The 193,941-nt window shown below is 65.8% G+C and carries 168 protein-coding genes, 5 pseudogenes and 2 riboswitches; of the genes and pseudogenes, 88 read left to right on the top strand and 85 right to left on the bottom strand.

Annotated elements, in window-relative coordinates; all coding sequences use genetic code 11:
• Positions 1-73 precede the first annotated feature (73 nt).
• The 3 genes and pseudogenes from AC3FKG_RS19785 (at position 74) to AC3FKG_RS19775 (ending at position 3,479) form a co-directional block, all read left to right on the top strand.
• A protein-coding gene (locus tag AC3FKG_RS19785; protein WP_488742417.1) for an IS3 family transposase occupies positions 74-1,623 on the top strand; the annotation gives its coding sequence in 2 pieces (ribosomal slippage) (positions 74-560 and positions 560-1,623; 1,551 coding nt in all).
• A gap of 34 nt (positions 1,624-1,657) precedes the next feature.
• Positions 1,658-2,365, top strand: a pseudogene (locus tag AC3FKG_RS19780) (putative oxygenase MesX); the annotation flags it as partial.
• Between the two features lie 88 nt (positions 2,366-2,453).
• On the top strand, positions 2,454-3,479 hold the full coding sequence (locus AC3FKG_RS19775) for a methionine synthase (RefSeq protein WP_483713540.1): 1,026 nt from the start codon (positions 2,454-2,456) through the stop codon (positions 3,477-3,479).
• Between the two features lie 650 nt (positions 3,480-4,129).
• On the opposite strand, the gene AC3FKG_RS19770 is transcribed toward AC3FKG_RS19775, so the two are convergent.
• Both AC3FKG_RS19770 and AC3FKG_RS19765 read right to left on the bottom strand, forming a co-directional pair.
• Positions 4,130-5,554, bottom strand: coding sequence for a short-chain fatty acid transporter (locus AC3FKG_RS19770; RefSeq protein WP_483714466.1), 1,425 nt, complete (start codon positions 5,552-5,554; stop codon positions 4,130-4,132).
• A gap of 85 nt (positions 5,555-5,639) precedes the next feature.
• Positions 5,640-7,121, bottom strand: a complete 1,482-nt coding sequence (locus AC3FKG_RS19765) for an amidase (RefSeq protein WP_483713539.1) — start codon at positions 7,119-7,121, stop codon at positions 5,640-5,642.
• Positions 7,122-7,283: 162 nt separating this feature from the next.
• On the opposite strand from AC3FKG_RS19765, the gene AC3FKG_RS19760 reads away from it, so the two are divergent.
• The gene (locus AC3FKG_RS19760; RefSeq protein ID WP_483713537.1) at positions 7,284-8,156 is read left to right on the top strand and encodes a LysR family transcriptional regulator; all 873 of its coding nucleotides are present in this window, start codon (positions 7,284-7,286) and stop codon (positions 8,154-8,156) included.
• 788 nt (positions 8,157-8,944) lie between these two features.
• Here the strand turns inward: AC3FKG_RS19760 and AC3FKG_RS19755 are convergent.
• The 5 genes from AC3FKG_RS19755 to AC3FKG_RS19735 all read right to left on the bottom strand — a co-directional run bounded on the left by AC3FKG_RS19755 (position 8,945) and on the right by AC3FKG_RS19735 (position 14,552).
• Positions 8,945-9,355, bottom strand: a complete 411-nt coding sequence (locus tag AC3FKG_RS19755; RefSeq protein ID WP_488743950.1) for a hypothetical protein — start codon at positions 9,353-9,355, stop codon at positions 8,945-8,947.
• A gap of 1,005 nt (positions 9,356-10,360) precedes the next feature.
• A complete protein-coding gene (locus AC3FKG_RS19750; protein WP_488743949.1) occupies positions 10,361-11,344 on the bottom strand; it encodes an FAD:protein FMN transferase in 984 nt (327 codons plus the stop codon).
• Positions 11,325-13,532 carry a PepSY domain-containing protein gene (locus AC3FKG_RS19745; protein WP_488743948.1) on the bottom strand — a complete coding sequence of 736 codons (2,208 nt, stop codon included), beginning with the start codon at positions 13,530-13,532 and terminating at the stop codon, positions 11,325-11,327. Before AC3FKG_RS19745 ends, AC3FKG_RS19750 begins: the two co-directional genes overlap by 20 nt.
• A 25-nt stretch (positions 13,533-13,557) precedes the next feature.
• Positions 13,558-14,025, bottom strand: a complete 468-nt coding sequence (locus AC3FKG_RS19740) for a DUF2271 domain-containing protein (protein WP_483713533.1) — start codon at positions 14,023-14,025, stop codon at positions 13,558-13,560.
• A 113-nt stretch (positions 14,026-14,138) separates the two neighbouring features.
• Positions 14,139-14,552, bottom strand: coding sequence for a PepSY domain-containing protein (locus AC3FKG_RS19735; protein WP_483713531.1), 414 nt, complete (start codon positions 14,550-14,552; stop codon positions 14,139-14,141).
• A gap of 143 nt (positions 14,553-14,695) precedes the next feature.
• On the opposite strand from AC3FKG_RS19735, the gene AC3FKG_RS19730 reads away from it, so the two are divergent.
• Positions 14,696-15,355, top strand: coding sequence for a response regulator (locus tag AC3FKG_RS19730; RefSeq protein ID WP_488743947.1), 660 nt, complete (start codon positions 14,696-14,698; stop codon positions 15,353-15,355).
• Between the two features lie 2 nt (positions 15,356-15,357).
• Complete coding sequence (locus AC3FKG_RS19725; RefSeq protein WP_488743946.1) at positions 15,358-16,713, top strand: sensor histidine kinase; 1,356 nt, start codon at positions 15,358-15,360, stop codon at positions 16,711-16,713.
• Positions 16,714-16,811: 98 nt separating this feature from the next.
• Here AC3FKG_RS19725 and AC3FKG_RS19720 read toward each other — a convergent pair whose 3' ends face one another.
• From AC3FKG_RS19720 to AC3FKG_RS19710, 3 genes are all read right to left on the bottom strand, one after another.
• Positions 16,812-17,423, bottom strand: coding sequence for a hypothetical protein (locus AC3FKG_RS19720; RefSeq protein ID WP_488743960.1), 612 nt, complete (start codon positions 17,421-17,423; stop codon positions 16,812-16,814).
• A gap of 218 nt (positions 17,424-17,641) precedes the next feature.
• Positions 17,642-18,553 (bottom strand): cation diffusion facilitator family transporter, encoded by a 912-nt coding sequence (locus AC3FKG_RS19715; protein WP_488743945.1) that lies wholly within the window; start codon positions 18,551-18,553, stop codon positions 17,642-17,644.
• Between the two features lie 103 nt (positions 18,554-18,656).
• Entirely contained in the window at positions 18,657-19,517 is an 861-nt protein-coding gene (locus tag AC3FKG_RS19710; RefSeq protein WP_483713526.1) for an MBL fold metallo-hydrolase, read from the bottom strand.
• An 84-nt stretch (positions 19,518-19,601) separates the two neighbouring features.
• Between AC3FKG_RS19710 and AC3FKG_RS19705 the strand changes: the two genes are divergently transcribed.
• From AC3FKG_RS19705 to AC3FKG_RS19675, 7 genes are all read left to right on the top strand, one after another.
• Positions 19,602-19,940, top strand: a complete 339-nt coding sequence (locus AC3FKG_RS19705; protein WP_483713525.1) for a metalloregulator ArsR/SmtB family transcription factor — start codon at positions 19,602-19,604, stop codon at positions 19,938-19,940.
• Entirely contained in the window at positions 19,934-20,368 is a 435-nt protein-coding gene (locus AC3FKG_RS19700) for a YeeE/YedE family protein (RefSeq protein WP_483713523.1), read from the top strand. The genes AC3FKG_RS19705 and AC3FKG_RS19700 overlap by 7 nt, the downstream gene beginning before the upstream one ends.
• Position 20,369: 1 nt before the next feature.
• The gene (locus AC3FKG_RS19695; RefSeq protein WP_483713522.1) at positions 20,370-20,801 is read left to right on the top strand and encodes a DUF6691 family protein; all 432 of its coding nucleotides are present in this window, start codon (positions 20,370-20,372) and stop codon (positions 20,799-20,801) included.
• Positions 20,802-20,857: 56 nt separating this feature from the next.
• Positions 20,858-21,679, top strand: a complete 822-nt coding sequence (locus tag AC3FKG_RS19690) for a sulfite exporter TauE/SafE family protein (protein WP_488743944.1) — start codon at positions 20,858-20,860, stop codon at positions 21,677-21,679.
• A 54-nt stretch (positions 21,680-21,733) separates the two neighbouring features.
• Complete coding sequence (locus AC3FKG_RS19685; RefSeq protein WP_488743943.1) at positions 21,734-22,552, top strand: c-type cytochrome; 819 nt, start codon at positions 21,734-21,736, stop codon at positions 22,550-22,552.
• Between the two features lie 169 nt (positions 22,553-22,721).
• Entirely contained in the window at positions 22,722-22,925 is a 204-nt protein-coding gene (locus tag AC3FKG_RS19680; RefSeq protein ID WP_483713517.1) for a YgaP family membrane protein, read from the top strand.
• Between the two features lie 94 nt (positions 22,926-23,019).
• On the top strand, positions 23,020-23,367 hold the full coding sequence (locus AC3FKG_RS19675; RefSeq protein WP_483713516.1) for a carboxymuconolactone decarboxylase family protein: 348 nt from the start codon (positions 23,020-23,022) through the stop codon (positions 23,365-23,367).
• Between the two features lie 86 nt (positions 23,368-23,453).
• Here AC3FKG_RS19675 and AC3FKG_RS19670 read toward each other — a convergent pair whose 3' ends face one another.
• The 6 genes from AC3FKG_RS19670 to AC3FKG_RS19645 form a co-directional block, all read right to left on the bottom strand.
• Complete coding sequence (locus AC3FKG_RS19670; protein ID WP_488743942.1) at positions 23,454-24,446, bottom strand: sulfurtransferase; 993 nt, start codon at positions 24,444-24,446, stop codon at positions 23,454-23,456.
• The gene (locus tag AC3FKG_RS19665; RefSeq protein WP_488743941.1) at positions 24,400-25,104 is read right to left on the bottom strand and encodes a DUF6969 family protein; all 705 of its coding nucleotides are present in this window, start codon (positions 25,102-25,104) and stop codon (positions 24,400-24,402) included. The genes AC3FKG_RS19670 and AC3FKG_RS19665 overlap by 47 nt, the downstream gene beginning before the upstream one ends.
• Before the next feature lie 311 nt (positions 25,105-25,415).
• Positions 25,416-26,054 carry a DUF6691 family protein gene (locus AC3FKG_RS19660; RefSeq protein ID WP_488743940.1) on the bottom strand — a complete coding sequence of 213 codons (639 nt, stop codon included), beginning with the start codon at positions 26,052-26,054 and terminating at the stop codon, positions 25,416-25,418.
• Positions 26,051-26,578, bottom strand: a complete 528-nt coding sequence (locus AC3FKG_RS19655; RefSeq protein WP_488743959.1) for a YeeE/YedE thiosulfate transporter family protein — start codon at positions 26,576-26,578, stop codon at positions 26,051-26,053. The genes AC3FKG_RS19660 and AC3FKG_RS19655 overlap by 4 nt, the downstream gene beginning before the upstream one ends.
• A 17-nt stretch (positions 26,579-26,595) precedes the next feature.
• Positions 26,596-27,192 carry a hypothetical protein gene (locus AC3FKG_RS19650; protein ID WP_488743939.1) on the bottom strand — a complete coding sequence of 199 codons (597 nt, stop codon included), beginning with the start codon at positions 27,190-27,192 and terminating at the stop codon, positions 26,596-26,598.
• Between the two features lie 4 nt (positions 27,193-27,196).
• On the bottom strand, positions 27,197-28,060 hold the full coding sequence (locus AC3FKG_RS19645) for a sulfurtransferase (protein WP_488743938.1): 864 nt from the start codon (positions 28,058-28,060) through the stop codon (positions 27,197-27,199).
• A 520-nt stretch (positions 28,061-28,580) separates the two neighbouring features.
• Between AC3FKG_RS19645 and arsD the strand changes: the two genes are divergently transcribed.
• The 5 genes from arsD to AC3FKG_RS19620 all read left to right on the top strand — a co-directional run bounded on the left by arsD (position 28,581) and on the right by AC3FKG_RS19620 (position 33,201).
• Positions 28,581-28,946, top strand: coding sequence for an arsenite efflux transporter metallochaperone ArsD (gene arsD / locus AC3FKG_RS19640; protein WP_483713508.1), 366 nt, complete (start codon positions 28,581-28,583; stop codon positions 28,944-28,946).
• Between the two features lie 12 nt (positions 28,947-28,958).
• Entirely contained in the window at positions 28,959-30,746 is a 1,788-nt protein-coding gene (arsA, locus tag AC3FKG_RS19635) for an arsenical pump-driving ATPase (protein WP_488743937.1), read from the top strand.
• 8 nt (positions 30,747-30,754) lie between these two features.
• On the top strand, positions 30,755-30,889 hold the full coding sequence (locus AC3FKG_RS19630) for a hypothetical protein (RefSeq protein WP_488743936.1): 135 nt from the start codon (positions 30,755-30,757) through the stop codon (positions 30,887-30,889).
• A gap of 1,005 nt (positions 30,890-31,894) precedes the next feature.
• Positions 31,895-32,557: a sensor histidine kinase gene (locus AC3FKG_RS19625; RefSeq protein ID WP_483713503.1), complete on the top strand. Its 663-nt coding sequence runs from the start codon at positions 31,895-31,897 to the stop codon at positions 32,555-32,557.
• Positions 32,557-33,201 carry a response regulator gene (locus AC3FKG_RS19620; RefSeq protein WP_488743958.1) on the top strand — a complete coding sequence of 215 codons (645 nt, stop codon included), beginning with the start codon at positions 32,557-32,559 and terminating at the stop codon, positions 33,199-33,201. The genes AC3FKG_RS19625 and AC3FKG_RS19620 overlap by 1 nt, the downstream gene beginning before the upstream one ends.
• Positions 33,202-33,261: 60 nt before the next feature.
• On the opposite strand, the gene AC3FKG_RS19615 is transcribed toward AC3FKG_RS19620, so the two are convergent.
• From AC3FKG_RS19615 to AC3FKG_RS19535, 17 genes are all read right to left on the bottom strand, one after another.
• A complete protein-coding gene (locus AC3FKG_RS19615; protein ID WP_488743935.1) occupies positions 33,262-35,313 on the bottom strand; it encodes an eCIS core domain-containing protein in 2,052 nt (683 codons plus the stop codon).
• Between the two features lie 93 nt (positions 35,314-35,406).
• Positions 35,407-38,034: an Ig domain-containing protein gene (locus tag AC3FKG_RS19610; RefSeq protein WP_488743934.1), complete on the bottom strand. Its 2,628-nt coding sequence runs from the start codon at positions 38,032-38,034 to the stop codon at positions 35,407-35,409.
• The gene (locus AC3FKG_RS19605) at positions 38,031-39,398 is read right to left on the bottom strand and encodes an ATP-binding protein (RefSeq protein ID WP_488743933.1); all 1,368 of its coding nucleotides are present in this window, start codon (positions 39,396-39,398) and stop codon (positions 38,031-38,033) included. Before AC3FKG_RS19605 ends, AC3FKG_RS19610 begins: the two co-directional genes overlap by 4 nt.
• Complete coding sequence (locus tag AC3FKG_RS19600; protein WP_488743932.1) at positions 39,382-42,984, bottom strand: contractile injection system tape measure protein; 3,603 nt, start codon at positions 42,982-42,984, stop codon at positions 39,382-39,384. Before AC3FKG_RS19600 ends, AC3FKG_RS19605 begins: the two co-directional genes overlap by 17 nt.
• Complete coding sequence (locus AC3FKG_RS19595; protein ID WP_488743931.1) at positions 42,981-45,635, bottom strand: hypothetical protein; 2,655 nt, start codon at positions 45,633-45,635, stop codon at positions 42,981-42,983. Before AC3FKG_RS19595 ends, AC3FKG_RS19600 begins: the two co-directional genes overlap by 4 nt.
• On the bottom strand, positions 45,632-46,495 hold the full coding sequence (locus AC3FKG_RS19590) for a hypothetical protein (protein WP_483713493.1): 864 nt from the start codon (positions 46,493-46,495) through the stop codon (positions 45,632-45,634). The genes AC3FKG_RS19595 and AC3FKG_RS19590 overlap by 4 nt, the downstream gene beginning before the upstream one ends.
• Positions 46,485-50,642, bottom strand: coding sequence for a hypothetical protein (locus AC3FKG_RS19585; protein ID WP_488743930.1), 4,158 nt, complete (start codon positions 50,640-50,642; stop codon positions 46,485-46,487). The genes AC3FKG_RS19590 and AC3FKG_RS19585 overlap by 11 nt, the downstream gene beginning before the upstream one ends.
• A 14-nt stretch (positions 50,643-50,656) precedes the next feature.
• Positions 50,657-51,067 carry a GPW/gp25 family protein gene (locus AC3FKG_RS19580; RefSeq protein ID WP_483713491.1) on the bottom strand — a complete coding sequence of 137 codons (411 nt, stop codon included), beginning with the start codon at positions 51,065-51,067 and terminating at the stop codon, positions 50,657-50,659.
• A 2-nt stretch (positions 51,068-51,069) separates the two neighbouring features.
• Positions 51,070-51,369: a PAAR domain-containing protein gene (locus tag AC3FKG_RS19575; RefSeq protein ID WP_483713490.1), complete on the bottom strand. Its 300-nt coding sequence runs from the start codon at positions 51,367-51,369 to the stop codon at positions 51,070-51,072.
• Positions 51,370-51,388: 19 nt separating this feature from the next.
• Positions 51,389-53,176, bottom strand: a complete 1,788-nt coding sequence (vgrG, locus tag AC3FKG_RS19570) for a type VI secretion system tip protein VgrG (protein ID WP_483713488.1) — start codon at positions 53,174-53,176, stop codon at positions 51,389-51,391.
• Positions 53,177-53,178: 2 nt separating this feature from the next.
• Positions 53,179-53,877: a CIS tube protein gene (locus tag AC3FKG_RS19565; protein WP_483713486.1), complete on the bottom strand. Its 699-nt coding sequence runs from the start codon at positions 53,875-53,877 to the stop codon at positions 53,179-53,181.
• Entirely contained in the window at positions 53,878-54,081 is a 204-nt protein-coding gene (locus AC3FKG_RS19560) for a hypothetical protein (RefSeq protein ID WP_483713485.1), read from the bottom strand.
• 3 nt (positions 54,082-54,084) lie between these two features.
• On the bottom strand, positions 54,085-54,555 hold the full coding sequence (locus AC3FKG_RS19555) for a phage tail protein (RefSeq protein WP_488743929.1): 471 nt from the start codon (positions 54,553-54,555) through the stop codon (positions 54,085-54,087).
• 13 nt (positions 54,556-54,568) lie between these two features.
• On the bottom strand, positions 54,569-55,027 hold the full coding sequence (locus tag AC3FKG_RS19550; protein ID WP_483713481.1) for a phage tail protein: 459 nt from the start codon (positions 55,025-55,027) through the stop codon (positions 54,569-54,571).
• A gap of 49 nt (positions 55,028-55,076) precedes the next feature.
• Positions 55,077-56,633, bottom strand: a complete 1,557-nt coding sequence (locus tag AC3FKG_RS19545) for a phage tail sheath family protein (RefSeq protein ID WP_483713480.1) — start codon at positions 56,631-56,633, stop codon at positions 55,077-55,079.
• 24 nt (positions 56,634-56,657) lie between these two features.
• Positions 56,658-57,374, bottom strand: a complete 717-nt coding sequence (locus tag AC3FKG_RS19540; RefSeq protein WP_483713479.1) for a hypothetical protein — start codon at positions 57,372-57,374, stop codon at positions 56,658-56,660.
• Positions 57,371-57,946, bottom strand: a complete 576-nt coding sequence (locus tag AC3FKG_RS19535) for a Pvc16 family protein (protein WP_483713478.1) — start codon at positions 57,944-57,946, stop codon at positions 57,371-57,373. The genes AC3FKG_RS19540 and AC3FKG_RS19535 overlap by 4 nt, the downstream gene beginning before the upstream one ends.
• Before the next feature lie 521 nt (positions 57,947-58,467).
• Between AC3FKG_RS19535 and AC3FKG_RS19530 the strand changes: the two genes are divergently transcribed.
• Positions 58,468-61,191, top strand: a complete 2,724-nt coding sequence (locus tag AC3FKG_RS19530) for an eCIS core domain-containing protein (protein WP_488743928.1) — start codon at positions 58,468-58,470, stop codon at positions 61,189-61,191.
• Between the two features lie 399 nt (positions 61,192-61,590).
• Here AC3FKG_RS19530 and AC3FKG_RS19525 read toward each other — a convergent pair whose 3' ends face one another.
• The 3 genes and pseudogenes from AC3FKG_RS19525 to AC3FKG_RS19515 form a co-directional block, all read right to left on the bottom strand.
• Positions 61,591-62,367 (bottom strand): SDR family NAD(P)-dependent oxidoreductase, encoded by a 777-nt coding sequence (locus tag AC3FKG_RS19525; protein WP_488743927.1) that lies wholly within the window; start codon positions 62,365-62,367, stop codon positions 61,591-61,593.
• A gap of 14 nt (positions 62,368-62,381) precedes the next feature.
• Positions 62,382-63,137 carry an SDR family NAD(P)-dependent oxidoreductase gene (locus tag AC3FKG_RS19520; protein WP_488743926.1) on the bottom strand — a complete coding sequence of 252 codons (756 nt, stop codon included), beginning with the start codon at positions 63,135-63,137 and terminating at the stop codon, positions 62,382-62,384.
• Positions 63,138-63,374: 237 nt separating this feature from the next.
• Positions 63,375-63,575 (bottom strand): annotated as a pseudogene (locus AC3FKG_RS19515) (IS3 family transposase); the annotation flags it as partial.
• Positions 63,576-64,013: 438 nt separating this feature from the next.
• Between AC3FKG_RS19515 and AC3FKG_RS19510 the strand changes: the two are divergent.
• Positions 64,014-64,907, top strand: a complete 894-nt coding sequence (locus tag AC3FKG_RS19510; protein ID WP_483713474.1) for a transporter substrate-binding domain-containing protein — start codon at positions 64,014-64,016, stop codon at positions 64,905-64,907.
• Positions 64,908-65,318: 411 nt separating this feature from the next.
• On the opposite strand, the gene AC3FKG_RS19505 is transcribed toward AC3FKG_RS19510, so the two are convergent.
• The gene (locus AC3FKG_RS19505) at positions 65,319-66,221 is read right to left on the bottom strand and encodes a LysR family transcriptional regulator (protein WP_488743925.1); all 903 of its coding nucleotides are present in this window, start codon (positions 66,219-66,221) and stop codon (positions 65,319-65,321) included.
• 123 nt (positions 66,222-66,344) lie between these two features.
• Here AC3FKG_RS19505 and AC3FKG_RS19500 point away from each other — a divergent pair, with 123 nt between their 5' ends.
• From AC3FKG_RS19500 to AC3FKG_RS19490, 3 genes are all read left to right on the top strand, one after another.
• Complete coding sequence (locus tag AC3FKG_RS19500) at positions 66,345-67,304, top strand: tripartite tricarboxylate transporter substrate binding protein (RefSeq protein WP_488743924.1); 960 nt, start codon at positions 66,345-66,347, stop codon at positions 67,302-67,304.
• Positions 67,305-67,344: 40 nt separating this feature from the next.
• A complete protein-coding gene (locus AC3FKG_RS19495) occupies positions 67,345-68,169 on the top strand; it encodes a substrate-binding domain-containing protein (protein ID WP_488743923.1) in 825 nt (274 codons plus the stop codon).
• Between the two features lie 307 nt (positions 68,170-68,476).
• Positions 68,477-69,046: a YdeI/OmpD-associated family protein gene (locus AC3FKG_RS19490; protein WP_488743922.1), complete on the top strand. Its 570-nt coding sequence runs from the start codon at positions 68,477-68,479 to the stop codon at positions 69,044-69,046.
• A gap of 22 nt (positions 69,047-69,068) precedes the next feature.
• On the opposite strand, the gene AC3FKG_RS19485 is transcribed toward AC3FKG_RS19490, so the two are convergent.
• The 3 genes from AC3FKG_RS19485 to hutH all read right to left on the bottom strand — a co-directional run bounded on the left by AC3FKG_RS19485 (position 69,069) and on the right by hutH (position 72,874).
• The gene (locus AC3FKG_RS19485) at positions 69,069-69,635 is read right to left on the bottom strand and encodes a cold shock domain-containing protein (RefSeq protein WP_488743921.1); all 567 of its coding nucleotides are present in this window, start codon (positions 69,633-69,635) and stop codon (positions 69,069-69,071) included.
• Between the two features lie 210 nt (positions 69,636-69,845).
• Positions 69,846-71,228: an amino acid permease gene (locus AC3FKG_RS19480; RefSeq protein WP_483713467.1), complete on the bottom strand. Its 1,383-nt coding sequence runs from the start codon at positions 71,226-71,228 to the stop codon at positions 69,846-69,848.
• An 89-nt stretch (positions 71,229-71,317) separates the two neighbouring features.
• Positions 71,318-72,874: a histidine ammonia-lyase gene (gene hutH / locus AC3FKG_RS19475; RefSeq protein WP_483713466.1), complete on the bottom strand. Its 1,557-nt coding sequence runs from the start codon at positions 72,872-72,874 to the stop codon at positions 71,318-71,320.
• A 544-nt stretch (positions 72,875-73,418) separates the two neighbouring features.
• Here hutH and AC3FKG_RS19470 point away from each other — a divergent pair.
• From AC3FKG_RS19470 to AC3FKG_RS19460, 3 genes are all read left to right on the top strand, one after another.
• The gene (locus tag AC3FKG_RS19470; protein ID WP_488743920.1) at positions 73,419-74,732 is read left to right on the top strand and encodes a CitMHS family transporter; all 1,314 of its coding nucleotides are present in this window, start codon (positions 73,419-73,421) and stop codon (positions 74,730-74,732) included.
• A gap of 9 nt (positions 74,733-74,741) precedes the next feature.
• Positions 74,742-75,893, top strand: a complete 1,152-nt coding sequence (locus AC3FKG_RS19465) for an ABC transporter substrate-binding protein (RefSeq protein ID WP_488743919.1) — start codon at positions 74,742-74,744, stop codon at positions 75,891-75,893.
• Between the two features lie 164 nt (positions 75,894-76,057).
• On the top strand, positions 76,058-77,110 hold the full coding sequence (locus AC3FKG_RS19460; RefSeq protein ID WP_488743918.1) for an alpha/beta fold hydrolase: 1,053 nt from the start codon (positions 76,058-76,060) through the stop codon (positions 77,108-77,110).
• Positions 77,111-77,148: 38 nt separating this feature from the next.
• Here AC3FKG_RS19460 and AC3FKG_RS19455 read toward each other — a convergent pair whose 3' ends face one another.
• The 3 genes from AC3FKG_RS19455 to AC3FKG_RS19445 form a co-directional block, all read right to left on the bottom strand.
• Entirely contained in the window at positions 77,149-77,412 is a 264-nt protein-coding gene (locus AC3FKG_RS19455; protein WP_483713462.1) for a hypothetical protein, read from the bottom strand.
• 196 nt (positions 77,413-77,608) lie between these two features.
• A complete protein-coding gene (locus AC3FKG_RS19450) occupies positions 77,609-78,082 on the bottom strand; it encodes an OsmC family protein (RefSeq protein WP_483713461.1) in 474 nt (157 codons plus the stop codon).
• A gap of 135 nt (positions 78,083-78,217) precedes the next feature.
• Positions 78,218-78,814 (bottom strand): AraC family transcriptional regulator, encoded by a 597-nt coding sequence (locus AC3FKG_RS19445; RefSeq protein WP_483713460.1) that lies wholly within the window; start codon positions 78,812-78,814, stop codon positions 78,218-78,220.
• 331 nt (positions 78,815-79,145) lie between these two features.
• Between AC3FKG_RS19445 and AC3FKG_RS19440 the strand changes: the two genes are divergently transcribed.
• Complete coding sequence (locus AC3FKG_RS19440) at positions 79,146-80,885, top strand: cation:proton antiporter domain-containing protein (protein WP_488743917.1); 1,740 nt, start codon at positions 79,146-79,148, stop codon at positions 80,883-80,885.
• A gap of 42 nt (positions 80,886-80,927) precedes the next feature.
• Here AC3FKG_RS19440 and AC3FKG_RS19435 read toward each other — a convergent pair whose 3' ends face one another.
• From AC3FKG_RS19435 to AC3FKG_RS19420, 4 genes are all read right to left on the bottom strand, one after another.
• A complete protein-coding gene (locus AC3FKG_RS19435) occupies positions 80,928-81,911 on the bottom strand; it encodes a Bug family tripartite tricarboxylate transporter substrate binding protein (protein ID WP_488743916.1) in 984 nt (327 codons plus the stop codon).
• Positions 81,912-81,966: 55 nt separating this feature from the next.
• Positions 81,967-83,175, bottom strand: coding sequence for a tricarballylate utilization 4Fe-4S protein TcuB (gene tcuB / locus AC3FKG_RS19430; protein WP_488743915.1), 1,209 nt, complete (start codon positions 83,173-83,175; stop codon positions 81,967-81,969).
• Entirely contained in the window at positions 83,162-84,571 is a 1,410-nt protein-coding gene (gene tcuA, locus AC3FKG_RS19425; RefSeq protein WP_488743914.1) for an FAD-dependent tricarballylate dehydrogenase TcuA, read from the bottom strand. Before tcuA ends, tcuB begins: the two co-directional genes overlap by 14 nt.
• Positions 84,572-84,648: 77 nt before the next feature.
• Entirely contained in the window at positions 84,649-85,575 is a 927-nt protein-coding gene (locus AC3FKG_RS19420; protein WP_483713455.1) for a LysR family transcriptional regulator, read from the bottom strand.
• Between the two features lie 165 nt (positions 85,576-85,740).
• On the opposite strand from AC3FKG_RS19420, the gene cysK reads away from it, so the two are divergent.
• From cysK to AC3FKG_RS19395, 5 genes are all read left to right on the top strand, one after another.
• Positions 85,741-86,658 carry a cysteine synthase A gene (cysK, locus tag AC3FKG_RS19415; protein WP_488743913.1) on the top strand — a complete coding sequence of 306 codons (918 nt, stop codon included), beginning with the start codon at positions 85,741-85,743 and terminating at the stop codon, positions 86,656-86,658.
• A gap of 220 nt (positions 86,659-86,878) precedes the next feature.
• On the top strand, positions 86,879-87,334 hold the full coding sequence (locus AC3FKG_RS19410) for a universal stress protein (protein ID WP_483713452.1): 456 nt from the start codon (positions 86,879-86,881) through the stop codon (positions 87,332-87,334).
• Positions 87,335-87,436: 102 nt separating this feature from the next.
• Positions 87,437-87,961 (top strand): hypothetical protein, encoded by a 525-nt coding sequence (locus AC3FKG_RS19405; protein ID WP_483713450.1) that lies wholly within the window; start codon positions 87,437-87,439, stop codon positions 87,959-87,961.
• A gap of 137 nt (positions 87,962-88,098) precedes the next feature.
• Complete coding sequence (serA, locus tag AC3FKG_RS19400) at positions 88,099-89,301, top strand: phosphoglycerate dehydrogenase (protein WP_488743912.1); 1,203 nt, start codon at positions 88,099-88,101, stop codon at positions 89,299-89,301.
• Between the two features lie 264 nt (positions 89,302-89,565).
• On the top strand, positions 89,566-89,898 hold the full coding sequence (locus AC3FKG_RS19395; RefSeq protein WP_483713446.1) for a hypothetical protein: 333 nt from the start codon (positions 89,566-89,568) through the stop codon (positions 89,896-89,898).
• A gap of 49 nt (positions 89,899-89,947) precedes the next feature.
• Here AC3FKG_RS19395 and AC3FKG_RS19390 read toward each other — a convergent pair whose 3' ends face one another.
• The 10 genes and pseudogenes from AC3FKG_RS19390 to AC3FKG_RS19345 form a co-directional block, all read right to left on the bottom strand.
• Positions 89,948-91,588, bottom strand: a complete 1,641-nt coding sequence (locus tag AC3FKG_RS19390; protein ID WP_488743911.1) for a GMC family oxidoreductase — start codon at positions 91,586-91,588, stop codon at positions 89,948-89,950.
• A gap of 16 nt (positions 91,589-91,604) precedes the next feature.
• Positions 91,605-93,041 (bottom strand): aldehyde dehydrogenase family protein, encoded by a 1,437-nt coding sequence (locus tag AC3FKG_RS19385; protein ID WP_488743910.1) that lies wholly within the window; start codon positions 93,039-93,041, stop codon positions 91,605-91,607.
• A 29-nt stretch (positions 93,042-93,070) separates the two neighbouring features.
• Positions 93,071-93,985: a TauD/TfdA dioxygenase family protein gene (locus tag AC3FKG_RS19380; RefSeq protein WP_488743909.1), complete on the bottom strand. Its 915-nt coding sequence runs from the start codon at positions 93,983-93,985 to the stop codon at positions 93,071-93,073.
• A gap of 80 nt (positions 93,986-94,065) precedes the next feature.
• Entirely contained in the window at positions 94,066-95,067 is a 1,002-nt protein-coding gene (locus AC3FKG_RS19375) for a Bug family tripartite tricarboxylate transporter substrate binding protein (RefSeq protein WP_488743908.1), read from the bottom strand.
• Between the two features lie 128 nt (positions 95,068-95,195).
• The gene (locus tag AC3FKG_RS19370) at positions 95,196-96,344 is read right to left on the bottom strand and encodes an acyl-CoA dehydrogenase family protein (RefSeq protein ID WP_488743907.1); all 1,149 of its coding nucleotides are present in this window, start codon (positions 96,342-96,344) and stop codon (positions 95,196-95,198) included.
• Positions 96,345-96,362: 18 nt separating this feature from the next.
• Complete coding sequence (locus AC3FKG_RS19365) at positions 96,363-97,193, bottom strand: SDR family NAD(P)-dependent oxidoreductase (RefSeq protein WP_488743906.1); 831 nt, start codon at positions 97,191-97,193, stop codon at positions 96,363-96,365.
• Between the two features lie 53 nt (positions 97,194-97,246).
• A complete protein-coding gene (locus tag AC3FKG_RS19360) occupies positions 97,247-97,663 on the bottom strand; it encodes a MaoC family dehydratase (protein ID WP_488743905.1) in 417 nt (138 codons plus the stop codon).
• A 10-nt stretch (positions 97,664-97,673) separates the two neighbouring features.
• Positions 97,674-98,117 carry a MaoC family dehydratase N-terminal domain-containing protein gene (locus AC3FKG_RS19355; RefSeq protein ID WP_483713435.1) on the bottom strand — a complete coding sequence of 148 codons (444 nt, stop codon included), beginning with the start codon at positions 98,115-98,117 and terminating at the stop codon, positions 97,674-97,676.
• Positions 98,118-98,135: 18 nt separating this feature from the next.
• The gene (locus AC3FKG_RS19350) at positions 98,136-99,323 is read right to left on the bottom strand and encodes a lipid-transfer protein (protein WP_488743904.1); all 1,188 of its coding nucleotides are present in this window, start codon (positions 99,321-99,323) and stop codon (positions 98,136-98,138) included.
• A 35-nt stretch (positions 99,324-99,358) separates the two neighbouring features.
• Positions 99,359-100,914, bottom strand: a pseudogene (locus AC3FKG_RS19345) (long-chain-fatty-acid--CoA ligase).
• Positions 100,915-101,196: 282 nt separating this feature from the next.
• Between AC3FKG_RS19345 and AC3FKG_RS19340 the strand changes: the two are divergent.
• The 24 genes from AC3FKG_RS19340 to AC3FKG_RS19225 all read left to right on the top strand — a co-directional run bounded on the left by AC3FKG_RS19340 (position 101,197) and on the right by AC3FKG_RS19225 (position 123,776).
• Complete coding sequence (locus AC3FKG_RS19340) at positions 101,197-103,941, top strand: winged helix-turn-helix domain-containing protein (RefSeq protein WP_488743903.1); 2,745 nt, start codon at positions 101,197-101,199, stop codon at positions 103,939-103,941.
• A gap of 201 nt (positions 103,942-104,142) precedes the next feature.
• Positions 104,143-104,454 (top strand): HPr family phosphocarrier protein, encoded by a 312-nt coding sequence (locus AC3FKG_RS19335; protein WP_488743957.1) that lies wholly within the window; start codon positions 104,143-104,145, stop codon positions 104,452-104,454.
• Positions 104,455-104,468: 14 nt separating this feature from the next.
• Positions 104,469-105,299: a fused MFS/spermidine synthase gene (locus AC3FKG_RS19330; protein WP_483714462.1), complete on the top strand. Its 831-nt coding sequence runs from the start codon at positions 104,469-104,471 to the stop codon at positions 105,297-105,299.
• Between the two features lie 34 nt (positions 105,300-105,333).
• Entirely contained in the window at positions 105,334-106,482 is a 1,149-nt protein-coding gene (locus AC3FKG_RS19325; protein WP_488743902.1) for a DUF1275 domain-containing transporter, read from the top strand.
• Positions 106,483-106,615: 133 nt separating this feature from the next.
• The gene (locus tag AC3FKG_RS19320) at positions 106,616-107,167 is read left to right on the top strand and encodes a hypothetical protein (RefSeq protein WP_488743901.1); all 552 of its coding nucleotides are present in this window, start codon (positions 106,616-106,618) and stop codon (positions 107,165-107,167) included.
• A gap of 157 nt (positions 107,168-107,324) precedes the next feature.
• On the top strand, positions 107,325-107,492 hold the full coding sequence (gene napE, locus AC3FKG_RS19315; protein WP_483733753.1) for a periplasmic nitrate reductase, NapE protein: 168 nt from the start codon (positions 107,325-107,327) through the stop codon (positions 107,490-107,492).
• 86 nt (positions 107,493-107,578) lie between these two features.
• The gene (locus AC3FKG_RS19310) at positions 107,579-107,893 is read left to right on the top strand and encodes a chaperone NapD (protein WP_488674618.1); all 315 of its coding nucleotides are present in this window, start codon (positions 107,579-107,581) and stop codon (positions 107,891-107,893) included.
• Positions 107,890-110,385 (top strand): periplasmic nitrate reductase subunit alpha, encoded by a 2,496-nt coding sequence (gene napA / locus AC3FKG_RS19305; RefSeq protein ID WP_488743900.1) that lies wholly within the window; start codon positions 107,890-107,892, stop codon positions 110,383-110,385. The genes AC3FKG_RS19310 and napA overlap by 4 nt, the downstream gene beginning before the upstream one ends.
• Before the next feature lie 31 nt (positions 110,386-110,416).
• Positions 110,417-110,917, top strand: a complete 501-nt coding sequence (locus AC3FKG_RS19300; protein ID WP_488743899.1) for a nitrate reductase cytochrome c-type subunit — start codon at positions 110,417-110,419, stop codon at positions 110,915-110,917.
• A gap of 21 nt (positions 110,918-110,938) precedes the next feature.
• On the top strand, positions 110,939-111,526 hold the full coding sequence (locus AC3FKG_RS19295) for a cytochrome c3 family protein (protein WP_488743898.1): 588 nt from the start codon (positions 110,939-110,941) through the stop codon (positions 111,524-111,526).
• A gap of 39 nt (positions 111,527-111,565) precedes the next feature.
• Positions 111,566-112,210, top strand: a complete 645-nt coding sequence (gene ccmA / locus AC3FKG_RS19290; protein WP_488743956.1) for a cytochrome c biogenesis heme-transporting ATPase CcmA — start codon at positions 111,566-111,568, stop codon at positions 112,208-112,210.
• 7 nt (positions 112,211-112,217) lie between these two features.
• Positions 112,218-112,886, top strand: a complete 669-nt coding sequence (ccmB, locus tag AC3FKG_RS19285) for a heme exporter protein CcmB (protein WP_483733748.1) — start codon at positions 112,218-112,220, stop codon at positions 112,884-112,886.
• A gap of 5 nt (positions 112,887-112,891) precedes the next feature.
• Positions 112,892-113,683, top strand: coding sequence for a heme ABC transporter permease CcmC (ccmC, locus tag AC3FKG_RS19280; RefSeq protein ID WP_483714841.1), 792 nt, complete (start codon positions 112,892-112,894; stop codon positions 113,681-113,683).
• Positions 113,680-113,826, top strand: a complete 147-nt coding sequence (locus AC3FKG_RS19275) for a heme exporter protein CcmD (protein ID WP_488743897.1) — start codon at positions 113,680-113,682, stop codon at positions 113,824-113,826. The genes ccmC and AC3FKG_RS19275 overlap by 4 nt, the downstream gene beginning before the upstream one ends.
• A gap of 7 nt (positions 113,827-113,833) precedes the next feature.
• Positions 113,834-114,313 carry a cytochrome c maturation protein CcmE gene (gene ccmE, locus AC3FKG_RS19270; RefSeq protein WP_483714843.1) on the top strand — a complete coding sequence of 160 codons (480 nt, stop codon included), beginning with the start codon at positions 113,834-113,836 and terminating at the stop codon, positions 114,311-114,313.
• Positions 114,310-116,331: a heme lyase CcmF/NrfE family subunit gene (locus AC3FKG_RS19265; protein WP_488743896.1), complete on the top strand. Its 2,022-nt coding sequence runs from the start codon at positions 114,310-114,312 to the stop codon at positions 116,329-116,331. The genes ccmE and AC3FKG_RS19265 overlap by 4 nt, the downstream gene beginning before the upstream one ends.
• Positions 116,328-116,867 (top strand): DsbE family thiol:disulfide interchange protein, encoded by a 540-nt coding sequence (locus AC3FKG_RS19260; protein ID WP_488743895.1) that lies wholly within the window; start codon positions 116,328-116,330, stop codon positions 116,865-116,867. Before AC3FKG_RS19265 ends, AC3FKG_RS19260 begins: the two co-directional genes overlap by 4 nt.
• Entirely contained in the window at positions 116,860-117,345 is a 486-nt protein-coding gene (locus AC3FKG_RS19255; RefSeq protein ID WP_488743955.1) for a cytochrome c-type biogenesis protein, read from the top strand. Before AC3FKG_RS19260 ends, AC3FKG_RS19255 begins: the two co-directional genes overlap by 8 nt.
• Positions 117,342-118,553, top strand: a complete 1,212-nt coding sequence (gene ccmI / locus AC3FKG_RS19250) for a c-type cytochrome biogenesis protein CcmI (protein ID WP_488743894.1) — start codon at positions 117,342-117,344, stop codon at positions 118,551-118,553. The genes AC3FKG_RS19255 and ccmI overlap by 4 nt, the downstream gene beginning before the upstream one ends.
• 92 nt (positions 118,554-118,645) lie before the next feature.
• A complete protein-coding gene (locus tag AC3FKG_RS19245; protein ID WP_488743893.1) occupies positions 118,646-119,536 on the top strand; it encodes a LysR substrate-binding domain-containing protein in 891 nt (296 codons plus the stop codon).
• 177 nt (positions 119,537-119,713) lie between these two features.
• Positions 119,714-120,463, top strand: coding sequence for an SDR family NAD(P)-dependent oxidoreductase (locus AC3FKG_RS19240; protein ID WP_488743892.1), 750 nt, complete (start codon positions 119,714-119,716; stop codon positions 120,461-120,463).
• A gap of 86 nt (positions 120,464-120,549) precedes the next feature.
• Positions 120,550-121,878 (top strand): MFS transporter, encoded by a 1,329-nt coding sequence (locus tag AC3FKG_RS19235; RefSeq protein ID WP_488743891.1) that lies wholly within the window; start codon positions 120,550-120,552, stop codon positions 121,876-121,878.
• Positions 121,879-121,932: 54 nt separating this feature from the next.
• Positions 121,933-122,778: a transketolase gene (locus tag AC3FKG_RS19230; RefSeq protein WP_488743890.1), complete on the top strand. Its 846-nt coding sequence runs from the start codon at positions 121,933-121,935 to the stop codon at positions 122,776-122,778.
• Complete coding sequence (locus tag AC3FKG_RS19225; protein ID WP_488743889.1) at positions 122,775-123,776, top strand: transketolase family protein; 1,002 nt, start codon at positions 122,775-122,777, stop codon at positions 123,774-123,776. Before AC3FKG_RS19230 ends, AC3FKG_RS19225 begins: the two co-directional genes overlap by 4 nt.
• A gap of 7 nt (positions 123,777-123,783) precedes the next feature.
• Here the strand turns inward: AC3FKG_RS19225 and AC3FKG_RS19220 are convergent, their stop codons facing one another.
• Together AC3FKG_RS19220 and kbl are read right to left on the bottom strand one after the other, a co-directional pair.
• Positions 123,784-124,755: an L-threonine 3-dehydrogenase gene (locus AC3FKG_RS19220; RefSeq protein ID WP_488743888.1), complete on the bottom strand. Its 972-nt coding sequence runs from the start codon at positions 124,753-124,755 to the stop codon at positions 123,784-123,786.
• Positions 124,752-125,954 (bottom strand): glycine C-acetyltransferase, encoded by a 1,203-nt coding sequence (kbl, locus tag AC3FKG_RS19215; protein WP_488743887.1) that lies wholly within the window; start codon positions 125,952-125,954, stop codon positions 124,752-124,754. The genes AC3FKG_RS19220 and kbl overlap by 4 nt, the downstream gene beginning before the upstream one ends.
• 88 nt (positions 125,955-126,042) lie before the next feature.
• Between kbl and AC3FKG_RS19210 the strand changes: the two genes are divergently transcribed.
• The 4 genes from AC3FKG_RS19210 to AC3FKG_RS19195 all read left to right on the top strand — a co-directional run bounded on the left by AC3FKG_RS19210 (position 126,043) and on the right by AC3FKG_RS19195 (position 129,757).
• A complete protein-coding gene (locus tag AC3FKG_RS19210; protein WP_483713417.1) occupies positions 126,043-126,639 on the top strand; it encodes a helix-turn-helix domain-containing protein in 597 nt (198 codons plus the stop codon).
• Positions 126,640-126,856: 217 nt separating this feature from the next.
• Positions 126,857-127,072 carry a hypothetical protein gene (locus AC3FKG_RS19205; RefSeq protein WP_488743886.1) on the top strand — a complete coding sequence of 72 codons (216 nt, stop codon included), beginning with the start codon at positions 126,857-126,859 and terminating at the stop codon, positions 127,070-127,072.
• A gap of 92 nt (positions 127,073-127,164) precedes the next feature.
• Positions 127,165-128,637, top strand: a complete 1,473-nt coding sequence (locus AC3FKG_RS19200; RefSeq protein ID WP_488743954.1) for an MFS transporter — start codon at positions 127,165-127,167, stop codon at positions 128,635-128,637.
• Positions 128,638-128,779: 142 nt separating this feature from the next.
• The gene (locus AC3FKG_RS19195) at positions 128,780-129,757 is read left to right on the top strand and encodes a LysR family transcriptional regulator (RefSeq protein ID WP_488743885.1); all 978 of its coding nucleotides are present in this window, start codon (positions 128,780-128,782) and stop codon (positions 129,755-129,757) included.
• 23 nt (positions 129,758-129,780) lie between these two features.
• On the opposite strand, the gene AC3FKG_RS19190 is transcribed toward AC3FKG_RS19195, so the two are convergent.
• Positions 129,781-130,131 carry a DoxX family protein gene (locus tag AC3FKG_RS19190; protein WP_488743953.1) on the bottom strand — a complete coding sequence of 117 codons (351 nt, stop codon included), beginning with the start codon at positions 130,129-130,131 and terminating at the stop codon, positions 129,781-129,783.
• A 504-nt stretch (positions 130,132-130,635) separates the two neighbouring features.
• On the opposite strand from AC3FKG_RS19190, the gene AC3FKG_RS19185 reads away from it, so the two are divergent.
• From AC3FKG_RS19185 to AC3FKG_RS19160, 6 genes and pseudogenes are all read left to right on the top strand, one after another.
• Positions 130,636-131,322, top strand: coding sequence for a hydrolase (locus AC3FKG_RS19185; RefSeq protein WP_488743884.1), 687 nt, complete (start codon positions 130,636-130,638; stop codon positions 131,320-131,322).
• Between the two features lie 115 nt (positions 131,323-131,437).
• A complete protein-coding gene (locus AC3FKG_RS19180) occupies positions 131,438-133,309 on the top strand; it encodes an amidohydrolase (protein ID WP_488743883.1) in 1,872 nt (623 codons plus the stop codon).
• A 49-nt stretch (positions 133,310-133,358) separates the two neighbouring features.
• On the top strand, positions 133,359-133,652 hold the full coding sequence (locus AC3FKG_RS19175) for a XapX domain-containing protein (RefSeq protein ID WP_483714460.1): 294 nt from the start codon (positions 133,359-133,361) through the stop codon (positions 133,650-133,652).
• 99 nt (positions 133,653-133,751) lie between these two features.
• Positions 133,752-133,961: pseudogene (locus tag AC3FKG_RS19170) on the top strand (porin); the annotation flags it as partial.
• A 164-nt stretch (positions 133,962-134,125) separates the two neighbouring features.
• Positions 134,126-134,848, top strand: coding sequence for a YoaK family protein (locus tag AC3FKG_RS19165; RefSeq protein ID WP_488743882.1), 723 nt, complete (start codon positions 134,126-134,128; stop codon positions 134,846-134,848).
• A 30-nt stretch (positions 134,849-134,878) separates the two neighbouring features.
• Positions 134,879-136,084 (top strand): polysaccharide pyruvyl transferase family protein, encoded by a 1,206-nt coding sequence (locus tag AC3FKG_RS19160; RefSeq protein ID WP_488743881.1) that lies wholly within the window; start codon positions 134,879-134,881, stop codon positions 136,082-136,084.
• A gap of 11 nt (positions 136,085-136,095) precedes the next feature.
• On the opposite strand, the gene AC3FKG_RS19155 is transcribed toward AC3FKG_RS19160, so the two are convergent.
• The gene (locus tag AC3FKG_RS19155; RefSeq protein WP_488743880.1) at positions 136,096-137,007 is read right to left on the bottom strand and encodes an adenylate/guanylate cyclase domain-containing protein; all 912 of its coding nucleotides are present in this window, start codon (positions 137,005-137,007) and stop codon (positions 136,096-136,098) included.
• Between the two features lie 203 nt (positions 137,008-137,210).
• Positions 137,211-137,326: riboswitch (guanidine-I (ykkC/yxkD leader) on the top strand.
• 55 nt (positions 137,327-137,381) lie between these two features.
• Between AC3FKG_RS19155 and AC3FKG_RS19150 the strand changes: the two genes are divergently transcribed.
• Positions 137,382-138,335 (top strand): TorF family putative porin, encoded by a 954-nt coding sequence (locus AC3FKG_RS19150; RefSeq protein WP_488743879.1) that lies wholly within the window; start codon positions 137,382-137,384, stop codon positions 138,333-138,335.
• Positions 138,336-138,433: 98 nt separating this feature from the next.
• Here AC3FKG_RS19150 and atzF read toward each other — a convergent pair whose 3' ends face one another.
• From atzF to AC3FKG_RS19110, 8 genes are all read right to left on the bottom strand, one after another.
• The gene (atzF, locus tag AC3FKG_RS19145) at positions 138,434-140,269 is read right to left on the bottom strand and encodes an allophanate hydrolase (RefSeq protein WP_488743878.1); all 1,836 of its coding nucleotides are present in this window, start codon (positions 140,267-140,269) and stop codon (positions 138,434-138,436) included.
• Complete coding sequence (gene uca, locus AC3FKG_RS19140) at positions 140,266-143,958, bottom strand: urea carboxylase (protein WP_488743877.1); 3,693 nt, start codon at positions 143,956-143,958, stop codon at positions 140,266-140,268. Before uca ends, atzF begins: the two co-directional genes overlap by 4 nt.
• A gap of 120 nt (positions 143,959-144,078) precedes the next feature.
• Positions 144,079-144,756: an urea amidolyase associated protein UAAP2 gene (locus AC3FKG_RS19135; RefSeq protein ID WP_488743876.1), complete on the bottom strand. Its 678-nt coding sequence runs from the start codon at positions 144,754-144,756 to the stop codon at positions 144,079-144,081.
• Between the two features lie 8 nt (positions 144,757-144,764).
• The gene (locus tag AC3FKG_RS19130) at positions 144,765-145,571 is read right to left on the bottom strand and encodes an urea amidolyase associated protein UAAP1 (RefSeq protein ID WP_488743875.1); all 807 of its coding nucleotides are present in this window, start codon (positions 145,569-145,571) and stop codon (positions 144,765-144,767) included.
• A gap of 28 nt (positions 145,572-145,599) precedes the next feature.
• Positions 145,600-146,448: an ABC transporter ATP-binding protein gene (locus AC3FKG_RS19125; RefSeq protein WP_488743874.1), complete on the bottom strand. Its 849-nt coding sequence runs from the start codon at positions 146,446-146,448 to the stop codon at positions 145,600-145,602.
• Between the two features lie 3 nt (positions 146,449-146,451).
• Entirely contained in the window at positions 146,452-147,306 is an 855-nt protein-coding gene (locus tag AC3FKG_RS19120) for an ABC transporter permease (protein WP_488743873.1), read from the bottom strand.
• 29 nt (positions 147,307-147,335) lie between these two features.
• Positions 147,336-148,337: an ABC transporter substrate-binding protein gene (locus AC3FKG_RS19115; protein ID WP_488743872.1), complete on the bottom strand. Its 1,002-nt coding sequence runs from the start codon at positions 148,335-148,337 to the stop codon at positions 147,336-147,338.
• A 57-nt stretch (positions 148,338-148,394) separates the two neighbouring features.
• A riboswitch (guanidine-I (ykkC/yxkD leader) is annotated at positions 148,395-148,523 on the bottom strand.
• A gap of 206 nt (positions 148,524-148,729) precedes the next feature.
• Positions 148,730-149,440 carry an SDR family NAD(P)-dependent oxidoreductase gene (locus AC3FKG_RS19110; RefSeq protein WP_483713407.1) on the bottom strand — a complete coding sequence of 237 codons (711 nt, stop codon included), beginning with the start codon at positions 149,438-149,440 and terminating at the stop codon, positions 148,730-148,732.
• A gap of 231 nt (positions 149,441-149,671) precedes the next feature.
• Between AC3FKG_RS19110 and AC3FKG_RS19105 the strand changes: the two genes are divergently transcribed.
• Both AC3FKG_RS19105 and AC3FKG_RS19100 read left to right on the top strand, forming a co-directional pair.
• Positions 149,672-150,481: an EamA family transporter gene (locus tag AC3FKG_RS19105; protein WP_483714459.1), complete on the top strand. Its 810-nt coding sequence runs from the start codon at positions 149,672-149,674 to the stop codon at positions 150,479-150,481.
• 147 nt (positions 150,482-150,628) lie between these two features.
• Positions 150,629-151,609, top strand: coding sequence for a Bug family tripartite tricarboxylate transporter substrate binding protein (locus AC3FKG_RS19100; protein WP_488743871.1), 981 nt, complete (start codon positions 150,629-150,631; stop codon positions 151,607-151,609).
• 13 nt (positions 151,610-151,622) lie between these two features.
• Here AC3FKG_RS19100 and AC3FKG_RS19095 read toward each other — a convergent pair whose 3' ends face one another.
• The gene (locus AC3FKG_RS19095) at positions 151,623-152,231 is read right to left on the bottom strand and encodes a GNAT family N-acetyltransferase (RefSeq protein ID WP_488743870.1); all 609 of its coding nucleotides are present in this window, start codon (positions 152,229-152,231) and stop codon (positions 151,623-151,625) included.
• Positions 152,232-152,321: 90 nt separating this feature from the next.
• Here AC3FKG_RS19095 and AC3FKG_RS19090 point away from each other — a divergent pair, with 90 nt between their 5' ends.
• The 9 genes from AC3FKG_RS19090 to AC3FKG_RS19050 all read left to right on the top strand — a co-directional run bounded on the left by AC3FKG_RS19090 (position 152,322) and on the right by AC3FKG_RS19050 (position 163,681).
• Positions 152,322-152,789, top strand: a complete 468-nt coding sequence (locus AC3FKG_RS19090; RefSeq protein ID WP_483713401.1) for a winged helix-turn-helix transcriptional regulator — start codon at positions 152,322-152,324, stop codon at positions 152,787-152,789.
• 324 nt (positions 152,790-153,113) lie between these two features.
• A complete protein-coding gene (locus tag AC3FKG_RS19085; protein WP_483713399.1) occupies positions 153,114-154,427 on the top strand; it encodes an MFS transporter in 1,314 nt (437 codons plus the stop codon).
• Positions 154,428-154,494: 67 nt separating this feature from the next.
• On the top strand, positions 154,495-157,056 hold the full coding sequence (gene nirB, locus AC3FKG_RS19080; RefSeq protein WP_483713398.1) for a nitrite reductase large subunit NirB: 2,562 nt from the start codon (positions 154,495-154,497) through the stop codon (positions 157,054-157,056).
• Positions 157,057-157,082: 26 nt separating this feature from the next.
• Positions 157,083-157,466 (top strand): nitrite reductase small subunit NirD, encoded by a 384-nt coding sequence (gene nirD, locus AC3FKG_RS19075; RefSeq protein WP_483713396.1) that lies wholly within the window; start codon positions 157,083-157,085, stop codon positions 157,464-157,466.
• Positions 157,467-157,497: 31 nt separating this feature from the next.
• Positions 157,498-158,739 (top strand): NAD(P)/FAD-dependent oxidoreductase, encoded by a 1,242-nt coding sequence (locus tag AC3FKG_RS19070; protein ID WP_483713395.1) that lies wholly within the window; start codon positions 157,498-157,500, stop codon positions 158,737-158,739.
• 46 nt (positions 158,740-158,785) lie between these two features.
• Entirely contained in the window at positions 158,786-161,506 is a 2,721-nt protein-coding gene (locus AC3FKG_RS19065) for a molybdopterin-dependent oxidoreductase (protein ID WP_488743869.1), read from the top strand.
• A gap of 385 nt (positions 161,507-161,891) precedes the next feature.
• Entirely contained in the window at positions 161,892-162,569 is a 678-nt protein-coding gene (locus tag AC3FKG_RS19060) for a CsgG/HfaB family protein (RefSeq protein WP_483713392.1), read from the top strand.
• A 30-nt stretch (positions 162,570-162,599) separates the two neighbouring features.
• The gene (locus AC3FKG_RS19055) at positions 162,600-163,028 is read left to right on the top strand and encodes a DUF4810 domain-containing protein (RefSeq protein ID WP_488743952.1); all 429 of its coding nucleotides are present in this window, start codon (positions 162,600-162,602) and stop codon (positions 163,026-163,028) included.
• Positions 163,025-163,681 (top strand): DUF799 domain-containing protein, encoded by a 657-nt coding sequence (locus AC3FKG_RS19050; protein ID WP_483713390.1) that lies wholly within the window; start codon positions 163,025-163,027, stop codon positions 163,679-163,681. Before AC3FKG_RS19055 ends, AC3FKG_RS19050 begins: the two co-directional genes overlap by 4 nt.
• A gap of 61 nt (positions 163,682-163,742) precedes the next feature.
• Here the strand turns inward: AC3FKG_RS19050 and mdtD are convergent, their stop codons facing one another.
• Positions 163,743-165,164, bottom strand: coding sequence for a multidrug transporter subunit MdtD (gene mdtD, locus AC3FKG_RS19045; RefSeq protein WP_488743868.1), 1,422 nt, complete (start codon positions 165,162-165,164; stop codon positions 163,743-163,745).
• Between the two features lie 87 nt (positions 165,165-165,251).
• Positions 165,252-167,318 carry a TonB-dependent receptor family protein gene (locus AC3FKG_RS19040; protein WP_488743951.1) on the bottom strand — a complete coding sequence of 689 codons (2,067 nt, stop codon included), beginning with the start codon at positions 167,316-167,318 and terminating at the stop codon, positions 165,252-165,254.
• A gap of 380 nt (positions 167,319-167,698) precedes the next feature.
• On the opposite strand from AC3FKG_RS19040, the gene AC3FKG_RS19035 reads away from it, so the two are divergent.
• Positions 167,699-168,319: a flavodoxin family protein gene (locus AC3FKG_RS19035; RefSeq protein WP_483713387.1), complete on the top strand. Its 621-nt coding sequence runs from the start codon at positions 167,699-167,701 to the stop codon at positions 168,317-168,319.
• 131 nt (positions 168,320-168,450) lie between these two features.
• On the opposite strand, the pseudogene AC3FKG_RS19030 reads toward AC3FKG_RS19035, so the two are convergent.
• A pseudogene (locus AC3FKG_RS19030) lies at positions 168,451-168,699 on the bottom strand (porin); the annotation flags it as partial.
• Positions 168,700-168,874: 175 nt separating this feature from the next.
• Between AC3FKG_RS19030 and AC3FKG_RS19025 the strand changes: the two are divergent.
• The 3 genes from AC3FKG_RS19025 (at position 168,875) to AC3FKG_RS19015 (ending at position 172,825) form a co-directional block, all read left to right on the top strand.
• Complete coding sequence (locus tag AC3FKG_RS19025) at positions 168,875-171,364, top strand: penicillin-binding protein 1A (RefSeq protein WP_488743867.1); 2,490 nt, start codon at positions 168,875-168,877, stop codon at positions 171,362-171,364.
• 135 nt (positions 171,365-171,499) lie between these two features.
• Entirely contained in the window at positions 171,500-171,925 is a 426-nt protein-coding gene (locus AC3FKG_RS19020; RefSeq protein WP_483713384.1) for a hypothetical protein, read from the top strand.
• Positions 171,926-172,120: 195 nt separating this feature from the next.
• Positions 172,121-172,825: a porin gene (locus AC3FKG_RS19015; RefSeq protein WP_483713383.1), complete on the top strand. Its 705-nt coding sequence runs from the start codon at positions 172,121-172,123 to the stop codon at positions 172,823-172,825.
• A gap of 37 nt (positions 172,826-172,862) precedes the next feature.
• Here AC3FKG_RS19015 and AC3FKG_RS19010 read toward each other — a convergent pair whose 3' ends face one another.
• From AC3FKG_RS19010 to AC3FKG_RS18960, 11 genes are all read right to left on the bottom strand, one after another.
• Positions 172,863-173,888 carry a YeiH family protein gene (locus tag AC3FKG_RS19010; RefSeq protein ID WP_488743866.1) on the bottom strand — a complete coding sequence of 342 codons (1,026 nt, stop codon included), beginning with the start codon at positions 173,886-173,888 and terminating at the stop codon, positions 172,863-172,865.
• Positions 173,889-174,108: 220 nt separating this feature from the next.
• Positions 174,109-174,432, bottom strand: a complete 324-nt coding sequence (locus tag AC3FKG_RS19005) for a hypothetical protein (RefSeq protein WP_483714456.1) — start codon at positions 174,430-174,432, stop codon at positions 174,109-174,111.
• Between the two features lie 142 nt (positions 174,433-174,574).
• Positions 174,575-175,357, bottom strand: coding sequence for an enoyl-ACP reductase FabI (fabI, locus tag AC3FKG_RS19000; RefSeq protein WP_488743865.1), 783 nt, complete (start codon positions 175,355-175,357; stop codon positions 174,575-174,577).
• Between the two features lies 1 nt (position 175,358).
• Positions 175,359-176,555, bottom strand: a complete 1,197-nt coding sequence (locus AC3FKG_RS18995; protein ID WP_488743864.1) for an acetate/propionate family kinase — start codon at positions 176,553-176,555, stop codon at positions 175,359-175,361.
• Between the two features lie 4 nt (positions 176,556-176,559).
• Positions 176,560-177,489 (bottom strand): phosphate acetyltransferase, encoded by a 930-nt coding sequence (locus tag AC3FKG_RS18990; RefSeq protein WP_488743863.1) that lies wholly within the window; start codon positions 177,487-177,489, stop codon positions 176,560-176,562.
• 66 nt (positions 177,490-177,555) lie between these two features.
• On the bottom strand, positions 177,556-179,865 hold the full coding sequence (locus tag AC3FKG_RS18985) for a DUF3141 domain-containing protein (RefSeq protein WP_488743862.1): 2,310 nt from the start codon (positions 179,863-179,865) through the stop codon (positions 177,556-177,558).
• Positions 179,866-179,937: 72 nt separating this feature from the next.
• A complete protein-coding gene (locus tag AC3FKG_RS18980; protein WP_483713374.1) occupies positions 179,938-180,525 on the bottom strand; it encodes a hypothetical protein in 588 nt (195 codons plus the stop codon).
• A gap of 47 nt (positions 180,526-180,572) precedes the next feature.
• Positions 180,573-180,827: an RNA-binding protein gene (locus tag AC3FKG_RS18975; protein ID WP_488743861.1), complete on the bottom strand. Its 255-nt coding sequence runs from the start codon at positions 180,825-180,827 to the stop codon at positions 180,573-180,575.
• A 243-nt stretch (positions 180,828-181,070) separates the two neighbouring features.
• Positions 181,071-182,765 carry an ATP-binding protein gene (locus tag AC3FKG_RS18970; RefSeq protein ID WP_488743860.1) on the bottom strand — a complete coding sequence of 565 codons (1,695 nt, stop codon included), beginning with the start codon at positions 182,763-182,765 and terminating at the stop codon, positions 181,071-181,073.
• Positions 182,766-182,985: 220 nt separating this feature from the next.
• Positions 182,986-184,323, bottom strand: a complete 1,338-nt coding sequence (locus tag AC3FKG_RS18965; RefSeq protein WP_488743859.1) for a DUF1501 domain-containing protein — start codon at positions 184,321-184,323, stop codon at positions 182,986-182,988.
• Between the two features lie 54 nt (positions 184,324-184,377).
• Entirely contained in the window at positions 184,378-185,979 is a 1,602-nt protein-coding gene (locus tag AC3FKG_RS18960; protein ID WP_488743858.1) for a DUF1800 domain-containing protein, read from the bottom strand.
• Between the two features lie 275 nt (positions 185,980-186,254).
• Here AC3FKG_RS18960 and AC3FKG_RS18955 point away from each other — a divergent pair, with 275 nt between their 5' ends.
• Positions 186,255-187,169: a DMT family transporter gene (locus AC3FKG_RS18955; protein ID WP_488743857.1), complete on the top strand. Its 915-nt coding sequence runs from the start codon at positions 186,255-186,257 to the stop codon at positions 187,167-187,169.
• Positions 187,153-187,962: a helix-turn-helix transcriptional regulator gene (locus AC3FKG_RS18950; protein ID WP_488743856.1), complete on the top strand. Its 810-nt coding sequence runs from the start codon at positions 187,153-187,155 to the stop codon at positions 187,960-187,962. The genes AC3FKG_RS18955 and AC3FKG_RS18950 overlap by 17 nt, the downstream gene beginning before the upstream one ends.
• Here the strand turns inward: AC3FKG_RS18950 and AC3FKG_RS18945 are convergent.
• On the bottom strand, positions 187,934-189,250 hold the full coding sequence (locus tag AC3FKG_RS18945; RefSeq protein WP_488743855.1) for an MFS transporter: 1,317 nt from the start codon (positions 189,248-189,250) through the stop codon (positions 187,934-187,936). The two genes, AC3FKG_RS18950 and AC3FKG_RS18945, sit on opposite strands and share 29 nt — an antisense overlap.
• Before the next feature lie 148 nt (positions 189,251-189,398).
• Here AC3FKG_RS18945 and cyoA point away from each other — a divergent pair, with 148 nt between their 5' ends.
• From cyoA to cyoD, 4 genes are all read left to right on the top strand, one after another.
• On the top strand, positions 189,399-190,436 hold the full coding sequence (cyoA, locus tag AC3FKG_RS18940) for a ubiquinol oxidase subunit II (protein WP_483713364.1): 1,038 nt from the start codon (positions 189,399-189,401) through the stop codon (positions 190,434-190,436).
• A gap of 66 nt (positions 190,437-190,502) precedes the next feature.
• Positions 190,503-192,506 (top strand): cytochrome o ubiquinol oxidase subunit I, encoded by a 2,004-nt coding sequence (gene cyoB / locus AC3FKG_RS18935; protein WP_488743854.1) that lies wholly within the window; start codon positions 190,503-190,505, stop codon positions 192,504-192,506.
• Positions 192,499-193,188, top strand: coding sequence for a cytochrome o ubiquinol oxidase subunit III (cyoC, locus tag AC3FKG_RS18930; RefSeq protein WP_483713362.1), 690 nt, complete (start codon positions 192,499-192,501; stop codon positions 193,186-193,188). The genes cyoB and cyoC overlap by 8 nt, the downstream gene beginning before the upstream one ends.
• A complete protein-coding gene (gene cyoD / locus AC3FKG_RS18925; RefSeq protein ID WP_488743853.1) occupies positions 193,185-193,592 on the top strand; it encodes a cytochrome o ubiquinol oxidase subunit IV in 408 nt (135 codons plus the stop codon). The genes cyoC and cyoD overlap by 4 nt, the downstream gene beginning before the upstream one ends.
• The last annotated feature ends 349 nt before the right edge of the window (positions 193,593-193,941 follow it).

The following is a 193,941-nucleotide window of genomic DNA, read 5'->3' as shown; positions in this document are numbered from 1 at the left end:
CCCTCCATGTCAGGATAGTTGTCGCCTCGCTGCCTTTCGATGAAGGACAATGGGGGGCGGTAACGGTTGGAAGATGAAGCCTTATCCGGCGGAGTACAAAGAATGGGTGGTCGAGCAGATGAAGCCGCCCTTGAACCGGTCGGTGGCGGAGTTGGCCAGGGAGACAGGCATTACAACGGTGTGCCTGCGCAACTGGCGCAACGCGGCCCGAGAGCAAGGAAAGGTTGTGCCAGGCAACGGCAAACAAAGTGATAAGTGGTCCAGTGCGGACAAGTTCCGAGTGGTGCTGGAGACGGCGCCCCTGAGTGAGGCGGAGCTGTCCGAATACTGCCGCAGGAAGGGTATTCAGCCGGAACAGATCCGGGCGTGGCGGGCCGCGTGCGAGCAGGCCAATGCCAAGACACCAGACAAGCCTGACCTGGCGCAGCGCCGCGAGGAACAGGCGGCTCAGAAGCGGATCCGGGATCTTGAGCGCGAACTCAAGCGCAAGGATGCGGCGCTGGCTGAGACAGCAGCGCTGCTGGTGCTGAGAAAAAAAGCCGAGGCGATCTGGGGAAGGGACGAGGAAGACTGATCAACGTCTCGGATCGCCGCGATGCCATTGCGTTGATCGATGAAGCGGTAAAGAGCGGTGCACGCCAGTCCAGGGCCTGCGAGGAACTGGACTTGAGTGAGCGCACCTTGCAGCGCTGGCGCCATGCGCCAGAGGATGGCCGCCCGGGAGCGCAGCGCCCGGTGCCGGCGAACAAGCTCAGCGAGGCAGAACGGCAGGCCGTGCTGGCAGCGGCCAACCAGCCTGGCTACGAGAGCCTGACGCCGCACCAGATCGTGCCGAAGTTGGCCGACGAGGGCCGCTACCTGGCGTCGGAATCGACGTTCTACCGTGTGCTTCGGGCTGCAGGGCAGAGCCGGCGACGTGGACGCAGTCACAATGCCAAGCCCCGCGCGCCGACCACGCATCGTGCAGACGGTGCCAATCAGGTGTGGTGCTGGGACATCACGTGGATGCCCACTACGGTGAAGGGTCGCTTCTTCTACTGGTACATGATGCAGGACATCTACAGCCGCAAGCTGGTGGTCAATGAAGTGCACGAGAGCGAGTCGGTGGAGCATGCCCGCCGGCTGCTCGAACTGGGCTGTCTGCGCGAGCAAACGGCTGGGCGGCCGCTGGTGCTGCACTCTGATAATGGCAGCGTCATGAAGGGGCTGAGCATGCGCGCTGCGATGCAGGATCTGGGCGTGGTGCCGTCATACAGCCGCCCACGCGTGAGCAACGACAACGCCTATGCCGAAGCGTTGTTCCGTACGGCCAAGTACTGCCCGCTGTGGCCCGAGAGGCCATTCGATACGCTGGAACAGGCGCGTGAATGGGTGCATCGGTTCGTGCGTTGGTACAACGAGGAGCACCGTCACAGCGGGCTGAAGTATGTCACGCCGAACCAGCGGCACCGCGGGGAAGCGATACCCCTGCTGGCGCGACGAATGGTGGTGTATCAGGCTGCGCGCGCCCGGCACCCGCAGCGCTGGTCGCGGGGAATCCGGAATTGGAAGCTGGATCCAGTGGTCTACCTGAACCCCGAGCGGGCTGAGCTGGAGCCTAAGGAGTACCGGAAAGCAGCATAGCGGCGGACGCGACAACTACCTTGACACACGCCGGATCGAGATACTGAAAACCAGCATTCTCGACAAGAAAACGAACAAACGCATTGACGGTATAGTGGGAAACAATTTCTCCTCCTACGTGCGCGATTATGATTTCAGCGTCTTACTTCCAGAGCACAACGTCAATCGACCGGATTTCAGCACGCCAGACAATTTCGGCGACTTGCATGGAAAGCTGTTCAAGCAATTTGCTAACTCAAGCACTTACAAGGAGTGCTTCAACAAGCCGCCTGTCATCTGTATCAGCGCGTCGACCAGCAAGACCTATCAGCGGACCGGGAACCAGCACCCCATATTGGGAGTCGAGTACCAACAGAATGAGCTGTCCTCGACCGACCAATACTTCGCAAAAATGGGGATGAAGGTTCGATTTTTCATGCCTCCGAATGGCGTTGCGCCGTTGGCTTTCTACTTTCACGGCGACCTGCTGGGCGACTACACGAATCTCGAGTTGATCGGCACCATCAGCACAATGGAAACCTTCCAGAAGATTTATCGTCCCGAAATTTACAACGCCAATTCTGCAGCAGGGAATCTCTATCAACCGAGCCTGAAGAACCAGGATTACTCGTTGACGCAGATTGTCTACGACCGGGAAGAACGCAGCCAGTTGGCTGTGAAACAGGGGAAGTTTGCGGAGGAGCACCTCATCAAGCCGTACAAGGGCGTCCTTGAACAGTGGGCTGCCAATTCCTCGCTCTGACCAGCCCCAATACACAAACCACTCTTCATGAAGAAGCGGTCCCGACGCACGTTCGTCACACCCATCATTGTTTGAAAGGAATCCTCAGATGTTTGAAACCTCCATTGCCGGCAGCCTGCCGAAGCCCGCCTGGCTGGCTGAAACCAACAAGCTCTGGCCTCAGTGGAAGGCTGAAGGCGATGCACTGCGCCAGGCCAAGGCCGATGCAACCCTGCTGTGGATCAAGGCCCAGGAAGACGCCGGTCTGGACATCGTTTGCGACGGCGAGCAATCGCGACAGCACTTCGTGCACGGTTTTCTTGAGCAGGTTGAGGGCATCGACTTCGAGAACAAGGTGAAGATGGGCATCCGCGACAACCGCTACGACGCGATGGTGCCGCAGGTGGTGTCGGCTCTGCGCCTGAAGGGCCGAGTGCATGACTTCGAGGCGCAGTTGGCGCGAGCGCACACGAAGAAGAAGCTGAAATTCACCCTGCCCGGCCCGATGACCCTCGTCGACACCGTAGCGGACCGCTTCTACGGCGACAAGGTCAAGATGGCCTTCGCTTTTGCCGAGTTGCTCAACCAGGAGGCCATGGCGCTTCAGGCTGACGGCGTAGACATCATCCAGTTCGACGAGCCCGCCTTCAATGTCTACATGAAAGACGCCGCCGACTGGGGCGTGCAGGCGCTCGAGCGCGCGGCTCTGGGCTTGACCTGCACGACGGCGGTGCACATCTGCTACGGCTATGGCATTAAGGCCAATACCGACTGGAAGAGTACCCTGGGCGACGAATGGCGCCAGTATGAAGCGGTGTTCCCCGCACTGGCCCGCAGCAGCATTGATCAGGTAAGCCTGGAATGCATCCACTCCCATGTGCCGCCCGACCTGATGAGCCTGCTGGTCGGCAAGGACGTGCTGGTCGGCGTGATCGATGTGGCCAGCGACGTGATTGAAACACCCGAGGAAGTGGCTGACACCATCGGCCGGGCGCTGGAGTTCGTGCCAAAGGAGCGGCTGTTCCCGTGCACGAATTGCGGCCTGGCGCCGATGGCGCGGGACGTGGCGTGGCGCAAGCTGGAAGCACTGGCAGCAGGCACACGGCTGGCAAAGGAGCGACTCACCACGGCATGACGCACACTCGGTCGTTGCGACCAGTCATCTTGGTCGCGCCGTCGGTGGCGCGACACATCCCGCGCATATTGGAATCGACCAGCTTTTCCATCGGGCGCGCCGCAGCTTAGCTTCGCAGGGCAAACCTTGTGATGCGTTTTCCTTATCACAATCCGCGCTGCGGGTCCAAACTGGACGGACTCAATTCGACTTTATCCCGACATGCCCCAGGCTAGCCATGCCCGAACACGACGAATCTGAACTCGACATCCCCCTTCGTGCCGAACTTGCTCGTCCAGCGAACCTCGACTGAAATTCATCTTCGATTCCGCCATTAGTTCGCTTATCCACTAGCCCCGTCTTCACCTCCAAACGGGGAGGGTGGCTCAAATGGATCGAGAAGGCTGACCATCCCACCACCACTGGCGGAGGCGTCCCCGCTCAATGGGTCGCCCATGCACCGGCGCGCCACCTCATTCCGGTCTACCAGGCGCGGTGCAACGCAGATCAACTACGCGATCAGCATCGGCAATCGCGGAACGTATCATTGCAAGTCTTCGGCGGTCCGACGATCTGAGCACTCCCGACTAACGGATTTGCCCCATGATTGCGGAAGCAATGCCTGGCCGGCCGGCCCCGTGCGCTTGTGCTGCTGCGCACGGGCCTTTGCACTACGGCAGCACAGGCGGCGAATACTGCAGGGTTCCGGCCAGGGCCCACAGCAAGAGCAGTACCAGCGGCGTGTGAGTAAGAAATTGCGCGAACGTGAAGCCCACGAGGTCGCGAGCCTTCAGGCCGAGGATGCCGAGCAGCGGCAGCATCCAGAATGGATTGATGAGGTTGGGCAGCGCCTCCGCGGCGTTGTAGATCTGCACGGCCCAGCCAAGGTGGACATGGAGGTCATTGGCAGCCTGCATGACGTACGGCGCCTCGATGATCCATTTCCCCCCACCGGACGGCACGAAGAAGCCTAGCACGGACGAATAGACGCCCATCATCAACGGATAGCTCTCGGCTGACGAAATGCCGACAAACAGCGTCGAAAGATGGTGCGACAACGATGCGCCGTCCGGCCCCTGCGCCGTGGTCATCATGCTGGCGATTGCGCCGTAAAGGGGGAACTGGATGAGCACCCCGGCAGTAGCCGGTACCGCCCTCGCCACCGCATCAAGGAAACTGCGCGGTCGCCAGTGCAGCAGCATTCCGACCAGCAAGAAAATCAGGTTGTAGGTATTCAGACCCGAGATCGCCACCAGCAGCGGCTTGCCGGACAACTCATGCCACACCCATCCCGTCCCCAGTGCCACGAGCGCGATCGTCAGTATCGGGCTGTGTTCCAGCCACTCTCCTGGACGCCTGCTGACCAGCGCGGAACATTTGGCTGGCTCTATGACGACACCGAGCTCGGAAGCAGTCTTTGCGCGCGACGGCCCCGGCGCGGTCCAGTACGCGACTAGCGTCGATACCATGAGCAGTACCGCCGTCACGACCAGGCTTTGCCACAGGAAGATGGTCTTACTGAACGGAATCACCCCGGTAATCTGTAGCAAGCTCGGTGGAATGCTTGCCGGGTTCGCCTGCAATTGAGCCGCCGATGAGCTGAGCCCCATCGCCCAGGTCGCGCCAATACCGAGATATGCCGCAGCTCCGGCCGCGCGATAGTCCATGCGCAGATCGGTACGTCGCGCCAGTGCCCTTGCCAGCAACCCGGCGAAGATCAGGCTGATAGCCCAGTGGAGCAACGACGCCACCACGCTGATGAACGCTACATAGGCGACGGCTGAGCGCCCGTTTCGCGGCACCTGGGCCGCTCGCTCGACAAGCCGCGCTATCGGCGGGGAGCTGGCGATGACATAGCCAGTAATGGCGACCATCGCCATCTGCATCGTGAAAGGGATCAGGCTCCAGAAGCCGTTCCCGAACGCGACCGACACCGCGCCCGGCGTGGCACCGATAGTCATCGCGCCCAACGCAACCGCCACCACGGTCAGTGCGACGAACACGTAGGCGTCCGGATACCACTTTTCGCACCAGCGGGTCACACGTAGCGCCAGCCGTTCAAGTGCCGGGGTATCGGGAGCGGCGCTGCCGATCATGGCGCCACCCGCCTGTGAATCCCGCGGCACAGGGGTGGCCGCGGCAATTTCCTCTTGTCGTGACATGGCTGCATCTCCTTCCGTTCTATGCATGCTGGCCCACCGCCATCCCGGCGCGCCGAGTCGGCAAGCCCATCCCCAGCGACTGCTCCAGCAGGTAGGTCGCACCGAGCAGATCGAAGTCGCCACGAGGACGGCCCATAAGCTGAAGCCCGACCGGTCGGCCGTCCGCTGTCAGGCCGACCGGGATCGAAATCACCGGACAGCCGGTCAGGGTTAGCACGAAGGTCAAGTACATCCAGTCGATGTACGACTGCAGCGGCTCTCCATCGATCTCCGTTGGGAATCGCTGCGCCACCGGGAACGGCGCCACGGCGACCGTCGGGCACGCGAGGACGTCGTAATCTCGAAAAAACGCGGCCACGCGCTGGAACAGTTCACCGCGCAGACGTTCGGCGCGGGCAACGTCGGCACCGGTTTGATTCAGGCCCTTCTCGATGTTCCAGATGATCTCGTCACAGATCTGCGGGCGGTATGCATCGAGCAGCGGCCCGCGCACCGCGGCTACGAGATTGGCACGCAAGGACTGGAAGGACTCAAATGCTCCTGTAAAGTCCGGATGCGCGGCATCCACATCCGCGCCGAAGTCGGCGAACCGCAATGCCGCATTCCGGCAAAGCGAGGCAACCTCGGCCTCCACCTTTCCGACGCCCAGGTTCGTTGAGAACGCCACCCGCGCCGGCGCGCGTGGCTCGGCAATTGCCCGTACAAATGGAGTCATCGGCGCTGGCCACGACAGCGGATCACGCATGTCGAAATGGGCCTGGGCGTCGAGCATCAGTGCGACGTCCGCCACGCTGCGTGCCATCGGGCCCTCGACCCAGAGCGGGTCGTACGGCATCACGGAAGATGGACGCGGCACCCGGCCGACGCTCGGCCGCATGCCCACGATCCCACAAAAGCTGGCCGGAATTCTGAGGCTGCCGCCGAGGTCATTGCCTGTGGCGAGCCAGACCATTCCCGCGGCAAGGGCCGCGGCAGAGCCTCCGGAGGAGCCGCCCGCCGAGAGCTTCGGGTCCCAGGGATTGCGCGTGGCGCCGAAGACGGTGTTGAAGGTATTGGCGCCGGCGAATTCGGGCACATTGGACTTGGCGACGGGGATGGCGCCCCGGCCTTCGAGGTTGGACACCGTGAGGTCGGAGCGCGCAGCCAAGTTGTCGGCGTAGATCGGCGAGCCGTAGGTGGTGGGCGCGCCCGCCAGGTCGTTGTAGTCCTTGACGGCGATCGGCAGGCCGGCAAGCCACCCGGGCGCCTCGCAGGTCGCTGCGTCCGGCTTCGGGAAGTCACGTGCGGCCGCGCGCGCCGACTCGAAACGTCGGATAGGCAAGGCATTGATAACAGGATCGACCGCCTCGATGCGAGCGATGGCGGCGTCAACCAGATCCAGCGGTGACAGCTCGCGCCGCTTGAGCAGCCGGACCGCGTCCGTGGCGCTGAGGTCGCAGAGGGAATCGCTTCGCTCGCGCGGGGTGTCCGCGATGTCGTTGATGCTGGGGGTGCTGGTCATGCATGTCTCCTGTCTGTTGTGATAGGCCCGGCTGCCGCGCGTCACTGAATTGTCGTTCCGGGTCGAATGCAGGATAATTGCCGCACCCTCCGGGCGGAAATCACATCTCCTGATGACTTCCATAAGCCGCGCCTCACTGGGGGCTGGCGCGTCAAACAGTTCATGGACATCCGGCAACTTCGCACCTTCATCACAGTCGCGCGATTCGGCAACGTCACCCGGGCGGCCGAGGCACTGCACGTCACGCAACCTGCCGTCAGTGGGCAACTGCGTCAGATGGAAGAGGAATTGGGCCTGCAACTGTTCGACCGGACGAAATCCTCCGTCGTGCTGACTCAATCCGGGCACGAGTTGTTGGTGCGCGCCGAGAAGGCGCTGGAAGCGTTTGGCGACTTCCTGCATGCAGCGAAGGCGCTCCACGGGCAAATCGAAGGGAACCTGCGCATCGGCGTCGTGATGCTCGATCCAGCAATGCTTCGCATCGGGCCGCTGCTGGCGCTGCTGGTCCGGCAATGTCCGGCGCTGAGAATCGACTTGCAGGTCGGACGTACGCCCTGGTTACGGACGGCGCTGCAGGCATCGGAAATCGACGCAGCGATCATGGTCGCGCGCACGGCGCCAAAGGGCACCGGCATGCTCGTGCTGACGCCGCTGAAGTTCCGCGTCGTTGCGCCGGCGGCTTGGGAGGCGCGCACCAACTCGACGGCGGAGCTGACGCGATTGCCTTGGATTCGCATGACGCCGCACAGCGCGCATGAGGAATTACTGAGCGAAATCCTCACACGTGCGGGCATCGCGCCGGTCGAGTCGGTGCTGGCCGACCACGAGCTGATGATCCGCGAGTTGGTCACCGCCGGCGTCGGCCTTGGGCTGTTGCGCGAAGACCTTGCGTTGGCCGCACAGGATGCCGGCGAACTGGTCTTCGTGGGGAACTACAGCGCCGATTCGAACCTCGCTCTGATCTATCCGGAAGAGCGTGAGAACGAGCCGGCAATCCGTACGGTGCGTGAGGCGCTGCGCACCCTTTGGCGGTAGGAACTGGCCGGCGAAGCACCGTTTTCGTTTCGCGAAAAATGCTGAACAGCGGTACACAGCAAACGCGAATCATGCACGCATGCTGACCACCGAGGTACCGGGCAATGGACCATTCGTGCCCAACAGGTGACGAGATTGGTGTGCCCGATGCCTTTCGAATCGTCGAGCACGGAAATCACGTTCGGCGTAACGCGGAATAATCGGACTTTACAAGTGAATCGAGGGCAGAGACCGGCCATAAGCGCCGTAGCGCCGCCCGCGCCAGCGTGAACACGTGCGTCCAGAAAGTCCGTGGTGTCTCCAGAGTTCGTAAAGCCAATCCTCCGGTAGTACACCGGCAGCGATTCATATCCTGTACGACCGATTAAGCCGCCTATCCTCGCATTGCTACGGCACTTATGTCCGCATGACTTGGATTTGGCCGAAGCGCTCTAACTCACCCGAGTGAGTGTGCGAGGGGGGAAGAAGCTTGTTCTCATACCCTACTCAAGAGGGGATGACCATTCTGCAAGTATGGTTATTATTAAGGGCAAGGCTGAGCCTGCGACGCCAGCCCCGCCACCGCCCGCGTCGCCCCCCGGCCACGCGGGCTCTTTTTTTGGGCGGTAGCGTTCAGAGTGCCGTCAAACCCAGGGCCGAGCCTTGCGACCGAGCCGTGGTGCCCGCGCCGGGGCTCAATGCAGGTGGTAGTAATGTACCGAGCGGCGGCTCAGTTCAGCGGCACGGACAGCTCGTACTTGTGCAAAGTAGCCAGTCATCTTCCAGCGTGTTGACCTGGAATCGGAACGTCATGTCCAGGGGTTGGTCCGACACGACGACGTCGCGCATCTGGTCACGACCTTGATATCCCACCGTGAGCCGGTACGCACCTGGCTTAAGTCGCATGTATAACCGTGGACCACCAGCCACAATGCGCAGCACCGCTTGCCCTCGGCGCTGGTTACAACCACGGTCGCCCCGCTTAGCGGCCTGGCGCTGCCCGCATCGATCATGCTGAGTCGGACATTGAAGCGCGCGGCGACATCTTCCATGGCCCGCCCACCGGCTTCGTCGTCTCTGGCACAAGCGTAGGGAATGCCCCGCTGCTCCATGATCAGCACGCGGTCTCCCGCCGGTTCCGCCTGCGTAGCGCAACCCGCGACCAGTAGCACAGCCAACAGCGACGACACCGCGATACCAAGGCGTTTTGAAATCTGCATTTACCGGTCCCCCATTGGATTCGACAGCGGTCCAGATTACCGGCCACGAATACGGGCCGACTGTCTCAGCGCGTCACCATCGGACCGATCGTGCTTCCGCAGCACTGGACGAACCGACCTGGCAACGAGTTGATCTGAGACGGAACTCAGGATGGCGACTGTAACGTGTCGGCCCGGTCCATTCCCAACACGATGACGTCCGCGCTCCACAGACAAAACTCCTTTCAAAGATGAATGGCCCAATCGTCTGGAAGATGGCCTGGATTTGGCGCTGTCGCTGCTGCTCCGGTGTGAGCTTGCCTCATGTGCCTCCAGCCCATCATCCTCGGGCCCATTCCGCCGAAGTACAAGGGCGGAAATCGTGGCCGCCAGGATTCTTCGTTTCATCTCTCAATTCCTTCACATTGAGAGTCACACCATCGGCAAGGGGCACTCTTGCCGATTGAATTCAATCTAGATCTCAGCGACGGCAATGATTTGCGCTGGCTCAAGAATGCTCGCATGGCGAGCGTCAGCGACCGTCCAAGTGGGCGGGCGAGACTTTGGGCAGCGACTGCTATTGCCAATCCCGAACTGTCATCTGCGCCCGGTCAAGCCCGAATCCTGACAACTTGCTGGCCCCGTGAAAGACCTACATGGCGCCCACCGATATCCACACCATCGGTCTTCGACACCGCGCGGCGGTAAACCCTTGCCAGCCGCAACCTCTTGTCAGGCCTTCGGAGACACCGGCGATGTGTTCGTGGCGAGGAATTCAAGTTCCTTTTCGGTTTCAAGGCTAGCCACCGGGGCAATTTCGATGAGATCGCTCAAGCTCCTTCTCCGATGACGTTTGCAAGAATCTCATGTTCGAGTTCGGCGGCCTGCTCGGCGCCGCGTTTCGGGTGAGCCGAAACGTCGAGCCAGGTTCCGATGATGTCCGTAAGCGGGATGCCCTCACGGAAGACAGACCGCGCTGGGGATATGGCTACAACTCCCACCGGCAGAAAAAATCTGGCCAGAATCCTATCGCACTTTTGCAAACGTGCCCGTCCCGATCGTGCGCAGCGCATCGCCATCGCGTACAACGAAGAGTGCGTCGAGGCGCCGCCGCTGAGCATAATCCCGCCCGGCCTGCTCGCCGAGCACCATCAAGGCTGTCGCGTAGGCGTCCGCCTCCGCGCATGTCGGTGCGATGACCGTCACCGACGCTATGGAACTGCGCAATGGCGCGCCGGTTCGGGGATCCATTGTGTGCGAGACGCGCGCACCACCGATGTCAGCCCAGTGGCGGTAGTCGCCAGACGTCGCGATGGCAGCGTTGCTCAGTTCGATTACGCCCATTGCAGCGTGCCGCTCGTAATCCGGGGCCTCAAGCGCAATCGCCCATGGCGACCCATCCGGCTTGCTTCCGCACGCGCGCATTTCGCCGTCGATGCCGACAAGCCATGAGTCAATCCCGTGCTCGCTCAACACGCGTGCAAGTTCGTCGACGCCGAATCCCTTTGCAATGCCGCACAGATCCAGCGCAACGGGTCCCAGCTTGCGTACCCGGCACTGTTGCACGTCCACGTCGATCAGATCGCTCACAGACAGGCATGGGCTTGCCCGCGACGTGCCCACTCCGCCCGCACGATGTGCATGCTGCTCCCCCGATGGCCCAAAGCCCCACATGCCGACCAGGTCACCGACGCCGATGTTGAAGGCATTGTGGGTGTCACGGCCGATCTCCAGCGCACGCACGAATAAAGCCGCGAGATTGCCGGGGACCGGCACCCAGCAATCCAGCTCGGCACGATTCAGCCGAGAGAGATCTGAGCTGTCCTTCCAGTTCGACATCTGCTCGTCAACCGCGCCCACTGCCGCGGCAAGCCGCGCCGACAGTTCTCTTCCATCCGTCTTCGGCGACGCATGGAAGGATGCCGTGTAGCGGGTTCCCATCGTCGCGCCGCTCACACGCCAAAGCTTGAGTTGCGTGTCTGGCAACGCCTCAATAGACATCTTCGACATAGCGTTCCTGCGCTCTCAGTTGTGCGACGGACAAGCCGGTATCCGTCAGAATGCGTTCCCACGCCTGCGCGACTCCCTCCGCCATCCTGCGGCCGCCGCACACCATGATTTGCGCGCCGTGCGTGACCAAAGTGCGCAGGCTCTGTGCATCGGCGAGAAGGCGCTCCTGCACATAGCTCCGGCTTCCGGAACGTGAGAAGGCAGTCGTGAGTGCCTGCAGCCGCTGGTCGGCTACCAGGTGCCTGAGTTCGTCGCGGTACAGGAAGCCATCGTCAGCATTGCGCGCACCGAAATACAGGTGCATCGGACGGCGGGCCGCATTGTGCCGGATGAAACCGATCAGTGGACCAATCCCGGTTCCAGCCCCGATAAGGATCACGGGCACGCTTCCGGCGCCCGGCCGAAAGCGCGCGTGCGGCCGCATGAATGCCTCAATCGTGTCGTCGGGCTGCAGGCCTGTGAGGTACCCGGAGCAAACGCCGTTCGGATGACGCCGCACGCAGATCTCGACCAGGCCGTCCGCCGTCGCGCTCGCGAGCGAGTAGTACCGGGGCGAGGTAGCGCCTGGCGGCACGACGCCGAGCAGATCCCCCGCCTCGAACCTGGGCAGCCGCGGCCGTAGCATGATAGCCCAGGATCTTGCCCCCTCGGCAGGCATGAAACGCAGCACCGAAGTCATGTCCTCCGGATCCGTACCATAGTCGTCACGTGAGACGAGCCTGAGCGGTATCGTGGGCGGCAGCGATGGCGTGTAGCGGATATCGAGCGAAACGCCGAGCCTTTCGGCAAGCCCCGTGCACCACTGCCGGAATTCGGGTTCAGACTGCCTGTCAACCGTGCCCGGATCGGTCAGTGCTTCCAGCCCCCTGGCGGTCAGCGCATCATGAACCGTTCGCGCATAGCCGCAAAAATGAGGAAACTGGCGGTCGCCGAAGCCCAAGACCCCGAACGCCACCCCGCCAGGGATCGTCAGGCGCTCGAGCTTCGGCAGGAATCGTATAGCGCTCTCCGGTGCATCGGCGTCACCGTAGGTCGCAGTCAGGACCAGCAGATACCGCAGGCTGCGGCCGGCCGCAAGATCGTTCATCGGCGCAACATGCACGCGAAGGCCAGCCCGGGTCAGCGCTGCATGCAACGCCGAAGCAAAGCCCCACGTGCTATTGCCCTCGGTGCCCACCAGCAACACGGTATCCGCGTCGCGTGCCGGCACGTTGCCGGCGAGCTTCGGCATGGCGCGTCGACGACGCAGCCAAAGCAGCAGGCCGGTTGCGGCCAGCAACGGCACCGACGCCGACGATGCGCCGAGGATCAGCCCAAGCCACCATAGTCCTTCGCCCGTGTGCAGCGTGCGGACAATCCCGTGCACACGTTGCCAGGCGTCGGCCGGCTGAAAGGCAAGCCATCTGCCTGACGATGGATCGACATAACCGGCGCCATCCGTCGTATTCACTTCGATGCTGCTGCTAGGGTCGGCCGCGTTGGCAAACGTCAACTGACGCAGCCTGGAGACATCTATTGCCAGTGCTGGCATCTGTCGCAGTGGGATTGGGGGCGTGGTAATTGCCGAAACGCTGAGAGCGGGCTCCCGCGCGCCGCCTTCCGGGATCACGCCGAACGTCGCCAACGACAGGACGACCCCGGTCATCGCCGACAGCGTGAGGCCGGCAAGCGCAACTCGTGCAGTTTCGTTATGCAGCCGCTGCACCCCGTCACCCCGGATCGGGGCCAACATGTGCTTCCACCCGCCCATCCGGCGTGAGAGCAATACAAGCCCGGACAACGCGGCGAACAGCATGAAGGCAGCAGTCGCACCCGTTGCGATCCGGCCAGCATCACCTAGAAAGAGCTTACGGTGCAGGTTCTTCAGCCAACGCTCGACAGGCGAGGGGCGATAGTCGCCGACAGCCTTGCCGGTACCTGGATCAATGATGGATGCACGCTGTTCGCCGCCGGCCTGGTAGTACGCGATGATCGCCCCTGACGGCCTGCGTACGAGTGTTTCGACGTCGGGCACCGAGGTGCTCACGCGGCTGGCGAGCGTTGCGACGTGCAGCGGAGCCTGGCCCGGACGGACGGCACTTGCGTGCTCAAGTGCCGGATTCACCGACAGCGCCGCGCCTGTCAAGGCGACGATCGTCATCAGCAATGCGGCGACGAGACCGGGGATTGAATGGAGCTTGCGTAACATCGGGCACCTCCTCGCCTGCCCCGGGTTAAAGTGAATAGCGGAACGACTTCACATAGCCGCTCCCCTTGACCGTCTTGTTCGCGCCCGAGGTGGTCAGCGGCACGACGACCTCGGACGGGTATTCCTTCATGTCCTCGACCGCCGTGTCGATGTGGACCTCATATCCGGCGTCGAGCAGCGTGTCGGACAGATCCAGCGTCGCACGCAGCGCCTTGCCTGCGCCCACGCTGGCGCCCGTAATGCCGTCTACCTTTGCGGCGCCGCCCGTGGTGCGATACCAGTCGCGCAGATGCCGGTAGTACTTCGCTTTGCGCCCTGCCACCCACAGCGTGCCCTGGTACCGTCCGGCGCGATCGGTGACATACATGGCAACGTAAGCGCCATCCCCCCCATAGCTCGACAGTTGCGTCTCGAACGAAACCTGACGCGCGGATGCCAGTGAAGGCGCGGCAAGCGCGCCGGCAAGCACGGCGATTGGGAATGCGTGTTTCATCTGGATTCTCCTGTTTTGGGCAAAAGGGGGGCCTCGCACCCATCGCTTCGGGCCTGCCGCTGCTTCGGCAGGATTAACGCCGATGAGGTACGCGGTGCGTCGGCAATAAGGGGTCAGCGGATCTGGACCTGGGGCTTCGTGCCAGGCTTCAGCAAGCCTTCGGGGGGTGCGTCAGCCGGTGGCTTGCCAGTATTCGCGCCCGGCAGGCGCCCGCGTGCTCCGCCGTGGTCGTCGTCTTCACGTTTCATGCGCACGACGTCAAGGGTGACGGGGTCAAGCTTTGCCTTGAAACGCCGGCCATCGGCATCACGACCCTTGACCTCGTAGCAACCGTCGTCGATCCTGAGCTTGTCGATCTGCCAGCCCTTTTGCTGCGCCATCGTCCGGACATCGTCGCGCGGCTTCCAGGCGTTGACCGGCGCCTCGCAGTCGTCGCTGTCGTGCGCCTGTGCGGGATGGATGCCAGCGGCGACGACAAATGCAAATATCGTGAGCGCCAAGCCTCTGGCTATTCGCAGGTGTTTCATGACTGACATCTCCCGTTCGCATCGCTGGACTCCACAATGCACCTGAAACCTGAAGCCAAGCTTGCGGACACAAGAAATTTTCTTCATGTTCGCGACAGGTTCGCGTGGCAAAGTCACGCGAGACATCTATCAGGAAGATCTTAATGAGAGTTCTTCTCATCGAGGATGAGCCCTGGCTCGGGGAGGCCGTTCGCGACCAGATCGAGAAAGACGGACATCCGACTGACTTCGTGGCCAGCCTCGCCGAGGCGCGCCGGCACCTTGCGGCCGCTAACTACGACCTGATCCTGCTCGATCTGCTGCTCCCCGACGGTCGGGGGCTTGACTTCCTGCGAGATCTTCGTGCGGGTGGCTCGACCGTGGCCGTCATCATTCTGACTGCGCTCGATCAGGTATCAAACCGTATCGCCGGGCTGAACGCCGGCGCGGACGACTATCTCGTCAAGCCCTTCGACCTGTCAGAGCTCTCCGCACGGGTGAGCGCGGTTTCACGCCGGTATTCGGGCAATCCGAATCCCCTGGTCAAGCTCGGCGAACTGCGAATCGATACAGCGCGGCGCAGCGTGATGCGCGGTGCCGCGCGCATCGACCTGACGGCCAGTGAATGGGCGCTTCTGGAAGCCCTGATCCAGCATCCGGGGATGATCGTGTCAAGAAGCCGGCTTGAGGATCGCCTTTATTCCTTCAACGAGGATATTGGCAGCAACACCATCGAGGTACATATGAGCCGACTGCGCAAGAAGCTTGGTGCCGACATCATCGAGACCCTGCGTGGGCTCGGCTATCGGCTCAAGCAGGACTGACAATGCTGCGCAGCCTGCAAGGTCGGCTCGCGACCGCGTTGGTGGCGGGGCTCGCTGTGCTGTCGCTCGCGGCCGCGGCCGCTTCATTCCACGTGCTGCGCCACGAAGTCGATCGGATGTCGGACAGTGCGTTGCAGGAAACGGCGCAGCGCCTGTTGCCGCTCGCCATCATGGATATCGTCGGGCGCGATGCGGATGGCGATGACGATGGCAGCCGCCGTATCGCAGGAGTTCGCCCGCACAACGAATTACTGACCTACGCGGTTCGCGATGACAGGGGCAAACTTCTGCTGCGATCGCACGATGCCGATTTGGCCATCTTCCCGCCTGACCTGAAAGCGGGCTTCACTTCTACGGCGTCGCACCGGATTTACGCCGAGCCGGGCTTGCAGGGCACGATCTCGCTGATGATCGCCGAGCCGCTCGCCACGCGCCGGCATGCCGTGATGGAAGCCGCGCTCGCGGTCGCCAGGGTCCTCATCCTGTTTCTGCCGGTGGGCCTGTGTGGCGTCTGGCTGATTGTCCGCACGGGGCTACGGCCAATCCGGCGCTTCTGCGGCAGCATCGCTGCACGCGACCAGAACGACCTGACACCGCTCGAAAAGAAAGAACTGCCGACGGAGGTCGCACCGATCGCCGACGCGGTCAATGACCTGATGGCTCGCCTGGACCGCGCGCTGGCCGCGGAGCGCAGCTTCACTGCCAATAGCGCGCACGAGTTGCGCACACCGATTGCCGCGGCCCTCGCACAGACGCAACGCCTCATGGACGAAATGCCTTCCGCCGCCATGCGTGAGCGCGTGCAGAACGTCGAACGGTCCTTGCACACCCTGTCGCGGGTCAGCGAAAGGCTGATGCAACTCGCGAAGGCGGAAAATGGGCGCGTGCTTGGCGATGCGCCGCAGGATCTTCGGCCGGTACTGGAACTTGTCATCGAGGATTTCCGGCGCGTGGCCTCTGCGAACCCGATCCAGCTCGAACTGCCCGACCAGCCTGTTCCGTCGTGGATCGATCAGGACGCATTTGCCATTGTCGTGCGCAATCTGGTCGAAAATGCACAGAAGCACGGCTCACATGGGCAACCTGTGGGGATTTCGCTGTTGGCCACCGGTTCGCTCACTGTGAGGAATCACGGACCGGTGCTGCCGGACAATGAACTTAAACGTCTGACAAAGCCGTTCGAGCGTGGAGCGACGACTGCCAAGGGCAGCGGACTTGGCCTTGCTATCGTCGAAGCGATTGTACGCGGCGCGGGTTCATCCCTTGAGCTACGCTCCCCGGTTCCGGGCTGGCAAGACGGCCTGCAAGTAAGCATCGACCATTTGCTTGTTGCGCCAGCGACACAGAAGCGCGCGTAAGCCAGCCAGGCCACATCGATTGCGAGGCGTTGCACAGGACACCCTGGCTCGACCGACAGGTGCCCCGGATCGGCGAGGTTCCAGCGCACGTTGCTTCGTTACGGTGGGGAAGACAATTTCCGTGAGCGTCGCCAACGTAAGCGTCGCTCATGCAGCAGACATACCCAGTCCACTCTCGTGAAGAGGTACACGGCCGCCAGAAGAAGCAACTGCGAGAGAACGAAATAGAGACCGAGATAGGCCCCGCCAAGATCCGTGCCCAGATAGCGCGAGCCCACCTGGGCCAGATTCGTCCACGCAAAATAGCTGATGAGGCGTCCGGCAAAGAATGGCAACCCGATCATCCAAAGCCGCATCCCCGTGAGGCCGTACGCAATAAAGAGATAGTTCGAGGGGAATGGGCTGAAGGCATAAGCAAGCATGAACCCCGCCGTCATGCTTTTGCGGCGCTCCAGCCACTGAGCGACTACGTCGATGTTCCGCCTGTCATCCTCACGCATCCAGCGCTGGCGCACCAGTGCAAAGGCCATCTGGGCCAAAACCAGGCGGCCGGTAGTCGCTGCACATGCCGCTGCCAGCGCCAGAAGGGCGGGGTTGGCCTCTGGCTGCGAAAGACCTACCCATGACATTACCATCCATGTCGGCGGGGCAAAGGCTGGCATCAGATTCAACCCAAAGATCACGACGACCAGGACAAGCAAGTCTGCGATGTCGCTCATCCTTGTCCTCCCAAGACAAAATAAAGCTCATCCTCCTGCGCACAATGCAGCTGCAGGATAGCATCGAGATCATAGAGGAGCCTCTGTAATTCCCGCGTGCTCGTCTCGTCCGGCCCATCCGACGGCAAGTTGGGAACGATCCTGTCCAGCAACCGAGTTAGTCCTCATTGCAGTTCCGCCAAGTGCATTTTGCGATTGACCACAAGACCTCATGCCACGTCGACCGGATCAACGTGCGTCATGACGTTGAGGACATCTTTTCGGCTCATCACTCGCCGTCTCGCCTCAAGCGCAATGTCATGCCCCTCTCTCACGCTCGCCGCTGCATTGATGTCAAGGTGGACGTCCACGAGAATCATGTCACCCATCTTCCGGGTCCGCACATCGTGCGCACCGAGCACGCCCGGTGTTTCCAGCATGGCGTTGCGAATCGCCGTTACCGTCTCCGCGTCGATCGCACGATCCATCAGGTCTCGCAGGGCACTCCGGGAAAACTGCCAGCCCATTCTTGTCACCATCAGGCCAACCACAAGCGCCGCGATCGGATCCAGCAGGTGGTAACCCAGGGTATTGCCCAGGATCCCCAGTGCCACCACCAGCGAAGATGCTGCATCCGACCGAGCGTGCCAGGCATTTGCAACCAGCATGCTTGACCGGACTCGTTCGGCGATCGCGAGCATATAGCGAAACAACAATTCCTTGGTTGCCAGCGCGCCAAGGGCGACCCAGAGCCCGACTATTCGTACTGGCTGGATTGAATCCGGATGTTGAAGCTTGAGTACGGCGTTTGACAGCATGCCGACGCCGACGACTAGCAAAAGAAGTCCAAGTATCAGCGAGGCGGCAGTCTCGAAACGCTGGTGCCCATAGTGATAGGCTTGGCTTGGCGCCTTCTTGCTATGGTGGCTGGCATACAGGACGACGAAGTCCGAAACCAGATCCGAAAGGGAGTGAATTGCGTCGGCCACCAGCGCTTGGGAGCCGGCAAAGATTCCCGCGGCTACCTGGGCGAGTGTCAGGCCGATATTGACCGCGACGCTCACGAGCGTGCTTCGTCTTGCCGCAGCCTGGCTGGCTGGCATTTCGTCCGCCTCAGGATTCACTCCATTTTGCTCTTGCATTGACAGTGCCTTGTAATTCCGTATCGGTGTGCCCCAATCCTAGAAGCGATGAGCCCCCTGTCAATCAATCCATGAGGACCGGACGCGCCATCCACTCTAGGCCCTAGACTGCGTTCAGCGGGATTTTCAGGTAGCGCACTCCGTTCGCCTCAGGTGGAGGCAATTCCCCCGCCCGGATGTTGACCTGCACTGACGGCAGTATCAGGGTGGGCATCGCTAACGTCGCGTCGCGTGCCTTGCGCATGGCCACAAACTGTTCCTCGCTCACGCCGTCGTGCACGTGGATATTGCGTTTGCGCTGGGCGCCGACCGTGGTTTCCCAGGTGGGCCCACGGCCCTCGGGCGGATAGTCATGGCACATGAATAGGCGGGTCTCGGCGGGCAGGTCCAGAAGCTTGCGGATGGAGCGGTACAACTCATGTGCGTCGCCACCCGGGAAATCGCAACGAGCTGTGCCGACGTCCGGCATGAACATCGTATCGCCGACAAAGACCGCGTCCCCAATCTGGTAAGCCATGTCGGCAGGGGTATGGCCGGGCACATGAATCGCCTTGCCGGTCAGGCCACCGATGGCAAACGTCTCATCCTCTTCGAAAAGGTGGTCGAACTGCGACCCGTCGAGCCGGAACTCAGGTTCCAGGTTGAAGAGAGTCTTGAACACCCCCTGCACACGGCGAATGTTCTGGCCGATGGCGATACGGCCGCCGAGGTGGCGTTTGAGGTAGGGCGCCGCAGACAGGTGGTCGGCGTGCGCATGCGTCTCGAGAATCCACTCGACGTGCAATTCGTGCTCGTGCACGAAGGCGATGACCTTATCGGCACTTGTCGTTGATGTCCGCCCCGCCTTGGGGTCGTAGTCGAGTACCGAGTCGATGATGGCGCACTCGGGACGCCCCTCCTGATAGACCACGTAGGTCACGGTCCAGGTCGCCGGGTCGAAGAACGGTTGAATGGTCGGTTGCATGCGTGCCTCCTTGGATGCAATACATTCTATTCACACACATTATATTTTTCAATATACTATCAAGACACAAAGTCTAGACGACCTATGGACCAGCCCCACCCCACCATTGACCTCGCCACGATGCAAGCCGCCGCGACGAACGCCTGCGCGCTGCTCAAGGTGCTCGCCAATCCGGACCGCCTACTGGTGATGTGCCGCCTGTCGCAGGACGAGTTGTCTGTTGGCGAACTGGAGGAACAGCTCGGCATCCGGCAGCCGACGCTGTCCCAGCAGCTCGCCGTGCTCCGTGAAAACGGTCTGGTGGCGACCCGCCGCGACGGCAAGAACATCTTCTATTCGGTGGCAAGCCCTCAAGCGCTTGCCGTGATGGCCGTGCTTTATCAACAGTTCTGCGCCAGTACCTCGGAGGACACGACATGCTGATTGACCTTGCCAACTTCACGCCTGGGCTGTCACTGGCCGGCGGACTCATCATTGGCACGGCGGCAGCCGTGCTGGTGCTGTTCAACGGCCGCATTGCCGGCATCAGCGGAATTTTCGGCGGCCTGCTCACCCTGCCCCGCAAAGATATGGCCTGGCGCCTGGCTTTCCTCGCCGGTCTGGTCGGCGCGCCTGTCATTGCAAGCCTGCTCGGCAAACCGGCCATTGCGGATATCCAGGCCAGCTGGGGCGAAATCCTGGCCGCCGGCTTCCTGGTGGGGCTTGGTACCCGCTACGCCAGCGGCTGCACCAGCGGCCATGGCGTGTGTGGCATCTCGCGCGGCTCCATCCGCTCGCTGGTCGCCACCCTGACATTCATGGTGGCGGGATTCCTCACGGTTTTCGTGCAACGGCACCTGATTGGAGGCTGACATGACCGCCATTACCGCACTGCTCGCAGGCCTGCTCTTCGGCGTCGGCCTGATGGTCTCCGGCATGGCCAATCCGGCCAAGGTACTGGGCTTTCTCGACCTTGCAGGAACTTGGGACCCGTCCCTCGCCTTTGTAATGGTCGGCGCGATTCTCCTTGGTTCGCTTGCCTTCCTGATTGCCAAGCGCCGCAAGCGCTCTTTCCTGGGGTTGCCCGTGCAACTGCCGGCCAGCACGACCGTGACGCTGCGGCTGGTGCTGGGCAGCGCCGCATTCGGCGTCGGCTGGGGGCTGGCTGGCTTCTGCCCGGGCCCTGCGCTGGTGGCCTTGGGCGCGGGCTATCCGAAGGCCGTTGGCTTTGTGGCGGCGATGGTGGCCGGCATGGTCGTATTCGAAGTCGCCGAGCGGGCCAAGTCGCCCCTGCAACGGGCGTAAGCGGGCCGGCACTTGGCAGCCATGTCCACCAAACACGTCTATTAAGCGGTAAATCGATGGAAAGCATCTTTGTCAGCAGCGCGATGCTCGGCGCCGTCGTTGGCCTCATCCTGGCGCTGACCGGCGCAGGCGGCGCCATTCTCGCGGTGCCTCTGCTGCTATTCGTGCAGCATCTTAGCGTCGCCGAGGCCGCGCCGGTCGCGCTGCTTGCGGTCGGCCTGTCTGCCGCAGTCGGGGCCTTGCTTGGACTCCGTGCAGGCATTGTGCGTTACCGCGCTGCCCTACTGATGGCGGTCGCCGGCACGCTGTTCTCACCCGTTGGCTTGTGGCTCGCCCACCGCCTCCCGAACGGCCCGCTGACGCTGCTCTTCGCAGCCGTGCTGGCCTTTGTGGCATTGCGGATGTTCCGGCAGGCGACCGTCAGCAAGCAGGAACACCAGACAGGACCCGGGCAACCCATTCAGCCTTGCCAACTGGATAACCGCACCGGCCGCTTTGTCTGGACTGCATCCTGCACCCGCGCGCTGGCGCTGTCTGGTGTTGGTGCCGGGTTTCTGTCTGGCTTGCTCGGCGTGGGCGGAGGCTTTGTCATCGTGCCGGCTCTGAAAAAAGCGACCAACGCTCCCGTACACGCTATCGTGGCGACGTCCCTCGCGGTCATCACGCTGGTATCCGCTTCCGGCGTCATCTCAACCGCCATTGCCGGACGAATGAACTGGCAACTCGGCGTGCCGTTTGCCGCTGGCGCCATGCTGGCCATGCTGATTGGTCGGCGCGTGGCCAGTCGGTTAAGTGGCCACAAATTGCAACAGGGCTTTGCGCTGGTATCCGGCTTGATAGCCATGGGCATGGTAGTGAAAGTCGCATTGGCCGGATGAATGCGAGCGACCAAATTACAAATAATCGATACAGCCCTCTCCTAGGAGACACCCGTGAACAGAATCAAATTGCATGCTCTAACCATCGCCTTGCTGGCTGCTGTCAGTGTGCCAGCACTCGCCCAGTCGCCGGGCGCGCCCATGTCCGTGCCTGATGAGGCGACGATTCCCAAGGGACCGATGGGAGATGCCATCAAGCGTGGCAAGGAGTTGCTGACGGATACCCACAAGCAACTTCCGAAAAATGTTGGCAACGGCTTGAACTGCACGAGCTGTCACCTCAACGCTGGCACCACCGCTTATGCATCGCCCTGGGTAGGCCTCGCCGGCGCATTCCCGGAATACCGCTCGCGCAGCGGCAAGGTCATCTCGCTGCAGGAACGCATCAATGACTGCTTCCAGCGCTCGATGAACGGCAAGCCGCTGCCGTTCGATTCGGCCGAAATGAACGCCGTCATGGCCTATATGAAGTGGCTGTCCACCGGCGTCCCGACCGGCACTAACGTCATTGGTCGAGGTTTCGAAAAGATTGATACCTCCCTGACGCCAGACCCGGTCCATGGCAAGGCTCTGTACGCCGCGCAATGCGCGTCCTGCCACGGCGCCGAAGGCTTGGGCACCAGGAACCCGGCAGGCGGCTATGTCTTCCCTCCGGTCTGGGGCAAAGACTCATTCAATGTAGGCGCAGGGATGGCACGCATGTACACCGCGGCCGCGTTCGTGAAACACAACATGCCGCTTGGCCAGGGCGGAACGCTGTCGGCCCAGGACGCAGTCGACGTTGCCGCATACTTCACGCAGCAGCCGAGACCGGATTACGCGGCGAGAGTGAAAGACTGGCCCAAGGGCGACAGGCCAAAGGACGCACGCTAGCCACGAGGGAGTGCCCCAGTACCACCAATTTAATGGGCTTGCGCTACATCATGACCACGTATCCGGCAATAAGCGAAACTTAATAGAGCTTTCGCTTTTCCCGTTGGATGCAGTCGAAAGCCAGTCCATGTTTTCGTCTGCCCAGCTTTCTTTATAAAAGGAGTCTGCCATGCAAGCAAATGTTGGAACCGTTGACCGAGTCCTCAGAATTGTCGTTGGACTGGTCTTGATTGGTCTGGCTGCGACCGGGCGCATTGGTGCCTGGGGCTGGATTGGCATCTTGCCACTCCTGACCGGCATCGTGCGTGTCTGCCCTGCCTATGGCATTCTGGGTGTGAAGACGTGCTCGACACCAAAGTCTGACGCAAAGTAATCCCGCTACAGCGCGTGAGCCGCTAACTTTCCGCTCGTGGCAATCAAGATGGCAAGTAAGCCGCCCGCCTCAATCCCCAAAGGAAGAAAATTTTATGAGTGGCATTCCTGAATTTAAGACGGTGGTGAAGGATGTGTCCGCGCAGATGCGGCACCTGCGCGAAAGCCAGCCGGATTTGATGACAGCCTTCAGCCAACTGGCTGCCGCCGGGACCAAGGAGGGCGCGCTCAGCAAGAAGACACGGGAGTTGGTGGCTCTCGGTATTGCCGTCGCCTGCCGCTGTGACGACTGTATCGGCTTTCACGTCCAGGCCCTTGTCAGACTGGGCACCACGCGAGCCGAACTGGAGGAGGTGCTGGGAACGGCCGTATATATGGGAGGCGGCCCATCGATGATGTATGCCACGCATGCGCTCGCGGCGTTTGAGGAATTCTCATCGTGATGAAGGTGTGAGGCTGCTCAGGCGGGTCGAGCAACCTCGTCTTATTCGGCCGCGCCTCGGCCTGCAGGCCAAGGCGCGGGCCCCGCTCAGCGTTCTGGAACACTCACGGTTGGCCGATTTTCCAGCGTCCATTCAATCATCGAGCCATCATATAGACGGACCTGCGGAATCTTGAGGATTTCCGACATCACAAACCAGGCGCCGGAACCAAGGTGTCCGGTGTTGCAGTATGTGATGGTGGGGCCAGCAATGCGTACGCCAGACTCTGCGAAGATGGCTTTGTAGGCAGCCGGCGAAAGAAATTTCGCAACCCCGCCTTCCGTTTTTAACTGGACATCCGGTGGGAACGGACGAGCTCCGGGGATATGCCCATACCCCTTGACGTCAGCTCGCTTCACCAACCCATAGAATTGGGGCAGGTCGCGAGCATCCACCAACTGAGTTCCCTCGTCCTTGACCGCTCGAGCCACATCTTCCGATTCCGCCAGCAGGTCCTTGTTCTCACCTGTGCTGACCCAGTTCCCTTTCACAGGCACATTGGCTGCGTTGCTTACGGCGCGCCCTTCCCTGAGCCAACCGGCTAGTCCGCCATCGAGGACAGCCAAATTCTTCTCACCGTAATACTTGAACTGCCAGTAGAGCCTGGTCGCCTGCTCGACATCCGAGGGATTCTCACCCACCGGAACAAGAACGATTGACTTATTCGCCACGACACCGGCGGCTTGCATCAATTTCTCGAACTCGGCCTTCTCCGGGTTCATGAACTTCACAGTCAGGTTTCCAATCTTTCGGTCAGTCCGGATGGTCTGGAAATCCACGGCCAGTGCTCCGGGAATATGCCCGCCCGGCACGACCATGACCTTGCGCCCGGTCTTCGCGTCCGTCTCGTAGACGGGTTGTGACGCGAAAGATTTGGTATCGCTCCGGATATCGACTATCTGTACCTCACGACCATGTTGCGCCAGCCACGCTGCGTTGACTAAGGCCCCGGCAGTTCGAGCGCCAGAGCCGTGCCAGCCGCAGTTAAGCCAATCAACAGCAGGCAAAATCCTCGCATGGTGAGTCTCCTTCTTTTTCAATGTCAGCCCATCTGGCACTGAATTCTGCGTCGATTTGCAGCAGGCGCTCGGGGACATTAACTGGAACCTCGGTAATGATGTGGAGGCTTCTGTCTTCCAGAGCAGTCTCGCTTCCATGCCTGCGCGCATGCGCCGTCATGATGGCATCACGCTGCTCCAGCAACGTCCCGATACTGTCTCGGTAAATGCATATCATTGCGGTCAACCAGCGTGCGACCGGCGCCAGTCGGCCTGTGGTTGCGAGGCCGAAACCGTCCAGCATCCGCGCCAGGCTTGATGCGGGAAGCCAGTCCTCCCCCGTGACCCAGCGATTGGTCGTGAACAGCCGAAGCGCCTCTCCTCTTGCCGTGATGGAGATGCCCGCCAGATGGCTGTAGCCGCTTCGTCGCCCCCTTGTGCCGCCGCTCGGAACAAACAGGTGGAAGTGTCCATGCTCGTCCTTCATGCTCTCCGACGCAGAGTGGGCGTGATAGTAGGCAATGGCCCCAGTTTCCTTATCCCGGATATTGGCGGCGGGATAGTGGTTCCATTCGACGAAAACCCGGCTACCCGCGAGTGCCGCGAGCGCAATACTCTGCCCCCGCCTGGCGTAGCTCGCCTGAATATTCAGCAGACTTTCGGCAGCCAGATAACGGCGGCCGAGTTCGCTCGCGTCCATACCCGTTCAGCGAGTGGGAGCGCAGGGACTACCTTGGGTTACCGGGCCACGAGGCTTTGACGGCGCGCATGGATTCTGCCCCGTGCTGCGTTGCCCCGGAGCGCACGGACTGCCCGAGGTGCCTGCCCTCGTCCGACCTTTGGGTGTACCTGGGCTGGCCATCTGCCCACTCCCAGCCTGGGGAGAACTGCTCCCGCGTTGTGTTGCCGTATCGGCGGCTGTAGCAGCGGGAGCCGCTGCTGCACAACTCATGGCGATCGCGAGGGCCTGCACTGCTTGCGTCAACCTCCGCCCGGGCATGTTTGCCGATTTCATAAGCGTACCCCAGTCGATGAAGTGTTTCGCGCTGGTGTGTCGGTGGCCATGACCTGTTCTGCCGTCATGGGCCCGTTAAGGCGACGCTCGAACCGAACGCCGAGCCTGAACAGCAAAAAGGCGATGGCAATTAGTGCTGCCAATATCAGCCACGTTGGAACGCCGAGCGCCTCTGGCAACGTATCCGCGCCGCCGGTATCGCCCAGGCTGGTCCAGCCGCCGATCGCAGGAAAAAATAAAGCAAACGAAGCTGTGCCGATGACCATGCCGACTCCGAAAAGAAGGGCATCGACACGCCCGGAAAGAAGGCCAACAACAGAGGTTCCGGGGCAGTAGCCACCAATTGCGAAGCCGGCTCCCAGCATGGCCCCACCAATTGCCACGCCCCCCAGATAGGCGGGGGGGACGAACACCTTGCCCACATCAAGGACATCAGCCTGCGCAAAAAAATGCAGGCCGAGCGCGGCGACGACGATGGCCGTAAACATGACCTTGAAGACGGACCAGTCGGACAGCCTGAACTGCGCAGTCAACTTGCATGGGCTTCCGAACCCTGCGTTCTCCAGGACGTATCCGAACAGGAATCCGCAGAGTAGCCCCGATGCAAGGCCTATATCGTTAGCGGGAAATATCATTGCGGACCTCCTTTCACCACGCGGCTGACGATGAGGCCTGCGACAAAGAACGCCAGCAAGAATACAAAACCGGCCTCACCAAGAACTGCAGAGCCGGATAACCCCATCCCGCTGGTGCACCCGGAAGCAACTCGGGCACCAAATCCCGAGAGGGCACCGCCGACAACGGCAAGGAGGCTACGGCCTACGGCTCCGTACGGCCGCCTGCCATCCAGGTGGATGCGAAAACGGCCAGCGCTCCAGCTTGCACATAGGGCTCCAAGCGCTACCCCAAGAACCTCCCATGTAATCCAGTTCGCGAGTGGATTGCCAGATCCCAGGAGCGGACCGAGGTATTCGTTGCCTTGCGTGGCCGCAGGTGCGAGTTCCCCACCTAGCCAGGCAGCAAGACGGGTCGTGAAGCCAGACGCGCCAAGCCCGTGCCCGGTCAGCAGGAAAGTCAGGAGTAAAACAAGCCCCAGCGCAACGCCCGCAAGCAGAGGTGACCAGAAGGGGCGTATCCGCCCGGACGCTGCTTTGACCATGGTTGACGTCATTGGGGTTACCGCGGCACCTGCCTCCACATCTGATGGTTAAGCATCATTTGCTCCATCATAAGGTAGTGAAGGTCTGCGTATTGGTCCGACATATACTGCCGCTCTCTCACCTGCTCCGGCGTGAGCTTGGAATAGTAGCCCCCCATCCCTTGCCACCCCATCCCAGGCCCGCCCATCATGCCCCCGCCGTGCATTCCCGGGCCACCCATCATGCCGCCACCCCGCATTCCGGGTCCTCCCATCATTCCGGGCCCCCAAAGCCCACGCATCATGCCCATCGTGGCCTGCATCGTCATCCAATGGTCCTCAAGCAGTTTCTGTCGCTCCTTCGGGTCCTGGGTTTGCCGAATCTTTTCCATCTCGTCCTGCATCTGCTTTATGTTCGCGCGGACCTGCGCCACCTGCTTGTCGAACTCAGCTACGTTAACCTTCTCTTGAGTCGTTTGAGCGCCCTTGCTCGCGGGCTTCGCTTGCTGTGCGAGCGCGGGAGCAGTAGAAAGTACCAACGCGGAAAGAACGGATATCAGAGTTACATTTTTCATTTTCTTCTCTTTCATATCGGTTGAGATAAATTCGGTTTTCCATGCGGCATGAGAGGTCATTGACCTAGTACGGCAATCCCTCTTCGATAGGCAGGGAGGGGTCCCTGGACCATTCATTCCACGAGCCGAGATAAAGGCGAACGTCCCTGATACCGGCCTCCTCCAGTGCAACAAATGTATTGGAGGCTCGCGCCCCTTTGAAGCAGAACACAACAACCGGGGTATCAGGACGAATACCCACGGTGGCACACTCGGCAAGAATTTCTGCGGGCGACTTGAACATCTGCCCAGCGGGGGTCGGCTTCATCATTCGATACCACTCCAGCCAGACGGAGCCGGGAATGCGGCCATTTCGGGGGCAAAAATCCTTGCCATAAGGAGACGAGCTTGCGGCAATCCATTCATCGACGTCGCGTACATCGAGCTTCACGATGTGCGGGTCTGCAACGGCGTTCTTCATTCCAGCCAGGTCGACAAGGATGCTGCTGCCTGCGCCCGTATCTGGGGGAAACTCGGAAGGAGTCGGCGCAGGGACTTCGGTCGTGCTTGGCAGCGCGGCGGCACGCCATGCACTGTAACCGCCGTGAAGTACCTTGATTTTGTCGCGGGGATAGCCGAGATGTCGGAGCAGCACATAACCCCGACAGGACTGGCCAAATCCAGTTGTCATCGACTGTTCGTAGATGACGGCCGTCTCCTGTCCTGACAGTCCAGCCTTCGCAAATGCCGCAGTGAATGTTTCGCGCAAGGTGGCAAGACCTTGTGGTGTTGTGGTCGCCAGATAGGTAAATATCTCATGGATATTCACCGCGCCTGGCAGATGGGCTTCGGCGTAACTTGCTGCGTCTCTTGTGTCGATGAGTACGACCGGCCCGGACTTCACTAGCTGCGCCAACTCCGCCGGTGAAATAAGAACTCTCTCGTGCATGGCAATCTCCCACCTGACTTGGCCGGTGTTTGGTCCGAAGACAGGACCACATGCCGACGTGGCGCGGCGCCTACCGATTGAATCTAGGCGAAGACGGATAGACCACTTTGATGCTCATCAAAGTAAAACCCAGTGGGAACCCTTCTGAGGCAGTAGCGCCACCGGGTAATGCGGACTGACTTGTTTCGTTAAGAACGTGGCCGACGCTCGGGCGGTCAAGAATCGCTCTCACCTTACAAGTACGCGAACGCCTGGTTGTTCCATCCTGCGGGGGACGGCGGCCCAGTGCAGTTCCTTTTGCGGCTCGTCGCTATATCCCTTCTTGATTCACCTCCTCGACGTCGCTCGCCCATTTAGGGGTGAGGCTGATTTATGCCGCAATCCATACATTCTGGCGAATTCGCCTGAGCGATTCACCCAAGATTTGTTTTTCCGCAACTGCTTGGCGCCCTTGCCGCGACATGCTTGTTTTGTTGGCTGTTGCCCGCAGCCTCGTCCAAGACTCCGAAAGGAAGTCATCATGAAAAAGCTGGAAGTGTTTGACCCCGCCATGTGCTGCTCGACTGGCGTCTGCGGCATCGACGTCGACCCCGTACTGGCTCAGTTTGCAGCGGACCTGAAGTGGGTCGAAGAGCATGGCGTCATGGTGGCGCGCTACAACCTGGGCCAGGAGCCGCAAGCGTTCGTGGCCAACCCCGCCGTGGTCAAGGAGATGGAAGGCGGCATGGACCGCCTGCCTATCATTGCCGTCGATGGCCATATCGTCTCCACCGGCATGTACCCCTCGCGCCAGCAACTGGCGCAGAAGCTCAACATCGCGCTGACGACCGCCGAGAAGCCCCGCGTCAGGCTGGGCGGCTGCACTCCCGGCTCCGGCTGCTGCTGAAGCGGAGGCGCTATGTCCATGCCTTCGACCAGTACCCGCTACCTGTTCTTCACCGGCAAAGGCGGGGTCGGCAAGACCTCGCTGTCCTGCGCCACCGGCCTGGCACTGGCCGAATCCGGGAAGTCGGTGCTCATCGTCAGCACCGACCCGGCGTCCAACCTGGACGAGGTACTAGGCGTGGGCCTGAGCCAAGTGCCGACGGCCATACCCGGGGCCAGCGGTCTGTTTGCGCTGAACATCGACCCCGAAGCCGCGGCACACGCCTACCGCGAACGCATGGTGGCGCCCTACCGAGGCATCCTGCCGGCGGCGGCAGTCCAGAGCATGGAGGAACAATTCTCCGGCGCGTGTACCGTCGAGATTGCCGCGTTTGATGAATTCTCGAAGCTCCTGGGTGACCCATCTGCCACGGCCGAGTTCGACCACGTCATCTTCGATACCGCCCCCACTGGTCACACACTGCGGCTGCTGACCTTGCCTTCGGCATGGGACCAGTTCATCTCCTCGTCCACGGGCGGCGCCTCCTGCCTCGGTCCACTGGCCGGCCTGGAAAAGCAAAAAGCGCTGTATGCGGCTACCGTCGTGCAACTCTCCAGTGCAGCTGAGACAACCGTTATCCTGGTTGCCCGGCCCGATACCGCGTCGTTACGCGAAGCCAACCGCACACGCGCCGAACTGGCCGACCTCGGAATACGGAATCAGAGCCTGGTGGTCAATGGCTTGTTCTCGGATGCATCCTCGGATGACCCGATTGCGACCGCCATGGCGCAGCGGGCGGCCGAGGCGCTGGCAAACATGCCGGTGGAACTGGCTGGATTGCCACAGACACGCATTCCCTTCCTGCCGCGCGGGACCGTCGGCCTGGAGGCGCTGCGCGAGATGGCCCACCCGGAGACCGTTGCGCCTCCGACCGGCCATGAGACGCCCGAAACTAGCTTACCGCCTGGTCTGAACGGTCTGGTCGAAAAGATGGCCTGCGCCGGCCACGGCGTCATCATGACGATGGGCAAAGGTGGCGTGGGCAAGACCACGGTAGCCGCAGCCATTGCCGTTGCACTTGCAAACAAGGGCCACCCGGTTGTGCTGTCGACGACCGACCCGGCCGCACATATCGCTGCCACGATCGACGGTGCGATTCCAGGCCTGACTGTGAGCCGTATCGACCCGTCCCAGGAAGTGCGGCAGTACACCGAAGAGGTGCTCGCCAAGTCCGGTCAGCAACTGGACGCCGCCGGGCGTGCGATGCTCGAAGAAGACCTGCGTTCGCCATGTACCGAGGAGATAGCGGTGTTCCGGGCTTTTGCGCGTACGGTGGACGGAGGCAAGAACGGATTTGTCGTGCTGGACACGGCCCCCACCGGCCACACCATCTTGCTGCTCGACGCAGCCGAGGCGTATCACCGCGAAGTAATGCGCACCCAAGGAGATATGCCTGAGGCCGTCCGACAGCTGTTGCCGCGCCTGCGCGACCCTGACTACACGCGGGTGCTCATCGTTACGTTGCCGGAGGCCACACCGGTTCACGAGGCAGAGCGCCTCTGCAAAGACTTGGCGCGCGCAGGCATTAAGCCTTATGCGTGGGTCATCAACCAGTCGCTCCTGGCGAGTGGAACGACCCACCGTGTACTGTGCCAGCGCGGTGCCTATGAGGTGCCGTTCATTCGCCGTGTCGCGGACCAGCTGTCGCGTGAATGCGCGCTCATACCGTGGCTCGCCGAGGCCCCGGTCGGGCGAGCGGGCCTGGAACATCTGATCACTCGGCAGCATTACGGCGAGGCGCAATTGTCTTCAGTGAGGTAACACCCGCCATGGTCAATGCCGACATGACCAAGTCGGTCGGCATGGTCGGCGCCATCGACCAACCGACGACCTTGCGCGAGTGCAAAGCGCCGAACGGCCGTTTCACCAAGCTCCAACGACCGGCAAACGTCGCTGACCGATAATCCTTGGTCTCACACCATCCGTACTACTTCCAGCTTGATGCTGGCGTCAAACTTTCGGCGCTTGTCATCTATCTTTTTTCCTCGTCGATTCCGGATTGTCCTCCTATCGACCTGTCCGAGGAAATTAGACCACCACTGTCCAAGTAAGACAGCGCCGGCCCGAACTGTTAAGTTCCGAAAAGAGTCACTGGGGACTGCGACAACTTGATGACAAAACACGCAAGTCATAGCCTGCCCTTCGGGGATGGGACCGTGAGTTCCGAGCATGAAATTGAGAAACAGCCTATACCGCTTCTACCAACACCAGGCTCGCAGTTGTTGGCGCCTGTGTACCAAGGTCACCGCCTGATTAAGGTGTCTACGTTCGCTCCGGCATGGAAGACTTTTTTGAATCCGTCCTCTGACGCATTGCGCCGAAGGCTCGCCCCCATTTGGGTGCAAAGTGCGCAGCGGCTCGCCGCGAGGCATCCCCCCGTTAATGGGTTAAGTTGCCAGGCGATACCCATCCATTAAACAATTTTTAATTCTCGCTTGAATAAAAAGAAATGAAAAACTGCTAACCACCCCCTTGCTGCGGTCATCTTCAAAGTGAAATCGGCATGTATAGTTAGGTGCGGACGATGCCGTTGGGCCCGCGTGGCTTGGCCCTGTGTACACCGATCCGGCAGAGATAAGAATTCCGGCAGCTGGCGCCTGACGCGCCGACACTAAGACTGGCCGGAGCACAAAAAGAAATTTTCGGGATGACGGAACATGGTGAACGGGACAACGCATGCGAAGGCATTGCAGATCGATCCAATGCGCGCACAGCCTGGCCTATGCGCGGGCCATCCCGCTACTGCACAGCAGTTCGTGCTCAAATTGCGCCCGAAGCGCTCACGCCGCACGCGGCCTTTCGCCACGCTCCCCGACAAACCCGCAATTTCGGCGAAGCCCACATTACCAGCGATACTCAGGCGCCATGGAGCGACGGCCACTGATGCTCCCCGCCGGGCATTCGCCTGTATGCCCGCCGCGGGCCGACGCCGCGCGCGCGACGAGTGCGGCGAGTTGGCGCGCGCGCTGCACGACGACCTCGCGCAAATCCTCTCCTATGCGCTGATACAGCTGGACATTGCCCAGGCAGCGTCACCCGATGCCATGCCATGGCGCGACGCCGCGCTGCGGCACAGCCGCGACCTGATCAAGGATGCCTTGCGTACCACGCGCGATGTGATTGGCGGCCTGCAGGACGTAGCCCAGCCCACCGCCCCTACCTTCGATGCGCAATGCGTGCTTCTGGCCGCCGAGATGGGCCGTCTCACGCGCCGGCCCATCGACTTCGATTGCGCGCCGATCACGAGCACCCCGCCCGCCTCGGTCTGCAAGGTGCTGCTGCGTGCCGCGCGCGAGCTGCTTGCCAATGCCTGCAAGCATGCGTCCGGTGCGCGCATCGTGTTGACCCTTCGGCAGGAGACGCACCAAGGTGTCGCATGGACGGTGCTGACCGTCCGCGATAATGGCCCCGGCTTCGATCCCGCCGTGCTGCGCACGGATCAACGCGGCCATTTCGGGCTGCGTCGCCTGCCGGCCATGCTGCGGCAGATAGGCGGTTCGTTCACGCTTGATACCCGTCCGGGTACCGGCGTGTGCGCGCAGATCCGCTGGGCCCACGCCGAGAGGACGTGATGAGCATCCGCGTGGTGGTCGCCGACGATCACGGGATGATCCGCGAGGGGCTGGTCTCGCTGCTGCAGCGCGAAGCCGATATCAAGGTACTGGCCCAGGCCTGCGACGGCATGGAACTGCTGCATCTGGTGCGCTCCCACCATCCCGACCTGGTCATCCTGGACCTTGCCATGCCCGTTCTCAACGGCATCGAGGTCATGCGCCGCCTGCGCGCCGATGAAACGCCGTGCAAGCTGCTGTGCCTGTCCGTGAACAATCAGCACCGGGACGTCATCGCCGCGCTCGATGCGGGCGCCTCCGGCTATGTGCTGAAGGAAAACTCGTATGACGAACTGTCGCGCGCCATTCGCCGCGTCATGGCCAACCAGATCTACCTGAGCGGCGAACTGCTCAGCGGCGTGCTGAACGCCGTGCGCCAGGCGGCCACGCCCGAGCCCACGCAATGCCTGCCACAGCTCACGGCCCGGGAACGCCAGGTGGCGCAGCTGTTTGCCGAAGGCCATAGCACCAAGTCGATCGCGCGCATGCTGTTCCTGAGCGACAAGACCATCGCCAGCCATCGCGAGAACACATTCCGCAAGCTCGGCATCCACAGCATCGCGGAACTGACGCGCTACGCCATGCGCGAAGGGTTGAGCCAGTAGTCATCGTGCGCATGAGAGCTGCTGAAACAAGCGCGATCAGTGCGGGGCAGGAAACGGCGACTAAATGTCCTTCTTGTCCGTCGTGCCCTTTGTTTCCTTCGTATCCTTCGCGTCTTTCATTGCCTTCGCGTAGTCTTCGGAGCTTGTGAAATTCGGCTTGCCGGCGCGCCCGCGGATGTAGCCCAGGTGCCATTGCGCGAACCTGCCCTTCAACGCCCCACCGCTCACTTCTTCGCGCGCCTCCGGTATGGTCACGGCCGGTCGTTTTCCGCTTCCCTCGGTGTAACCGGCAATCACCTCCTCCGCGCTGGACCGGCCTTTCTTCTCGGCATCAGTAGGATTGACCAGCGTCTTCTTGTTCAGGGTATCGTCAAACGCTTGCCAATACGCACTGTATTGGCTCGCCTGGGCCTGGAACGAGGCGAGGCCCGTCAGCGCAGTCTTTGTCCCCGTAGCCCCGCCGTAGCCTCCTTCCGGATGGTGTTCAATTTCTACGACCCATTCGGGCTTGATGTGCTCGAGATATAGCTCCCGATTCTTCCTGACGCTGGCGCCATACTTGTATTTGTTCGAATCGCCGACGTTAGTGCTCATCCCCTTCACTTTCTCGGTGACCAGATCCCGGGATATGAGCCCCTGATCGCTATAGTGATTCAGGAACAAGACATCGGCGGGCACTTTAGCCAGATCGATCTTCAGGCGGAAGCCATCGGCGACACGGAAGTTCTCTCCCGCGTTGCCGATGGTGCCACCCGCCTTTTCGGTCGAGGTCAGGCTGACACCGCGCTGCTCGGGGCTGCTTCCGAGCATCTGATGGGCCATCGCAATTTGCACGGGAGTCAGATCCGAGGTCCCTCCCCCACTCGCCACTTCTTTGCGAACCTTTGGGGTGGATATCGCCGGGTCAGCCCGCTCGCCACCGGCCTGCAGGTATTGCTGGAATCTTCCAGTCATCTTTTCAGTCTTGAAGAAATCCATCATCTGGTAGTAATTCTTCTCGACATAGGCATAGCGGCGCGTCTTCACGCCCTTGTTGTCATTGACGTATTCCTTGACATCCCCCTCGGCGGTCCTGACATCCTTGAGTCCCTTCTTGAAGAAGGTGTCCCGTTGTCCCTCCGTCTTGGCGTTCGCCGCGTAGGCATCCTCCACGCCGAGGAGCAAGGTGGCGACCCTCACCGGCGCCGCCATGCCTTCCCCCTGGTAGGAAATCTCCTTTGTGTCCGCCTTATAGGTCAACCCGGGTTTCTGCTTCAGCTTGGCCATGAGCAGGTTCTCTTCGTCGCCCATCGTTTCCAGCGCCATGGCATACGAGAGGTTCGCGCTTCCTCCCTTTTTCTTGTCGTACTCCGCGCCCTTGATGTGCTCATCCATCCATGCGGTTTTTGCGCTATGTCTTTCCTTCCTTACCTCGGCCCAGGACTCCTTGACGAGCCGGATTCCCGTTGCAATATCCGCGTTGCCGCCGTCTTCTTCGAACTGGAACGCCAGCTTCACGCCACCGGACCCCTTGGCTTGCACGATGGGGGCGGCGGCAGACGACCCCGCCCGCTGTGCAGGGCCCCGCATCGAACGCAGAGTGCCAAGCCCGGCGCCCTGCAGGACCGCTCGCGCGCCCATCCCGTCCGCTTCCTTTTCCAGCGCCGCGTCGTCGTTCAGGCCGACGCCCGCCATCTGCGTGGTTGCCCTCACGCGTCCCTGCCGCTGCTGCACGACATGCCATGCCTCATGGGGCAGGTGCTTTTCCTGGCCGGGGCCCATATGGATATGGTTGCCCTGCGCGTAGGCAAACGCATTGAACTGCGCTGGCTGCGCGGAGTTGTAGTGCACCCGCACATCGTCCATGGCCATTCCGGAAAGTGTCTCGATGCCGGACTTGAGTGCCTCGGGCATGCCGGTCCGGTTGCCGCTCGCGCTCGCCGGCGCACCCGGCGCAGTTTCCGCGCCCAAGCCGTTCAGGCGCGCCCGCTGTGCGGTCATGCGGGGGCTTTCCTGCACGGTGGTGGCGTCGACACCGTGCGCGCCGGCGGACGACCTGGACTGCTCCGCAGCTTCGCCAGCCCGCTGGACCGGTCCCGCGGGGTCCTGGACTCGCTTCTCGTAAGCCTTCATCGTGAAGTCCTCTTGCGGGAACGGCCGAATGAAAACGTCAGCACCGCTCGATGGCAGTGGATAAGCGGTTGTGCATGTGCCGGACTACCTGACTCAGGGATGCGGCACGCGCGGCTTCAGCAGCGGCACCAGCATCGTGACAAACACCACCGCCAGCACCGCGAACAGCAGCCGCTTGCTGAAATCGGCAGACGCCAGGTCCGGATCGCAGCGCAGCAGCAGTCCGCCAATCACGGCCGGCACGATCCACGCCAGCGCAAGGTACAGCTGGAACGGACGCCCCAGTGCGCGCACGCGGCACGAAAACAGGAACAGCAGCAGCGAGACCAGCGCGACGCCCAGCAACACCCAGAACATCGCGCGCAGCGCCCAGCGCCAGTCGCAAACCAGGTTGCACGTTGCGCCTTCGCGCGTTTCGTCGGCCAGGATGGTGCTGCGCACGGTGGTCTCCACCACCTGCGCCGTAGCCGCATCGGCCGCCGGTTGCGGCCACAGCGCCACGCCGCCGAAGTTGTCGTTGAAATAGGCCATGTCGTCGCTCATCTGGCGCACGCCCGCACTTCCCGCCGACACGAGCGGCACAATGCGCCGCACGACGATGGCACGGTTGGTGCCGGCCAGGTCGGCCGACGCTTCCACCGCCTCGCGCAGCGCCTTCTTGCTGAAGGTGGTGGGTTCGGGCAGCGCGACGATATACCTGACGGTCACGTTGGTCTGGCTGCGGTAGCCGCCGGGTCCGGCCATGATGCGTCCGTCCTGGTAAGGCGGGTCTTCCGCCTGCACCAGGTAGTCGAGCAGGCGGCCGAATGTCCACGAGGCGCCGGCGGGTGCCGGTGCGGCGGCAGGCGCGGCGGACGGGCGCCCTTTGGCAGGCGCGGCGGCAGGCGGCGATGCCGGCTTCGCGGTCTCGTCCACATGACGCAGCGCCGGCACGAGATCGCCAGCCGGAAGCATCAGGTTCAGCATGTATTGGCGCTTGCCGCGGCGCATCTCGGCGATAAGCGTCTGGATCAGCCGGTGCCGGAAATCGTCGAACGCCGCGTAGCGTGGGTCGCCCGGTATCGGCGCCTGGTCAAGGAACAGCGTGATGCCGTCGCCCAGGTGGCTATCGCTGGCGAGGCCGGGAATGCGGTCCTCCCAGCGGCGTTCGAACCGGTTCAGCGGCACATCGATCATTCTCACCGCTTGCCGGGCCACCTGCTCGGCTACACGGCGACGCTGCGCCTCCGGCAGCCGCAACAGGAACTGCCAGTCGCGGCGATAGATGGTCACATCCAGCTTGCTGCCATAGCGATGTGCGGCGCGCAGGAAGTCCAGCTGTGCCGCATCGGGTTGCAGCGGCGTGATATTGCCGTCGTCGTCGAATGGCTGCGCATAGCCCATCAGCCGCTCGTACAGGCCGAAGTCGAGGGCGGGCCCGTGCTTGGGATCGCTCCAGTTCGGCACATAACCGTAGACCGCGCCGCTAGTAGGTCCCACCAGGCAGTTGCAGCCCGTGCCCGACCACGGCGGTGCCGTGACGATGGTCGCGTCGTGGGGCTGCATGGTCTGTTCGATCAGCCACGCGCGCACGCGCACCGGCATCAGCGTGGCCGGCAGATCCTGCCATTTGACCGGCGCCTCGGACAACTGCGGCGGCGTCTTCGGTGCCGGGCCCTGCCAGGCGGTGGCGCAATGCTGGCGCCATTGCTCGGCGTCCGGAGCGTTCTGCCGCGTATCCAGCGCCACCCGTTCGGTCAATGCGGCGGCTTGCGCGCAAACGCGCGCATCGAGTGCAGCCGCGAACAGCGCCCGCGTCGGATAGTCCACGTTCAGCATCGGCTTGAGCAACGTGGCCAGTTGCGATGCCCCCGCCTCGCTCAGTTCGTCGAGACCGTCGGCATCCGGCAACGGCGCGGCCACCGCCGACGCGGGCTGTCCGCCACTGCCGGCACCATCGCCGGCCCCACTTCCAGCCTCATCGGCCGCCCCTCCGGCCTGCGCATCGGCGGACTCCGGCGGTGGCGGCGGCGCAATCTTCGCGAGCACCGCCTCGGTCAGGCGCCAGCTATCGATTTCGGTGCCGCTGCGCAGCGACGTCTGCGTCGCCACGATCGGCACGTGCTGGATGGCGGGAATGGCAGCCGGCGCCGACGCGGCCGGTGACGCCGGCCCCGATGTGCGCGGGCCGATCACGTTCAGCGCGAACTGCTGTCGCACGCCCTGCCCCCAGCGGTCGCGCAGTTCCACCGTGAAGGTGCGCCGGCCACGTTGCGACGTGGTGCCGCGTACATTGCCATTCGCATCCAGCGTCAGGCCATCGGGCAGGCCTTTTCCCACCTCGCTGAACACGTAGGGCGGTTCGCCACCCGTGGCCTGGAAGCGGTAGGCATAGGGCACGTCCACCCGTGCCGATGGCAGGCTGGTGACCGCCGTCTTCTCGAAAGCCAGAGGATCGGCATCGCCCATGCACATCTCCGCAGCGGACTTGCCCGCCACACACGCCGTGCTGCCGGCAGCGGGCACCGGCGCAACAGGCGCGAGCGACGGCGCGCCAGTAACACTGGAAGCGCTGGAGACGCTGGAGGCGCCGGCTGCGGCCGGCGCGGAAGCCGCGGCGGCGGACGCAGCGGTCGCCACGGCATCCGATGCCGCCACCGGCGTGGCGCCCGGCGCGAGCCACAGCAGTCCCGCGCCCACCGCGAACAACGCCATCACCAGGCCACGACGCGCGTGCTTCATGCCGTCCTCCCTTCCTTGCGCAGTTCGCGGGCAATGCCCAGCCGCAGATGCTCGGCAGTGAACTGTGTCGCCGCTTCGCGGCTCGCCTGCAGCACCGCATAGCGCAGCACGTTCACCATGGCGCCGCCCGACAGAGCATGCTGCTCGGCCAACGACGCAAGGTCCACATCGGCGGCGACGCGCCCAGGCTCGCGGATCAGGCTGCGCCAGAGCCGCAGCCGCTGGGCCACGTCGGGCATGGGGAAATAGATCATGGATTGAAAGCGGCGCGAGAACGCCTCGTCGATATTGGCGCGCAGGTTGCTGGCCAGGATCACCGTGCCCGCAAAATCCTCCACGCGCTGCAGCAGGTATGCCACTTCCTGATTGGCGTGACGGTCGTTGCTGCTCTGCGTGGCCGATCGCTTGCCGAACAGCGCATCGGCCTCGTCGAAGAAAAGGATCCAGTGCCGGCTTTGCGCCTGATCGAACACGCGTGCCAGGTTCTTCTCGGTTTCGCCGATGTACTTCGACACTACCATCGACAGGTCGATGCGATACACGTCGACATCTGCACTCTTGCCCAGCAGCGTTGCCGTCAGCGTCTTGCCGGTACCGGGCGGCCCATAGAACAGGCAGCGGTAGCCGGGCTTCACGGCCTTACCGAGGCCCCACGCCTGCATCAATGCGGCCCCATCTCGCAACCACGCCTGCACCACGGCGATCTCGTCCATCACTTCGGGGTCCAGCACCAGGTCGTCCCAGTCCAGCGCCGTGGTAATGCGCCGCGCGGGAAACTGCGCGTTGTAGTCGGGCTTGTGCCAGGCACCGGTCTGCAACCGCTGCAGCGCCTCGGCGCCCACGCGCAGCGCGCCGCTCAGCTGCGGCTCGCTGCCCACCTCGCCATCAAGCTGCAGCAGGCCCGCCTGCACCAGCCGATGCTCGGGGTCGCAAAGCGCCAGTGCCGCCAGCCGGGCCTCGAGGTCGTCGCCAGCCACCACGAATGCGGCCGTTTCCCCGGTGGGCAGGAAACCCGCATGATGCAGGGCGCGGCAGCCGCCGAACTCGCTGAAGCCGCGGTCGAAATCGCGATTCTTCACGAAGAACAGGTCCAGCGCCGCCGGCCGCAGATGCGGCGCCAGCGCCAGCGCCAGGATCAATCGCTCGGTGGTATCCAGGGCAAACTGCCGCACCACGTCGGCCAGCGCACTGCCCTCGGGCAGGCCGGGCGGAGCCGGCCATACCAGCGCCCCGCCCGCGGCATCGCCGCCACCCTTGCCGAAATGATGCTGGAAGCGCAGCGCCAGCGCCGCTTCCAGCCAGTCCAGCTCCAGCCGCAGCGCCTGCGCGTGCAGCGCGGTATCGCGTTCAGCGCCAGTCGACATACAGCACCTCTTCCATCCAGGGCAGCTTGATCGTGGCGTACGACCACGGCAGGCGATCCAGCAACATGTCGAACGGGCCGGGCTTCACCACCAGCCGCCAGTGAAACCCGGCGTCGCCCTGCTCGCGCATAAGCCGCCCCTCGCGCTGCAGGAAGGTCTGGCGCAAGCCGGCCGGCGACGTATTGCCAAGTGCCCTCCAGTTGGCGATGACGGCTTGCAGCAGCCCATCGAGCAGCTCGCGTGTCGGCGCGTCCAGCGCGGTATGGGCCGCCAGCGGCTCGGTCAGCCGCATGCCGCAGAGCAGCTTCTGCAGCACGCATTCGGGTTCGCTGGCATCGTCGTGCCCGTGCACCAGCCACGCCAGGCAGCGCACCGCATGTGAGACGGCCGCCGCATTGCGCAACCGGCGATCTTCCAGCAGTCCCAGGCGGTCGAACAGGCGCTGGCAGTAGGTGGCCAGCAGCACCAGGCCCGCCGCGTCGACGTAGTGGGTATCGAACGGGCCGGACTTGGCGAGCCTGGCAAGTTCGGGCACGTCGTCTGCCGTGGCGATATCTGCCCGGTTCGCAACAGCGGGCGCCTGATGCGATTGCCGGTCCGACGCATCGCCCGGGTTCCGGGTCTGGCGCTGTGCAAGGTGAATGGACTCCTGCGCCTCGGCAGCGTCCGGCGTGCGGCGCAACGCACGACTTGCCGCCCGGAACCAGGCCGGTATGCCGCGCCTGGCGGGGGACACCGGTGCCGAAGCGGACTGCGGCGTTGTGGCGGCGGTGCGTCGGCCCCAGGCGCCGGCGATGTCGGCCACGTGCGAGAACCAGCGTTCCAGGCGCGTGCCCCCCGCCCCCCCATATCCTTCGGCCTCGCACCGGATCGACAGCGCATGGCGGCGCACCAGCCAGCCCGGCGTGACCGGCAGCGCGCGCACGAGCACATGGTCGGCCAGGAAGCGCCAATGGCTTGCCTGGCGCGCCATCGCGCCCTGGTGCGGGACCAGCGCCGATTCCACGCGCTGCAAGCCGTCGCTACACCGGCGCAGGGTTGCCACCTGGCGCGGATACAGCACGCCGAGCAGCGTCCAGCGCTGCGCGGGCCGTGTAGCGCCCAGCCAGTCGGCACACAGCGCCGGGTCGGCCAGCCACTGCCTGACCTGCTGGCGCACGCCGGCATCGCGCACCGCCGCCCGCTGTCGCGGCAGCGCCAGGATATGCACCAGGCGTTCCGCACGGGCCGTCACGCGATGCACGGCATGCCAGCGGCATGGCAACCCCGCATCGGCAAGCTTCGCGAACCCGGACACCTTCACCGGCGCGCGCGCTGGCGGATGGTTGCCTGCCGGCATGCCACGCCGATGGACGCGACCACCCAGGCGCCGTAGCGGCCGGGCCAGGTGCCGCAGCGCCGCGACTACCGCCGGCACGGTTGCCGGCGGGGAGACGGAAGGCCGCGCCGAATGATCGCGTCCCCGGGCGGCGGCCTCGCTCCACGCCTGCAGCAGGCTGACGGCATTGAGCGCGCCCGTATCGCGCCATGCCCGACGGATGGCCACTTCCCATAGCCACGCCGCATGCCAGTGCCAGGCGCGCGCATCGGCATCGGCATCGGCATCGGCATCGGCATCGGCATCGGCATCGGCATCGGTATGGGCGTCTGCATCGAGTTGCGCGATGCACGTGGCCACGGCATCGGCCACCCATTGCCAGCGGCGCGTCATCTCTAGCCACGGCTGTGCACCGGCACGGCCGCGGGCCATATCGATCATCGCGAGCAGCCCGACCTTGCGCGGCGCATCCCAGTGCATCGCCACTTGCCAGCGCCAGCTGCGCCGGCGCACGCGCCGCGCCAGCGCATCGCGCAGCGCGTGGGGCAATGGCAACGCGCGCCGCGAGGTGGGCGAGAAGAGCTCGTCCGGTGCATGGACTTCCGGCTGCAGGACGTCAGCCCGCGCACGCACGCCGCGCGGGCTCCGTCCCGATGCGCCGCCGTGCTGCCACGCCACCATTGCCCGCCGCCAGAGGCGCTCCCAGTCCTGCCGCGTGGCAGGCGGGCGCTCGCCCAGCGCAAGCTGCCGCAGGCTGAATGCCGACAGCCACGCCTGCAACGCCGACAAGCCGCCCGGACGCGTTCCGCCCGGCATGGCACCCTGCGCCAACGCCGCCAGCGCGAACTGCCGCAGCGATTCGGCCCAATGCGTGCCCAGCGGTGCGCCCGGCCGCGTGCCGGAGACCGCGCCAGATGCCGCTGCGCCGCCTGTCGCCAGCGCCCCCAGCACCTGGGCGACCACTGCCGCACCATGCCGCCTGATCCAGTTCGCGGTGCCTTCGCCCTGGCGCAGCACCAGCGCGCGCAGGTACGTGCGCAAGGCAACCGGCTCGCGCCGCGCCAGTTCGCGCAGCAGCAGCTCGACGGAACGGACATCGAGCGGCTCGCTGCCATCCAGCGCACGCGCCAACCGGTCCAGGGCGGCATCGAGCGGCCGCCGTGCCCGCAGCGCGGCGCCCTGCCCGATCTGTCTTGCCGCCATGCGATCCGCCGGCGCATCGCGCCGGGCCACGCCATCGCGATGCGCTTCGAGCGCCCGCATGCGGCGGCGCGGCGCCACTACATCGACCACCCCCAGCAGCAATTGCAGTTCCAGTGCCGATGCCATGTCGTCACCTGAGGCGTCCGGCCGCCGGCCGCTCATGCGCAAGCGCGACGGGCGCCATGCCCCAAGCCCGCCCTGCCCCAGCTGCAATGCCAGTGCAGTGCCCAGTTCGCGCTGCAGGCGCTGTATATCGTCGATGCTCAGATGCGCGCCGCGCTGGTCCCACATCGTCCGGAATGCCGCCAGCCGCCAGGCCTGCTGCAACTGCTGGACCTGGTAGATGCTCAGGCGTCCGCGCGCCTGCAACGGCACCAGCAACTGCGCATCGAGCGCATCCAGGCTGGCCGCCAGTTGGCGGTGGCGCACCGCCACCAGCGCTTGCAAGCCCTGGTAGGGCGTGATCTGGCTCAGGCGGCTCAGCACGTAGTGCGTCGGGTGCAGTTCGCGCAGCAGCGACCACAGCCGTGGGCCCGTGCGGCGCGCCAGCACGGCCAGCCACGCCGACAATCCACGCCCGGCAATCGCGCTGCGCGACCACGGCAGGTGGCCGTGCTGAAGGTAGAACAGGAAGTGTTCCAGGCGCTGGGGGTCGGAGGGTCGCGGCGCATCCCCCGTGGCAACACCGGCTGTCAACGCACCATCGTTGCCCTGCGCGTCGACGGCATCGCATGCGCCCGATGCCATCGACCGACGGGCACGCCACAGCGCCTCGCTGAGCTGGTGCTCCAGTATCGCGGCCCACTCGGCGAAACTGCCATGCGCAGCCAGCCGCCCGGTGTCGATTTCCAGCGTATCGAGCTGCCAGACCTCGTTGTCCGCGGACATCCGCGTGAACACGCGTGCGATGGTCTGGCGCCCCGGACCGTTGAGGAACGCGCTGATACGCGCCTGATGGACGTGTGCCGCGTCACGGTCGGCATCATCACGCGACGCCCAGACCAGCGACTCGATCGCATGGGTCGCGCGTCGGGGCGCCACCGAGCGTGGCGGTTGCCGGTTCATGGCCGTGCCTCCTGTGCACCGCCAGGCAGGGCCGCCAGCCGATCGCGCAATCGCTGCGCGCAGGCATCGACATCCGCCACCGTCTGCGCGCTGTCGTCCTTTGCATGCCGCACGCGGGCCTCTAGCCACGCTGCGAAATCGGCCTCGAATGCGGCCAGCGCATGGGCGTCGAGCCAGTGCACATCGGGCAGCACATGCGCGGGGCAACCCAGCGCGATGGTCTCCGCCGCCAGTTCGCGGAAGCTCTGGTCCGCGCCGCGTGCCGTCCAACCGGGCAGGATCACGCTGATGCGGTGCGCCTCGAACCCCTGGGCCAGGGCATTGGAGGGCGCGCTGGCCTGGCCAAGCGGTCGCAGCAGGACGTGTTCCACCAGATGCAGGCCCTCGGCATCGCGCTGCACGCGGCAAGCCACCTCGTGCAGGTAGAGCGCCGGCGCCAGCACGCCGCCCGGCCCGTCACGCACGGCCAGTTGCCACCAGCGGCCGTCCTCGTCCGGCCCGAGCCACAGTTCGGGTCCGGATGCGCCATCCACGCGGTGGTAGCGCGCGGCATGCGCCGCGCAGCGGAACAGCGGCGCCGGCAAGGCCCGCGGATCGAGGCTCGGGAGATGGAAGGCCAGGCGCTCGTGCACCTCGCCCATGGTCACGTCTTCCTCGTAGTGCGCCACGATTCGCGCGCGCATTGGTGGCCACATCACCAGCGGCACGGCATTGGCCGGAGCTTCGGTGTGCGGCGCGCGGCGCGGATCCGGGTCCAGCGCCAGGCCATGCGCGCCGGGCACGCCCGCCAGCAGGCGGCTGTGCGTATGCGCAAAGCCCAGCAGCAGCCCCACGCGCTCCTGCAGCGGCGCGGTATTGCCCCGGCGGCCCAGCGACGGGCGACCGTAGTCGAACGCCCCGCCCCGGTCACGCGTATGGCGCACGATCCGTAGCAGAAAGCGGCGCTTGCAGCTGTACAGGTGCCGCTGCCATGCGCCGGCGTCGAAGTACGCGCCAAAGCGCTGGATGCTGTGCTGGTCGCAGCTTTCGCCATGCAGCGCCAGCAGCAGGTCCAGCACGCGGCTGCGGCGGTCCAGCAAGTCGCTTTCGCTGTCAAGCCCGCCAGTGGCGCTCTGCGCCACACCATCATTGACGCCGGCCAGCCCCGGGATATCGCTGGCATCGAGGGGCGCCCACCAATAGCTTGCCTCGGGATTGCGCTCGATGCTGAACAGCTGGCGCAGATGCTGCAATTGCGCGTTGCCGTGGGCCAGCCATTGCTCCAGCAGCGCCAGGTAGGCGCCGAACTGGGCCTGCCGCCGTGCATCGGCACGGGGCGCCAGATGGTACTCGCGATAGAGCGGCGGCAGATGATGCCAGATCGACAGATAGGGCCCCTCCGGCAAATACTGCCCGGCCGGGCGCTTGAGCAGCCGGCCAGCGAACGGGGACGTGCGCGGCACGGCGGTGCTGGCCACGCGCTGCGCCTGCCTGGCATCGGACAGCCGTTCCAGCAACGTGCCGGTATCCACGTGCAGCAACGTGCCGCGCCGCGTGACCTGCCAGCCGGCGAGCATCGCGGGCGTGTCGGGCCAGCGCAACTGCATGGCCCAGTCGTCGCCATGCCATGGCAGGCTGTCGGCGTGGAACCCGGACTCATCGTCTTCTTCGCCTTCGTCGTCCTCGTGTCTCTCATGATCAGCCGCGTTACCGACCGGCGCCAGCGGCACCAGCCGCACCGCGCTGATATCGGCCACGCCGTCGATGCCGCGCAATGCCTGCGCCAGGTCGCCAAAGTACAGCCGGTTTGCAGGGTCGCGGCGCAGATCCTCGGCCGCGATCCATCCGCACTGCGCAACGGGGCCTTCGAACAGCTCCGCCGTGCCCAGCGGGTCACCGAACGCATCATGCTGCGCCAGCCTGGCCTGCAGCGGCTGTCGCGGCGGCGCGGCCGCCACGATATCGGCGCAGCGCCGCACCATTTCGACCAGGATGTCAGCCAGATCACGGGGCCCGTCCACGCTCAGGCGCACTTCCAGCGCACACCAGCGCGGGCGCAGCACCTGCGGCGTGCCGTACAGATCCTCCGCCAGGTTGCGCTGCGCGCGATAGGCGCGGGCGATCTCGCGAGCGGTGGCATCGCCGTCGCCATCGGTCACGCGCAACGCCATGTGCCAGCGGCCATCGCCCTCCGGCATCTGCAGCCGCAACTGGCGCACCGCCGGCACGCGATCGAGCAGGTAACGCAGCAGGTCGGTCTCGGTCGTGGGCCGGCACGGCAGCGCCTGTTCGGGGGCGTGCAGGGCATGGCGCCGGAAGTGGATGCGGCCATCGGGCGCGGTCAGCAGATCGGCCATGTCGGCCTGCGCGCCGAACACGCCTTCTGTCAGCGCGTAGCACAGCGATTCGAGCAGCGTGACGCCGGGATCGTGCAGGTTGTAGTCGGTCCAGAGCTGTCCGCTCGTCGCCTGCGCCAGGGCGATGCCACGCGCGCGCAGGTCGCCATAGCTGAAATCGGGGTCGCCGTGCAGCCGCTCGATCGACGCGGCGTCCGGCAGCGGTGCCTCGAACGCGTCGTGCGACATCAGCGCGGGCGGACGCGGTGGCGGCTCGCGCGTGGCGCCGGGCCCCGCCGCCGGGCCCGCAGCCGGCACCGGTTCGCCGCGCCTCATGGCTGGCCTCCGCCCATATGGGTATCGGCCCAGAGCTGCGTCAGCTGGGCCTGGATGCGCACGTCGGGGCCAAAGTCGCAGCCAGTGCGAATCTGCAGCCGATAGCTGGCGTTGCGCCCGCTGGTGCCGGTCCAGCGCAGTTGCAGCCGATCGCACCGGCGGCTGTAGAAGCCGTGCGTGCACCGGATGCCGCGCTTGCGGTTCAGGAAATTGAACAGCCCCAGCGTGGGGTTGTACGTGTTGACGGCAATGGCATGGACCAGGCCGAAGCGGCCCTTGCCGCGCATGCCGGCGCCCGCCACGATCTCGAATGCCTGGCAGCCGCCCAGGTCGTCGGTCAGGTCCTGCCACGTACCATCGGCGCGCAGCGTCACCGGATGCTCGCGCGTGTAGGCACCCTGGCGGCCCCTGCTGCGCACCGTGCCGGCCACGTCCAGCGTGGTCTGCGGCTGCTCGGTGCCCACGCCGATACGGCGCTCCTGGTCCAGGTACAGCAGCGCCGCGCGCTGCGACGCCGGCTGGCCGTCGGCGCCGCCATCGCCGCCATTCGCGCCGCTGGCGGCGGTGCCAAGCTCGTCTGCATCCTCCGGCGCATCGCGGCCCCGTATCAGCAGTGCATCGCGCGCACCGCCCAGTTCGATCTGCCACGCGGGCCGTTCGGGATCCTGGTCGCGGAAGAAGCCGATCAGCGCATCGTGGCCCAGCGGCGAGTACACCTCGAAGCCGTGCTCCACGGTCTTGCGGAAGCCCTCGTCGCTCATGTTGAGCATCGAGTCGATCAGATCCGCGAAGTGATCCTCGTCAGGCAATGCACCTTCGCGGAAATAGCGCTTGAGGGATTCGCGGTTCCTACTGGTCATGTCGCTCCTGCCCGGAAGATGGCGGCGCCGAGCGGCCCACGATGAAAGTACTGCCTACTTCCAGCCGGTTGATACCGGTGCGCTGCGGGGCGCCCGGGCCGGTCACGTCGCGCAACTCGATCAGGTGGCGACGCGTCGGCAGCAGCAGGCTCCACGGTTGCGCGGGCCGCAGCGTGCGGGCCTCGCCATGAACGATATGGGTGGCCGTGTCGCGCAGCGCGTTGAACTGGCGGTCATTGCGCACGATGTGCAGCATCGACACCCGGCCTACGGCGTCCACGCCCGGCTGCGCGCGCAGGAGAGCCTCCATGTCCTCGGCGCGCACGCTCCAGTCGAATTCCGCGCCAATGCCATCTGCATGCCATGGCGACAGGCGTTCGACGATGGCCCGGTTCAACTGGCGCAGCGCCGCGCCAGGGTGAGCGTCCAGTGCCAGCTGGACGATGCAGCGCACCTGTGCCCGTTCATACGCGGCATTGCGCACGCGCACCGTGGCGCCACGCGGCGCACGCGCCTGCAGATGACGCTCCATGGCATCGAGCATGGCGGAATCCAGGCGCGGCGCCTCGGTGCTGCTGAACAGCATGCCGGGCCGCGGATGCGGCACCACCACCACAAGTACCTGTCCGGGGTGGCTGGCCAGGTGGCGATAGCGCGCGCCGCGGCTGGCCGTCATCGCATCGCTGATGGTGACCTCATGGTGCGGAAAACACTTGGCCTTCCACACCTCGGGGAAGGCATCGAGCAACAGCCGCTCATAGTCCCAGCGCGTCACGGCGCGTGCTTTGTGCCGCAGGCGTTCGGCGCCGCGCAGGCGCACCGCCTCGGGCGGATCGGCGGCGCGCCAGCCCTCGGACGGCCCTACCTGCAGCACCTGGCCCAGGCCGGCCAGCGGCCGCAATGGCCGGTCGATGGTGCCGGGGCCCAGTGCCGCCAGTTCCAGCGGCGCGCCGGCACTGGCGCCCGCAGGCGCCACGCGCGTGGCGCGTACCGCGTGGCAGTGCACGCCATACAGGCCGGCCAGCCGGCTGAAACCCCAGTCCGCGCTGAGGCGCAACCAGTACGCGCTGCCCGACGGCCCCAGGCGGTTCTGCACCATGCCCGCCGGCAGGTTGAACTGGACGATGCCGGGGCGCAGCATGCCCTGCGTGCCATCGCTGACCACGGCGTGGGCCGGCAACGGTTTCCAGCCGTCGTCGTGCCATGTGGCCCAGCTCAGCGCGGGCAGGTCGTCGGACCAGCGTCCCGTGGCCACTTCCTTGCGCAAATGGAAGAACAGATGCAGGCCGCCCCGCGGATTCGCGCCGGACAGGCCGATGTAGAGATTGCCGTCGCCGATATAGCGCGGCAGCAAACCGGGCTCGCGGCCCTGGGAGCGCTGGACCGGCGTGATGCCGAACGGATGCAGGTGGAAGACGGTGTGCTGGAGCGCTTGCCCCGCTGGCACGGCCACGTCGCCGTTGAGCGGCATTTCCTGGCTGGCCAGGTATCCCAGCGACAACGCCTCCAGCCGTGGCGTATAGGGCTCGCGTGGCAACGGGCCGGCCGGGCGCTTGAGCCGCGCATTGCGCGTCAGCGCCGCCGCCAGCAGCGTGGGATGCATGGCATGGCCGAAGGCGTTGGGCGGCTCGGCCAGGTCAATGCGGAAGAAGCCGCTACGTGCATCCAGCCCATAGGCGAAGGGCTGGCCCGCCGGGCGGGGCGGCGCGGCGCGGTGCAGACGCCGCAAGGCCGATGATGGCAACACCAGGCGGTGCCCGGCGATCAGCCGTTCGCCGCCGCCCGTCGTGGTGAACAGCGGCAGCGTGCCCCCGTTACTGCCGCGCCACTGGCCATCGACCAGCAGCCTGGCGTCGCAACGGAACACGCTGGCCGGCCAGTCGCCCGGATAGCCTTCATAGTGCTCGGGAAAGCCGCCCGGATGCGCGGGGAGTCCGGCCCATTTCAGGTCGAGGTGCAAGGCCTGGAGCGGCTTGCATGCCAGTTCCGGACTGCTGAAGACCAGGTAGCTGCCCACCGCCGGTGCCGGGCCAAAAGGCAGGAACGGTTTCGACGGATCGAGCCGGCCAAGCTGGTTGTACAGCACGACATTGCGCAGATCGTGCACGCTCACCCCAAGCCGGATACCGTGCAGGCCATACTGCTGCAGCATGCCATAGGCATAGAGCCGGCCATGGGTGCGCAGCGCCAGTTGCAGCACCGGCTGGGCCGGCCACTGGTCGCCGTGCACCGCAGGCTGGCAGGGCACCACGGGCGGACGGTCAGGGCCGAGCCGCATCACCAACTCGATGGCACCGCCGGCGTGCGACGCGTCCTCAGCGCGCGGCCGCCGCCTGGCGAACACATGGTCGATGCGCAACCAGCCGCCCGGCACGCTGACTTCGGCTTCCCAGATGCCCGCAAACACGCGCTCGAAGATCAGGTTGCGATCGGGCAGGCGCGCGGCCTGGCCGGTATCGCGCGGGGGATGAATCAGCGTGAGCGGATCGTCGATTTCCACGCGCCGCCCCTGCCGTTCGGGATCCAGGCGCGCCGCATGGGCGCGCAAGGCATCGAGATCGGCCGCGCGCAGATCCTCGTCGCCAGCCACCAGCCATGCCGCGAACAGCCGGCCGAGCCGCTCGGCAAAGCGCTCGCGATCGTCGCACGCCACGCAACGGGCCAGCAGGAAGGCCAGTTGCACGTCCTCGCCGGCGAACTCCGGTGCGCGCGCCCAGGCCGCGCGTGCCAGCGCATCGGCATCCGGCTCCGCTGGTGCCGCCGACGGGCGCGGGCGCCCCGGAAAACTCTGCTGCTCATGCGCGGCATACCTGCCGAAGACATCGGTCAGCCAGCCGATATCGCGCCGGGCCGGTGGTGTTCGCAGCGCGCGTTGCAAGGCCACGTCGTCGGTCGCGGGATGCGACAGCTGCAGCCGCACGCACAATTCGCGGCTGCCCTCCTGCAACCGCAGCAACGGCGATGCCAGCGCAAAGCCCAGCCGCGCGTCCTGCGCCTGCGACGCCGAATCGCGCACGGCGCCACCCAGCAGCGGCCACCACGGCGCACGCTCCGCATACGCGGCCGACGGAGGCTGCAGCGGCAATGATTCCACCTTCATGCGCGTGGGATAGTCGAACTCGCGCTCCGGGGAAATGGTGGGGTCGCGTTCCATGCGCAGGTTGCAAAGCATGGCCACTTGCGAACCGGTCAGCGACAACGCGGTATCGGCGGCGAACTCGAGCGCCTTGCCCTGGCTGTCCTTGCCGCCCGCGAAGCGCGTGCCGGCCGGGATATCCACCGGCCCGGCGTAGTGCACGGCCCGGCCCAGCAACAGGTGCACGGAATCCGGCACGACGCGGCGCGGCGCCAGGCGCAGCACATCGCGATAGTAGAAGTCGATCAGGCGCTCCGGGAACGCGTTCAGCGGGGCACGGGTGTACTGGAACAACTGCAGCGCGGTCAGCAGCAGGCCCATCGACGGCTCGTGCCAGCCCGTGCCGATGCTGCGCTCGAACTGCACGCGCGCCAGCGGCTGCAACCGTGCGATGGCCATGCTCAGCGACAGCCAGCCGCGCCGCAGCCATTGGCGCCGCACGAACGGGTCGTCGGCGGGCAGGGCGCGCATCGGCGTGGCATCGTCCGATGCCGCGGCGCGCGCCCAGGCTGGGTGCAACGCGCCGCCGCCATGTCCGAAGCCGTCGATGCCGGCTTGCAGCCACGCGCCCAGGCCCTGCTTGATCTGCGCGAGCAACGCTTCGCCCAGCGCGTCGCCAATGCCATCGCCATCGCCGTCGATGTCGATCCGCGCTTGCCCGTCGCCAGCCGAACCCTGCGCGCCCAACCACCGGCACCAGCCGTCGTAGGCCTGCACCAGCCGCCAGAGGCGCCCCCAGAGTGCCTGTTCGCCCTCGCTGTCCAGCGCGGCCACGAACTCGGCTTCGAGCCGCGCCAGCGGAAACGAGGCCAGGTCGGCCAGCAGCACGGTCTGGTCCTGCCGCAGCGCGGCGTCCCAATGCCCGGCGGCCGCCTGTGCACCGAAACGCAATGTGGCGGCGTGGTCCAGCGTCATGCGAATGCGCTGCGCCAGCCCGATCTCATCGGGCAGGAAGTGGCGGGATCGAAGCGCTTCGGCAAGTCGCTGGTCTTGCCGCGTACCGTTAGCCATGCCTGTGCGCCGCCTCAGTAGGTCTTGACCGGCTCGGTGGCCTGGTCCAGGTACAAGGGATAGACGAGGTTGTGCCGCGTGTTGGTGGTGCGCACCACGTAGTCGAGCCGCAGGTCGATGCGTCCCTCCAGCTCGGCCACGTCGGTCTCGATACGCTCCAGCAGGATGCGCGGCTCGAAAAACAGAATGGCCTTGCGGATCATCTCCCTGAGTTCGGTCAGCGCGCTCTCGTTGATCGATTCGAATACGGCACGCCGTACGGCGCAGCCGTACGCGGGCTGCATCACGCGCTCGCCCGGATAGGTGCCGAACAGGATGCGCAGGCTTTCCTCGATGTCCTCGACATCGGTCACCATGCCAACCTGCCGGTTGCGCGGATCGAAACCCAGCGGAAACTGCCACCCGCGGCCCAGGAACGGATTCATGGTCAGCCTCCGATCAGTACGGTGGGCAAGCCGAGCACGATCACGCCACCGTGCGCCGTGGCATCGCCTACGCGCGCGGCCGGGCGTCCGCCGATCATCACCGTGGCCGAACCCTGCACGATGACGTCGGGCGGCCCCACGCAGACCGCGTTGTCGCCGAGCACGGCGGCAGGCAGCTTGCCGACCAGCACGTTCGGCACGCACGGGCCGATCACCGGGCCGCCCACATGGGGCACGGGCGGCAGGCCGGGCGTCTGCATCGGGCAGCTGTGCATGTCGGTCAGGCGGGCAGCAGGTGGCATGGTTATCGTCCGTGCGGTTTCAGTTGATCATCACCATCGCGCCCTGCACCGTGGTCTGCCCGGCTGCCGACAGCTCCGCCGTTGCCGCACCCTTGCCCACGAAGCCGACCTGCGCCTCGCACTGGACATTCAGGCCAGACGCCTTCACGTCGGCCTGCGCCGTCATCTCGATCGACAGGTTCGCGCTCATGCGGATATTTCCCTGCGCTTTCAGCGTGATGTCATAGGGGCTGTCGCACGCAATGCCGGCCTGAGACAGCTTGACGCTGTTGCCGTGCTGGTCCTGCACCAGGATCGACTTGTCGGTGTCGTCCAGCACCACCTTGTTGTTGCCCGGCGTGGTGGCGGTAATGATCTTTTTCTCCTCGTCGAACGACACCACGTGCCTGGCGCGCGTGACGATCGCCTTGGTGTTGTTCTCCGCTTCCAGCGCATACGGTGGCACATGGGCGGCGCTGTAGACCGCGCCCAGCACCACGGGATGGCAGGGATCGTCGTTGAGATAGCCGACGATGACCTCGTCGCCCGGTTCGGGCAGGAAGAACGCGCCGAAGCCGTTCGAGGCGTAGCCTTGGATCAGGCGGGCCCATACGCCCTCGGTCTGCGCCTGCATGACCGGAAGGCGGATCTGGATGCGCTGCGCGCCAGCGGGATCCCCGTCGAGCTTGATTACCACGCCGATCTGCAGCCCGCCAATGCCTGGCATCAGCCCCGCCGCCACTGGCGCCTGCACGTCGCTGTGCGACGGGCGCGCATCCGGGTCCAGGCCGAATTCCACGTCGGTATGCCAGATGCCCCCCACCATCGCGTGCTCGACGGCCGTGACATACACCGCGCCGGAGAAACGCTCGCCGACATTGGCCACATTCACAAGCACGCCGGGCTTGGCCAGCGCGGTGCCCTGGCACCGCAGATGCCCGCGAATCCGCGCCAGCGCGGCGCGCGTCTGCACCGCCTTGGCCCAGCCGCCCAGCATCTGCGCGTCTTGCGTCGTGGCCGTCTGCATCTGCCACACCGGCAGGCCGATCACCTGGGCCAGGGTGCTGCCGGTCAGATTGCCCTGCTGATTGAACGCTTCCGGCTTCGCCGCCTCGCCCTGCACGATGGCCTGCGCGGCGGGATCCCATGCCGTGGCCTGCACCGATTCGTATTGCAGCCGTGCATCGATGTCCGCGTCGAACTCATACAGGTCGGCACCCCACGTCAGGCCAAACGCCGGGTTGCCGCTGGCCGTGGGCGCCAGTACGTTGACCGTGCCGTCTTCCACGTCCACCAGCATGCCGTTGAACTCGGCGCGCGCGAGGAGGAAATCCCAGTCGGAGCTGTAGAACTGGACCAGCTCGCCATATGTTCCCGTAGTGGCGCCCACGTTAGCCGAGAGGCCGTGCGCGCCGATCAGCCTGGACATCACATCGGCGTCGGTGCAGTCCACGAAGTTGGCGTTGCTGCGCCCGATTGTCATCTTCACGGCCAGGTCGCGGCATTGGATGATCAGCCGCGATTCATTCTGCCCGTCGATTCGCATCCCGTGCCGTACCACCACGCCACGGAACACCTGGGATTTCTCGTCGCCAAAGCCGGCGCTGATTGACACGGTGGCACCCGGGGCAAAGGTGGCCGCATCGCTGACGGGGAATGTACCGGTCGGCATGTCGCCGTCGCCGATCACGATTTCGGCCCATGGAATTCGGTTGAACGCGCGGCGAATCGTGACCGATAACAGCGCAAGGTCCGGCAGCGGCTTGCCATTGCTGGACACGCTGATATTGAGCACGCCATCGGTCGCGATCGACGGATAAGTCGGCATGGCTACTCCAGCGGCGGAAAATGCAGCGTCATGCCCGGGGTCAGCGCGCGGAACTGGCGCAAGCCATTGAAGCGCGCCACGGCCATGTAGTAGCGGCTGTCGCCGTAGATCCGCTCGCACAGCAGCGGCAGCGTGTCGCCGTCACGCACGCGCACCATGTGGCTCAGGTCCGGCGAACTGGCATCGGCTTCCAGCCTGGCCTGCTTGGAGCTTGTGTACGAATCGAACGCGAGCGCGGCGGTGGCGCGCAACGGTACGCCGCTGGGCCGGAACAGCGTGTAGTCGGTGGCGAAGCTGGTCAGCCGTCCCGTGAAGATCAGCTGGCCCCACAGGATCTGCACGATGCTGGGCTGGTGCTGCACGCCCTTGTATTCGTAGATGACCTTGCTCATGGCATTGAGCTGGTCTTCCACCTCGGCCGGCACGTTGCTGCCCGGCGCGCGCGGAATCACGCCGGTGCCATCGAACACCGCAGCGAACGACAGCTTGCCCGGCTGCATATGGCTGAACGGCCGGCCCGAACCAGTGTCGCCCATCGGCTTCTGCTTGCTGAAGCAGGTGTTGCGCTCATGACGCAGCTGCGACGGGTTGATCAGCAGCGAAACGGACTTGCCGGCGCCGCCCTGCGGCGTGACCACGCCGTTGTTGTCCACGCACGCCGTGATCTTCAGCGGCGTCAGCTGGGCCGATTGCACGGGCATCTAGCGCTCCCGGAGCCGCGCCAGCTGGGCCTGCAACGCGCGCATCTGCGCCCGCTGCTCGCGGTGGCGGTCGCTGGCGGCTTCGTCCTCGCCACAGCATTGGCCGGGGTCGCGCGCCTGGGCCTGGGTATCGCGTGCCGGCTCCGCGCGGCGCCCGTCGTTCAGCTCGGAGCGGATCACCATCTGGCGCACTTCGATCGTCATGGTTCATAACTCCCGGATGCAGTTCAGGTACGCCAGCTCGATGGTTTCGATCACCACGCTGTTCCTGGTCGAGTTGAATTCGTCGACGCCCCAGCGCACCGGATACGCCGCCGAGAACGTCCAGCCCCGCACCTTGTTGCCCACTTCGTCAAGCAGGTACACGCTGACATCCATCGGCACCACCGGCTGCGCCAGGCCGCCGCCCAGCACCGACTTGCACCAGCGCATCAGCGGCGAACGCATATCGGCCACGCCGCGCTTGAGCACCAGCTTGTCCTGCTTCACCCCGCGCGGCAGCTTGTAGACGAAGCGGTTCTCCCCACCACACTGCACATCCTCGGTCTCCATCACCTGGTCCATGCCCGTGACTTCCTGGAACGAGCAGTCCACGCCGCTGGCAATGTTGTTGAACCCCACGGAGAATGAGAAGGACACCGGCATGAAGTCGGTGCCGAACCGTGCCGATTTCTGCATGGCGAGCGTGGCGTCAGCTGTTGGCGATGGTCAGCCCCTCGTGGGCGATCTCGATGGTTTCCACCGCCACCTCGTTTCCCTGCGCCTTGAGGTCGGTGCCGGTGATCTTGGCCGGCCATGCATTGGTGAGTGTCCAGACCATGGTGGGCTTGCCCGATTCGTCCAGCAGGCTGATGATCACCGGCACGCGCTTGATGGTGTTCATCTTGATCTGGTTGAACCAGTCCCAGAACTTGTTGTCCGCCTTGAACACGCCCTTCTTCATGGTCACGTTGCCGTACTTCTTCAGGCCGGGCATCTTGACCGTGGAAAACACCGGGCTGTCGCCCTGGCGGTACTCGATCTGCTGCGCCTCCACGTCCAGCCCCGAGACTTCCTCGAAGGACATGACGGTGGAATCCCACTTCACCTGGAAATGGAACTTCGGAATGGGCCAAACATTGCTGGACTGTGCCGAGCCGTCGTCTGCCATGACAGTTCTCCGTGATTACGCGTTTCTGGTTGGCGGGGCCGCGCCAGGGTCAGGACTTCTGCATCTGCTGCTGGAACGTGATCTCGATGAACTCCGCGGGACGCACCATTGCTACCAGCACCGTGACCCGCAGGATGCCCTCCAGGATGTCATCGGGCGTCATGGTCTCGCCCAGGCCCACATGCACGCTGAAGGCATCCTCGGGCGTGGCGCCGGCCAGGCCGCCGCGCTTCCAGATGCCAGTCAGGAAGTTCTGGATCATGCTGCGGATGGTGACCCAGGTGTTGGCCACGTTCGGCTCGAACACCAGTGCCTTGGCAGCCAGCCGGCACGATTCCTCGAGCATGATCATGGTGCGGCGCACGTTGATGTAGCGCCAGTCCAGGCTGTTGCCATCGAGCGTGCGCGCGCCCCAGACCAGCACGCCTTCGCCGATGAAGCTGCGGATCGCGTTGATCGACTTGCCTTGCGTCGTGACGTTCAGTTCTTCCTGGTCGACGGCGGAGATCGCCACCGACGGCGAGATCACACCTGCCAGGCTCACGTTGGCCGGCGCCTTCCACACGCCGCGCGTGTTGTCGACCATCGTGTAGATACCCGCCATGGCCGCGCTGGGAGGCACCAGGTTCAACTGGTACTTCACTTCGTCCAGCACCGTATTGAACAGGCTGCTGACCGATGTCAGCGTCTTGTTGAGCAGCGCCTTGTTGGCCAGGATGGCGTCCTCGGTCAGCGCAGGCGTGACCGTGGCCCAGTCCTTCGAGATATCGCCAATGGCCTCGGCCAGTTCGCGTGTCTTGGGCGGGGCGTCGTCGGGAACCGTATCGGGCAGGCCAAGGTCGGCACGCAGCAGTTGCTGCAGCACGTCGGGGTTGGCGACGTTCTCGTAGCTGATGTCCTTGTCGCCGATGATCGTGGTGTTGAGCCACGGATAGTAGGCAGCCGCAAAATCCAGGAAATTGATGCCCAGCGCGTTGCGGAACGTCGCCACGGGATCGCCGCCGGGGTCGGTGCGCGGCTTGTCGCCGCCCCAGATGTCGAGGATGGCCACGCGGTTGCGCATCTTGTCGCCGCAGTGCGCCAGCATGGCCTGCTGCAGGTCGATGCACTCGGGCTGCTTGAAGCGGATGGCCTCGGGAATCACCACCATCGTCGGCTCCTGCTCCTTGAGCAGTTCGTCGATGCCGGCCTTGAAGCGGTCGAGGTCCAGGTCCTGCGCGTAGTCGCCTACCGAGACGATGTAGCACGGCCCGCCGCCGTTCTGGAAGAAGTGGCGCAACGCGCGGTAAAGCATGTAGCCGCCGCCGTCCTTGCCCTCGGGCATCTGCAGCACATAGTCCTTGGCCGCCACGCGAAACGCCGGTGTGGCCGACGCATCGGTCATCTCCGCGATGTTGAAGCGCGGAAACGGTGCGTAGCCGAAGTACTGGTGGTATTCCGCCATCGAACTGATGCGCCAGGGCTTCATGCTCAGCGGCTTGTTGCGGTTATCGGCAATCTGCGTATGCCCAATAAAAGCCGGCACTGCCGTCGCCACCTCCACCACGGAATTCGGGAAGGCGTTCTTTTCCACGATATAGACGCCAGGCGTCTTCATTGCACCCATTTCACACTCTCCCGTTGAAGAAGGTCAGCGGTTGACAAAGATTTCCGACACATCGGATAGCGCCCCGCCCACGATCTCGCGGCGCAGTCCCGCGGGGCTGGCGAGCGGCAGCCGTGCCACCAGCACACGCGCATCAGTGCCCGTGCCGCGACGCAACTGGAAGCGCTGGCGCGGCCGCTCTGCCAGCGCGATCGGCACGGCCGAACGGATCACGGTTACTCGTGTGCCGTCCGGCAAGACCTCCTGGTCCGAATCCCCAAACCCGACGACACCGGCCATATCGGTCACCTGCAACGGGTTGCCCCAGTCCCCCACCAGCAGGTACTTCCAGTACGTCTTGCGCACCGGCAGCGCCACCGTCAGGTCCACCGGCGTGCCGGACAGCCAGTCGGCCTGGCTGGCACAATCGCTGCGCGCCAGTGCGAACGACAGCGGGAACGGCCCGGTAGAGACCAAAGCCCGCAGGTCGGTGTAGTAGCCCCAGAGCGGGTCCGACGACGATGCCGAGAATTGCAGCCCCCCGTCCGGCCATTCGGCGCGCTCGCTCCACAGGCCGTCCAATGCACGCTCGGTGGCCATCACCACGAAGCGGCGCGCGTCGCCGCGCAGCAACAGGCCGAAGCGCGACATCAATGCCGCCGTGGGGCGGTCGGCCTGCAGTTGGAGGCCCTCGGGCCAACCCGCCGAAAAGTACGGGTGGTGCACCGTCAGGCCACATAGCGGCCGGTATCCGCCGGTCATGGCCGCGCCCCCACGTCGGGCCGGCTGACCAGCGGCTCGCGCCCCAGCGTGGCGCCGCTATCCAGGCAAACCAGCCTTGCGCGGTACAACACCGATGGCCAATAGCGGCCGCCGTGGATGCTCCACAGGCTGTGCATTTCCGATGACCCCAGGTTTTCGATATTGAGCACGATGCGGTCGATGCGCTGATCGAGGTCCGGCGAATTCTGGTGATCGAACACCGCGGTGGCATGGAAGAACGCCATCGCGTCCGACAGGAACTTCAGTGCCTCGGGGTAGTTTTGTCCGCTGAACGTGGCGGCACACATGACCAGCAGGTTCAGGTACAGCGGCCCCACGCCCACCACCCTGCTGCCGTGCTCGCCGGTGGGAAGTTGCGAGTTGCGGTGCGCGGCCGTTTCACGCTCGATACCTGCCAGGAACAGCACCAGCTTGCCCGACGCCTGCTGCACCACGCCCCCGTCGGGTTCCTGCAGGTTCGACACCACGACCAGATCCTCCGCCAGCACCACATTGCGGCGGAACATCTGGTTCAACTGCGTGGCGAGATGGCCAAGTGCACTGTCGATCATGTTTGTTGCGGTCCAGCGGCCGAGGAGACACGCCGCAGGGCTCAATCAATCTGGCTATGACGCATGTTGAGGCCGGCGCCGCCCTTGGCACATCGGCGCATTGCTGAACCTCACTTCGGAAATGCTGAGGCGCTTCGGGATACTCCGTAGGCAATCTGCCGAGGCGTCTCGGCACGGTCGGCGCGGCCCTTGCCAGACGGCCAGCCGTCGCCAACAATCCGTGCAGTTCACTCCAACCGACGGGGATCACGATGCGCGCGTATCAGGAAAAGGCCGACCGTCATGACGTCAAGGTCGAAGACGCCGCCCGCCGCGACACACGCGACGCTGGCACAGGCACGCAAGGGCGCGAAGTGAATGGCAACAGCGATGGCATCGACCAGAGCCCGCGTGTGGTGGCGCAACGCTCACGGCTGGACAGGCTCGGCGCCATCCGGGAATCGGGCCAGCCAGCCGCGCTGAAACCAAATCGCACCGGCCTGCCCGACACGCTGAAGACTGGCATCGAGCAGCTGTCGGGCATGTCGATGGACCACGTGCGCGTGCACTACGATTCCGCCCAACCGGCCCAGCTGAATGCCCATGCCTATGCACAAGGCCACGACATTCACCTTGCGCCAGGCCAGGAACGGCACCTGCCCCACGAAGCGTGGCACGTAGCACAGCAGGCGCGCGGACGCGTCGCGCCCACCATGCAAACGCCTGACGGCGTACCGGTCAACAACGATCCGCAACTCGAACGTGACGCCGACGTGATGGGACATCGGGCGCTGCGGATGACGACCAACGGTGACCGCGCGCCCGCGCATGGCGGCACGCGTGCTGGAGGCGCCAGTGTCGTCCAGCTCAAGGGTGTGGCCGGTACCAAGATCGGCTTCGACAAGCGCCTCGTGGTGCCGGACCAGGTCAAGATCGACGAGGGCATGGTGCTGCTGAGGGCGGCATGGCGGGAAGCCACCGGTCAGCGCCACGCGGAAAAACGTCGAATCGCCAAGAAAATGGCCAAGTTCAATCCGGTGATAGCCGGCGGCAACGCCAATGCCATCGCAACGTTCGAGGAAGGGATGGACAGAAAGAGGCGGCCCGCTCTGTACCAGAACAAGGACACCGCATTGGCAAACCTGACCGCCATGAACAACCAGGTGGCGGCCCTGCGCGACCAGTTGTTCCGCAACCACCACAGCATGGCGATTTTTGGCGCGCTGACCGACTACTCCGCGATTCCGGCCCGCGACGCGGTGACTGGCCCATTGATCGCCAACGCCCTCAGGCAGATCAAGCTGGACGCGAACATGCAGAACCTGGAGCAGCAGGCGAACCAGTTGCGGATACTCCATACGCAAGCCGAGGCCGCGCTCCAGCAGGATAAGCTTGCCAGGCCCATGAGCCACGGGCTGACGCAGGCTTACTACGACAGGCTCGTGTCGGACATTGCGGAAGAAAAGGTCCTGCTTGCCCGGACACAGGCCTTTCGCAACGGCACGCTCTCGCTGCATAACAACGAGATTACCTACCATCACCCAACCGGCCCCGTGGTGATCTGCGATCTGCGCGAGGGCGCCGCCGCCTTTGCCGCCGTACCCGACGATGGCAGCCCGCGGCCGCCGCGCGAGGTGTTTCGCAAGAAAGGCATGGAAGACCTGGCCGTGGAAGGCGGCGACGCCAAGGAGTATGTCAAGGACAGCCGGAACACACTCACGCGCCGCTACGCGTATGTGGAGAAGAATTACTACCAGATGATGGAGTTCTTCATGGTTGGCCACATGACCGGCCGCTTCCAGCAATACATGATGGTCGCCGCGAATCGCAAACCCGGGGTGCACACGTTCACCACGCAGATGATCCGGAACGTCCCCACTGCGCCGCGGGCAAGCATGACGGACACGCAGGTGGCGGTGGCGCACCAGATGTACGGCAGCCTGCCGGAACAGCGCGGCGTGAGCCTGACGTCGACACCCAAGGTTGGCGTGACCTATGCGAACACCGGCGGCAATTTCCGCACCGACAGCGGATTCAAGCTCAAGATCGACTTGGCGCGCGTGCCTCCCGATGTGCTCTTCCTGAATCACTATGCCGAGGGCGGTGTCAGCGACATGGCACCCGCCGACTATTCCACCAATCAACCGCACAAGCCCGGTGCACCGTCGTACAAGTACAGGCAGAGTGCCACGCACGCTCGGGAGCTTTTTCTCGAACACATCCGTCCCGAATGGGTGGTCGAGATCGAACATCACGAGAAAGGCGACTACGAGAATGTCGGTGGCAAGAAGACCGTGATCCGGGAAGACAACGCCACAAGCCTGCTCGATGCCGCCATGCTGGCCTTTGGCGGCAAGTCATTCGAGGCCGGCTTCGAAGCCGGCCTCGATGCGCGCGCGGAGAACGACGGACTCAAGGCCGACCCAGACTACATCAAGGGGAAGTCCACCGGCGGACTGGTGGCGCAGGGTTACCAGAAGGGGCTGGAAATTCGAAACCGGTCGGGCTATGCCAGCGCCATGACGGCATTCCTTGAAACGGTGGAGCACAACGACGCGAGAGGGCAGATGTCCGCTTGGCATGTGGGATACTTGCAAGCCCGCACCGGGCAGCCCATGGTGAAATCGTCGCTCGAACTGCGCATGCTGATGAATGCGAGCAAGGAATACGCCCAAGGCCCGAGCGACGGCGGCACGGTTGCGTTGGCGCGCGATGGAACCAGGCTCGCGATACGGCTGTCCACGCCGCAGCCGTTGAGCGGATTCAAGACCCGCGTGATCCATATCACCTTCGACTCCCTGCGAGGGGCCAGGATAAAGCAAGGGAAGGACAAGGGCGGACGCACCGAAATCACAATCGAAACGGGCTCGCTGGATTACGCATTCACCGTGGCCACGCCCCAGGCGCCCGCGTTCCTGGCATCGCTGCAGCAGTACGTCAGTGAGCATGCGCGAAAGCTCACGCTGGGCAGCGTTGCGGCGGGCGGCCGACATGAGGTCTTCCTGGATTCGGGCAAGCTGAAGCTTGACATGCAAGGGCGGGACAGCGCAGGTCTGCTTAAGCAGAAGCGCAGCCACATTGACCTTGCGTCGATCCGCGAGGTGGAATTCGATAATCTTCCTGGCAAGGTACACGTCAGCATCGCCCACGCGGGAGGCGATTATGGGATGACAGTGACGCGAGCCGAGGCCGAGAAGGTGCGGGCTTTGTTGCTGGCGAACGGCCTCACGGAGAGGGTCGTGAAAGCGATACCGAAACCGGATTAGATCGCCAGCACGCCCTACGGAATATTCGTCGTCCTGCGCCAACTGGTCCTGGCCAATTTCCAAGCTCGGCCGATTCTGTTGAAAAACTCGGCGCCGGTGGGAGTCGGCGACCATCCTTAAGATTCTCGATCGACGAGGACGCCAGCCATGCTGGGGCAGCAAGATGGAACGCAGGATCGGCTCTTCTACTCATTCAACCTTGCGCAGATTTCTTGCCAATACCTTTCCGGCTTTCGGCTTCCAGCAAGATGCAGATGATCTGTTCGTCGGTAAATCGCTTCTTCATTACCGAAAACAAAGGGATACCGGATTGGGCGTATCTTGGTCAGGGGCCTGGAGCTTGTTGAGGAGTGGCCGGGGTAAGGCGCGGGTCGCCGGCTATGCCGGCCACCCGCGCGCTCAGACGGGCGAGCCCGGCAACCCCTCATAGTAGAAGCCGGCTGCCGCACCGCCATCCACCGACAGTTCGCTGCCGTTGCAGTAGCTGGCCTCGTCGCTTGCGAGGAAGAGCGTGGCGCGGGCGATTTCCTCCGGGGCGCCAATGCGCTGCAGCGGTACCTGACGATATTGGCCGGCCAGATCCTCCCGCGAGGCGCCAGTGGGGTTGGACATCTGCGTATCCACCCCGCCCGGATGCACCGAGTTGACCCGCACGCCATGGGGGCCAAGCTCCAGCGCCGCGACCTTGGTCAAGCCGCGCACCCCCCACTTGCTCGAGACGTAGGCTGCCAGGGCATTCACGCCGCGCAGGCCATCGACGGACGAGATGTTGACGATGGCCCCTGCGCGCTGCCCGCGCATGAAGGGCGCCACGCTGCGGATGCCGAGGAAGGTTCCGGTGAGGTTGATCGACAGTGCCCGCTCGAAGTCGGCCTTTGGCAGCCCTTCGATGGCGCCGAACACCAGCACCGCGGCGTTGTTCACCAGCACATCGATGCGGCCGTGGCGTTCCACGGTTTCGCTGGCCAGGCGCTCCCAGTCTTCTTCGTTGCTCACATCCAGGCGGCGGAAGCTGGCCTTGTCGCCCAGTTCCGCTGCCAGGGCCTGGCCTTCGCTTTCCAGCAGGTCGGCGATCACCACGGTCGCGCCTTCCTCGACGAACAGCCGCGAGGTCTGCGCGCCCATGCCGCGCGCGCCGCCGGTGATGATGGCGACCTTGCTTGCCAAACGTTGCATGACTCTCTCCTCGATTAGCCCCAATAGGCCTGGCCGCCATCCAGCGGAATGGTGGCACCGGTCAGGTAGCGGGCGTTGTCGCTGACCAGGAAGGCCACGGTGCGGCCGATGTCGGTTTCGCAATCGCCGACCCGGCGCATCGGAATGTTGTTGAAGAAGGCTTGCGCCTCTTCCGGGTTGCCCTCGATCCAGCCGCGCAGGCCGGGGGAGAGGGCATGGGGCGCGATGACATTGACGCGGATGCCGTCCACGCCCCATTCGCAGGCGGCGCCACGGCTGAGGGCGCGGATCGCCTCCTTGGTGGCGGCATAGTGGCCGTAGCCCGAGGCGTCCCAGCGCACGGCGGCGGAGGAGGCCAGGTTGATCACCGCGCCGTCGCCCTTGAGGTGGGGATAGCAGGCACGCATCAGGCGCAGGGTAGCCATCGGCCCGGAGTCGATGCCCTGCATGAAGGCTTCGTCGCTGACCTCGAGGATGCGTCCCAGCGGCACAATGTGGGCGTTATTGACCAGGATGTTGAGCTCGCCCAGGGCCTCGACCACCTCGGCCACGCAGCGGTCAATGTCCGCCTGCTTCATCACGTCGCACTTGACCGCCAGCGCGGTGCCGCCGCGCCGCCGGATTTCCGCGCAGGTCTCTTCCAGCGTGGCTAGGGTACGTCCCGCCACTGCAACCCGCGCGCCTTCTGCGGCGAGCGCATAGGCGATGCCCTGCCCAACGCCCTGGCCGCCACCGGTGACCAATGCCACCTTGCCTTTCAGCATTCTCATTTGCAGTATCTCCCGACTATCAGGTCCGGGGATGCTCGCACCGGCGGCGCGACGGGCCATCGTCCAAGGGGATTAAGGCGGCGCGGCGGAAAATCGTCCAAGGGGACTATTCAGGGTTCCCGCACAGTCAGGAGCCGCACGCTGTCCGGCTTTGCTTGCGCAAGTGCCACGGCATTCGGGAACAGTGGCAGGCACAGGTGAACCGCCCCGGTTTCGGTGGAGGCCCCTTCGCTTGAGTCAGGCCACCATAGGCTGCCGCTCAAGTTGCCGATAGTAGTTGACCTCATACTCGGCCGGCGGCACATATCCCAACGGCGCCATCAGACTGTGGTTGTTGAACCAGGACACCCATTCGAGCGTCGCCAGTTCCACCGATTCCTTGGTCTTCCAAGGCGCGCGGCGATGGATCAACCCCGTCTTGTATAGCCCGTTGATCCGTTTACGTTGACTCCGGTCAATCTCGACCCTCGTCACTGTGGTGGTCTGATTTCCTCGGGCAGGAACTGATTACGACCTTGCCTGGACCTCTTCCAGGGAGTGAGGGAGGCCGTCGAGGGGATCGCGCCAAATCGTGGGCTTACTACCTGCAAGGCGCGGCCCCTCTGCTTGAGAAATGGATGGACGCCATCGTTCAACGTAAGACCGGAGCTGGTTATTGAGTACGGCCGTCCGAATTTGCAGGCCCCAAGTCAGGGCGTCTTGAAGCTCGAACCTGCCGGTGCCGTGTCAATCACAAATATCAACCCACGATACCGTCCCCGATCGTCGCGCATTGACGTTGGTCAACTGCGCGATCGCGGTGGCGTCTACAGTCGTATCAGCATGCCGGCGACCAGAATGGCCGCCTGTTCGGACGCTTGGATGGAGAACTTAAAAATGAAAAACACTCCCGTAGTCGCCGCTATACTGATCGCTGCCGGACTGCCGCTCGGCGCCTCAGATCTTTATGCTCAAACGCTGGAAAAGATCGCGTCAAGCAATAAGATCACAGTCTCCTATCGGGAGGCCGCCGTGCCGTTCAGCTATGTGCTGGCGCCGCACAAGGCAGTCGGATTCTCGGTCGATCTGACGGAAGCGATCATTGACGATGTGCGCAGCCGGCTGAAGAAGCCTTACCTTAAGGTCGACTACGTCCCCGTGACCGGGCAAAACCGAATTCCGATGTTGGTAAACGGTACCTATGACCTGGAATGCGGATCCACCACCAACACCAGTGCCCGGGGCAAAGAGGTGGCGTTTTCGATCAATGTGTTCTACGCCGGAACGCGCCTGCTGACCAAAAAAGGCTCCGGCATTACGAATTACTCCGATCTCACGAAGAAGACGGTGGCCAGCACGGCTGGTAGCACCAACGAGAAGCTGCTGGGCAAATACAGCGCCGACCACAATTTGGATATCCAGCTCGTCTCCGGCAAGGACTATGCGGATGCCATGCAACTGGTATTGAACGACCGCGCCGTGGCGCTTGCCCTCGATGATGTGTTGCTGTTTGGCCTGCGAGCCAACTCCGGCAATCCTTCCGCACTCGAGATCGTAGGCGATACCCTCCAGGTGGAGCCGTATGCCTGCATGGTTCGAAAGGACGACATCGAGTTCAAGAAGTTGGTGGACGGCACTATCACGCGGTTGATGAAGTCCGGCGAGTTCGCGCGGCTGTATAAGAAATGGTTCGAATCGCCGATCCCTCCCGCCGGCGCGAATCTGAATATGCCGATGAGCGACGCATTACGTGCCAACATCAAGGCGCGCAGTGATAAGCCTGCACAATAGATCCCGATAGGCGAGGGGCGAAGATGAGCGACTCTCCCGGGTTACCCCCCGGGACCCCTGCTCTCGCCGTGCACGACGGTTATCGGGGCTCTCGCGCGGGCGCGTGTGAAAGTGACTTCCGCGAGCGCCCAGTATATCTGGCCGAGGCGCAGGAGATTCTTCGCGCGTTGAACGACATTCTCGTTGGTGAAGATTATGTCTTGACACTACCGAAGCGCGTAGATTGAGCGGGCACTCACGCGTTGCTGATGCATGATGCAGTGGCTAAAAAGGAGCGGCGAGCACGCCGTCGTAAGGCAGTAAGGGCGCTGCGCGCCCTCGAACGCTGTAGTCAAAACGGTCTGAAACATGACTGCTTGACTGGCAGCAGTGGGCCGGCAAAAAACACCCGCCAGCCGTTAGCAAAAATCATCAAGAACCCGGCGCGGCGCCCGATATCAGCGTTCCATACAACGCCTGCGCAGCAGGCTGCAATGGCCTGTCACGGCGCCGTATCAGCGCAAGGATCCGATCTACGGTGGGTTCGACCAGCGGAATGCCACAAAGGCGGGGATGATCGTGCGGTAGCGCCATGCCCGGCAGCACTGCCATCCCTAGCCCAGCCTCTACCAGGGCCAGCACGCCAACAACGTGGTTGGCTTCGTAGTGTATGGTGGGTCGTCGTTCCAGGTGGGCAATGGCGTTCTCGATCAAGCTGCGATTGCCACTTTGCTTCGACACGCTCACCATTCGTTGGCCCGCCAATTCTTCCCAGGCAATACAGTCTCGTCCGGACCATGGGTGGTCGCGCCGCAACGCCAGCCGGTAGGGCTCGGCGCGGACTGCATGAAATTCGATGTTGGGTTCCTGCGCACCCATGAAATTGATCCCAAAATCGGACTCTCCCGACATGACGCTGGCCAGCACTGCATTCGCGTTTTCATCGATCACGTGCACACGCACGCCCGGATGCTGGTTGCCAAACCGATGAATAGCCTCGGGCAGGAAGTGCAGCGCTGCCGACGGGATCGCCGCCACAGTCACCAGCCCGCGCTGGAGAGAGACCTCGTCGCCGAGCCGCAGCACCGCGCCGTCAAGAATTGCCAGCGCTGCACGGGCCTCCTCCAGGAACTGCCGTCCGATGTGGGTCGTCTCCACCCGGCGCGTGGTCCGCTCGAGCAGGCGCGAGCCGAGCGTTCTCTCCAGCTTCTCGATACGCCGGCTGAGCGCAGGCTGGGAAATATGAAGCGCCTCCGCGGCCATTCGAAAGCTGCCTTTTTCCGCGACGGCGACAAAGGCCTGAAGGTCCTCGAGACCGAAATTAATGCGTATCATGCATCAGTTATTGAAAACATTGCAATTCACAGATTAGTCGTTACGCAATACGCTAGCAATGCCTAGGCGGGACGTCGTGACGTGCCGTGAAGCGCACAAAAACACGAAACCCGGAGACCCCCCTTGAAATTCGCAATTCGCTTGCTGTTGCTCCCCCTGACCCTTGCCGCCTGTGTGACCGCCAGCGCCGAGACCTGGCCAGCGAAGCCCGTGAAGTTTGTCGTACCGTTCGGTCCCGGCGGTGCCAACGACCTGGTTGCCCGCGCCGTGGCCGACGCGGCGTCCAAGCAGCTTGGCCAGACCATCATCGTGGAGAACAAGCCGGGCGCCGGCTCGGTACTGGGTGCCGATTATGTCGCCAAGTCAGCCCCGGACGGCTATACGTTCCTGGCGCCGGCGGCCGGGGTCATCACCAACGCCATGATCAAGGCACACCTGCCGTACAAGGAGCAAGACCTGGTACCGGTGGCCTTGCTTGCAGTCAGTCCGTCGATCATCGTGGTGCCAGCCGACTCGCCGATCAAGGACCTCAAGAGCCTGGTCGCCCTCGGCAAAGGGAGCAAGAGCCTGAACTTTGCTACGGCGGGCACCGGCAGCACGCCGCATTTCGTCGCCGAGATGCTGAAAGTGGCGACCGGCGCCAAGCTCGAGATCATTCCCTACAAGAGCGGGTCGGAGGGCATGGTGGCCGTGGTCGGCAAGCAGGTGGACGCAACGTCGGAAGCCAGTGTGGTGGTGCTTCCGCAGGTAAAGGGCGGCAAGCTGCGGGCCATCGCTTCAACCTGGAATACGCGCATTGCCGCAATGCCCGATGTGCCCACCACTACCGAACTCGGCTATTCCGGCATCTTCATCGGCCACTGGTCTGGTGTATTCGCTCCGCGCGGCACCCCCGAGGCGATTCTCGACAAGATGAACAAGGCCATCGACGCCGCCCTCAAGTCCCCGGAACTGCGCGCCCGCCTGATCCCGCAAGGCATTCAGCCAATGGGCGGAACGCGGGCAGATTTTTCCAAATTCCTGGCAGCAGAAAAGGGCCGCCTCGGCCCGATCGCGCGTGCCGCCAACATGAAGGAAGACTGAGGAGCGGTGCAGCGCACTGCCATCAGTCGAGGGAGACAGCATGAAATTCGCAACGTCTGCAGCCAGGCACGCCATCCCGCTCCTGCTGCTCTGGTTGGCAGGTCCAGCCTGGGCGGATGAGATCCGTGTCATCACTTCGGGCGGCTTCACGGCCGCCTACCAGAAACTTGTGCCGCTGTACGAGGCCGCCACACAGGACCACGTCATCACCGCGTACGGTGCATCGATGGGCAATGCCCCCGATTCCATTCCCAGCCGGCTGGCGCGAGGCGAGACATTCGATGTGGTGATCCTGGCGGACTCAGGGCTCGACAAGCTGGTAGAGGAAGGCAAAGTGGCGCGAGGGAGCCGGGTCGACCTGGCGCGCTCGCTGATCGGCATGTCCGTGCGCAAGGGGACGCCAAAGCCGGATATCAGCACTGCAGAAGCCGTGAAGCAAACGCTGCTCAACGCCAGATCGATCGCCTATTCCGCCAGCGCCAGCGGCACCTATCTTTCCAACGAGCTGTTTCCCCGGCTCGGCGTCGCGGACAAGATCAAGGACAAGGCCCACAAGATCTACAGCGAGCGCGTCGGGACCGTGGTCGCGCGCGGCGACGCGGACATCGGCTTTCAGCAGGTAAGCGAATTGCTGCCGTTCAAGGAACTGGATTTCGTTGGCCCGCTGCCCGAGGACCTGCAACAGAAAGTCTTCTTCGCAGCCGGAACGATTGCAGGTCGCCAGACAGCAGCCACCTCGCGCTTCGTCAGATTCCTGGCCTCGCCAGCGGCGGCCGCGATTGTCGGCAGCACCGGACTCGAACCTGTGGCGACCCCGCTGCCGCCGCCAGCGCCGCCAGTGCTCGGACAACCGCCGAAGCCCTGATGCCTGCGGGCCGGCCCGGATCTGCCCGTTCCCACAGGTTCACGGACAAGCAGAGAAAAGCCCCTCGGCGCGGGGTGGCTCCGAGGGGCTGAAGGCCTGTAGACAGGAGGAGATCCAGCGCCTACGCGGCCAGTGTACGGGGCTGCCGGCAAGGGGCGCATCCCCCAAGCGGGTCAAGCCCCAATCAAGTTTTTCCTTCTGCGCGGTGCAGGCCGCAGGGTTCCCGGGTGCAGTGAGGTAAGCTGACCGGGCACCTGTCGAAGTTCTCCGGAAATCTCGGCGATTCAAACCCATCAGGCCTGGCGAGATGCACGGTCCAACACTCACGTTCGCCAATCAGGAAGCCTGGGAAGCCTGGCTCGAAGCCAACGCAGAGGCTGTGCCCGGTGTCTGGCTGCGCATTGCAAAGCGATCTGCCGAACGGTCCACCGTTTCTTATGCCCAGGCACTTGAGAGCGCGCTTTGCTACGGTTGGATCGATGGGCAGAAGCAGGCTGACAGCGAGCACTACTGGTTACAACGATTTACGCCCCGAACCGCCAGAAGCATCTGGTCCAGGATCAACAAGGCAAAAGCCGAGGCCTTGATTTCCGCCGGGAGGATGCGCCCCGCAGGGCTTCGCGCAATCGATCGAGCCAGGCGCGACGGACGTTGGGAGACCGCCTATGCATCCGCCAGCACGGCGAGCTTGCCCGATGATCTGCGGCAGGCCCTCGACGCCAACCCGAAGGCAAAGCAGTTCTTCGCTACCCTGAGTAGCCAGAACCGGTATGCCATCCTGTTCAGGATCCAGAACGTAAAGAAGGCCGAAACGCGCGCAAGGAAAATTTCTCAATTCATCGACATGCTGAACCGTGGCGAAAAGCTTCACCCATAGCCTCTAGCTGCATTCTGTGGTGCTACTTCGACCACGGCGCCGTACACCACTGCTGCTCGCAAGGCACCCCATCATGGTTGCCGTCCATCTTGGTATCGGGACAGTTCTTCAGAAAGAATTTTGCTTCGCTACACGACGTCATCTGCGAGCAATGGGTTCGGCCGTCACAGTGGAAATGAACTTGTGCCACCTCGCCCGTATCGGCAGGCGCAGCCGCCTCGGCAACCCGCCATTCCTTGCTGCGTGCATGCCGGCTATAGGTAGAGTAGGCGTAGGCGCCAATTGCGACTGCCAACACCAGCGCGGTCAGCCTGGGCGTGAATGAGCGGCGACTCCGTACCTGTTGTGCCCGTTTATGCGGCCGCTTCAAGCCTTGTCCCACTACCTTCCGATACACCCGGATCGCCGCGGGCTTGCCGTCCTTGCCGGCGCCGACCTCATAGTCCAGCGACTCTCCGACTGTTGGCCGCAAGCCGTCCCGGGGAAATGCACTGATGTGAACGAAGACTTCGCGGCCAGGGGCGGCGGGCGCAATGAAGCCAAAGCCGCGATCGTCATTCCAGGATTTGAGCTTGCCGGTAAATCGCATGGGGAGAATCGCAAAAAAAGCCTGAGACGATCCAGGCGACCGTTCCAGGCTTCATTCCGTAGGGATAAGCGCTGCCTGCGCCGCGCAATGTAGTGGCACCGCGTATCGGGTGTCAATACATGCTGGCGCCTCAAGGCCTCGATGTAGCGGACAGGCGCCCATGCAGGAACTGCCAGGCCTCGAACCGCGTCACGCCTGGCAAGACCAGCATCACGACGCGCGGGTCTCGCCGGCGAGGATCCGGTCGCCCTCTGGCTTGCCCCGCAGGTACCACGCGAGCGACAGCAGCGCCACCCAGCCCGCGCCGACATACAGCGCCACGCGCGTGTCTTCGACATACCCCAGCACGCCGATGACGAACAGCATGAAGGCAATCGCCAGCGCCGGTCCGGCCGGCCACAGCGGCACCTTGAACTTGAGGGCGCGGACTTCCTCGGCCGACAGGCGACGGCGCATGGCAACCTGCGACAGAAGGATCATGAGCCACACCCATACCGTGGCGAAGGTCGCGATCGATGCAATGATCACGAACACCTGCTCGGGAATCAGGTAGTTCAGCACCACGCCGCCGAGCAGCGCGGCCGCCATCGCCAGCACCGTCACCCACGGCACACCGTGACGCGAGGTGGTGCCGAAAAGGCGCGGTGCGTGGCCTTGCTCCGCCATGCCGAACATCATCCGTCCGGCACCGAAGATGTTGCTGTTGATGGCCGAGATGGCGGCGGAAATCACGATGACGTTGAGGATCGCCGCGGCAGACTGGATGCCCAGCCCGGAGAAGATCTGCACGAACGGGCTGCCCTGGCCGCCAATGCCGGTCCACGGAAAGATCGCCATCAATACGGTCATGGTCAGCACGTAGAACAGCAGGATCCGCGCCGGCACGGCGTTGATGGCCCTTGGAATGACCTTCTCCGGATGCTTCGCTTCACCGCCGGTGATGCCGATGATCTCGATGCCGCCGTACGCAAACATTACCACCGCCAGCGACGCGATCAGTCCCCCGGCACCGTGCGGCAGAAAGCCTCCATGGGCCCACAGGTTGGTCAACCCCGGCGAGTGTTCGCCGTTCATCTTGACGCCGAGGAACAGGATCAGGGTGCCGCCAATGATCATGGCGCCGATAGCGAGGATCTTCACCAGCGCCAGCCAGAATTCGAGTTCCCCGAACACCTTCACGTTGCACAGGTTCAGGCCGCAGATCAGCATGACGATGCCGAGCACCCAGATCCATTGCGGCACCTCGGGAAACCAGAATCCCATGTAAATGCCGAATGCCGTCACGTCCGCCAGGCAGACGATGATCATTTCGAGGATATAGGTCCATCCGGTCAGGAACCCCGCGAGCGGCCCGAGGTACTCGCTGGCATACCGGCCGAACGAGCCGGACACCGGCTCGCGAACCGCCATCTCGCCGAGCGCGCGCATGACCATGTAGACGGCCGCGCCGCCCAGGATGTAGGCCAGGATGACGGCCGGTCCGGCAAGCTGGATGGCGGATGCCGAGCCGTAGAACAGGCCCGTGCCAATGGCCGAGCCGAGCGCAAGGAAGCGGACATGCCGCGCGCTCAGGTTGCGTTGCAGTTTTTTCAAGCTGTCTCCAGGAAGATATCGGAATGGGAGCCGCTGCTCCCATGGCGCGCGGGGCTTCGCCCGTTCCGCGCCGGTGCAGGTGTTTTGCCTTAGAGGCTGGGCAGCATGCCCGCGGACAGCATGCCCGTGAGGTGACGGCCGGCGATCAGTGCGCTGGCGCTTTCGATGTCCGGCGCGAAGTAGCGGTCCTTGTCGTAGAACGGCACCGACTGGCGCAGCAGGCCGCGCGCGCGTTCGAGCGTCTCGGAGGTCTTCGCGCCTTCGCGGAAATCGAGACCCTGGCACGCCGCGAGCCATTCGATGGCGACGATGCCCTTCACGTTGTCGGCCATTTCCCAAAGACGCTTTCCGGCGTTGGGGGCCATCGACACGTGGTCCTCCTGGTTCGCGGAGGTCGGCAGGCTGTCGACGCTGGCCGGATGGGCGAGCGCCTTGTTATCCGACGCCAGCGCGGCGGCCGTGACCTGCGCGATCATGAAGCCGGAGTTGACGCCGCCATTGGCGACGAGGAACGCCGGCAGCTGCGACATATGCTTGTCCATCATCAGCGAGATGCGCCGCTCGCTCAGTGCGCCGATCTCGGCCAGGGCCAGCGCGAGGTTGTCCGCCGCCATGGCCACCGGCTCCGCGTGGAAATTGCCGCCGGAAATGATGTCCCCTTCCTCGGCAAACACCAGCGGATTGTCGGAGACGGAGTTTGCTTCGACGGCGAGGACATCCGCCGCATTGCGGATCTGCGTCAGGCAGGCGCCCATCACCTGCGGCTGGCAGCGCAGCGAATAGGGATCCTGGACCTTTTCGCAGCCCGCATGGGATTGGCCGATCTCGCTCGTGGGGCCCAGCAGGTCGCGGTAGATCGCGGCCGAGTCGATCTGGCCGCGCTGACCACGCGCCGCGTGGATTCGGGGATCGAACGGCGCACGCGAGCCGAGCGACGCTTCGACGGTCAGCGCCCCGCAGACACTCGCCGCGGCAAACAAGTCTTCCGCCTGGAACAAGCCCTGCAGTGCGTAGGCGGTGGACACTTGCGTGCCGTTGAGCAAGGCCAGCCCTTCCTTGGCGGCGAGCGTGAGCGGTTGCAGGTCGGCCAGCGCCAGCGCTTCACGCGCGGGCAGCCACTGTCCGCGATGGCGTGCCTGGCCTTCGCCAAGCAGCAGTAGCGACATATGGGCCAGCGGCGCCAGGTCGCCCGAGGCACCGACCGAGCCTTTTAGCGGAATGCAGGGGTACACCTCGGCGTTAACCAGCGCGATCAGCGCGTGGATTACCTTGCGGCGGATACCGGACAAGCCGCGCGCCAGGCTATTGATCTTCAGCACCATGATCAGGCGCGCCAGCGCGTCATCGATCGGCTCGCCGACGCCGGCCGCGTGCGAGAGCACCAGCGAGCGCTGCAGGCTCTCCAGGTCATCCCGTGCAATGCGCGTCTGCGCCAGCAGGCCGAAGCCGGTGTTGATGCCATAGGCCGTGCGGCCCTCGGAGATCACGCTTTCCACGCACGCCACGCTGCGGTCGATCGCCGAGAAGGCGCGCTCGTCGAGCGTGATCCTGACGGGATGCTGGTGGACGGCGCGCAATTGCGCGAGCGTCAGCTCGCCGGGTTGCAGGTGCAGGGCGGTAGCCGACTGGTTTGCTTGAAGGGACATGTTCAGATTCACTGGGTGGCGCCGGGCATCGGCGGGGTCATACCGCTTGGCATCGGCAGGGGTGCTTATCTATGGTTGTACGTTATTGTATATACAAGCAGATGGATACTAGGGTATACCACTCCTGGTAACCCGCCCTGCCCGTGGGCAAGGCGCGGAACGCCCCGCTAACGGCACCACCGCATCGGGATAACCCTAGGCCCGCGTGACGGCGAAATGACAGCTTGGATGTCTAGCATCGCCGTCCCATAGCCCGCCATGGGCATTGGTCATAGGAGACAACTGTCATGCGCATCGCCGGCATGGTTGACAAAGCACAGCGCTCACGACAAGTCGGGTTCGTCGCGTCGCGTGCGGTAGAGCACACAGCACCGCTTCGCGCGGGCCTTTCGCGCAACATATGCTGCCTCACCGAGGCGTCGCAGCCCGCGATGCGATGCACGATTCTTGCCGCCCGCCACCCCGGCGAGCGAAAGCCCGATGCTGCGCGCACCGCCGCATCGGCCTGCCGGGTCGCGAACTACGCAGCGCCTGAGAATCGCCCATGCTGACCGCCATCGCCTATACGATGATCATCGTCTTCATGGCGCTGATCATGACCAAGCGCCTGTCGGCGATGGTTGCGCTGATCCTGGTGCCGATCGTCTTCGGGCTGCTGGCGGGCTTCGGCCTCGAGTTGGGGCCGATGATGCTGGAAGGCATCAAGAAGCTCGCCCCGACCGGCGTCATGCTGATGTTCGCGATCCTGTTCTTCGGGATCATGATCGATGCCGGCCTGTTCGACCCGGCCGTGCGAGTCATCCTCCGGCTGGTCGGCAATGATCCGACCAAGATCGTGATGGGAACGTTCGTGCTGGCGACGGTGGTCTCGCTCGACGGCGACGGCTCCACCACCTACATGATCACCTGCGCCGCCATGCTGCCGCTGTACAAGCGCCTGGGCCTGAGCCGCCTGGTGCTGGCCTGCGTCATCATGATGGCGGGCGGGCTCATGAACATCCTGCCGTGGGGCGGCCCGACCGCGCGCGCGGCCAGTTCGCTGGGCGTGGACGTGGGCCAGCTGTTCGTGCCGATGATCCTGCCGATGATCGTCACCGGTGTCTGGGGCCTGTTCGTCGCGGGCCTGCTGGGGCGCCGGGAAAAGAAGCGGCTTGGCGCCATTGCCTTGCAGCAAGCCGACCGGCCGGCCGACGGTGGCCCGGCAGTCACGGCCAGCGACCCGGCGACCGCGCGGCCGCGGCTGCTGTGGTTCAACCTTGCGCTGACGGTAGCCCTGATGGCACTGCTGATTCACGGCGCGATCCCGCTGCAGGTGCTGTTCATGGTGGCCTCGGCCATCGCCCTGATGGTCAACTACCCCAATATGCAGGACCAGAAGGAACGGCTCTCTGCGCATGCCGGCAATATCGTCCCGGTCGTTTCGCTGATTTTCGCCGCGGGCATTTTCGTGGGCATCCTGTCGGGCACGAAGATGGTGGATGCCATCGCCGCCAGCGTGATTGCCGGCCTGCCCAACTGGCTGGAGCCGTACCTCGCGGTGGTGACGGCGGTGCTGAGCGTGCCGTTCACGTTCTTCATCTCCAACGATGCCTTCTACTTCGGCATCCTGCCGATCCTCGCCAAGGCCGGTGCCGTGCACGGCATTACCGCGGCGGAACTGGGCCGCGCTTCGCTGATCGGCCAGCAGGTCCACCTGCTCAGCCCGCTGGTGGCGTCGACCTACCTGCTGGTCGGCCTGGCGGAGGTCGAGTTCGGCGACCATCAGCGCTTTACGCTGTTGTGGGCACTGTCGGCGGCGGTGGTGATGCTGGCCGCGTGCATTGTCTTCGGCGTGATCCCGTTCATGGGCCGGACCTGAGGCACTGCCATGCAAAATCACCGCACCTCACGGCTCGCCCGCCGACGCGCCCTGCTCGGGCTGGCGCTGGGCTGGCCGCTGGCATCGTCCGCGCAGAACGCCAATGAATTGCTGGACTACGCGCCACGGGCCAAGGCGCCGCCCGGCTACGACCCCGCCTATGCCGGCATGGTCCGAGCGGCCGAGGACGAAGGCCGGCTGGTGATCTACGCGACCACGGACGCCGACGTGGTGAGGCCGCTGCTGGCGGATTTCCAGTTGATGTATCCCCGTGTCCGGGTCGAGTACGACGACCTGACCAGCACCGAGCTGTATCACCGTTACCTGGCCGAGACCCAGCTGGGGACCGAGTCCGCCGACGTGCTGTGGAGTTCGGCGATGGACCTGCAGGCCAGCCTGGTCAGGCGCGGCTATGCCATGACCTACGCCTCGCCGGAGGCATCCGCCCTGCCCGCCTGGGCCCGCTGGCAGGATCAGGGCTGGGCCACCAGCATCGACCCGGTGGCGATCGCCTACAACCGGAAGCTGCTCCGCCCCGCCCAGGTACCACGCACGCACGCCGACCTGGCAAAGCTGATGGCGACACAGGCCGGCCAGCTGCGCCGCAAGGTCATCACCTATGACATCGAGAAATCCGGCCTCGGGTTCCTGCTGGCCACGCAGGATGCCGGGGCGGGGCCGGTCTTGTGGGACATCGCCACGGCACTGGGCAAGCTCGACACCCGCTATGTGTCCACCAGCGCCGCCATGCTGCGCCAGGTCGCCAATGGCAGCATGGCGCTCGCCTACAACGTGCTTGGCGCGTACGCGCTTGGCCAGGCGCGGAACAATCCGGCCATCGGCGTCGCCTTCCTGACCGACTACACGCTGGTGCTGTCGCGCATCCAGCTGATCAGCCAGCGCGCGCGCCACCCGAACGCGGCGCGCTTGTGGATCGACTACACGCTGTCGCGGCGTGGCCAGAGCCTGATGGCGCAGCGCGCCGGACTGTACGCCGTGCGCAGCGATGTCGGCGGCGACACCACCGCCGCCCGGCTGGTGACGCAACTCGGCACCAGCATGCGGCCGATCCTGAACGACGCCGACCTGACGCGTCATCTCGATATCGCGGCCTATCGCGAGTTCGTGACACGCTGGCGCACCGCCACGGGGCAGAAGTAGCAACACCGCGGAATCCGCCACTTCAGGCGGATTTCTTGTATCGGCATATTGGCCCGGCACGCGCTTATACACAGCGATACAAAGCCCCGGGATTCCCGACACATGCCGCCTGGAGCGGCCTCCTAGACTCGTGCTCAGGTTGATCAAGCACACAGGAGAAACAGATGTCGGAACGAATCGATGTGCCCCGCCGGGGCTTTCTGGGCGTCGCGGCGGCAACGCTGGCCGCGGTGCAACTGGGCCTCTCGCAAGCCGCCCGGGCACAGGCCAGCGTAGCGAAGGCGGCACCCCTGCCCCGGACCAGGCCTGGTGCGCATACGGGCTTCGCACCAATCCGGCAGGTCAACGCCGGCGTGCTGAACGTCGGCTACGCCGAGGCTGGCCCGGCCGACGGGCCGGTCGCGCTGCTGCTGCATGGCTGGCCCTACGATATCCATAGCTTTGTCGACGTGGCGCCGCTGCTGGCGGCGCGCGGCTATCGCGTGATCGTGCCCTTCCTGCGCGGCAATGGCTCTACCACCTTCCTGTCGGCGGACACCAAGCGCAATGGCCAGCCTTCGGCCATCGCCGCCGACATGATCGCGCTGATGGATGCGCTCGCCATCCGCCACGCCGTGGTGGCCGGCTTCGACTGGGGCGCGCGCACCGCAGATATCATGGCAGCGCTGTGGCCGCAGCGATGCCGCGGACTGGTGTCGGTGAGCGGCTACCTGATCGGCAGCCAGGCCGCCGGCACGCAGCCGCTGCCGCCCGAGGCCGAACTGCAATGGTGGTACCAGTTCTACTTCGCCACGGACCGCGGCGCGGCCGGCTACCGCAAGTACACGCGGCGGTTCGCCAAACTGATCTGGAAGCTGGCATCGCCGCAATGGAACTTCGACGACGCCACTTTCGAGCGCAGCGCGGCCGCATTCGACAACCCCGACCATGTGGATATCACCATCCACAACTACCGCTGGCGGCAAGGGCTGGCCAGCGGCGAAGCGCGGTTCGATGACATCGAGAAGAAGCTGGCCACGGCGCCGGCCATCCTCGTGCCGACCATCACCATGGAAGGCGATGCCAACGGCGCGCCCCATCCCGAGCCCAGCGCCTATGCCAGCAAGTTCACCGGCCGCTATGAGCACCGCGAACTGACCGGCGGCATCGGCCACAACCTGCCGCAGGAAGCGTCTGCCGCCTTTGCGCAGGCCGTCCTTGACGTAGACCGGCGCTGAGGCGGGACGATGGTTCGGTGCCCGAAGGGGCGCGCCAGTTACAGCGGCACGACCTTCGGCGGGCCTTTCGGCTGGAACGGGAATCCCGGCGGAAATTCGGGCAGTGCCGGCATCGGCGGCATCGGGGGGAACGATGGCAATGGCGGCATCGCGGGCATCGGCGGCATTGGCATGTGTCCGCTGGGGTCAGGCTCCCCGACCGCAATGGACCGCATATCGTTATAGCCGCCGCGGATGGCGGCACGTGCGCCGAGGTCCAGTTCGCGGGTGCACGGCAGGTTTTCGATCAGTAGCGTGGACATGGGAATCTCCTGTAGTCATGGAAAGCGAACGGCGGAAACGACGTTCGACCGGAACTATGCAGATGCCGTGCCACGGAAGGCACGGGTCTTCAGGTGCGCGCTACGGCCTTGCGTGGAGGCCATCTGGTGGGCCGCGGCCAACAGCCGCGCGAAACGTCAGCGCGGCCCGAACAGCGGTATCCACCTGCCTTGTTTCCTAAGCGCCAACCTGCTCGATGGTCGGCTCGCACAGGATCGGAAAATTGACCGAATTGGCAATGAAGCATTGCTCGTGTGCGGCATGGTGCAGCTGCTTCGCCCGTTCGGGATCATCCGACGCGCGGATGGCGACGCGCGGCCGCAGCACGATCTGCGTGAACTGGCTGCGCTCGCCCTCGACCATCGTGCCATGCGCTTCATCCGCATACGCCAGCACGGCGATGCCCGCGTCGGCGCACAGGTGCAGGTACCAGAGCTTGTGGCATGCCGACACCGACGCCACCAGCAGGTCCTCGGGATTCCAGCGTGCCGCGTCGCCCAGGAACGCCGGGTCCGACGAGCCGGGAATGGCTGGCTTGGCCCCCGAGCGGATCATGTAGTCGCGTGCATAAGCCCGGTAGCCCGACGTCCCGCTTCCCTTGTTGCCGGTCCATTCGACCGACACACGATAGTGATGTTCACGCTTGGCCATGTCTGCGCTGCTCCCTAGTCGATGCCGTTGAAGTGCAACGCATGACGGGCCGGCCGGCCCTGCGTCGCCGGACTCCATTATTCCAAAGGACGCGAAACACGGTCGAAGGCCGCGGCTCCGGGCGCGGAAAACGGCTCAGGCGATCGAGCGCCGCAGTGCGCGCGACGGGTGGCTCGCCAGCCGCCGCGCCATCTGCAAGGAGACGCCGAAGCGGTCATAGAACGCGGATTCCACATCGCCGGCCGCAGGCCAGCCGACAAAGCGCTTCAGGTCCGCCATGGCGACGTCGCCGGTCAAGGCTTCGAACAGCAGGCGCATCAGCCGTTGCGTGCGGCAAAGGTCCGTCAGCGCCGTGCCTTGCGAGAACAACAGGCGGCGCAGCTGCGCCGCGGGCATGTCGAGCCGCTCCGCGATAAATCCGGCGCTCCACGCATATTGGGGCTGGAGAAACACGCGGCGCGAGATCCGTTGATGGAGGGCGTCCCGCGGTGCGCCGGGCATGCCGCGCCGGATCTCGAAGGTGCAGGACGACGGCTGCGCACCGCTGCCATCCAGGTGCATGTCGATGGTTTCAAACGGCTCGATCGTGACTTCCTGCCCAGGCATCAGCAGGCGCTCGTAGCCGCGCCGCCGGATGACCGACCTGCCCTGCGTGGGCACGACCGTCAGCGGAAACGCCAGGAACAGGCGCTGCAGGCTGACGTGCGAGTGTGACTGCAGGTGGGCGCGCATGGTGGGTCGGAGGTCGGTCGGGAGTCGGTCGCAAGTCGGTCGTTTCGGGCAGCATCATCGCCGCTAACCGTGCGGCGCACCATCTGCAATTTCCGAACGCACCGTTTGCCTGCGCCACACGCAGCGGTCCCGCTGCCGAGCCGTTCCAGGTCATTCCCAAGCGCTCCGCGCGAGCCCGTTCGACAGGTTTGCCGCCGGATGCCGTTATCATGAGGGGGCCTGGTATGTCTGCCGGCGCACGGCAGACTCACCGTTGCCTGAATGGCAAGGGACTGCCGGGCCCGCCGCAGGACCGCTGCCGTTTTCAATCCGCCGCTCCCATTCGTCCTGCATGGAACACAACATACCTCTTATCACCACGCTTGCCGCCGGCTTCGGCATCGCCCTGGTCCTTGGCTACCTGGCCGAGCGATTCAAGGTGCCGGCGCTGGTCGGCTACCTGGTCGCCGGCATCATCATCGGCCCGGGCACGCCGGGCTTCGTCGCCGACGTCCATCTGGCGTCCCAGCTTTCCGAGATCGGCGTGATGCTGCTGATGTTCGGCGTGGGGCTGCATTTTTCGCTGAAAGACCTGCTGGCGGTCAAGCGCATCGCCGTGCCCGGCGCGGTCGTGCAGATGGCACTGGCGACGGCGCTCGGCGCGGGCGTGGCGTGGCTGTGGGACTGGCATTGGGGCAGCGGGCTGATCTTCGGGCTCTCGCTGTCGTGCGCCAGCACGGTGGTGCTGCTCAAGGCGCTGGAGACGCGTGGCGTGCTCGAAAGCATGAACGGCCGCATCGCCGTGGGCTGGCTGGTGGTCGAAGACCTGGCCACGGTGCTGGTGCTGGTGCTGCTGCCGCCGTTGGCCGGGATTCTCGGCGGATCGACGGGCACCGAAGCGGCCGAGGCCACATCGCTATGGACCACCATCGCGATGACGCTGCTGCAGGTGGGCGCCTTCATCGCGCTGATGCTGGTAGCAGGCCGACGCGTGCTGCCGTGGTTCCTTTGGCTGGTGGCGCGCACCGGCTCGCGCGAGCTGTTCACGCTGTCGGTCATCGCCGCCGCCATCGGCATCGCGTATGGCGCGGCGCAGCTGTTCAGCGTCTCGTTCGCACTGGGCGCGTTCTTCGCGGGCATGGTCATGCGCGAATCCGAGTTCAGCCACCGCGCGGCGCAGGAATCGCTGCCGCTGCGCGACGCGTTCTCGGTGCTGTTCTTCGTCTCGGTCGGCATGCTGTTCAAGCCGGCGATCCTGATCGAGCAGCCGCTGCACGTGCTGGCCACCGTGGCGATCATCATCCTGGGCAAATCGGCCGCGGCCTTCGGGCTCGTGCTGGCCTTCCGCTATCCGCTCAATACCGCGCTGACGGTATCGGCCAGCCTTGCGCAGATCGGCGAGTTCTCTTTCATCCTGGCCGGCCTGGGCCTGTCGCTCGGGCTGTTGCCGGCCGAGGGCATGAGCCTGGTGCTGGCGGCCGCGCTGATCTCGATCGCGCTGAACCCGGTGCTGTTCGCCGTCAACGAACCGTTCCGGCGCTGGATCCTCAAGCGCTCGGCACTGGCCCGGGGCCTGGAGCAGCGCGGCGACCCCTACGCCGAACTGCCGATGAGCACCGAGCGCAAGTACCTGGAAGGCCAGGTGGTGCTGGTCGGCTATGGCCGCGTGGGCCGGCGCATTGCCAGTGCGCTGCAGGCGCGCGGCATTCCGTATGTGGTCGCGGAGCAGAACCGGGAGCTGGTGGAAAGCCTGCGCAATCGCGGCATCGCGGCGGTCTCCGGCAATGCCGCCGAGCCCGCCGTCCTGATCCAGGCCCATATCGCGCGCGCCGCGATGCTGGTGGTGGCGATTGCCGATCCGATCGATGTGCGCCAGATAGCCGGCATCGCGCGCACGCTCAATCCGTCGATCGAGGTCGTCCTGCGCACGCACAACGAGGACGAGTCCGTCATGCTGCGCAAGGAAGAGATCGGCACGGTCTTCTATGGCGAGGAGGAACTGGCCAGGGGCATGACCGCCCATGTGCTGGAGCGCTTTGCGCCAGGGCCGCAGGTTCACGCCTCAGGCCATGCCGCAGGACACGCGGCCTGAGCTACAGGACTTGAAAACGCGCGGGGCATTGCGCCCCCGCCATCAATCCGCGGCGGCACCCGACGACTTCGCCACCTTCGTCCACCGCTGCGTCTCCTTGCCGATGAAATCGCCCAGTTGCGCCGGCGTCATGTCGCCGGCGGTCACGCCCTGCTCCTCGAAGCGTTTCAGCACATCCGGCTGCTTCAGCGCCTTCGCCAGCTCCGTGCCCAGGCGCTGCGTCACCGCGGCGGGCGTGCCGCGCGGCGCCATCAGCGCAAACCAGGTAGTCACCTCGTAACCCTTGATCCCGCTTTCCTCGAGCGTGGGCACGCCTGGGTAGGCCGGGGACCGTTTCGCGGTGGTGACGGCCAGCGCCCTGACCTTGCCCGAACGGACGTGGGGCGCGGCCGAAGGGCTGGTTTCAATGGCCATCTGGATCTGCCCGGCGATCAGGTCGGTCATCATCGGTGCGCCACCCTTGTACGGGACGTGGACGATGTCGGTGCCTGTCATGGACCGGAACAGTTCTCCCGACAGATGCTCGGTACTGCCCGGTCCGGCGGAGCCGTAGTTGACCTGCCCGCGGTGGGACTTGATATAGGCGATCAGCTCCGCCACGGATTTCACAGGCATCGACGGGCTGACCAGCAGCACATTGGGCGTCAGCGCCACCAGGCCAACCGGCACCAGGTCGCGCGTGAAGTCGTAGGGCAGCGACTTGTAGATGCCGGGCGCCATGGTATGTGCCACGGTGGCCAACAGCACCGTGTAGCCATCCGGCGCGGCGCGCGCGACGTTGGCCGCGCCAAGCGTGCCGCCGGCGCCGGGGCGGTTGTCCACCACCACGGGCTGGTGCAGGGCTTCGCCGAGTTTTTGTCCGATGGTTCGGGCGATGATGTCCGTGGTGCCGCCGGAGGCGAACGGCACGACGAGGGTGACAGGCTTGTCGGGCCAGCTCTGGGCGGCGGCGGGTGCCAGGCCGGACAGTGCCAGGCCCGCTCCGAGCAGGCAGGCCAGAGCAGTGCGGCGAACGGTATTGGTCATCGGACGGTCTCCTTGGGGATAGATGGTTTTCTTGTCGGTGCGGCAGCGTTCAGCTTCAGTCCGAGCCGAGCTGCAACGCATTAGGCTGGCGCTTCTCGATGGCGGACTTGAGCAGCGCCGCGCAGCGGTAGATGCCGTGCGCGAACTTGCCGAACGGCAGCGTGGCGAAGAGCGCCATGACCACGCCCAGGTGCACGGCCAGCAGCATGGCCATGGCGCCGGTATCGCGGCCGGCCAGCAAGGCCAGGCCGGAAGCCGCGGTGAGCAGCAGCAGCGCGATGAAGCCGCGATCCATGGGGCGCTGGGCCGCATCCCCGCGGGCCGGGTCGCGCCGCAGGTTCAGCCACAGGAGTCCGGCCGGGCCGGCGAGCAGCCCGATGCCGCCGGCCATGCCCAGCAGCACGGGCAGGCTGCCCACCGGATAAGGCGCATGCATTCCCAGCACATAGTGGTACAGCGTGGCCACCGCGGTCGATGCAAAGCACGCCATGAAGCCGTAGAACGTCAGGTGGTGGAAGCGTCGGCGTGCCAGCGTGAAGCGGTCGTCCTCCTCGTTGCAGCCCTGGCCGTGCCCGCCGTCGAGGTACCGGAGCGTGAGCGCGTTGAGGGCGGCTTCGCCAACGGCCGGCGGGGTAGCGCGCCCCGGCGACACGTCGCGCCAGAAGGTCCGCACTCCGATGCCCAGCGACAGCACCGCAAAGCCGAAGACCGCGCCGAACATCGCGGCCATCATGTTGTGCGGGAAGATCGCGTAGAAGTTGCCGGCCAGCGGCGAGTGCCACAGCGATCCCTGCCGCGCGATGACTAGCAGCAGGAACAGCGCCAGGCCGAAGGCCAGCGCCAGCGCCACGGTCAGGCCATTGCGCCGGTACAGCGCGCCCAGCGGCGCCGGCCATGCGTACTCGGCGTAGGTCTCGCCACGGACCCGCGCCATGGCCTGCGGGACATTCACCGCGAATTCATGCGGCGGTGCGTACTGGCAGGCGTGATAGCAGGCGCCGCAGTTGTGGCACAGGTTGGCCAGGTAGTTCACGTCCGCCTTGCCGAAGGAGAGCCTTCTCGTCATGGCGGGAAACACGGCGCAAAAGCCCTCGCAGTAGCGGCAGGCATTGCAGATCTGCATTTGCCGGGCTACCTCGGCTTCGTTGCCGCTCAGGGGCAGTACGCGGATGGGGATGGTTTTCCTGTCATCGGCGCCTTGCCGGGCCATGCCGCCTGCGGCTTCTTCGCCGGCCTCGCGTACCAGCGCTTCAAGCTGCTTCACGTCGTGCTCCTTTCGATTGTGCGGCCGCCCGTGCCGCCTGCGTGCCGGCAATACGGCCGAACGCGGTGCCGATCGACATGCCGACCCCGGCCGTATAGCCCTTGCCCAGCACATTGCCGGCCATCATCTCGCCGGCCACGAACAGGTTGGCGCTGGGTTGTCCGTTGAAATGCACCGCGGCGTGCTCGTCGACCTTCAGGCCAAGGTAGGTAAAGGTGATGCCCGGGCGCAGCGCGTAGCCGTAGAACGGCGCGGTGTCGATGGGGCGTGCCCAGTGCGTCTTCGGCGGCAGCAGGCCTTCCGTGCGGCAGTCATCCAGCGTCGTGTGGTCGAAGGTGCCGCTGCGGCAGGCGGCGTTGTAGGCCGCCACGCTGTCCACGAAGTCCTGCTCGGGCAGACCGAGCTTGCGGGCCAGTTCGGGCAGGTTGTCAGCCACCGTGCCGGGAAACACCGGCGGCATGAAGCGGCCGACGGCCTTGGCATCGATGATCGAGTAGGCGATCTGGCCGGGCTGCTGGGCCACCAGGCGGCCCCAGATGGCGTAGCGCTTGGGCCAGAAGTCCTCGCCCTCGTCGTAGAAGCGCTCGGCATCGCGATTGACCACCACGCCCAGCGATACGCAGTCGATGCGCGTGCAGATGCCGCCGTCATACAGCGGCGCGCGCGCGTCGATGGCCACGCAGTGCGACTGCGACGGATCGCCGATCGCGTCCGCGCCGGACTCGATCATGTGTTTGAGCAGCACGCCCATGTTGAAGCGCGTGCCGCGGATCAGGAAATTGTCGGCCGGCCATTCGCCGCGCTCGTTCTGGCCCCACGCTTCGCGCAGCCAGGCTCGATTCGATTCGAAGCCGCCCGCCGCCAGCACGCATGCGCGCGCCGCGAAACGCTGGTCGCCGCTGCGCGCGGCCACGAAGCGGCCGCCGTCGAGTTCGATGGCATCGACCGGTGTCTCGTATCGGACCTGGACGCCCATGGCCTCGGCACTGCGGTAGTAGGCATTGACCAGCGCCTTGCCGCCGCCCATGAAGAAGGCATTGGTACGGGCCACGTGCAGCGCGCCCGAGAGCGGCGGCTGGAAATGCACGCCATGGCGGCGCATCCACGGGCGGCAGGTCGAAGACGCGCGGATGACCAGCCGCGCCAGTGCCTCATTGGTGAGTCCGCCGGTGACCTTGAGCAGGTCCTGCCAGTACTCCTCTTCCGGGTAGCTGTCGACCAGCACGTCCTGCGGCGCATCGTGCATGCAACGCAGGTTGCGCGTGTGCTGGGAGTTGCCGCCGCGCCAGGCCATGGGGGCGGCTTCCAGCAGCAGCACGCTGGCGCCGGCCTCGCGCGCCATGAGTGCGGCGCACAGGGCGGCGTTGCCCCCGCCGATTACGAGTACGTCCCACATCAGTACAGTCTCCGTGATTTGCGGCGACTGTACTGAGCGGCCCGATGCCCCGCCAGACGGGATCGGGCAACGGGTGTTTACGAATCGTGAAGGGTAGCGCCGGGCCAGCGGCGGGCGCGCACCAGATCGCGCGCCACGGCGGCGAGCGTGCCGCGCGCGGCCAGGCCCGCGGGAGACAACTCGTCGTCCGACAGGCTGGCCAGCAGGTTCGGGCGCCGCGCCGCGGTGTCGGCAATGGGGATCATCGCCAGGGGCTCGCCGCCCAGGCGCGCCACCGCCGCGCCGGGCTGCACCGTGGCGCCAAGTCCCGCGCGCACGGCATCCATCAGCATGGCCAGGCCATCGATTTCCGCGACCACGTTGGGCTGGTGGCGGCCCCGCGCGAAGGCGGCATCAAGCACGGAACGCAGACCGTGCGGGCTGCTTGGCAGGATCAGCGGCAGCCCGCGCAGTTGCGCAAGCCTTGCCGTCTTGCCCGTCGGCAGACCGGGCATGTCATCGCGGCTGATCAGAAACAGGCGCTCGGTAAGCAGCGGTGCCAGGCTCCAGCGATGGTGGCCCTCCGCCTGGAACAGGACGGCCAGGTCTAGCTGGCGCGTGCCGATCATCGTCGCCAGGTTGCCTGACAGGCTTTCCACGAGATGCAGGCGGATGTCGGGATAGCGCTCGCGCATGGCCTGCATGAAGGGCAGGCCCAGCACGCTGATGGTGCTCGGCGCCATGCCTACACTGACGTGGCCGGAGAGCCTGGCAAGCTGGGCGGCGCGTACTGCGTCGTCGGCATGGCGCACAGCCAGTTGCGCCTGGCGCCAGAATGCCAGTCCGGCATCGGTCGGCACGACGCCCGTCGAGGTGCGCCGCAGCAGGCGCGTGGAAAGCTCGCCCTCCAGGCGACTTATCTGCTGGCTGAGCGCCGATGTGACCACGCCCAGCTTCTGGGCGGCCTGCCCCATGCTGCCGAGTTCGACGACCTGCAGAAAGTACCGCAATTGCCTGAGCTCCATCCGGCCCTCCTCTCAACCAGTTCCCCTCCAGGCACGCGGACGATCCCTGGCAGCGGCTCGTGATCATTATCCGTGAACGGCGGGAGCGGCCATGAAAATTTCAATAGAATCCCGGTTGGTCCGCATTCGCGCAGCGCCGTGACGCTGCGCCCCTTTGGAGGAAACATGAAGGCAGTCAATATCCTGGAAACCATCGGCAATACGCCGCATATCCGCATCAACCGGCTGTTCGGCAATGGCCATGAAGTCTGGATCAAATCGGAACGGTCGAACCCGGGCGGCTCGATCAAGGACCGCATCGCGCTGTCGATGGTGGAAGATGCCGAACGCCGTGGCGTGCTTAAGCCGGGCGGCACCATTGTCGAGCCGACGTCGGGCAATACCGGCATCGGCCTGGCGATGGTGGCCGCGGTCAAGGGCTACAAGCTGATCCTGGTGATGCCCGACAGCATGTCGCTCGAACGCCGCCGCCTGATGCTCGCCTACGGCGCGACCTTTGACCTGACCCCGCGAGAGAAAGGCATGAAGGGCGCGATCGCCCGCGCCGAGGAACTGATCGCCGCCATTCCCGGCGCCTGGATGCCCCAGCAGTTCGAAAACGCGGCCAACATCGAAGTCCATGCGCGTACCACCGCCCAGGAAATCCTGGAGGATTTCCCCGAAGGGCTCGACGTACTGATCACCGGTGTCGGCACGGGCGGCCATATTTCCGGCTGCGCGCAGGTGCTCAAGCAGAAGTGGCCGCAGCTCAAGGTATTCGCCGTCGAGCCGTCGGCTTCGCCCGTGATTTCCGGCGGCGCACCGGCACCGCATCCGATCCAGGGCCTGGGCGCCGGCTTTATCCCGGCCAACCTGAAGACCGGCCTGCTCGATGGCGTGATCCAGGTGGATGCCGAACCGGCCCGCGACATGGCGCGCCGCTGCGCCAGCGAAGAAGGCATCCTGGTCGGCATTTCGTCGGGTGCCACCCTCGCCGCGATCGCCGGCAAGCTACCCGAGTTGCCGGCCGGCGCACGCGTGCTGGGCTTCAACTATGACACCGGCGAGCGCTACCTGACGGTCGAGGGCTTCCTGCCCGCCTGAGGCGGGCGTGTGTGCACCGGCGGGCAACGCCGGTGCACGGTTCGATGCGCGCCATCGGATCCCGCGGCAGCAGATCTCCGCTCGCCGCGGTGCGTTCAAGTCTTGATGCCGGTCAAGCTGCTATCGCCCGCTGCGGCTACGCTGGACCAGAAGGGCCCACTCGGTGCCTCTTACGATTTGCCGTCCCCCGATCACTCGCAACGACTCACCGGAGGTTTCCATGTATCAGCGCATCCTGCTAGCCGTAGACGGCAGCCAGTCTTCCGATCTCGCATTGAGCCAGGCCATCACCCTTGCCACGGCGACCGGTGCGGAGGTCAAGGCCCTGTTCGTGGCCGACGACAGCGACGCATTCTTCGATGTCGCCTACTTCGACGCCAGGGCCCTGATGGAAAGCATCCGTAGCTTTGGCCGCAAGGTCCTGACGGAGGCCGAGGACAAGCTGGAGGCGGCCGGCATCAGGCATACGACCCAGCTTGTCGACAAGCCGGTGGCGCCCGGCCAGATTTCCGCGACCATCGTCGCCCAGGCCGATGCCTGGAGCGCCGACCTGATCGTGCTGGGCACGCATGGCCGGCGTGGCGTGCGGCGCCTGCTGATGGGCAGCGTCTCCGAAGGCGTGGTCAGCAAGTCCAGCCGGCCGGTGCTGCTGATCCGCAGCGAAGTGGAAGGCTAGCGCACCGGGTCCGCGCGGCCCTGGCGCCGCGGGCCTATTGCGCACTTTGCTCCACTGGTCGGACAATCCGGCCATGCGGGATCTCCCCGCCTGGAGCCTTTGATGAGAATCCGCCTGGCATACGTAGCCTCGCTGGCGTGCGTCGCAGCCCTGATCCTGGGCGGCTGCTCGGCGCTGCACCCGGAACAGACCGGCCAGCGGCTGGTCGGCAGCGACCAGAGCGCCGTGCGCAGTACATTCGGCGAACCCACCGATTCCTTCCGTTTTCCGAATGGCACGTCGCGCTGGCTCTACTCCCAGCAGCCTCTCGGTCATGCGGTCTACGCGGCGGACTTTGACGCCACCGGCAAACTCGTGAGCTATCGGCAGATGTTGACGGAAGCCGAAATCTATCAGGCCAAGGTCGGTGCCTGGACCAAGCAGGATGTGCTCGAGCGCTTCGGCAAGCCGCGCGAGCCTATCCAGTATTACCCACTGATGAAGCGCGAGGCCTGGAGCTACCGGATGTTCCAGGACGGCTACCAGACCGCGCACTTCAGTTGCTACTTCGACGACAACGGCGTGCTGCAGCAGACCATGATCATTGTCGACCCGCTCGGCGGCGACCGCCGCGGGCGCTCGCGCTAGCCGTCGCGCCAGGGGAGCCAATGCTGGCGAAAGGGGCTCCCGGACTGCGGCGGCGTTTTCGCGCAGAATAGACCTTGCCGCGACGCAGCAAAGACTGCGCGCGCCTTCCCTGATCTCTTCTTGCGCGGAACCTGAACGTGACTACTGCGATCCTGCTTGAAAACATCCACCCAAGCGCCACGGCGCGCCTGGGCGAAGCCGGCCTGACGGTCGAACGCCGCAGCGGCGCGCTGGCCGGCGACGAGCTGCGCCAGGTGCTGTCCAGCCATGACCTGGTGGGCATCCGCTCCGCCACGCACCTGCGCGCGGACGACATCCGCAGCGCACCGGCGCTGCTCAGCATCGGCTGCTTCTGCATCGGCACCTCGCAGGTCGACCTGGACGCCGCGACGGCGGCGGGGATTCCGGTCTTCAACGCGCCGTTCTCCAACACGCGTTCGGTGGCCGAGCTGGTCGTGTCCGAAGCCGTGATGCTGCTGCGCAAGATACCCGAGAAAAATACGCTCGCGCATGCCGGCAAGTGGGCCAAGGGCGCCAGCGGCGCGTTCGAGGCGCGCGGCAAGACCATCGCCATCGTCGGCTACGGCAATATCGGCTCGCAGGTCGGCGTACTGGCCGAGTCGATGGGCATGCGAGTGGTGTACTACGACGTGCTGGCCAGGCTGTCGCTCGGCTCGGCGCGCGCGGCCGGCACACTGGAAGAGGCTGTGTCGCAGGCGGACGTAGTCACGCTGCACGTTCCCGCCACGGCACGCACGCGCAACCTGATCGACGCTGACGTGCTCGCGCGCTTCAAGCCTGGCGCGATCCTGATCAATGCCTCGCGCGGGACTGTGGTCGACATCGATGCCCTGGCGGCAGCGCTGCGCGCCAGGCACCTCGGCGGTGCCGCGATCGACGTCTTCCCCGAAGAGCCGAAGACCAACAACGATCCGTTCACCAGCCCGCTGCAGCAACTGCCCAACGTCCTGCTGACGCCGCATATCGGCGGCAGCACCGAGGAAGCGCAGGAGAACATCGGCACCGAGGTAGCCGCCAAGCTGCTGCACTACCTGACCACCGGCGGCACCATCGGCGCGGTGAATTTCCCGGAGGTGGATCCCGGTCCGCTGCACGCGCCGGCACGGCTGCTCAATATCCACAGCAACGCACCCGGTGCGCTGGCCGCCCTCAACACGCTGCTGGCACAGGACGGCGTCAACATCAACGGCCAGCACCTGCAGACGCGCGGCCATACCGGCTACGTCGTCACGGACCTCGACCGGGTGCCCTCCGACGCGCTGATGGGGGCCTTGCGCACCCACGCCGGCTTCGTGCGTTCGCGCCTGCTGGTCCGGTAAGTCCCGCCGCCTCACCCGACCGTCCACATCCCACCTCATCCGCTATCCGGCCTCAGGCAACGCCTGTGCCTCGATAGCGGATAGCGACTTGGTCCACGCATGCCCGCCTCGCACCATTCGAAGTGACAAATTTGTAATATTTTTGAGGGAATTGCTCAAGCCACGCCCTATCAAACCGCTATCCGGGACAGGAGCGACTGAGACGCAGTTGCGCTTCGTGCCACACGGCAGTGGCCGGGTGGCATCCACATGAGGGAGTTCGATATGGACGGAAGAGAAAGGCACGTGCCGGCATGGGCACGCCGGCTCGGACTATCGTTGTGGCTCGCCGCCGGCATCGCCGGCACCGCGGCCGCGCAATCCGGCACCATCACTTTCCGGGGAGCCATTACGGAACCCTCTTGCGGATTCGAGACCGGGGCTCAGGTGGTGCACGCCACCTGCATGTCCCCCGGTAGCCGGCCTGTCAGCACGGATCTCAACGCGGCGACTGCCGGCAAGCAGGCCAGCACCCGGGTCGGCGCCGCCCGGCTGAAACTTGAGCGGCTTGCCGGCAGCCGGGGCAACGCCTACATCGTCGTGGCCACCTACCTGTAAAGCCGCCGTCGGGGTCGCGCATGGCGCTCCCCGACTTGGCCGAACCACGTTAGCGGCCCGCCCGGATAAGCTCGGCCGCCTTCTCGGCGATCATGATCGCCGGTGCGTTGGTGTTGCCCGCGACCAGCGTGGGCATGATGGAAGCGTCGACCACGCGAAGGCCCTGCACGCCGCGCACGCGCAACGCCGGATCGACCACGGCCATCTCGTCCACACCCATCTTGCAGGTGCCGACCGGATGGTAGACGCTGTCGGCACGTTCGCGCACAAAGGCCTCGATCGCCTGCTGGCTGCCCTCGCCCGGACCGAAGTCGTCGGTAAACAACTCGCGGCCGCCGGCACTGGCCAGCGCCTGCTGGGCAAAGATCCGGCGGATGGCGCGCACGCCCGCCACCATGCCGGCCATGTCCTCTTCATCGCTCAGGAAGCGCGGATCGATCACTGGCGCCTCGCGCATGTCGCGCGAGCGCAGGCGCACCTCCCCGCGGCTCTTCGGCCGCAGCACGCAGGCGTGGCAGGAATAGCCGTGCCCCAGCTTCTTCCTGTCGCCGCCATGGTTGAGCAGCGCCGGAACGAAATGCAACTGGATATCCGGTACGGCCAGGCCCTGCCGGCTCCGGATAAATGCACCCGCTTCCGCGAAGTTGCTGCTCGGCATGCCGGTACGCTTGCGCCGATAGCGCAGCAGTTCCAGGGACAGCCGGGCAAAGCCGGGCAGCGAATGTCCGAACAGGTCCAGCGAGCGCACCTGCTTGTTGAGGATGACGTCGGGATGGTCCTGCAGGTTCTTGCCAACGCCCGGCAGGTCGGCCACGACACCGATACCCAGCTCGCGCAGTTCCTGCGCCGGCCCCACGCCCGAAGCCAGCAGCAGCTGCGGCGAATTGAAGGCGCCGGCACTGACGACGACCTCCTGCCGCGCCACCAGCTGCTGCTCGACGCCGCCCCGCACCACGGTAAGGCCGGTGGCACGCGTGCCATCGAAGTCGATGCGCAGCACCTGTGTATCCACCAGCACCGTCAGGTTGCGCCGGCCACCGCTCAGGGTTGTGTCGGCGGCGTTGCCCTGGTGCAGGTAGGCACGCGCCGTGTTCCAGCGCTCGCCACGGCGTTGCGTGACGTGGTACAGGCCCGCGCCCTCCTGCTCCGCGCCATTGAAGTCGCCGTTCGCCGGATAGCCTGCCTGGATCGCCGCCTGGACAAAGCGGTTCGAGAACGGATTGGGCGAGCGCAGGTTGCTGACCCAAAGCGGACCCGTGCCTCCGTGCCAGCGGTTGTCGTCACGGCCCTGGTAGTCCTCATGGCTTTCGCTGCGCCGGAAGTAAGGCAACACGTCTTCATAGCCCCAGCCGGTGCAGCCCAGGCTGGCCCAGTCGTCATAATCGTTGCGGTGGCCCCGGATATAGACCATGCCGTTGATCGACGAGCTGCCGCCCAGGCCCTTGCCGCGCGGCTGGTAGCCCTGCCGGCCATTGAGGCCGGCCTGCGGCGCGGTGTGGTAGCCGTAGTTGCGCACGCCGGCCTTGGGCACCGTCGACGCCATGCCGATCGGCATCCACACGCTGACGTGGTGATCGCTGGGCCCCGCCTCGACCAGCGCTACCGTTACCGCGGGATCTTCTGCCAGCCGTGCCGCAATGGCGCAGCCCGCCGAGCCCGCGCCCACCACCAGATAGTCAAACGTTTCCATGTAAGCAGTCACTCTCCTATGCGTCCGCGGCACAGCCGGCGACCGACTTGTACTCCAGGAACTCCGCCAGGCCATAGGCGCCGAACTCGCGGCCGTTGCCCGATGCCTTGTAGCCGCCGAACGGCGCACTGAAGTCCATCCGGGCGCCGTTGATCTGCACGGAGCCGGCACGCAGTTCGCCCGCTACACGACGCGCGCGCGCCGGGTCACCGGACCAGACGTAGGCGGCCAGTCCGTACGGCGTGTCGTTGGCGATGCGGATCGCCTCGGCCTCGTCGTCGTAGGGAATCATCACCAGCACCGGCCCGAAGATCTCTTCGCGGGCGATGGTCATGTCGTTGTTGACATCGGCGAAGACGGTCGGGCGGCTGTAGAAGCCCAGCGCAAGCCCGTCAGGCCGGCCGGGACCACCCGCGATAACGCGCGCGCCCTCGCCTATGCCCGCCTCGATCATGCGCTGCACGCGCTCGTACTGGGCCCGGTTGGAACTGGGGCCCAGCTTGCTGTCCGGCGCAGCGGGGTCGCCCACCGTCAACGCCTGCGCGGTCGCCTGCGCAATGGCGATGGCGGTCTGGTACTGCGCGCGCGGCACCAGCATGCGCGTGGGCGCCGTGCAGGTCTGGCCCGAATTCAGCATGCAACTGACCACGCCGCCCGAGACCGCGGCCTTGAGGTCGGCGTCGTCCAGGATCAGGTTGGGCGACTTGCCGCCCAACTCCTGCGCCACGCGCTTGACCGTCGGCGCGGCCTGCACGGCCACGTCGACGCCGGCACGCGTCGACCCCGTGATCGAGACCATCTCCACGCCGGGATGGCGCGACAGCGCCGCGCCCACCGTCGGACCCGTGCCGAACAGCATGTTGAACACGCCCGCCGGCGCGCCGGCTTCATGCACGATCTCGGCAAAGATGCGCGCATCGAGCGGTGCGATCTCCGACGGCTTGAGCACCACCGTGCAGCCCGCCGCCAGCGCCGGGGCGACCTTGGCGGCGATCTGGTTGACCGGCCAGTTCCACGGTGTGATCAGCGCCGTCACCCCGACCGGCTCGCGCACTACCTGCGTGGTGCCGCTGACGGTGACGAAATCAAAAGCTTCCAGCGCGGCAATGGCCGACTGGATCTGTACCAGCCCCATCGGCGCCTGGTACTCGCGGCACAGCCACAGGGGCGCGCCGATCTCCGTGCCGATGGCCTCGGCGATCTCGCCGAGGCGCGCCTTGTAGCCATCGGCAATGCGGCGCAGCAGCGCCAGCCGTTCCTCGCGGCTGGACCTGGACCACGACACGAACGCGTCGCTTGCCGCGGCCACGGCCCGATCGACATCGGCCACGCCGCCCATGGCAACCGTGCCGATCACCGCTTCCGTCGCCGGGTTGACGATATCCGCCAGCGAGAAGCCGTCAGCGGGTGTCACCCACTTGCCCCCGATATAGAACGTATTGAGATTGTGCATCGATCGTAGCTCCTGAAAGTGGGGGCGCTTCAGAAAGGTTTGTCGCCGATGATGGTTGCGCGCATCATGCGGCGCACCGCCGGGAAATAGTCCTGCACGGCGTAATGCTGCGTCGAGCGGTTGTCCCACAACGCGATGGTGTTGGGCTGCCACTTCAGGCGCACCTGGTACTCGGGGACCGCGGCCTGGCGGAACAGGTATTGCAGCAGGTCCAGCTCGCCATAGCGGAAATCGAAGCCCACGCGGAACTGGGCCTTCTCGCCGAAGTTGGCGAGGTGCGTGACGAAGCCTTCATTGACATAGAGGATCTTTTCACCGCTCTCCGGGTGCGTGCGCACGACCGGGTGGGTGACGGCCGGGAATTTCTTGCGGTTGATCTCGCGCTCCTCGGGCGTCATGCGCGCGCCGAAGCCGGGCATGATGTCGTGCACTGCGTAGAGACCTTCGATCCGTTCCTTGACCGCGTCGGGCAGCGCCGCATAGGCGCGTGCCATGTCGACCCAGATGGTGTCGCCACCGGACTCCGGGCATTCCACGCAGCGCAGCATCGATGCCATCGACGGCACCTCGCGCCACGATACGTCGGAGTGGTAGATGTTCTCGCGCCCGCGCATGTCCTTGGTGCCGCCCAGCAGCACCAGTTCCGGATGGTCCGCGTGATGCGGGAACACGGGATGCACCTCGAGTTCGCCAAAGCGGCGCGCAAGCGCCACGTGCTGTGCCGGCGTGATGTCCTGGTCGCGGAAAAACAGCACCTTGTGGCGCACCAGCGCCTGGCGCAGCGACGTCAGGGTTGCGTCGTCCAGCCGCTCGCGCAGGTCGATGTCGCCAACCTCGACGCCGATCGTGGGCGTCATCCGGGTCACGGTGAAGCCGTGGTAGCCCACGGACGTGGCCTCTGCCGATACGTCCTTCAATTGGACCGCTGCGTTGCTGTTGCTCATGTTGTCTCCTCGATAAGATAGCGAGGGCCACGGTGCGAGCGCGCCGCGCCGTGGCCGGTTCTGTGGCGTGCCGGCGCGTATCAGTCCAGGCGGATGTCCGAAGCGCGGATGGCTTCCGCCCAGTAGATCTGCTCGGCCTTGACGACGTCGGCAAAGGCTGCGGGCGTGCTGCCCTTGAGTACGATGCCCAGATCCACCATGCGCGCCCGGAAATCCGGGTTGGCCAGCGTTCGGTTGACGTCCGCCGAGACCTTCTCCACGATAGCGCGCGGCGTCGCCGCAGGGGCGAACATGCCGACCCATCCCTGACGCTCAAGGCCACGCACGCCGGCTTCGGCGAACGTCGGCGCATCGGGCAGCAGCGGCGAGCGCGCCGCGCCGGCCACGGCCAGTACGCGCAGCTTGCCGGCGGCGGCATGCTGGCGCGCGCTCACCGCCGCGATCATGCCGGCGGGAAGCTGTCCGCCGAGCAGGTCGTTGATCAATGGCGCCTCGCCCTTGTAGGGCACGTGCGTGAGCTCGACCTTGGTGTTGCGCGCGAAGATCTCCATGTACAGATGGCCGCTTGAACCCAGTCCATACGAACCATACGCAAGCGGCTTGCCCTGCTTGCCTATGTAGTCGATGAGCTGCTTGACGCTGCTCACGCCCAGCGACGGCTGCACCACCAGCGCGAGGTTCGACGTGCCCAGTTCCGAAATGGGCGCGAAATCACGCACCGGGTTGTACGTTGCCTTGCTGTACAGGCTGGGCGCCTGCACCATGCCGGTCAGCGTCAGCAGCAGCGTGTGGCCATCGGGCTCGGCCTTGGCCACCATGTCCGCGCCGATCATGCCGCCGGCGCCGGGCCGGTTATCGACGATGACCGGCTTGCCCCAGGCCTTGGCGAGGCCTTCGGCAATCTGCCGCGCGACCACGTCGCCGGTGCCGCCGGCCTGGTAGGGATACACCACGCGCACCGCGCGCGACGGATAGGCCGCCCCATTCGCCTGTGCGCGCGCACTCAGGCCGAATCCTCCGAGCGTTGCGCCCGCCAGCCCGAGTCCCAACTGCTGCAAAACCTTGCGCCTTTGCTGCTGCATCTTGCTGTCTCCACATTGTCTTTGTGCTTCCGCGTGCCGGACGGCACGGGTTCGACTGACTGCGCTGCGGCGGCAGCCGGCCTCTGTCGGACCTGGTCATGCAGCCGCGGTCCTGCATACCGCTGGCCTCAGAGCGTGCGCGCGATGATCTCTTTCATGATCTCGTTCGAACCGCCGAAGATCTTGCTCACGCGGGAATTCACGTACATGCGGGCAATCGGGTACTCCATCATGTAACCGTAGCCGCCATGCAGCTGCAGGCATTCGTCGATGATCTCGCAGCTGGTCTGCGTACCCCACCACTTGGCCATGGCCGCGGTCTCCGCATCGAGTTCTTCGCGCAGGACCTTGGCCATGCAGTCGTCGACAAAAGCACCGGCGATCACGGCCTTGGTCTTGCACTCGGCCAGCTTGAAGCGCGTGTTCTGCATATCGAGCAGCGTGGCGCCGAAGACCTTGCGTTCGCGCACGTACTCGGTCGTCAGCTCCACCGCGCGCTCCATGGCCGACAGCGCCCCCAGCGCGATGATCATGCGTTCCTGCGGCAGTTGCTGCATGAGCTGGTAGAAGCCCTTGCCTTCTTCCGTGCCCAGCAGGTTCGCGCACGGCACGCGGACGTCGTCGAAGAACAGCTCGGCGGTGTCCAGCCCCTTCTGACCGATCTTTTCGAGGATGCGTCCGCGGCGGAAACCGGGCAGGTTCTCGGTCTCCACCACCACGATCGACACACCCTTGGCGCCCTTGTCCGGATCGGTCTTGCAGACCACCAGGATCAGGTCGGCCAGGAAGCCGTTGGTGATGAAGGTCTTCGAGCCGTTCAGCACGTAGTGGTCGCCGTCGCGCTGCGCGCGGGCCTTGATGCTCTTGAGGTCCGAGCCCGCGCCGGGCTCCGACATGGCAATGGCCGCGACCATCTCGCCGCTGGCCATCTTCGGCAGCCAGTGGCGCTTCTGCGCTTCGGTGCCGTAGCGCAGGATGTAGTGCGCAACGATGCCACTGTGGACGTTGGTGCCCAGGCTGCTCACGCCGGCGCGCGACTGCTCCAGCGTGATGATGGCCTCATGCGCGAAGTTGCCGCCGCCACCGCCGTATTCCTCGGGAATGCTCGCGCACAGCATGCCCATCTCGCCGGCCTTGCGCCAGATCTCGCGGTCCACGTGTTGCTGCTTCCACCAGCGGTCTTCGTGCGGGACCAGCTCGCGCTCGATGAACTTGCGGATGCCATCCTGGAACATGGCCAGGTCATCGGTGATCCAGGGTCTTTGGTTGAATGCCATGATGTCGCTCCTCCCCGGTCAGGGACGGCCGCCGCCGCAGATCAGGACCTGGCCGGTGATGTAGTTGGATTCCGGAATGCAGAGCAGGTACACCGAACCGGCCGCCTCGACCGGGGTGCCGCCACGGCCGAGCGGAATCATCGCTTCGATGTTCTTCATCAGTTGCGGGTTCACGCCGACCTTGATCTCGTTGCCGCCGATATTCAGCGTCGAAGTATTGTCCGAGCCGGCGGTGGCTTCGGTCAGGCGGGTCTTGATCAGGCCGAAGGCCACGCTGTTGACGTTGACCTTGTAGCGGCCCCACTCCTTGGCAAGCGCCTTGGTCAGGCCGTTGATGGCGGCCTTGCCAGCCGAGTAGTTGGCCTGGCCGGCGTTGCCCATCACGCCCGAGACCGACGAGATGTTGACCACCTTGCGGAACACTTCCTGGCCGGCCTCGGCTTCCTTCTTCGCGGCTTCGCGGAAGTAGTCGGCGGCGGCGCGCAGGATGCGGAACGGCGCGGTCACGTGCACGTCCATGATGGCCGACCACTGCTCGTCGGTCATCTTCTGGATCACGTTGTCCCACGTATAGCCGGCGTTGTTGACGATGATGTCCAGCCGCCCGAAGGTCTGCAGCGCGGTACCGACGAAGCGGGTGCCGAAGTCGGCTTCGGTGACGCTGCCCACGCACGCCACGGCCTTGCCGCCGGCGGCGACGATTTCCTGCACCACGACCTGCGCCGGTTCGGCGTCGAGGTCGTTGATGACCACGGCCGCGCCTTCGCTGGCGAGTTTCAGCGCGATCTCGCGGCCGATACCGCGGCCTGAACCCGAAACAATGGCGACCTTGTCGACAAGCTTGCTCATTTCCCTATGCTCCTTTGCTGATCTGTTGAATGTCCCGGCAATGCGGTGCCGCGTCAGGCGGCGAGGGCGATCAGTGCATCGCCCGACAGCTTCGTTTCGCCCGCCTGGTTGCGGGTCTGCAGTGCCACGCGCACCGTGCGCGTGGCCTCATCCTTCTCGACGACCGTGCCCGTGCAGGCGATCTCGTCGCCCACGTGCGTGATGGCCGCAAAGCGCACCGAGAAGCTGCGGATGGCCTGCTGCGGCACCCAGCTGGTAAGCAGGCGCCCGAGGTAGGCCATCGAGAGCATGCCGTGTGCAAAGACGTCTGGCATGCCGGCCTGGCGCGCGAAGTCGATATCGACGTGGATGGCGTTGTGGTCGCCCGAAGCGCCCGCATACAGCGCCAGCGTGAGCCGGGTCAGCGGCGGCGCGGTGAAGGACGGCAGTTCCGAGCCGACCGCGATCTCATCAAACCGGAGGGTCTGCATGACTGTCTCCTTAGCTGTTGCGCACGACGATGGTGCTGCGCAGGTCGGCGACCGGGTCGCCCTTGGCATCGGTCACGCGGGTTTCACGCACCACGAACTCCAGCGCGCCGCCCTTCTTGGCGTAGATATCGGCGACGCGGGTCTCGAAGGTCAGGCGCTCCCCCGCATAGGCCATGCGGTGATACTCGAAGTGCTGCTGGCCGTGCAGGACCTTGCCGATGTCGATGTTCAGGCGCTCGATCATCGCGCGCGGATTGGGCGACTCCATTTCCAGGCAGAACAGGAACGTCGGCGGCACCGGCAGGCCCGGATAGCCCGCGGCCTCGGCCGCGGCCAGGTCGGTGTAGCGCGCGTCGGCCTGGCCCGTCGCCTTGGCGAAGAAGCGCAGGCGACCGGCCTCCACGTCGACGGCGTGGCGCGAGATCAGTGCGCCGATATGCATCTTGTCGATCATTGCTCGCTCCCCTGCCGCTTACTGCTGGCGTTCGTACAGCGTCACCACGCAGGCGCCGCCGAGGCCGAGGTTGTGCTGCAGCGCCAGTCGCGCGCCGTCGACCTGGCGTTCGCCAGCCTTGCCGCGCAATTGCCAGACCAGCTCGGCACACTGCGCAAGACCGGTGGCGCCGAGCGGGTGGCCCTTGGACAGCAGGCCGCCGGACGGATTGGTCACCACGCGGCCGCCGTAGGTGTTGTCGCCGTCGACGATGAACTTCTCGGCCGTGCCCACCGGCGTCAGGCCAAGGCCTTCATACGTGATCAGCTCGTTGGCCGTGAAGCAGTCATGCAGTTCGACCACGTCGATGTCCGCGGGCGACACGCCGGCCTTCTCATAGACGGCGTTCGCCGCGGCTGCGGTCATGTCGTAGCCCACCACCTTGCGCATGTCGCCTTCGTCGAAGGTGCTGTTGCGGTCCGTCGTCATGGCCTGCGCGGCGATCTTTACGCGGGTGTCCAGGCCATGCTTGCGCGCGAACGACTCCGAGCACAGGATGGCGGCGGCCGCGCCACAGGTCGGCGGGCAGCACTGCAGGCGCGTGAGCGGATCGAACACGGTCGGCGCTGCCATCACCTCATCGAGCGTCACCGTGTTGCGGAACACCGCGAACGGGTTGCGCGCGGCGTGCTGGCGTGCCTTGACCGAGATGCGCGCGAAGGTGTCGGGGCGGATGCCGTATTCCTTCATGTACGCGCGCCCGGCGCCGCCGAAGAACTGGGCCGCGCGCGGCGCCTGCTCGTCGAAGCCCTGGACCTGCGCCATGGTCTTGGCGAAGCGCGCCATCGGGCCCGGGCGGTCGGTATAGGCACCCTTGAGCGCGCCCGGCACCATCTGCTCGAAGCCGACCGCGATCGCGCATTCGACCGCGCCGCTTTCCACCGCCTGGCGCGCCAGGAACAGCGCGGTCGAGCCGGTGGCGCAGTTGTTGTTGACGTTGATGACCGGGATACCCGTCAGGCCGACGCCATAGATCGCGGCCTGGCCGGACGTGGAATCGCCGAACACATAGCCTGCGTAAGCCTGCTCGACCAGCGCGTAGTCGATACCCGCGTCGGCCAGCGCTGCCTTGGCGGCGTTGGCGCCCATCACGCCATAGTCATCGCTGGCGCCCGGCTTGGTGAAGCGAATCATGCCGACGCCGGCCACTACCACGTTGTTGCTCATGTCGATTTCCTGCTGAGATAAAGGAGGCAGCCGCTTCAGTTGACTTGCCGGGTGTTGTCTTGCCAGTACGGCGAGCGCAGGTCGCGCTTGAGGATCTTGCCGGCTGCGGACAGCGGCATCTCGCCGCGGAACTCGATGCTCTTCGGGCACTTGTAGCCGGCAATGAACTGGCGGCAATGCTCGCGCAGGCCGGCTTCATCCACCTGGGTGCCGGGCTTGAGCACGACCACGGCGTGCACGGCCTCGCCCCAACGCGTATCGGGCACGCCGATCACGGCACACGACGCCACCGCCGGATGGCGCGAGAGCACGTTCTCGACTTCCGCGGAATAGATGTTCTCGCCGCCGCTGACGATCATGTCCTTGAGGCGGTCGACGATGAACAGGTAGCCGTTTTCATCCATGTAGGCGCCGTCGCCGGTGTGCAGCCAGCCGCCACGCAGCGTGTCGGCGGTCTCGCCTGGCTTGTTCCAGTAGCCCTGCATGACGTTGGGGCCGCGCACCACGATTTCGCCCACGGCGTTGCGCGGGACTTCAACGCCCTGCTCGTCGACGATCTTCACGGTGACGCCGTAGCCGGGACGGCCGGCCGAGCGGTACAGGCCGCTGGCGCGGCCTTCCGGGCCATGGTTGGCGGGCGGATTCACGGAGACCACCGGGGCAGCTTCGGTCAGGCCGTAGGCGTGATAGAACTGCACCTGCGGCAGCGCGGCAGCGCCGCGTCCAGCAGGCCGGCGCTGATCGGCGAGGCGCCGTAGTTGATGCGCTGCAGGCCGCTCAGGTCATGGCTCGCGAAGTCCGGATGGGACAACACCGCCTGCAGCATGGTGGGTACGAGCAGGATCTCGTTGACCTTCTCGCTCACCATGGTTTCCAGCACTTCCCTGGCATCGAAGGCCGGGATCAGCGCGTGCGTGGCGCCGGCGATGAACAGCGTCACAGCCTTGGCCATGGCCGCCGTATGGAACAGCGGGCAGGCGTGCAGCGTGATGGTGTCTTCGGGGCACGGATACTGCGCCATGCGAGAAATCGCCGACGCCCACAGGTTCATGTGCGACTGCATCACGCCCTTGGGCTTGCCCGTGGTACCGCCGGTGTACATGATGGCGGCGAGGTCTTCCCCGCCGCGCAGCGCGTCGTCGACCGGCGTGGCGCTGGCCACCAGTTGCTCGTACGACAGCATGCCGTCGGGCGCCGGGCCGTCGCCGGCGTGGATCAGCAGCGGCTTGCGGCGTGCGCCGGCCACAATGCCCGCCACCATCGGCAGGAAATGGTCGTCGACGATCAGGATGCCGGTGTCGCAGTCGTCCAGCGAATAGACGATCTCGGGCACACTCCAGCGGGTATTGACGGGATTGAGGACGCCGCCGCCCCACCATACGGACAGCATGTATTCGATGTAGCGGTCGGAATTCAGCGCCAGCATGCTGACGCGGTCCCCGGGCGCCATGCCGAGCTGGCGCAGCGCGCCGGCCAGGCGCGCGACGCGGCCGCCAAGCTGGCGAAAGGTCTGGCGGCGGTTGCGGAAAACGGTGGCGGTGCGTTCGGGCGTTTGCTGCAGGCAGCGGTGCAGGCCCTGGGTCAGGTACATACTACGAAGTCTCCGGTGATACGGTGGCGCGCGGCGCGCGGGCGGACGTAGCGCCCCGCTGTAGTGGGCCACTTTAGGAGCCGCCTGGCCGGCTGTCGTCCGCCGAAGGGAGGAAAATCCCGCCGGCCGCCAAATCGTCCAAAGGAACTACGACAGGCGTACGCCACCGTGGAACAATCGCGCTTTTCCTGAGCCCGGCGCATCAAAATGCGTATGATTGAGCACAAATGTGCGAGATCACGGCGTCGATCAGCCATGCCCACAGGAGTAGAGGAGATTCCCTTGCCCGCCCACCCCGCCTCGACCGGCACCCTCAGTGAATCCGGCCTGCCGGGACTCGTGGCCTCCAAGCTGGTGCCGCCGGCCAGTGGGCCGACGACGCTCGCGCGGCCGCAGCTGGTGCAGGGGATGCTCGACGCCAGCGCCGCGCGCCTGATCCTGATCCGCGCGGCCGCCGGCTTCGGCAAGACCACGCTGATGCAGCAGTACGCGGCCCAATGCGCGGCACGCCAGCGCGGCACGGCGTGGCTGCGCGTGGATAGCGGCGACAATGACCTGCAGCGTTTCCTGGTCCACCTGGACGCCGGCCTGCAGGCCCTGCATGGACGGCGCAAGGCCGCGCGCCCCGCCGCGCCCGCAAGCGAGCCCGCCGGCCCGTGGCTGGCGCACCGCATCATCGAACAGGTGGCGGGCGCCGTGCTGCCCTTCAGCATCCTGCTCGACGACTTCGAGGCCGTGCAAAGCGCCTCGGTCCTCAATTTCATCCAGCAACTCGTCGAGGCCATGCCGCCGTGCGGGACGCTGGTGATCGCGTCGCGCGTGACCCCCGAGATCGGCCTGGGGCGCATCCGCGCGCGCGGGCAACTGCTCGAGATCCACCCGGCGCAACTACGCTTCACGCTGGAAGAAGCCACCGCCCTGATCCGCGAGCACTGCCACCTGCCGTTGCGCGACAACGAGATCGCCACGCTGCATCGCTGCACAGAAGGCTGGGCCACCGCGATCTACCTGGCCACGCTGTCGCTGCAGACCCGCACGGACCACGGCGCTTTCGTGGCCTCGTTCTCGGGCACCAACCTTGAACTGGCCGAGTACCTGGCCGAGGACATCCTGGCGCAGCAGGGCGAGGCTTGCCGGACCTTCCTGCTGGAAACCAGCGTGCTGGGCCAGCTCAGCGCGCCGCTCTGCGACGTGGTGACGGGCCGGCAGGACAGCCGCGCTATGATCGACTATCTCGAGCGCGCCAACCTGCTGCTGTTCCCGCTCGATGGCGACCGGACCTGGTATCGCTATCACCCGCTCTTCGCCAGCTTCCTGCAGCACCGGCTGGAACTGCAGCAGCCGGGCCGCGCCACCGCACTGCACCGCGCGGCGGCACGCTGGTACCTGGATCAGAACCGCCCCGTGCCGGCAGTGGACCATCTGCTCCAGGCCGGCCTGCACGACGAGGCGTTGCCCGAGATCGCGCGCCAGGCCGATACGCTGCTGGCCGGGGGCCGCGTGCGGCTGCTGGTGCGATGGCTGGACCAGATCCACCCCGAGGCGCTGGCCCCCTATCCGCGCGTGCGGCTCGCGCGTGCATGGGCGCTGCTGCTCAACCGGCGCTATCCCGAAGCCCTGCAGGCCGTCGAATCGATCCAGGCCGAGCTCGACGCCAGCCCCTGCAGCCAGCGGCTCGCCGTGGAGGCCGAAACCATCCGCTGCGTACTGCTGGTGATGACCGACCAGGTGGAAGCCTGCCGCCAGGCCAGCATGGTCCAGATTAACCGGCTCGGACCCGATGACCTGTTCCAGTACTGCATCCTGGCCAATTCGCTCGCATACAGCCAGATCTGCACGCACCGCTACGACGATGCGCGCAGCGTGCTGTCGCGCGCGATCCAGCGGGGCGCCAATGAGCGCTCGGTATTCATGCGCAGCATCGCCGATTGCCTCGAGGGCATCATCGACCTGGTACAGGGCCGCCTGGGCAATGCACTGGCGCGCTTCCACACCGCATCCACGCGCACGTGGGATGACGCGCGCGGCGATATCACCGGTGACAAGCCCGCCATCGACACCTCATGGGCGCTGGCCCTGTACGAAAACGACGCGCTCGACGAGATGGCCCGGCTGCTGGCCGACGCACTCCCTTACACCAAGGCCAACGGGCCGCCCGACTCGGTCATCGGCTGCCACGTGCTCAGCGCGCGGCTGGCGCTGCTGCGTGGCGACAAGGAGCAGTGGCTGCGCGTGCTGGCCGAGCTGGAGCAACTGGGCCAGCAGGTCAACGCCGAGCGTTCGGTGTGCTCCGCCTGGCTGGAGCGGGCCCGCGTGGCCACGCTGGAGGGCCGGCTCGAGGCCGCCGAGCAGGCGCTGCGCGCCGTCGATCTCTATGGCGGCTGGGAAGCGCTTGATACCGCCGGCCACGCCAGCGACATCGATCGTCCGTCGATCGCGCGGCGCCGGCTGGAGATTGCGCAGGGACAGCATGCCCGGGCACTCGCCGCGCTGGACCCTGCCATTGCTTGCGCGACCGCGCACCAGCGTTACTGGCGCCTGATCAAGCTGCGCATCCTGCGCGCCGCGGCGCTGGATGGCCTGGCGCGGCGTGAGGAGGCGCTGCAGGAAATCACCGAAGCGCTGCGCCTGGCGAGCCATGAAGGCTTCCTGCGCACGTTCCTCGATGAAGGCGACGGCGTCGCTGCGCTCGTGCGCACGTGGGCTTCGGCACACCAGGCGCAAGCGGCGGCCCTAGGCATCGCGCCTTCGTTCGTCGCGCGATTGCTCGGCAAGCTGGCAGGCGCTTGCGCCAGTCACGACACCGAACCCGCGCTGGTGGCCGGCCTGTCGGACAGCCTCACGGCGCGCGAACTGGAAGTCCTTCAGATGTTGTCGGCGGGGCTGCGCAACCGCGCCATCGCCGAGCGGCTGTTCCTTTCCGAACTGACGGTCAAGTCCCACCTGCGCAAGATCAACACCAAGCTGGGGGCGCAGAACCGCACCGAAGCGGTGGCGATCGGGCGCGCCCGCGGGCTGATTCCGTAAGACTCAAGGGGAAAGACACGGCACATTGTGCCGGTCCCCTGGCCGGCCTTCTTCCCCACCGGGTCTATCAGTACGGTCGGGCGTGCCGCCTTGGATTCCACGCTTTTTGGAGTATCATACGATGATAATATTATTATCATCGTATGCAACTACGAAGCACCTGTGCATCCCCCTGCTGCGGCCACGCGCACGCCGGTTCAGATGAGGACTCGAGGTGCACTATTTCTTGATGAGGGGTCAGTGGTAGAAGTGACGATCGAACCCCCTGCGAGGGACGCATTTCAGGGAAGGAATTCCGCGCGGTTGGCTTTCGTGGCCAGTCAATTCGAGTGTGACGTCCTGCTCACGAGCGGCGCCTGGGTCGCAAATGCCAAGGACGTCATGGAGGTCGTGCGGCTGTCGGCCCGCGCCGGCTCGCACATACTCATCCAGGCGACCGGACCGGACGAGGCGGCTGCCCTCGTTACCATCGCCGCATTGTTGAGGGGGAAGATGCTTCCCAAGTCTCTCTGATGGGCACCGACAAGATGCACGCGGACCGCTCCTCATTCGAGGCCTACCTGAAATTCCTGTCCGAGTCGACCAACGACGGTACGCCCCAGGTGTTGGAAACCCGGCACGCGCTGTCGCTGCATTTCGACGCACTGGCCACCCAAAGCTTCATGTCGCGCAAGGATCCCGACAAGCTGGTGCTGGGTTACACCCGGACGATGATGGCATTCCTGTTATTGCACCCGACTCCCGCGAGAATCTCGATGATCGGCTTGGGCGGCGGTTCACTTGCCAAATACTGCTACCGGCATCTCGCCAGCACCAAAGTGGTGGCGATTGAGATCAATCCGGCGGTGATCGCCTTGCGCGAGCAGTTCCAAATCCCGCCGGACGACGAACGGCTCGAGGTGGTTTGCGCGGATGGCGCCGAGTATGTAGCAAACCAGAATGCACGTCCGGACGTCATCCTGGTGGACGGATTCCTGGCCGACGGCATGCCGGAACAGCTTGGCACCGCGGACTTCTATGCCGCCTGCCACGCACGCCTCGCCGATAACGGTGTGCTGGTCGCGAATTTTCTCGAGACCGATCCCGACATACCGCTTTATCTGGAGGAGGTCGGTACCGCATTCGGCAAGTCCATGTCGCTTTCCCTTGCTGAAGACAGTGCCAACTACACGTTGTTCGCCTGGAAAGGACAGAACAAGCTGCCCTCGCTGGATGCACTGCTGGCACGTGCGCGCGTCCTGCAAACCGCGCATCCGCTGAACCTGACCGCGGCCGCCCGCCGGCTCAAACGCGGCGAGCGCGTTGCGTCGGATCGCGCCTCCTGGCCCAAGCCGCCGAGGCACCCGATTCAGTATTGACGAGCCCCCACACAAGCGTCTGATCAGCCCAGCCATGCCCATCCCGCACCTGCGTAAGCTAACCGGAAGGGAGCGCAGCCCCGGAAGCAATCGGCAACTGGCTTGTTACCTCACCTTTGTTGCCGGAGCGACCAATGCCGGGGGCTTTCTGGCCGTGCATCAATACACCTCGCACATGTCCGGCATCGTGTCCGCCATGGCCGACAACCTGGCACTGGGCAGCCTTTGGCTGATGCTGGATGGCCTGGGGGCCATCCTGTCATTCCTGGCGGGCGCCGCCTGCTCGGCAGTTCTGGTCAACTGGGGCCGCCGCGAACGCCTGCACAGCGAATATGCGTTGCCGCTCATGCTGGAAGCCGCGCTGCTGGTGTGTTTCGGCCTGCTTGGAAGCAATCTCCAGCGCCACGAATGGCTATTCGTGCCGGCAACGGCCATGGTGCTCTGCTTCATCATGGGCCTGCAAAATGCTCTGGTCACCAAGTTATCGAATGCCGAGATCCGCACCACGCACGTGACCGGCATGGTCACGGACATCGGTATCGAACTGGGCAAGCTCTTTTATTGGAACCTGTCCAGGGACAACTCGAGCAAACCACCAGTGCTCGCCAATCGGCACAAACTACGAGTGCTTATCACGCTGGTCACCCTGTTCTTCGCTGGAGGCGTCATTGGCGCCATAGGATTCAAGCACATCGGGTTCAGCGCCACGCTTGCTTTGGCGATGCTGCTGCTCGCCCTCGCGGCAGTGCCAGTGCTGGACGATGTCCGTCTGCACTTATGGCGCGGCGACCTGCTGCCTCATTTGGCCGCACGCTCCCGGCGTTGGGCTCGCACAGTAAAGGATGAGGCGCACGCCGTATGGTTGGCTGCGCAAGATCCCCGCACGCCATGGTATGCGAAGGCGCTAGCCTCGCCGATCGCCGCCTATGCCTTGTCGCCCATTGACCTGATTCCCGATTTCGTTCCCGTGCTTGGCTATGTCGAGGACGTGGTGCTGGTGCCTCTGGCCTTGTCGCTGGCAATGCGGCTTATCCCGATTGAGGTGATGCGTCAGCATCGCGCCACGGCAGCGACCAGCGAGTGCCCCGTCAGTCGCGTTGCAGCGCGGGTGATCATGACGCTCTGGGCTATTGCCGCGGTATTGGGATCGGCCTGGCTGGTGCAACATCTCCCGTCGCGGTAAGGCGCCGTTTTGCAAGCTCATTGCTGCGCAAGGTCAGCCGCCCTCTTTTATTCCGCATCGCACAATGCCTCATGACCTTGCTTGCTCCAGCAAGCATTCGCGCCCAAGCTGAAGGCTCGAATGGAGGAACATCATGCAAACCACCAACTTCGTCTGGCACTACACGGTCGGCACGAGGTTGCCCGCGATCGCGGAAACCGGCGTGCTGATTCCGTCCAGGTCGCTGCATGCTGCGGCGTCGCTGGGCGTGTTGTGGTTCTCGCGGCGGCAGTCCTGGGAGCCGTCCACGGCCCGCACCGGCTGGAAGCTCCACGCCGCCAACAAGCTCGCGTTCCCAGAAACGGAAGGCCTCTTCCGCTTCGGCTTGCGCGCCTCGGACAGCCGTCTCGTGCCGTGGCCGGCGGTCACGCGCCTGGCCGATATCGATATTCCTGAAGCGATGTCCATGGTCTCGGCAGGGCTGCGCTGCGGCGCGAGCCCGACTGACTGGCTCGGCGTGCTGACGCAGGTTCCGCTCTCGGATCTGCGCTTCCAACGCTGGGACGGCGCGGCGTGGTGCGATGCACACCTGTACGACATCGACCTCGCGGCGCTCGCCGCGATGCGGCCGGTAGTGCGGGTCGGGCACGGCAGGCGCGTTCCCGTCTCCGCGCCCCGCGGCGGCACGATGCACGACGTCCACTGATGCCGTATCTTGCGCCGCGATGCAAGTGAGGTGCCGTTGGCACGAGCTTCCGAAACGCCAATGCGAGTGCTGTCTTGACACCTTGCGAACGGCTTCCTTTAATGGGTAACACACATCACGCCTGTCGTACGAAAGGCCCGACCTATTACATCAAGCCATGATCCAACCTGGCGGCGTTGAAGATCCCCAGCGCAAGAAGGAAGAACTGCGCAGCTTCCTGTTCCTCACCGCGGTGATGGTGCCGGTACTGTCGGTCATCATCGTGGCAGGCTACGGCTTTATTGTGTGGATGAGCCAACTGATCAGCGGCCCGCCCTCGCATTGAGCCGACCACCCCGCAAGAGGATCCATATCGGCAACCATAAAAAGGCTGCAATACAGAATTAGACGGCCTTTAGCTGGAGTTACCGCATGCCAGCTGCACGACCCAGCATTCCCATCGGGCTGATCCCATCCACCGAAGAGTGGCATATAGCAGGGATCGTGGTATACGCGCACCCTCAAAGCGTGGCCCATGTTCGCGCCGCCGTCGAAGCCATGACCGGCGTGGAGATCCATGCTGCCAGCGACAACGGCAAGATGGTGGTCACCGTCGAAGCCCCTACCTCCCGCGCCATCGCCGCCCAGCTCACCTGCCTTCACCAGCTTGAGGGCGTGCTGTCCGCCACCCTGGTCTATCAGCACAACGAAGACGCCGAAGCCATGAACGAGGAGATCACCGAATGAAAGTCTCTCGTCGGGAGTTCATCAAGCAGACCGCCGTCGCGGCGACGGCATCGGTAGCCGGCATTCAGCTACCGGCCGAGGCCGCCAACTTCGTCACGGACAGCGAAGTCACCAAGCTGAAATGGTCGAAGGCGCCGTGCCGCTTCTGTGGCACGGGCTGCGGCGTGACCGTGGCCGTGCGCGACAACAAGGTGGTGGCCACCCAGGGCGACCCGCAGTGCGAGGTCAACAAGGGCCTGAACTGCGTCAAGGGCTACTTCCTGTCGAAGATCATGTACGGGCAGGACCGGCTGACCAAGCCGCTGCTGCGCATGAAGAACGGCAAGTACGACAAGAACGGCGAGTTCGCCCCGGTCACGTGGGACCAGGCGTTCGACGAGATGGAACGCCAGTTCAAGCGCGTACTCAAGGAAAAGGGCCCGACCGCCCTGGGCATGTTCGGCTCGGGCCAGTGGACCGTATGGGAAGGCTACGCGGCGTCCAAGCTGTTCAAGGCGGGCTTCCGCTCCAACAATATCGACCCCAACGCGCGCCATTGCATGGCATCGGCCGTGCAGGGCTTCATGCGCACCTTCGGCATGGACGAGCCGATGGGCTGCTATGACGATTTCGAGGCCGCCGATGCGTTCGTGCTGTGGGGCTCGAACATGGCCGAGATGCACCCGATCCTGTGGACGCGCATCACCGACCGCCGCCTGAGCCACCCGAAGACGCGCGTGGCCGTGCTGTCGACGTTCACGCACCGTTCGTTCGACCTGGCGGACCTGCCCATCATCTTCACGCCGCAGACCGACCTGGCGATGCTGAACTTCATCGCCAACTACATCATCCGCAATAACAAGGTCAACAAGGACTTCGTCAACAAGCACACGGTCTTCAAGGAGGGCGTGACGGATATCGGCTATGGCCTGCGCCCCGAACATCCGCTGCAAAAGGCCGCGAAAAACGCCGCCAGTCCCGGCGATTCCAAGCCGATCACGTTCGACGATTTCGCGAGGTTCGTCTCCAAGTACGACATCGACTACGTCAGCAAGCTTTCCGGCGTGCCGAAGGACAAGCTGAACCAGCTTGCCGAGCTGTACGCGGACCCGAACATCAAGGTGATGTCGTTGTGGACCATGGGGTTCAATCAGCATACGCGCGGCAGCTGGGTCAACAACATGGTCTACAACGTCCACCTGCTGACGGGCAAGATCGCCACGCCCGGCAACAGCCCGTTCTCGCTGACCGGGCAGCCGTCCGCGTGCGGCACGGCGCGCGAAGTGGGCACCTTCTCGCACCGGCTGCCGGCCGACATGGTGGTCACCAACCCGAAGCACCGCGAGGAAGCCGAGCGCATCTGGAAGCTGCCGCCGGGCACCATCGTCGAGAAGCCCGGCTATCACGCCGTACTGCAGAACCGCATGCTCAAGGACGGCAAGCTCAATGCCTATTGGGTGCAGGTCAACAACAATATGCAGGCGGCCGCCAACATCATGGAGGAAGCCCTCCCCGGCTACCGCAATCCTTCCAATTTCATCGTCGTGTCGGACGCGTACCCGACCGTGACGGCCTTGTCGGCGGACCTGATTTTGCCCAGCGCGATGTGGGTGGAGAAGGAAGGTGCCTATGGCAACGCCGAACGCCGCACGCAGTTCTGGCACCAGCTCGTCGATGCTCCGGGCGATTCTCGCTCGGACTTGTGGCAGCTGATGGAGTTCTCCAAGCGCTTCAAGGTTGACGAAGTCTGGCCGGCGGACCTGCTGGCCAAGAAGCCCGAGTACAAGGGCAAGACGCTGTTCGACGTGCTTTACCGCAACGGCCAGGTCGACAAGTTCCCGATCAAGGAAGTCAACGCCGAGTACAACAACGCGGAATCGAAGGCCTTTGGCTTCTACGTGCAAAAGGGCCTGTTCGAGGAATACGCGAGCTTCGGCCGCGGACATGGCCACGACCTGGCCCCGTTCGACCGGTATCACGAAGAACGCGGCCTGCGCTGGCCGGTGGTCAACGGCAAGGAGACGCGCTGGCGCTACCGCGAAGGCAGCGACCCCTACGTGAAGGCCGGCACCGGCTTCCAGTTCTACGGCAATCCGGACGGCAAGGCCGTGATCTTCGCGCTGCCGTACGAGCCGCCGCCCGAATCGCCGGACAAGGAGTACCCGTTCTGGCTGGCCACAGGCCGCGTGCTGGAGCACTGGCACTCCGGGTCGATGACACGGCGCGTGCCGGAGCTGTACCGCGCCTTCCCGAACGCCGTGGTGTTCATGCATCCCGAGGACGCCAAGGCCATGGGGCTGCGGCGCGGCGTCGAGGTCGAGGTGGTATCGCGGCGCGGGCGCATGCGCTCGCGCGTGGAAACACGCGGGCGCGACGCGCCGCCACGCGGCCTGGTGTTCGTGCCGTGGTTCGATGCCAGCCAGCTCATCAACAAGGTCACGCTCGACGCGACCTGTCCAATCTCGCTGCAGACCGACTACAAGAAGTGCGCGGTAAAGATCGTCAAGGTGTAACCGCCCACGCCAACCACAAAAAGGAGACGCCATGATACCGAGCCGATCCTGGGCACCCCTACTCGCCCTGTGTACCTGGCTGCTGGCCGCGCTCACCCTGTTCGCGGCCGCACCCGCCGGCGCACAGGGCCTGACGGATGCCATGCGCGGCCCCACGCCGGTGGCCAGCGAGAGCAAGGCCCCCATCCTCTACCCGACCGAGAACAAGGACATCCGGCGCACCCGCAACTACACCATGCAGCCGCCGACGATCCCGCACAAGATCGACGGGTACCAGCTCGACAAGGACTTCAACCGCTGCATGTTCTGCCATGCGCGCACGCGCACGGAGGAAACGCAGGCGATCCCGGTCAGCATCACGCACTACATGGACCGCAACAACAACGTGCTGGCCGACGTCTCGCCGCGGCGCTACTTCTGCACGCAGTGCCATGTGCCACAGGCCGATGCCAAGCCGCTGGTCGGCAACAGCTTCGTCGATGTGGAAACGATGCTCAAGGGCAAGCCCGGCGGCAAGAGCGCAGGCAAATAAACCACAACACAGGTGCGCGCCATGCTGGATCTCCTCAAGCGCTACTGGCGGACCATCAACCGGCCCAGCGCCTATTTCAGCCTGGGCTTCCTGACGCTGGGCGGCTTCATCGCCGGGGTGGTGTTCTGGGGCGCGTTCAATACCGCGCTGGAACTGACCAATACCGAGCAGTTCTGCACGGGCTGTCATGAAATGCGCGACAACGTGTACCAGGAGCTACAGGGCACCATCCACTTCACCAACCGCAGCGGCGTGCGCGCCAAGTGTTCGGACTGCCACGTGCCCCACAACTGGACGTCCAAGATGGCGCGCAAGATGCAGGCGTCAAAGGAAGTCTGGGCGAAGATCTTCGGCACCGTCGACACGCGCGAGAAGTTCCAGGCGCACCGGCTGGAGCTGGCACAGCACGAATGGGCCCGCTTCAAGGCCAACGATTCGCTCGAATGCCGCAACTGCCACGATTACCAGTCGATGGACTTCACGCGCCAGAGTCCGCGCGCGCAGGCCATGCATTCCACCTACCTGGAAAGCAAGGAGAAGACCTGCATCGACTGCCACAAGGGAATTGCCCACCACCTCCCCGATATATCGAAAGCGGAGGAAAAGTAGCGCGTGCAAAGCCGTTTGTCCGGGATCTCCTGTGATGGCATGGCCGGCGGCCCGGCGCTGCGGGCCAGCGGACTGGCATTTTCCCGTTCGGGACGCCCGGTCTTCGCCGGCATCGAGCTGGCGCTGGACGCCGGCGGGCTGGTGCAGGTGCTGGGCACGAACGGCAGCGGCAAGTCAACGCTGCTGCGCGTGCTGAGCGGGCTGCTGCCGCCCGCTGAAGGCGGCGTCAGCTGGCAAGGCTTGCCGGTACGCACCGGCGACCCGTCCTACCTGCAGTCGCTGGCCTATCTGGGCCATGCCGACGGCATCGACACCGACCTGAGCGCCGCCGAGAACCTGCGCTTTGCCGCGAGGCTGGCCGGCCTGCGGCCATCGCCGGACGCCGTGCGAACGGCGCTGGCACGACTTGGCATGGAGCGCGCGATGCAGGCCCCGGTACGTACCCTTTCACAAGGCCAGCGCCGGCGCGTCGCGCTGGCCCGGCTGGCACTGATTCCGCGCACGCTGTGGCTGCTGGACGAACCGCTGACCTCGGTCGATGACCAGTCGGCCAGCCGCTTTCATGAACTGCTCGACGCGCACCTGCAAGACGGGGGCATGGCCGTGATCGCCACGCACCGGCTGCTTCCCGGCGGCGGCGACATCCTCGAACTCGGCGCAGCGACGGCGCTTGCCCCGGCGTGAAGACACCATGATTGCCACCCTCGGCGCCATCGTCATGCATGACCTCTCGCTCGCCTGGCGGCGGCGCGGCAGCCTGCTGGGCAGCGTGGTGTTCTTCGTCATCGCCGCGAGCCTGTTCCCGCTCGCCATCGGCCCTGACCCGCAGCAACTGCGCGCGCTGGCGCCCGGCATCCTGTGGGTCGCTGCGCTGCTGGCGTCGATGCTGTCGCTGTCCCGGCTGTTCGCGCAGGAGTATGCCGATGGCAGCCTGGACCAGCTGCTGCTGTCGCCCCAGCCACTGGCCTTGCTGGTGCTGGCGAAAATCTGCGCCCACTGGCTGACCAGCGGCGTGCCGCTGCTGTTGCTGACGCCGCTGCTGGCGCAGCAGTACAGCCTGCCGGCCGGATCGGCGCTGCTGCTGTCCGCATCGCTGCTGGTCGGTACGCCGGCGCTGAGCCTGATCGGCGCGGTCGGCGCGGCACTTACGCTGGGCGTGCGTGGCGGCGCCGTCTTGCTGTGCATCCTGGTATTGCCGCTGTGCGTGCCGGTGCTGGTGTTCGGCGCCAGCGCGGGCGCCGCGGCCGATGCGGGGCTGGACGTCATGCCGCAGTTCTCGCTGCTGGGCGCCTGCCTGGCGCTGTCGCTGTTCCTGTGCCCGCTTGCGACCGCGGCGGGGCTTCGCATCGCCATGGAGTAGGCCGCATGAGCCAACCGCTGCACTCCGCCCACGCAACTAGTCACCGGGGACAGATCCGTCGGCCGCGCTGGCTGGCCTTTGCCGCGCCGGTGCGCTTCTATCCGCTCGCGGGCCGGCTTGCGCCGTGGTTCTTCCTCGCCGCCGCGCTGTTGCTCGCGGCCGGCCTGTGGCTGGGCTTCATCGTGGCGCCGACCGACGCGCAGCAAGGCGAGGTTTACCGCATCATCTTCATCCACGTGCCGGCGGCGTGGATGTCGATGTTCATCTACCTGGTCATGGCCGGCTACTGCGCGCTCGCGCTCGTGCTGCGCACGCGCCTGTCGTCGATGATGGCTTCCGCGCTCGCGCCCACCGGCGCACTGTTCACCGCCATTGCTCTGTGGACCGGCGCACTGTGGGGCAAGCCCACGTGGGGCACGTGGTGGGTGTGGGATGCGCGCCTGACCTCAGAACTGCTGCTGCTCTTTCTCTACCTCGGCTTTATCGCGCTGGAGGCCGCCATCGACGAGCCGCGCCGCGCCGAGCGCGCATGCGCCGTGCTGGCGCTGGTCGGCGTGGCAAATATTCCGGTGATCTACTTTTCGGTGCAGTGGTGGAACACGCTGCACCAGGGCGCCTCGGTCAGCCTGACCGCCGCGCCGTCGATGGCCGCGACCATGCTGGCCGGCATGCTGGTGATGACGCTGGCGTGCTGGATGTACACCATCGCCGTGGCGCTGGTGCGCGTGCGCTGCATCCTGCGCGAGCGCGGCGAAGCCGGCACGCTGACGGCCGATCTTCGGGAGACTGCACCATGAGTGGCTTCACCCTGGCTTCGCTGTCGGGCCATGGCGGCTATATTGCCGCCGCGTTCGGCATGGCGCTCGCGCTGATCGGCATCGAACTGGTGCTGCTGGGCCGGCGCAGCCGCGCCAGCAATGCCGGGCATTCACGGCGATGATGCGACGATGACACCACGACGCCGCCGTCTCGGCATGCTGCTCGCCGCGCTGGCCTGCGCCGGCGTGGCGCTCGCGCTGGTGCTCAATGCCTTCCGCTCGAACCTCGTGTTCTTCTTCAGTCCGAGCCAGGTCGCCGCGCATGAAGCCCCCGCCGCGCGCAGCTTCCGCCTGGGGGGGCTGGTGGCGCCCGGTTCGATTCGCCGCGAGGGCGATGGCATGACCATCCGTTTCATCGTCACCGACAAGGCGCGCGAGGTGCCCGTGGTCTATCGCGGCCTGCTGCCCGACCTGTTCCGCGAAGGCAAGGGCGTGGTCGCGCGCGGCACGCTCGACGGCAGCGGTACGTTCGTCGCCAGCGAAGTGCTCGCCAAGCATGACGAGAACTACATGCCGCCCGAAGCGGCCGATGCCTTGAAGCAGGCGGAGCAGGTCAACCGCCGCATGGCCGGCCAGCTCGCGGAAGGCGAACGGGGGACGCAACGGTGAATCCGGAACTCGGGCATTTCGCGCTGATCGTGGCCCTGCTGGCGGCCGTGGTGCAGGCCGCGCTGCCGCTGGCCGGCGCCGCGCGCGGCAATCCGGCATGGATGTCGGTCGCCAGACCGGCCGCGCGCGTGCAGTGCGCGTTGGTGGTGCTGGCGTACCTGTCGCTGACCGTGGCCTTTGCCGGCAATGATTTCAGCGTGCGCTATGTCGCCGCGAACTCGAACAGCGACCTGCCGCTCGCCTATCGTCTGGCAGCAGTATGGGGCGGCCATGAAGGCTCGATGCTGCTGTGGACGCTGATGCTGGCGCTATGGTCGCTGGCGGTCTCCGTCTTCAGCCGCCGCCTGCCACTGCCGGTGGTGGCGCGCGTGCTCGGCGTGATGGGCGCGATCAGCGGCGGCCTGCTGCTGTTCCTGCTGTTCGCGTCCAACCCCTTCATCCGCCTGCTGCCGCCGGCCATGGCCGGACGCGACCTGAACCCGCTGCTGCAGGACCCAGGCATGGTGTTCCATCCGCCCATGCTCTACATGGGATACGTCGGCTTTGCCGTGACCTTTGCCTTCGCCGTGGCGGCGTTGCTCGAAGGGCGCCTGGACGCCGCGTGGGCACGCTGGGCGCGGCCGTGGACGACGGTGGCGTGGATGTTCCTGACGCTCGGCATCATGCTCGGCAGCGCCTGGGCCTATTACGAACTTGGCTGGGGCGGCTGGTGGTTCTGGGATCCCGTGGAGAACGCGTCGTTCATGCCCTGGCTTGCCGGCACCGCATTGATGCATTCGCTCGCGGTGACCGAGAAGCGCGGCGCGTTCCGCGCGTGGACCGCCCTGCTCGCGATCTTCACGTTCTCGCTGAGCCTGCTGGGCACTTTCCTGGTGCGCTCCGGCGTGCTGACTTCGGTCCATGCCTTCGCGGTCGACCCCAAGCGCGGCATCTTCATCCTGGCGCTGCTAGGGCTGGTGACCGGACTGGCGCTGGCGCTGTTCGCGTGGCGCGCGCCAAAGCTCTCGCGGCGCACGGACTTCAGCGTGATCTCGCGCGAGTCCTTCCTGCTGGCCAACAACGTGCTGCTGGCCGTGGCCGCGGCCACCGTACTGCTCGGCACGCTCTATCCGCTGCTGCTCGACGTGCTGGGCCTCGGCAAGATCTCGGTGGGGCCTGCGTACTTCGAACAGGTGTTCGTGCCGCTGATGGCGCCTGCGGTCCTGCTGATGGGAGCCGCGCCGCTGGCGCGCTGGCGGCATGGCGAGCTACCGGATATGACACGCCGGCTGCGCTGGGCCGCGGTCGCCGGCGCCGTCATCGCTGTCGTCCTGCTGCTGGTGTTGCGCAATGCTTCAGCGCTGACCGGGCTGGGCCTGCTGCTCGCGACGTGGTGCGCCGCCAGCGCGGCAGCCAGCCTCGTGGCGCGGTTGCGTAACCAGCGCGGGCGTCGCCTTGCGACGCTGCGCCAGTTGCCGGCCGGCTACTACGGCATGCTGCTGGCCCATATGGGCGTGGGCGTGTTCATCGCCGGCGTGACGCTGGTCAGCAGTCAGGAAAGCCTGCGCGAACTGCCGATGCGACCCGGCGAGACGGTAACGGTCGGCGGCTACGATTTCCGCTTCGGTGGCGTGGCACCCGGCACCGGTCCCAACTACGAGGCGCTGCGCGGCGCCGTCAGCGTGTCGCGCCACGGCAGCATGGTGGCCACGCTGGCGCCGGAGCGGCGCATCTACCGCAGCCAGGACATGCCGACCACCGAGGCCGCCATCGACAGCGGCATCACGCGCGACCTCTACGTGGCGCTGGGTGAATCGCTCGGGGACGGACGCTGGGCAGTGCGCGTCCATGTGAAGCCTTTCGTCGACTGGATCTGGGGCGGATGCGTGCTGATGGCGTTCGGCGGCCTGCTTGCCGCAAGCGACAAGCGCTATCGCCTGCGCCGGCAGGTCGCCAGCGCGGCTACGCCGGCCGCCGAAGCCGCGCAAGCTCAAGCGCCCACGCTGGCACTGGCCGGCCGGGAGGAGACCCAGGCATGACGCGTTTCCTGCTGCCGCTTGCGGTGTTCCTGGCGCTTGCGATCGCGCTTGCCGCGGGACTGCGGCATGATCCGCGCGAACTGCCGTCGCCGCTGGTCGGCAAACCGGCACCGGCGTTCGTGCTGCCGGTGCTGGACCAGGACGGCCACAAGCTGTCTGCGGCCGACCTGCGCGGCAAGGTGTGGCTGCTCAATGTGTGGGCATCCTGGTGCACGGCCTGCCGCGCCGAGCATCCGGTGCTGGTCGACTTCGCCGCGCGCTCGCGCGTGCCGCTCTACGGCCTCAACTACAAGGATCAGGACGGCGCGGCGCGCGAATGGCTGCAGCGCATGGGCAATCCGTACGCGGCGTCGCTCGTGGATACCGACGGGCGCGTGGGCATCGACTTCGGCGTGTATGGCGTGCCGGAGACCTTCGTCATCGACAAGTCCGGCGTGGTGCGCTACAAGCAGGTCGGCCCGGTGACGAAGGAAGTGCTGGAACACAAGCTGATCCCGTTGCTGGAATCGCTGGAAAAGGGGGATGATCATGCGTAGCGCCGCCTTCGCCTGCTGCGCGCTTGCATTCGCCTTGCACGCAGGCGCCGCCACACCTACCGGCGCCGAACTCGACGCGCGCGTCCATGCCTTGTCCGAGCAACTGCGATGCCTGGTCTGCCAGAACCAGACACTGGCCGATTCCAATGCCGAGCTGGCAGTCGACTTGCGCCGTCAGGTCCGCGAGCAGTTGCGCCAGGGCGCCAGCGACGACGAAGTGAAGCAGTATCTCGTGCAGCGCTACGGTGATTTCGTGCTCTACAAGCCACCGCTCAAGCCGCTGACGTGGCTGCTGTGGTTCGGTCCCCTGCTGTTGCTGGTCGCGGTCGGGGCGGCCCTGTGGCGCGTCCGCTCTCGCCGCGCCGAGCCCGCAGCGCCGCTCGGCAATGCCGAACGCCGCAGGCTCGCGGAGTTGCTCGACGAGCCGCCGCCCCGTGCGCCCGCCCCGGACCCCTTGCCCCCGCTATCGCCGCCATGACCACATTCTGGTTCCTTGCTGCCGCGCTGATGGCCGTCACCATGGCCGGGTTGCTGTGGCCGCTATTGCGCCCGCCTTCGGTTGCCGCAGTGGCGGACCGCCCTGCCCCGGCGTTGCGCGATGTCTATCGCGACCAGCTGCGCGAACTCGACGCCGACCTGCGCGCCGGTACGCTGAGCCCCGCGCGCCACGCGGAGGCGCGCGATGAACTGGCCCACCGCTTGCTCGAGGACACCGGGCAGCCCGTCGCCACGCGGCGCGAGCCCCGTTCCTCCACGCTGCTCGCGGCGGCGCTGCTGGCATTGCTGCCCAGCGCCGCCATCCTGCTCTACCTGCACCTGGGCAATCCGGTCGCGCTATGGAGCGCCGGCGACATGCCCGCAGCCGAAGACGGCCAGCATGAAATGAGCGTCGCCCAGGTCGAGGGCATGGTGAACCAGCTTGCCACGCGTCTGCGCGACAAGCCCGAGGATCCCGAAGGCTGGTCGATGCTCGCCCGCTCGTACACGGCGCTGCAGCGCTATGACGACGCGGCCGCCGCTTACGTCAAGGCCATTGCACTCGCGCCCGATGTCGCGGCACTGCGCTCGGACTATGCCGACGTGCTGGGCAGCGTGAACGGCGGCTCGCTCGAAGGGCCGGCCATGGAACAGATACGCCGCGCCCTGGCGCTCGATCCCGACGATCCCAAGGGGCTCGCGCTTGCCGCCAGCGCGGCAGCGGAGCGTGGCGAGACCAGCGAGGCGATTGCCTACTGGGAACGCCTGTACCGCCTGTTGCCGCCGGACTCGCAGACCGCGGCACGGGTCGCGGCCAACCTGGCAGCCGCGCGCGGCGTCGGCAAGCCGCCGGCCACGGCAAGCATCCGCGGCACGCTTGTACTCGCGCCCGATGCCGGCAGGACACCGAGCCCTGACGAAACGGTCTTCCTCTACGCTCGCGCGGTGGAAGGTCCGCGCATGCCGCTCGCCGTGCTGCGCCGGACCGTGCGCGACCTGCCCCTGCAATTCACGCTCGACGATTCGCAGGCGCTGACGCCGGAACGCAAGCTGTCGGGACAGCAGCAGGTCATGGTGGAGGCGCGCATCTCGGCAAGCGGCAATGCGACGCCGCAGGCGGGTGACCTCGTCGGCCAGGCCGGACCGGTGCGGCCCGGTGCTGGCGATGTACGCGTCGTGATCGGCGGCACGCAGCCGGCCCAGCGCTGAGCGGGCGGTCGCCAGCACCTGGCCGAGACGCGGAAGTAGAATTCCCCATCTCTTGCCACCCTGGCGCCCACAACGGGCTCTGTATTGCGCGTATGCGAATTCCACCGATGAAGGCGGTCATCGCCTTCGAGAGCGTTGCAAGAACCAAGAGCGTCAGCCGTGCCTCCGAGGAACTGGGATTGACGGCCTCGGCCGTGAGCCACCAGATCAGCAATCTCGAAGCGGTCATCGGCCGTCCGCTGTTCTTCCGGCAGGGACGGGGACTGGTGCTGACGCCGGTGGGCGAACAATACCTGCGCGAGGTCACGGGCGCGCTGGCTGACCTGAACCGCGCGACGGAACGGGCGTCGAGCCAGCCCGACGTAGAGATCCTGCGGGTCCATTCGAGCCCCAGCTTCGGGCTGATGTGGCTGTTGCCGCGGCTGGCCTCGTTCCAGGGCGAGCATGGCGATATCCGCCTGAACCTCTCGTGCTCCTACGAAGACGTCTCGTTCACGAGCGGCTTCTACGATGTCGATATCCGCTATGGCTACGCCCACTGGCGCGACCTGCAGGTCAAGACGCTGCGCCCGGAGTTCATCATGCCGCTGGCCTCGCCAGCTTATCTCGGCCAGCACGAGATCCATAGCCCGGAAGACTTGCCCGGCCAGCGTCTGATCTGCTCTGAGACACCTCTGGTCCAATGGCAGCAATGGTTCGCCCGCGCCGGCATCAACCATGCGCGCAAGAACTTCGACTTCTCGTTCGACCGCAGTTACATGTCGCTCGAAACCGCCGCGCTGGGTCTCGGCATCGCACTGGAAAGCACGCTGCTGGCCTCCGTCCTGATCCGCTCCGGCCGCCTGGTGCCCGTGCTGGGCGACTCCCATGCGGTGGAAGTCGGCGGCCATCACGTCGTTTACCCGGCACAAAACGCGGACCTGCCGCGCGTGGCCCGCTTCCTGTCCTGGATGGACCGGGAACTCGCCGCCAGCAGCGTGTGAGGGCGCGGCCACGCCAGTTGGCCAGCTACCCTCGTGCGCACCGCGGGCCACGCCGGCTGAGCGCAGGAAGCTCCGACAACTGAAAATTTCTCAGCCATAGTTGAGGCAGACCGCGTTGATCCTCAACCGGGCGTCGCCCACACTCGATCCATCATTTCAAACGTCAGGAGACAGGAAATGCTGGTCGAAAACAAAGTCATCGTCGTCACCGGCGCCGCGTCCCCGCGGGGCATCGGCAAGGCCACCGCCCGCGCGCTAGCCACCCAGGGCGCAAATGTGGTGATTCTGGACTTGCGCCCGGAAGACGCCCGGGCCGCCGCTGAGGAACTTGGCGCGCGCCATCTGGGGCTGGCCTGCGACGTGACCGACAAGGCCGCCTGCGAGCGGGCCGCGCTGGCCGTGGTGGAGCGGTATGGCCGCATTGACGGCCTGGTGAACAACGCTGGCATCACCCAGCCGCTGCGCACGCTGGACATCGGGCCGGCCAACTTCGACGCCGTGGTGGATGTGAACCTGCGCGGCACGCTGTACATGTCGCAAGCCGTGCTGCCGCAGATGAAGGAGCAGAAAGGCGGCAGCATCGTCTGCATGTCGTCGGTGTCCGCGCAGCGCGGCGGCGGCATCTTTGGCGGCCCGCACTACAGCGCCGCCAAGGCCGGCGTGCTGGGCCTGGCACGCGCCATGGCACGCGAGTTCGGCGGCGACAGCATCCGTGTGAATTCCATCACCCCGGGCCTGATCCAGACCGACATCACCGGCGACAAGCTGACCACCGAGATGCGCGCGGACATCATCAAGGGCATTCCGCTGGGCCGCCTTGGCGATGCCGGCGACGTGGCCAACGCCTGCCTGTTCCTGCTCAGCGACCTGTCGGCCTACCTGACCGGCATCACGCTGGACGTCAACGGCGGCATGCTGATCCACTAACTACCCATGGAGACCGCCCGCAGAGGCGGCTCCGTTCAGACGCCCGTGCTTCCGTAACCATCCGGAGCCCACGGCAGGAGACAACAATGAAGACCAAGTACGCAACGTCGCCGCTCGCAGGTGAGGCGACGCCGCACGCCGATGCGGCCACCTTCGAGTCGCGCACCTACGCCAGGGTGGTCCGCCGGCTGATTCCCTTCCTGATGCTGTGCTACCTCGGGGCCTACCTGGACCGGGTCAATGTCGGCTTCGCCAAGCTGCAGATGCTGAGCGACCTGCACTTCAGCGAAACCATCTACGGCCTCGGCGCCGGCATTTTCTTCCTTGGCTACTTCATCTTCGAAGTGCCGAGCAATGTCATCCTTCACAAGGTCGGCGCCAAGAAATGGCTGGCGCGCATCATGCTGACCTGGGCGGTCATCTCCGCGTGCTTCGCCTTCGTCAGCACACCAACGCAGTTCTATATCCTGCGCTTCCTGCTTGGCGTGGCCGAGGCCGGATTCGCCCCCGGCGTGATCCTGTACATGACCTACTGGTTCCCGTCCGAGCGGCGCGCCAAGGCCCTGTCGATGTTCTTCATGGCCATCCCGCTGGCCGGCATCGTGGGCGGCCCGCTTTCCGGCTACATCCTGCATGCATTCCACGGCGCCAGCGGCCTGGCCGGATGGAAATGGCTGTTCCTGATCGAAGCCGTGCCGTCGCTGGTGCTGGGCGTGGCCATCCTGTTCTACCTGGACAACGGCATCCGCAGCGCCAAGTGGCTGACCGAGGCGGAGAAGGCACTGCTGGAGCGCAATATCGAAGGCGACAACGCCCACAAGCACGTTCATCTCTCGATCGGCGACTTCCTGGCCGACCGCCGGCTCTGGCTGATGGCGGCGATCTACTTCTGCGTGGTGCTCGGGCAGTACGGCCTGACCTTCTGGCTGCCGACGATCATCCGCAAATCAGGCGTGGCCGACCCCTTGTGGGTGGGCGTCTTCACCGCCCTGCCCTACCTGTGCGCCATCGTGGCCCTGCCGCTGATCGGCATGAGCGCGGACCGGCGCCGCGAACGTCGCCTGCACCTGGTCGTGCCCATGCTGGTGTCGGCCGCCGGCTTTGCCACCCTGCCGTTCCTGGGCGGTGTCGGGGCTTCGCTGCTGTGCCTGTGTGTCGCGGCGGCCGGCATCCTGGCCTCGTCCTCGCAGTTCTGGGCATTGCCGACCGCACTGCTCGGCGGCATGTCGGCGGCGGCGGGCATCGCGGCGGTCAATTGCGTGGCCAACCTCGCCGGCTTCTTTTCGCCGGCGATCGTGGGGTGGCTGAATGACCTCACGGGGAAGTCCACGGCGGGCCTCGTGTTCATCTCGGCCACCGTCGTGACCGGCGCCCTGCTTGTCTTCCTGGTCCCCGCCCGGGCGGTCAACCGCTGACCCGGCTTCGCGCACCGCATTCTTTCCCTGATCCCTGTATCCGAAGGAGACACCATGCATCACGCACTCAACGAGGTAGCCGTTCCCCTCAAGGAACGCGCCTACCGTATCCGGCGCAACGCCTTGCTGATGGGCGAAGTCCAGGGCCAGGGCTACATCGGCCAGGCCCTCGACATTGCCGACGTCCTCGCCGTCGCCTACTTCGGCGCCATGCGCTACCGCCCGGAAGACCCGGCATGGGAAGGCCGCGACCGCTTCCTGCTGTCGAATGGCCACTACGCCATCGCGCTGTACGCGGCACTGCTCGAAGCCGGCATCCTGCCGATCGAAGAACTGGAAACATATGGCAGCGACGACAGCCGCCTGCCGATGTCGGGCATGGCCAGCTACACGCCGGGCATGGAGATGTCGGGCGGTTCGCTGGGCCAGGGCCTGACCATCGCGGTCGGGCGCTGCCTGGGCCTCAAGCGCAAGGGCTCGCAGGCTTTCGTCTACACCCTGTTCTCCGATGGCGAACTCGATGAGGGCGCGATCTGGGAGGGCATCCAGTCGGCCAGCCACTGGAAGCTCGACAACCTGATCGGCATCGTCGACGTCAATAACCAGCAGGCGGATGGCCCATCGAGCCAGGTCATGGCCTTCGAGCCCCTGGTCGAAAAGCTGCAGGCATTCGGCTGGTTCACGCAGCGCGTCGACGGCAACGACATCGACGCCGTAGCAGCCGCCTTCGATGCCGCACGCAAGCATCCGGGTGCGCAGCCCCGCATGATCATCTGCGATACCCGCATGGGTTGCGGGGTACCGTTCCTCGAACAACGCGAGAAGAACCACTTCATCCGGGTCGATGCCCACGAATGGCAACTCGCCCTGCAGGCCCTGGAAGCCGGGAGACAAGCATGAGCAGCAATACCAACGGCAAGCCGAAGCTGAAGACCTCGGCAATGATTGCCTCGATCGCGGGCGAAGGACAGGCAACGCGTCCGGCACCGTTCGGCCATGCGCTGGTGGAACTGGCCAGGCAGAAGTCCAACGTGATCGGCATGACCGCCGATCTGGGCAAGTACACCGACCTGCATATCCTGGCGCAGGCCATGCCCGAGCGCTACTACCAGATGGGCATGGCCGAACAGCTGCTGATAGGCGCCGCGGCGGGCTTCGCCCATGAAGGCGCACAGCCTTTCGTCACGACTTACGCGGTATTCGCCACGCGCCGGGCCTATGACTTCATGCACCAGACCATCGCCGAGGACAACCTCGACGTGAAGATCGTCTGCGCGCTGCCCGGCCTTACCACCGGCTACGGTCCCAGCCACCAGGCCGCGGAAGACCTGGCGCTGATGCGCGCGATGCCGAACATGACGGTGATCGACCCGTGCGACGCGCTCGACATCGAGCAGATGGTGCCGGCCATTGCCGCCCATCCGGGCCCGGTGTACGCGCGGCTGCTGCGTGGCAACGTGCCCGTGGTGCTGGACGAGTACGACTACAGGTTCGAACTTGGCAAGGCCAAGCTGCTGCGCGATGGCGCCGATGTGCTGGTGATCTCGTCGGGCATCATGACCATGCGCGCGCTGGAAGTTGCCAAGGCGCTGGAGGCCGATCGCGTGGGCGTGGCCGTACTGCACGTGCCGACAATCAAGCCGCTGGATACCGAAACCATCGTGCGCGAGGCGCGGCGCTCCGGCAGGCTCGTCGTGGTGGCGGAGAACCATACTGTCATCGGCGGCCTGGGCGAGGCCGTCGCCACGGCACTGATGCAAGCCGGCGTGCATCCGCCGTTCCGCCAGGTGGCCCTGCCCGACCTGTTCCTCGATGCCGGCGCGTTGCCGACGCTGCATGACCGTTATGGCATCTCGTCGCAGGTCATGGCATCGTCGATCCGGGGATGGCTGGGGTAGATCGACGCTAGTTGGACGGATGCGCCAGGCCAACGGTCTGGCGCAGGTTTTCCAGCATGTCTCGAACCATCTCCTCCAACCCGTACTGCGGCGCCCAGCCCCAGTCGCGCCGCGCCACCGCATCCTCGATCGAGTCCGGCCAGCCCTGCGCAATCGCCTGCCGGTAATCCGGCTCGTACCGCACCTCGAATCCCGGCACTTCCTTGCGGATGGCCGCGGCGATCTCGGCCGGCGTGAAGCTCACGCCGGCAACGTTGTAGCTGCCGCGCTCGGTCAGCTTGTCGGCCGGCGCCTCCATCAGTTCAATGGTCGCGCGGATGGCGTCGGGCATGTACATCATCGGCAGCCGCTCGTCTTCGCGCAGGAAGCAGGTATAGGGCTCGCCCTTCACCGCCGAATGGAAGATGTCCACGGCATAGTCGGTGGTGCCGCCGCCGGGCGGGGTCTTGTGCGAGATCAGGCCCGGATAGCGCAGGCTGCGCACGTCCACGCCATGATTGTCGTGGTACCAGCGGCACCAGCCCTCGCCCGCCTGCTTGGAAATGCCGTACACGGTCGTCGGCTCCATCACGGTCTTCTGCGGCGTGTGTTCGCGCGGCGTGGTCGGACCGAAGGCGGCGATCGAACTCGGCCAGAACACGCGCTCGATGCCGAACTGCCGCGCGTGCTCCAGCACGTTCAGCAGGCTGGTCATGTTGAGGTTCCATGCCCACTGCGGCGCCTTCTCGCCGGTGGCCGACAGCGCCGCGGCCAGCAGGTAGATCTGCGTGATGCCATGGCGTTCGACGACGGTCGCCAGCCCGCCGCGGTCGGTGGCGTTCAGCATCTCGTGCGTCAGGTGCACATGGCGGCCGGTCGGCACCACGTCGGACGTGATGACGTTGGTCCTTCCATAACGCTCGGCCAGTGCCAGCGCCAGTTCGGAGCCGATCTGCCCGTTGGCGCCGACGATCAGGATTTTCGGTGCCGCGTCGCTCATCGGGCCAGCCCCAGTTCACGGCCGGCCTGGCCGAACGCATCGAGCGCCGCCTGCAGCGCCGCTTCGTCGTGCAGCGCGCTCATCTGCACGCGAATGCGCGCCTGGCCCTTGGGCACCACGGGATAGAAGAACCCGACCACATAAACGCCGAGCTCCAGCAGCCGCTGCGCGAGCTGCTGGGCTTTTTCCGCGTCGTAGACCATGATCGGGATGATCGGGTGCTCGCCCGGCTTCACGTCGAAGCCGAGCGTGGCCAGCCCCTTGCGGAAGAACGCGGTGTTGCGCTCCAGCCGGTCGCGCAGTTCCGTGCTGCCTTCCAGGATGTCGAGCACCGCGATCGATGCGCCCACGATGGCCGGCGCCACCGTGTTCGAGAACAGGTACGGCCGCGAGCGTTGGCGCAGCAGCGCGACCACTTCCCTGCGCGCGCCGGTAAAGCCGCCGGACGCACCGCCGAGCGCCTTGCCGAGCGTGCCGGTGATGATGTCGATCTTGCCGAACAGCCCGCGCAGTTCATGCGTGCCGCGCCCGCGCGCGCCGAGGAAACCCGTGGCATGGCATTCGTCGATGCCGAGCAGCGCGCCATGCGCGTCGCAGAGCGTGCGCATCTTGTCCAGGCGCGCAATGGTGCCGTCCATGGAGAACACCCCGTCGGTGAACACCAGCTTGTGGCGCACGCCGTCGGCCTGCGCCTGCGCCAGCTGCGCACGCAGGTCGTCCATGTCGTTGTGCTTGTAGCGGTAGCGGCGGGCCTTGCTCAGGCGGATGCCGTCGATGATGGACGCATGGTTGAGTTCGTCGCTGATGATCGCGTCTTCCGCGCCCAGCAGGGTTTCAAACAAGCCGCCGTTGGCATCGAACGCCGAGCCGTAGAGGATGGTGTCTTCGGTGCCGAGGAAACTGGCGAGCCGGGCTTCGAGCGTCTTGTGCAGGTCCTGCGTGCCGCAGATGAAGCGCACCGAACTCAGGCCGAAACCGTGCGTGCGCAGCGCCTCGTGCGCGGCCTCGATCACGCGCGGATGGGACGACAAGCCAAGGTAGTTGTTGGCGCACAGGTTGATGACCTCGCGGCCATCGGTGGTGCGAACGCGCGCGCCCTGCGGCGTGGCAATGACGCGCTCTTCCTTGTACAGCCCCGCCTGGCGGATGGCGTCAAGCTCTGCACGCACGGATGCGTAGAATGCCTCGGCACTCGACATGGTTTGGCTCCCGATGCTAGGATCTGATCGATAAATCGAACACGTTCGTTATAAAGAACGTTTTGTGCAATATAACGAACCACTCGCCATGACGCAACCCCCTACCCAGAAGCCGCAGGGCGATGGACCGCCCGCCGTCGGCGCCGCGCTGCAGGCGCTGCGCCAGGCCCAGCAGCTTTCGCTCGACGACCTGTCGCGCCGCGCCGGCGTGTCCAAGTCGATGCTGTCGCAGATCGAACGCAACCTGACCAACCCGACCGTGGCGGTGCTCTGGCGCCTGGCCAACGCATTGGGCATCAATCTTGCCGACCTCCTGTCCGCCGATGCAGGCGGCCGCCCGGTCGGCGGCATCGCGCTGGTGCAACCGCACGCCATCCCCTCGCTCAAGAGTCCTGACGGGCACTGCGAGCTGAAGATCCTCGGACCGATCGAACTGGCCGGGCGCTTCGAATGGTATGAGCTGACGATCCAGGCCGGCGGCGTGCTTGCATCGGAGGCGCACGAAAACGGCACACAGGAACACCTTTCGGTGCTCAACGGCGCCATGTCGGTGCAGGCGGGAGCAGAGGAAAAGAAGCTGCGGCATGGTGAAACGGCGCGCTATGCGGCGGACGTGCCACACGCTATCCGTAATCGCGGCAAGGCGACGGCAACGGCCTTATTGGTTGTAGTGCACCCGGCTTAACTGCGGCAAGCACGGAACGTTGATCTTATGCGGAACCGGGCCGCTGACCCGCCGTCAAACGCCTTAGTCCTCGGAAACGCATTGACGCATCGCAGCATCGGGCGAGACCAGATATGCGGCGCAGGCATGTGTCTTGCGTAATTCCGTGGCTTCGAGCGCGCGGCTATCAGCCGCGTCAGTCCCAGCAAAGCGACCCCCTTCATTCAAGGAGACGAACGTGCTGAGCCCGCATGAACTTGCTACGCTGCTGCTCATCAGCGGCGGCGCCGAATCCCTCGATACCACCGACTCCCGGCAGATTGATCCGGTCGACCTTCACGCGCTGGTCGACAAGGAACTCGTCCGGCTGGAAATCCTGCACGGCCAGCTGCAGAGTCCTCGCCTGACCAACGACGGCCACTCGATGTTGCGCGCCATGGGTTGCTGCCGCTGAGCCGCTCCCAGGCAGTTCCCGGGACCGAACGCCTATACTGGGCCGCATCGGCCCACGCATGGGTGTGTGCGGGCCTGGCTTCGGACGCTGATATTTCGACGCGAGGCAACCCCTACTCTCTCCCGAACGGCGCGCGGCACGACATCCCCGCGCGCCTCGACCGTCTGCCCTGGTCGCGCTGGCACTGGCGCGTCGTGCTGGCGCTTGGTATCGCTTGGGTGCTCGATGGCCTCGAGGTCACGCTGGTCGGCTCGGTCGGTGCCGTGCTCGAACGGCGCGACACGCTGGCACTGAGCGCCACCGAAGTCGGCTGGACAGGTTCGCTCTATATCGGCGGCGCCGTGCTCGGCGCGCTCGTGTTCGGCCGCATGGCGGACCGCCTGGGCCGCAAGCGGCTGTTCCTGGCCACGCTGCTGGTCTATCTGGTGGCGACGCTGGCCACGGCGTTTTCATCGGGCTTCGCCGTGTTCGCGCTGTGCCGCTTCTGCACGGGCCTGGGCATCGGCGGCGAATATGCGGCCATCAACTCAGCCATCGACGAACTGATTCCGGCGCGCGTGCGCGGCCGCGTCAACCTGGCCATCAACGGGAGCTTCTGGCTGGGCGCGGCGCTCGGTGCCGGGCTGAGCCTGTTGCTGCTTGACCCGCGCGTGCTCGGGCCGGTGTGGGGCTGGCGCGCGTGTTTCGCGCTGGGCGCGGTGCTGGCCGTCGCCATCATGCTGGTGCGCCGGCACGTGCCGGAGAGCCCGCGCTGGCTGGCCACGCATGGACGGCTGGCCGATGCGGAGCAGGTGATTGCCGACATCGAGGCGCGGGTGTACCCGACGCGCCAGGTGCCTCCACTCGCACCAGCCATACGTTCCGAACCGGTCCACGCATCCACCTCGCCGTCCGTGCGCGACGTGATGCATCTGCTGATGCGGCGCTATCGGCAGCGCAGCCTGATCACGCTCGCACTGATGCTGGCGCAGGCCTTCTTCTACAACGCCATCTTCTTCACCTACGCGCTGGTGCTCACGCGCTTCTATGGCGTGCCGGATGGCCGCGTGGCGCTCTACATCTTCCCGTTCGCGCTCGGCAATGCGGCGGGGCCACTGCTGTTGGGCCCGCTCTTCGACGAGGTCGGCCGGCGCCGCATGATCGCCATCACCTACGTGTTGTCGGGCCTCGGCCTGGCGGCAACCGGATGGGCCTTCACGCAAGGCTGGCTCGATGCCACGGGCCTGGCCCTGTGCTGGTCCGCGGTGTTCTTCCTGGCGTCGGCAGCGGCCAGCTCCGCGTACCTGACGGCGAGCGAAGTCTTTCCCCTCGAAATGCGTGCGCTCGCGATTTCGATCTTCTATGCGCTGGGGACGGGGATGGGCGGCTTCATCGCGCCGGTACTGCTCGGCGCCTTGATCGAACGCGGCAGCCGCGGTGCGGTGGCGGCGGGCTACGGCCTTGGGGCCGCGCTGGTCATCGCCGCGGGGCTGCTGGCCTTGCGCTATGGGGTCGATGCGGAACGGCGGCCGCTCGAAGACGTGGCACGCCCCTTGGGAAATGACTGGCGCAACACACCGGATTGATATGGGCGCAGTGCTCCCAATTTAGCTTCCGAAAATTGCGGATGTCGCGCCCGCTCATTGTCGCGTTACTATAAAAAATCATTCTTTCATTCCGATGAATGATTGATGATTTTTTCGAACAGACTGACCAATCAATCCAACGATGAAAATTACACTTGATGCGCTTCAGGTGGTCGAGTCCATTGCGCGCTGCGGCACGTTCGGACTGGCCGGCAAGGAGCTGCATAAGGCCCCGTCTTCGCTGAGCTATGTCGTGCAGAAACTCGAAAGCGACCTGGGCGTCACGGTGTTCGACCGCAGTGCGCACCGCGTCAGCCTGACCATCGCGGGCGAAGTCCTGCTCGAAGAAGGCCGCCGGCTGCTGCGCGCCGCGAACGACCTCGAGGAGCGCGTCAGGCGCGCCGAAGCCGGCTGGGAATCCGAACTCCGGATCGCCACCGACGCGCTGGTGCCGTTCGATGCGGTGCTGCCGTTCATCTCTGCATTCCAGGCCGAAAACAGCTATACCCGGCTGCTGTTCTCGCAGGAGATGCTGGGCAACAACTGGAAGGCGCTGGCATCGGACAGCGTCGACCTGCTGATCGGCGCCGTGGGCGATCCGCCCGCGGTCCAGGGCCTGTTCTCCGTGCCGGCCGGGAGCGTGCGGTCTGTCTTCGTCGTCGCGCCCGGGCATCCGCTGGCGGCGGCCGAAGAGCCGATCGATTGCGCCGTGCTGTGGCAGCACCAGTTCGTGGAAGTCAGCCTGCCGCAGGAAGACGCCGCACAAGCTGCGCCGGCCCGTCCGCTCGTGGACGGGCAGCGGCACATCAGCGTGCCGACGCTCGACGCCAAGCTCTCGGTGCTGCTTTCCGGGCTGGCGTGCGGCTACCTGCCGGCCTGCGCGGCGCAGCCGTACCTTGACAAGGGGCAGCTCGTGGCCAGGCGGCTGGGCGAGGAACGTCCGCCGCAGATGCTGCATATCGCCTGGCGCAGCACGGATCCCGGCCGGGCCATCGGCTGGTGGATCGAGCGCAAGGACATGCTGGCAGAGACCCTGCGGCAGCAGCTGGGGCTGCAGGCCCCCGGCGGCTCCCGCGATCAAGACCGGTCATCGACCATCGAGCGCATGCCAGCCACGTGACTGGCGCCGCGCCCGCACTGCGATCAGGACCTGTCGCGCAGATCGTGCCAGGCGACCAGCAGGAATCCGCCCACCAGTCCCAGGTGCTCGAAGAACGCGTTCGCCATCATGAAGCGCGCGTCGCCGGAAACCTCCCAGAAGCGATTGGCCAGGAACGTCGCCATCAGCGTGAAGCCGGCCAGGCCCACTGCGCCGAGCCAGCGGTAGAAGCCCGCCAGGATCATGACGGAGGCGCCCAGTTCCAGCGCGATGGTCGCTGCCGCCAGCGGCCCGGCGGGCGCCAGGCCGAAATGCTGCATCTCGGCAATGGCGGCCGGGAAGTCCAGCGCCTTGTTCAGACCGCCCTGCAGATAGGCGGCGCACAGTCCCAGCATGGCCACCCAGCGCACGGCCGGCGTGGCGAGCCGGGATACCCCGGTCCCGGCAGCGGGCGAGGTGACACGGCCTTGTTCGATCATCGCAGACCCTCCCTGTTCGCGCAGTGCTTGCACCCGGCCAGCGACGGCACCGCCCGGCGAAGCGATGCCATATTAATTCATCATGCGTTGGTTAAAGGGCGTCATTCACGAGTTTATTTTCTCGACGCCGGCCCACTATGGTTGCGTTGATGCTTCACCGCTGCTCCATTCGAGCTTCCATCCGGTTCTTCGAATAGTCTGTTCGAAATAATCCGTTATGCCGGCCACCGATGCATCGATATACTTTCGCGACGCGACGCAGCGGGTCCGGCGAGTACACCGTTCCATCCGTCGTGCGGACATCGCTGCCAGCACGCAGACTCGCGCAGTCAGCCGAAACGCATCGCCCCCGCCATGCCGCCGTGCGCGCCCGCGTGCCAGACCGGTGGCATGGCTGTCTTTCCACCCCAGGAGAAAACCGTGAGCAATCCGAAGCTTGAAGTCCTGACCCCGCAGAACTGCCAGTTGATCTTCATTGACCAGCAGCCACAGATGGCATTCGGCGTGCAGTCGATCGACCGGCAAACCCTGAAGAACAATGTGGTCGGGCTGGCCAAGGCCGCCAAGATCTTCAATATCCCGACCACGATCACCACCGTCGAGAGCGAGAGCTTCTCCGGCTTCACGTACCCGGAACTGCTGGACGTGTTCCCCGACCACAAGCTGCTGGAACGCACCTCGATGAACTCGTGGGACGACCAGAAGGTGCGTGATGCGCTCGCGGCGGCGAATCGCAAGAAGGTGGTGGTCTCGGGACTGTGGACCGAGGTGTGCAACAACACCTTCGCGCTCAGCGCGATGAACGATGCCGGCTATGAGATCTACATGGTTGCCGATGCGTCGGGCGGCACCTCGAAGGAAGCGCACGACTACGCGATGCAGCGCATGATCCAGGCCGGGGTCGTGCCCGTTACCTGGCAGCAGGTCCTGCTCGAGTGGCAGCGCGACTGGGCGCACCGCGACACCTATGAGGCCGTGATGGCGCTGGTCAAGGAACACTCGGGTGCCTATGGCATGGGTGTGGACTACGCGTACACCATGGTCCACAAGGCGCCGCAACGCACGGTGAAGACGCACGAGGCCATTCCTGCCGTTCCTGCGCGCTGACACCATCGCCAGCTGAGCGCGGGCACCGCGGCGATGGCCGTGGTGCCCGGCCCGCCGCCGGTTCTTTGCCGCAGCCGCAGCGCCCGGCGCAGCAACTGCCCACAGGAGTTTTTCCATGAATGCCTCGACCGCGCCGGACCTGATTCTCGTCAACGGCAAGTTCACCACGCTGGACCGGGCCAATCCGCAAGCCGAAGCGGTCGCCATCCGCGAAGGCCGCTTTGCCGCCGTTGGCACGAAGCAGGAGATCATGCAGTCCGCCGCCGGGGACACGCGCGTGATCGACCTCGGCGGTCGCCGCGTGATCCCCGGGCTGATCGACAGCCACATGCACATCATCCGCGGCGGCCTGAACTACAACATGGAGCTGCGCTGGGACGGCGTGCGGTCGCTGGCCGACGCCATGCGCATGCTGCGCGACCAGGTGGCGCGCACGCCCGCACCACAGTGGGTGCGCGTGGTCGGCGGCTTCACCGAGCACCAGTTTGCCGAGAAGCGCCTGCCGACCATCGACGAACTGAACGCGGCGGCACCGGACACGCCCGTATTCATCCTGCACCTGTATGACCGCGCCATCCTGAACGGCGCGGCGCTGCGTGCGGTCGGCTACACGAAAGACACGCCAAACCCGCCGGGTGGCGAGATCATGCGCGACGCGCGTGGCAATCCCACCGGCCTGCTGCTGGCGAAGCCCAATGCCACCATCCTCTATGCGACGCTGGCCAAGGGGCCAAAGCTGCCGCCCGAGTACCAGAAGAACTCCACGCGCCATTTCATGCGCGAAGTGAACCGCCTGGGCGTGACGGGCGTCATCGATGCGGGAGGTGGCTACCAGAACTACCCCGAGGACTACAGCATCATCGAAGAACTCCATCGGGAAGGCCAACTCACCGTGCGGCTTGCATACAACCTGTTCACGCAGAAGCCAAAAGACGAGCTGAGCGATTTCCGCACCTGGGCCGGCAAGGTCAAGCCCGGACAGGGCGACGACCTGTACCGGCACAACGGCGCCGGCGAGATGCTGGTCTATACCGCCGCCGACTTCGAGGACTTCCGCGTCGAACGGCCCGAGATGCCGCCGTCGATGGAAGGCGACCTGGAGCCCGTGATCCGATTGCTGGTGGAGAACCGCTGGCCCTGGCGCCTGCATGCCACCTATGACGAGACCATCTCGCGCGCGCTGGACGTCTACGAGAAGGTGGCGCGCGACATGCCGTTCGATGGCCTGCACTGGTTCTTCGACCATGCCGAGACCATCACCGACCGCAATATCGACCGCATCGCGGCGCTGGGCGGCGGCATTGCCGTGCAGCACCGCATGGCCTACCAGGGCGAGTACTTCGTCGAACGCTACGGCGCGAAGCCGGCCGAGCACACGCCGCCGGTGAAGAAGATGCTGGAACGCGGCGTCAAGGTCGGCGCAGGCACCGATGCCACGCGCGTGGCCTCATACAACCCGTGGGTATCGCTGTACTGGCTCACCACCGGCAAGACCGTGGGCGGCTTGTCGATGTATCCGCAGGCCAATGTGCTCGGCCGCGAAGCCGCGCTGCGGCTCTGGACCGAAGCCAACACGTGGTTCTCGAACGAGGAAGGCAAGAAGGGGCAGCTCGCCGTGGGCCAGCTGGCGGACCTTGCGGTGCTTTCGCAGGATTACTTCGCCGTGCCCGGCGACGATATCCAGGACATCACTTCCGTGCTGACCGTGCTCGGCGGCAAAGTGGTCCACGGCGACGGCGACTTCGGCAAGCATGCGCCGGACCTGCCGCCGCCCATGCCGGACTGGTCGCCGGTACGGCATGTGGGCGGCTACCAGCCGCGCCCGACGGCGCCGGCCCGCGCGCACGCGCTGGCCACCGCGTGCGGCTGCGACAGTGCCTGCGGCGTGCATGGCCACGGGCATGCCAGGGCATGGACGTCCGATATGCCGGTTTCGGACGAAGGCACATTCTGGGGCGCGCTCGGCTGCTCGTGCTGGGCATTCTGATCGGGCCCGGCCACCACCTGAAGCGGTCCTCACCAAAAGGAGGCCAATGATGAAGGTCTATATCGTCTCTCTCGCCGCCGGCATCCTTGTCGGCGTCATCTATGCCCTGATCCAGGTACGCTCGCCGGCGCCGCCGGCCATCGCGCTGATCGGCCTGCTCGGCATGCTGATCGGCGAACAGGTCGTGCCCACCGTGAAGCGCCTGGCGGCCGGCGAACCGGTCACCGCCGCATGGTTCCGCAGCGAATGCGTGCCGAAGATCACCGGCGCGCCACCCAGGGCGGAAGGCACTGCGGAAGCGCCGGTCACGCTCGCCTCGCGCGGCAAGGAGGGCGGCCCGTGAGCGAGCGCCGCCACAGACCTGCCGGACGGCATCGATGACAACCCGCGCCGACCGGCGATGCCGCTGCCTTGCGGCATTGGCCGCGGCGCAATGCGCCATGGCAGCGGACAGATTGCCGCGCGCGATGCGCGGCTTGGCCTGCAGGGCCATTTCGGCGCGCTGTTCATGGGCAACTTGGACACGCCCTATACCAGCTCGACCAAGGGCTACGACCCGTCCTACCCGACCACGGGCGGCCATATGGCGCTGATGGGCAATGGCGCCGCGGCCACCACCGACAACGTCGAGAACACCAGTTCCTTCGACCGCACCGCCGTCTATGCTTACTACAGTCGCATCAACAACCGCAGCAATGCCGCCTATGACTTTGCCATCAACGGCGTTGGCGTCCACGCGGGCGCAGACCCGCAGACCTTCGCGCTCGGCATGCGCCACAATTTCTGACGGACGCTCCGCGCCGTCCGGAGACAGCCTTGAACCCCGCCCAGCCCGCTGATGCCGCCGCTCCCGTGGCGGGGCCGGCGACCGGCTACATCCTGTCCTTTATCGCGGGCTATGTGGACGTGGTCGGGTTCATCTCGCTGTTCGGCTTGTTCACGGCACATGTGACGGGCAACTTCATCATGATCGGCGTCGATATCACCGGCCATGCGCCGGGCCTGCTGGCCAAGCTGCTGGCACTGCCGGCCTTCGTGCTGGCCGTCGCGGCGACCCGGATGGCGGAGGTGCGCATCGCCCGGACGGGGCGCTCCCCGGTTGCGCCGCTGCTGCTGGCGGAAGCGGTGCTGCTGGCACTGTTCATGGCCGCCAGCCTGCACGCGGCGCCCGTCACCGACCCGTCGGCGGCGGCGGCGATCGTGGCCGGCATGCTGGCCGTCGTGGCCATGGGCATGCAGAACGCGCTGTCGCGGACTTCCCTGCAGGATCTGGGCCCGACCACGATCATGACGGGCAATACGACGCAGATCGTGGTCGATCTCGTGGACCTGCCGGGCGCATCCGGTCCCCAGCGAGACGCGATCCGGCGCAGGCTGCGCAAGATGGGGCCAGCCCTGGCCGCGTTCGCGCTGGGTGCCATCCTCGGTGCGCTCGGCTTTGCCAGGTTTTCGGTCTGGTGCATGCTGCTGCCCACCGCCTTGCTGGTCGCGGTCTGCGTTCCGGCCTGGCGGCGCGGCCAGGTGTCCGCAACCGGCTGAACGGAGCCCACATAGCCTGGAGAAAACCGGGTGCCAGAGGACTACCCTGCCATCCTCTTCGGCGCGTTCGACCGTCACAACTTCGGCGACCTGCTGCTGGCACATGTCGTCGCCCACGTCGCGGCAAAGGACATGGGCGGGCGTGCGCTGCACTATGGCGGCCTGGCGCAGCGCGACATGTCGGCGTGCGGCGGCCACGCGGTGCAGGCGCTGGCGCAACTGGCCGCGCGCGTGGGCGACACGCCGGTCGACATTCTCCATGTCGGCGGCGAGATCCTGACCTGCAGCGCCTGGGAGGCTGCCGTGATGCTGCTCCCGCCCACCCAGGCGCCAGCCGTCATCGCGCAGCTCGATGCCGATCCGGCCGGACGCGCGGCCTGGGCGCGCGAGCAGCTTGGACTGCACGATCTCGCGCCCTACCTGCTGCCCGATGGTCTGTTTGCCAACGTCGTGAAGGTGAGCTACCACGCGATCGGGGGGATCGATCTCGACCGGCTGGAGGCCCCCATGCGCGCCGAAGTCGTGGCCAAGCTCAAGGCCGCCAACTGCGTTGGCGTGCGAGACCGGCACACTCACGCGATGCTGGAATTCGCGGGCGTCGGCTGCCATCTCGAGCCGGACCCTGCCGTGATGGTGGCCGAGCTGTTTGCGCCACGCATCGGCCGGCATGCGCGGCGCGGCGAGCCCGCCGGCGTGGTGGCCGCATTCCCGCACGGCTACCTGGCCGTGCAGTGCAGCGCCGACTTTGGCGACGACGCGACGCTGGCGACGCTTGCCCGCCAACTCGAACAACTGGCCCGGGCGGAGAGTCTTGGCATCGTGCTGTTCCGCGCGGGCGCGGCGCCCTGGCATGACGACCTGGACGTCTACCGGCGGCTGGCGACGCGCATGAATGGCGTGCACGTAGCCCTGTTCAGCTCGCTCGACCTGTGGGACATCTGCGCGCTGATCGCCCATAGCCGCGGCTTTGCCGGCAGCAGTTTGCATGGCGGCATCGTCGCCGGCGCCTGGGCGCTGCCGCGCATGGGACTGCTGCGTCCGGGGCAACCGCTCGCGGCAAGCAAGCAGGCCGCCTTCGATGCGACCTGGGGCACCGGCAGCACACTCTCGGCAGTGCCGGTCGACGCGCTTGCGTCCGGCATGGCGCAGGCCATCGCCGAGGCGCCGGCGCAGCGCGAGTCGCTGGCCCGGGACCTGGTGCAGGCCTGCCGCGCGGGCTTCGCCGCGCACGCGTGACCCGCCGGCCGTCACAGGCGCTCGACGCGCACGAAGAACTCGACCCCTTCCTCGGTGTTGTCCAGCGCCTGGCCAAACGTGATCCAGCCGTGACTGCGCAGCATGACGTCGTCGCGGCGCAGGATAAAGCTCTCTTCGCCGTCGAGCGTAACGTGCGTGCCGTTCGAGCTGCGGTCGACCAGCACATAGCGGCCGCCGCGCGTCTCGACGGTGGCCTGGAAGCGCGAGGCGCGGCGGTCCGACACCACGATCGTCATGCCGCTGTCGCGGCCGATGGTGACCGGCGCCGAGGCAAGATTCATCTCCACCACCGCCGAGCGGTAGCGCAGCGTGAGAAACACCGAGCAGGCGGTCCGGGGGCTTTCGGTATCGATCAGCGTCAGGTCGGTGGCCTGTTGCCAGATCGCCTCGAACAATTCGACCGGTTGCTCGCGGCCGCGCACTTGTGTCGGGTACAGGTAGCGCGTGGCCTGGCGCAGCAAGTCGGGAAGCTGCTCCACGGATTCCGCGCTGGTGATGATCTGTCCGCGCGACGCCAGCTTGCATAGCCGCGCGGCAAGGTTGACGGTATCGCCGAACACGTCGCCCGATGCATCAGCAAGCACCGGGCCATGGTGAAAGCCGATATGGATCGACATCGGCACGCCGGACACAGGCGGCAGCTGGGACACCGCGAACTGCATGTCGAGCGCGGCCTGCAGCGCGCGCCCGGCCGCGGGGAACAGCACCATGATCTCGTCGCCAATGGTCTTGACGATGCGCCCGCCGGCCGCTTCGGAGCAGGAGCGCATGACGCCGAGGCATTGCGCAACCGCAGCCATGGCCGCCGCATTGCCGGCCACCTCGTACAGCCTGGTGCTGCCGCTGAGGTCGGCAAACATCACCGACCCATCCGGCGCCTCGTTAAGCGGTTCCCGGTTCATATGCGCCCCGGCCCGCCACGCTGCCGGCGGGTCAGTTCCTCAATGCAGTCACGCGATCACGCAATGCTGGAATTCTGGCACTGCCACAGGCGATCCTCAACCAGATTGGCACGGCATCCGCACCAAAGACCCGATGCAAACAGCAGGGTCGTGGCATGCTACTTGCATATCCGCGTCCCCGGGAGGCGACCGTATGTCGCTCACCGAAGGGTAGCTAGGGTTCCGGTCGTGCCACGCGCACGATGACTGGTCCGAGAGCAACCGGCCACTGGCAGCTCGCGCGCCAGCGGCTCCACGGCGGGACAAAAGCCCGGGAGGTTCACTTCGTGAAAGAGGTGGCTTCCCTGCCCTTGTCCACCGATTGGAGCCAACCTATGCCGGTAACCCCCGTCAACCGCCGTCCAGCCCGAAAGCTTTGCGTCAGCCTGGCCCTTGCCGCGGCCCACTTCACAGGCGCCGCCCATGCGCAGGATGCCGCGCCTGTGCCCGTCGAGAACACCGCCGAACCGAATGCCGCTGCAGAACCCTATACCTTCACGGGCCATCTCGATCTGGTATCTCGCTATGTGCTGCGCGGCGCCACCACCACCTATGGCAACGGCGCCCCGCTGGGCAACGCCGGGGCGGACGCGCCCGAATCGTCGCGGCCGGCCCTGCAATGGGGTCTGGACTTGGCCCATGAAAGCGGCTGGAGCATTGGCTACTGGGCATCCATGATCAACTATTCGTACCGCCAGCTCGGACGCTCCTACAGCGACCGCAGCATCACCGATTTCCAGAACAACCGCTCCGTGGAAAACGACTTTTACGGCGCCTACGGCGGCAAGCTGGCGGGTGACCTCGGCTATACGGTTGGCATGACCGCCTACTACTACCTCAACGGCGAACACGCCAACGCACTGGAAACCAAGGCGGGCCTTTCCTACGGCCCGCTCAGCCTCAACGCGCAAACCTTGCTCAACGATGTGGTGTGGGGCAACAAGGGCGATACGTACTGGACGCTTGTCTACACCCAGCCGCTGCCGTACGGCATGACATTCAGCGCCACCGCCGGCGCCTACACCTATCGCAAGGAAGGCAAGTATCTCGGCACCACCGACACGCTGACGGGCACTGCCTGCGGCCCGGGCGCCGCCTTCGTGGTGAATGGATGCTTCGCGGGCAACGCGCCCGTCGGCAAGGCCTTCCGGCACCTGACCATGGCGTTGAACGCGCCCATTCCCGGCACGCCGGCAAGCGTGGGAATCCAGTGGATCCTTGGTGGCAAGAACCGCTTCGGCGTCAGCCAGAAGAACCAGTTCCTGGCATCGGCAACGATCGGATTCTGAACCCCGGGCGAAGGAGCATGCAGCGGAGCCGGAACTCCGCATGCACCGCCCCGGCGGCCGGCAGGTCTTTGCGCCTGCCGGAACGCCTCTACCGGGCGCTACGCTTGCGCGGCGCCTTCCCGCGCGAGCCAGGCCCGCCATCCGCCGTAGGCGGTGATGTCTTCGGCGCCCGCCAGACCGGCGGGCTCGCAGATGAATCCCGGCACACTGGTTCCGTCGGCCAGTTGCGTGCGGCCAATACCCAGCGGGGCCGGAATGCCCGCGACGAAGCTGCCAAAGCTGGCCTCCGGCAGTTCCCATACCTCCACCTCGATGGCAGCGCCGCCGTCGTCCACGCGCTCCAGCCCCGGACGCCGCGTGCCGCTGCCGGGCAAGGCATGGAGCCGATAGCAGGGCGCCGTTCGGGTGCATGCCACCAGCCTGGCACCACGATCGGTCAGCTGGTGGTGCAGCGGCAGCCCTTGCAGGTGTGCGCCACAGACGGCGACGCGGACCTGGCCGGAACGGACTGCGGCGAGCGATGCGGCATCGTCCGGCAACGCATGGCCGGTCGCGCCCAGGGTGGCGGCGCGCCCCCGCAGCGCCTGCTGCCAGCGCGTGGCCAGGCGCAGCAGGGGCACATCCTGATGCGCGGGGGCCGCCACTGTCACGCCAAACGGCAGCCCGGCTTCGGTGAAGCCAGCCGGCACCGCAATGCCGGCGTAGTCGAGCAAGTTCATGAAGTTGGTAAATCGGCCCAGATCACTGTTCAACCGGAGTGGTTCGGCCAGCATGTCGTCGATGGTGGGATGCTGCGGCGCGGTCGGCAGCATGAACGCATCGGCCTGGCCCCAGATGGCGTCGCACTCTCGGCGCAGCCTGCGCAAGCGATAGCTGGCCGCAAAGGCATCGGCGGCGCTTGGCGCGCTCCCGCCAAGCGTGATCTGGCGCGTGACCGGGAACAGCGCTTCCGGCTGCGCGTCGATGAAGGCGCGGATGGCCTGATAGCGCTCGGCCACCCAGGGTCCTTCGTATAGCAGGCGCGCGGCTTCCAGGAAGGGCGCGATATCGATCTCGATCAGTTCCGCCCCAAGCTCGCGGGCGTGTGCCAAAGCCTGTGCCCAGGCATCGGCGTAGCCTGGCCCCATCTGCCCCAGCTGGGCGAGCGAGGGCACCCCCAGCCGGAACGTGGCAGCGCGGCCAAAGTCGAAGCCGTGCGGCGAGGCGTGGCGCGAGAAAGCGTCCGCGTCATCGTAGCCCTGCGCCACCGCATAGACGCGGTGCGCGTCGTTGGCGGTCAGCGCAAAGATCGAGACTGTGTCCAGCGAGCGGCAGGCCGGCACCACGCCCGATGCGGACAACACGCCGCAGGTAGGCTTGAGGCCCACCAGGTGATTGAACGCGGCCGGCACGCGCCCCGAGCCAGCCGTGTCAGTCCCCAGCGCGAAGCTCACGTGCCCCAGTGCCACGGCAACCGCCGAGCCCGAACTGGAACCGCCGGATACATGGGCCGCATCGAAGGCATTGCGGCAGGCGCCGTACGGCGAGCGCGTGCCGTTGAGCCCGGTGGCGAACTGGTCGAGGTTGGTCTTGCCGACGGCAATGGCGCCCGCGTCGAGCAGCCGCTGCACCACGAAGGCGCTGTGCTGCGGTGTATAGGCATAGGCCGGGCAGGCCGCCGTGGTAGGACAGCCGGCCAGGTCGATGTTGTCCTTGATGGCAAACGGGATGCCATAGAGCGGCAGGTCCGCCGGATTGTCCGCCAAGAGTTCCCGGGCACGACGGCGCAAGGCGTGCGCATCGAGCCGATGGATCCAGGCGTGGTGCGGATCGCCCTCCGTGGCGGCAATCACGGCCTCCACGACATCGACGGGCGTGCGCCTGCCGTGGCGATAATCCTCTTGCAGCGAGGCGATATCCAGGGAAAACGGCACGGTGCCGGAATGGTTGGTCATGCTGCCACCTCGCTTTCCGGCACCTCGCGTTCTTGCACGGACTCCGGCACGATCACCACCACCTCCTGCCCCGCTGCGACCGGTGCGCTTTCGGCGCAGGCAACGCGCCAGACCGTGCCGGCGCAAGGCGCGGTCACGGCAAATTCCATCTTCATGGACTCCACCACGACCAGCGTGTCGCCGGCCCCCACACGGCTTCCCGCCTCCACCAGCAGCTTCCAGACACTGCCGGGCACCGCGCTGCAGACCGCGCGCGAGCCCTCCGGGCGCGTGCCGGCATCGTCGTGGGGCGCCACGGCGCCGGCGCTCTCTTCCACATGCTCGGCATGGCCAAGTTCGCGCCAGCGCTCGCGCTCGGCGGCAAATGCGGCTCGCTGGCGGGTGCGGAACGTTGCGATATCCGCGGCGTTCTCGTCAAGCATGCGCTGGTAGTCGCGCATGGCAAAGCTGCCTGCCTCGATGCGCAGCGGATAGCGGCCGGCCGGGAAATCCTTGCGGATCTGCACCAGCTCGGCTTCGCTCACGGGATAGAAGCGGATCTTGTCGAAGCAGCGCAGCAGCCATGGCTTGCCCGCCTCGAAGGCCGGCGCGCCGCTGTCGGCGTCGCGCCAGCGGTTCCACATCTGCAGCGTGCGGCCGACGAACTGGTAGCCGCCCGGCCCTTCCATGCCGTACACGCACATGTACGCGCCGCCGATGCCCACTGCGTTCTCCGGCGTCCAGGTGCGCGCCGGGTTGTACTTGGTGGTCACCAGCCGGTGGCGCGGATCGAGCGGCGTGGCCACGGGCGCGCCAAGGTAGACATCGCCCAGTCCCATCACCAGATAGCTGGCCGCGAACACGATCTCCCTGACCGCCTCGACCGATGCCAGCCCGTTGATGCGACGGATGAACTCGATATTGCTGGGGCACCACGGCGCATCGGGACGCACCGACTGCATATATTTGTCGATGGCGAGGCGCGTGGCGCTGTCATCCCAGGAGAGCGGCAACCACACGGTTCGGGACGGCACCGAGAGGCCGTCCGTGTCGCCCAGGGCGTCGTCAGCCTGCACGATCGCCTCCACTAGTGCGCGGCGGTCGAGTTGGGACGGATCGTAATGCAGCTGCAGCGAGCGGATACCCGGCGTCAGGTCGACGATGCCCGCCAGCGCGCGCGCCTGAACCGCGGCGTGCAGCGCGTGGATGCGCATACGCAGGCCGATATCGAGTTGCGCCTCGCCCAGTTCGACCAGCAGGTATCGGTCGCCGGCCTGCCGCACCACCAATCCCGGCCGGCCGGCGGCGCCGTCTCGCGCGAACACCACCGGTGACTCGGCCGAAGCCGCGGCAGGCACCGGCGGCTGCGCCGCCAGGGTAACTGCCAGCGCATCCTGCGCCATGCGTAGCCGCGCCGCCTCGTCCTGCCCGATGCGGCGAAAGCGCACCCGCGCGCCAGGCCGGAGCTGGCCCAGCTTCCACCGCTCGGCCGCGGCCACGACCGCCGGACAGACGAAGCCGCCCAGGCTGGGGCCATCCGGACCGAGAATCACGGGCATGTCGCCGGTGAAGTCGATCGCGCCGATGGCGTAGGCGTTGTCATGAATATTCGACGGATGCAGCCCGGCCTCGCCGCCATCGGGCCGCGCCCATTGCGGCTTCGGGCCGATCAGGCGCACGCCGGTGCGGCTGGAGTTGTAGTGAACCTCCCATTCCGCCGCGAAGAAACTGTCGATATCCGCTGCGGTGAAGAAGTCCGGAGCGCCGTGCGGGCCGTACAGGACGCCGATTTCCCACGATTCTCCCGGCCCTGGGAACGACGGCACGGCGGATTCGGGCAACGCCACCGGCTCGGTCGCGATGTCATCGCCGATATGCAGCACGTCCGCGACGCGCAAGGTGCGCCCGCCATGTCCCCCGAACTGTCCCAGCGTAAACGTCGAGCGGCTGCCCAGATAGCACGGCACATCGAAGCCGCCCCGTACCGCCAGATAGGCACGGCTGCCCTGGGCCCGTCCGGCGCCGATGGCGAGCGTGCTGCCCGCCTGCACGCGGTGCGCGACCCACTGCGCCAATGGCCTGCCGTCCAGCATGACCTCCAGGGGCGCGCCGCACACGGCGATGACCGCGTCATGCCAGAAGCGCAGCGTCGGGCCGCCCAGGGTGCATTCCAGGCCGGCGGCTTGCGGCGCATTGCCGACCAGCCGGTTGGCAATGCGCAGGGAGAGGTCGTCCATCGGGCCGGATGGCGGCACGCCCACGTCCCAGTAGCCCACGCGGCCGGGCCAGTCCTGCACCGTGGTCTGCACGCCGGCATCGAGCACCTCCACCGCATTGGGCTGGTAGTGCAAGTCGCCCAGCGAGCGCGTGACCATGCGCCCGGCGACGAAATCCTCGCTGGCGGCCACGGTGCGCAGGTAGCGCAGGTTGGTCTCGATGCCACCCACGCGCGAATCCGCCAGTGCCTGCTGCAGGCGGCGCACGGCATCGGCCCGGTCGGTGCCGGTGACGATCAGCTTGGCCAGCATCGGGTCGTAGTGCGACGGCACCTCGGTGCCTGCGCTCACCCAGCTCTCCACGCGGATATCGGCGGGGAATGTGACTTCGGTAAGCAGGCCGGCGCTGGGCTGGAAGTTGCGTGCCGGGTCTTCGGCATAAAGGCGCACCTGGATCGAAGCCCCGCGCGGCGCCGGCGCGTGAAGCGCAAAGCTGTCACCGCGCGCGAGCTTCACCATCCACGCCACCAGGTCAACGCCGGTGACCTGCTCGGTCACGCCATGCTCGACCTGCAATCGCGTATTGACCTCCAGGAAGTGGAACGCGCCGGTGTCGGCGTCGAGCACGAACTCCACGGTGCCGGCGGAGCGGTAGCGGACGGCACGGCCGAGCCGCACGGCGGCGTCGGTCAATGCCTCGCGCGTCGCCGCATCGAGGCCGGGCGCCGGGGTTTCCTCGACCACCTTTTGGTTGCGGCGCTGTGCGGAACAATCGCGCTCGCCCAGCGCAATCACGTTGCCTTGCCCGTCGCCGAACAACTGCACCTCGATATGGCGGGCGCGCTCCACGAACTTCTCCAGGAACAGCCCGGCATCCTTGAAGTTGGCACGCGCCAGACGCTCCACTGCCTCGAAGGCGGGCACCAGTTCCGCTTCGCTGCGCACCAGGCGCATGCCAATGCCACCGCCGCCCGCGCTGCTCTTGAGCATGACGGGGTAGCCGATGCGTGCCGCTTCGGCCAGCGCATGGGCCTGCCCATCGAGCAGGCCGCTACCCGGCAGCAACGGCACGGCATGCTGCTCGGCCAGCGCCCGCGCGGTGTGCTTGAGGCCGAAGGCCTGCATCTGCTCCGGCGTCGGTCCAATGAAGGCAATACCGGCCGCTTCGCAGTCGCGTGCGAAAGCGGGATTCTCCGACAGGAAGCCGTAGCCCGGATGGATGGCGCCGGCGCCGGTGTCGCGCGCGGCTTCCAGGATGCGAGCGGTATCCAGGTAGCTTTGCGCCGCGGGTGCCGGGCCGATGCAAACGGCGGCGTCCGCCAGCGCCACATGCGCGGATTCGGCATCGGCCTCCGAGTACACCGCCACCGAACGCAGGCCGAGTTGCCGCAGCGTGCGGATGATGCGGCAGGCGATCGCACCACGGTTGGCGATCAGCACGGTATCGAAGCGCGCCCCGGCCGGGCCGGCGCCGTCATCAGAAAAATTGGACATGGGGGAGGTTCCCTCTCGATGTCGGGCAGGTCGTCCTGCCGGATGGGATTCGCCACGGGTCGTCCCGCGGCAGCGCCTGTGCAGATCAGTACGGGCGCAAGTGAGGGATCAGGGCCGCGCTCAGGCGTCCCAGACGATGAACTCGACAGGGGTCGGGTCGTAGCCGTTGCACGGGTTGTTCAGCTGCGGGCAGTTCGATACCAGCATCCACACATCCATCTGCGCACGCAGCTCGACATACTTTCCCGGTCCGGAAACGCCGTCGGCAAACTGCAGCGTTCCGTCCGGCGTGACCGGCACGTTCATGAAGAAATTGATGTTGGGCACCAGGTCGCGCTTGCCCAGGCCCACGTCCGCCTGGGCCATGGCAAGCAGGTAGTTGTCGCGGCAGGAGTGCATGAACTTCTTCTGCAGCGCGTAGCGCACGGTGTTGCTCTCCGCGGCGCAGGCCCCGCCGAGCGTATCGTGCCGGCCGCACGTATCGGCCACGATGGTGAGCATCGGGTTGCCCTGGTTGGAAACCAGCACCGAACCCGTGGTGAGGTAGATGCCGCCCTGACGCAGCAGCGTGTCGGCGGCACTGTAGTGCTCCGCCACGTCGTGGCGGTTGTAGAACAGCACGTCGGCCGCCTGGTTGCCCATCAGGTCGACGATGCGCACGGTCTGGCCCGCGCGGATTTCCGCCAGCCATGGCTCGCCGGCTGGCTGGCGGTGGCGCAGCGTGGCGCCGGCGGGATCGAGGGAACTGGCATGCGGCTGGAATGCCGCGCTTGCCGCGATGGTCGTGGTGATCGTCATGAACGGCCTCAGGAAATGGCGAAGATGTCGGCGTTGTGCAGCGCCCGCGCGCACTCGGGGCGGAAGCCGCGGCAGTAGTCGTCGGCCGGTGCCGGGCCGGAGCGCCATGCCGCCACGCCGATCGCGCCCGGCTGATAGCCGTCGCGCGGGTCCAGGGGATGCGGCGCGGTGGAGATGGCGAGGATCAGGTCCATCTCGCAGCGCAATTCCACCGACGTGCCGCGCATGGTGCGCGACGCATCGAAGGCGAAGCGCCCTTCCTCGTCCACTGCCACCTTGCTGAACAGGTTGACGGGCACGATCAGGTCACGCGCGGACAGCCCGTACTTGCCGGCCTCCACCAGCAGGCCGTCGCGGCCCGAGCGATGCATGGCGTTGCGATGCGCCTCGAAGCGTTGTTCGCCGTACTTGTCACGCATGCGGGCCGTATCGAGCAGCGCGCCGAAGGGATCGTGCCAGCCCAGCGTGTCTTGCGTGAGCGAAGCCATGGCGCGCCCCATGTCGCTCATCAGCACATGGCCGCGCGTGAAGTGAGCGGTATGCAGCGCCTTGCAGGTATCGGGCATGCTGTAGCGCTCCAGCCTGTCGTGGGCGGCATAGAGAACCACGGCGCAGTTGGCCCGCTCACCCAAGGCCACGAAGCGCAGCGAGGTGCCGCGCGACAGGCGCCAGCTCCAGTGCCCGCCACCGGGCACGATCTCGCTCCACAGCACCTGCGCGGCAGGCAGATCCGGCGCAAAGCGCTGCCAGTGCGGCGCGGCATCTACCGGGGCGCCCGGCGGCGGGTTGTCCAGGGTGTGTTCGGCATGTGCCATCGAAGGGTCTCCTTGTCGGGTTCTTGGGTCAGGCGGCAGCGGCCTCGCGCGACAGCTGGTCGAGCAGGTCCAGGTCGGTCTGCATGCCCGAAGTGGTCCGGATGCGCGCCAGGATGTCGCGCTTGAGTTGCAGGAAATCCGGCGTGTGTTTCATCTCCTGGCGGCGCGTGGCGGGCAGGGGCACTTCGTAGACGCTGTCGATGCGGCCCGGGCGTGGTGCCATCAGCACGACGCGCTGGCCCAGGTAGATCGCCTCTTCCACGTCGTGGGTGACGAACACCACGGTGGTTTTCTCCAGCCGGTGCACATGCAGGATCAGGTCGTGCATGACCTCACGCGTCTGCGCGTCCAGCGCGCCGAAGGGCTCGTCCATCAGCAGCACGCGCGGGCGGCTCATCAGCGCACGGGCAATGGCCACGCGCTGCTGCATGCCGCCGGAAAGCTGGCCGGGATAGGCATCCGCCACGTGCGCCAGCCCCATCAGTTGCAGCAGGGCATCGGCCCGTCCCGATGCGGCTTCCACGTCCGCGCTGCTGCGGCGCCTGGTGAACAAGCCGAGGCGGCGGCAGAAGCGGATGTTCTCGGCGACCGTCAGCCATGGGTACAGGCTGTAGTGCTGGAACACCATGGCGCGTTCCGGCGCCGGGCCGGTAATGGCGCGGCCATCGCACTGCAATGTGCCGGCGTCGTAGCTCTCCAGGCCGCCCAGCGTACGCAGCAGTGTCGATTTGCCGCAGCCGGAAGCGCCCACCAGGGTGACGAAGCCGTTGTCGGCCACGTCCAGGCTCACGTCGCGCAGCGCCGGCTGGCCGCTGCGGGGACCGAAGAACTTCCAGACGCCGCGTACGCTGAGCTTGGGTTGGATGGAATCGGTCATGGTTCAGCGCCCCACGTAGAGATAAGGGAAGGCCAGCCGGTGCAGGCGCCGCATGAACTGGTCCAGCAACAAGCCGACCAGACCGATCAGCAGGATGCCCGCGAAGATCTTGTCGGTCTGCAGGAAGCGCTGCGCCTTTAGGATGGAGAAGCCCAGCCCGGAGCCCGCGGCAACCAGCTCGGCCACGACCAGATAGGTCCAGGCCCACCCCATGGTCACGCGCAGCGTGTCAAGCAAGGCCGGCTTGGCCGACGGCACGATGACATGCTGGACGATCTCGCTCCGCGTAGCGCCCAGGGTCTGCGCCGCCTCGATCTGCGCCATCGGCACGCGCCGCACATCCTCGGCCACCATCAGGACCATCTGGAAGAAGGTGCCGATGAAGATGATGGCAACCTTGGCGCCTTCATCGATGCCGATCCACACCATCACCAGCGGGATGAAGGCGACCGCCGGCATGTAGCGGATAAAGTCGGTCAGCGGCTCCAGCAGCGCCTGTACCGTGCGATAGCTGCCGATCGCCAGGCCCAGCGGCAATGCCAGCGCCGCCGACAGCGCCCATCCCGCGAGCACGCGCGCGGTACTGATGGCGACATCGCCTGCCAGGTCGTCGTTGAACGCCCAGTCATGCAAGCGCGACAGCACCGCGGCCGGCCCGGGCATGAAGACGGGATCGACCAGGCCGCTGGCCGCCAGCAGCGCCCAGGCCAGCAGCGGCAGCAGCAGGCCGGTCCCGACCAGCAACGCCGCACGACGCGCCGGGAGTCCGGAACGCAGGCGCCACCAGGGTGTGCGCGCCGGGTGCCATTCGGGTTCACGAGTAGCGTCGGCGGGCCGCGTCGGAGGCAATGCAGTCACGAGGAGATTATTGTCCGGCATGCACGGCCTCACTTGAGCGCTTCGGCCAGCAGCGTGGCATCCACGCCGCGGCCTGCATCAGGCTTGCCTTCGAGCAGCTTGTTGTCGTGCAGGAAGCCGGCAATGGCGGGCGCCACCGCTTGCAGCGAAGCGGGCTGCGCAGCGTCGAACGCGGCGCGGTTCGCGGCCGCGTCGAAAAAACGGGTTCCGGGCAGGAAGACCTTGTATTCCTCCGGCTTCATCCCGACCACCTTGGCCATGATGGCCGCGGCCTCGGCCGGTTGCTCCCGGATGAAGCGCTCCGCGTCGAACCACGCGCGGATCATGCCGACCAGGTCCTTGCGCTTGGCGGCAATCGCCTTCTGCTGCACCACCAGCAGGTCAGGAATCAGGCCCGGCATGTCGGCGGAGGTGAACAGCGCATGGCCCTTGCCGCTGCGCACGATGCGATCGATCCAGGGATTCCAGACCACCGCGGCATCCACGCGCCCCATCATGAAGGCAGCGGCGGCATCAGCGGCAGCGAGGTTGACGATCTTCACGTCGGATGGCTTGAGGCCCGCCTTTGCCAGCGCGGTGGCCAGCACGAAGTGCGAAATGCTGTATTGCTCCAGGGCGACGGTCTTGCCCTTCAGTTCGGCCACGGAGCGGATCCTGGCACCGGCCAGCAGCGCGTCATTGCCGGCCGAGTTGTCGTTGACGAGCACGGCCTTCAGCGGCACGCCCTTGGCGAGCGGACCCAGGGTGTCGGACCAGGACTGCGAGTTGGCGTCGAGCTGCCCGGAAGACAGGGCCGCGATCGAATCGCTGTAGTTTGCGAACCAGACCAGCTTGACATCGGCGCCGTGCTTGCCGAAGAAGCCCTTCTGCTGGGCAACATACCAGGCCACCCAGCCGGGCCAGTCGGAGACGCCGACGCGCACCTCGGCGCGCGCTGGCGTGGCGGCAAGGCATGCGAGGGAGAAGGCGACGCCGGCGAGCGCGGCATGCAGGCGTCTGGAAATGGTGAACGAGGACAGCAGGCGAGGCATCTGTGGGGCTCCTTTCAACAGTGGCAAAGGCAGGGAAGACACCTCGCAACGAAGTGAACCTCCCGGGCTTTTGTCCCGCCGTGGAGCCTGGACGCGGTCTGGTCTCTAGCCAGCGCGCCTGAGGCCGGTTGCTCTCGGACCAGGCATCGCACGCGCAGTGCGACCGGAACCCTAGCGACCCTTCGGTGAGCGACGATGCATCGCTTCCCTGGCCGAGATAGAGCAAGGCGTGTGCCAGTGCGCAGGCCTGGCTTGCGCACCTTGATCGTGCAGCGATGGCGCGGAACAGGGGATGGGTTGGCAACTTGGCGGTGCAGGCGGCACCGCTCGCACTGCTTAAGTGCGCATAGCGCCGGGGCTACAGGCTTGCCTGCCCTTCCCGCGCCCGCGGCTCAACTCAGGCCATCCAGCACGAGATGCTGCCCATGCACGGACGCCGCCGCATCGGACGCCAGCATCGCCACCATGCGCGCGGCAGACCCGGTCGATACCCAGCGCGCCGGATCCGCATCGGGCATGTCGCGCCGGTTGGCCGGCGTATCGAGCACGCTCGGGGCAATGCTGTTGACGTTGATGCCCGCGCCGCGCACTTCACGCGACAGGCTTTCGACCAGCCGCTGCAGCGCGCTCTTGGACGCAATGTAAGCGCCCATGGACGCCGCGCCCGCCGACGCACTGCGCGCCGTCACCGCAATGACCTTGCCGCTGCCCCGCGCCTGCATCGCGGCAATGAACGGACGCGTCACGGCGATGAAGGACCACGCGTTCAGGTCCATCATCCGCAACCACGATTCGCGGCTGATGGCGTGCGTGGCTTCGCCCATCTCGAAGCCGCCGGCCACGTGGACCACGACATCGACCGCGCCGAAGGTGTCCAGGATCTCGGCGCCGACCGCGGCCATAGCGCTCCCGGACGTGACATCGGCCTCGCGCAGCAGCATGCCGCCATCCCCATCGGGATGGGCAAAGACGCTTTGCAGGTGCTGCAGCTTGTGGTCGATCAGGGCCAGGCGGCAGCCTTCTCCGGCGAAACGGCTGGCCACTGCGCGGCCCAGGGCGCCGGCGGCCCCGGTGATGACGACATGACGAACGGCGGTTTCCATCTCCCGGCTCCCGTGGCAAAGGACTGACTCCACCATAGTCGGGCCGCGCCGAAAGGGAAATCCCGGATGCCGCGCGAACTGTACAGCGCGGAATTGCTTCACCCGTCTATGGCGCCCGGCGCGCGCATGGCGCAAGATGCGGCTGCGTCACCCAACCAGGATCTCCAATTGCCTCTGAACCGCTTGCGGCAAAGCGCCACCCTTCTCGCCGTCGTGGCGCTGACCGGCTCGATGGCCTCGCTCTGCATCGGGACCTCGTTTGCCAAGTCGCTGTTCTCGGCGCTCGGCGCGCAAGGCACCACCGCGCTGCGCGTGGGCTTTTCGGCGCTGATCCTGCTGGCCGTGTGGCGCCCGTGGCGGATACCGCTGTCCGCCGCCAATGCGCGGGCCATTGCGCTGTATGGTGCCGCGCTGGGCGCAACCAACCTGCTGTTCTACATGTCGCTGCGCACCATTCCGCTCGGCCTGGCGATTGCCGTCGAGTTCACCGGCCCGCTCACCGTGGCGGTGCTGTCGTCGCGGCGCGCCATCGATTTCCTGTGGATTGCGTTTGCCGTCACCGGGCTGCTGTTGCTGCTGCCGGTGGGCGAGGCTTCGACCCATCTGGATCCGGTCGGCATCGGCTTCGCGCTGGCGGCGGGCGTCGGCTGGGCGCTCTATATCATCTTCGGCCAGCGCGCCGGCAACGCACACGGCGGCCAGGCCACCTCGCTCGGCCTGACCGTGGCCGCGCTGGTGGTGCTGCCATTCGGCGTCGCCCATGCCGGCACGGCCATGTTCAGTCCGCCGCTGCTGCTGGCCGGGCTGGCCGTGGGCGTGCTGTCGAGCGCGATTCCCTATTCGCTAGAAATGGTGGCGCTCAAGCGACTGCCGCGACGCACCTTCGGCATCCTGCTCAGCATGGAGCCCGCCATGGGCGCGCTGGCTGGACTGGTGTTCCTGCACGAGCAGCTCAGCATGATCCAGTGGCTGGCGATCGGCAGCATCATCGTAGCGTCGATCGGCTGCACGGCTACGGCGCGCGGCAAGCCTGCAGGCTGAGCGCCGCGGACCGGCCGGATGCTCTGGCCGGGATTGCAGCCCTTTCATGGTTTTCCCTCTGCCTTGCGCGCTTGACTGAACCTGGCACGGGTTCCAAATTGGACCGTGGGGTACAACACCGGCTTCCATAAGAAAAGGAGACAGAGCATGCGAACCATCAAGGTGGCACTGGCAGCAATCGGACTCATGACCGGGCTTTGTTCGGTTGCCTCGGCCCAGACCTGGCCGGCCAAGCCGATCACCATGGTCTTGCCGTTCCCCGCCGGCGGTTCCGCCGATGTCGTGGGCCGCGCCATGGCCGACGAAATGGGCAAGCGGCTCGGACAACCCGTGGTGGTGGAGAACCGAGCCGGCGCCAGCGGCATCGTCGGGGCCAGCTATGTCGCCAAGGCTCCCGCCGACGGCTACACCATCATGTTCACGACCACGCTGCCCATCATGACCAACCAGTTCGTGTACGCGAAGCTGCCCTACGATCCGCGCAAGGACTTCGCGCTGATCTCGCAGGTGGCCACGGGCCAGCTGGTGCTGGCCGTGCCCGCGAGGTCGGTGCAGGCAAAGAGCGTGAAGGAATTTGTCGAGTGGGCGCAACAGAGCAAGGGCAAGGTCAACTACGGTTCATGGGGCGTGGGCTCGGCTGCGCATTTGATGGGAGCGTTCATGAGCAACAGCCGCGGCATGGAGATGAGCCATATCGCCTACAAGGGCGAGGCGCCGATGCTGCAGGACCTGATCGGCGGACAGGTTCAGATGGCGATTGGCTCGTATATGTCGATCAAGCCTTATCTGGAGTCCGGCAAGCTGCGCGCGCTCGCGGTGACGGGCGACAAGCGCATCGACGGCATCCCCGACGTGCCGACGTTCCAGCAGGCCGGGCTGACCGAGCCCGAGTTCCGCCCGGTAGGCTGGCTGGTGCTGGTCGCACCGGCTGCGACGCCGGCGCCGGTGCTGGCCCGGCTGGAAAAGGAAGCCATCGCGGCCGCCAACACCACCGCGGTCAAGGCTCGCTTGCAGGTGGCCGGGCTGGAAGCCATGGGCACGACTTCGGCCCGCTTCCGCGACGACTACCAGACCGCCATGCCGGTACTGGAGCGCGTCGTGAAAGTCTCGGGCGCGCGCGTGGAGTAGTGCGAAGCCTGGCTCAGCGGGCAGTGGCCCAGTCGGCCGGCATCGAGGTGGCAAGGTTGCCCGCGGTGGCACCGAGCACAAGCGTGGCTTCGTGGACGTAGCTGTCCTCGGGGTTGCGCCGGCAGCTGAACCCCAGGCCGCGCAGGATGGCCAGCATGCGCCGGTTCTCGCTGAGCACATCGCCGCGCATGCAACGCACGCCGGCCGCCAGCGCCAGTTGCAGCAGCCTGGCGATCAGCCGACGGCCAAGCCCCTGGCCTTGCCAGGCATCGGCCACGAGCACGGCGAATTCCGCCGTGCCGTGGCTGGTCACCACGAACTGGCCGTTGGCGATCACCGCTTCGGCCCCGCCGTCAGCGCTCGCAGCCGTTACCACAAGGGCTACGCCGTCCGCGCCAGACGAGACCAGTCCTTCCACAATTCCATCAGCCACGCGGCCGCCGGTCAGGAAGCGGAAATAGCGGCTTTCGCGCGACAGGCCCTCGACCATGCCGCGTACCGCTGCGCCGTCCTGCGCTCGCGCGGCGCGCAACGTCACCGCCTCACCGCGCCGCAGCGTCCAGTTTTCGTTGCCAAAGGGCCGTGATGTCCGCGCCGCCCGTCCCAGCCATGATTCGTACATCGTCGCAACCTGACTTCACTATTAGTAGTCAGAGTATAGGCAAGCTGCTGACTTTTGCAAATGAAGTCAGCGTGCTATGCTCGATGCATCATGAAAGCCACGGCCACTGACCTTCGCGACTGTTCGATCGCCGCCACGCTCGCGCTGATCGGCGAGAAATGGACGATCCTGGTCCTGCGCGACATCTTCCAGGGTGTCAGCCGCTTTGATGACTTCCTGCACCGGCTGGAATGCTCGCCCGCCGTGCTGTCCGCCCGCCTGAAAACGCTGACCGAGGCCGGCCTGCTGCGCCGGGTCGGCTACAAGGAGCCGGGCGAGCGCGAGCGCTTCGAGTACCGGCCGACCCGTGCCGCCGTGGAACTGCTGCCGGTACTGGTCGGGCTGATGCAATGGGGGGACCGCCACCTGGCGGCCGATGGCACGGGCCCGGTGGAAATCCGCTCGCGCCGCAACGGCCAGCGCGTCAGCGCGGCGCTGGTCGACGAAGACGGCCAAGCGGTGTCGCCCTCCGACATGAACGTCGTCCGACTCGCGCCAGCGGGCACGCCACAAGACTAAATCCCCCGGCACCGTAGCGAACCATTGCAGCGCACCATGACTGTGCCATGCCGGCCAGTGCGCCCCATCTGGGCGCGCTGGCAGCCCCCTCACGCCGCCCGTTCGCGGTGAAACATCCCGCTCACCATCACTTCGCCCCTGGCACAGCGCTTGCGTAAATGACGCGGGCGGATCAACGGCGATCCCCCACCCCACAAACGCGGCGGCTATGCCAAGTAGTCGCTGCCTGGACAATGGCGTCCCCTGAACCGGCATCACCCCGGTTTGCGGGACGCCTTTTGTTTTCTGGGCGGTGCGCACGCACCACCCCATGGAGCGAAAGAGATGACTGGCAAAGCCACCCGCATCGACCTGCTGAGCCTGGGCACGCCGCAGATGCGCGCCTTCCATTTGACCTGGATGGCGTTCTTCGTCTGCTTCTTCGCGTGGTTCGCCTGCGCGCCGCTGATGCCCGTGCTCAAGGGCGAGTTCGGCCTCACGCCGGCGCAGATCGCCAATATCAATATCGCGGCCGTGGCGGTGACCATTCTCGTGCGCCTGGTGATCGGCCCGATGTGCGACCGCTTCGGCCCGCGCAAGACCTACACCGGCCTGCTGGCGCTGGGCGCGCTGCCGGTGATCGGCGTGGCGTTCGCGCAAAGCTACGAAACGTTCCTCGCGTTCCGTCTGCTGATCGGCGCGGTCGGCGCGAGCTTCGTCATCACGCAGTACCACACCTCGGTCATGTTCGCGCCCAACGTGGTCGGCACGGCCAACGCCGCGGCGGCCGGCTGGGGCAATGCCGGCGGCGGTGCCGCTCAAGCGCTGATGCCGATGCTGCTGGGCGCCGTGCTGATGCTGGGCGTGGATCACACCATGGGCTGGCGCGTGGCGCTGCTGGTGCCGGGCGTGCTGATGCTGGTGATGGCCGTCATCTACTGGTGCTTCACGCAGGACTGCCCGGCAGGCAACTACGCCGACATGCGCGCGCGCGGCCAGGCCATCACGGGCAGCGGCAAGGGCGGCGGCTGGGAGAGCTTCCGCATGGCCAGCGCCAACTACCGCGTGTGGCTGCTGTTCATCACCTACGGCGCCTGCTTCGGCGTGGAAATCTTCATCCACAACATCGCCGCCACGTTCTACGTGGACCGCTTTGGCCTGAGCCTGAAGGCCGCAGGTCTTGCTGCCGGCAGCTTCGGCCTGCTGGCGCTGTTTGCCCGTGCGCTGGGCGGCTGGCTGTCGGACAAGGCGGCGCGCCGCCGCGGCCTGGATGCGCGCGCATCGCTGCTGTTCGTGCTGATTCTCGGCGAAGGCCTGGGCCTGCTGTGGTTTGCGCAAGCCGGCAATGTCACGCTGGCCGTGATTGCCATGCTGCTGTTCGGCCTGTTCACCCACATGGCTTGCGGTGCGACGTATGCGCTGGTGCCGTTCATCGATCGCAAGGCGCTCGGCGGCGTGGCCGGGATCATCGGCGCCGGCGGCAATGTGGGGGCGGTGGCCGCGGGCTTCCTGCTCAAGGGCCTGGGCGACCTGCAGCAGACGCTGACCGTGCTGGGCGTACTCGCCGCACTGGCTGCCCTGTGCGCCATCGCCATCCGCTTCAGCGCCGAGCACAAGGCGCAGGAACAGGCGCTGTACGACAGCGCGCTGGCCAACTGAATCCCCGCATCTCAACGAACATGGCATCCAGAGCAGCTCAGACTGACCAACGGACAAGGAACGCATCATGAAACTGATCATCGTCGGCCACGGCATGGTGGGTCACAAATTCCTCGAATGCCTGGCGGATGCCGGCGCGCAGAACCTGGAAGTGACCGTACTATGCGAAGAACCGCGTCCCGCCTACGATCGCGTGCACCTGTCCGAGTTCTTCGCCGGCAAGTCGGCCGACGATCTCTCGCTGGTGCCGGAGGGCTTCTTCGAGCAGAACAACAACATGCTGCTGCGCCTGAACGCGCGCGCAGTGTCGATCGACCGCGCCGCGCGCACCGTGATGGTGTCGACCGGCGAGACGCTGTCCTATGACAAGCTGATCCTCGCCACCGGCTCGTATCCGTTCGTGCCGCCGGTACCGGGCAAGGACCGCAAGGACTGCTTTGTCTACCGCACCATCGAAGACCTGGAAGCAATGCGCGAATGCGGCGCACGCTCGAAGACCGGCGTGGTGATCGGCGGCGGCCTGCTGGGCCTGGAATGCGCCAAGGCGCTGCGCGACATGGATCTGCAGACCCACGTGGTCGAGTTCGCGCCGCGCCTGATGGCGGTACAGGTCGACGAAGGCGGCGGCCGCATGCTGCGCCAGAAGATCGAAGGCCTGGGCGTGACCGCGCACACGGGCAAGAACACCGTCGAGATCGTCGACGGCGAAAACGGCACGCACCGCATGGTGTTTGCCGATGGCACGCATCTCGACACCGACATGATCGTGTTCTCGGCCGGCATCCGCCCGCGCGACGAACTGGCCCGTGCCTGTGGCCTGACCGTGGGCGAGCGTGGCGGCATTGCGGTGGACAACAACTGCCGCACCTCCGACCCGGACGTCTACGCCATCGGCGAATGCGCGCTGTGGCAAGGCAAGATCTATGGCCTGGTCGCGCCCGGCTATGACATGGCGCGCGTGGCCGCCCGCCACCTGCGCGGCGAGACCGTGGAGTTCGGCGGCGCCGACATGAGCACCAAGCTCAAGCTGATGGGCGTGGACGTCGCCAGCATCGGCGATCCGCACGGCACCGTGCCGGGCGCCCGCATCTACCAGTTCAGCGACGACCGCAAGGAGGTCTACAAGAAGCTGGTGGTGTCGGACTGCGGCAAGTACCTGCTGGGCGGCGTGCTGATCGGCGATGCCAGCGAGTACGGCACGCTGCTGCAGATGATGCTGAACAGGATCGAACTGCCGGAGTCGCCCGAGTTCCTGATCCTGCCCGACAGCAGCGGCAAGGCCCGCCCGGCGCTGGGCGCCGACGCGCTGCCCGACACCGCCCAGATCTGCTCGTGCAACAACGTCTCCAAGGGCGAGATCTGCGGCGCCGTATGCGACGGCGCCACCAGCATCGGCGCGCTCAAGACCTGCACCAAGGCCGGTACGGCGTGCGGTGGCTGCGTGCCGCTGGTCACGCAGATCATGAAGGCCGAGATGAAGAAGCAGGGCATGGCCGTCAACAACCATCTCTGCGAGCACTTCCCGTACTCGCGCCAGGAGCTCTACCACCTGGTGCGCGTGGGCAAGTTCAAGTCCTTCGACGCGCTGCTGGAAGCGCATGGCAACGGCATGGGCTGCGATATCTGCAAGCCGACCGTGGGCAGCATCCTGGCGTCGTGCTGGAACGAATTCGTGCTCAAGGAAGAGCACGCCAGCCTGCAGGACTCCAACGACTACTACCTGGCCAACATCCAGAAGGACGGCACGTACTCCGTGGTGCCGCGCATGCCGGGCGGCGAAGTCACGCCCGAGGGGCTGATCGCCGTGGGGCAGGTCGCCAAGAAGTACGGCCTCTACACCAAGATCACGGGCGGCCAGCGCGTGGACCTGTTTGGTGCACGTGCTGAAGAACTGCCCTATATCTGGGAAGAACTGATCGAGGCCGGCTTCGAATCCGGGCATGCCTATGGCAAGGCGCTGCGCACGGTGAAGTCGTGCGTCGGCTCCACGTGGTGCCGCTATGGCGTGGACGACTCGGTCGGCCTGGCGGTCGCACTGGAGAACCGCTACAAGGGCCTGCGCGCGCCGCACAAGATCAAGTTCGGCGTGTCGGGCTGCACCCGCGAATGCGCCGAAGCGCAGGGCAAGGACGTTGGCGTGATCGCCACCGAGAAGGGCTGGAACCTCTATGTGTGCGGCAACGGCGGCATGAAGCCGCGTCATGCCGAACTACTGGCCGGCGACCTGGACCGCGCCACGCTGATCCGCTACATCGACCGCTTCCTGATGTTCTACGTGCGCACCGCCGACCGCCTGCAACGCACCAGCGTGTGGCGCGACAACCTGGAAGGCGGCCTGGACTACCTCAAGGCCGTCGTGCTCGACGACAAGCTCGGCATCGCCGCCGACCTGGAAGCGGACATGCAGCACGTGGTCGACACCTATGAAGACGAGTGGAAGAAGGCCGTCACCGACCCGGAAACGCGCAAGCGCTTCCGCCACTTCGTCAACAGCGACCGCCGCGACGACAACCTTGTCTTCATCGAAGAGCGCGGGCAGATCCGCCCGGCCACGCCGGAGGAACGGAACTTGCAACGTTCCCGCCTGAGCCACATTCCCGTGGTGGCCGTGCCCGCAAAAGCAGCCTGAATGCAGCCGAACTCAAGGAGAACGTGATGAGCCATTCCCACTATCCCGAAACCTGGACCGCGATCTGCACCTTGCGCGATATCGTACCCAATACTGGTGTCTGCGCGCTGGTCGACGAGCAGCAGGTCGCGGTGTTCCGCATCGGCCGCGGCGAAGAGGTCTACGCCATCGGGAACTTCGATCCGAATTCGCAGGCAGCCGTGCTGTCGCGCGGCCTGGTCGGCAACCTGGGCGAGCGCCTGGTGGTGGCATCGCCGATCTACAAGCAGCACTTCGACCTGCGCACCGGCGAATGCCTGGAGGCGCCGCAGCACTCGGTCAACGCCTACCCGGCCCGCGTCTATGACGGCAAGGTCTGGGTAGCCGCCGATCTAGCCACGCGCGAAGTCGAGGAAGAACTCGCAGCCTGACAAATCCCTTTTTTTGACGGAGACCTCGCGCATGACGCCATCCGCCCCCTCGCAGCCCCGGCCACGGCTGGTCGTCGTCGGCAACGGCATGGCCGGCATGCGCACGGTCGAGGAACTGCTAAAGCTGGCGCCCGACCTGTATGACATCACGGTCTTCGGCGCCGAGCCGCACGGCAACTACAACCGTATCCTGCTGTCGCCGGTGCTGGCGGGAGAAAAGACCGTCGACGACATCATGCTCAATACGCGCGAGTGGTACGCGCAGAACGGCATCGAACTGCTCGCCGGCGATCCGGTGGTGGCCATCGACCGCCCGCGCCGCACCGTGCGCGCGCAGTCGGGACGCGAGGTGCACTATGACCGCTTGCTGCTGGCCACCGGCTCCAAGCCTTTCATCCTGCCGGTGCCGGGTCACCAGCTTGATGGCGTGATCGCGTTTCGCGATATCCAGGATGTCGAGACCATGCTGCATGCCGCGCGCAACCATCGCCATGCGGTGGTGATCGGCGGCGGCCTGCTGGGGCTGGAAGCGGCCAACGGGCTGCTGCGCCAGGGCATGGACGTGACCGTGGTGCACCTGTGCGACAGCCTGATGGAGCGCCAGCTGGACAAACCCGCGGCCACCCTGCTCAAGGGCGCGCTGGAACGCAAGGGCCTGCGCTTCATGCTGGGCGCGCAGACCGGCGAGATCCTCGGCGACACGCGCGTGACCGGCGTGCGCTTCAAGGACGGCAGCGAGATCCCGGCCGACCTGGTGGTGATGACGGCCGGCGTGCGCCCGAACATCGAGCTTGCGGCCGGTGCCGGGCTGCACTGCGAACGTGCCATCGTCGTCGATGACACGTTGCAGACCTATGACCCGCGCATCTACGCCGTGGGCGAATGCGTGCAGCATCGCCAGGCCACCTTCGGCCTGGTTGCGCCGATCTGGGACCAGGCGCGCGTGTGTGCCGCGCATCTGGCTGGCTCAGGGCATCGCCGCTATATCCAGCAGTCCACGGCGACCAAGCTCAAGGTGACCGGCGTGGACCTGTATTCGGCCGGCGACTTCATCGGCGGCGAAGGCAGCGAAGACCTGGTTCTGCGCGACGCGCGGCGCGGCGTCTACAAGCGGCTGGTGCTGCAGGACGGCCGCCTGATCGGCGCGGTGCTGTACGGCGACGTGCAGGACGGGCCCTGGTACTTCGACCTGATCCAGCAGCGCGCGCCGGTCGCAGCGCTGCGCCAGCGCCTGCTGTTCGGCAAGGCCCAGTGCGAGGCGCTTGCCGCCTGAAGCCCGGCGAACCCGCTGACAACGACATCGCCCCCACGGAGAAAGCGTGAATCTGTCCGACATCCCGGTGGTATCGGCCACCCCGACCACCACCACCGCCACCACTTGCCCCTACTGCGGCGTCGGCTGCGGCGTGCGCGCCACGGTGCGCGCCGACGGACAGGTCGAGATTGCCGGCGATGTGGACCATCCATCCAATCGTGGCCGGCTGTGCGTCAAGGGCTCGGCCCTGGGCGAGACCGTGGATCTGCAAGGGCGCCTGTTGCATCCGAAGGTGCGCAGCGCGGACGGCGCGCTCGAACAGGTATCGTGGGACGTCGCGCTCGACACCGTAGCGCAAGGGTTCTCGCGCATTGTCCGCGAGCACGGCCCCGATGCCGTCGCGCTCTATGTATCCGGCCAGTTGCTGACCGAGGACTACTACATCGCGAACAAGCTCATGAAGGGCTTCATCGGTACCGCCAATATCGACACCAATTCGCGCCTGTGCATGTCGTCGGCGGTGGCCGGCCACAAGCGCGCCTTCGGTGAAGACCTGGTGCCCGGCAACTACGAAGACCTGGAACTCGCGGATCTCGTCGTGCTGGTGGGGTCCAACACGGCCTGGTGCCATCCGATCGTGTTCCAGCGCCTGGTGAAGGCCAAGGAAGAGCGGCCGCAGATGAAGATCGTCGCCATCGACCCGCGCCGCACGGCCACCTGTGAGTTGGCCGACCTGCACCTGGCGGTGCGTCCGGGCACGGACGTCTGGCTCTTCAATGGCTTGCTGAGCTACCTGGAGCGCGAAGGCCACGCCAACACCGCCTTCATCGGCGCCAGCACGTCGGGGCTCGATGCTGCGCTGCAGGCAACCGTCGATTGCAGCGACCCGAAGGCCGTCGCGCGCGCCTGCAAGCTCGACGTCGACGACCTGCTGGCCTTCTATCGCCTATTCGGCGAGACCGAGAAGGTCGTGACGGCCTTCTCGCAAGGCGTCAACCAGTCGTCCGCCGGCACCGACAAGGTCAACAGCATCATCAACTGCCACCTGCTGACCGGCCGCATCGGCCGCGCCGGCATGGGCCCGTTCTCGCTGACGGGGCAGCCGAACGCGATGGGCGGCCGCGAAGTCGGCGGCCTGGCCAATATGCTGGCCGCGCATATGGAGCTGGCCAACCCGCTGCACCGGGACATCGTGCAGGACCTGTGGCAAGCGCCGGTCATGGCCGACCGCGTGGGCCTCAAGGCCGTCGAACTGTTCAATGCGATCGAGCAGGGCCAGGTCAAGGCCGTATGGGTGATCGCCACCAATCCCGTGGTCAGCCTGCCCGATGCCGATCAGGTCCGCCGCGCGCTGGCCAAATGCGAACTGGTGGTCAGTTCCGACATCATCGAGCGCACCGATACCAATGACGCCGCGCACGTGCTGCTGCCGGCGCTGGGCTGGGGCGAGAAGGATGGCACCGTCACCAACTCGGAGCGCCGCATCTCGCGCCAGCGTGCCTTTCTGGCAGCGCCCGGAGAAGCTCGCGCGGACTGGCGCATCCTGTGCGACGTGGCCGGTCGCATGGGCTATGCAGGCTTCGACTATGCAGGCCAGCATGAGATTTTCGACGAGCATGCCCGCCTGAGCGCCTGGCGCAATGACGAGGCTCCGCGGGCATTCGATATCGGCGGCATGGCCGGCATGGACAAGGACAGCTATGACAATTTCGAACCCGTGCAGTGGCCGGTGGTCGCAGGTTCGTCGGCCGGGACGCACCGGCTGTTCGAAAACGGCCGCTATGCCCATGCCGACGGACTGGCGCGCTTCGTCGCCACGCCGACGCGTGCGCCGGCACACGCGCCGGACGACGACTATCCGCTGATCCTCAACACCGGCCGCGTACGCGACCAATGGCACACCATGACGCGCACCGGCAAGTCGGCCCGCCTTGCGGACCACCTGCCAGAGCCCTTCGTCGACATGCATCCGCAGGACGCGCTGTTATGCGGCGTGGGCGAAGGCAAGCTCGCGCGCGTTTCCACGCGTTGGGGCGCGATGGTGGCGCGCGTGCGGCATGGCGGCGGCATTCCGCGCGGCAGCGTGTTCGTGCCGATCCACTGGAACGGACAGTTCAGCTCCGACGCGCGCGTCGGCGCGCTCGTCAACCCGGTGGTCGACCCGGTGTCCGGCGAACCCGAGTTCAAGCACACGCCGGTGTGCGTGGAGCCGTTCGGCGTCAACTGGCACGGCTTCGTGCTGAGCCGCAAGGAATTGCCCGCGGATACCCTCACGTACTGGACGCGCGTGCAGGGACAACGCTTCCAGCGCTACGAATTCGCCGGGCGCGAAGCCATTGCCGATCGCGCCGCCTGGGCACGCAGCCTGCTCGGCGTGACCGACGCGGACGCGGACTGGCTCGAGTACGAGGACCGCAGCGCCGGCACCTATCACGCCGGCCATGTCGTCAACGACCGGCTGGAGGCGTGCGTCTACATTGCCACGCGCCCCGACCTGCCCTCGCGCTCCTGGCTGGCGGAGCTGTTCGGCCGCGAGCAGCTGGAAGACGCCGACCGCATCGGCCTGCTGATGGGGCAGCCGATGCAAAAAGGCGCCGACGCGGGCCCGACGGTGTGCTCGTGCTTCGGCGTGGGCCGCAATACAATCTGCAACGCGGTCCGCGAGCATGGCCTGACCACCCCGGCCGAGATCACGGCATGCGTCAAGGCCGGCGGCAACTGCGGCTCTTGCGTGCCGGAGTTGAAGAAGCTGCTGGTGGAGGTTCGGGTGGCGGAGGCGGCATGATTTCCCGGGAGAGCGGCCTCGCCGCTCTCTGGCCGCCTCTGTTGCGATTCCCCAACGCAATGTGAACAACCGTGATATCCGACGTCCGGCGTGCGCGTTGCACCGGCACCCCGCCATAGAGTTCAACGTCGGATAATCAGGATTGCGTCGCCATCACCGCCTCGGACCTCGTTTCCCGAAGTCCGAGGCAGTCAATGCCCCTTCCCGACCGCTTCGAATCAGGCGCTGATCCACGCGATCATGGCCCGCTGTCCTTCGAAGAATCCGACGATTTGACCGCACATCTGCCGAATCTCTGCGTGCGATTTGGCTTAGAGTGCTGCCTGGCTCCGTCGCTTCTGTTGAAGCCTGGGGCATCTGGCATTGACTGATCGAAGGAAATCACATGAAGAAACTGACTGCAGTATCCCTGGCGACCGCAGCCGGCCTGCTGGCCATGCTCGGCGGCTGCGCCACGGAATCCTCCACGGCGCTGCCCGTGCAGAAGGTCGAAAGCGCCAGCCGGCCGTACAACGGCGTGCGCACGCCGATTGCCGTGGGCAAGTTCGACAATCGCTCGAACTACATGCGCGGCGTCTTCTCGGACGGCATTGACCGCCTGAGCGGCCAGGCCAAGACCAGCCTGGTCACCCACCTCCAGCAAACCAACCGCTTCAACGTGCTGGAGCGTGAGAACCTCGACGAGATCAAGCGCGAGGCGTCGATCAAGAACCAGGCGCAACGCCTGAAGGGCGCCGACTACGTGGTGACCGGCGACATCACGGAGTTCGGCCGCAAGGAAGTCGGCGATGTGCAGCTGTTCGGCATTCTCGGCCGGGGCCGGGAGCAAGTGGCTTATGCCAAGGTCAACCTGAACGTCATCAACATCAGCACCTCCGAGGTCGTGTACTCGACGCAGGGCGCCGGCGAATACAAGCTGTCGAATCGCGAAGTGATCGGCTTCGGCGGCACGGCCAGCTATGACTCGACGCTCAACGGCAAGGTGATGGACCTCGCCATGCGCGAGGCGATCAACAACATGGTGGCCGCCATCGACAGCGGCGCCTGGAAGCCGGCCCAGTAACCGGCTGTCAGCAAGACTACGAGAACAATGATGATCAACACGGTCACGCTGCGTAGCGCAGCGTTCTTGTCGGCGGCGGGCAGCCTCCTGCTGGCCGGCTGCGCGGGCCCACAGCCCATGTATCAATGGGAAGGCTATCAGGTCCAGGTCTACGAATACTTCAAGGGCGAATCGAAGGAGGCGCAGGTCGCCGCGCTCGAAGAGGGCCTGCAGAAGATCAAGGCAAAGGGCGGCGCGGTGCCGCCGGGGTACCATGCCCAGCTTGGCATGCTCTACCTGAACATCGGCAAGGGCGACCAGATGGTCAAGGAATTCCAGACCGAGAAAACGCTCTTCCCCGAAGCCACGCCGTATATGGACTTCCTGCTCAGGAACGTCAAGACCGATACCCGGACCGACACCAAGGTCAGCACCGCCGTGGACGCCGGGTCCGGCACCACCGCAGGGAGCAGCAAATGATGCGCCGACTTCTGAGCTATGTCGCGAGCCTGGGCGTCGTCATGCTGTTCGCTGGTTGCGCCGTGCCGAACAAGCAGGTGGACTATGCCGCGTTCAAGGCGAGCCGGCCGCGCTCCATCCTGGTATTGCCGCCGCTGAACGAGTCGCCCGATATCAAGGCGACCTACGGCATGCTTGCGCAGGCCACCGCGCCGCTGGCGGAATCCGGCTACTACGTGCTGCCGGTGGCGCTGGTTGACGAGACCTTCCGCCAGAACGGCCTGACGGTTCCCGGCGATATCCATGCCACGCCGGTCGCCAAGCTGCGCCAGATCTTTGGCGCAGACGCCGCGTTGTACGTGACCGTGGCCGAGTACGGTTCGAAGTACCAGGTCTTCAGCAGCGTCACCCGCGTGGCCGCCAGTGCAAAGCTGGTGGACCTGAAGACGGGCGATGTGCTGTGGAGCGGCACGGCCTCGGCCGCAACCGACAGCTCCAGCAGTGGGGGCGGACTGATTGGCATGCTGGTCAGTGCGGCAATCACGCAAGCGGTCAACCACTCGCTTGATGCGAGCTACAAGGTCGCGGCGACTACGAGCTACCGCCTGCTGTCGGCCGGTCAGCCCGGCGGCATCCTGTATGGGCCGCGCTCGCCGAAGTACCAGTCGGACTGAGATCCGGTACGTTGGCCACAGGACGTCCGCGTCCTGCGGCCTGGATTCGGATGAAGCAGCCCTACCCCTCCGCCCTCTCCGTTCGATGCGCCACCGCCCTGGCCTCATGCGGTGACAACTGCATGAAAATCCACGCCGACGCACACGTAATCAACCCCATGCAGATAAACGTGGCATGAAACGCCGGCAATACTCCCGACGGCCCATTGCCAAATCCCGTTTCGAACGTCGTCAGCAGCGCCCCCGCCGACGTGACGGCCAGGCTCATCGACAGCATCTGCACCATCGACAGCATGCTGTTGCCGCTGCTGGCATTGGTCCCGCTCAGGTCCTTGAGCGTGACGGTGTTCATCGCGGTGAACTGGATCGAATTGACCATGCCGAACAGCGCCAGTAGCGGGATGACCATCCACAGCGGACGCTGCGGCGTGATCAGCGCGAACGCGGCCATGACGACGCCGACGGCAAACGTGTTGGTGACCAGCACGCGGCGATAGCCGTGCCGCTCGATCAGACGCGTGGCCAGCCGCTTGGATGCCATGCCGGCCGCAGTGATAGGCAGCATCATCAGGCCCGCGTTGAACGGCGAGTAACCCAGGCTTATCTGCAAGGTCAGCGGGATCAGGAACGGCATCGAGCCGTTGCCGATGCGCGCAAACAGATTGCCCAGCAACCCCACGCTGAAGCTGTGGATGCGGAACAGCCGCAGCGTGAAGAGCGGCTGCGGGCGGCGGCCGGCGTGCAGCACATAGGCCGTCAGCGCGGCCATGCTGGCGATCAGCAGCATCAGCACGGTCGCATGCTGGAAGCCCAGCTCCGCCAGCCCGTCCAGCGAGAACGACAGCGCCAGCATGGCAACGGCCAGCAGCAGGTAGCCCGCGACATCAAAGCGGCCAATGCCGGCCTGTCGAACATTCGGCATGTAGCGCACCGTCGCCAGCGCACCGAGAATGCCGACCGGCACGTTGATCAGGAAGATCCAGTGCCACGACAACGCCTGCGTCAGCCAGCCGCCCAGCGTCGGGCCGATCAGCGGGCCGATCATGCCCGGGATCGCGACGAAGCTGAGCGCCTGCAGGTACTGGTCGCGCGGAAAGGTCCGCAGCACCGAGAGCCGGCCCACCGGCAGCAGCATGGCGCCGCCCAAGCCCTGCACCACGCGCGCCGCGACCAGGAACTGCAGCGTGCCCGCATAAGCGCACAGCAGCGAGCCAAGCACGAACAGCCCGATCGCGGCCTGGAAGATGGTGCGCGTGCCGAAGCGGTCCGCCAGCCAGCCCGACGCCGGGATGATCACGGCCATGGTGAGCGAGTACGCAATCACGACCGACTGCATGCGCAGCGGACTTTCGCCAAGGCTGCGCGCCATGGACGGCAGTGCGGTGTTGACGATGGTGGAATCCAGCGTCTGCATGAAGAAGCCGACCGCCACCACCCACAGCATGATGCGGCGGGTGCGGTCGTCAGGCATGGTCGTAGTCATGGCTGTGTACTCCGGTGCTGGCCGCGGAGCCGGCCAAAGCCGCAACATCAGGCCGGCCAGGGGGCGGCGTGGCAAACCTGCCTTGTTTTACATCGCCGCGCGCAGTCCGACGAAGTAGCGCCGGCCCGGCGCCGGCTCGAAATACCGGCCATTGGCTTCGTTGACGATGACCGAGCCGATGTACCTGCGGTCGGTGATGTTGTCGATGCGGCCGAACGCAAACAGCCGCGTCTTGCCGAGGCGGAATTCGTAGCCGGCGCGCAGGTTGAAGGTGGCATAGCCGGGCGCGGCCTGGGTGTTGAGGTCATCCGCATAGATCAGGCTGTCGACGTGCATTTCCGCACCGAGCACGAGCGGCGGCAACGGCCGCCAGGCAACATCCAGGTTCAGGCTGTGGCGCGCCGTGCCGGGCAGGCGATTGCCGGCTTTGACGGTCTGCCCCTGCGCGTTGAGAAACGATTCGCCGAAATAGGCGGACAGGTAGGTGTAGGCCAGGCCGGCCTCGAACTGGCTGCCGGCCTGGCCGTCAGCCGATGCGCCGACCTGCGCGCCGAAGCCGCCTCGCCAGGCCAGCTCCATGCCGCGGCGGTGTACGCCATTGACGTTCTGGTAGACGGTGCGTCCGGCGTTGTTCGACAAGGGCACCACTTCGTCATGGCTGTCGGCATCGAATAGCGCCGCCTCCAGCCGCTGGCGCTGCTGCTGCCATTTGACGCCGATCTCGCCCTGGCGACTGGTGGACGCCTGCAGGCCCAGGTTGCTGCCGACGCCGCCCGGGCCGTAGGCGACCTCGGTCAGCGTCGGCGATTCAAACCCGCGACCGAGGTTGGCGTAGACGTTGAGCGTGTCCGCCGCATGCCAGACCATGCCGACCACCGGGCTGACGTTGTTGTACGTGGTCGTGCCGCTGTCGTCGGGGCTCGCAGTGGTGATGTAGTGATCGTCGATGCCGAGCTTCACCCGGCTGGCCCGCACGCCGCCCACGAGTTCCCAGGACGGATGGAAGCTCCAGTCGAACTGCGCGAAAGCGCCAAGATCGGTGGCTGTGTCGGTCTCGTCGCGGCGCAGCGCGCCCTGGGCGCCGTTGTTATTGACGAAGCCGGTGCGGCCGTCGCGCATGCCATTGGCTTCCACACCCGCGGTCCATTGCAAGGGCAGGCCGCCGGCGGTGGTACGGCGCGTCCATGACAGCGCGCCGCCGCCGTAGGTCCGGTCAAGGTCGACGATGCCCCCGGACGACGTCGCGGCAATGCCGCTCATGCCGAGCCGCTGGTTGAGCTGGCGCGTGCCGACATAGAGACGGCCCTGCAGGCTGTCGGCCTCGGTCAGCTTGTGGTCCACCACCACGCCGGCCTGCGTCTGTTCGACGGTCTTGCCGGTATCGAACTGCGTGGCGGCCGCAACGGCCTGGCGCGGGTTGGCGTCGGCCTGGGCACGCGTCAGGCCCAGCGGGTCTTGCGCCAGCGGCTGGTTGAAGTAGTTGAACTGGCCGGTCACGCGCGTGGCATCGGTCGGCTGGGCCACGACCTTGGCATTGAGCTGGTAGCGTCGCGCGGCACTGTGGTCGCGGTAGCCATCGGTCTGGAAGGTCCAGGCGTCCAGCGTGCCGCCCAGCTTGTCGTTGCCGCCGCCAAGCGACACGCCGGCCTGCCACTGGCCGTCGGAGCCGAATCCGGTCGATGCACGGCCGGTGAAACCGTGCTTGGGCGGATCCGGCGTGAATACCTGCACCACGCCGCCCGAGGCATTGCCGTACATCTGCGCGAACGGGCCGCGCAAGACCTCCACGCGGCTGGCATTGGCAAGGTCGGCGGTGGAGGCCTGGCCCTGCCCGTCGGGCATGGTGGCGGGAATGCCGTCGACGTATAGCCGCACGCCGCGCACACCAAAGGTCGAGCGCGTGCCAAAGCCTCGCACGGAGAGTTGCAGGTCCTGCGAATAGTTCTGGCGATCGCGTACTGCGACACCCGGCACGCCGGTCAGCACCTCGGACAAGTTCACCAGCGGCGAGGTCGCGCGCAGCGGATCCACCGGCACGTTGTCCACTGCGGCAGGCGCATCGAACCGGCGCTGTTCGCTGCGCGATGCGCTGACCACCACGTCCGGCAGCGACGCCTCCGGCTCGCTGGCCATCGCCTTGCCGGTCGCCGCCATGCCGGCCAGTACGCAATACACAGACACCGCTGTATGCCGCGCCACGAGTTGCCGGAATGCCAGGATCTGCTTGCCGCCTGTTGTCATCGTTGGAGAGCGGTTGCGGGACTGGCGCGGTCGTGGAATTCATCCGGCGCCGGATTTAGGTGGATGCGGGATAACTTTAGATGGTCTGCGCCGGATTTGCCATGCGGGGAGTGAGCGGAACATCCCATCCCGGCCCGGGGCCGTTTCATCAAAAAAATTCAATTACTTATTTGCATCAGGTCCACCGTGGATTTCCCCCACCCGCCTAGACTTCCCTCAACGGCAGCAAACAAAGCCAGACGCCGCAGCGAATCAAATTCAATCCATTTGTTTATTCAGTGAGGCAAGACACCATGAACACCCACCAAACCCGCGTCGCCATCGTCTACCACAGCGGCTACGGCCACACTGCCAGGCAGGCCCAGGCCGTCGCGCGCGGCGCCGCCAGCGTGGATGGCGTGGAAAGCCTGTTGATCAGCGTCGATGAAATCGACCAGCACTGGGACACGCTGGAAGAGGTCGACGGCATCATCTTCGGCGCGCCGACGTACATGGGCAGCGCCTCCGCCCAGTTCAAGGGCTTTATGGACGCGACCTCGCGCAACGTCTTCGCCAAGGGCGGCAAGTGGGCGAACAAGGTGGCAGCCGGCTTTACCAACTCGGCATCGCGCTCGGGCGACAAGCTCGCCACGCTGCAGCAGATCTCCATCTTTGCAGCCCAGCACGGCATGCACTGGGTGAACCTGGGTCTGCCTCCGGGCCACAACAACTCCAAGTCGACCGAGGATTCACTGAACCGCCACGGCTTCTTCCTGGGCGCCGCGGCACAGTCCAACGCCGATGAAAGCGCCGACGTGGTGCCGCCGCTGGCAGACCTGCGCACCGCCGAACACCTGGGCGCGCGCGTCGCCGAAGTCGCACGGCAACTTGCCGCGGGCCGCCGCGCCCTGGCCACGTTGAAGCAGGCGGCTTGACGATGTACAAAGCGCCGTGACGAACGGTGCGGAAAAAGCGGCCGGATGGCATCCGGCCCAAGGCATCTGCGCGCAGCGCAAGTGCCGATATGATCGAGGCCCGTCCGGCCATGCCGGACGGGCGGCACGTCTTAGAAGCGGTGACGCAGGCCGACGGTGGCGCCGGTCTGGTTCTCGCCCGGCACCACGGTGCCGGTGCCGTTCAGGCCCAGCGACGAGCCCGACTTGTTATTCGCGAAGCCGACGTTCAGGTAGACATCGGTGCGCTTGGACAGCGAGTAGTCGGCCGACATCACGGGCATCCACGGGTCCGCGTCGCTGTTGTGCGTGTCGGTGTAGTACGCCGCGCCGGTCAGCTGAAACGCCGGCGTGAAGCGGTAATTATGACGCAATGGCCACGACGCATGGCTTTAAAGTGTCTCAAACATCCCTTTCTTTCAGACACCTCGATACAATCCGGGACGTTTTGGTAGGATTCAGTCTTTTCGAAGACCGGTATTCCCGAGTGCCCTGCTCTGTCCTGTGCCCCCGCCTTGTGATGATCGTGGTTGCTTCATGAGGCTGGACAAGATCAAGTCCCTGCTCGTCCCGCCGCTAACCCAGGCCTGGGCGAACTGGCAACCGGTGCAGCGCCTCAAGTCCTTGCCCGCCATGCGGCGCCCGACGCGCAGACAGGCCCTGCTTGCCGTGGCGGCCGTGCCGGCGGCGTTCCTGCTCTATGTGCTGGTTCTGATTCCGTTCACGCCGGGCATCAGCGACATCCGCAAGGCCCGCTTCGAGCGCCCGGCGCAGGTGCTGTCCGCCGACGGCAAGGAACTGGCCGTGTTCAAGTGGGCCAACCGCGACTGGGTGAAGCTGTCGGAGATCTCGCCGACGGTGATCGATGCCTTGATCGCAACGGAAGACCACCGCTTCTACCAGCATCATGGCCTGGACTGGCGGCGCACGGCCTCGGCCGCGCTGCACACCTTCTCCGGCGACCGCCAGGGCGGTTCCACCATCACCCAGCAGCTCGCGCGCAACCTGTACCCCGACGAGATCGGCCGCGCGCCGACCATGACGCGCAAGCTCAAGGAGGCGATCACCGCGTTCAAGATCGAGGCCCTGTACACCAAGGAACAGATCCTCGAGACCTACCTGAACACGGTACCGTTCCTGTACAACGCGTACGGCATCGAAATGGCCGCGCGCACCTACTTCGACAAGTCGGCCCGCTCGCTCGACGTGCTGCAAAGCGCCACGCTGATCGGCATGCTCAAGGGCAACAGCTACTACAACCCGGTGCTGAACCCCGAACGCGCGCTCGACCGGCGCAACACGGTCCTGGCGCAGATGGTCAAGCGCGGCCGGCTCGACGCCGCGCGCTTCGAGCAGCTGAAGAAGCGGCCGTTGCGCATCGACTTCGAGCGCCAGACCGAACCGCCGGGCCCGGCGCCGCACTTTGCCCTGCAATTGCGCAAGTGGCTGATCGGCTGGGCCGACCGCAACGGCTATGACATCTATGCAGATGGCCTGGTCGTGCACACCACCATCGACGCGCGCCTGCAGGCGATGGCCACGCAAGCCGTCACGGCGCAGGGCAACCGGCTGCAGTCGATCGCGAATGCCGCGTGGGCGCCGCGTGCCGGCTGGGCGGCCAGCAAGGACCTGGTGCAGGCCTTTGTCCGGGAAACGCCCGAATACCGCAGCGCCGTGGCCGCCGGCACGCCGGCCGACGAGGCGCTCAAGCACCTGCTGGCCAACACTTCGTTCATGCAGGCGCTGCGCCAGCAAAAGACGCGCATCCAGGCGGGCTTTATCGCCATCGATCCGCGCACCGGACAGATCCGCGCCTGGGTCGGCAGCCGCGACTACACCCAGGACGCGTTCGACCACGTGCAGAGCGCGCGCCGCCAGCCGGGCTCCACGTTCAAGCCCTTTGTCTATGGCGCCGCATTCGAGCAGGGCAAGACGCCCGACGACACGCTGGTGGACCAGCCCGTCGAAATCCAGCTCGCCGGCGGCGAAGTCTGGCGCCCGACCGACGAAGGCCGCCCGAGCGGCCGCGCCATGACGCTGCGCGACGGCCTGGTCTATTCGCGCAACACCATCACGGCCCAGCTCATGCAGGAAGTTGGGCCAGCGCGCGTCGCGCGGCTCGCGCGCGCCATGGGCGTGCGCGACAGCAAGCTCGACCTGGTCCCGTCGCTGGCGCTGGGCACGAGCCCGGTGACCCTGCGGGAAATGGTGGCGTCCTATGCCACCATCGCCAACGCGGGCGACTATATCGCGCCGACGATGGTGACCCGCATCGAAGACCGCGACGGCAAGGTCCTGCAGGAATTCCAGCCCGCGCGCGCCGAGCGCGCCCTGCCAGCCGACACCACGCAGACCCTGCTCGACGTGATGCGCGACGTGATCGACCGCGGCACCGGCGCCAGCATCCGCTCGCGCTTCGGCATCCGCGCCGACGTGGCCGGCAAGACCGGCACCACGCAGGACAACGCCGACGGCTGGTTCATCCTGATGCACCCCGAGCTGGTCGCGGGCGCGTGGGTCGGCTTCAACGACAGCCGCGTCACGCTGCGCAGCGACTACTGGGGACAGGGCGCCCACAGCGCGCTGCCGATCGTCGGGGACTTCTACCAGCACTCGCTGCGGGCCCGCATCATCGATGGCCGCGCGCGCTTTGCCGAGCCCGAGGAATCCAGCGTCTTCAGCGCGCTGGCCACGCAGGTACGCGGTTGGTTCACGCGGCTGTTCGGCGGCAAGGGCCCGGCGGAAGCACCAGGCAGCCGGCCTGCACCACGCCGCCCGGCGTTGCCGTCGCCGGAAGCGGATGTCACGCCGCAACCGCCGGCGCAAGCCGCCACCACCGCCGACGCTTCCGACGCGACCGCCGGCATGGCGCTCGACCGAGGCGAAGTCGTCATCACGCCGGAGCCGGCCCCCGCGGAACCGGCCGACGCCACAGCCGGCACTGCGCCGCCACCTCCGGCTTTGCCGACGCAGCCCCCCACTGCCCCGGCATCCCCCGCACCGGGCGCAACCAGCACGCCTGGCTGACCTGCGCTTCTCCCGCTGGCATGCCCCGCAGCGCACCTGCGGCATGCCGCCCACCGCAACGCGCGGACAACTGCTGGCGACCGGACCGATCCGTGCCTACATTGATTCCATCGGTGTCAGCGGGAGGGCGCGGCCATGTCCAGACAACTTGCCGTCATGATGGTGCTGCTAACGGCCAGCGGGCTGGCCCAGGCCGTCACCAAATGCCAGAACGGGAACGAAACGCTCTACACGTCGGCGTCCTGCCCGGCGGGCTACCGCAACGTCACGGGCACCATGCGCTCCCACGTGATGACGGTCCCCGGCGCCGCGAAGAACCAGAAGGCCGACCGCGCGATGTCGGCCCTGCGCATGCAGTCGGCCGCCCAGGACCGGGCCGACGAGGAAATGGACCTGCGTGCCCAGAACGCATTCTGGAACCAGTGCCTGGCCATCGACTACCGCGTGCGCGCGACCGAGCGCGCCATGCAGACCACCGAATACTGGAGCTACGCCGACCGCTACCGCGAACACGCGGACGCCTTGCGTGCGCTGCAGTTCGGCATGGGCTGCCTGGGCTGAGTGCCTCGGGCGGCCGCGCGATGGCCGCGTGACCGATCCGGCATGCGCACGTCGCCGCGCGCATGGCATGTGCGAAAACAGACGGTCATAACGGACGAACCCCTGCGTCATAGCACCTGTGACCCGATCGTGGTCACCAGGCACCCCCGCCGTTGCGGGGATGCGAGCGATCCACATGACGAGGGGGGCCCGAACATGAAGATCCGCCTAGCCTGCCTGGCCGCACTGTCGGTGCTGCCTGCCGCCGCGCTTGCACAAGCCAGTACCACACCGTATGGCATTCTCGATACCAGCGTGGAGCACGTATCCAGCGTGCCCGCCACTGGCACGGGCGGCCGCTATGTCATGCGTGAATACTCGGCGAATCTTTCTGCGACACGCTGGGGCCTGCACGACGGCAAGGAGCCCGGCACTGGCCTGAAGGCCTTCGTCGCGATGGAAAGCGGCGCCTATGCCGATGTCGGCAACACCAGCCAGGCCAACCGCGCCAGCCTCGGCGCAGCCTATGCGCTGGGGCCGGCCAGGGCGGTGGCCGGCTACCGCTGGTCGTATGACAGCTTCAGCACGATCGCGCTGCGCAGCAACCTGTACTGGCTTGGCCTGCAGTACCAGCTCACGCCCGGGATCCAACTGGGCGGCGCGGCCTACTACAACGATGCCCACGGCAATTCCGGCGATCCGTACAGCTTCATGCTGACCGGGTCCTATGCCTACTCCAAGCGCACGGACGTCTATACCGTGCTGGGATTTGCCAGGAGCCGCAACGCCCCGGCCATGGGACTGACGGGCTTCGGGCCGTCACTGAATCCGTATGCGACCGCGCTGTCCGGGCCGACCGAGCAGGTCGGCGCGCGGGAAAGCCAGTTCGGCGCGGTGATCGGGTTGCGGCATCGGTTCTGACAATGCTTTCGCAGGGGCCGTCTCGCGTGCCGCGATATCAGTGCATCACGACCAGCATGCCGTAAAACAGGACCGCCAGGAACAGCGTCTCCAGCACCATCAGCGCCACCGGCTTCCAGCCCACGGACAGGATGTCCTTGAGGTGCGTCTTCATGCCGATGGAGACCATGGCCATGACCAGGCACCACTGCGAGGCGAACTGTCCCGCCTTGACCAGGTACGCGGGCAGCCAGCCAGTGCTGTTGATCGCCACCAGCGCCGCGAACGCCACGGCAAACCACGGCAGCAGCGGCGGACGCGTACCCGTGCCGGCTTCGCCCTGTGCGCGCTGATGACGTTGCGACAGCCATGCGGCCAATGCGATCACGGGCAGCAGCATGGCCACGCGCATCAGCTTGATCAGCGTGGCCGCATCGCCGGCTTCGTGCGAGATGCTGTAGCCGGCTCCCACGACCTGCGCCACGTCATGGATGGTGCCACCGATAAAGGCTCCGGCCTGCGGCGCAGGCAGCGCCAGCACTTGCGCAATCATCGGGTACAGCACCATCGCCAGCGTGGACAGCGTGCTGACCGAGATCACCGTGAACAGCGTGGCGCGCTCCTTCAGCGGATGCTGCGGCATGGCCGCGGCCAGCGCAAGCGCCGCCGAAGCGCCGCAGATGGCGACGGCGCCGCCGGTCAGCAGGCCGAAGAAGGTCTGGAACCCCATCAGCCGCGCCAGCACGATGCCGCACAGGATGGTCAGGCCCACCGCCAGCACGACCATGGCAACGGAGTGCCACCCAAGCGCGGCAACCTGCGACGCCGTGATGCGCAGCCCAAGCAGGGCCACGCCCAGGCGAAGCACCTGCTTGGCGCTGAAGTCGATGCCCGACGCGCTGGACGGCTCCTTGGACAGGAAGTTCAGCGCCATGCCCAGCAGCAACGCGAACAGCATCACCGGTGCGTGGTAATGGTCGGCCAGCGACATGGCGGCGACGGTCACCACCGCGCTGATGATCATGCCGGGCAGATAGCCGCGGAACGTGGTCATCGAGCTTGGGCTCAAGAATCTTGCGGACATGGCTGTCTCTCCGGTAAATCGGTGGGGGCAGCCCGTCCTCGGAAAAGGCTTCTGGCTGAGTTGTCGGACGTGGGGAACGCCGGCTTGCTTGCTATAGGCTCAATGTAGGCGGTAGCCCGCGCGCATGCTTTGCATTGCCTGCGGCAAGCTTGACATTTCGTGCCAGGGGTCTTGCGCTATCGAGTGCGCGTCACATCGATGACATGCCCGCGCGAACGGCTCACACCGGTCCGGGCAGTGTTTTCAGTCCGAGCCAGAGCACACCGATGACGACATTGACCGGCACGATCAGCACACCGGGCACATAGAAGATCGCCGACAGGCCAGGCGCGCGCAGCATCAACTCGACCGCGCCGCCGAGGGCGAAGAAGATCAGCCCGCACCAGAGCCAGCGCCGCATGTACGTCAGCAGCCAGTGCGCGTGCATCTTGTTGAAGCGCCACGCGGCCGAGCGTTCCAGCAGATTCCCTCTGCTGGCATCCTTGTACAGCCAGTCAAAGAAGAAATAGCGGTACAGCAGGGTGCGAAAAAGAAGTTCTCGCATAATTACCCAGTCTAGCAACTGCGTGTCACGCCGGCGCGGGACGAGCCGGCGTGGGGCTTTCCCGCCATCATTGACCGATTCGGGCCACGCTTGCGCCGCTTTCCAGGGCCTGGGTCCGCCTGACCGTCGGCCGTGACCGAAGCTAGCCCATGATATTCACGCCGCCATCCACATACAGCGTCTCGCCAGACAGCCGGCGGGCATAGGGCGTGGCAAGAAATGCGCAGGTGAACCCGACATCCATGATGTCGACCAGTTCGCCCAATGGCGCGCGCTGGGCAGCATCCGAGAGCATCAGGTCAAAGTCCTTCAGGCCCGAGGCGGCCCGCGTCTTGAGCGGTCCTGGCGATATCGCATGCACCCGTATGCCCTGCGGCCCCAGCTCGTAGGCCAGGTAGCGTGAGGCCGCCTCGAGCGCGGCCTTCACGGGCCCCATGACGTTGTAGTTGGGCACGACCTTGTTGGCACCGTAGTAGCTCATGGTGAACATCGTGCCGCCGTCGCGCATCAGCGGAGCGGCCAGCCGTGCCATGCGGATGAAGGAGTGGCAGGAAATGTCCATCGCCTTGGCGAACCCTTCGGCGGAACAGTTCAGGAGCCCGCCCTGGAGATCGTCCTTCGGCGCCCAGGCGACCGAGTGCAGCAGGATGTCCAGCTTGCCCCACTTGTCTTCGATCTGCCCAAACAGCGCTTCCATCTCGGCTTCGCTGGAAACGTCGAGCGGCAGGAAGATCGATGATTCAAGCTCTTGCGCCACCGGCTCCACATACTGCCGGGTCTTTTCATTGGCATAGGTGATCGCGACCTCGGCGCCCAGGTCGTGAAAGGCCTTGGCGCAGCCGTAGGCGATCGAATGCTCGTTCGCGATGCCGCAGACCAGGGCCTTCTTGTTGGCCAGGATCGGCTGTGGTATCTGGACTGTCATGTCACATCCCCTTGGTATCGATCAATGACCTGGTATGCCGGGCGATCATCAGTTCTTCATCGGTCGGGATCACCCACACCGCGACCTGCCCGGATGCCGTGCCGATGCGCGTCGCGCCGTCGGCATTGGCGTTGGCCGTCGCATCAACGGTCACGCCAAGCCAGGCTGCCTGACGGCACACGCGTTCGCGAATCAACGGGGCATGTTCCCCGATGCCCGCGGTGAAGACCAGCGCGTCCAGGCCCTGCGCCGCCGCGGCCAGCGAGCCCAGTTCGCGCCCGATCCGGTAGGTGTACAGCTCGACCGCCAGGCGGGCGCGCGGATCGTCGCTGGCGAGCAGCACGCGCATATCGCTCGATATGCCGGAGACGCCGAGCAGGCCGGACTGGCGGTAGACAAGATCCTCGATGTCCTGCGCGCCCATGCCCAGTTCGCTGATCAGGTACAGGATCACGCCCGGATCGAGGCTGCCGCAGCGCGTGCCCATCGGCAAGCCGTCGACCGCGGTGAACCCCATGGTGCTGGCCACGCTGCGGCCGGCCACCAGCGCACACATGCTGCTGCCATTGCCGAGGTGGGCCACCACGGTGCGGCCGGACGCGGCCCTGGCGTCGATGCCCGGCAGGACGCTAGCGATGTACTCGTAGGAAAGCCCGTGAAAACCGTAGCGACGGATGCCGCGCTCGGTCATCGAAGCGGGCAGCGCAAAAGCCTGGGCGATCTCCGGCTGCGCCCGGTGGAAGGCGGTGTCGAAGCAAGCCACCTGCGGCAGTTCCGGCCGCCGTTCGGCGAGGATCCGGATCGGCTTGAGGTTGTGCGGCTGGTGCAAGGGCGCCAGCGGGCAGAGCGTATCCAGCTCGGCCAGAAGTGCCTCGTTCACCCGTGCCGGCTGCGCGAAGCGCACGCCGCCATGCACCACGCGGTGCCCGACGCCAACCAGCGTGTGGCCCTCTCCGTGGCCCCGCAGGAAATCGGCCAGAAAGGTGACGGCGCCACCGTGTCCCAGCTCGGTCCCGTCGCCCCACTTCCTGGTCTCCACTTCGGTGCCCGAGGCATTCGCCGCACGAAAGGTCGGCGACGTGTAAAGCCCGTCGAGGCTGCCCCGCAGCACCAGCCTGAGTGCGTCGCCCTGTGCGTCGTAGGCGCAGTACTTCAGGCTCGATGAACCCGCGTTCAGGACAAGGATCACGTCGGTCATGTCGTCACCCCTGTACCTGGCCGGAATCCCGGCGCGCCTTGGCCACCAGCGCCGCCACCGCGCATGACGCCAGGCGCGTCATGACCGCATCGGCGCGGCTGGTCAGGATGATGGGCACGCGCGCGCCCAGCACGATGCCCGCGGCGTCGGCGCCGGCCAGGAAGGTCAGGCTCTTGGCGAGCATATTGCCGGCGTCCAGGTCCGGTACCAGCAGCACGTTGGCACGCCCCGCCACAGGCGAGTCGATCTTCTTGATGCGCGCGGCATCCAGGTTGATGGCGTTGTCCAGCGCAAGCGGGCCGTCGACCACCGCGCCGGTGATCTGGTGCCGGTCGACCATCTTGCACAGCGCGGCGGCCTCCACGGTGGACGGCACCTTGGGGTTGACCGTTTCCATCGCCGAGAGGATCGCCACGCGCACGTCCTTGACCTGGAGCGCATGCGCCAGGTCGATGGCGTTCTGGAGGATATCCGCTTTCTCCTCCAGCGTTGGCGCGATGTTGACGGCGGCGTCCGTAATGATCAATGCGTCGTCGTGGCCGGGCACATCCATCACGAAGCAGTGGCTGATCCGCCGGGCCGTGCGCAAGCCGCCGTCGCCCTTGACCACGGCGCCCATCAGTTCATCGGTATGCAGGCTGCCCTTCATCAGCGCCTCGGCCTTGCCTTCGCGAACCAGCCGCACGGCGGCGGCCGCGGCGGCATGGCTGTGCTCGGCATCGACGATCGGATACGCGCTGATATCGATGCCGTTGTCACGGGCCGTCTCTTCGATGCGATCGCGAGGCCCGACCAGGACAGGTGCAATCAGGCCCAGCCGCGCCGCCTCGACCGCGCCTTCCAGGGAACTCCGGTCGCAGGGATGCGCGACCGCGGTGGGCGTGGGCGGAAGGGACTTGCAGTAGTCAATCAGGCGCTGATACTTCTCGTGCATGGCATTTTCTCCTGCTTCGAATCAACAGGTGGCTGTTGGTTGCCGGCCAGGCGCCGGCACAAGGAGCTACGACGCGCGCACCAGCGGTCGGCGCGGCCGATCAGGCTTGACCGACAGGACCGAACGGATACGTTCGAGCATCGCGGCCTGCTCGGCCGTCGGCGTGCGGCCAAGCAGCCGTTCGTCATCCCTGAGCTTCCCGGCCAGTGTCTGCAAACGCTGGCGATCATTGGGTTCGCTCAGCAGGACCGGCAGCGTCTCCAGCGCGCGCTCCGGCGCGTACAACGTGATGAGTTCCTGCTGGCCACGAATCCTGCGCCACGCCTCCGGCAGCAGTTCCGGCAGCAACTCCGCGTAGTCCGCCACCAGTTCCTTGCGCAACTCGAGCCGCGACAGCGGCAACGGCTCGCCCTGTTGCTTGAGCAGGCAGGCCATACGGGCGATGGCCTCCGCATAGCCACCGTGCTCGATCGACGCCAGCGCGGCCTTCACCTCCGGCAGTTCCCGTGGCTCGGTCACCTTGGGCGGTCCGGCACGCGACGCCTTGTCCTGTGGAATCGCCCAGTGCAGGTTGGCGTACAGGTTGAAGAACGTGGCTTCCGTCACTGCATCGCGCACGGCACGGTAGGCGTCGAGGCCCGCGCTGAGCATGTCCGCGCCGGCCTGCTCGCGCTTGCGCAGCGGATGGTCGGCATCCAGCGCCTGCCGATTCGCCTTCACCGCATTGGCAGCGGCACCCAGCCACGCCATCCACGGATTCAGGTCCGAAAACGCCCAGTTCTGCATCCGCAGCGGATGGAATTCGCGCAGTATCCGCGCCGACGCCTCGTTCGACATGGCCTGCACGAATGGCTGGGCAAACAGTTCATAGGCGCGCTGGTTGAATTCGGACAGCGCGGCGACGGCCTCGAACGGCTTCTCATCGGCGCGCTCGAAGCGGTTGAGACGTTGCGCGATCTCTTCGAGCGAATGTTCGCGGAACTCGACCTCGTATTCCACGCCGCCATCGGCCTTGCGCTCGTGGATCAGCATGCCGTAGAGGCCCGGCGGCAACAGTTCGATACTCTGCAGCACGGAGACGATCTGCGCGTGCTCCTTCTGCGCGACCTTGCCTGAAACGAAGATGCCGAGGTGGCCGACGTCCTGGTGCATCATGCCGACGATGACTTGGCCGCGCGCCTTGATCTCCTCGGTGCTGCCATAGACATCCACCACCCAGTTGAAGGCCTGCTGCGGCGGCGTGATGTTGTCCCCCATCGAGGCAAACAGCACGATCGGGGCCTTGATCGCGCGCAGGTCGAACGCCTTGCCGCCGGCATCCTTGACGTCGCCGCTCCACAGCTTGTTGCCGACGAACAGGTTACGCGTGATCCATTCGATCTCTTCGCGGTTCATCAGGTAGTAGCCGCCCCACCAGTGCTCGAACTCCAGGAAACGCGGCGGCTCGGTATCGGCCTTCTTGTACAGGTTGTAGTACTTGTCCCACAAGCTGTTGGCCGGGTTCAGGTTCTCGAAATTCTGGACCAGCCACGCGCCATCGAACTTGCCGTTGCCCAGGTCCGCCGTCAGCGACGACAGCCAGGTCCCGCCCAGCAGTCCACCCGAGTAGCGCATCGGGTTGTCGCCTTCGCCCTCGCTCCAGGCGCCGCCCCAATAGGACATCGGCGCGCCGTTGATGACGATGGGCCCGGTGTCGTCCGGGTCCGAGGCGGCGAGCATCATGGCCGCCCAGCCGCCCTGGCAATTGCCGACGATCGCCGGCTTCGGACTGTCCGAATGCAGCGCGCGCACTTTCCGGATGAACTGCTGTTCGGCTTCGCACACATCGAGCAGCGTTTGCCCCGGCTCCGGGTCGCGAAAGAAAATGACGAAGTAGACCGGATGGCCTGCGCGCATCGCCACGCCAACCTGGGAGTCATCCTTGAAGCCGCCGATGCCCGGGCCGTGGCCGGCACGCGGATCGATGATGACGTAAGGACGGCGGCCGTTGTCGATGGTTACGCCGGCGGGCGGCGTGATCTTGAGCAACGCATAGTTGACCGGGCGCTCGAAGGTGCGCCCGTCCAGCACGGTTTCGTACGCGAAGTGCAGCACGGGCTTGAGGCCCTGGGCCGCGTTCTCGACAAAGTTGTTGCCGCGCTGCCGGATCGTGTCCCAGAACAGGATGGCACGCTGCATGCTGTCAACGGCGTACGCATAGCAGTTCATCGGGTCCGCAGCGGCCATCCAGCCAGCGGGCGTCGCCGCCTCGTCGGCCATGGCTTCCTGCGTGCGATGGCTGAATGCCTCTTGTGCAACCTTCAGGCGCTTTTGCAGCACCACCCCCGTCTTCACGCCCACTTCACGCGCGTGAGCCAACTTCTTTCCTGCGTCCATGCTGCCCCTCCGTAAGGAACCGCCGCAAATCAATCGGTCAGAAACGCGAATCGGCAATCATCCGTCGCTGCGCTAGTTGGCCGCGGCCGGACTAACCGACACCGCTACCGCTTCACTGTAGACGGCTTCGACCCGATCGCCCTTCTTCACGTTCTTGAGGCGTTCGGGATCCGCCACCACCAGGTCGACCACAAGCCCCTTGGGTCCCTTCAGCGTCACGGTACTTGCATCCTTGTTGACCGCGACGACATCGGCCGTGGCGGTCACTTCGCGACCGATCAGCCCCCCTGGCTTTGCACCCGGCGCGGCCCTGTCCGAGATCTTGCGCTCGCTGATCGACAGTGGCCCCTTGGTCTTCTCGAGGCTCAGGGTCAGCGCTTTCATGTATTCGATCTCGACGGTATCCCCCACCGCGAGCTGCTCGAAATTCCGGGCCTCCGGATCGACGGCAAGGTCTACCACTTTTCCGTCCTTGCCTTTCAGCGACACTGTCCGCGTCGGCGCGTCGATCTTGACGATCTTCGCCGTGAGCTTTGCCGTACCGATTGCCGTGGCCTGTCCCGGCGCGTGCGTAACGTCCACGCGCGTCTCGGGTTGTGCCCACGCCGTTGTCGTTGCGGCAAGCAAGGCCACCGCGGCCACCAGTCCCTTCGCGTTCATTGATATTCCCCTTGATCCGAGTGTTGTCCCGCCAAAAAATGCATGCGTCAGTTAAAGCGCTCTCTCAGCACCTGCGCGCTGAGCTGTTGTCCCTTCCAGTACATGCCGTGGATACGGCCTTTCAACTTGTCGAGGGCGTCGCTATCGAGCGCATCGAAAGTCAACCTTGCCGAAGGCCGGGTGCCGTCGCCTTCGAGATATTCGATGCCGTCGAACTGGGGCAAGCCGTACTTCACGAGGAACGCGCCGATCTCTTCATCGGTGGCGTCGGGAACGATGTTCGCAAGCAATAAGACAGACATACTCGCCTCCCCAGCGGACCATGATTGTTGTCGTGCTGCAGAGCACCACTCTATCTGGAAGGTCGGGGTGGACCGACATGAAATCTTTGCTGCGCCGTGATAAGAAATTCTTCGGGGAAGGGATGGGGGATGGAAGGGGAAGAGAAAGCGCTGGGCTCGGCACATCAATTGAAACCGCATGTTGCTGCCGCGGGCGATGCCTTTCCAAAGGAGGCGGCTCGTCCCTGATGCCGTTCAGTTAACCTACGCTTCGAAAACCTTGCGCACGGTCCGCGCCAGATCCTCGATGGAATAAGGCTTGCTGAGCAGGACGACGCCCTCATCGAGCCGGCCTTCATGGAAGATCTCGTCGCGCGTATAGCCCGAGGCGAAAATGACCTTGGCCTTGTAAGGCGGATTGCTCGCGATCCGGGCCAGTTCGCTGCTGCGGACCGTGCCGGGCATGACCACATCCGTAAAGAGCAGGTCCACGCCTTCGCCCCGCTGCAACACGGCAAGCGCTGCGTCGCCATCCTTGGCCGACAAGACCTTGTGACCGAGCTGCGCGAACATGTCGATGGCCGACAGCCGCACGTCCGGATTGTCTTCCACCACCAGGACAGTCAGTTCGCTGGCGACATTGCCCAGGACCGGCCGCTCGTGATCGGGCACTTCGTCCTTGTGCGTCCTCGGGAAGTAAAGCGAAACCGTCGTGCCCTGGCCGACCGCCGTCTGCAGATCGATATGGCCCTGGCTCTGCTTGACGAAGCCGAAGACCATGCTGAGGCCGAGGCCGGTTCCATGTCCTTCCGGCTTGGTCGAGAAGAATGGCTCGAAGGCGCGCGCCTTGACCTCTTCCGACATACCGGTGCCCGCGTCGACCACGGAAAACCGCACGTAGTCTCCCGACGGAAGCTCGATGGCCGATTCCTGGTTGCCATCCTGCACGGTCAGGTTGGCCACTTCGATGTGGATCGCTCCGTTGCCTCGCAAGGCGTCGCGCGAGTTGATGACCAGGTTCAACAGCGCGCTTTCCAGTTGCGTGAGATCTACGAACAGGTTCCAGACATCAAGCGGGACGTTCAGGTTCAGTTGAATACTCTCAGGCACCGCGCGCCGCAGCAGGTCCGACATTGCATCGATCATCTTGCGCGGATTGGCCACCGTCGGGCTAAGCGGCTGCCTGCGCGCAAATGCCAGCAATTGCTGGGCGAGCTTGGCGCCGCGCGCCACCGCCGCATTGGAGGCGTGGATACGGGCCTGGAGTCGGGGGTCATTGCCGACGGCAAAGTTCAGGAGCTGCAAGTTCGACGAAATCACTTGCAGGACGTTGTTGAAATCGTGCGCGACGCCACCGGTCAGGCCACCGACGGCCTCCAGCTTCTGCACCTGGCGCAGGCGGTCCTCCGCGCTGGTCCGGGCTCTGACCTCCTGGGCGACGCGCTCTTCCAGGTTCTGGTTCAATGCGAACAGGGCTTGCTCGGCCTTGCTCCGGTCAAGCTCCGCCTGCAGCCGCTTGCGCTCCGCCAGCACGCGTTCGGTGGTTTCAAAGACATTGGCGATCACGCCGGCCGGAGCGCCGTCGTCATCCACGACCGGGCTGTAGTGGAGGTCCATCCAGACTTCTTCCGGCCGGCCGTGCCGGTGGAGCGTGAGCGGCTTGTCCTTGTACGAGAGGGTTCCGCCCGCAAGTACCGTGTCCACGACATAACGGTTGAATGCCGCGACCTCCGGCCACCCCTCTTCAACCGGCTTGCCCAGCAGGAACGGGTGCCGGCCGCCGGCGAACACCGCGTAGGCGTCGTTGTAGACCATGACGCCTTCCCGGCCCCAAAGCATCACCAGGGGAACGGGGCAGGCAAGGAGAAACTGTATGTTGGCATTCAGGCTGCTCGACCACGTTTCCCGGGCGCCGAGTTCGGTCTCGCGCCAGTCGTAAGCGGCGATTCGGTAAGCCATCTCACCGCGCCATCCGGGGCACAAGTTCGTGGATGACGGCCAACCTGTGGATGCAATCATGTCACTGATCCAGAAAGCGGTTCTGGCAACTATACCCGCCCCGCGGGAGCCCCGTTTCCCGCCGTCCCGCCGCAAGGTCGCCGGATGCCAAGCGCCGGAAGATGCATACAACGCAACATCCGGCTCGACTGAGCGATAGTTGCCGGCCGGTAACGGAACGCTAGACCAATCCGATATCTGTCGCCCTTGCCCCGGGAAACACCTGCGCCAGCCGCGCATCGTCCAGGCCGTACAGCCGCTGGAATATCCCGGCCAGCACGGCACGATACTCGTTACGCACGGGGTAGTCGCGATTCTGGTTGAGCGTGGCCGCCTCCACCGCCACCTGCTCTCCGGCGATGCGGCCGCCGCGCACGGCGCCGCCGGCCACCCAGTAGACCGTACCGTGGCCGTGGTCGGTCCCGCGCGAGCCATTCTCGCGAAACGTGCGGCCGAACTCCGACACCACCACCACGGTGGTCTTGCCCCACGCCGGCCCCATCTCCTGCGCAAACCCGGCGAGGCCGCGTCCCAGGTTGTCGAGCAGGTTGGCCAGCTGCCCCTGCGCGGCGCCCTGGTTCGAGTGCGTGTCCCAGCCCCCGACGTCGACGAAGCCGAGGTTGAACTTGTCGCGCATCAGCCCCGCCATGCGGCGCGCCTCGACTTCGAAGCCGCGGGCGCTCAGCGAGCGGCGGTTGGCCGCCTGCATGTCCTGCATGCGCGCGGCCATGGCATCCATGCCGCCCGCCACGGCGGCGCGGGCCTGCATCGCCTGCGCCTGCTCGGCCACGGTCTGGCGCAGCTCGAAGCCTTCGTCGATCAGCGACTCGAAGCGCGTGCCGCGGTACATCTGCGCGAGCGCGCGCGTCTGGCGCGCGTCAAACGGCGTGCGGCCCGTGCCCTTGAGCGAGACATTGGGAACATCCTGGCTGCCGGACAGCACCAGCGGCAAGCCGTCGGTGAAGGCCACCGGCGCGGCGCGCCCGCCCATCGACTGCGCCAGCCGGTTCAGGAAGCCGCTGCCGCGCAGCGACGCCGCGTCGTGCCGGCCATCGCCGCTGCCTGGGGTACCCGAGGCGCCCGACTCGATGCTGTCCTGCGTCTCGAAGTGGCTGCGCGACATGTCATGAGTGCCCGCGAACGGCACGAAGGCAAGCTGCTGCTGGCTCCACAACGGCAGCATGGTGTCGGCCAGGGCCGGATGCAGTGCCCAGTCGCCGATGCCACGGCGGCCGCTGTCGGACGCAAAGGATGGCGCCAGCGCCAGGGCCGCCGCGGGATCGCGTTCCGCCCCGGCGGGCACCGGCCGCCGGATCGCGATATTGGGCCGCGAGGCGTAGTAGAAATCGCTGCCGGCCGGCACCAGCACGCTGGCGGCGTCATAGGCGCCGCGCAGGAACACCAGCAGGAAGCGCGCGTCCGCCTGCGCCGGCAGCGCATACACGCGCGACATGGTGGCAGGCAGGGCCAGCGCCAGTCCGGCGCTGCCCATTGTCTTGAGCCATTCCCGACGTTTCATCTCGAAGTCCTTGCGTGTGCATCAGTGCATCGTGTGCCTCGCCTGGCTGCCGGATCAGCGCTGCATCCACTCGGGCGAGCTGAGCAGCAGCGTGTTCCATTCGGCCTGGGTTTCCGCCTGCGCAAGCGACGTGCGCGTCTGCGGTCCGAGCGTGGCTTCGATGGTGTCGTAGTAGGCCTTGCCCGCGACTACCGGAAAACGCGCCGGCCCGGGCGGAAGGTTGGCGTCGCCGGCAAACAGCCCCGCCGGGCCGGAGCCGATGGCACGCGCGATCTCGAAGCGCTTGACCATCTGCCCGGAACTCGCCCAGGCGCCTTCCGCCGCCGGGTAGCCATCCGGCGTGACGTGTCCGTAGAGCGGCTCGCCCAGCTGGTTCAGCCAGTTCATGACCGGACGCAGGTTGGTGACGGTGCGGCCGTCATACGCCAGGCGCATCGACGCCATCACGAAGGCCATCGGGTCGCGGAACTTGCGGCCCGGTGCGTCCAGCACGCGGTCGAGTTCGGGGGACAGGAACAGGGTGGTCAGCACGGCGGCAATGTCGCCGTCGGTACGCGTGAAGGTGGCGGCCATGCGGTCGACCAGCGAGGCCAGGGGATTGTCGGCCACGAAATAGGCGGCGAGCTTCGCGCTGATGAAGCGGGCCGTGGCCGGATCACGCGTCAGGATGGCGACGGCGCGCGCGGCTTCGCCAAACCCAGTCGGCTCGATGCGCTGGCCGAGCAGCGTCTTGGCGCCGAAGTCGTGCCGGTTCGGATTGAACTCGAACAGCCCGTCGCCGCGGTACAGCGCCGCGCGCGCCGGCGCCAGCCGCGGCGGCTCGCCGCGCGCGTTGATGCCAAAGCCCGTCAGCACGCGCGCCAGTTCCTGCACGTCCTGCTGGGTGTAGCGCGAGCCGCTGGGTCCGCCCGACACGCCCAGCGTATGCAGCTCCATCAGCTCGCGCGCGTAGTTTTCATTGACGCGGTTGGCGCTGCTCTGCGTGTTGTCCAGGTACTCCAGCATGGCCGGCGCGGTCACGGTGGCCAGCACCAGGTCGCCGAACTTGCCGAGCGCGCGCGGCCGGATGGTGCTTTCCTCGTAGTCGGCCAGGGCCCAGCGCACCTGCCCCTTGGCGCCATAGACGCTGAAGTGGTTCATCCAGAACCAGGTCATCTGCTCGCGCAGCTGGGCCGGGGAGTACAGCGCACGCAGCAGGTGTCGCCGGCTGGTATCGGCAATGGCCTCGCGTCCCTGCCGGTTCAGCGCCTCGCGGGCCTGCTGCTTGGCCATTTCGTCGGGCAGGCTGGCGATGCGCTGGCGTTCCTCGCGCGCCGCGCGCGTGCGCTCGACGGCGGTGCCCTGCAGGTTCGGCAAGGCGGCCAAGGCGGTGGTCACCGCCGGCGGGTCGGTGGCCGGCATGCGCAGCTGCTCCTCGAGGAAGCGCTTGCGGCCCAGCTCGCGCAGCCGGGCAATGCTGGCCTGGTCGGCACCGAAGCTCACGGTATTGAGCCAATGCAGGTCCGCCGGGCTGAGCGGCCCCGACACCGCAGGCGGCTGCTGCGCGCAGGACGCCAGCGCCAGCATGCAGGCCACGGCCAGCAGCATGGCCGTCAGCACGCGCCGCACGCCGGGGATGCCGGCGCCGGCGGGAAAGGGCGGCCGCCCAGGGATCATGCCTGGCTCCTTGTCTTGCGATGCAGGGACATGGTCCTCTTACGTGGCGGGTGCGCTGCCGGTTGACAGGGCGCCACCTGCCGCGCGGTAACGAAAACTTTCATGGCGCCGGTCCCGGCGCATCTCATGCGTCGCCTGAAACACCCCGCTTGCCAGGGCCGATTGCCGGAATCGCCAAGACTTTCCGCGCGATGAGCGTTAGTTTCTGCGGCATGCCGGCACCACGAGTCTCCGTTGCGCCGGGTTCCCGTTGCCCGCCACCGCCGCGAATCCCTATGTCTCGCCCCCAAGCTTCCGCCGGCTGGCTGCCCAGCCTGGCCTTTGTCCTGATCTGGTCCACCGGCTTCATCGTCGGCAAGGCCATCGTGCCGCTCGCCGACACCAGCCTGTTCCTGCTCGCGCGCTTTGCACTGGCCGCGCTGATGTTCTGCATCGCCGCGCTGGCCGCGCGCGCCGCCTGGCCGGCGTGGCGCCACGTCCCGCGCCACCTGCTGGCCGGGGCGCTGATGCAGGGCCTCTACCTGTGCGCCGCCTTTGGCGCGGTCGCTCACGGCCTGCCGCCGGCCGTGATGGCGTTGCTGGGTGCCTTGCAGCCCTTGCTGACGGCATTGCTTGCCATACCCCTGCTGAAGGAGCTACCTTCCAGGCGCACCTGGCAAGGCCTGGCGACCGGCGCGGCCGGCGTGGCGCTGGTCGTGGTGCCGGTCCTGCAGGCCGGCGCCGGCCAGTCCGCATCGATCGTATCGCCCTGGGTCTTGCTGGCCGGGCTGCTTGCCATTGTCTCGATCACCATGGGAACCCTGCTGCAGAAAATGTCGATTGCCGCCTCGGATCTGCGCACCAGCTCTGCATGGCAGAACGTCGGCGCCATGCTGGTGGCCGGCCTGGCCGTGTGGCTGTCGCCGGCTCCGCACTGGCAGCCCGGGCCGGTCCTGTGGGCCGCGCTCGGCTGGGCGGCGCTGGGGATCTCCGGCGCCGGCACCTGGCTGCTGCTCGGCATCGTGCGTCGCGGCCAGGCCGCTGGCGCCGCGGCACTGATGTTCCTGGCGCCGCCAGTGGCCGCGGTGCAGGCGTGGCTGCTGTTCGGCGACCGCCTGGGTCCGCTGCAGTGGCTGGGCATGGCCATCGCGGGCGCGGGGGTCTGGCTGTGCCAGACGCGGGAAAGGCCACGGCATGCCGCCGCCCGCTGAACTGGCGCACCCGGGCGCCCCAAGCCCGCTGGTCGAGCCCCGCCGCTACCACCCATGGCCGGCGGGGCATGCGCACGACCATCACCAGTTGCTGTTCGGCCTGGACGGGGCCACCGAGCTTGAGATCGATGGCCATCTGTACCGGGTCGACCGCCACCACGGTCTGATCGTGCCGGCCGCCAGCCACCACGAATTCCTCGGGCTGACCGGCAACCTGCAGGTGGTCGCGGATTTTCCCGGCGCGTCGGTCGCACTCCCCGCGCGCTTGATGGAACGGCCGCGCGCCTTCGTGCTGGATGGCGTCCTCGGCACACGCGTGCGCGCGCTGGCGGCGTTGCGCCCCGCAGGCACCGGCGCGACACACCTGAACTGGACCGTGGCCGCGACGCTGGCCAGCGACCTTGCCGACACCCTCGGCGCCTCGGATGGCCATGGCACCAAGACCGTGTTCCCGGTCATGGCCATCGACGCCTACCTGCGCGCGAACCTGTCGTCGGCCCTGCATGCGGGCCACCTGGCCGAGCGCTTCGGCTGGAGCGTGCGCCGCTTCCACACCCTGTTCGCCGAGGCGTTCGGCGACACGCCCCACCGCTACCAGACGCGCTTGCGGCTGGACCGCGCGGTGCAACTGCTGGCCGGCACCGGTCTGCCGCTCGCGGAGGTGGCGCTGGCGTCGGGCTATCCCGACCAGACCACCTTCACGCGCAGCTTCACGCGCCGCTTCGGCCAGCCGCCGGGGGCATGGCGCGCATCGGCGAGCGGCGTCAGTCCTCCGACGCCAGCGCCCGGTTGATGCGCAGTGCGAGCAGCGTGCAGACCGCACCGGACAACAGATAGGCACTGACCGCGATCAGCCCGAACTTGGCCGACAGCCCCAGCGCCACCAGTGGGGCGAAGGCCGCGCCGAACAGCCACGCAAAGTCCGTGGTCAGCGCGGCTCCGGTATAGCGGTAGCGGCGCTCGAAGTTGGACGTGACCGCGCCCGCCGCCTGGCCGTATGACAGGCCAAGCAAGCCAAAACCGATCAGGATGAACAAATCCTGTTCAATCGGCCCGCCGCCCATCAACAGCGGCGCGAACAGCGCAAACACGCCGATCAGCAACGCCATGGACCCGAGCGTGGTGCGCCGCCCGATACGGTCCGCAATGCGTCCCGAGGCAATGGTGCCCAGGATGCCGATAAACGCCCCGGCCACCTGCACGCTCAGCACATCGGTTATCGGCTGGCTTTGGTGCAGTTCCACCCATGACAGCGGGAACACCGTGACCAGGTGGAACAGCGCAAAGCTGGCCAGCGCGGCGAAGGCGCCCAGGAAGATGTTGTAGTCCTGCTTGCTGATGAGCTCGATGGTGCTGATGGGCTCCAGCTCGTCCTCGTCCAGCAGCTGGGTGTACTCATGCGTCACCACCAGGCGCAGCCGCGCGAACAGCGCCACCACGTTGATGGCAAACGCCACGTAGAACGGATAGCGCCAGCCCCATTCCAGGAACTCGCCGCGCTCCAGGCTCAGGTTCAGGAACAGGAACAGCGAGCCCGCGACGATGAAGCCCGTGGGCGCGCCGAGCTGCCCCATCATCGCGTACCAGCCACGCCGCGCGGGCGGCGCGTTCAGGGCGAGCAGCGACGGCAAGCCGTCCCACGAACCGCCGAAGGCGATGCCCTGCAGCGAACGGAACACGGCCAGCAGCACGATGGCGGTATGGCCGAGCGACGCGTAGCCGGGCAGGAAGGCGATGCCCACCGTGGCCGTGCCGAGCAGGAACAGCGCGGCGGTCAGCTTGATGCCGCGCCCCCAGCGCCGCTGGATGCGCATGAACAGCGCCGTGCCGAACGGCCGTGCGACAAAGGCCAGCGCGAAGATGGAGAACGAGTAGAGCAGGCCGTCGAGTCGGTCCGCGAACGGAAAGTAGACCGTCGGGAAGACCAGTACCGATGCGATGCCGTAGACGAAGAAGTCGAAGTATTCGGACGCCCTGCCGATGACGACGCCGGTGGCGATTTCAGCCGGAGCGACGTGCGCGGCCCCGGGCGGCGGAGGTGCAGTAGGAGACGCGCGATGCTGATGGGTCATGCTGGCCATCCGTATACCTCCACAGAGAGTAACGAGGCTAGTCAGGAATTTGCCCCCTGGCGATTAGCCCCTGAGCGCCTAAACTGCCATAGTTGCTCAGAACAGTCTAAGTCACGTACGCTTCTGCGTACAGGATGGCAACAGAGGACACAAGCCTATGCGATCCGACCGTTCGACTAAGGCAGTACCGCGCGCAGCACGCTGGATCCTGCTCGCCCCGGCAGCGGCTGCCCTGTGTGGATGCAGTACGGTTCTGATGTCGCCGAACGGTGACCTCGCGATCCAGCAGCGCAACCTGATCCTGGTCTCGACCGGGCTGATGCTGCTGATCATCGTGCCGGTGATCGTGCTGACGCTGCTGTTCGCCTGGCGTTACCGGGCCTCCAATACCAGCGCGACCTACAATCCCGACTGGGACCACTCCACGGTGCTGGAGCTGCTGATCTGGTCGGCACCGCTGCTGATCATCATCGCGCTGGGCGCGGTCACCTGGGTCAGTACCCACAAGCTCGATCCGTACCGGCCACTCCAGCGGCTCGACGCCCAACGGCCCGTGCCCACCGATGTGCAACCGCTGACGGTCGAGGTGGTTGCTCTCGACTGGAAGTGGCTTTTCCTGTACCCCGAGCAGGGCATTGCCAGCGTCAATGAGGTCGCCGCGCCGGTGGACCGGCCCATCCGCTTTCGCATCACGTCCACGAGCGTGATGAACTCATTCTTTATCCCGTCACTGGCCGGGCAGGTTTATGCGATGCCTGGCATGGAAACCAAGCTGCATGCGGTGATGAACCAGCCCGGCGACTATGAAGGCTTCTCCGCCAACTACAGCGGCGCGGGCTTCTCGCATATGCGCTTCCGCTTCCACGGCATGAGCCACGATGACTTCGAGCGCTGGGTCCAGCGCGTGAAGACCAGCGGCACGCCGCTGTCGCGCGACAGCTACCTGAAGCTGGAACAGCCCAGCGAGCGCGATCCCGTACGCCACTACGCCAGCGTCGCGCCCGACCTGTTCGATGCCATCCTGAACCGCTGCGTGCGCGCCGGGCAGATCTGCCAGAAAGACATGATGGCCATGGACGCACGCCGCCAGCAAGGCGGTGCGCTGGGCGCCGTCTGCACGGCGAGCAACACGCCGAAGGCGCCGTTCGACCCGGCCACGCCGTACGGCGAACGCAGCGCGGTATCGCTGCAGTAGCACAGCCGGGACGCCATCGCCCCGAAACGACTCACCCTCACCCTCACTCTGGCCCTGGAGCACAACATGCAGGAGCGATCCGAACTCGCCACGCTTATCTTCGGCCGCCTGAGCTGGGAGGCCATACCGCTGCACGAGCCGATCCTGCTGGGCACTTTCGTCGTCGTGGTCCTCGGCGGCCTGGCGCTGGTGGGCGCGGTGAGCTACTACCGCCTGTGGGGCTATCTGTGGCGCGAGTGGTTCACCAGCATCGACCACAAGAAGATCGGCATCATGTACGTGATCCTGGGAATCATCATGCTGCTGCGCGGCTTTGCCGATGCCGTGATGATGCGCATGCAGCAGTCCGTCGCGTTCGGCGACAACCCTGGCTTCCTGCCGCCGCATCACTACGACCAGATCTTCACCGCGCACGGCGTGATCATGATCTTCTTCGTGGCGATGCCGCTCGTGACCGGGCTCATGAACTTCGTGGTGCCGTTGCAGATCGGCGCGCGCGACGTCGCCTTTCCGTTCCTCAACAACTTCAGCTTCTGGATGACCACCGGCGGCGCGGTGCTGGTGATGATGTCGCTGTTCGTCGGCGAGTTCGCGCGCACCGGCTGGCTGGCCTATCCGCCGCTGTCCGGCATCGTCCACAGTCCTGACGTGGGGGTGGACTACTACATATGGTCCTTGCAGGTGGCGGGGGTGGGGACGGTGCTGTCGGGCATCAACCTGCTGGTGACCATCGTCAAGATGCGCGCGCCGGGCATGACGCTGATGCGCATGCCGGTCTTCACCTGGACCGCGCTGTGCGCCAACGTGCTGATCATCGCCGCGTTCCCGGTGCTGACCGCGGCGCTGGCCATGCTGGCGCTGGACCGCTACCTGGGCATGAATTTTTTCACGGCAGACCAGGGCGGCAGCGCCATGATGTACGTGAACCTGATCTGGATCTGGGGCCACCCGGAGGTCTACATCCTGATCCTGCCCGCGTTCGGCGTGTTTTCCGAGGTGGTGGCCACATTCTGCCGCAAGCGCTTGTTCGGCTATGCGTCGATGGTCTATGCCACGGTGGTCATCACGGTACTGTCCTACCTGGTGTGGCTGCACCATTTCTTCACGATGGGATCGGGGGCGAGCGTCAATTCGTTCTTCGGCATCACCACCATGATCATCTCGATCCCGACCGGGGCCAAGCTGTTCAACTGGCTGTTCACCATGTACCACGGGCGCATCCGCTTCGAGGTGCCAATGCTGTGGACGGTCGGCTTCATGGTCACGTTCGTGATCGGCGGCATGACAGGCGTGCTGCTGGCCGTGCCGCCCGCCGATTTCTCTCTGCACAACAGCCTGTTCCTGATCGCCCACTTCCACAACGTGATCATCGGCGGCGTGCTGTTCGGGCTGATGGCCGGCATCACGTACTGGTTTCCCAAGGCCTTCGGCTACCAGCTGGAGCCGTTCTGGGGCAAATGCTCGTTCTGGTTCTGGCTGGTTGGTTTCTACTTCGCCTTCATGCCGCTGTACATGCTCGGCATGATGGGCGTGACCCGCCGCATGAGCCATTTCGAAGACCCCGCGCTGCGGATCTGGTTCCTGCTCGCGGCATTCGGCGCCTTGCTGATCGCGCTGGGCATCGGCTGCTTCCTGATTCAGCTGGTGGTGAGTTTCATGCGGCGCGAGGCGCTGCGCGACGTGACCGGCGACCCGTGGGATGGCCGCACGCTCGAATGGTCGACGTCGTCGCCGCCGCCGGCCTACAACTTCGCCTTCACGCCGATCGTCCATGACACCGATGCCTGGTGGCAGATGAAGTCGCACGGATTCCAGCGGCCCTTGCAGGGTTTCATACCGATCCACATGCCGAAGAACACGGGCGCGGGCATCATTCTGGCGGGGCTCAGCACGGTGTGCGGCTTTGCGCTGATCTGGCATATCTGGTGGCTGGTGGTGGTGTCGTTCGCGGCCCTCATCGTCAGTGCGATCGTGCATACCTTCAACTACAAGCGCGACTACTACATCCCGGCCGACACGGTCGGCAACACGGAGGCAGCGCGCTCGGCGCTGATGGCCCACCATGCCTGATACCACGGCCCCGTTCCCCGCCGGCCGCGCGCAGGCCGCGCCCGCCGCCACGCCGCACGCCGTACCGTCCGGCCACGGCGCCGAGGAAGGCGAACTGCGCTTCTACATGACCAGCGAGTACCACGCGCCCAACGGCACGCTGCTCGGGTTCTGGGTCTACCTGATGAGCGACTGCCTCATCTTCGCCTGCCTGTTCGCGGCCTATGGCGTGCTCGGACGCAACTATGCGGGCGGACCGACCGGTGCCGAGCTGTTCGAACTGCCGCTGGTGGCGCTGAACACCTCGTTCCTGCTGCTGTCGTCGATCACCTATGGCTTTGCCATGCTCCAGATGCAGCAGGGCCGCGTCGGCGGCACGCAAGGATGGCTGGCCATTACCGGCGTACTCGGCGCCTCGTTCCTTGCCGTGGAAATCTACGAGTTCGTCCACCTGATCGGCGAAGGCGCGGGCCCGTGGCGCAGCGGCTTCCTGACGTCGTTCTTCTCGCTGGTCAGCACGCACGGGCTGCACGTGACCTTCGGCACCATCTGGCTTATCACGCTGATGGTGCAGGTGGGCCGGCACGGGTTGATTCCGGAGAACCGCCGGCGGCTGATGTGCCTGTCGATGTTCTGGCACTTCCTGGACGTAGTCTGGATCGGCGTCTTCACCTTCGTTTACCTGATGGGAGTATTGCCATGAGCGCACCGGACCACACGCTCGCCCATGGTCACGACAGCCATGACGGCCACGACGGGCATGGCCACGACGAAAGCCATATACATATCTCGATGAGCGGGTATGTGACCGGCTTCGTGCTGTCGGTGATCCTGACCGCGATTCCGTTCTGGCTTGTCATGAGCAAGGTGTTCGAGAAATCCACCACCACCGCGCTCGTGCTGCTCGCGCTGGGCGCCGTGCAGATCATCGTGCACATGATCTATTTCCTGCACATGAACGCCAAGTCGGAAGGCGGCTGGAACATGCTGGCGCTGATGTTCACGCTGGTGCTGGTGGTGATCACGCTGAGCGGCACTTTGTGGGTGATGTACCACCTGAATTCGAACATGATGCCGGGGATGGTGGATGTGAAGCAGTTGCCTTGACCGGCTGGGGTGTCTTTCGCCGAATTGCGGGGCTTCGTGCTTGGCAGGCACGGCTGTTTCGCCGGCGATAGCCGGTGGGGAGTCCGTGGTTATGACCGGGGTCGCTGCTCTTGGCAGGCGCTGCTGTTTCGCCGGCGTAGCCGGCGGGGAGTCTGTGGTTATGACTGGGTCGCTGCTCTTGGCAGGCGTGGCTGTTCGCCGGCGTAGCCGGCGAGTTACTTTTGTCTCGCGACAAAAGTAACCAAAAACGCGTTTTCGTGGTCGACGAACGGCCCGTGGTGGTGAAGACGGTACAGGGCATAGCCACACTGCCTGCCGCGTAGATGATCAGGATAGACACGTCAGATGA

The sequence above is a fragment of the Cupriavidus sp. 22TCCZM04-2 genome, assembly GCF_057798895.1.
Note: the sequence above shows the minus strand (reverse complement) of the source record. Positions and strands in the feature narration are given on the sequence as shown.

Excerpts from the sequence above, each read along its gene's own strand:
- AC3FKG_RS19010 (WP_488743866.1), bottom strand. The coding sequence starts at position 173,888 with ATGTCCGCAAGATTCTTGAGCCCAAGCTCGATGACCACGTTCCGCGGC.
- AC3FKG_RS19035 (WP_483713387.1), top strand. The coding sequence starts at position 167,699 with ATGAACACCCACCAAACCCGCGTCGCCATCGTCTACCACAGCGGCTAC.
- AC3FKG_RS19440 (WP_488743917.1), top strand. The coding sequence starts at position 79,146 with ATGGAACACAACATACCTCTTATCACCACGCTTGCCGCCGGCTTCGGC.
- AC3FKG_RS18965 (WP_488743859.1), bottom strand. The coding sequence starts at position 184,323 with ATGAAACGTCGGGAATGGCTCAAGACAATGGGCAGCGCCGGACTGGCG.
- AC3FKG_RS19555 (WP_488743929.1), bottom strand. The coding sequence starts at position 54,555 with ATGCAGAAATCGGCACGGTTCGGCACCGACTTCATGCCGGTGTCCTTC.
- ccmE (WP_483714843.1), top strand. The coding sequence starts at position 113,834 with ATGACACCACGACGCCGCCGTCTCGGCATGCTGCTCGCCGCGCTGGCC.
- AC3FKG_RS19195 (WP_488743885.1), top strand. The coding sequence starts at position 128,780 with ATGAAAATTACACTTGATGCGCTTCAGGTGGTCGAGTCCATTGCGCGC.
- AC3FKG_RS19100 (WP_488743871.1), top strand. The coding sequence starts at position 150,629 with ATGCGAACCATCAAGGTGGCACTGGCAGCAATCGGACTCATGACCGGG.
- AC3FKG_RS19355 (WP_483713435.1), bottom strand. The coding sequence starts at position 98,117 with ATGATCGACAAGATGCATATCGGCGCACTGATCTCGCGCCACGCCGTC.
- AC3FKG_RS19460 (WP_488743918.1), top strand. The coding sequence starts at position 76,058 with ATGTCGGAACGAATCGATGTGCCCCGCCGGGGCTTTCTGGGCGTCGCG.
- mdtD (WP_488743868.1), bottom strand. The coding sequence starts at position 165,164 with ATGACTACGACCATGCCTGACGACCGCACCCGCCGCATCATGCTGTGG.
- AC3FKG_RS18985 (WP_488743862.1), bottom strand. The coding sequence starts at position 179,865 with ATGGACGCAGGAAAGAAGTTGGCTCACGCGCGTGAAGTGGGCGTGAAG.
- AC3FKG_RS19260 (WP_488743895.1), top strand. The coding sequence starts at position 116,328 with ATGACGCGTTTCCTGCTGCCGCTTGCGGTGTTCCTGGCGCTTGCGATC.
- AC3FKG_RS19705 (WP_483713525.1), top strand. The coding sequence starts at position 19,602 with ATGGACCAGCCCCACCCCACCATTGACCTCGCCACGATGCAAGCCGCC.
- AC3FKG_RS19060 (WP_483713392.1), top strand. The coding sequence starts at position 161,892 with ATGAAGAAACTGACTGCAGTATCCCTGGCGACCGCAGCCGGCCTGCTG.
- AC3FKG_RS19625 (WP_483713503.1), top strand. The coding sequence starts at position 31,895 with ATGCCCGCCGCGGGCCGACGCCGCGCGCGCGACGAGTGCGGCGAGTTG.
- AC3FKG_RS19085 (WP_483713399.1), top strand. The coding sequence starts at position 153,114 with ATGACTGGCAAAGCCACCCGCATCGACCTGCTGAGCCTGGGCACGCCG.
- AC3FKG_RS19545 (WP_483713480.1), bottom strand. The coding sequence starts at position 56,633 with ATGGGTGCAATGAAGACGCCTGGCGTCTATATCGTGGAAAAGAACGCC.
- AC3FKG_RS19695 (WP_483713522.1), top strand. The coding sequence starts at position 20,370 with ATGACCGCCATTACCGCACTGCTCGCAGGCCTGCTCTTCGGCGTCGGC.
- AC3FKG_RS19405 (WP_483713450.1), top strand. The coding sequence starts at position 87,437 with ATGAGAATCCGCCTGGCATACGTAGCCTCGCTGGCGTGCGTCGCAGCC.
- AC3FKG_RS18955 (WP_488743857.1), top strand. The coding sequence starts at position 186,255 with ATGTCTCGCCCCCAAGCTTCCGCCGGCTGGCTGCCCAGCCTGGCCTTT.
- AC3FKG_RS19525 (WP_488743927.1), bottom strand. The coding sequence starts at position 62,367 with ATGCAACGTTTGGCAAGCAAGGTCGCCATCATCACCGGCGGCGCGCGC.
- AC3FKG_RS19610 (WP_488743934.1), bottom strand. The coding sequence starts at position 38,034 with ATGAAGCACGCGCGTCGTGGCCTGGTGATGGCGTTGTTCGCGGTGGGC.
- AC3FKG_RS19470 (WP_488743920.1), top strand. The coding sequence starts at position 73,419 with ATGCTGACCGCCATCGCCTATACGATGATCATCGTCTTCATGGCGCTG.
- AC3FKG_RS19765 (WP_483713539.1), bottom strand. The coding sequence starts at position 7,121 with ATGACCAGCACCCCCAGCATCAACGACATCGCGGACACCCCGCGCGAG.
- AC3FKG_RS19750 (WP_488743949.1), bottom strand. The coding sequence starts at position 11,344 with ATGTCGAAGATGTCTATTGAGGCGTTGCCAGACACGCAACTCAAGCTT.
- AC3FKG_RS19380 (WP_488743909.1), bottom strand. The coding sequence starts at position 93,985 with ATGAGCAACAGCAACGCAGCGGTCCAATTGAAGGACGTATCGGCAGAG.
- kbl (WP_488743887.1), bottom strand. The coding sequence starts at position 125,954 with ATGTCGAGTGCCGAGGCATTCTACGCATCCGTGCGTGCAGAGCTTGAC.
- cyoA (WP_483713364.1), top strand. The coding sequence starts at position 189,399 with ATGCGATCCGACCGTTCGACTAAGGCAGTACCGCGCGCAGCACGCTGG.
- AC3FKG_RS19110 (WP_483713407.1), bottom strand. The coding sequence starts at position 149,440 with ATGGAAACCGCCGTTCGTCATGTCGTCATCACCGGGGCCGCCGGCGCC.
- AC3FKG_RS19255 (WP_488743955.1), top strand. The coding sequence starts at position 116,860 with ATGCGTAGCGCCGCCTTCGCCTGCTGCGCGCTTGCATTCGCCTTGCAC.
- AC3FKG_RS19680 (WP_483713517.1), top strand. The coding sequence starts at position 22,722 with ATGCAAGCAAATGTTGGAACCGTTGACCGAGTCCTCAGAATTGTCGTT.
- AC3FKG_RS19210 (WP_483713417.1), top strand. The coding sequence starts at position 126,043 with ATGACGCAACCCCCTACCCAGAAGCCGCAGGGCGATGGACCGCCCGCC.
- AC3FKG_RS19485 (WP_488743921.1), bottom strand. The coding sequence starts at position 69,635 with ATGCGATTTACCGGCAAGCTCAAATCCTGGAATGACGATCGCGGCTTT.
- AC3FKG_RS18950 (WP_488743856.1), top strand. The coding sequence starts at position 187,153 with ATGCCGCCGCCCGCTGAACTGGCGCACCCGGGCGCCCCAAGCCCGCTG.
- AC3FKG_RS19715 (WP_488743945.1), bottom strand. The coding sequence starts at position 18,553 with ATGCAAGAGCAAAATGGAGTGAATCCTGAGGCGGACGAAATGCCAGCC.
- AC3FKG_RS18970 (WP_488743860.1), bottom strand. The coding sequence starts at position 182,765 with ATGGCTTACCGAATCGCCGCTTACGACTGGCGCGAGACCGAACTCGGC.
- AC3FKG_RS19395 (WP_483713446.1), top strand. The coding sequence starts at position 89,566 with ATGGACGGAAGAGAAAGGCACGTGCCGGCATGGGCACGCCGGCTCGGA.
- ccmI (WP_488743894.1), top strand. The coding sequence starts at position 117,342 with ATGACCACATTCTGGTTCCTTGCTGCCGCGCTGATGGCCGTCACCATG.
- napE (WP_483733753.1), top strand. The coding sequence starts at position 107,325 with ATGATCCAACCTGGCGGCGTTGAAGATCCCCAGCGCAAGAAGGAAGAA.
- atzF (WP_488743878.1), bottom strand. The coding sequence starts at position 140,269 with ATGACCAACCATTCCGGCACCGTGCCGTTTTCCCTGGATATCGCCTCG.
- cyoB (WP_488743854.1), top strand. The coding sequence starts at position 190,503 with ATGCAGGAGCGATCCGAACTCGCCACGCTTATCTTCGGCCGCCTGAGC.
- nirB (WP_483713398.1), top strand. The coding sequence starts at position 154,495 with ATGAAACTGATCATCGTCGGCCACGGCATGGTGGGTCACAAATTCCTC.
- AC3FKG_RS19645 (WP_488743938.1), bottom strand. The coding sequence starts at position 28,060 with ATGCACGAGAGAGTTCTTATTTCACCGGCGGAGTTGGCGCAGCTAGTG.
- AC3FKG_RS19675 (WP_483713516.1), top strand. The coding sequence starts at position 23,020 with ATGAGTGGCATTCCTGAATTTAAGACGGTGGTGAAGGATGTGTCCGCG.
- ccmA (WP_488743956.1), top strand. The coding sequence starts at position 111,566 with ATGGCCGGCGGCCCGGCGCTGCGGGCCAGCGGACTGGCATTTTCCCGT.
- AC3FKG_RS19365 (WP_488743906.1), bottom strand. The coding sequence starts at position 97,193 with ATGAGCAAGCTTGTCGACAAGGTCGCCATTGTTTCGGGTTCAGGCCGC.
- AC3FKG_RS19595 (WP_488743931.1), bottom strand. The coding sequence starts at position 45,635 with ATGAGGCGCGGCGAACCGGTGCCGGCTGCGGGCCCGGCGGCGGGGCCC.
- AC3FKG_RS19530 (WP_488743928.1), top strand. The coding sequence starts at position 58,468 with ATGTCGATGGACCACGTGCGCGTGCACTACGATTCCGCCCAACCGGCC.
- AC3FKG_RS19590 (WP_483713493.1), bottom strand. The coding sequence starts at position 46,495 with ATGACCAGTAGGAACCGCGAATCCCTCAAGCGCTATTTCCGCGAAGGT.
- uca (WP_488743877.1), bottom strand. The coding sequence starts at position 143,958 with ATGTCCAATTTTTCTGATGACGGCGCCGGCCCGGCCGGGGCGCGCTTC.
- AC3FKG_RS18995 (WP_488743864.1), bottom strand. The coding sequence starts at position 176,555 with ATGACCGACGTGATCCTTGTCCTGAACGCGGGTTCATCGAGCCTGAAG.
- AC3FKG_RS19585 (WP_488743930.1), bottom strand. The coding sequence starts at position 50,642 with ATGGCTAACGGTACGCGGCAAGACCAGCGACTTGCCGAAGCGCTTCGA.
- AC3FKG_RS19090 (WP_483713401.1), top strand. The coding sequence starts at position 152,322 with ATGAAAGCCACGGCCACTGACCTTCGCGACTGTTCGATCGCCGCCACG.
- AC3FKG_RS19385 (WP_488743910.1), bottom strand. The coding sequence starts at position 93,041 with ATGCACAATCTCAATACGTTCTATATCGGGGGCAAGTGGGTGACACCC.
- AC3FKG_RS19615 (WP_488743935.1), bottom strand. The coding sequence starts at position 35,313 with ATGAAGGCTTACGAGAAGCGAGTCCAGGACCCCGCGGGACCGGTCCAG.
- AC3FKG_RS19755 (WP_488743950.1), bottom strand. The coding sequence starts at position 9,355 with ATGCAGATTTCAAAACGCCTTGGTATCGCGGTGTCGTCGCTGTTGGCT.
- AC3FKG_RS19725 (WP_488743946.1), top strand. The coding sequence starts at position 15,358 with ATGCTGCGCAGCCTGCAAGGTCGGCTCGCGACCGCGTTGGTGGCGGGG.
- AC3FKG_RS19540 (WP_483713479.1), bottom strand. The coding sequence starts at position 57,374 with ATGACCGGCGGATACCGGCCGCTATGTGGCCTGACGGTGCACCACCCG.
- AC3FKG_RS19150 (WP_488743879.1), top strand. The coding sequence starts at position 137,382 with ATGCCGGTAACCCCCGTCAACCGCCGTCCAGCCCGAAAGCTTTGCGTC.
- tcuA (WP_488743914.1), bottom strand. The coding sequence starts at position 84,571 with ATGTGGGACGTACTCGTAATCGGCGGGGGCAACGCCGCCCTGTGCGCC.
- AC3FKG_RS19245 (WP_488743893.1), top strand. The coding sequence starts at position 118,646 with ATGCGAATTCCACCGATGAAGGCGGTCATCGCCTTCGAGAGCGTTGCA.
- AC3FKG_RS19660 (WP_488743940.1), bottom strand. The coding sequence starts at position 26,054 with ATGATATTTCCCGCTAACGATATAGGCCTTGCATCGGGGCTACTCTGC.
- AC3FKG_RS19565 (WP_483713486.1), bottom strand. The coding sequence starts at position 53,877 with ATGCCCGTGCAATCGGCCCAGCTGACGCCGCTGAAGATCACGGCGTGC.
- AC3FKG_RS19445 (WP_483713460.1), bottom strand. The coding sequence starts at position 78,814 with ATGCGCGCCCACCTGCAGTCACACTCGCACGTCAGCCTGCAGCGCCTG.
- AC3FKG_RS19535 (WP_483713478.1), bottom strand. The coding sequence starts at position 57,946 with ATGATCGACAGTGCACTTGGCCATCTCGCCACGCAGTTGAACCAGATG.
- AC3FKG_RS19055 (WP_488743952.1), top strand. The coding sequence starts at position 162,600 with ATGATCAACACGGTCACGCTGCGTAGCGCAGCGTTCTTGTCGGCGGCG.
- AC3FKG_RS19505 (WP_488743925.1), bottom strand. The coding sequence starts at position 66,221 with ATGATACGCATTAATTTCGGTCTCGAGGACCTTCAGGCCTTTGTCGCC.
- AC3FKG_RS19650 (WP_488743939.1), bottom strand. The coding sequence starts at position 27,192 with ATGACCTCTCATGCCGCATGGAAAACCGAATTTATCTCAACCGATATG.
- AC3FKG_RS19560 (WP_483713485.1), bottom strand. The coding sequence starts at position 54,081 with ATGACGATCGAAGTGCGCCAGATGGTGATCCGCTCCGAGCTGAACGAC.
- AC3FKG_RS19455 (WP_483713462.1), bottom strand. The coding sequence starts at position 77,412 with ATGTCCACGCTACTGATCGAAAACCTGCCGTGCACCCGCGAACTGGAC.
- AC3FKG_RS19095 (WP_488743870.1), bottom strand. The coding sequence starts at position 152,231 with ATGTACGAATCATGGCTGGGACGGGCGGCGCGGACATCACGGCCCTTT.
- nirD (WP_483713396.1), top strand. The coding sequence starts at position 157,083 with ATGAGCCATTCCCACTATCCCGAAACCTGGACCGCGATCTGCACCTTG.
- AC3FKG_RS19125 (WP_488743874.1), bottom strand. The coding sequence starts at position 146,448 with ATGACCGATTCCATCCAACCCAAGCTCAGCGTACGCGGCGTCTGGAAG.
- AC3FKG_RS19300 (WP_488743899.1), top strand. The coding sequence starts at position 110,417 with ATGATACCGAGCCGATCCTGGGCACCCCTACTCGCCCTGTGTACCTGG.
- AC3FKG_RS19745 (WP_488743948.1), bottom strand. The coding sequence starts at position 13,532 with ATGTTACGCAAGCTCCATTCAATCCCCGGTCTCGTCGCCGCATTGCTG.
- AC3FKG_RS19015 (WP_483713383.1), top strand. The coding sequence starts at position 172,121 with ATGAAGATCCGCCTAGCCTGCCTGGCCGCACTGTCGGTGCTGCCTGCC.
- AC3FKG_RS19025 (WP_488743867.1), top strand. The coding sequence starts at position 168,875 with ATGAGGCTGGACAAGATCAAGTCCCTGCTCGTCCCGCCGCTAACCCAG.
- AC3FKG_RS19320 (WP_488743901.1), top strand. The coding sequence starts at position 106,616 with ATGCAAACCACCAACTTCGTCTGGCACTACACGGTCGGCACGAGGTTG.
- AC3FKG_RS19180 (WP_488743883.1), top strand. The coding sequence starts at position 131,438 with ATGAATGCCTCGACCGCGCCGGACCTGATTCTCGTCAACGGCAAGTTC.
- AC3FKG_RS19410 (WP_483713452.1), top strand. The coding sequence starts at position 86,879 with ATGTATCAGCGCATCCTGCTAGCCGTAGACGGCAGCCAGTCTTCCGAT.
- AC3FKG_RS19105 (WP_483714459.1), top strand. The coding sequence starts at position 149,672 with ATGGCCTCGCTCTGCATCGGGACCTCGTTTGCCAAGTCGCTGTTCTCG.
- vgrG (WP_483713488.1), bottom strand. The coding sequence starts at position 53,176 with ATGCCGACTTATCCGTCGATCGCGACCGATGGCGTGCTCAATATCAGC.
- AC3FKG_RS18990 (WP_488743863.1), bottom strand. The coding sequence starts at position 177,489 with ATGCACGAGAAGTATCAGCGCCTGATTGACTACTGCAAGTCCCTTCCG.
- AC3FKG_RS19135 (WP_488743876.1), bottom strand. The coding sequence starts at position 144,756 with ATGACGATCACCACGACCATCGCGGCAAGCGCGGCATTCCAGCCGCAT.
- AC3FKG_RS19370 (WP_488743907.1), bottom strand. The coding sequence starts at position 96,344 with ATGGCATTCAACCAAAGACCCTGGATCACCGATGACCTGGCCATGTTC.
- AC3FKG_RS19605 (WP_488743933.1), bottom strand. The coding sequence starts at position 39,398 with ATGTCGACTGGCGCTGAACGCGATACCGCGCTGCACGCGCAGGCGCTG.
- AC3FKG_RS19665 (WP_488743941.1), bottom strand. The coding sequence starts at position 25,104 with ATGGACGCGAGCGAACTCGGCCGCCGTTATCTGGCTGCCGAAAGTCTG.
- AC3FKG_RS19130 (WP_488743875.1), bottom strand. The coding sequence starts at position 145,571 with ATGGCACATGCCGAACACACCCTGGACAACCCGCCGCCGGGCGCCCCG.
- AC3FKG_RS19070 (WP_483713395.1), top strand. The coding sequence starts at position 157,498 with ATGACGCCATCCGCCCCCTCGCAGCCCCGGCCACGGCTGGTCGTCGTC.
- AC3FKG_RS19220 (WP_488743888.1), bottom strand. The coding sequence starts at position 124,755 with ATGAGCGACGCGGCACCGAAAATCCTGATCGTCGGCGCCAACGGGCAG.
- fabI (WP_488743865.1), bottom strand. The coding sequence starts at position 175,357 with ATGACAGTCCAGATACCACAGCCGATCCTGGCCAACAAGAAGGCCCTG.
- AC3FKG_RS19550 (WP_483713481.1), bottom strand. The coding sequence starts at position 55,027 with ATGGCAGACGACGGCTCGGCACAGTCCAGCAATGTTTGGCCCATTCCG.
- AC3FKG_RS19740 (WP_483713533.1), bottom strand. The coding sequence starts at position 14,025 with ATGAAACACGCATTCCCAATCGCCGTGCTTGCCGGCGCGCTTGCCGCG.
- hutH (WP_483713466.1), bottom strand. The coding sequence starts at position 72,874 with ATGTCCCTTCAAGCAAACCAGTCGGCTACCGCCCTGCACCTGCAACCC.
- AC3FKG_RS19020 (WP_483713384.1), top strand. The coding sequence starts at position 171,500 with ATGTCCAGACAACTTGCCGTCATGATGGTGCTGCTAACGGCCAGCGGG.
- AC3FKG_RS19655 (WP_488743959.1), bottom strand. The coding sequence starts at position 26,578 with ATGGTCAAAGCAGCGTCCGGGCGGATACGCCCCTTCTGGTCACCTCTG.
- cyoC (WP_483713362.1), top strand. The coding sequence starts at position 192,499 with ATGCCTGATACCACGGCCCCGTTCCCCGCCGGCCGCGCGCAGGCCGCG.
- AC3FKG_RS19325 (WP_488743902.1), top strand. The coding sequence starts at position 105,334 with ATGCCCATCCCGCACCTGCGTAAGCTAACCGGAAGGGAGCGCAGCCCC.
- AC3FKG_RS19465 (WP_488743919.1), top strand. The coding sequence starts at position 74,742 with ATGCAAAATCACCGCACCTCACGGCTCGCCCGCCGACGCGCCCTGCTC.
- AC3FKG_RS19510 (WP_483713474.1), top strand. The coding sequence starts at position 64,014 with ATGAAAAACACTCCCGTAGTCGCCGCTATACTGATCGCTGCCGGACTG.
- AC3FKG_RS19435 (WP_488743916.1), bottom strand. The coding sequence starts at position 81,911 with ATGACCAATACCGTTCGCCGCACTGCTCTGGCCTGCCTGCTCGGAGCG.
- AC3FKG_RS19310 (WP_488674618.1), top strand. The coding sequence starts at position 107,579 with ATGCCAGCTGCACGACCCAGCATTCCCATCGGGCTGATCCCATCCACC.
- AC3FKG_RS19490 (WP_488743922.1), top strand. The coding sequence starts at position 68,477 with ATGCACGGTCCAACACTCACGTTCGCCAATCAGGAAGCCTGGGAAGCC.
- AC3FKG_RS19155 (WP_488743880.1), bottom strand. The coding sequence starts at position 137,007 with ATGAACCGGGAACCGCTTAACGAGGCGCCGGATGGGTCGGTGATGTTT.
- AC3FKG_RS19730 (WP_488743947.1), top strand. The coding sequence starts at position 14,696 with ATGAGAGTTCTTCTCATCGAGGATGAGCCCTGGCTCGGGGAGGCCGTT.
- AC3FKG_RS19115 (WP_488743872.1), bottom strand. The coding sequence starts at position 148,337 with ATGCCTCGCCTGCTGTCCTCGTTCACCATTTCCAGACGCCTGCATGCC.
- AC3FKG_RS19600 (WP_488743932.1), bottom strand. The coding sequence starts at position 42,984 with ATGAACCGGCAACCGCCACGCTCGGTGGCGCCCCGACGCGCGACCCAT.
- AC3FKG_RS19005 (WP_483714456.1), bottom strand. The coding sequence starts at position 174,432 with ATGCGAGAACTTCTTTTTCGCACCCTGCTGTACCGCTATTTCTTCTTT.
- AC3FKG_RS19175 (WP_483714460.1), top strand. The coding sequence starts at position 133,359 with ATGAAGGTCTATATCGTCTCTCTCGCCGCCGGCATCCTTGTCGGCGTC.
- cysK (WP_488743913.1), top strand. The coding sequence starts at position 85,741 with ATGAAGGCAGTCAATATCCTGGAAACCATCGGCAATACGCCGCATATC.
- AC3FKG_RS19390 (WP_488743911.1), bottom strand. The coding sequence starts at position 91,588 with ATGGAAACGTTTGACTATCTGGTGGTGGGCGCGGGCTCGGCGGGCTGC.
- AC3FKG_RS19335 (WP_488743957.1), top strand. The coding sequence starts at position 104,143 with ATGAGGACTCGAGGTGCACTATTTCTTGATGAGGGGTCAGTGGTAGAA.
- AC3FKG_RS19350 (WP_488743904.1), bottom strand. The coding sequence starts at position 99,323 with ATGAGCAACAACGTGGTAGTGGCCGGCGTCGGCATGATTCGCTTCACC.
- AC3FKG_RS19420 (WP_483713455.1), bottom strand. The coding sequence starts at position 85,575 with ATGGAGCTCAGGCAATTGCGGTACTTTCTGCAGGTCGTCGAACTCGGC.
- AC3FKG_RS19700 (WP_483713523.1), top strand. The coding sequence starts at position 19,934 with ATGCTGATTGACCTTGCCAACTTCACGCCTGGGCTGTCACTGGCCGGC.
- AC3FKG_RS19495 (WP_488743923.1), top strand. The coding sequence starts at position 67,345 with ATGAAATTCGCAACGTCTGCAGCCAGGCACGCCATCCCGCTCCTGCTG.
- AC3FKG_RS19360 (WP_488743905.1), bottom strand. The coding sequence starts at position 97,663 with ATGCAGACCCTCCGGTTTGATGAGATCGCGGTCGGCTCGGAACTGCCG.
- AC3FKG_RS18975 (WP_488743861.1), bottom strand. The coding sequence starts at position 180,827 with ATGTCTGTCTTATTGCTTGCGAACATCGTTCCCGACGCCACCGATGAA.
- AC3FKG_RS18960 (WP_488743858.1), bottom strand. The coding sequence starts at position 185,979 with ATGATCCCTGGGCGGCCGCCCTTTCCCGCCGGCGCCGGCATCCCCGGC.
- AC3FKG_RS19330 (WP_483714462.1), top strand. The coding sequence starts at position 104,469 with ATGCACGCGGACCGCTCCTCATTCGAGGCCTACCTGAAATTCCTGTCC.
- AC3FKG_RS19630 (WP_488743936.1), top strand. The coding sequence starts at position 30,755 with ATGGTCAATGCCGACATGACCAAGTCGGTCGGCATGGTCGGCGCCATC.
- AC3FKG_RS19235 (WP_488743891.1), top strand. The coding sequence starts at position 120,550 with ATGAAGACCAAGTACGCAACGTCGCCGCTCGCAGGTGAGGCGACGCCG.
- ccmC (WP_483714841.1), top strand. The coding sequence starts at position 112,892 with ATGAGCCAACCGCTGCACTCCGCCCACGCAACTAGTCACCGGGGACAG.
- AC3FKG_RS19580 (WP_483713491.1), bottom strand. The coding sequence starts at position 51,067 with ATGAATCCGTTCCTGGGCCGCGGGTGGCAGTTTCCGCTGGGTTTCGAT.
- AC3FKG_RS19520 (WP_488743926.1), bottom strand. The coding sequence starts at position 63,137 with ATGAGAATGCTGAAAGGCAAGGTGGCATTGGTCACCGGTGGCGGCCAG.
- AC3FKG_RS19375 (WP_488743908.1), bottom strand. The coding sequence starts at position 95,067 with ATGCAGCAGCAAAGGCGCAAGGTTTTGCAGCAGTTGGGACTCGGGCTG.
- AC3FKG_RS19230 (WP_488743890.1), top strand. The coding sequence starts at position 121,933 with ATGCATCACGCACTCAACGAGGTAGCCGTTCCCCTCAAGGAACGCGCC.
- AC3FKG_RS19575 (WP_483713490.1), bottom strand. The coding sequence starts at position 51,369 with ATGCCACCTGCTGCCCGCCTGACCGACATGCACAGCTGCCCGATGCAG.
- AC3FKG_RS19690 (WP_488743944.1), top strand. The coding sequence starts at position 20,858 with ATGGAAAGCATCTTTGTCAGCAGCGCGATGCTCGGCGCCGTCGTTGGC.
- AC3FKG_RS19040 (WP_488743951.1), bottom strand. The coding sequence starts at position 167,318 with ATGGCGGCGACCGGCAAGGCGATGGCCAGCGAGCCGGAGGCGTCGCTG.
- AC3FKG_RS19770 (WP_483714466.1), bottom strand. The coding sequence starts at position 5,554 with ATGATCGGCAGCGCCGCTCCCGATACCCCGGCACTTGAACGGCTGGCG.
- AC3FKG_RS18980 (WP_483713374.1), bottom strand. The coding sequence starts at position 180,525 with ATGAACGCGAAGGGACTGGTGGCCGCGGTGGCCTTGCTTGCCGCAACG.
- AC3FKG_RS19620 (WP_488743958.1), top strand. The coding sequence starts at position 32,557 with ATGAGCATCCGCGTGGTGGTCGCCGACGATCACGGGATGATCCGCGAG.
- AC3FKG_RS19775 (WP_483713540.1), top strand. The coding sequence starts at position 2,454 with ATGTTTGAAACCTCCATTGCCGGCAGCCTGCCGAAGCCCGCCTGGCTG.
- ccmB (WP_483733748.1), top strand. The coding sequence starts at position 112,218 with ATGATTGCCACCCTCGGCGCCATCGTCATGCATGACCTCTCGCTCGCC.
- arsD (WP_483713508.1), top strand. The coding sequence starts at position 28,581 with ATGAAAAAGCTGGAAGTGTTTGACCCCGCCATGTGCTGCTCGACTGGC.
- AC3FKG_RS19225 (WP_488743889.1), top strand. The coding sequence starts at position 122,775 with ATGAGCAGCAATACCAACGGCAAGCCGAAGCTGAAGACCTCGGCAATG.
- AC3FKG_RS19760 (WP_483713537.1), top strand. The coding sequence starts at position 7,284 with ATGGACATCCGGCAACTTCGCACCTTCATCACAGTCGCGCGATTCGGC.
- AC3FKG_RS18945 (WP_488743855.1), bottom strand. The coding sequence starts at position 189,250 with ATGGCCAGCATGACCCATCAGCATCGCGCGTCTCCTACTGCACCTCCG.
- napA (WP_488743900.1), top strand. The coding sequence starts at position 107,890 with ATGAAAGTCTCTCGTCGGGAGTTCATCAAGCAGACCGCCGTCGCGGCG.
- AC3FKG_RS19240 (WP_488743892.1), top strand. The coding sequence starts at position 119,714 with ATGCTGGTCGAAAACAAAGTCATCGTCGTCACCGGCGCCGCGTCCCCG.
- AC3FKG_RS19190 (WP_488743953.1), bottom strand. The coding sequence starts at position 130,131 with ATGCTGGGACTGTGCGCCGCCTATCTGCAGGGCGGTCTGAACAAGGCG.
- AC3FKG_RS19735 (WP_483713531.1), bottom strand. The coding sequence starts at position 14,552 with ATGAAACACCTGCGAATAGCCAGAGGCTTGGCGCTCACGATATTTGCA.
- AC3FKG_RS19450 (WP_483713461.1), bottom strand. The coding sequence starts at position 78,082 with ATGGCCAAGCGTGAACATCACTATCGTGTGTCGGTCGAATGGACCGGC.
- AC3FKG_RS19050 (WP_483713390.1), top strand. The coding sequence starts at position 163,025 with ATGATGCGCCGACTTCTGAGCTATGTCGCGAGCCTGGGCGTCGTCATG.
- AC3FKG_RS19710 (WP_483713526.1), bottom strand. The coding sequence starts at position 19,517 with ATGCAACCGACCATTCAACCGTTCTTCGACCCGGCGACCTGGACCGTG.
- AC3FKG_RS19295 (WP_488743898.1), top strand. The coding sequence starts at position 110,939 with ATGCTGGATCTCCTCAAGCGCTACTGGCGGACCATCAACCGGCCCAGC.
- cyoD (WP_488743853.1), top strand. The coding sequence starts at position 193,185 with ATGAGCGCACCGGACCACACGCTCGCCCATGGTCACGACAGCCATGAC.
- AC3FKG_RS19275 (WP_488743897.1), top strand. The coding sequence starts at position 113,680 with ATGAGTGGCTTCACCCTGGCTTCGCTGTCGGGCCATGGCGGCTATATT.
- arsA (WP_488743937.1), top strand. The coding sequence starts at position 28,959 with ATGTCCATGCCTTCGACCAGTACCCGCTACCTGTTCTTCACCGGCAAA.